This window comes from Nostoc sp. (assembly GCF_036917095.1).
Taxonomy (GTDB): domain Bacteria; phylum Cyanobacteriota; class Cyanobacteriia; order Cyanobacteriales; family Nostocaceae; genus Nostoc.
Window position 1 is genome coordinate 57,672 of record NZ_JBALFH010000021.1, and the last position, 230,686, is coordinate 288,357.

The window sequence follows — 230,686 nt, forward strand, 5'->3', positions numbered from 1 at the left end:
ATAAATCGTCGTCTCTACAAGAATCAATCATTTGTAGAGACGGCGATTTATCGCGTCTTTGCCAATGTCTATAAACCATTTGATGAGGGTAAACTATCATGACGATCGCTCTAGACCGTCCACAAAAAACTAGGTCTGCTCAAATTCGGGAAAAACTTGGTTATCCGATCGTTGACACCGATGTACATACCCAAGAATTTGAACCGGCAGTCTTGGATTATTTAGAACAAGTTGGTGGAACTGCACTTGTCGAACGTTTCAAAGAGAATTTACCAGGATCTTCCCGCTTTAAGTGGTACAAGCAAACTTGGGAAGAACGTTTTGCTTCTCGCACCAATCGCCCTAACTGGTGGGGTCGTCCGACAAAAAATACTTTGAATTTGGCTACCATTAGCTTGCCCAAGTTGCTGCACGAACGCTTGCAAGAAGCTGGTACAGACTTTGCCGTTGTGTACCCCAACTTGGCAACAATGGCCCCGAATATCGGCAACGAAGAAATGCGGCGGGCTGTTTGTCGGGCAGTTAACCACTACCATGCTGATATTTTCCGTCCTTATAGCGATCGCTTAACACCCATCGCTGCCATTCCCCTGCACACTCCCGAAGAAGGGATTGAAGAGTTGGAATATGCGGTGAATGTTTTGGGACTCAAAGCAATTCAAATCCCCGGTTATGTTCGTCGTCCAATTCCTGCCTTTGAAAAATACGGCAAAGAAGTCGCTAACGAAGTAGTTTGGATTGATAACTTTGGCTTAGATAGCCAGTATGATTACGATCCATTCTGGGCTAAGTGCGTAGAACTGAAAGTTGTACCCACAACTCACGCTTCTAGCCAAGGTTGGACAACACAGCGTTCTGTCACCAACGCCCAGTACAATCACATTAATCACTTTGCCTTTGCAGCCGAAGCATTATGCAAATCGCTGTTCTTTGGTGGAGTTACTCGCCGCTTCCCACAATTAAAGTTTGCCTTTTTAGAAGGTGGTTCAGCTTGGGGTGCTAGTCTATATGCCGATATTATTTGGCACTGGGAAACCCGTAACAAACAACATCTGTTGTCACATAATAATCCTGCCATTATTGACAAGGAAGCATTAGTAGAGTTGTACACTCGCTACGGTGGCGAACTTGTAGATGGACGCTTAGATAAAATTGGTGATGGTTTAGGATTCCACCATCAACTATTAGCACCAGAAAATCCAGGCGAACTTGATGAATTTGAACTAGCAGGAATTGAGAAGCCAGAAGATGTGCGCGATCGCTTCTTGAATCACTTCTACTTCGGTACGGAATCAGACGATACCCGTGTAAGCCAAGCCTTTAATCGTGCAGCTAATCCATTTGGCGATCGCGTTAAAGCCTTCTTGGGTTCAGATTCCGGTCACTGGGATGTGCCAGATATCACCGCCGTTACTGCCAACGCTTACTCAATGGCAGAACGCGAAATCATTACCGAAGAAGACCTCCGCTACTTCCTCTCAATCCATCCCTTGGAGTTGTACACCAGTCTCAATCAAGACTTCTTCAAGGGTACAGGTGTTGAGAAAGCCGCAAACGAATATCTTGCGACCAAGAAGTAACTGTCATTAGTCATTAGTCATTAGTCAATTTGCAAAGGACTAATGACTAATGACAATTCTTTACAACGTTCCATGTTCCATTTCCTCTGTTCACTTGTAGAGTGGGCAAGACTCACTCTACATTTCTCTTAAATAAAAATAACGAACCGCAGAGGCGCAGAGGACACGGAGAAATGAGAGTTGAAAAATATCCTAAAACTGACGCAAAAATCTTCTCTCTGCGTCTCTGTGGTTCGTTAGATAATTTATTTCTTGGAAATCCCTAAAAGGATGATTTAATTATGGTACTAGATATTACAAAACCAAAGGATTACATTGACCTAGCAACTTCTCTATCCAAGGAACTTGCTCAATCCGCAGTTGCACGGGATGCTGAAGCTGGAGTTCCAGAAGAGGAAATTAATAAACTGCGTGAAAGTGGACTGCTACCACTGATTGTACCTAAGCAATATGGTGGCATTGGAGCTACTTGGATTGATGCCTTAAAAATTGTCAGAAAATTATCAAAAGCAGATGGTTCAATAGGTCAGTTGTATGGTAATCATCTCAATTTGACGGCTTTGGGTCACGTTTCCGGCACGCCGTCCCAAAAAGAAAAATATTATAGAGAAACTGCTAAGAAAAACTTATTTTGGGCAAATGCTATTAATACGCGGGATACAAGGCTGAAAATTAACCCAGAAGGCGAGAATTTTCGGGTTAATGGTGTTAAAAGCTTTGGTACAGGTATTTCCGTCGCAGATTACCGCGTATTCTCCGCTTTGGAAGATGGCGTAGAATTGCCTTTCATATTCATAATTCCCAAAGACAGAGAAGGGTTAGTTTCTAATCAAGATTGGGATAATATTGGCCAACGTCGCACTGATAGCGGTAGTTATACATTTAACAATGTTCTAGTAGAAAAAGATGAGATTTTGGGGCCACCAAATCCTCATGATAGTGCCTTCTCAACTTTTCTTGGTATTATTGCCCAGCTAACAAAAACCAACGTTTATCTAGGAATTACTAAAGGAGCCTTCGCTGCTGCTCGTGAATATACCAAAACTACTACTCAACCGTGGATTACATCAGGAGTAGATAGTGCGACTCAAGACCCATATATTCTGCATCATTACGGTGACTTTTGGGTGGAAATTCAAGCTGCGATCGCTCTAGCCGACAAAGCAGCCGAAAAGGTGCAAGCAGCGTGGGAAAAGGATGTATCGCTGACTCATCAAGAAAGGGGAGAAGTAGCGATCGCAGTTTCCACAGCCAAGGCATTAGCTAGTCGTGTAGGTATAGATATTACCAATCGCATCTTTGAAGTTACCGGAACTCGCGCCACTGCAACTAAATATGGATTTGACCGTTACTGGCGGGATTTACGAACCTTTACCCTGCACGATCCTGTGGACTACAAATTGCGTGCGATCGGGGATTGGGTACTCAACGAGCAGCTACCCGTCATCACCCAATATTCTTAGGAACAAGGGACTGGGAACTAAGGAAAATTTTTCCTAAAACCCAATATTTAAGCTGTCTACTCACTGTCTTGTAGGGTGGGCGTTCTTTAATCTCCACCTTACTTACCTAAATCTAAAATCCAAATCAAATATTGATATGACTCAACTAAAAACACTTCCTACCTACGACCCAAGTTTATTTGAGGGAGCCGCTGAGGGCTACGCTCAATATAGAACCAAATACCCACCTGTTGTATTCGACAAACTAGCCGAAATATTTAATCTCAATGGTCAAGGACGACTCCTTGATTTGGGTACTGGCCCAGGATTAATTTCAATTCCTCTGCGAACCAAATTTGAAGAAGTTGTAGCGATCGATCCCGATCCAGAAATGATTGCAGAAGCCAAACGCCAAGCAGCAGCAGTCGGAGCAAATAATATTACTTGGTTAGAACAAGGAGCCGAATTAATCGACTCTAGTTTAGGGAAATTTAAGTTAACCACCATTGGTAGAGCCTTCCACTGGATGGAACGCGAACTAGTGCTTGAACGCCTTTATGAATTGCTTACTGATGATGGTGGAATAGCACTGCTTCAGACTGGTGATAACCCTTGGGAAAGCAATCTACCTTGGAAACAAGCTGCTGTTGGAGTAGTGAAGAAATGGTTAGGTGAAGAGCGGCGGACTGGACAACGAGGACAAGGCATTCGTAAACCACTCGATCCTCCTCATGAAGTCGTAATTGCCAATTCGGCTTTTGCTCGCCAAGAAAACTATGAAGTGCTATTTGAAAAATCTTGGACTGTCGATAGCTATCTTGGCTATTTATACACTACAGCCTTCTCTTTGAAAATTTTCTATGGCGATAACGCCCCAGCATTTGAAAAGGATCTTAGAGAAGCGCTACTAGCAGTTGAGCCGTCTGGACATTTTACAGAAGAACTCAAAGCTACAATTTTAGTCGCTTGGAAGCACTAGCAAAATTGAAAGCTAACAAGACAGAATTTCACTTACAAATTTCCATCTTCCACTAGCACGATATTGGAGTGGGCCTTTCTCACTCCACTTCCTAAATTTTTACCTCCAACTATTAAATTTTCAGTTCCTCGAGTCGTTGCAGGGTGGGGTAATACCCACTCTTTTCCCTCATCTCATAAATAATGTTTTGAAATCTAAAAAACCATTTAATTATTGTAAAACTCAAATAAATTAATAGAGAATATTTTTGTTTTTATATTGCAATTACTCATTATTTTTATAACCACCTAGAGAGGAATCAATAAAACAACCTATGCTACCTTTAAAAGGAAAGTTTGAATTCAGAAAAAGCCAGAGAACAACACGCCGTTCCTTGTTGTTTGCTTTGGGCTACTGCTTAATGCTATCGACGGCTCTATCGAGTTGTAGCGAAGCAAAAAATAACACTCAACAGTCGGCAGCTTCCCCTGAGTTAGTGGCTTCATCTAGCACTACACAAAAGTCAACTGAGAAGCAAGTAGTAAGGATTGTACGTTCAAAACAACTTACCGCTCTAGCAGTTTTAGAAAAGCAGGGTTCCTTAGAAAAGCGATTAGAGCCTCTGGGTTTTAAAGTACAGTGGGCTGAATTTGCGGCTGGGCCTCAACAGCTAGAAGCTCTGAATGCAAATGGACTAGATATTGCATCTACAGCAGAATCACCTCCTGTCTTTTCACAAGCAGCAGGAGCGCCCCTTGTTTATCTAGCTACTACACGTCCCAGTGGTAAATCAATTTCACTTTTAGTTCCTGTAAACTCCCCGATAAAAAGTGTTAGCGATTTGAAGGGGAAAAAAGTCGCTTTCCAGAAAGCTTCTATCGGTCACTATTTATTGGTTAAAGCCTTAGAAGATGCAGGACTAAAACTGAGTGATGTCCAATCAGTTTTTTTAGCCCCGCCAGATGCAAATGCGGCATTCAGTCAGAGCAAAGTTGATGCTTGGTATATTTGGGAGCCATTCGCTACCAGAAATGTACAAAAGAAAATAGCTCGTGTTTTAGCAGATGGTGATAAGTTGCGGGATACTGGCAATTTTTACTCAACCTCACGCCAATTCTATCAGGCTCATCCTGATGCGATCAAAGTGTTTTTAGAGGAGCTAGAAAAGGCAGAAATCTGGACTAAGGATCATCCCAAAGAAGTAGCACAACTCCTTGCTCCTGTAACTCAGCTAGATCCACCAACTCTAGAAATAATGCATAAGAAATATGACTATGGGTTACTACCAATCACTGATAAAACCATTATTAAGCAACAGCAAGTTGCAGATAAGTGGTACAGCTTAGGACTTATCCCCAAGAAGGTAAATGTTAGAGACGGGTTTTTGACACCTGAAGAGTACGCCAAAATTACTCCGTCAGAGGTGTTAGCGAATAAGTAGTAACTCTCGGTTCGCCCATTTTTTCGGGAGTTAAAAGAAAGGCTACTCAGGGGTAAAAGATTGACCACAAAGTTGAGTATAAATAGTGGTCGGGAACTCAGGTAAAACAAGAATACGTTCCTGTAGAGCGAAAGAGCAGTCAAATGTGCATAAACTTCTTTTTTAACCTCACTCAAGAATAGGTAAATTTCCTTAAATACAGCAAGAAGTTTTTCAGCAGTAGGACGCGTGGTTTCTCGTTTGGGATTCCCAACATAAAATCCAGTTAGCTTTTCTTTATTTTTCTCCAGTTGCGACGAAACTGAAACTCTAAAAGGGTCAAAACACGCGAAGTAATTAGAAAGTGGTCGAATTAATCTGCAAATAAATTGGATCTGCTTTGGTATAGTTTTGACTATCTATTTTTCCTAACTCAATCAACTACCCCAAGCTCAGGCGAAGCCAGCTTGGGGTTTCTAGGTTTCCCAAGTCGTTTATAGCAATTTCAGTACAAGATTTTTGACGTTTTACGCGACTTAGTTGCTTCAGACTTCCAGTATTGTTTCGTTTACTGGTGTTTGAAGTAGAGCTAGAGCCATCATAGCTCTAGAAAAACTATTCTGTTCTGTGGATGACTTCTGTCAAACCTTTGAACCACAGTGGGGGCACCAACTGTTGGGTAATGAACTAATGGGCTGCAAAAAAGAAAGCGCGTAGTTTACCGCCGTAGGCATCGCAGTCTGTGTTTGAGTGAGATCGTGACGATTCCGATTGGCTTTCATCAGTCTTGTTACCGGAATTTCAAATCCTACTACCAGGATAAAGTACAGGTTCAGTGGCAAGCATACTTCCCCGGTTTGGTCAGCTACCATCGCAATGCACGAGTCGATGCCTAGTAGAGAGTTGCTTATGTGTGCTTATCTGCGCTCCTGTTTTGGCTCCTGTAAGGGCATCAGTTTTTTGGATTCTACCACCAGATTGAGCATTTTCGTCACCGATCGCCTGTCAACTGCCTAGTCAACATCGTAGTAAGGTTTAATCGCCTACTGCCATCAACCTAAGAAGCCTGCGATCGCCATAGATCGCAATTTGCTTTCTGCGGCCTAATCTTAACCCGAACTCAGGTTATACCAATTCTCTATGAAGATGCACAGAATAAAACCCTTGAAACTCCATGCCCGACAAGGGACTTATTCTATGCAGCCTCACATAGATTTGGTATTAAATTAATAATTTTTTTAGTTGTGACTATTCTGTTAAAGACCAATTGATTCAACTTGGTACTGGTCGAGATGGCACACCAGTTATTGCTTGACATTTAATACATTTTACTGTTGCCTATTACAAAGGTAAAGCAGATGACCTTATATATCTGATTTTTTATGAATTATTCTCAATAAGCTTGCTAAATTACTGAAAATAGTTTTCAATACTTTTCTAAGTATCGCGCAATTAATTACAGTCTGATGGATCTGAATAGAAAAATAATGAAGTTAGAGTGGCTTGTTTCCAGTATGTTACTGGCCTGCTCAATGGTTGTATTAAGCACAAATCCTACTAGAAGCGAAGAAATATCCACAAAAGAGTTTCAAAAGCGAAGACCAGCTAATAATACTATAAGTTATTCTCAACAAGTATCTCTGTCGAGCAGAGTACAGTCAGTGAAATCGACAGCAGAGATTAGGGAAGTCAATAAAAGAGAACGTCCGATCTCCAACGCCCAAATACTTGTGCAGACACCAACACCAATAACACCTGCTCAAAAAATTGTACAAGTTACGGGAGTTAAAGCTAATCCCACTGACAAAGGTGTCGAGGTAATTTTACAAACTTCCCTTGGGGAACAGTTGCAAATCACAAATCGTAGTGCAGCTAATAGCTTTATTGTTGATATTCCTAACGCCCAACTACGTTTACCCAGTGGCGAGGTATTTACATTCCGCTCAGACAAACCAATTGCAGGTATTACTGGGATAACGGTCACTAATTTTGATGCCAACACTATCCGGGTGACAGTGACTGGTGAGGCGGGTGTCCCTACTGTTGAATTGTTTGACAGTCCGAATGAAGGGTTAATTTTTAGCGTTGCGAGTGCGGCTGCTTCTAGCCAACCATCAGCACAAACGCAACCAACACCTCAACCAAATCAGCCAGCAAGTGAGACACAGCCAACTCAACCAGCAGCATCAAGTGATGAACCGATTGAATTGGTAGTAACGGGCGAGCAAGATGGATATCGCGTAGAAGATTCCTCAACTTCTACCAAGACGGATACTCCTCTGCGCGATATTCCCCAGTCGATTCAAGTTATCCCTCGACAGTTGATTGAAGAGCAACGGATAACCCGCGTCAGTGATGCGTTAAGAAACGTCAGTGGCATCCAAGAACCGGCTAGTACGACCCGTAATATATTCGATGTACCGATCATCCGAGGCTTTACCCCTAATAGTGATGCTATTTTGAGAAATGGTCTGAGAGAAAGAACAAGTAGCCGTATTCCTTCTGAGACTGCCAACCTAGAACGTATTGAAGTTCTCAAAGGGCCTGCTTCTGTTCTGTACGGTCAAGGTTCGCTCGGAGGCACTGTCAATTTAATCACGAAACAGCCCCTAAGTTCGCCTTACTACTCAGTGGAAGGTACAGTTGGCAGTTATGATTTTTATCGGAGTTCTTTAGACATCTCCGGTCCCTTAACTTCCGATAAAACACTGCTATATCGCCTGAACGCTGCTGTGGAAACTTCAGGAAGTTTCGTCGATTTTTTGGAAAGGCAACGTTACTTTGTTTCACCCGTCTTAACGTGGCAAATCGATCGGAATACAAAGATATCATTTGAATCTGAATACTTAGCAACTCAGCAACCAGATGATTCCGGTTTGCCAGCTAGAGGGACTGTGCTGTCTAATCCAAATGGTAAAATCCCCCGGAATCGCAATATTGGAGAACCTTTTGATGTCTCAGAGTCAGGGAACAACCGTAACGTCTTGCGACTTGGCTATAATTTTGAGCATCGCTTCAACGAAGATTGGCAAGTCCGAAATGCCTTCCAAGCTTCGTTTTCTAACTACCCCAACAACCGGATATATATCCTTCCCACCTCTCTATCAGAAGATGGGCGCTTGTTGTCAAGAACTGTGAGAACGTTCCCAGCAGGAGGCTACGATAACACTTATTCTTTGGATACTTATGTTGTTGGAAAGTTTAAGACGGGCAGCATTCAGCACCAAATAGTAGCTGGTTTTGATTTATTTAGGGAGGTTTTCGGAGGTGCACAAATTAATCGTTCCATTGCGCCACTTGATTTGTTCAATCCGGTATATACTCAGACGCTAGGAGGGATTATTGGTGACCCATTTGATGATGAAACGACATCGGACTCGTTAGGCTTTTATCTTCAAGACCAAATCGCGCTCTACAATAACCTCAAGTTATTGCTAGGCGGCCGTTTCGATATTGTTAATCAAACATTTGAAGACTTTATAGACTCGTCGAATAATGATTTTCAACAAAACGAAGCCTTCAGCCCTCGCGTTGGGATTGTCTACCAGCCCATCCCAGCAATTTCGCTCTACGCCAGCTATAGTCGCTCATTTCAACAAGTTATTGGTACAACCTTTGATAACAGTTTATTCCAGCCAGAAAAAGGGACTCAATACGAGGTAGGCATCAAGACAGATTTAAATGATAAAGTCTCAGCAACACTAGCGTTTTACGATCTGACTCGTTCTAACGTGCTGACTAACGATCCAAACAATCCTGGCGAGTCTATTCAAACAGGCGAGCAAAAAAGTCGAGGAATTGAGCTAAATATTGGTGGGGAGATTTTGCCCGGCTGGAACATTATTGGGGGCTATGCCTACACTGATGCTAGCGTCACAAAAGACACTAATTCTCAGCTTGTTGACAACATACTGAATAATGTACCGAAACACGCCTTTACCTTGTGGACGACCTATAAAATTCCTGAAGGTGACTTGCGGGGTTTGGGGTTTGGTTTAGGACTATACTACGTTGGCGATCGTCAGGGAGACTTGGCAAACACGTTCGAGTTACCAAGCTATTTACGCACTGATGCTGCTGTTTTCTATGAGCGAAATAATTTCCGATTAGCGCTCAACATTAAAAATCTGTTCGATATTGATTATTATGCATCAGCTCAACGTAACCTCAGCGTTTTTCCAGGAGAGCCGCTGACGGTACAAGGAACGATTTCCTGGGAGTTTTGATGATATTAACCCAAGTTGCTAGTAGTTCGCTTTCCCCAAAATTGCTGGGTGGAGATCGGCAGGGGAGCAGGGGAGCAGGGGAGCAGGGGAGCAGGGGAGCAGAGGAGAGGCAAATACCAAGTTCTTTCCCCTCTGCCCCTCTGCCCCTCTGCTAACCACCATGCAAAGTTGACTTGCCAGACTACTAGTTATAGGGGAGCGCGATACCTTTTAATACGTCTGCTACACGTAGCTTGCTTAACAGAAGGGGTACGGTAAGCTTCTCTACAAGACGCTCCGCGATCGCTAACGCACGCAACGACTTAAGCAATAAAATCCCCTTTAGTCAGAAAATTCGCAGGGGCAGATGTTAAATGAAACAATTGCGATCTATCCTATCATCCACGGTCTGCTGAAAGCGATTGGACACCGTGAAGATATTTGTTGTCTCATGGTGTGATGCATAAATAATCTGCAACTTGGGTTATTAGGAATACTATGGGAGCATTTTCCATGAGGTCACTCAAATTACGCCAGATTGCTTTTCATTTACACAGGTACATTGGCCTATCTGTAGGACTGCTGCTTGTTATTGTAGGCTTAACAGGTAGCTTGCTGGTATTTGCAGACGAAATCGACCACTTCTTGCTTTCTCACCAGATTGGACACGTAATTCCCCAAGGACAACGTGTTTCCATAGAGTCCGAGCTATATACTGTGAAGGCGGCTTATAAAAATCAGCCAGAGCTTCAAGCTATTGTCATTCGCACCCCACTAGCACCAGATGTGCCACATCAAGTCTTGCTCAGATCCCCTAAAGGAGAGATTACAGAGGTCAATGTTAATCCCTACACGGGTGAGATTATGGGCAGTCGCAACGGCGATCCCAGCTTCAGGACTTCGATCCTAAAATTACACGAGCAACTCCTAGCTGGCGAAATCGGAAGGCTAATTTTAGGCATAGTTGGCCTACTTTCATTCTTCCTCAGTATTACAGGGATATTACTGTGGCCTGGTTGGAGAAAGCTGATACCTGGTTTCAAAATCAAGTTGAAGGCACATCCAAAGCGAGTGAATTTTGATATTCATAAAGTCATAGGTATTATCGCAGCCATCTTCCTGGGATTAACAGGTTTTACTGGATTCTGTTGGAATTTCGAGCATTTCACACAACCCATCATTTATGCACTTACTTTAACTCCCAGTCTACCCGATCCCGTTTCTCAACCTTTGCCTGGTCGGACACCGTTGCAACTTGGACAGATTCTCAAGAAAGCTGATGCGGCTCTACCAAGTGGTGCAACTACTTTTATTATCTTGCCCACGACCCCAGAGGCAACTTTTTATATAGCCAAGAAATTACCCCATGAAGCAGAATCTTCTGGTCGCAGTCGTTTATGGCTCGATCGGTATACAGGCAATCTGGTGCAAGTTAAAAATACACTAGAGGCATCTCTTGGCGACCAAATTTTTGACTCCTTTATACCATTGCACTTTGGTACTTTTGGCGGATTACCAACGCGCATTCTTTATGTTTTTGTTGGACTTACACCACTGATTTTGTTCATCACTAGCCTTGTGATGTATCGCTACCGCTATCGGGCAAAATCTATACGACAACTCTAGGGCTTAGGCACTGTACAAACTAACTCTAATGCGTATCACACAAAATGTCCGTTTTCAGCGCTGATTTAGTTGCATATTTACTGTATTGGGTGTTAGGTATGGCTCAAAAGCCCAAATTTTGTATAGTGCGTCAGTCCTAAACTCTTGTTCGTATTGACGAACACTTGAAGTGTTGAACCGCTCGAATCGAAGTTAAAAATGTATTCTATCAGTCCTCGCATCATCACGCGCTCCGGGGCTGTCCTCTACAAATGCATCAAACACGCTAGATAAGATCGGGTGTTGAGTATGGTTCTAGGTTTACCTTTTTACAAAAACCACATAACCTGCTATTCGTCAATACTAAAAGGGCTGCCTTGGGAGTTACATTATATAAATCCAATAGAATATTCGTAAACAATAAGTAATATCTATGAATACTTGCTTGCCAAATGCAACTTATTCCTATTAAAGTACATAAGTAGTTAATTGAGAATCATTTGCATAATTAACAAAAAATTTACTCACATTAAAGTTTAGTGCAGAGTCTTTCAATTAAGTAGGATAAGACTTAAACGCTGTATAAACGAATCATCTTGTGTACTCATGTAGATAACTCATTTCAGACTTTTAAAAACCATTTTTATGTGAGATACGTCGCTGATAGCAAAGCGTTAGCAAGTCTTCTCCCAAGGGGAACAAGCGTCACAGCCCTCCGCACGCATCGCCAAAAAATAGTTGACAAATCTAGCTAAAAGCTTTGAAAAGCATACCTGCTATTTTGGCTTTTCTGTCAATGCATAAGTCCTACAAAAGCCTCCTGAAATGATAGTAAATAATTCTAGAGTATTGGGTAACTGAAAATATTGATAGTTTAGAGAGACGCAAAGATGCGGAGAGTATGAGCTACAGAGAGTTGATTCTGGCAATTCTCCATATCGCTTTCAAGTTGTTAAATTTAACCCATATTTATTTAAATTTTGTTTGCGTGCAGTTTAAAAATGCTTGAGGCGGAAAATGACTAAAATTTTCAATAGCATACAAGAAATTCAAATTCCCCAGCACCATGCAACTGTCGTTGATGTTCTGCGCGAGCGTGCATTGCAGACACCGGATAAACAAGCATTTACCTTTCTCGAAGATGGAGAAACTCAAGAAGCAACGTTCACCTACGATGAGTTGGATCGGCGTTCTAGAGCGATCGCATCTCAACTCCAAGCCCTTGGTTTAAGTGGTAAACGCGCCATATTACTTTATCCTCCTGGATTGGATTACTTGAGTGCTTTTTTTGGTTGTCTCTATGCTGGGGTAGTAGCGGTTCCAGCTTATCCGCCTCAAAATCTACGCAAAATACCCAGATTACAGGCTATTAGCACAGATACACAAGCAAGCGTCGCTCTCACCACAACAGTAATACTGTCCACATTACAATCAATACTTGTACAACAAACCAACCTGGGAAATTTACACTGGCTAACTACCGACGACTTGACACAAGGTATTGAAGATTCTTGGCAAGAACCTGCAATTAATGCAGATACCTTAGCCTTTCTGCAATACACCTCAGGTTCAACAGGAACGCCAAAAGGAGTCATGCTCAGTCATGGCAATCTGCTGCACAATGCTGGCGTGACTTACCAGTTGATGGGACATTCACCAGAGAGCCAATTTGTTTCTTGGCTTCCTGCATATCATGACATGGGACTGATTGGTGGAATTTTGCAACCCTTGTATGGTGGTTTTCATTGCGTCTTGATGTCTCCAGCATCTTTTTTGCAAAGTCCATACCGTTGGTTACAAGCAATTTCTCGCTACAAAGGCACCACGAGCGGTGGTCCCAACTTTGCTTACGATCTGTGTATTCAAAGAATTACCCAACAACAAAAAGAAGCGCTTGATTTAAGTAGTTGGAGTGTGGCTTTTAACGGTGCTGAACCAGTCCGGCAGGATACTTTAGAGCGATTTGCCGCAGCCTTTACTGAGTGTGGCTTTAGTCCTGAAGCATTTTACCCCTGTTATGGGATGGCAGAAGCAACTTTAATCGTTTCTGGTGGAGTCAAAAAAGCTTTACCTGAGATCGTAACTATAGAAAAATTTGCTCTGTCAAACAACCAGGTAATGGAAGCTAGTGCTGAGAGCGAACATACCCAAACCTTTGTCAGTTGTGGTCAAGTCGTACCTTTACAAAAGATAGCCATCGTCAATCCTGAAACATTAACTCGTTGTCAAGCTAATGAAGTAGGAGAAATCTGGGTATCAGGACCTAGTATTGGTCAGGGTTATTGGAATCGTCCTCAAGAGACAGAGCAAACATTCCACGCTTACCTCAAAGACACACACCAAGTCCCATTTCTACGTACTGGTGACTTGGGCTTTTTGCACAATGAAGAACTCTTTATTACAGGTCGGGCCAAAGACTTAATCATTATTCGAGGCCGGAACCTCTACCCACAAGATATAGAGTTAACTACAGAACGTAGTCATTCATCATTACGTTCAGGTAGTGGTGCAGCCTTCTCAGTCGAGGTTGGCAATCAAGAACAACTAGTTGTAGTTCAAGAGTTAGAGTTTCGCGCTAAACCGAATGTTGAGGAAGTTATTGCAGCAATTCGTCAGGCAGTTGCCGAAGAACATGAAGTACAAGTTCATGCGGTGATTCTAATTAAACCAGGTAGTCTTCCGAAAACTTCGAGTGGCAAAATTCAACGCCGTGCAACAAAAGCCGATTTTCTCGCAGATCAACTGAAAATTGTTGGCAGCAGTATTCAGAAAAGTATTGATATTAATATAGATGGAAACAACAATAGGTTGCAGCGCGAAGCTCTGTTAGCGATCGCTCCCAAAGAATCTCAGTTGTTGTTAGAGTCTTATCTTCAAGAACAGATCGCACGAATATTTGCAATCCTACCGAATGAAATTAACCCTCAACAGCCATTAAGCTCCTTGGGACTCGATTCTATAAAAGTTTTCGAGTTAAAAAACCGAATTGAAGCTGACCTGCAAGTTACTGTCTCTGTAGCTGACTTCTTTGAAGGGTTGAGTTTGCGATCGCTCTCCACCAAGATACTTGCTGAACTGATGACTGCGGCATGTCAATCATTAGCGCCTCTCAATCCAGTTATCAAAACCACCGAAGTCCACCCTCTATCTTTTGCACAAGAAGGACTGTGGTTTACCAATCAGTTAGTTGTTGGTACTCCTGTATATAACATTCCAATCGTAATTAACCTTACAGGACAGATTAACGTAGCTTTCTTAGAACAAAGTCTGAATGAGATCGTCAGACGCCACGACACTTTACGAACAAACTTTATCATCAGTGAAGGTAAAGCCGTTCAGGCAATCGAACCAGCTGCACCTATAAGTCTGTCAATTAAAGATTTGCGAGAATTCCCAGAAAGCGAACGCATAAAACAAGTAGAGCATCTATCCACTCTCATAGCTCAACAACCTTTCGACTTGTCGTGCGAGCCGCTTTGGTGTGCAAAACTTTTGCGTGTAGCTGAACAAGAATATAAGCTGCTTTTAACGCTGCACCATATTGTTGCAGATGGATGGTCTATCGGGGTTCTGATCGAAGAACTAGCAGCATTATATGAAGCATTCTCGTCCATGAGACCTTCTCCACTTCCTGATTTACCGATCCAATATACAGATTTTTCATATTGGCAGCAGCAGTGGTTACGCAGCGATCGCATCCAACCTTTGCTAGAGTATTGGAAGCAACAGTTAAGCGGCGAGCTACCTATATTAAACCTGCCTATTGACCGTCCGCGATCGCCAGTTCAAACCTTCAAAGGAGACCAAGCTAAATTAGTTCTGCCTCCAACCCTGACAGTAGCACTGAAGAAACTGAGCCGTCAGGAAGGTGTGACTCTGTTTATGACTTTGCTTGCGGCTTTCAAAAGCTTACTTTACCGCTATACAGGGCAGACAGATATTTTGGTGGGTTCTCCAACTGCAAGTCGCAACCGAGCCGAAATTGAGCCGTTAATAGGTTTCTTTGTCAATGTTTTGGTACTGCGTAGCAACCTAGATGGCGAACTCAGTTTTAGAAAATTTCTCTCCCAAGTAAAGTCAACAGCCTTAGATGCTTACGTTCATCAAGACCTGCCTTTTGAAAAGTTAGTTGAAGAACTACAACCAAAGCGCGACCTGAGCTACAATCCTTTATTTCAGGTGATGTTCGCTCTTCAGAATGTTCCACTACCAACTCCAAAGTTATCAGACATATCGATAACTGCTCAGGAAGGTCACAGTGGTACAGCTAAGTTCGACCTGACTTTGTTTATGGAAGATAGAGAACAGGGGTTAGTTGCGACTGTTGAGTATAACACTGATCTATTTAATCCAGATACTATAACTCGGATGCTAGGGCATTTCCAAACAATGCTTGAAGGCATAGTTATTAATCCCAACAATGCAATTGGAGATTTGCCCTTATTAACAGCATCTGAAAAACAGCAGTTGATATATGAGTGGAATGATACCAAGACAGATTATCCAGCCGATTTATGCATCCATCAGTTATTTGAGGCACAGGTAGAACGAACACCAAATGCTGTTGCTGTCGTCTTTGAAAATAAACAACTGACATACCATGAGCTAAATAATCAGGCAAATCAGTTGGCGCACTACCTAAAACATTTGGGTATCAAGCCAGAGATGCTTGTCGGTATCTGCGTAGAGCGATCGCCAGAAACGATCGTCGGGATATTAGCCATCCTGAAAGCTGGTGGAGCTTACTTACCACTAGATCGTGGATATCCTGAAGAACGTTTAGCGTTCATGTTGAAAGATGCTCAAGCTTCAGTGCTATTAACCAAGCAGGATTTGGCAGCCAAATTGCCAACAGATGGAACTAGAGTAGTTTGTTTAGATACTGACTGGGAACAGATTGCTCAAGAAAATTCCCAAAACTGCCAAAGCCAGATAAATTCTGCAAACTTAGCTTATGTAATTTACACTTCTGGTTCTACAGGTAAACCAAAAGGTGTAGCGATCGAACATCGAAGCGCAACCGCCCTAATGGATTGGGCGAAGAAGTCTTTTCCGATTGAAGTTTTCGCTGGAGTTTTAGCATCAACCTCAATTTGCTTTGACCTTTCAGTATTTGAGATATTTGTCCCACTCATCTGTGGCGGTAAGGTAATCCTAGTAGAGAATGCACTACATTTACCCACCTTATCTGTAGCTAAGGATGTAACTCTGATTAACACCGTTCCCAGCGTCATAACAGAGTTATTAAGGATTGATGGTATTCCAGACTCAGTGCGTACAGTCAATTTAGCTGGGGAACCACTTCAGAATAAATTAGTACAACAACTGTATCAACAGCAGCATATTCAACAAGTTTTCAACTTGTACGGCCCCTCCGAAGATACAACTTATTCAACCTTTGCTTTGTTGCAAAAGGGAGATAGCAATGTTCCGCCTATAGGTCGCCCTATTAATAACACAGAAATTTATCTGCTAGATCGATATCTACAACCTGTTCCGATTGGTGTGCCAGGTGAACTGCATATTGGTGGTGCAGGGCTAGCCAGAGGCTATTTGAATCGAACTGAGTTAACTGCTGAGAAATTTATTTCCAATCCCTACGGTAATCAGCAGGGAGCAAAATTGTACAAAACGGGAGACTTGGCGCGATATAGCACAGACGGAAATATAGAGTTTTTGGGGCGAATTGACCATCAAGTAAAGATCCGAGGCTATCGCATTGAACTCTCCGAGATTGAGGAAGTACTGCGACAGCATCCAGAAGTGCAAGAAACTGTAGTGGCGATCCGCGAGGATGTACTAGAAGTTCGTCGCTTGGTAGCTTATTTTGTAGCTAAAGAAACAGCAGTTTTGATTAATGATTTGCGGAATCTTCTCAAACGGCAGTTACCAGACTACATGATTCCATCAACTTTTGTGCAGATGCAGGCACTACCATTGACGACAAATGGCAAAATAGATCGTCGGGCATTACCTGTACCAGATGCCAATCGCCCAGATTTGACTGAAGGTTATCAAGCTCCCCGCTCTCAGTTGGAACGAGCGATCGCTACTATTTGGCAAGAGGTGCTGCACCTAGAAAAAGTAGGAGTAAACGATAATTTCTTTGACCTTGGTGGTCACTCTTTGTCGATAGTTCAGGTAAAGAACAAACTACAGGAAAATTTGAACCGTAGTTTATCAATTGTCGAAATATTTCAAAATCCAACTATCAAATCTTTGACACAATATTTAAGTCAAAAGCCAGAGGATGCGCCTTCTGTTCAGCCAATGCAAAATCGCATACAAAAGCAAATTGAGGCTATCAATCGGCAAAAACAACAATTGAGCAAGCAAGGTAAAAAGATTCATGGTTAACGCCACAAATTACGATGCTATAGAAGGTATTGCGATCGTTGGCATGGCAGGACGTTTTCCGAATGCCAAAAATATTGAAGAGTTTTGGCAGAATTTACGAGATGGCGTAGAGTCAATTTCTGAATTCACCAATGAAGAGGTAATATCAGAAGGAATAGACCCGGCTCTCCTAAACGATACAAATTATGTAAAAGCTAGTGCTGTCTTAGAAAATATTGATTGTTTTGATGCTTTATTCTTTGACATTAATCCTAAAGAAGCAGAAGTCACAGATCCACAACATCGCTTGTTTTTAGAATGTGCGAGTGAGGCTCTAGAAAATGCTGGTTATGACTCTACTAGATGTGATAGCCGCATCGGAGTTTTCGCTGGTGCTAGCCTGAATAACTACTTATCTTTTAATATAAACAGCGACCAAGTGGGGTCAGCAAAATCCTATCAAAAGTTGATTGGGAATGATAAAGACTTTCTGACAACTCGTGTTTCTTACAAATTAAATCTCTCTGGTCCAAGTATTACAATCCAAACAGCTTGCTCCACTTCATTAGTTGCGACAACAGTTGCTTTTCAAAGTTTACTGAATTACCAATGCGACATGGCTTTAGCTGGAGGAGTATCAATTCGAGTCCCCCAAAAAACAGGTTATCTGTATGAACCAGGAGGAACACTATCTCCTGATGGTCATTGTCGTGCTTTTGATGCTAAAGCACAGGGCACAACAATTGGTAATGGTGTAGGAGTGGTTCTTCTGAAGCGATTGAGTGATGCGATCGCAGATGGTGATTGTATTTATGCAGTTATTAAAGGTTCAGCTATCAATAACGATGGTTCTCTGAAAGTCGGCTATACCGCGCCCAGTGTGGATGGTCAAGGAACAGTAATTGCTGAAGCCATGATGTTAGCAGGAGTTGAGCCAGAGACAATAAACTATATAGAAGCTCATGGTACTGGCACTACTTTAGGCGACCCGGTTGAAATTGCCGCCCTCTCTCAAGTATTTCGTAGGAGTACAAATAAAAAGGGCTTTTGTGCGATCGGTTCAGTCAAAACAAACATCGGTCATTTAGATGTAGCATCTGGAGTGGTGGGGCTGATTAAGACAGCTCTTGCTCTCAAACATAAGTTAATTCCACCTAGCTTGAATTTTGAGCAACCTAATCCCCAAATCGATTTCGCCAATAGTCCTTTTTATGTTAATACAACGCTTACAGAATGGAAAGCCGGACTTAGCCCTCGTCGGGCTGGAGTCAGTTCCTTAGGTATTGGTGGGACTAATGCTCATGTAATTCTGGAAGAAGCGCCAGCCTTAGGAGCTTCTAGTCCCTCTCGTCCTTGGCAGTTATTGGTACTTTCTGCCAAAACAGACTCGGCACTGGAAACTGCAACAACAAATCTGGTTCAATACCTCAAGCAACATCCCGATATTAGCTTGGCGGATGTGGCGCATACATTGCAAGTCGGACGCAGGGAATTCAATCATCGTCGCGTATTGGTGTGCCAGGATATCGAAGATGCAATCAACGCCTTGCAGGTGCGAGATCCTCAAAGAGTTTTTACTCACTTACTCGAAGCAGGCGATCGCCCCATCACCTTTATGTTTCCTGGACAAGGTTCTCAGTATGTGGATATGGGTAAAGAACTATACCAAACTGAGCCGATTTTTCAAGAACAGGTCGATCTGTGTTGTGAATTGCTTCAACCTCATCTAGGGCTAGATTTGCGATCGCTCATTTATCCGAGGGAGTCTGAGTCAAAAGCCGCAGCAGAAAAACTACAACAAACTGATATCACTCAGCCAGCACTATTTGTAATTGAATATGCTCTGGCTCAGTTGTGGATGTCATGGGGCATTTCTCCCCAGGCGATGATTGGCCATAGTATTGGGGAATATGTCGCCGCTTGTTTAGCTGGTGTTATGTCTCTTGGCGATGCTTTGGGGCTGGTGGCGGCGCGTGGGCGACTAATGCAACAACTACCATCTGGGGCTATGCTCTCCGTACCCCTGCCAGAGGAAGAAGTTATAGCTTTACTGGATGAAAAATTATCCCTCGCTGCCAGTAATGCACCATCTCTATGTGTGGTTTCGGGAACTGATGATGCTATAGACGCATTTCACAACAAGCTCCAAGATATAGAGTGTCGTCGTCTATATACTTCCCATGCTTTTCATTCCCAAATGATGGAATCCATCTTGGAGGTGTTCCAAAATGAAGTTAGTCAAATCAAACTACATCCCCCAAAAATTCCTTTTGTTTCCAACCTCACTGGCACTTGGATCGCCGCAGAACAAGCTACAAATCCAAATTACTGGGTAAAGCATTTACGGCAAACAGTTCGCTTTAGCTCAGGTATCTGTACATTGCTTCAAGAGCCAAATCGCATCCTGCTAGAAGTTGGCCCTGGGCGTACTTTATCTACCTTCGCTAAAAAACATTCAGAACGGATAGGATTTTCTTCATTACGGCATCCAAAGGAAAAACACTTAGATGCAGCGTTCTTATTAAACACATTAGGCAAGCTCTGGCTATCTGGAGTCCAGGTAGACTGGTCAGGATTTTATGCTCATGAGCGTCGTCATCGTCTTCCTTTACCAACATATCCTTTTGAGCGCCAGCATTACTGGATTGAAAATTATAGACAGCAACAGCAAGATGATGCTAAACCTGTGTCACTTGGTAAAAAACCAGATATTGCTGATTGGTTCTATTTACCTTTATGGAAACAATCCATATCTCCAGCATCACTGGAACGGCAAAAAACGGTAGTGCAAAAATATTGCATTTTAGTGTTAACGAATGAGTTGAGTTTATCTTCTCAATTGGTGAAACAACTCCGAACACATCATCAAGATATAATTACCGTGGAGATTGGGTCAAAGTTCACCAAGCTGAGTGATACTCAATACATCATTGATCCTGGAGAAAGTAGTGATTACGATACTTTGCTTCGAGAATTGTACGCGCGAGAAAATCTTCCAACGAAGATTGTTCATCTATGGAGCATTACATCAAAAATTCACACAGTTTCAGAAGTTGAATGGCTAGAGCAAGTTCAAGAAAAAGGATTTTACAGCCTACTGTTTCTAGCCCAGGCACTGGGTAAATTAAATCTTAAAAATGAATTTCAAATCACGGTTATTTCCAACAATATGCAGTCAGTGACCGGAGAAGAAATTCTGTATCCAGAAAAAGCTACTTTGCTCGGAGCAGTGAAGGTTATTCCCCAAGAATATTCAAACATTCGCTGTCGAAGTATTGATCTTGTTCTTCCCTTAGAAGGAAGTTTCCAAGAGGACAAACTGATAAATTCTTTACTGAACGAACTGACAACCGCTACCTCCGATCTAATGATTGCTTACCGTGGTAATAATCAGTGGGTGCAAACTTTTGAGCCTATTCAATTAAATGAAACTAAGGTAGAGACATCACGATTAAGGGAAAAAGGAGTCTATCTAATAACTGGTGGACTTGGAGAGATTGGACTTGTCTTAGCAGAGCATCTGGCAAAAACAGTACAAGCTAAACTGCTCTTGACAGGACGTTCAACAATTCCTCCGAAAGACGAGTGGTTTCAATGGCTGAACACTCACGATCGACATAACAATATTAGCAAGAAGATTCAGAAATTACAGGAAATTGAAGCGCTAGGTGCTGAAGTTTTCGTAATCAGTGCTGATGTAGCAAACTTCCAGCAAATGGAAGAAGCAATTGCACAAGGAGAGTTACTTTTTGGTAAACTTAATGGTGTCATCTACGCTGCTGGGATTACTGAAGAAAAGTCTTTTTCATTTATTGAACAAACAGGTAAAATTAATTGCAGTCAGCAATTTAAACCTAAAGTGCAGGGAGTTATTGTATTAGAAAAAGTTTTACAAGGAAAAAAGCTTGATTTTTGTTTACTGATGTCTTCTTTATCTTCAGTTTTAGGAGGAATAGGATTTTTTGGATACTCGGCTGTAAATATCTTTTTGGATACTTTTGTTCACCAACATAATCAAAGTAATCCTGTCATGTGGACAAGTATCAATTGGGATGCTTGGCAACTTGGAAAAAACAGTAAACAAAGTCAATCATCCTTTGCTACGGGTTTAGCAGAATTTGCGATTAAACCAGAGGAAGGTATAGAAGCTTTTCAAAAGATTTTGAATTATAGTAATTTCAGTCAGGTAGTTGTATCGACAGGAGAACTACAAACTAGAATTAACCAATGGATTAAGCTTGAATCTCTTCAACATAAAGAAGATACTTATAAAGTAAATTCATTATCACTTCATCCAAGACCTATTTTAGGAACTGCCTATGTTGCTCCTAGTAGTGAGCTTGAGCAAAAGATTGCCGATATCTGGCAGGGATTGCTGGGTATTGAGCAAGTAGGTATTAATGATAACTTCTTTAATTTAGGTGGACATTCCCTACTAGCTACCCAACTCATTTCCTTGCTTCGGAAAGATTTTCAGGTAGAATTATCCCTGCGTAAAATCTTTGAAGCACCGACTATAGCTGAGTTGGCTTTGATGATTGAAGACATGATTTTAGCTGAGTTGGAAAAATTAACAGAAGATAAAGCTAATGTTGATGCCGGCCGAAAATAAAATTGAAAAGCTTAGTAGCAAAGTTTGGTCAGTGTAAATGATGGAAATTAAAGTTGTCGAATCATGGATTAGTAAGAACTGCTAGTTTTCATAGTTGGATAGGGAGCATAATGGATAACAAAAAAGATGAAATTTTAAAACGACGGTTGAGGCTTTCAGCCTCTCAGCGAGAACTTCTCGAAAAGCGGCTGCGGGGTGAAGTTTACTCTTACTCTCAACTAGAGGTTATTCCCAAACGTTCTCAAACAAGTCCTGTTCTCCTATCCTTTGCTCAACAACGGTTGTGGTTTATCCATCAAATTGATCCTGGCAACGTTTCTTATAATGAACTAGGAATTATACAGCTGATAGGTGCGCTTCAGGTCGTGGCTCTGGAGCAGAGTCTCAACGAGATTGTACGACGCCATGAAGCTTTACGTACTACTTTTGAAATGGTGGAGGATCAACCGGTTCAAGTCATTCATCCTATTCCAACTGCAAATGTCACAATCACAGTCGTGAATCTGTTTAAGTTGCCAGAAGCACAACGAAATACTGATATACAACGACTAATTGTAGAAGAATCTCAACGCACCTTTGACCTTATTGAAGGGCCGTTACTCAGATGTACTCTCTTGCGCGTCGGCGAGCAAGAACATATATTATTGTTTACAATCCACCATATTGTTTCAGATGGCTGGTCAATTGGTGTATTGGTTCGAGAGTTAGCAGCATTGTATGAAGCCTTTTCCACTGGAAAACACTCTTTACTCCCGGAATTAACTATCCAATATGCAGATTTTGCTCTTTGGCAGCGACAGTGGTTACAAGGGGAAAAGCTTGATACTCAGCTAGCCTACTGGAAAGAGCAGTTAGCAAATGCGAAAACAGTTCTGGAATTGCCAACAGATAGACCGCGATCGCACTTTCAAACTTCTATTGGGAAAAAGTACTATTTCTCACTTTCTACGACACTATCCAAGTCTCTGAAATCCCTAAGCCAGCAAGAAGGAGTTACCCTGTTTATGACCCTGCTGGCAGCATTTAATACCTTGCTTTACCGCTACACTAATCAGGAAGACATTCTTATCGGTTCTCCTATTGCCAACCGCAACCGTAGCGAAATCGAGCAATTAATTGGCTTTTTTGTCAACACCTTAGTACTACGTAGCAATCTCTCAAATAATCCCAGCTTTAGATATTTACTGCAAAGAGTGAAGGAAGTAACATTAGACGCATACACACATCAAGATTTACCTTTTGAAAAGCTGGTAGCCGAACTAAAGTTAGAACGTAACCTCAATCACACGCCTTTGTTTCAGGTATGGTTTGTCCTTCAGAATACTCCCACGTACAATCTTGAACTTCCAGGACTTAAACTTAGCTTTTTAGAGGTTGAAAGTGTAATGGTTAAGCATGATTTGAAGCTTGACCTTGCAGAAACACCAGAAGGAATCAAAGGGTTTTTTGAGTATAAAACAGACTTATTTGATGCTACTACGATTGCTCGTATGGCAGAACTTTTTATAAAGCTTCTAACTATTATTGTTGAACAGCCTGATATCAAGCTGAAACAGTTGGTATCAACCTTAAATGAGGCTGAAAAAGAAGACGAATTTCTCAAGCATCAAAATTTTCAAGTAGCGCGTTCGCAGAAATTAGGTAAAGTTAAGCGGAAAGGAATTATTAGTACTGGTTAATAGTTACCTTGTCAGGTCATTAGTCATTGACCGTTGCTATATAAATGGTTCTTCAGTAAAACTTACAAAGAGAATAATGAATTTAAAATTTGGTAGAAGGAAACCAATTATTGTGTCGCCAGAAGAACTCGTAAAAACAGAGTTTATTCTGCCAGGACAGCATTTACCATTAATTATTAAACCTCAGGTCAATGACGTAAACTTGATAACTTGGGCAAACAACAATCGTGATTGGCTAGAAGCTCAATTATTCCAATATGGAGGAATTCTTTTTCGTAACTTTAATATCAAAGCAGTTGATGAATTTGAACAGTTAATTAAAACGATTTCTGGAGAATTAATTGAATATTCTTATCGGTCAACTCCTCGCAGCCAAGTAAGTGGTAATATATATACATCAACTGAATACCCCGCAGAAGAATCAATTCCTTTACACAATGAAATGGCATACGCCCGAAGCTGGCCAAAAAAAATATGCTTTTTTTGTGTAAAAGCAGCAACAGAAGGCGGGGAAACACCAATTGCTAATAGTCGAAAAGTATTTCAACAGCTCGATCCAAAAATCAAAGAGCAATTCATTCTCAAAAATGTTATGTATGTCCGTAATTACGGACAAGGGCTTGATTTACAGTGGCAAAATGTCTTTCAAACCACTAACAAACTTGATGTAGAAAGTTATTGTCGTCATGCTAATATCGAGTTTGAGTGGCAAGATGAAACTAATCTAAAAACACGTCAAGTCTGTCAGGCTATTGCTACTCATCCGCGAACTGGTGAAATAGTGTGGTTCAATCAAGCACATTTGTTTCATATTTCCAACTTAAAAACAGAAGTCCGCGATTCTCTACTTTCGGTGCTCAAAGAAGAAGACTTGCCACGCAACGCTTTATATGGTGATGGTTCTAGAATTGAAACATCAGTAATCGAAGAAATTAATCAAATATATCAACAAGAATCAGTAACATTTTCCTGGCAGGAAGGTGATATTTTAATGCTCGACAATATGCTAACTGCTCATGGACGTAAGCCGTTTATTGGAGAGAGAAAAGTCCTTGTAGGTATGGCAGAGCCGTATTGTGCGTCATAAAAATTAGTGATGGATGGGAAATATGCAAAATTCTGCTATAGAAGGGTTCCAAATTTCACCTCAACAAAAGCGTTTATGGCTCTTGGCACAAGAAGGCGATCGCCAGCATTATCGTGTTCAGTGTGCAGTCTTAATTGAAGGAGATATCAAATATTCAATTTTCGAAGTAGCCTTACAAAAAATTGTTGATAGATACGAAATTCTTCGGACTAACTTGCAGGCATTAAAGGAAATGAACATTCCTTTGCAGGTTATCCGTAAGAATAGTTCGGTAACTATTAATCGCTATAAATTTTATGATTTAGATTTCAAAAAGCAACAAACTGAAATTTCTAATTTATTTCAGTTATATAAACAGATAAAATTTGATTGGCAAAATGGTGCTGTTTTAGATATAAGTTTAGTTAGTTTCTGTCCAACTAAAAATGTTTTACTGCTGGGTTTACCATCTTTTTGTGCAGATATAATATCAACTAATAATCTGGTGCGAGAAATCAGTGATGCTTACACTGCTTGTTTGCATCAACAAGAATTAGCAAATGAACCTTTGCAATATGCAGATATTTCCGCATGGCAGATTGAATTATTTGAAGAAGAAGATACGGAAATTGCTAGAGAGTATTGGCGCAAACAGAATGTCTCAAATCTATTGAAAGGAAAGTTACCTAGAGAAAAATCCCTGCCTAGCAACATCGGCTTTCAACCTGAATTTATTGATATTCACTTCCATCCAGATATAGTAAATAATATTCAAGCATTGGCGCAGACAAATGCTGTGAGTGTAGCGACAGTCTTAGTGGCTTGCTGGCAGATATTAATTTGGCGTCTGCTCGATAAGTCGGATATGGCGATCGCAATTTGCTGTGACGGCAGAAATTATGAAGAATTAAAGCCAGCAATTGGATTACTGGCCAAATATCTCCCTGTCGCTGCTGATTTCGATGAAAATGCGACATTTGCGGAAATATTGCCACAAATAGAGAAAAAGATTAACGATGTTTCTCAATGGCAAGAGACTTTTAGTTGGGAAGAAATTGTCTCTAGTAATGGGAAGAGTCAAGAATTGTCATTTTTCCCATTTGCCTTTGATTTTGGATCGCAGCCTACGAAGTATTTGGCTGATAATGTCACATTTTCTATTGACAAGCAGTACGGTTGTATTGAGCGATTCAAAGTCAAACTCTCCTGTTTGCAAGGCGATGATTCTCTAACAGCAGAGTTACACTATGATGCCAACTTATTTACTCGCCAAGATATCGATTGCTTGGCAGCCCAATTCAACTCTGTGTTAACTAGTGCGATTAATAATCCCACAAATAAAATCGCCCAGTTAGACATTCTCAGCCCCGATCAGCGCCAGCAACTGCTATTTGAATTTAACAAAACCCAAACCAAGCCCTTCCAACATCAATGCATCCACGAGCTATTTGAACAGCAGGTAGAGCGTTATCCAGAGAAAATCGCTGTTGTTTATGAAAATCAGCAACTAACTTACGCCCAGCTTAATACCCGTGCTAATCAACTTGCCCACTATCTAAAAACCGTAGGCGTTAGTTGTGAAACAATTGTGGCCCTGTGCGTCGAGCGCTCCCTGGAAATGATAGTTGGTCTTTTGGGAATTTTGAAAGCGGGTGGAGCCTATCTTGCTTTAGACCCTTTACTCCCATCTGAGCGTCTAGCTTTCATGTTGCAAGATGCTGATTCCTCGCCGATCTTGACCCAACAGCACTTAACTCATCTGTTCTCTAAAGTAGAAGTGCCGAGCATCTGTCTAGACACCGATTGGGGTATAATTGGTCAACAGTCAGATGAGAATCTGCAAAAAGCTGCAACTCCAGAAAATTTGGTTTATGTAGTTTACACTTCCGGCTCCACCGGCAAGCCCAAAGGTGTAGCTGTTGAGCATCGACAACTCCTCAACTACTTACATAGTATTCAAGAGAAATTAGATTTGCCTGCTAATGCTAGCTTTGCAACCGTTTCCACCTTTGCTGCTGATTTAGGTAATACAGCGATATTTCCCGCTTTATGTGCAGGGGGATGTCTTCACATCATCTCCCAGGAACGGGCAACTAGTCCAGAGGCTTTAGCAGATTATAGCGATCGCCACACCATTGACTGTCTTAAAATTGTTCCATCTCACTTAGATGCTTTATTAAGTGCGTCCCGACCTGAAAAAATCCTACCTAAAAAGCGCTTGATACTAGGTGGAGAGGCGCTAAATTGGAAATTAGCTGTAAAACTCCAGCAATACGCACCAGAGTGTCAAATCTTCAACCACTATGGGCCATCAGAAGCAACTGTGGGGGTTTTAACCTTCATGTTTGAAGGTGAGCCAATGGAAGATAAATCTGATTATGTGCCCATCGGTCGTCCACTCACAAATACTCAAGTCTATATTCTGGACAATTATCTGCAACCCGTACCTCTGGGAGTGGCTGGAGAACTTTATATTGGCGGAGATAGTTTAGCGCGGGGCTATCTTAACCACCCAGAACTGACGAACGAGCGGTTTATTTCCAACCCCTTCCAAAAATCCAAAGGAGCCAAAGAAGACAATTGCGATCGCGAAGCGTGTACGAAGTACTCTCGCCTTTACAAGACTGGGGATTTAGCTCGTTATCTCCCCGACGGCAACATTGCATTCTTGGGACGAATCGACGACCAAGTTAAGATTCGCGGCTTCCGCATCGAACTTGCCGAGATTGAGTCAGTACTAAGACAGCATCCTGCCATCCAAGAAAGCATTGTATTAGCACGACCAGACAATTTGGGTAACAAACGTCTCATCGCTTATTTTGTCTCAAAGCAGCAATCTGAATCTGTGGTTAGCGACCTGCGAAACTTCCTCAAGGAGAAACTGCCGGAATATATGCTACCTACTGCTTTTGTGCAGATGAAAGCATTACCTCTAACCCCCAACGGTAAAGTAGACCGTCAAGCATTACCTAATCCTGAGAGTGTTAAACCAGAGTTAGCCGGGAAATTTGTTGCTCCTCGCAATCCCATTGAAGAAACGATCGCGAAGATTTGGTCTGAGGTGTTGGAACTTGAGCAGGTAGGAGTTTATGACAACTTCTTTGAGCTGGGTGGAGATTCGATTATTAGTATTCAAATCATCGCCAAACTCAACCAAGCAGGTCTACAACTAACCCCGAAGCAATTATTTGAGAACCCGACTATTGCTGGATTGGCTGCAATAGCAGGTACTGTTTTAACTACAAAGGCTGAACAAGAGGCTGTAACGGGTTCATTCCCTCTGACGCCAATTCAGCACTGGTTCTTTGAGCAAAAGTTGGGCAATTCACATCACTGGAACCAATCCATACTACTGGAAGTAACATCAGAAATTTCCCCAGACTTACTGGAGCAAACAGTACAGCACTTGCGATCGCACCATGATGCCCTACGCTTAAAGTTTATCCCTCAAGAATCAGGTTGGCAGCAAATGAACGCGGGAGTGGATGAACTTAAAGCCATACCTTGTTCCTATGCAGACTTATCAGCATTGTCAGTCACGCAACAAGCGATCGCCTTTGAAACCTCTGCTACTCAACTACAGACGAGCCTGAACATCACAGAAGGTTTGCTTATGGGTATGGCGCGGTTTAATTTCGGTGACAACCAGCCACAACGCCTGCTGTGGGTAATTCATCATCTAGCGGTGGATGGTATTTCTTGGCGAATTTTGCTGGAAGATTTTCAGCAAGTGTATCAGCAGCTCAGTCAGGGAGAAAAAGTTAAGCTACCCGCAAAAACAACTTCCTTCAAGCAGTGGTCTAATTTTCTTCAAGAGTATGCCCAGACAGTTCAACTTCAGCAAGAGTTACGCTATTGGTTACAAACATCCCATCAGTCCATTTCACCTCTACCTGTAGATGATCCTGACGGTGCTAACACGGTGGCATTGAGTCGTAGTGTATTAGTCTCTCTTAGCATTGAAGAAACTCAAGCATTATTGCAGGATGTGCCAACGGTTTATCACACCCAAATCAACGATGTACTGCTGACAGCATTAGTACAAGCTTTTGCTCAGTGGGTAGGAAGCAGTTTGGTGCTAATAGATTTAGAGGGACATGGACGAGAATCCATAACTGACAATATCAACTTATCGCGGACAGTTGGCTGGTTTACTACTATTTTCCCTGTGCTACTCACCTTAGAAGGAATTTCCCAGCCAGGAGAAGCGCTAAAAGCTATCAAAGAACAACTCAGGAGCATCCCAAATCATGGCATTGGCTATGGGGTACTGCGTTATCTAAATATGGACTCTTCAGTAACTACACAATTGCAAAATCTTCCCCAACCAGAGGTGAGATTTAATTACCTGGGTCAGTTTGATCGAGTTCTACCTAAATCATCACTGTTTAAGCTGGTCAACCAAACTGTAGGTATTAGCCGCAGCCTGCAAGATAACCGACGCTATTTGATAGATATTAACGGATTTGTACTTGGGGGTCAGCTGCAACTAGAGTGGACGTACTGTGAACAGATACATCGACGAACTACCATTGAACAACTAGCTCAAGAGTTTATCAAGGCATTGCGATCGCTGATTACCCATTGTCAATCTCCTGAAGCGGGAGGTTATACACCTTCTGACTTTCCAGAAGCAAACTTGAGTCAAAAAGACCTGGAACAGTTCCTAACAAAAATCAACCGAGGGAGCGGGAAGACAAGCAAATGAAAACAGAAAATGTTCAAGATATCTACGAACTCTCTCCGGTGCAGAATGGTATTCTATTCCACAGTTTGTACGCTCCTGAAACAGGACTTTATTTGATCCAGTTTAGCTTTACTCTGCGTGGTCATCTCGATATTGTTGCTTTTGATCGTGCTTGGCAAGAAGTAACAGCTAGACATACAATTTTACGTACTAGCTTCTATTGGCAAGAAATTGATAAACCGCTACAAGTTGTACATCAACAAGTCAAAGTGCCGCTAGAGCAGTACGATTGGCGGGGAATAGATCCAGTTGAACAAGAAAAGACTTTAAGTAGTTTTCTTGTCAGCGATCGCCAAAAAGGTTTTGATATTTCTCAAGCCCCACTGATGCGTTTAACTGTGATTCATCTGGCAGAAGATACTTACCAATTTGTGTGGAGCAAACACCATTTAATTTTGGACGGGTGGTCAGGCTCGTTGGTGCTTGAAGAAGTCTTTCAAATATACAAAAAGCTTTCTCAGAGTCAACATATCTTTTTTGCACCCTGTCGTCCCTTCAAAGACTACATTGCCTGGTTACGAAAACAAGACTTATCTAAAGCTGAGGTGTTCTGGCGACAGATGCTCAATGGTATAAAAGCTCCAACTCCTCTTACTTACCTGGAAAACTTGTCCAGTCAAGAAGAGAAATATGATGAACAACAAATCAAGATATCAGTAGTAACTACAGAAGTACTACAGTCGTTGGCACGGCAGCATCAACTGACGATGAACACACTATTTCAAGGAGCTTGGGCTATTCTCTTGAGTCGTTACAGTTGTCAAAACCAAGTGGTCTATGGCTGTGGCGTTTCTGGTCGTCCAGTAGACATAGAGGGAGTAGAGTCGATGGTGGGGGTGTTCATTAACACTTTGCCAGTTCGTGTCAATTTTCCCTCTGAGCAGTATTTACTAGCCTTCTTAAAGGAGCTTCAAGTTCAGCAGGTTGAGATGCGTCAGTATGAGTACAGCCCACTAGTAGAGATTCAAGGGTGGAGCGAAGTGCCACGAGGTATGCCCTTATTCAAGAGCATTGTGGTGTTTGAAAATTACCCAATGACTAAGGTTTTACAGAACAGTCAGGAAGATTTAGAGTTGCTCAAAGTGACTGGTTTTTACAAGACAAACTATCCCCTCAATGTTATTGGCTACCCAGGCTCAGAATTAGTGATTGGAATTAATTACGATTGCCAGCTTTTTGATGCTGCCACAATTACCGGAATTCTCCAGGATATTGAAATCTTACTCCAAGGTATGGCAAATAATCCTGATGTACGCCTTCAGGACTTATCTTTATTGACATTAAATCAACAGAAGTTAGCGTCCAGATTAGAAAAAGAGATTAACTTTAGCTTTGTTTAAAAAAATAAGTACGTAGTCTAAACGAGTAAGCACACATATCAAGTGAAAAAATAGAAATAAAATTATGATTGTTTCCAACGAAATAGAACGTCGATATAAAATTGGCAACGATGAATTTCAAACAGAATATGTTAAAAAAGGAAAACCAGTTATTATCTCCGGTGTCATTCAAAGTTGGGATAGTTTTGATAAATGGTCAATAGAATATTTCAAAAATCTCTCTCCTCAGATGAAAATTTATGCTAAAAAATTTAGTAGCACTCAAGGAATACAATTATCTAGCGTCACTATAGAAGAATATGCAAAAATAATAAATGATTTTGAGAAAAATCCTCATGATAATGAATTGCCGCCTTATTGTCACGATCTACCACTATTTAGTTTAATACCTGCACTAATAAAAGATGTTCAACCGTTTCCTCTAGATTATTTGCCAAAATGGTACCATTACAAATGGTGGCGTTACTGTCAATTTTTTATCGGAGCTTCTAAGAGTATTACACCATTACATTTTGATTGTCTTCTCACGAACAATATTTTTTTTCAAATTCTTGGACGTAAACAATTTACAATATTACTACCTGAAGATACTAAATATTGTTATCGTAAGGGCTGGCGATGGTTTCTGATCGATCCAGAAAAACCAGATTATAATAAATATCCTCAATACAAATATGCAAGACCAATTAAATTTATTGTAAATCCTGGTGATATTTTATATATGCCTCCTGGTACACTGCATCATGTTAGAAGTTTAGATACATCGATTTCTTTTAATATCGATTGGCACACCGAAAAAAGTGTCTTAGATGCTCTAGCAGCTAGTATGCGTGGAATGCCAGCCAAAAACTCATATTACAACTTGTTACTCTTAGTGGGATTAGTCTTTAAAATACCTCCTCAGATGGTTTTTAACTTTTATAAAAGCTATCTTAATTATATTTCTTGAAAACTAAATATATTTATGTTTCACATAACATACAAGACAGTAAAAATTATGATGAGCTTCATTTTTTTTAGATTGCTTGTCACCACCTCAGTTTAATTTTTTTGAAAATAGGAGAAATATTTTATGTCTTTTATCAGTCCTACTCCAGCAGATTTTTATAATGTTTTTGCTGCAATACAAAACCAGCGTAAAACTCCGGAAGATATTCAATTAACGATGAGGTTTTTAGAACAATTATTTCTCCAATATCTTCCAGAACAAGCGCATATTCTTGATCTTTGTTGTGGAACTGGATGCTTTTTAAAAGAGCTTGAGAGCAGAGGTTACAAAACAACTGGGATTGATGTAATAGAAGCGCTATTAAACTACGCTCGCGAAAACGCCCCTAATAGTCAATTGCTCCTTGAAGATGCCCGATCATTTGAATTACCACCTACCTTTGATGGCGTCTTTTCACAGATGTCATTAAACCAGATATTAACGGTTAAAGAACTAACAAGCGTCTTCCATAATGTGTATAATGCACTGCTAGAAAATGGTCTTTTCGTATTTAATGTATTCGTGGAAGAATCGTATCCGTATGAGAAAAGGATAGGGGAGCATGCTGAGATTAAAGATGAGTATGTCAGAGCTACAATAGCTTCTACTCACCCAGAAGAAAGAGTAGTTGAATATCGCACTAGCTTGTTTAGATTGATAGATGGGGGATGGCACCGTTCAAATTATACTATTTGTAACAAACATTTTACAATAGCAGAAATTCAGTGTGCTTTGAAAAATGTAGGCTTTACAGAAATTAGTTGTTATGACTATGAAAAAGACATAAAACCTTCAAAAGATAGACAACCTGGTGTTGCTTTCTCTTGCCGCAAGCCAATCATTAGATAAGCTCGATTTTATTCATTTTTGCGTCCATACTGGCAAAATGTGAAAATTATCATAACAACAGTATTCTCGCCGCAAACCAAGGAAGTAATTCCATTAATTCTATGAATATTTTTGAAAAGTGTGAATCAAAGGTCAGAAGCTATTGTCGTAATTTTCCATCCGTACTCCATCGGGCTAAGGGTTCCATTATTTATTCTGAATCAGGTGAAGAATACATAGATTTTTTTGCTGGTGCTGGCGCTTTAAACTATGGACATAATCATGACTATATAAAACAAAAAGTCATGTCATATTTAGATGCTGATGGAATAGCACATGGTTTAGATATGTATACTTCAGCTAAAGAGAAGTTTTTAGTTAAGTTTAATGAGGTAATACTAAGTAAAAAACAGCTAGATTATCGTATTCAGTTTTGCGGACCTACGGGAACCAATGCTGTTGAAGCTGCTTTAAAATTAGCGCGAAAAATTAAAAAAAGACCAGGAATTTTCTCCTTTATGGGAGCTTATCATGGCATGACATTAGGTAGCTTATCGATTACTGGCAATACCGCCATTCGATCTGGGGCAATTGGTACATCCAATAGTGTCACCTTTATGCCTTATCCTTATGGATTTATGGAAAGCTTTGACACAATAGAATTTATGGAATCGGTATTAAATGACGTGAACTCTGGGATTGAAAAACCGGCAGCCATCATATTTGAAACTGTGCAAGCTGAGGGAGGAATTATTGTCGCACCAATTGAATGGATACAACGACTAAGAAAGTTATGTGACAAACATGAAATTTTATTAATTTGTGATGATATTCAAGTTGGGTGTGGTCGAACTGGGTCTTTTTTCTCTTTTGAACGAGCAGATATAGTCCCTGATATGATTGTACTTTCAAAATCTATCAGTGGTTATGGGTTCCCAATGTCTCTATTATTAATTAAGCCAGAATTAGATATCTGGGAGCCTGGTGAACATACTGGCACTTTTAGAGGCAATCAATTGGCATTTGTGGGGGGAACAGCAGCTTTAGAGTATAGAGAAAGTACCAATCTTGAACAGGATGTAAAAGTAAAAGAGTTATTTTTAAAACATTTTTTAATAGAGAATATAGCAGCAATCAATGGAAATATAAAAATCCGGGGGATTGGAATGATTTGGGGTATTGATGTTGCTAATTTTGGCGGTGGAAGTTTTGCTAAAGAGGTGACATCACGTTGCTTTGAACTAGGTTTAATAATTGAAAGGGTAGGTAGAAATGATACTGTTATCAAAATTCTGCCACCTTTGACAATTGAAATGGCGACCTTACAAAAGGGATGTTTAATCATTAAGCAAGCTTTTGAGGACTGTTTGTCTAAATGAATTTTTGATGACTAAGTGGCAATTCAAAAAAGTCTAAGGTGATAAGTGATGATTTCAACTCAAATTAGAGAGAACTTGATAGCTGAAGATTTATTTACCGAGAAGATTTTTTGGTTAAATGAATTATCTGGAGAACTACCAGAGACAAATCTTATTACAGATTATGTAAGACCTCCTATTTACGCAGGTAATAAAAATTCGCTCAGTTTTGAATTATCAAGTGACTTGTCTCAAGCAATTTTGAGTTTGACTAAAAACTCTAACTTATCTACCTATTTAGTACTGCTCACCGCACTTAGTATATTTTTACAAAAGTCTACCAGGAATAATGATGTAATTCTCGGCTCTCCCATTTATCAACCAGAAGCTAGTGATGAGCCTTTAATTAATAAAGTGATTCCTCTGCGTTTGAATGTGAATCATCAACTTATATTTAAAGATTTTCTACTCCAAGTTAAAGAAAGAACAATCAAAGCATACATTCATCAAAACTATCCTTTAGATGACTTAATACAATTGTTAAATATACCAAAAACTCCAAACCGCTGCCCTATTTTTGATATAGTAATTTTACTAAAGAACATACATCGGTTCCAAAATATAGCAAGCTTAAAAAATGATTTAACATTTGCTTTCGAGATCCAAGGAAATTCAATTAAAGGTCAATTGCATTACAATAATGACTTGTTTACGGAAGACAATGTTAGAAAAATTATAAATTACTTGACCAATATAATTGAAAATATAGCTAAAAACTTATATATAAGAGTATCTGAAATTGCATTTTTAAATGAAGGTGATAAAGAACAACTATTAGAAGAATTTAACGATAATACTAAAAACTACCCAGTTAATCAGACAATCCATAGTTTATTTGAAAAACAAGTAGAACAGACACCTGATAATATTGCTGTTGTTTTTAAGCAGACGCACTTAACGTATCGACAACTCAATGAAAAAGCCAATCAAATTGCTAGATTTTTACGAACTTTAGGAGTTAAAAAAGGAGAGTTCATTGGAATTTTAAAAGACCGGGATATCAATTTTCTCATAGGTATACTTGCTATATATAAATCTGGTGGGGCCTATGTTCCGATTGATAGTACCTATCCGCTAAATAGAATCGAATACATGGTAGCTAACAGCGAAGTCAGAGTTATTTTAACAGACTCTTCCTGTTTCACCAGTTTGGGGGGGTTAATTGAAAATTGTCCACATTTAGAAAGTTTAATTTGTTTAGACATTAACCCTCAGCATCAAGAATTATTGAAACAAGTCAGATTTAACATTTTTGATCGGCACGATTTTGATGGTTTGTTGAAAGACAACTTAGGAGATAGCAATGTAGCAACCGATCCAGCATATATGCTCTACACTTCTGGCTCAACTGGATTTCCTAAAGGGGCAATTGTGAGGCATGATGGAGCAATTAATCATATCTATGCTCAATTCGATGAGTTAGAATTAACTGAAGAATTTGCTTTTCTACAAAGTGCTCCTTCTTCAACAGATATTTCTGTATGGCAATTTTTAGCACCACTTTTAATTGGCGGTAAAACAGTAATCGTAGATATTGAAACGGTTGCGCTTCCTGAGAAACTGTTTAAAGTGCTTCAAGAACAAAAAATTACTGTTGTTGAGTTAGTACCAGCCTTATTTAAAGGATTATTAGACTATACTTCTCAATTGTCGAATTACCAGAGAGTATTAGCTGACCTCAAGTGGATGATGGTAGTTGGAGAACCAGTAGCAGTAAGGCAGGTAAATCAGTGGTTGAATTTGTATCCATCAATCAGAGTTGCTAATGCTTATGGCCCGACTGAGGCAGCGGATGATATTACTCAGTTTATAGTTGACAAGCCTCTACCAGACAATCAAAGAACAGTTCCTATTGGTAAACCCTTAGCAAATTTAAATATTTATATTGTTGATTCAGAAATGAATTTAGTGCCAATTGGTATTCCTGGCGAGATTTGTGTATCCGGGATTGGCGTAGGTGATGGATATTGGAAAAATGAAGAAAAAACCAACTTTAGTTTTGTTCCCAATCCATTTGCAGTTGGTACAAAGGTATTGCCAGGAGGCCGCAAAGATTTAATCTACAAAACTGGAGATTTAGGAAGGTGGTTATCCGATGGCAACATAGAGTTTCTAGGGCGTATTGACCACCAGGTAAAAATTCGTGGTTTCCGCATTGAACTGGGAGAAATTGAGGCACAAGTCGCACAGCATCCTTCTGTACGGGAAGCAGTGGTTATAGCTTACAAGGAAGAATGGGGTAATCATCAATTAGTTGCTTACGTAATTGCGAATACAGGGCTTGCCCTGACCATGAATGAGTTGCGTAGCTTTTTGACAGAAAAGTTACCAGATTATATGCTACCTTCTGCCTTAGTGATTCTGGAAAATTTACCATTAGCACCTAGCGGGAAAGTAGACCGCAAGGCGTTGCCTAAACCAGATATGCGCTCAGAATTGGAAACTACTTATGTGATGCCTCGAAATGAGGCGGAACGTTTGATTGCAAGTATTTGGCAGCAGGCACTTAATCTAGAGAAAGTAGGTATCCAAGATAATTTCTTCGATCTTGGTGGTCATTCTTTAATTATGATTCAGGTTTTGAGCAAATTGCGGGAAATCTTAAAAGTTGATTTAGCAATAGTTGACCTATTTAAGTATCCGACTATCAATTCTCTATCACAGTATTTAAGTCAAGAAACAAGAGATGGCTCTTTTGATGACGAAAGTAATGAACAAAATGAAAAAATAGAAGCTGGTAAAGGTCGCTTAAAACAACGCCTAGCACAAAGAAAAAAGCAAAATACATAAAAATACTTTTTTGATAAAAGGATAAAAATAATGGACAAATCTGTAGACTTTTTGAGTCAAAAAACTGGGCTAGAAATAGCTATTATAGGTATGAGCGGTTGTTTTCCAAATGCTCAAAATATTGAGCATTTTTGGCAAAATCTTCGAGACGGAATAGAGTCAGTTCATTTCTATAACGATCGAGAACTACAAGATTTAGGTATAGACCCGGATTTAATCAGCAATCCTAATTATGTCAAAGCAGAGTGTATAGTCGAAGACATAGACTTGTTTGATGCCTCATTTTTTGGCATTAATCCTAGAGAAGCTGAAATTATGAGTCCCTCGCACCGCTTTTTTTTAGAGTATGCGTGGAAAGCTCTGGAAAATGCGGGCTATAACTCAGAGGTTTACAATAAGCCGATTGGAGTTTACGCCGGTACTAGTGCAGGTAGTTACTTATTTAACATTTATTCTAATTCCGAAATTGTCGCCTCTGCGGGTGATAAACAAATAGAAAAAGGAAATTCTCCTGACTATATCACCACATTTGTTTCTTACAAATTAAACTTGCAAGGGCCAAGTTATGCGGTGCAAACAACTTGCTCAAGTTCTTTAGTTGCTGTACATTTGGCCTGCCAAAGTTTGCTGAGTGGTGAATGTGATATTGCTCTAGCTGGAGGAAATTCAATATCAAAAACTGGTGGTTATTTGTATCAAGAGGGAGGGATTGAATCTCCTGATGGACGTTGCCGTGCCTTTGATGCTAAGGCGCAGGGAACCTTAAAAGGAAAGGGTTTAGGTATTGTGGTTTTGAAACGATTAGAGGAAGCGATCGCAGATAGAGATACGATCCATGCAATCATCAAAGGTTCTGCAATTAATAACGATGGCTCGTCGAAAGTTAGCTATACAGCTCCTAGCATAGATGGTCAAGCGAAGGTAATTAGAGCGGCTCAGGCTATGGCTGAGGTTGATTCTGAGACAATTACCTATATTGAAGCTCATGGAACCGGAACTACTTTGGGAGATCCCATTGAAATTGCCGCCCTAACACAGGCTTTTCGCGCTAGTACTCAGAAAAAAGGATTCTGTGGTATTGGTTCGGTCAAGACTAATATTGGACATTTAGATGCTGCTGCTGGGGTGACAGGTCTAATTAAAACTGTCCTAGCGCTGAAGCATAAACAGATACCTGCTAGCTTGCACTTTGAACAACCAAATCCTCAGATTGATTTTGCCAACAGTCCCTTCTACGTTAATACGAAACTGTCTGAGTGGGATACCAACGGCATTCCTCGTCGAGCAGGAGTCAGTTCTTTCGGTTTTGGTGGGACGAATGCCCATGTAATTCTGGAAGAAGCCCCAATAGCTCAATTTTCTACTCCTTCTCGGTCTTGGCAGTTGTTGTTGTTGTCTGCGAAAACGAGTTCGGCACTGGAAACTGCAACGACAAATCTTGTTAGCCACCTTAAACAGCATCCTGATTTAAATCTAGCTGATGTAGCCTATACTCTTCAGGTGGGTCGGCGAACATTTGACCATCGTCGAATGCTGGTATGTCAAAATTTTGATGATGCAGTACAAGTTTTAGAAACCTTAGATTCACAACGGCTGTTTACTCATTACCAAGAACCTTGTAACCGACAGATTGTATTTATGTTTCCCGGTCAAGGTTCACAGTATGTAGATATGGGTCGAGAATTATACGAGACTGAAACAGTATTTCGGAAACATATCGATGAGTGCTGTGAGATACTCAAATCTCATTTAGGCGTTGATTTGCGTACTATTTTATATCCAGACAAAGAACAGGTTGGAGTAGCTGCACAGCAATTACAACAAACTCATATTGCCCAGCCAGCGTTATTTGTGATTGAGTATGCCCTAGCGCAGTTGTGGATAGACTGGGGTATATCTGCGGCGGCAATGATTGGTCATAGTATAGGCGAGTATGTAGCAGCAACACTGGCGGGTGTATTTTCTTTAGAAGATGCTTTACTACTGGTTGCAGGTCGTGGACAACTAATGCAACAACTTCCATCTGGGGCTATGCTTTCCGTTGCGCTTTCTGAGGAGGAAATACAACCTTGGCTGAATCAGGAACTAACTCTTGCCGGAATTAACGCATCATCATTGTGTGTTGTATCAGGTGGTGTAGAAGCGATCGCTAAATTGCAAAGTCGTTTAACACAGCAAGCTATAGAGTGTCGTCCATTGCATACTTCCCACGCTTTTCATTCTCCCATGATGGATGCGATCGTGGAACCATTCACAAAGCTTGTGGATAAAGTTAATTTAAATCCTCCGCAAATTCCTTTCATTTCAAATCTGACAGGAACTTGGATTACTGCTGCTGAAGCAACCAATCCTAGCTACTGGGCAAAACATTTGCGAAACACGGTGCGCTTTGCTACAGGAATTTCTGAGTTAATTAAAGAACCAGAGCAAATATTCTTGGAAGTTGGGCCTGGGAGAACTTTAAATACTTTTGCCAAACAACAAACTCATGATTCAATTGTCCTGAGTTCAATGCGCCATCCAAAAGACCGACAATCCGATGTGGAATTTTTACTCAACACGTTGGGGCGTCTTTGGCTAGCAGGGGTACAGGTAGATTGGGATAGGGTTTATGCGTTTGAGCAAAGGCAGCGAATCCCATTACCGACATATCCTTTTGAACGCCAGCGTTATTGGATTGAGCTAAACAAAACCAACGATGGCAATCATCGTGCAACTAAACTCAGCAAAAAACCCAATATTTCCGACTGGTTTTATCTTCCTACCTGGAAACAAGCAAAGTTACTTGAACCTTTTCACAAAGCAAAGCTGACAAAGCAAAAGCAGTGCTGGCTAGTTTTTCTGGACTCGTGTCAATTGGGTTCACAAATTGCCCAACAGTTGGAGCAACAGGGTCAAGAAGTGATTACTGTAATGGTAGGAGAAGAATTTAGCCAACTGAGCGCGAGCGCTTACACAATCAATCCTCAACGGCGACATGACTATGATGCCTTGTTTCAAGCACTGCGTGCAATAGAAAAAATTCCACAAACCATTGCTCATTTTTGGGGCATTACCGCCAACATTGAGTCAGAATCAGCAATTTCCAGCTTTGGAAAGCATCAAATCGGTTTTTACAGTTTACTGTACATAGCACAAGCACTCAGTAAACAGAACATTACGACCTCTGTTGAAATCATGGTCGTGACCAATAATCTGTATGATGCGATCGCACAAGAGAAATTGATTCCCGAAAAAGCGACAGTACTAGGGCCTTGTAAAGTCATTCCCCAAGAGTATCCAAACCTTACCTGTCGCAACATTGATATCATCATTCCAGAATCAGGAGACTTCAAAGAAAACCAAATCATAGAACAACTCATGGTAGAATTTACAGCCCAGTCAAATGACTTGGTTGTTGCTTACCGTAGTAGTCATCGATGGATACAAATTTTTGAGTCTACCCAAATTCCAGAAGTTGTAGAAGAAACAACTAGACTTAAAACAGGAGGAATTTACTTGATTGCGGGTGACCTTGCAGGAAATCTTGGTTTAACCTTTACAGAGTATCTAGCTCAAACATTACAAGCTAAGTTGATCCTGATTGGGAATATAGGGCTACCTCAAAGAAATGAATGGTCTGAATGGTTAATAACTCACAATGAACAAGATGCAATTAGTAATTACATCAAAAAAATCCTAGCGTTAGAAGAGTTAGGTACAGAATTGCTAATTATTGAGGCTGATGTTGCCAATGTTGAACAAATGCAAGTAGCAATTAATCAGTCCTATGAGTACTTTAATAGAATTAATGGAGTGTTTTATGTAACACCAATGGGTAACGAAAAGTCAACTTTCTCTATTCAAGAGATTAGTAAAACTGAAAGTGAATCACTATTCCACTCCAAACTTGACGCACTCTATGTATTAGAAAAAGTTTTGCAAGAGAGAGAACTAGATTTTTGTCTGGTGCAATCCTCTTTATCCTCTGTTGTGGGAGGACTGGGACTTGTTGCCTATTCTGCTGCTAATCTTTTCACTGATGCCTTTGTTAACAAACTTAATCAGACAAGCTCTGTTCCGTGGTTCAGTGTCAATTGGGATGCTGTAAAGTATGAAGAGAAATCAGAAACAAATATTGCATTTGGAGCAGATTTGAATGAATTGGTAATGACCCCCAAAGAGGCGTGGGATGTTTCTGGGCGCGTTTTATCAATGGGTTCAGCAGGTCAATTCATTGTTTCACCAGGAGATTTACAAATTAGGCTCAACACATGGCTGAAGCGAGAATCTCTAAAGAATCCAGACAATTCTCAAGATATACTATCGCAGCATTTAAGACCAAATCTGCAAACAGCATACATAGCTTCTAGTAATGAGATTGAGGAAAAGATTGTCAGTATTTGGCAAGAGCTACTTGGTATCGAAAAAGTTGGTGTTAACGATAACTTTTTTGAATTGGGAGGACATTCCTTATTAGCGGTTCAGGTGACTTCACGTCTGCGAGAAATTTTTCAAGTGGAATTGCCCTTACAAAGTATTCTTTTTGATGCTCCAACTGTGGCTGGACTCGCTGTACTCATTGCTACAACGCAACCCCAACAAGAAGAATTCTCAGAAATGGCAGCTTTATTACAAGAAGTTAGAAACCTGTCACCAGAAGAAATTCAACAAGAATTAGTATAGCTCTCCAGTTGAATAAACTTGAAAAGCTGATGAAATCAACAGGATCTTTTCTGTGTTGTAGCATTATGTAGTATAGCAATTCTATTTTAGTTGTAAGAAATTAGTCGAGGCTATTGACTGTCAATGACTAAAACCCAATATTTATCGCTCATTTAGTATTGCTATCTTGAATTTTGCTAATAATCCAATTAAAAATTGAATAGTTTTTTGCATAAATTGAGGATTTTAATCATGGAATTTAGCTTATTTTATTTTTCTGGTAATGGTTTAACCACTCAAAGTAATAAGTATAATTTATTAATAGAAAGTGCCAAATATGCTGATAAAAATGGATTTTCAGCAATTTGGACTCCTGAGCGTCATTTTCATTCATTTGGAGGACTTTACCCCAACCCTTCACTAACCAGTACAGCTTTGGCAATGATTACTAAGCGAATTCAATTACGCTCTGGTAGTCTGGTCATGCCACTTCATAATCCAGCACGAGTTGCAGAAGAGTGGTCTGTAGTTGATAATCTCTCAAATGGTAGAGTTGCTCTTGGTTTTGCTTCTGGTTGGACAGTAGATGACTTTGTACTTTCTGGTGAGAATCATGCAAACCGCAGAGAAGCAATGTGGCAGGGAATTCAAACAGTCCAGCAGCTTTGGGAAGGCGAACAAGTCGAACTCAAAGATGTTACTGGCAAACTTTTCAAAGTGAAGACATTTCCCCGACCAATACAGCATAAGCTACCTATTTGGATTGTATGTAAATCAAACGCGACATTTGTTGAAGCTGGCAAAATAGGTGCTAACATATTAACCTATTTGTTGGAAGGGACTTTAGAAGAAGTAGCCCTACAAATATCTTTATATCGTCAATCTTTAGCTAAACATGGTCACGATCCTCAATCTGGCAAAGTAGCAATGATGTTACATACTTTTGTAGGAGAAGACTATAATATAGTAAAAGAAGAAGTCAGAGAACCTTTTTACAATTACTTGAAAGTGCATATCGATCTGCTAGAAAATCTTGCCAGAAATGCTGGTTTGCAAGTCAACTTAGAAAAGTTTACAGAAGCAGATATTAATAGCCTTTTACGATTTGCTTACGAAGGACTGCTCAAAGGAAAAACTCTAATTGGGTCAAAAGCAAGCTGTATGCAAATGATCGAACAAATACAAAAAGTTGGTGTTGATGAAGTTGCTTGTTTGATTGACTTTAATCCCAATTTTGACTCTGTGATGACGGGCTTGACTCACCTGAAAGAGTTAAAAGATATGTGTAATCAAGAAAAGATGGCATCGTTGAGATAAATGCTTAATTACTCTGAATAGTCGATTTTTTTAGTATTAGTTATTGTGGATATGTACTAATGGGTAATTTTTATCAACAACTTGCTGCTCTTTCTCCCGAACAAAGAGTAGTACTTGAGAAGCGGCTCAAGCAGAGAGGTTTGAGTCCTCTAACAAATCCAGAGATATCTAAAATCGAAATATCTAAAAGAAAAGATTATAATGAGTTGCCTTTGTCCTTTGCTCAACAGCGACTATGGTTTTTTCAGCAATTAAACCCTGATAATAGTGCTTATAATGGGATGAGTGCCTTGAGCCTTAAAGGTCAGCTGAATGTGGCACTCTTAGAAAAAGTGTTTACTGAAATTGTCAGACGCCATGAAAGCTTAAGAACAACTTTTATTACCAATTCCCAAGGACAACCAATTCAGGTAATTGCTTCCAGCCAGCCGATTATATTACCAATAATCGATCTTCAGGGAGCACCTAATCAACAAGAAGAAGTTCAAAGACTAGCTAGTGTACAAGTTCAGCAACCCTTTGACCTCACTAAGCCATTATTGCGGATAACTCTCCTCAAGTTGACACAGACAGAGTATGTGCTGTTTTTAATCATGCATCACATTATTTCCGATCGTTGGTCTGATGGGGTATTCGTGCGGGAAATGAAAGTTCTTTATGAGGCTTTTGCTAATGAGCAACCTTCACCATTAGCGGAACTACCAATTCAGTACGCAGACTGGGCAATTTGGCAGCAACAATATCTGCAAGGAGAAGTATTAGCAACCCAAATAGCTTATTGGAAAAAACAGCTTGCTCATCTTGCTGTGTTAGAACTACCCACCGACAGACCTCGACCATCTGTTCCAACTTATCAAGGTGCTATTCAGTCCTTTGAGTTATCTAAAACTCTATCTGATGCACTCAAAGCCATGAGTGCAAAGGAAGGGGTAACTTTGTTTATGTTACTAGTAGCAGTATTTAAAGTTTTACTGCATAAATATACTAATCAGAGTGATATTGTTGTTGGCACCGATATTGCTAACCGGAATCGAGTTGAAACAGAAGGACTAATTGGTTTTTTAATCAACACTTTAGTGTTGCGTACTGACTTATCTGGAAATCCATCTTTTCGCTCTTTACTCCATCGGGTACGTGAGGTAACTCTGGGGGCTTATGACCATCAAGACCTCTCGTTTGATAAGCTAGTAGATATTCTAAATCCAGAGCGAAATCTAGCTCAAATGGTACCCTTGTTGCAAGTAAAATTCGATCTGCAACTGGCACGTGTAGAACCATTGGAGCTTTCAAATCTAACTGTGAGTCCCTTGACTTTTAACAATGGAACAGCAAAATTTGAGCTACGCTTCAACTTGGTGGAAACAGAACGAGGACTAACCGGAAAAGTTGAGTATAGTACCGATCTCTTCGATATTGCCACCATTATGTGGATGGTGGAACATTTTCAGACTTTACTGGAGGAGATTGTCGTTCATCCAGAATATAGACTTTCAGAGTTGTCGCTCTTAACGCCAACTGAGCAACACAAATTACTTGTAGAGTGGAATAATACTGAGGTTGAATATCCGCAAACCTGTATTCATCAGTTGTTTGCAACTCAGGTGAAGCGCACACCGGAAGCTGTAGCAGTAGTGTGTGAAAATGAGCAGTTAACCTACAAAGAACTCAACGCTAGAGCAAATCAACTAGCACATCACCTGCAAAAGCTAGGTGTAGGAACAGAGGTGTTGGTGGGAATTTGTGTGGAGCGTTCGTCGAAGACGTTGCCGAAGGCATCGCTCCACACGATCGTCGGCCTATTGGGTATCTTGAAAGCAGGTGGTGCGTATGTACCCCTTGACCCAGTTTATCCCCAAGAGCGTTTAGCTTTCATGTTGCAGGATGCTCAAGTACCAATAATCCTGACTCAACAACATTTGGTAGAGAAACTTCCAGAACATCAAGCACAAGTAGTTTGCTTGGACATTGACTGGGATAATATTGCCCAGAATAGCCCAGAGAACCCTATTGTTAACTCACAAGCGAGTGACCTAGCATATATTATCTACACCTCTGGTTCGACTGGCAAACCCAAAGGAGTTTGTGGTTCCCATCAAGGTGCAATTAATCGTTTTCACTGGATGTGGCAGACTTATCCATTTACCTCTGAAGATATTTGTTGCCAGAAAACATCCTTAAACTTTGTAGATTCAGTGTGGGAAATTTTTGGAGCCTTACTCCAAGGAGTAAAGACAGTAATTATCCCCGATCGAGTCGTCAAAGCCCCAAAAGAATTTGTCACCACTCTTGCTAATAATCACGTGACAAGGTTGCTAGTTGTGCCTTCATTGCTACGTGTATTATTAGATACGTATAGCGATTTACAGCTACGATTACCTAAGTTAAAGCTGTGGGTAACTAGTGGCGAGGCACTCTCCATTGAACTGTTGCAGCAATTTCGCCAAAACTTGCCGACATGTACCTTGTTAAATCTTTATGGTTCGTCAGAAGTTGCTGCTGATGTTAGTTGCTACTGTATTGAGCCGCAAACGCCAATACCTTTGCGTGTTGCTATTGGTCGTGCGATCGCCAATACAAAAATCTATGTGTTAGATCCATATCTACAACCTGTGCCAATGGGAGTGCCTGGTGAATTGTATATCAGTGGTGCTGGGCTAGCTAGAGGCTACTTGAACCAACCAGAGATGACAAAAGAGCGATTTATCGCCAATCCCTTCGCAAATGCGAAAGAAGACCAATCCTGGAATTGCGATCGCAAAGCGTGTACAAAGTACTCTCGCCTTTACAAGACTGGGGATTTAGCTCGTTATCTCCCCGATGGCAACATTGAGTTTCTAGGACGAATCGACGACCAAGTTAAGATTCGTGGTTTCCGCGTTGAATTAGGAGAGATTGAAGCAGTACTCGGTCAACATCCAGGGGTGCAAGAAGCCGTAGTTATATGTAGGGAAGATGAACCCGGAAACCAGCAACTAGTAGCATATATAGTTTCTCATCTACAGCAAACACTCAGCGTTAGTGAACTTAATCGCTTGCTAAAAGAGAAACTGCCTGATTATATGATGCCAAAATCCTTTGTGATGTTGGAAGCTTTACCACTACTGCCAAATGGTAAAATTAATCGTCGGGGCTTGCCATTACCTGACCAAGTACGTCCCGAATTGGCAGCTACTTATCAGCTACCCCAAACGGAGATTGAACAAAGCATTGCTAATATTTGGCAAGAAGTACTTCACATCGAGGACGTAGGAATTAATGACAATTTCTTTGAACTCGGTGGCCATTCATTGCTTTTAGTTCAGGTTCATAACAAATTACAAAAAATATTTCAGCAAGAATTTCCCTTGTTTGAAATGTTCCACTATCCAACCATTAGCTACCTAGCTCAATATCTTAGTCAGCAGTCAAGTGAACAACAGTCTCTTGCAGAACCTTCTCATCGACCTGAAAGTAGGCAAGCTTCCATACATCGCCGAAAACAAGTCAGACAACAATATCGAGCAGTAACAAAGCCAAAAGATACTTAATTTCAATAAAGTGAATAGGCTGTAGCAAGTTTATCAATTAATCATTAAGGATTAAAAAACTAAATTACAGCAATCACTCAAAAATGCCATAAAAAAATAATCTAAGCAAACAAAAGAAAAAAAATGACAATAAGCAAACAAGATATCCAAAAACAAAATTATTTTTTTGAAAGCGAGCAAACTTTGCAACATGGAATTGAAGAACAAATAATAGAATTATTTACTTCATCTGGCAAAGCAAATTTTCACGATATAGATGGTTTAGTTGAGACAATATCCCAAAACTTCTTAAGTACAATTGATGCCAATACTGAGATTGAAATAGATTCTTTATTAAATAGTTTTTGTAATAGTAAAATACCTGTTAAACCTGCTAATTTTCAAACTTATCTCAAATCCTTAACTAACAACGTTATCGATCATTCAATACACACGTCTTCGCCTCGATTTATTGGTCATATGACCTCTGCACTTCCCAGCTTTGTACATCCTCTTGCCAAACTCATGACGGCAATGAATCAAAATGCCGTTAAAATCGAGACAGCTAAATCTCTCAGCTTCTGTGAACGAGAGGCTTTAGCAATGATGCATCGACTGATTTACAACTTTTCTGATAATTTCTATGCTCAACATATTCAAAATAGCCAGAGTACTTTAGGAATCTTGCTTTCTGGTGGTACAACTGCTAACATTACAGCCCTCTGGTGTGCCCGAAACAATTCTTTGGGAGCAAAAGATGGGTTTGGTGGCGTAGAAAAAGAAGGCTTAACAGCAGCATTAGATTTCTACGGCTATAAAGGAGCAGTAATTATTGGCTCTGAATTGATGCATTTCTCTTTTGATAAAGCTGCGGATTTGATGGGCATTGGTATACAAGGTTTGATTAAAATCCCTACTAACTCTAACAATCAAGTTGACATACAAGCATTACGCGAAGCTGTTGTGAAATGTCATGCTCAGAAATTGCTGATTATTGGTATTATAGGCGTTGCCGGCACCACAGACTCAGGTGGAGTAGATTCGATCGCGGAGATTGCAGAGATTGCACAAGCAGCTAAAGTTCATTTTCATGTAGATGCTGCCTGGGGTGGGCCACTGATTTTTTCTGAACAACATCGACATAAACTTGCTGGTATTGAATGGGCTGATTCAGTAACCATTGATGGACATAAACAAATGTATCTGCCGATGGGCATTGGGATGGTTTTTTTCCGCGATCCCGATCTGGCCAAAGCAATCGAAAAGCAAGCAGCCTACACCATGCGTAAAGGGTCATTTGATTTAGGTAAACGTGCTTTGGAAGGTTCTCGACCAGGTATGGCTTTATTTTTACATGCTGGGCTAAATCTGATCGGACTTAAGGGATATGAATTTTTGATTGATGAAGGAATTCGCAAAACTCAATATATGGCAGATAGGATTTGTACTATGCCGGAATTTGAGTTATTAGCAAAACCTGATACTAATTTACTTATATATCGCTATATTCCAGAGTCATTAAGAGATATTGTAGTTAAAAATAATTTGACCGAAACCGATAATCAGCTAATTAGTCAATTTAATGAAAAAATCCAGAAGATTCAGCGGCAAATTGGTCGAACTTTTATCTCGCGGACAACAAAAACTACTATCTGCTTCGAGCGGGAAATTCCAATTATTGCTCTGCGTGCAGTAATCGCTAATCCACTCACGACTAAAGAAGATATTGACGCAGTTTTAAACGATCAAATTCAGATTGCTTCCGAAATGTCAATAGTAAATTGTATAGATTTTAACGAAAAAGTAGACCAGTTTTAGTGGTTTGAATTGGGAGTTTTTTTAGATTCAGGGCTGACAGAAAATGCTAGATAATTTTAACAGTTTAAATGAGCAAGACGAAATAGCTATTATCGGTATGGCAGGGCGTTTTCCTGGAGCTAAAAACGTGGATGCGTTTTGGCAAAACATCCGAGATGGTGTAGAGTCTATTTCTTTTTTCACTAATGAAGAACTAGTATCTGCTGGCATAGACTCCACAGTGTTGAATGACCCCAAATATGTTAAAGCAGGCGGTGTCATAGAAGACATAGAATTATTTGATGCTGCATTCTTTGGCTTTACTCCTACAGAAGTAGAAATTACAGATCCCCAACATCGTCTTTTCTTAGAATGTGTTTGGGAAGCTCTAGAAAATGCCGGCTATGACTCGGAAACTTACAGTGGTCGAATTGGCCTTTTTGGTGGTGTCGCTGTCAGTACTTATTTATTATCTAATTTATATTCTCACCGCAATTTATCAGAATCAGTTGACAATTTTCAAATTTCTATTGGAAATGATAAAGATCACCTATCTACACAAATTTCCTACAAATTGAATCTTAAAGGGCCAAGCATCAATGTGCAAACTACCTGTTCTACATCGTTGGTAGCGGTTCATTTGGCTTGTCAAAGTTTGCTGAATGGCGAAAGTGATATTGTTCTAGCTGGTGGTGTAGCAATAAAAGTGCCACAAAAAGCCGGATATAAATATCAGCAAGGAGGGATTAATTCTCCTGATGGGCATTGTAGAGCTTTTGATGCTGATGCACAAGGAACTGTTTTCGGTAATGGTTTAGGTGTGGTAGTGCTGAAGCGGCTAGAGGATGCTGTAGCCGATCGCGACTTTATTCATGCGGTAATTAAAGGTTCGGCTGTCAATAACGATGGCTCTCTCAAGGTTGGTTACACAGCTCCCAGTCTTGAAGGTCAAAGAGAAGTCATTTTAGAGGCGCTGGCCTTAGCTGGAGTTGAACCGGAAACTATTACATATATAGAAACACATGGGACTGGAACTCCGTTAGGAGATCCCATCGAGATTGCGGCTCTAACACAGGCTTTTCGTGCTAGCACAAACAAAAAAGGCTTTTGTGCGATCGCATCAGTAAAAACCAACATCGGACATCTGAATACAGCTGCTGGTGTAACTGGCTTAATCAAAACTGTCCAAGCCCTAAAGGATAAACAAATACCCCCTAGTTTGCACTTTCAGCAGCCTAATCCCCAAATAGATTTCGCCAACAGCCCCTTCTACGTCAATACTAAGTTATCAGAGTGGAATACCAACGGGACTCCTCGCCGCGCAGGTGTCAGTTCTTTTGGTATTGGTGGGACTAATGCCCATGTTGTTCTAGAAGAAGCTCCAGTTGTTGCGCCCGCAAGCGATTCCCGCCCTTGGCAGTTGTTGCTGCTTTCAGCCAAAACTAGTACAGCGCTGGAAACTACCACAGCTAATCTTGCTGCTTATTTCCAGCAACATCCTGATATTATCCTGCCGGATGTCGCTTACACTCTACAAGTAGGTCGTCGAGATTTTGACCAGCGGCGGATGATAGTTTGTCGTGATTTAGATGATGCAGTAAAAGCGCTGACTACTTTAGATCCACAAAAAGTTTTCACCCATTACCAAAAACCTAATCGTCGTCCCGTCATCTTCATGTTTTCGGGGCAAGGGACGCAATATGTGGATATGGGACGAGAACTGTACGAGGTAGAACCGACATTTCGCAAACATGTAGATATCTGTGCCCAGATTCTCCAACCATTGCTCAATCTTGACATCCGCCAGATACTCTTCCCTAAAGAACAAGAAATTGAAATTGCTAGACAACAACTGCAACAAACAGCAATTACCCAACCAGCACTATTTATTATAGAGTACGCCCTTGCTCAGTTGTGGATGTCATGGGGAGTGCAACCGATAGCGATGATTGGTCACAGCATCGGGGAATATGTCGCAGCCACAATCTCCGGTGTGTTCTCCCTAGAAGATGCAATAGAAGTGGTGGCAATTAGAGGGCAACTGATGCAACAGTTGCCCAAAGGGAGTATGCTGGCAATTCCATTACCAGCAACAGATGTGCAATTTCTTTTAGATGCACAGCCATTAGTTGAACTTGCAGCGATTAACAGCCCATCTGCGTGCGTGGTTTCTGGTACTGTAGAAGCGATCGCCACATTTCAAAAGCAATTATCATCACAAGGAATTGAATGCCGCCTGTTGCAAACATCTCATGGGTTTCATTCTCTGATGATGGCACCAATATTGCAAGCATTCACTTCATTTGCGAACAAAGTCAAACTCAACCCGCCGCAGATTCGCTTCATATCCAATGTCACTGGTAGTTGGATTACAGACGAACAAGCCACAAGTCCTAACTACTGGAGTCAACATCTGCGGCAAACTGTGCAATTTTCTGCTGGCATATCGCAATTGTTAGAGCAATTTGAAGGTGTTTTCTTGGAGGTGGGGCCGGGACGGACGTTAAGTACATTAACAACCCAGCACAAACCTGATGCCAAACAACTTGTGCTGACTTGTTTGCGCCATGCTAAAGAACAACAATCCGATTTAAGCTTTTTGTTGCAGACATTAGGTCGGATGTGGTTGGCTGGTGTAGAAATAGATTGGTCAGGATTCTACACTCACGAAACACATCATCGTCTGCCTTTGCCTACTTATCCCTTTGAACGTCAGCGTTATTGGATTGAACCCAAGAAACAAGGAATTGACGATCGACTTACTGCAATATCACCAAGCAAAAAGCCCGATATTGCTGACTGGTTCTACATCCCTTTCTGGAAACCATCTTTACCTCCTGTACAGTTCTCACATGAAGAATTAGCAATTCCAAAATCTTTGACTTTGGTGTTTATCGATGAGTGTGGTTTTGGTAGCAACTTAGTCAAACAACTGGAACAACAAAACCATGATGTCATAACTGTAAAAATTGGTGCAGAGTTCACAAAGTTAAATGACTATGAATACATTCTTAATCCGGAAAAAGCAAATAATTATGATGCTTTAATCAAGGAACTTATAATCCAACAGAAGTTGCCCAAAAATATTGTTCATATGTGGAGTGTTACACCTATATATGACAAAAAATTAGAACTGGAAGAAGTTGAACAAGCTCAAAAAACTGGATTTTATAGTCTGTTATTTATTGCCCAAGCTTTAGGAAGACAGGAAACTACCGAACAATTACAAATCACAGTCATTTCTAACAACCTACAACCAGTCACAGGAACTGAAATACTTTGTCCAGAAAAAGCAACTTTACTTGGCCCGATTAAAGTTATCTCTCAAGAATACTCAAATATTAGTTGTCGTAGTATTGATATTATTCTTCCTATCAGTGAAACTTGGCAAGCCGAAAAACTCATAGAACAATTGCTAACAGAATTGACAGTTGCCACCTCTGACAAAATAATTGCCTACCGAGGGATTAATCGCTGGGTGCAAACTTTTGAACCAGTGCGCTTTGATGCAGCAAAGATAGGAAAACCGCGATTAAAGCAAAGGGGAGTTTATCTAATTACAGGTGGACTTGGAGGTATTGCACTTGTTATAGCAGAATACTTGGCTCGAACTGTACAAGCAAAACTTTTGTTAATAGGACGTTCAGCTTTACCTAACCGAGACGATTGGGAACAATGGTTGCTGACTCACGATGAAAATAACAATACCAGCCGCAAGATTCAGAAAGTGCAAGCACTGGAAGAGTTGGGTGCTGAAGTATTGGTGGTGAGTGCTGATGTGACTAACAGCGAACAAATGCAAAATGCGATCGCTCAAACTCACTCAAAATTTGGTCAGCTAAATGGTGTTATCCACACTGCTGGAGTTCCTGGAGGCGGTGTGATTCAGCGAAAAACTTACAAAGAAGTTGAAAGTGTTTTAGCACCCAAAGTTAAAGGTACATTAATTCTTGATTCTCTTGTTAAAGATATCCAATTGGATTTCTTTATTCTAGCATCATCCATGAATTCAATTTTAGGAGGGTTTGGACAGGTAGATTATTGTGGAGCGAATGCTTTTCTTGATGCCTTTGCTCAATGTAATACTTCAAAAGATGGCAGATTAATCACAAGTATAAACTGGGGCGCTTGGCAAGAAGTTGGGATGGCTGTAAATACAGTAGTATCACAACAAATCCAAGAATTGCGTACAGAAAATCTTAAACAAGGAATATTACCTGATGAGGGTATTGATGCATTAACACGTATTTTAGCAAGTACAATACCCCAAGTTGTAGTATCCCCGTCTGACTTTCTCAATTCACTCGAACAGGACAGTTCCCATCACAAAACACGTGTATTAGAATTGTTAGAAACTGTCAGTGAATCAAATTCAAAACATCCACGGCCAGATTTGAGTAATGATTATGTTGCACCTAGCAATAAAATCGAGAAAAAGCTTGTAGACATTTGGCAACCAATTTTGGGAATTGAACGCATAGGAATACATGATAATTTCTTTGAATTGGGTGGTGATTCACTTATCGGTATTCAAGTTATTTCTCATCTGAATAAGGCATTTGATTTAAATATTTCTGTAACCAAACTTTATGAATGTCCGAATATATACTCTATGTCTAAAACTTTATTCTCTGAAGAATCTCAGAAAAATGCTTTTGAACAAAGGCTAAATCGTGGGCAAAAAAGAAGGGAGAGAAAACTACAAAATAATCTAGAACAATAAAATAATCTAAATTAATTTAGTAAATAATATGGCTATCAATACAAAATTTGAACAAAACATAGATTTGGACATAGCATTAGTGGCCATGTCCGGTCGGTTTCCTGGCGCAGACAACATTGATGATTTTTGGCATAATTTACAAAATGGAGTTGAGTCTGTTTCATTTTTATCCAATGATGATTTAGCAGATTTAAATGTTGAAGAGACTGTTTTAAATAACCCAAATTATGTTAAAGCAGCACCTGTACTAGAAAATATTGAGAGTTTTGATGCTAGATTCTTTGGTTTTAGCCCTAAAGAAGCTGAAATGATGGACCCCCAACACCGCCTTTTCATGGAGTGTGCCTGGGAAGCTCTTGAAAAGGCTGGATATGACCCAGAAGTTTATCAAGGATTGATTGGTGTTTATGCTGGTATAAGCACAAACTCTTATTTTTTACACAATATTTATCAAAATTATAATTTAACGAATTTAACAAATTTATATTCTCTTAATAAAGATTTTTTGACTACAAATATTTCATATAAATTAAATCTCAAAGGGCCAAGTATCGGTATTCAAACTTACTGCTCGACTTCATTAGTTGCTGTACATTTAGCCTGCAAAAGTCTACTGGATGAAGAGTGTGATATTGCTTTAGCAGGTGGGGTAACAGTCAAAGTACCACAAAAATCAGGCTATTTTTATCAAGAAGGCGGAATTTTTTCGCCTGATGGTCATTGTCGGGCTTTTGATGCTAAAGCACAAGGTACTATTTTTGGCAGTGGGGTGGGAATTGTAGTTTTAAAAAGATTAAAAGATGCGATCGCAGATAGAGACTACATTTATGCAGTTATTAAAGGTTCAGCAATCAACAATGACGGATCTTTAAAAGTTAGTTATACAGCACCTAGTGTAGATGGTCAAGCAGAAGTAGTTGTAGAGGCTCTAGCAAATGCTGGAATAGATGCTGATGATATCTCGTATATAGAAACTCATGGAACAGGAACAGCTACTGGAGACCCCGTAGAAATTGCTGCTCTAACCAAGGCTTTTCGTAACTTTACTAACAAAAATGGCTTCTGCTCTATCGGTTCAGTAAAACCAAATATCGGACATCTAGATACAGCCTCTGGTGTAGCAAGTCTCATCAAGGCTGTCTTGGCATTGAAATACAAACAAATACCTCCGAGCATAAATTTTGAAGTTCCAAATCCTCAGATTGATTTTGTTAACAGTCCCTTCTACGTCAATACTAAACTTACCGAATGGAAAACTAAAGACACTCCACGTCGGGCTGGAGTTAGTTCCTTGGGATTTGGTGGAACTAATGCCCATGTCATTCTGGAAGAAGCTCCTGAAATCAAACATTTTGAAGAATCTAGACCTTGGCAAGTGCTGTTATTATCAGCCAAAACTAGTTCGGCACTAGAAACTGCAACTACAAATCTGGTCGCATATTTAAAACAGCATTTGAATGTAAATCTAGCTAATGTGGCTCACACGCTACAAGTGGGTCGCAAGGCTTTTAACTATCGCCGAATGTTGGTATGTCGAGACATTACCGATGCAGTAACCACCTTGGAAATACAGGATCAAAAACGGGTTTTTACTGTACACCAAGAGTATAGAGAACAGCCCGTCATCTTCATGTTTTCGGGGCAAGGGGCGCAATATGTGGATATGGGACGAGAACTGTACGAGGTAGAACCGACATTTCGCAAACATGTAGATATCTGTGCCCAGATTCTCCAACCATTGCTCAATCTTGACATCCGCCAGATACTCTTCCCTAAAGAACAAGAAATTGAAATTGCTAGACAACAACTGCAACAAACAGCAATTACCCAACCAGCACTATTTATTATAGAGTACGCCCTTGCTCAGTTGTGGATGTCATGGGGAGTGCAACCGATAGCGATGATTGGTCACAGCATCGGGGAATATGTCGCAGCCACAATCTCCGGTGTGTTCTCCCTAGAAGATGCAATAGAAGTGGTGGCAATTAGAGGGCAACTGATGCAACAGTTGCCCAAAGGGAGTATGCTGGCAATTCCATTACCAGCAACAGATGTGCAATTTCTTTTAGATGCACAGCCATTAGTTGAACTTGCAGCGATTAACAGCCCATCTGCGTGCGTGGTTTCTGGTACTGTAGAAGCGATCGCCACATTTCAAAAGCAATTATCATCACAAGGAATTGAATGCCGCCTGTTGCAAACATCTCATGGGTTTCATTCTCTGATGATGGCACCAATATTGCAAGCATTCACTTCATTTGCGAACAAAGTCAAACTCAACCCGCCGCAGATTCGCTTCATATCCAATGTCACTGGTAGTTGGATTACAGACGAACAAGCCACAAGTCCTAACTACTGGAGTCAACATCTGCGGCAAACTGTGCAATTTTCTGCTGGCATATCGCAATTGTTAGAGCAATTTGAAGGTGTTTTCTTGGAGGTGGGGCCGGGACGGACGTTAAGTACATTAACAACCCAGCACAAACCTGATGCCAAACAACTTGTGCTGACTTGTTTGCGCCATGCTAAAGAACAACAATCCGATTTAAGCTTTTTGTTGCAGACATTAGGTCGGATGTGGTTGGCTGGTGTAGAAATAGATTGGTCAGGATTCTACACTCACGAAACACGTCATCGTCTGCCTTTGCCTACTTATCCCTTTGAACGTCAGCGTTATTGGATTGATGCTAAATCACCATCACCTTCTTTAAGTGGCAACTCTAAAACTTTAGATAAAAAACAAGACATTGCTGACTGGTTTTATATTCCCTCATGGAAACGTTCTTTTCTACCTCATCTAACCTCCCTATCTTGTGCAGAATCTTTTGATAAGCAATGGCTACTATTTGTTGATGAGTGTGGAGTAGGTGCCCAGTTAATTAATAGGCTGGAACAGCATGAGAAAAATGTCATTGTCGTAGAGAAGGGACAAGAATTTAGCAAATTGCGTGAGGGGGTATACACGATTAATCCGCAAAACCGTGATGACTATGATGTTTTATTTAAAGAACTGATTGTACTGGGTAGAATTCCCCAAAATATTGCTTATTTATGGAGCCTAAATACTTTTGAAACTCGTCAATTAAGTAAATATCTAGAATTTGAAAGTTTGTTATTTTTAACTCAAACCCTTGGTAAGCATAAAATTAGCAATCCCTTACAAATCTGGCTTATATCAAACCAAATCCAAGAAGTTAACGGTAACGAAACTCTCGATCCAGAGAAAGCAACGGTATTAGGGTTATGTAAGGTTATTCCTCAAGAATATCCTAATATTACTTGTAGGAGTATTGATTTTGTCTTAACGAACCGCAGAGGCGCTGAGAACGCAGAGAGAGAAGGAGGAGATTTCGATAGTCATATTGTAGACCAAATTATAAATGAGTTCACAGCTTTGTCGCCTGATTTGGTTGTTGCTTATCGCGATCGCTATCGTTGGATACAAACAATCGATCCAATACACATATCAGCAGTTGCAGACAAAACTATATTGAGAAAAGAAGGTGTTTACCTTTTTCCTGGTGGACTAGAAAGTTTTGCAGTTGTGCTGGCTGAGTATTTTGCAAAAGCTCTCCAAGCAAAACTTATATTCATTGAAGATTCTTCTTTCCCTGAAAAGGATAAATACTTAGAATGGCTTGAAACTCACAGTCAAAAAGATGAAATAAGCTTAAAAATTCAAAAAATACTAGCATTAGAAGAATTAGGTGCAGAAGTTTTGGTCATGCGTGCAGATCCAACTAACTATGAACAAATGTACCGAGTTTTAGCATCAGATAATATTGGTCAAATCCACGGAGTAATCTCTTCAATTGGAATAACACTCGAAAATATATTTTGCTCAATACCAGAAATTCAGAAAACAGAGTTAGAAAAAATCCTTGACACTCAACGTCATAAAATAACTATTTTAGAAAAAGTATTAGAAAATCAAAAGTTAGATTTTTGTATGATTTTTTCTTCTTTATCTTCCGTTTTAGGAGGATTCGGTTTAGCATTATATTCGGGAGTTAACCAACTAATAGATACTTTTACTCAAAAACATAACCAAACTAGCTATTTGCCTTGGAAAATCATCAATTGGGATAAATTGCAACTGAATGCAGCCCAAGAACAAAAAACATTCACACAGGCGTCTGGGGTAGAATTCGCCATCACCGAAACAGAAAGTATAGAAGTCTTTAAAAGGGTATTTTCTTTAGCAGAGGGAACTCAGGTTGTTGTTTCTACCTTAGATATTAAAACCAGGTGTGAATACGCTTCGCGTATGCTTCGCGATCGCACATTTAACCATGACTCGATAACAAACGCAAAATTCCCCAATCAATTAGACTCATCCTCGCGCTATTCTAGACCTAATCTCACTAATTCCTATGTTGCTCCGACTAACGAGTTAGAAAAACAAATAGTGGAAATCTGGCAAGGAGTTTTGGCAATTACAGAAATTGGTATTTATGACAACTTCTATGAATTGGGAGGAGACTCCCTCATCGCTACTCAATTAGTTTCTCGATTACGAGCAAAATTTCCTGTAGAGTTACCTTTACGCGACCTTTTACTGCAAGCTATGATACCAGCTAAACAAGCAGAAATTATCGAGCAACTTCTCTTCGAGAAAATCGAAGAATTATCAGAAGAAGAAGTAGCACTTCTTTTAGGTAATGATATCCCATAATCAACTTTAATAATTCTCTGCGACTCAGGGTTAAATTACATTTAGCATAATCGAATATTAAAAAACATAACTGTCAACTTAAAAAATATTAAATCACTATTAACAATGGATAAACAATACTCGAATTTATCACCTACAAAAAAAGCCCTACTAGAAAAATGGAAGAAGGGGAAATTTCAAGGTGATACAATTCCTAGACATCAAACCTACCACAATATTCCCTTATCTTTCTCCCAACAAAGATTGTGGTTTATTGACCAACTTTACCAAGGTAGTTCCTTCTACAACATTTCGAGTGCCTTTCATTTAAAGGGATTACTTAATATAACAGCACTCCAGCAAAGTCTTAATGAAATTCTCAAGCGTCATGAAGTCTGGCGCACAAATTTTACAACTGTCAACGGACAACCAGTGCAGGAGATTGCACCGGAATTAAATTGGGACTTACCAAGTATTAACCTTGAGCATTTATCTGGCAAAGATTGGGAACGAGAGGTTAAACAACTTGCAGTAATTGAGAGCAAAAAACCCTTCAATTTAGCTAAAGGGTCTTTAGTCAGAGCAACTTTACTGCGCTTAGGTGAGGAAGAACACATTTTTCTTTTGACGATGCACCACATTATTACGGATGGGTGGTCTGTTGGTGTGTTCTTACAAGAGTTGGCGACGCTGTATGCAGCTTTTTCTACAAATCAGCCGTCTCCTTTACCTGAACTTCCCATTCAGTATGCAGATTTTGCAGTTTGGCAGCGCGATCGCTTACAAGGTGAATTACTGGAAACCCAATTCAATTACTGGAAGCAAGTACTAAGCGGCGAATTACCTTTACTACAGTTGCCTACAGATCGTCCGCATCCTGCCGTTGCTACTTTTACTGGTGCCAAGCAATACTTCACGTTTTCTAAAACCTTAACAGATGCGCTTAATCAAATCAGTCGGCGCGAAGATGTGACTTTATTTATGACTTTGGTAGCAGGATTTAATACATTACTGTACTGCTATACAAATCAAAAAGACATCTTACTTGGTTCTCCAATTGCTAATCGCAACCGAACGGAATTAGAAGGGATGCTGGGTTTATTTGTCAATACCTTGGTGTTGCGTAATAACCTTAGTGGTAATCCTAGCTTCCGTGAATTCTTACATCGAGTCCGCGAGGTGACTCTTAATGCTTATGCACATCAAGATTTGCCTTTTGAGAAACTTGTAGAAGAATTGCAACCAGAGCGCGACTTAAGCCGGAATCCACTTTATGAAGTGATGTTTGTCCTGCAAAATACACCAATATCTGTACAGGAAGTTTCTGGTTTAACCTTGCATACCTTGCAGTTCGATAGCGGTACGGCTCAGTTGGATATTTTTGTATCGATGTCCGAATCGCAACAGGGTTTAACAGGGTTTTTGGAGTACAATACGGACATTTTTGATTCTGTAACAATTACCCGATTTATCAGTAATTTTCAAACTTTATTAGAAAGTATTGTTGCAAATCCAGAGCAGCGGATTTCAGAATTGTCACCATTAACTCCTAAAGAGCAAAAGCAACTATTGTTCGAGTGGAATCAAACTCACACAAATTATCCTCAAAATGCATCTCTACATCAATTATTTGAGCAACAAGTAAAGTTAGTACCTGATGAATTAGCATTAATTAGTCAATCAGAACAACTAACTTATGGGCAACTGAATCAGAGGGTTAATCAGCTAGCCCATTATTTACAAAAACAGGGCATAACCCAAGAAACTATTGTTGCCATTTGTCTAGAACGTTCTGTGGAAATGGTTGTGGGGATTCTGGCTATTCTCAAAGCTGGTGGTGCTTACATTCCCCTCGATCCAAGTTATCCAATGGAACGCCTTGGTTTCATGCTTTTTGATTCTCAAGCATCGCTGTTAATCAGTCAACAAAAGTTATTAGAAAAGCTACCAACATCTTTAGTCAAAACTGTTTACCTAGACATCCATAAAGACGAAATTATTCAAGAAAGCCAAGAAAACCCTATTAACACATCGAAAGCTGATAACTTAGCTTATATTATCTATACTTCTGGTTCTACTGGAAATCCTAAAGGTGTTCTTGGAACTCATCGCGGTACAGTCAATGGCTTACACTGGCTATGGAAAACTTATCCCTTCAACAAAGAGGAGGTTTGTTGCCAGAAAACAGCTATTAGTTTTGTAGATTCAGTATGGGAGATTTTTGCACCATTACTTCAAGGAATTCCGACTGCAATTATTCCCGATGAAATTGTCAAAGATCCACAATTGTTTATAGAAACTTTGACACATAACAAAGTTACGCGTATAGTACTAGTACCCTCACTACTGCGCTTACTTCTAGATAATTACAGTCATTTGATTAAAAATTTATCGCATCTAAAACTTTGGATAACCAGTGGTGAAGCACTATCTATTGATTTGGCTAAAACTTTCCGAACACTGATGCCATCTGCGAAATTAATCAACTTTTATGGTTCATCGGAAGTTTCTGCTAATGTCACTTACTACGACACCAGTTTATTGCCAGAAAAATTAACTAGCGTTCCGATTGGTCGCCCGATTGATAATAGTCAAGTTTATGTACTAGATAGTCATTTAAAACCAACTCCTGTCGGAGTTGTTGGTGAGCTTTATGTTGGTGGTGATGGATTAGCAAGGGGATATTTGCATCGTCTGGAATTAACTCAAGAACGTTTTATCGATAACCCTTTTATTCCAGAAAGCAAACTTTACAAAACTGGCGACTTGGTACGTTATCTTAACGATCGCAATCTTGAGTATTTAGGTCGCCATGATGACCAAATCAAAATCCGTGGCTTCCGAGTGGAACTGGGAGAAATTGCAACTGCGATCGCCCAACATCCAGATGTGCGAGAATGTGTTGTCATTGCCCACGATGATGCTCAAGGCTCAAAGCGTCTGATTGCATATATAGTGACTCCCCTGCAAGATATAGGGCAACAACTCTTGCCTCACTTACAACAGAAGCTGCCGAATTATATGATCCCGGCTGCTTTTGTTGTATTGGATGCAATACCCCTGACACCCAATGGCAAAGTGGACAAGTCATCGCTTCCAACCACTGAGCTTATCCGAGCCAACGCCACTCAATCTTTGGTTGCTCCCCGGAATTTTACAGAATTGGCTTTGGTGAAAATTTGGGAAAATCTCCTGAATAATCACCCAATTGGGGTGACAGATAACTTTTTTGACATCGGTGGTCACTCCTTTATAGCTGTTCGCTTAATGGCGCAAATTTACGACCGATTTGGACATAATCTTCCCCTATCTACTCTTTTTGAAAAACCGACAATTGAAAAACTAGCAACTATTATTAGTCAGCCGTCCCGTGAGAAATCGAACTCTCCTCTAGTCGCAATTCAGGCTTCCGGTTCCAGAACACCTTTCTTTTGCGTGCATGGCGCTGGCGGAGGAATTCGTCACTACTTCAACTTGTCTCGAAGATTAGGTGAAGACTATCCCTTTTATGGTTTAGAACATGTCCCTGGCGAAGAAGAACCCGAAATTCTTTCAGTGGAGGAGACAGCCGCTCGCTATCTCCAAGAAATTCGTCAGGTACAACCAAATGGCCCTTATTTTTTGGGTGGTCATTGTTACGGTGGTGTCATTGCTTTTGAAATGGCACAACAATTGCAAAGGCAAGGTCAAACTGTCGGTTTGTTAGTTGTGATCGATGCCATATTGCCAGAAATCACCATCAAAGCAGGAGAAGACGACGATGCCAAATTCTTGCTCCGCATGGCTGAATCGATAAAAACTAGTAATAATATAGATTTTTCTCTTCCTTTTGAGGAACTGCAAAATTTACCACTAGATGAGCAATTTCATTTGGTGAATAAAAAAGCAAATTTCATCTTTAACGACACAGAGATCCAGGATTTTCTCAGTTATTACAAACTTTTCAAAGTTCACGTCCAAGCCATGCGAGATTATGTCCCGCAGATTTATCCTCACTCCCTGACTCTCTTACGAGCTACTGAGAAAATTATTCATGATTTTGAAAGTCCAGAATTCCATACTGATGACCCTTTGCTAGGTTGGGGCAAATTTAGCAGCCAACCTATTCAGGTTCTTGAAGTTTCAGGAGATCATTTTTCGATGTTAGTCGAACCTCATATTCAGGCATTAACTAGACAGTTGAGAATTTGTATCGATCGTGCTCACTTTTGTATAGAAAACGCGAGTAAATAAGACTAATGAAACTACCACCAGGGCCGAAAACTCCCAGTTGGCTGCTGAATCAGCAATTCCAAGCTGACCCCTTTGGCTATATGGATGCCATTTGTCAACGTTATGGCGACACGATCGCTATAATGTCTGGTTCTACACCAACGGTACACGTCAGCAATCCCTTGGGAATAAAGCAGATTTTTACTAACACCAAAGAAATTACAGCTAGAGGTGTGTTGAACCGAAGTTTTGCCTTTATGACCGGGAACCAAGGAGTACTGCAACTCGATGGCTCACGTCACAAACATCGGCGGAAACTTTTAATGCCTGCCTTTCATGGTGTGCGGATGCAAGCTTGTGGGCGACGTATTTGCGAACTCACAAAAAAAATCATGAGTCAACAGGTGGTTGGTAAACGTTTTCTTGCTTACCCTATTATTGAAGATATCACCCTGCGGGTGGGTGTAGAGGTCGTCTTGGGCTTAGATGGGGGAGAGCACTATGAGAAAATTAACCATCTATTTACTACTGTAAACAAACAATCGCAATCTCGTCTTTTTAAACTTGCCACGAAATTACCCTTTGGGCAAAAAGATTTAGGTCGGTGGAGTCCGTGGGGATACCGTCTGCACCTGCGAGAGGAAATTTTCCAATTACTCTACGCTCAAGTCCAAGAACGTCGCCAAAAAGCAGATGCTTCAGGCAAGGATATCCTCTCGGATCTGATCTTTGCTCGTGATGAAACAGGTGAACTATTAAGCGATGAAGAGGTGCGCGATCTGCTACTATCGCCCATATTTGCAGCTCAGGATGCTTCAGCAACTGCGATCGCTTGGTCTTTATACTGGATTCACCGTTTACCTGTAGTTCGCGAGCGACTGCTTGAAGAACTTGATAGCCTTGGTGAAGATCCAGATCCCATGAGTATTGTAGCATTGCCCTACCTTAGTGCCGTTTGTAACGAGGCTTTGCGAATTTACCCAACCCAGTTATTTACATTTCCCCGATTGGTAGAGTCACCAATTGAGGTAATGGGCTATGAATTGAGTCCGGGTACAGTACTAATTGGTAATATTTATTTGACGCATCAGCGTGAAGATTTATATCCGCAACCAAAGCAATTTCAGCCAGAGCGTTTTCTCGAAAAACAATTTTCCCCCTATGAATTTCTGCCCTTTGGCGGCGGTGCGCGTAATTGTATTGGTGGGGCTTTTGCTTTGTTTGAAATGAAACTTGTACTGGCGACAATTCTTTCACGCTATCAATTAGCGCTAGTTGACAAGCGACCAGAAAAACCACAATTTGGGGGTCTGATTTGTTACCCAGCTAGTGGGGTGAAAATGTTCATGCATGGTCGTCGTCAGCATCAAGGACAGTCGCAGCCGTTGTTTGTTGGTTCAATTTAATAGCTATCGATAATTTAACAATTACTAATAAAAAATCCTGATGAAACTACCTGAAGGGCCAAAAGCTTCCCCCCAGTGGCTCAGTCGTCAATTTAAGACTAATCCCCTCGGCTTGATGGATGCTATGGGCGATCGCTATGGTGATATTTTCACTGTTATGTCTGGTTCTACACCAATAGTATATGTAAGCAATCCACAGGGGATAAAGCAGATTTTTACTAGTGCCAAAGAAATTACAGCTTCTGGTAAGTTGAACCAAGGTGGCGCTCTTTTGGTGGGCAACAATGGATTACTTATGCTTGATGGCTTGCGCCATAAACATCGGCGTCAATTATTGATGCCTCCCCTGCATGGAACTAGGGTACATGCATACGGACAGCGTATCTGTCAAGTTACAGATAAAGTCATGAACAATCTGGCAATCGGCAAACCTTTGTTCGCTTATCCAACTGTGCAAAAAATTACCCTTGAGGTGATATTACAAGCTTTATTTGGTTTGGATGAGGGAGAGCGTTACGAACAGTTTAGGCAACTCCTTTCTAATTTATTAAGTTTTGCCCGATCTCGCTGGATGAAATTATGCCTGTCCTATCCCTTTCTAAGACGGGATTTAGGTCGGTGGAGTCCGTGGGGATATTGGCTTGACCTACAACGGCAATTTGACAAGCTCCTCTACACTGAAATTGCAGAACGGCGATCGCAAGCAGACCCCTCGCGCACCGATGTCCTCTCTGAACTAATACTTGCTCGCGATGAAACAGGTGAAGCAATGACTGATAAGGATATACGGGATATCTTCCCATCATTGTTATTCGGTGGTCAAGATGCATCAGCCACTGCCATAACTTGGTCATTGTACTGGATTCACCGTTTACCTGCTGTTCGCGATCGATTACTTGAAGAACTTGATACTCTGGGCGAATCCCCAGATCCAATGAAGATTGTTGCACTACCCTACCTCAGTGCTGTCTGTAATGAAGCACTACGAATTTATCCGACTCAGGTAGTCACATTTCCTCGCCTAGTAGAATCGCCAATTCAGGTGATGGGCTACGAATTGAGTCCAGGGACAGTAGTCATAGGGTGTATTTATCTGACACATCAGCGTGAAGATTTATATCCACAGCCGAAGCAATTCCAGCCAGAGCGCTTTCTGGAGCGACAATACTCTCCCTATGAATTTTTACCATTTGGTGGCGGTGCTCGTCGCTGTCCGGGCGAGGTATTAGCGCTTTTTGAAATGAAGCTAGTTTTAGCAACAATTCTCTCTCACTACAAATTAGCGCTAGCAGATCCAGAAAAAGCAGAAAAACCCAAGGCTAGAGGTGTTAATTATCCTCCTGCTAGCGGCTTGAAAATGTTAATGCTCAATCGGCGTGCATCTCAAGAGCGATCGCCAGAGCTTGTTGCTGACTGTACTTAAATATGCAACTAACTTACAAATATGCAAACCCAACAAACCAATCAACTTCCCTTGACAGATTGTCGTTTTTGCTCGCTGGTTTCTAGAGCTAACGGAGAAGATCCAATTGGTACAGCAGGGACTTGCGACCATTGGTTAATTATGGAACTTCCACAACCTTGGTCGCAAAACATCTTTCAGGAACATCCGAGAATAAAGCCACTGTTGGGTCTATTCCAAGAGTTAGTGGTCAAACATGGGGTGAAACTGCGACCAATGTTAATTGCTCCTGACCGAGAGTACTCCCACGCTGGCTTCACCCGTGTACTTTACTACTATCGTCCTGCTAAGATGTTTTCTCAGTTTGAAAAGCAAGAGTTTGTTGTCCCAGAAGAAGAAACAACTGCTTTGGTAACGGCAATACTCCAGCAGCTGATGCAACAGCCTAACGATTTATCAAAGTTTCAGCAGTATCAACAACAAACTGATAACATCCGCGAACTCATGGTTTGCACCCATGCTCAAGTTGACCTTGCTTGTGGCAGATTTGGCACTCCTATGTATCGGCGATTACGCAAGGAATATGCTCCTGCTTCCAATGGAAAGCTAAGAGTATGGCAAACGACTCATTTTGGTGGTCATCAGTTTGCCCCCACTCTAGTTGATTTACCCCAAGGATGCTTATGGGGACATTTAGTACCAGAAGTGCTGAATTTACTAGTACTGCGGGATGGTTCAGTTTCTGACTTGCGTCAGTTCTACCGAGGATGGGCGGGTTTAACTAAGTTTGAGCAAATTGCTGAACGCGAAATTTGGATGCAGTTGGGTTGGACTTGGTTGGACTATTTGAAAACTGGTGAAGTGCTGGCAAAAGAAGAAGTTCATGAAGAGGATGATGCCAACTGGGCTGATGTACGCATTCATTTCACCCTTCCAGATGGCAGTATATCAGGTGCTTATGAAGCCAGAATTGAAGTCAATGGTGAGGTCATGAGTACATTGAACTCAGGGAAAGAAATGGAGTTAGAAGCGGTAAAGCAATATCACGTTAGCCGTTTGGTCAAGATTAATTAAATAACAACAATTTGAAACCTTTAAAATGACTGCACAAAAACAATCTCAACTTACAAATGAGATCCTTCAAGGCAATCTCATTAAACTGATGTTCAAGTTATCAGCTCCCGGTATTTTCGGAATGCTAGTACTAGGCTTGAACACTTTTACTGATGTCTTATTTGCCGGGCAATTTATTGGTGAAACCGCTGTTGCAGGGATATCGCTAGCACTACCGCTTACAAATATATTAATTGGATTTGCTCTATTAGTTGGGGTAGGCTCTGCTTCTGTTCTCAGTCGAGCTATTGGTTCTGGAGATATCAAAACCCAGTCCAAAATCTTTGGCAATTTAATCGTAATGAGTGTTATTATCTGTTTGTTTGTGACAATTATTAGCTACACTTCTGGTGAAGAATTCATTAGATTCATGGGAGGAAGTGGTGAAGTTGCCTCTGCGGGGTCAAGATATTTTAAGACTTATATGCTTGGTTCAGGATTTTTTATTCTAGCGGTAGCTTCTAGTCAGATTATAAAATCAGAAGGCAGAATCAGGCTAGCCAGCATCTTTGCAGGCATTTTTGTGAGCGTTAATATTATTTTAGATATTATATTTCTCAGTGTCTTTCACTGGGGTATTCAGGGATTAGCCCTTGCCAGTGTTGTTGCAATGGTTATTTATAGTATTGTAAATTTAACTTATTTTCTTTTTGGTAAAAGTTCTATCCCAGTCGATCCTAAAAAGTTTGTTCTGGCAATAGATTTACTGCCTGCTATTTTATCAGTGGGAATACCAGCGCTACTTACTCAAGTTATGGGTTTAGTTCAAAGTTTCGTGGTTTTGAAATCAATTTCTCATTACGGAACACATAATGATATAGCCTTCTACGGAGCAACCCTGAGATTAACTTCATTGGCATACATTCCTTTAAATGGGTTTACGCAAGCCTTGCAACCTGTGATTGGTATAAATTATGGAGCTATAAATTATGACAGGCTCAAAAAAGCTTATTTAACTTTTGCTATTGGTGGAACTACGTTGTTAACATTACTTTGGATACCTCTACAATTATCCCCAAAAATATTTCTAAGTTGGCTGTTACCAGACGTTACTTTTAATGACAATGATTTTCTGAATTTTCGTATTCTTAGCTTAATAATACTAATCATGCCCTTTATTAGTTTTGGAGCAACCCTATTTCAATCTATAGGGAAAGGTAAAATAGTCACAATTATAATTCTTTTAAATAGTATATTTATATTTATTCCTCTAGTACTAACTTTATCAAAAATCAGTGGTGTTACAGGTATATACTGTGGAATTATGATAACAAATATTGTAGTTCTTTTAATTGCACTAACCTTGACATTTATAGAACTTAAGCATTTAACTAAAATCCGAAGAAAAGAATACCCATCATAAATTATGGATCTGTATTACATGGAAATTCTATCCGTTCCCATGTATTACTCGGTAGTTTGTTGTGTTGATGTAGTTTAAATTCAGCATTTACTAGTATTCTCAACGTCTCTCAGGCTTCATCAGTTACTTTTACCACTAATACCAATTATTTCTGAAGCTGCATAGAATTCGATCCCCCCTAGCCCACGCCAGTCGCTCCACTTGGGGAGACCCCAAGACCGCGCTGGCTCCCCTTAAAAAGGGGGGAATTCAAAGTCCCCCAATTTATCGGGGGATTTAGGGGGATCAAGATATGTGCAACTTCACATTAAATTGGTATAACGTATTGATAACTATTATCATAATGAGAATTGATGGGTAGTTTCATAGCTACATTTATATGAATAATAATGATTGTATTTGAAAGAAAGTTTTCTGTTTATATGCTCCTTGTGTTTCAATAAAAATATTTTTAATTACAAATTAAGAACTTTGTCAAGGGTTTATGAATCAGTTATAACTGGCTGTTTAAGGAAGTCAATGTGTAATTATTAAGATGGCTTTATCTTCTGATAATTTAATTTTTTGAGCCTATTTTTATTTAGATAATAATAGTACTTGTACTAAAAAGCGGGTTTCTAAGAAACAAGAATCTCCCACCACAGCGTAGCTTGGTGGGAGAGTGTCAATAGCCTCAGAATATTTTACGTTCTTCTAGATGGGCAAGAATATCTGAGCGATCGCGCCATACAGTCCGCAACTTTTTGTTGGCAAACATCTGTAACTGGTCGCTAATGTGGGGCGATCCGGGTTGACTTGCATTACCATAGCTGGTAAGTGCCATTGCCCGTACAGGGTTAGAAAATTCAATTGCAGCCACATAGGAATCACCTGCAACGGCTTGGAAAGTTTGCTCTACTCCTGGGGCAAAATTGAGTACGCGAAAAATTCCCAGCTTGCCATCCCCACCATTGGCAGATAAATCCACATCACCCAACCGTAACCGAAAAACCTTGCCCCACGGTACATCAAGCGCCCCATAAGTCTTTTCTACTTCTGCTGCTACTGCTTGCAGAGTTGCAACTGCACTTTCAGGATTAGCTAAACCATCGGGTGTGGTGCGTGGAGAATTTTCATTCCAGGGTTTACTAAACGCCTTATCTAAGTCCATCTGTTTTACCCAAAAGGCAAATAATACCGCCCCGCGACTATCTGCATTGGCTTGCCGATCCCAGGCTTCTAGGACATTAGCTGCTTTTTGCCCTAAGTCCTTACCGTACTTGCGTGCAGCCGGAATTAAATCATCCAAAATCCGATCGGCCAGTTCCATGCGGGTGGAGTGCTTGTCTGCAATCATTTCATCAAAAGAGATTTTGTCATCCTCAGCCAACATCCTTGCAGAACGTTGAGAGCGGAAATCCATGAACCGAGGTGCCATGTAAGGTGGGTAATTATCTGCTTTAATGGCGGCTGGAAATGTAGTTGTCCAAGGTGGGTCATTTGTATTTTGCAACCAGCCACTCTTCGGGTCAACTATGCGCGGTAAATCTTGGTAAGGATGGATTTTTGTCCACAAAGTTTTAGATGTATTTCCTGGGATTATGCCTTGCCAATATTCAAAATCACCAAAAGAGCGCACCGGAACTTGACCGTTGAATAGGTGCATAATATGCCCTTCTCTATCCGCATACATCACCGTAAACATTGGCAATTGCAAGCGCTGGAGTGTCTTTTCAAACTGGGCAAGGTTTTTTGCTCGTGCCATATCCCACCACTGCTGGAGTACACCTGGACGGTCAAGACCTGCAACTCTCAGCGCCACGGCTTTACCATTTTTTTGGACTATCACAGGCCCGTGGACAGAACTTTTCACTACTAATGGTTGCTCTTGCAAGGAGCCATCTTTCTGCTTCACTTTTAAGGAAAGAGTTTTTGTCTGAAAGTTACGAACTTTGTCATCAAAGCGGTACCCATTACCTGCCAGTGTCAGTTCAAAAATATCCCAACCATCATAGGTGTTAACGGTGTGAGTCCAACCTAAGTTGTGGTTAAATGCGATCGCTAATACGGGAATGCCTACAAGTGTTGCCCCATAAGCATCAATTCCTGGTGCGCTGATTTGGGCTTCATACCACAAAAATAAATCTGACCAAGGTAGATGTGGGTTTGCTAGCAACATGGCGTTCCCATTGGCAGTATGAGTTGGTGCGATCGCCCAACCATTAGATCCTGCTTGCAACTTTTCTTTGCTCAGGTCTAATACTTCCTCCCCATTGACCACAAAGGTGAAATTGAGTACCCGGTGTAAGTGAGCCATGACATCTTCTGCCTTGACTGGTAGCACCACCTCAACTCCATCGTCAATCAAGTTAGGATTTTGTTTTGCATAAGCATTGATTCCAGTAGCAAAAGCATCAAGATAACTGCGAAAAGTTGGACTCTGTGCTTTGTACCAAGAATGAGCGCGTTCTGGTACTCCCGCAGTCTGTACCCAACGATCTGAATCGAGGTATTTCTCTCCCCAATATTCGGCTGCGCGTCCCCGTGCTTGACCATAGAGACGCAAAAGCAAATCTCCATGACTTTGCATTTGTGCCCAACCAAAAGCATAAAATGCACTCTGGTCATCTTTACCGTAGATGTGCGGCACACCATAGGTATCCCATAATATCTCTGTGGATTTTGTTGGTACAGCCATAGTGCGGCTTCCTACCAACAAAACCAGTATTAAACTGAGTATTAAGGGTAAAACGCGTATTGATTTTCTTTTGTAAACTCTGAGTAAACTATCAATCCTCATTAACACCACCATGTACAGATGTAACGCCTGGTGACTGAAACTGCTATTGGTCAAAGAAGAAGCAGGGGAAGAGAAGAATTACTGAACAATAGACCTCTTGCAAAAGTCCCTAATACCCCACCCCCAACCCCTCCCCGCTCTTCGGGAGGGGAGACAAAGCGTAGCTTTGGCGGGGTGGGGTTCTTATTTTTTATTTATGCGAAAGGTCTAATAACCCTCTTTCCTCCCCTGCCTCCCCTGCCTCAACCAAGAAATTTCTTAACCGAAAGGTATTGGCACGCAAGTGACTTTGACAAAGCAGATTTAAGTTGATCTAACAATACCACTTTGTTGAGAATTTATATCAAAGATGGAAGAGTATCCTTTAGGGACTTTCAAAAAACCAGAAACAGCATTTATTCAATTAAGTGAGTTCAAGGCTGTCTAAAGTAGCATCACATACAACATTCTGGCAACATCATCTCAGAGTTCGTCTTCTTGCACTGTCATTGTAATAATTGTTGCTGGCGATTGATGGTAAAATTAATGCTATCAATTAGCAATAATCTTACAGTAAAGAGGGCAAGATGTTATAACAACTCCTGACTCCTACAGTTTTCACTTCTCACTTTTCTAAAGTTCTTACACTCAACACTTGGGGTGGTGTCGAATCTGGTGGATAAATCACATCTACCTGTACTATCCGCTTAGTTGAAGGTGGAAGTACAACCTGCACCAATGGTTCTAACACCTGACCAGTTCTGTGCCATAGATGTACGTAGCGTGTCTTTTGTTGACCTTGGTCATCGAAGTAGCGTAGTCGCACTGTACCACGGAAGAAAGGAAAATCTAGGGATGGTTTGCGGAAACGCACACCACCTTGGGATAATTTATCTTCCTTCAAAGGTGTTTCTAAAGTAACAGTCACGGTCTGGTTTTGGTTGGTATTGTTGCTTAACGGTAAGGTGAGTTTATATTCCACCCCATAATTACCATGTGCTTCGTATGCCGTATCGGGATAACGTACCAGCATTTTGGCCGTTTGGATTTGTTGAGTGCCCAATCGACCACTGAGCAATGTGTCTAAAGCATAGGAAATAGCTTTGCCACGCTGGGGAATAGTCAGATTTGTGGCTTGGGGATTATCCACCAGCTTTGCTTGCCACTGGGAACCACTAGACACACCAGCTACACTTTGGTGAAGTTTGAGCGATCGCTGAATTATCTTTATGAGTTGTGCACCCAAAGGTTTGAGTTAGAGCAAGTTCTAATATAAATATAAATACAGGCGATCGTAATTTAGCTAGCATAAATTTGAACGTCAAAAAAGTTGTAGTATCAAATATAACAAGTTATTACTACAACTTCCTTAAATCCTTCGGTTGTTTTATTTCTCTTTTTTCCTTCTTCCTTTAGGACGGACACTTTCCTCAAGCCGGGAAACCCGCCCACGGAAGTGTCCTCCTCTTTGCGTCCTGGTTCGTTCCTTTACCTGTCAAACTTCGCCTGACAGACCGCTAACGCAGATGTTTGCACCATGATTATTAACTCCCGACCCCAACTGTTTGCCGTTCTCGCCGTGCGACTTCTGCACGTACTAAAGGAATCACATCACGCCCATAAGCGATCGCATCCTCTAGAGGATCAAAGCCCCGGATCAACAAGGTAGTCACACCTGCATCGTAGTAATCAACTAAAGCCTCTGCCACTTGTTCTGGTGTACCCACCAGAGCTGTGGTGTTACCTGCCGCACCAGTAGCTGCTGCGATCGGTGTCCAGAGACGCTTATCGTAAACCTCATTTTTGGCTGCAAAATCTAGCAGACGTTGCGATCCTACTGCCTGGGGTCTAGCTGGGGTAGCTAATTTCGCCCCTCCTCGCAACTCCTGAATTCGCGCTAAAATGCTATGTGCTTTCTCCCAAGCCTCTTGTTCTGTAGCACCAAGAATCGGTCGCAGGGAAACGCTGAAACGAATGGAACGACCGGGTGGTAAAGCAGCACGTACCTCTGCGATTCGTTCTTTAACTGCGGCAATTGGCTCACCCCACAAGGCGTAGACATCACTGTGTTTGGCTCCTACTTGTACGGCTGGGCCAGATGCACCACCAAAGTAAAGCGGGATGTGGGGTTTTTGCAGTGGCTTGATCGCAGAGAAAGCATCTTTGAGGCGGTAAAATTCGCCTTCGTAATCAAAAGGAGTGTCGCTTGTCCAGACGCGACGAACGATTTCTAAATATTCATCGGTGCGGCGGTAGCGGCTATCATGATCCAGCCAGTCGCCATCTTTTTGCTGGTCAGCATCGCTGCCACCGGTAATGATATGTATTGCTATCCGGCCGTTGGTAAAATGATCGAGGGTAGCTGCCTTGCGAGCTGCCAAAGTTGGCGCTACAAAACCCGGACGATGAGCGATCAAAAAGCCCAATCTCTCGGTTGCTGAAGCAGCAAAACTAGCAATAGTTAAACCATCAGGGCTACTAGAACTATAGCCAATCAATACTTTGTCAAAGCCTCCTTCTTCATGGGCTTTGGCAAATTCACGAACGTAAGCTGGATCGATGATGTCATCGCCCAGACCACCCGATGTACTATTTAATTCCGAAACCGGTTTTGTCCGGATCAATCCAATAAACTCAACTGGCATAATTAATATCTCCTGAAAATGTTATGGACTGGGGATGAGCAGGAGGCAGGGGGCAGGGGAGGCAGGGGGAGCAGGGGGGGAAGAATTAATAATCAATGCCCAATACTTAATCAATCAAACAAGTCTGGTTGATCGTGGGTAATTTCATCCCACAAATACTGGAATCCACCCCAGCCTGCTTGGTGAGTACCAGCGCGTTGTTGGATCTTTAAGGCGATGTCGCGGTCAATCGGGACAGGTTTTCCTACAGCTTCTGCTAGCAATTGCGCTTTAGCAGTGTCCTCTAACCTGATGTACCACCAAGCTGCTTCGTCCACACTGTGTCCCACGGTCAATATTCCGTGGTTGCGTAAAATCGCAGCTTTGCTATTGCCTAGTGCCTGAGCAATGCGTTTTCCTTCACTTGTCTCCAATACAATGCCTGTAAAATCATCAAATAGAGCATGATCTTGGTAGAAAGCACAGGAATCTTGGGTAATCGGGTCGAGCAACCGACCCAAAGATGACCAAGTTTTGCCGTAGAAGGAATGAGCATGAGCCGCTGCTATAACATCGGGGCGGGCTTCGTGGATTTGAGAGTGAATGGCAAACGCTGCTTGACTAACTTTGCCTTCACCTTGGACTACCTGACCTTCACTATTCACCAGTATCAGGTCTGATACGCGAATGCGACTGAAATGTATCCCAAAGGGATTGACCCAAAAGCGATCGCTAAATTCGGGATCGCGGGCAGTGATGTGTCCTGCCAATCCTTGAGCAAAACCCAAACGCGCAAATACCCGAAAGGCTGCTGCCAAGCGTTCTTGGCGATGGCGACGCTCTGATTCAATAGAAACAAATGTCGGTGGTTGGAAGGGATTGCTAGGGCGGACGGGAGAAGTTTGCACCATGATTTTCAACTCCTACGTATGGATTGGGTAGACGTACAGTGTTGCCTCATTGTTGGTGGAAGCGTTAGCCAGAAAGGAGAGCGTCAAGGTTTGTGGATAGACATCGCTTCACCATTAAACTAGCGAGACAACAAACGATTTATGGTTATGGGTCGGTAGGCGATGCCTACGGCGGTAAACTACGCAGTTTTCGCTGCAAATATATATTGTTCAATCATGTCCAGCGGACAAAGCTACAAATAACTTTTGGCTGATAGGTGTGAATACGCTGCTAATTACCTGATATTAGGTTTTCAGCTATCTAGTTAGAACAAATTTATTAACTAGAGTAATGATACTGCCAAGCATATTACGGCAAATCAATCGGTTTACAGTATTTTAAATTATGATGAACCTACCACAGTTCATTTAAATAAGCAAGCTCAATGTAGAGTAAGTATTATGGAAAATATACTTGAGGAGAGTGTTGGGGAACTCCAGAAATTAAATTATTCAATCTTGGGAGCGAAGACGATCGTTAGATTCTCCCTGTCCTGCAACGCCAGCTCGCCAAAGCGATGGGATATTTTTTTAGTTGGAAGTCCCTAAGCTCGTCAGTTATTCGGAGTAAGTATAGTCCGCTGATGGTTGTCATAATATCTTTGAATACAATTTGGTATGACTTAAGTAGATGTATGAATAACAAAATTAATTAAAATATTCCTGGAATTAATGCTAAAAATATGCTGTTATCTGTAAAGCCATTACTAATATCTATCCAGCTTGTAGCTGCTGTTAGTTAAAAAGAATCTCAACAACTTGGTATAAAACATAGAGACTATAGAGAGATATAATTCTTACTGCGTAAGAGTTTGATACACTTTATTTGTGTTTATTTGTATTTTGAGTTCTACATTAGAAGTCATAGAACTTGATGTAATAAATTATCTATGACTTACGATAACCGCGCCGAAGTACAAAAGGTTTTAATTATTACCCTACTGCTCAACCTATTTGTAATGGGATTGAAAGCACTTGTGGGCTACTGGACAGGTTCTTTGAGTTTGCTAGCTGATGCATTGCATAGTGTGACAGATAGCGCCAACAACGTTTTAGGGTTAATTGCGAGTAAATTTTCTTCTCCACAACCCGATCGCGAGCATCCCTACGGACACAGTAAATTTGAAGCAGTAGGAGCTTTAGGAATTGCCTCATTTTTAGGAATAGCCTGTTTTGAAATTCTGCAAGGAGCAATCGAACGAATTCTCAAAGGTGGTGGTGAACCGATAAAAATATCGCCACCTGAGTTGTGGTTATTACTAATTGTGCTGGGCGTGAATATTTTTGTGGCGTTTTACGAACGTAGCGTGGGTAGGCGGGTAGGTAGCTCAATCCTCATAGCTGACGCGACACATACCATGAGCGATATTTGGGTGACAATCTCTGTAATTGCTGGCTTGATAGGAGTTTGGCTAGGTTATCAATGGATGGATTTGGTGTTAGCTTTTCCTGTCGCTTTGTTGGTATTTTGGAGCGGCTGGTCAGTTTTAAAGGAGAATTTGCCTTGGCTTGTAGACCAAATGGCGATCGCACCAGAAGCAATTCATGCGATCGCTACTTCTGTTCCAGGTGTAATTAACTGTCATGATATTGCTTCTCGCGGCGTTCTTGGCCGTCAAGTGTTTATTGAAATGCATTTAATAGTAGATGCACCAGATGTAGAAACCGCTCACCACATCACCGAAGAAGTAGAAAGTCGGTTAGAAGAACGGTTCCGTCCAGTCAGGATTTTAATTCACGTCGAGCCACCAGCATATAAGTCTGAGCAAATTAGCTTTGAAACTGGAGCTAAATAGTCTCAGCAATTCCAAATCATGCCCTGTTGAAATATAAAGCAGCGCCTTTTAAAGGATGAAACAGTTCTGCCTTTAAAAACTTGTTATTACCAACACCTTTTTTCCCAACCAACACCTTACCAAAAGTTATGTTATGGAACCTTGATTTCTTCGTTTAAGAAGTACGATCGGGAACATGAGAAAAGATGACCGACACATGACTGCATCTTTGTTTTAACTCTTATCAGAAGCAACCAAATTTGCGACGATCGCAACTAGTTCTCCTGGATCGACTGGTTTAGCCACATGAGTCTGAAAGCCAGCTTCCAAGGCTCGGCTACGATATTCGCTATCGCCATAGGCAGTTAAAGCTATAGCAGGGAGTTTCCCCCAAATATCGGGCTTTAACGCCCGGATCTTGCGGATGAGGGTGTAGCCATCTTCACCAGGCATAGCAATATCACAAATCAAGACATCTGGTTGCAACTCAGCTAGTACTTTCAATGCTACCGCTGCCGATGCAACTGCCATAACGGTGGCTCCATCAGCTTCCAACACGGTAGTAATGTAAAAGCGGCTATCGTCATCATCATCAACTACGAGGATGTTTAAGCCAGCAAGGGGGAGAGGAGGTTCCATAACATCGCCATTAACGTTGATTAAATGAAAGTAATTTCTAATGAGCTGCTTTTTTCCTCAGTGACCACACCATTGGTAATTTTACTGCGATCGCGCCTACTTTTCTAGACAATAATTCAATTTGTCCAGCCACCATCCAATTGATGGTTAATTATTCGCTGACATTTATAATTATTGACTGGATAAAATTATGTTGGTGTTTAAATTACTTTACATTTAAAAAATTAACTTTAAAGAATAGTTGAGGTTCAAGAATAATCTTGTTAATTACTGACTGCTTTATTACTAACAGGTTTGGATTTTGATGGAGGCTTTTAAAATCAATACGCAAGAGTTAAGGCTCGATCCTCCCAAATCCTCTTTAAAAAGAAGGGGATTAGAGCAAGCCTTAAAAAAGGAGCCGCTGCGGTATTGGGTTTTCTCCAAACCGAAAGTCAAAAAAATAGACAATGCCGAGGCTTAAAACGGATCGGGGCGGCATTGCCATTTGGAAATACAGCAGGAGTTGGGAGTAAAATAGGCTTTATATTTGGCTCTAGAGTTGAAAAAATTTACCTCATTATCTTGCAAACTGCTGTATGTAAATCTACACTACTGTAATAAATTTGAACCATAGCAAAGAGTGATGAGTTTTTAGTTAAGTCAACTCAAAAGTTGATTACTCCCATTCAATGGTTCCAGGCGGCTTAGAGGTGATGTCATAAACTACCCGATTCACCCCTTTCACTTCATTCACAATCCGAGTGGAAATTACTTCTAGTACATCGTAAGGGACTCTGGCCCAATCAGCAGTCATGCCATCTTCACTGGTCACAATCCGCAAAACAATGGGGTAAGCGTAAGTACGTTGATCCCCCATAACGCCAACACTACGAATTGGCAGCAATACAGCAAATGCTTGCCAGAAATCATGATACATCCCGCGTTGGTTAATTTCTTGCCGGACAATCAAATCGGCATCGCGCAAAATGTTTAATCGCTCAGATGTGACTTCCCCCAGGATGCGAATTGCCAAACCAGGCCCGGGAAAAGGTTGGCGTTGGACAATTTCTTCTGGTAAACCGATGGAACGCCCAACTTTGCGGACTTCATCTTTAAATAGTTTCCGCAGTGGTTCTACCAATTTAAATCTTAGGTCTTTGGGCAAACCGCCAACATTGTGATGACTCTTAATTTTCACGGCTACCCGCTCACCACTTTGGGGATCGACGTTGGTGTCAGCAGATTCGATCACATCTGGATAAAGAGTCCCTTGAGCCAGATAGTCAAAGTGACCGAGGCGTTTGGATGTTTCCTCAAATACGCTGATAAATTCGTGTCCGATACGGCGACGTTTTTCTTCAGGATCGGTGATATCAGCAATCGTAGCTAAAAAGCGATCGCGAGCATTTACATACTCTACAGGAATGTGAAATTGCTCTTGGAACAGCTTTACCAGCCGCTCTGGCTCATACTTTCGCATAAAGCCTTGATCGATAAATACGCAAGTCAGTTGGTCGCCAATCGCTTTATACAGCAAGAACGCTAAGGTAGAAGAATCCACCCCACCAGACAACGCCAACAGCACCCGCTTTTCACCAACTCTGGCGCGAATTTCTCGAATTGCCTCTTCGACAAAAGCTGCTGTTGTCCAAGTGGGTTCGCAATCGCAGATGTGATAGACAAAATTACGAATTAATGCTATACCGCCAACAGAATGCACCACCTCTGGATGGAACTGAACGCCGTAAAGCCTCCTTTCGTGGTCGGCAACGGCAGCACAGGGAGTATTTTTTGTATGCGCCAGCAATTCAAACCCTGATGGCATTTGGGTAACTGAGTCTCCATGACTCATCCACATGGTAGTGCCATCTTCGACATTAGTGAGCAAATCTGTGGGATCGTCAATATATAATGAGGCTTTGCCGTACTCACCTCGATCGGCCTTTGCCACTTCCCCACCGAGTTGGTTCACCATCAACTGCATCCCATAGCAAACACCCAAAATGGGTATTCCCAAATTCCAGATTTCTGGGTCACAATGGGGAGCGTTATCACCATAAACCGAACTCGGCCCACCGGAAAGGATGATTCCCTTAGGATTGAGTTGGCGCAAATGTGCAGAAGTAGTGCGATACGACAAAACTTCCGAGTATACTTGAGTCTCGCGGATGCGACGGGCAATCAGCTCAGAATATTGAGAGCCAAAGTCCAGAATTACAATCAATTGGCGATCGAGCCGCCCAAAATTTTCCAAAGTTTGGGGCGCTTGTTCTGTTGGTAGAGTCACCGCTGTATTCATGACGGGAGTGTTATGCCTGTTAAGGATAGATGCTTTGTGGTCTATGGTGATGCTATTATTCAGCCTGGGCTGGCTGATAATGGTATAGAGAGCCTTTACAAACGCGAGTTTATGTGCGTTTGTCTAGTCCGGGAGTCGGAGATGGTATTAAAACGATAAACTTACCCTAGAGTGGTTACTTAAGAAATTATTTATTTGGATTGTTTACGATTATTCATAATAAATTAACATAATTTTCCCATCAACAGACCAGCAGTTTTACTCTTCACGATAATTTTGCGATCGCGATCGAAGAGGATAGAGCCACAGATTGTTACTTCTGTGCCCTTTTCGCTATGACTTTGAATGTATTCTTTAGAACGGACATCGATGGCTTCGGCGATCGCACTGTAAACTTGACTTACCCAATCACTACCAGTTGATGCATCTAGTGATTTTAGGTATATTAGTGCGGCTTCAGCGGTTGCACTGTTAAACACAGCTTGGATATCTGGTGATTTTAAACCTGCGATCGCACAGTGCGCTGCCAAAATTTCCCGCCGTCCATCAGCCAAGTAGTGATGGGTGTGAAAAATCCCTCCGGCTAGTTTCATCAGCTTACCGTGATAGCCAAATAATAAAATTTCTTTCACGCCCAGCACATCAGCTTCTACTAACATTGGGCCAAGCCAGTTAGCAGTTTTGACCAATTGTTCGGGATTAATCCCTAGTTTACGCGCCAAATCTAGGCCATTCTCGCCGATACAGAATACTAAACTCTCGAAACGACTGGCTTTATTTTGTAATTGATCCCGAAAAACTGCAAGCTGATCTGGTGTACTCAAGGGTTGAGAAATGCCAGTTGTGCCTAAAAGGGAAAGTCCTTCAACCACACCAAAAGCAGAATTTGAAGTTCTAACAGCAAGCGATCGCCCTTCGGGTAGAATAATCGTCACCGTGATTTTTTCCCCCGGTGCTAGCATTCGTTGCAAATTCTCTTGCAACAGCCTTTGAGCATAAGCATAAATAGCTGGCTTGTCATCGGCATTCATCTGTCTGCCAATCCCTTCCCCACCTTTAATAATTATTGGCTCCCCTGCTTCCCTCCACTCCACCAGCGCCCAAATCGGTGTATCTTTAGTCAAATCGAGATTATCACCAGGATCGCTGCGAGCGATCGCTAAAGCTGTACTTTCTGATAGTCCTGCTACCTGTTCAATGGGGATTTCTGCGATTTGAGCGGGTTCAATCAAATCTATAGATGCTAAAGTTAGGGATTGGCGATCGCGTAACCAATGTAAAGCTGCAACAGCAGCAGCGCACGCAAAGACGGGAAGTGTGTATCCAGAACGGGACATTTTGTAAATTTAAAAGTCAAAATAATTCTTCAAAAATAAAGACAGTTTTAGACGGCAATTTCGACATCAACTGTAGTTACTTCCTTTAGGGTAACGTTCTCTCTCTACCTCCCTCAATACGGTCGGCGTGCAACGGGCAATTTAGACCGTGTTTACTTTGCTGAGTTCGACGCGACCGCCTTCAAATACTTGCATCATTAGCTGATAACCCTCCATCAGGGACATCCCGACGAGTGGTTCTGAATCAGCCTCATCGACCGGGATTGTCAGAATATCTCCATCCCAAACTAATACTGCTTCATAGACATTGAAAACGCATTCACTCCCATCTCCAAGAATGGCTCGTCCTCGCCTCTTCCATCTCAGATTCAACTGAGCGATCAAATCTGGAGGCAGTGAAAGCCAACCGTTAAAGCCTGTGTCTACAATCGCATCTTGTGTGTAAATTTTGCCATCGGAACCACAAACTGAAAGTGAAATAATCGGTTCAAAATCCGCGTTAACGATTCCGGCGATCATACGGCTTTTTTCATGCGTCCGCCGAATCGACGAACATAGCGAGAACCAATGCGGACAATCCAGATTTGAGCGTCTGGGTGACGGGCTTCGAGGCGATCGCAGGCAGCGATTTCACTAGCATCGACTTCAAAAGCTCCAGTTTCGATGTCGATCGCCACAATCTTACCATGATTATCTGCTTCAACCTGTGAGCGCACCTGAGATTCATAAATCTCATCGCCACGTCGAGCGAATTCTTCTTTGCCGTAGCGGGGTTGGCGAACTGTCATAGAAATAGCCTCGTGTTCACGCCTCTAATTTTTCTATTTTAGGCTAGGGGCTTTTCGCTTCGCTCAGAGCCTACGGTTAGATAAAACCAAGCTACCCAATAAACGGATCGGGACTGGAATTTTCCTACTTCATTCCCTCAAAATAACCAAAAACTTCCTCTGTAATGAATACAGAGTTTTGATTCCAGCAATTTCCTTCATACCTACCTGGCAATATCTCAAAATAGCAAGTACCGTCTAATTCACTCAAACTACGAATGAGGCGTATACGCTCCATAGTGTTTTCTTCAAGCAACTGCTGTTCTCTCTCTTCTACCAATTCTCGAAGGGCGATCGCTGCCTCTTTATAAAGAAAACCACCACTATTCTGTAACCGCCGCCTAAGTTTTTCGGTTGGTAGTTTACGGAATCTCTCTTTGTACTCAAGTATTTTCCGAAAGTACTGTTCCTGTTTACTCATTCAACAAGCCTTGATAGACATTTCTCTATCAAAAATCTCAAAGTCAGCCTTGCCGTAAAATTACGAATTACGAATTACGAATTAGTTAGATTCCTACTTCTGATAATAGAGCTTCCATAGCTTCCCAAGAAATTCCTTGTTGAATATAACGGGGTGCTTCAGGATTGTAAGGACTGCCTACTCGGTCAATATTGAGGATGTTTGCCCCATCTGGCATAACTGGTACATCTGCATCAAAAGCCGTTGGACGCATCAAAGAACTGGAAAAGCCTTTGAAAATGGCAATTGTATCTTGCTCATCAGCAATTTCCACCGTTACAAGTAGAACTTCTTGAGGGCGTTTAGCAGTGTATTGTTCCAGTCGCTTGCCAATGGAATCCATTTTTTTTAGAGTGGGGTATGGTAGTGCAATGATGCTTACTGTGGTGTGGCCGAACGTCCCTGCTTGCCCAGCTTAATTAAAACAAAATAGCTTAAGTAAAGCACATAAATTAGTAAACTAGTTATGCCAAGAAAACCTAAGAACTCAGCTTTGCTATTAGCATGGAAATATTCTTTGAATAGCAATGGAGCCTCAAACCAGACGCTACAATAGGGAGTCTTCAGGGTACTGGCAGAAAAAGCACAACCCAAAAAAGGGATAAAGGCTAGTGTACCCAAAATAGAATAAACAGTTGTAGCCCAGCGCCAAGAAGTAAAAATTAATTTCAAAGAGCCACTGGTTTGATATTCAATTTCATCGTTGATATCCACCCAGAACCACAGCGAAATCGGGATCAAAATCTGAGCTATCAACCCAGAGATAAAGCTAACTGGATACTGAGCAATCATTAAGTAAATTGTGATTGCCACCAGGCTTGATACTCGCCAGTATATAGTCAATAAGCGTTGTATGCCTTCTGCTTTTTGCACAAACGCCCAAATCAGTAGAATTAGCGGAATAATTACCAGGAACAATACTGCCAGTCGGTAATCAATCCAGACGAAAGGGCGAAACCAAATATTAAAGTCCATAGTTTTTCTCAAACGATAAATAAAACATTTTTAACCAAGAACAAGATCCATAACTGACAAACTGTAAGCTATTAGCTAGCTAATAGTCCATCTATATTACATAACACTTTAATCAAAGCACAAAGTCTAGCCTCAAGACTGCGCTCTAAGAGGTTGTTTGAAAAGTGGTTAACTATAATTTTAGGCACAACCGATCCCCCCTAGCCCACGCCAGTCGCTCCACTTGGGGAGACCCCAAGACCGCGCTGGCTCCCCTTAAAAAGGGGGGAACCGGAATCAAAGTCCCCCAATTTATCGGGGGATTTAGGGGGATCTAGAATGTTTTGTTACCGAGAAGAAAACTTTTCAAACATCCTCTAACTTCTTTGTGCAAGTCCGTGACTCCCCAATTTATACTATAAATACGTTTGTAGGGGCATACAGATGTACGCCCCTACGGTCAATTCATTTGTTGTAGAGATTTTTGGAAAAGGTATTAAATGGTAAATTGTTTAATTCACTTTCCTCAATCTCTCTATTTGTTAAAAAACAAGCAACTCAAAGATCCTCATCTCAGATTTTGCACCTATTTGTAAGTAGCGTCAGGAAGAGTTCCAAAACCCACCCACCGACTATATACTCAGCACTCTCGGACAAAACCCCAATTTTTTTGGGTGTAAAAGTTTCCTTTTAAGATAAAAAAACCTCAAATTTTAACCCTTCTACATCCGTAACTCCAGATATTTCACCAAATATTTCCCTTTTGGGGCAAATGATGAAACAGGGGAGTAAGATTTTAGGCGAGAGTGAGGTGAGAGTGCAAAATTTGAGTAAGTAAATTTTGGTTGTTTGTTTACTAAACGAACAGAAAATTCACTTGCCTAAATTTCTAGTCGTCGTAAACCCGGCATTCAATTGCATCTGGGTTGTCATCACAATACTGTTCTAGAGAATTTTTTGGCTTGCTTTGGCGCTTGTGGGAAGCTTCGGCTTGCAATTCTTCTACTGCATCCCAAGCAGCAGCACACTCTGGTGAGTTGCTACCATTTACATCACAGACAGTACGCGCTTGTTCCACTTCTTCTTGAATTTTCTCTTGGATGTCGCCCTTTGCTGTTTCTTGGATGTTGGTCATTGCTTTAGTCTCGTTGTGTGTTGTTAATACTAGTATAGAAAAACTTCAGAAATGGCAGATTTTAGCTTGATTACTAACCATTCTAACCATTCAGCTAATAAGTTAGTATTTTAGCCTATTGATTTATAACCAATACAGTAAACTGCCATATCTATAATGCATTCATCTTTATTTTTTAAGATTTTGTGGAATCGGTACCATAGATAAACAATCATACAATATATTTAGATGCATGTATTAAGGAATGATAACCCCAGCTTCTTGGGATGGAGGAAACAAAGGGCTGGCGTCAATTCTTGTGGGATGCAATTCTTCTCAAAATCAAAAATCAAAACCTACTAGCCTAAAAAGAGAAAAAAGCCCAAAACTCATGGCAGACCAAATGCAGTGGGCAAACGCCCTATCAACCCGTCATTCTTTGGAAGCAGCTGTTACAGATGTGGTGGAACAAGCTGTCTCATCGTTAACAGCACCTGCGGATCTAGGACTGGTATTCATTTCGTCTGCTTTTACGAGTGAGTATTCCCGACTGTTACCTTTGTTAGCTGAGAAACTTTCTGTGCCAGTGCTAATTGGCTGTAGTGGTGGAGGCGTAATTGGAACGACAGCTAACGGAGAAATCCAAGAATTGGAAGCTGAACCAGCTATTAGCTTGACTTTAGCACACCTTCCAGGGGTGAAGGTTCAAGTCTTTCATATTGTTGCTGAAGATTTACCTGACTTAGACAGTTCACCAGATGCTTGGGTTGACTCGATCGGTGTGCCAGCATCTCCGACACCCCAGTTCATCTTGCTATCTAGTTCTTTCGCCTCTGGAATCAACGATTTATTACAGGGGCTGGATTTTGCTTATCCAGGATCGGTAATAGTAGGGGGACAGGCTAGCGGTGGGGGTATGGGTGGTCGTGTTGCCCTTTTTTGTAACGATACTGAAGGTGGGGAATGCCAAAGTTTGTATCGTGAGGGGACTGTTGGTATCGCTTTAACTGGCAATATTGTTTTGGAAACAATTGTAGCCCAAGGATGCCGACCGATTGGCAAACCATTGCAAGTCACAAAAGCCGATCGCAATATTATTTTGGAGTTAGATGAGAAAGTACCTCTAATGGTATTGCGAGATTTGATTGCCAGTCTCAGCGAAGAAGAACGGACTTTAGCACAGCACTCTCTGTTTGTTGGTGTGGCAATGGATGAATTTAAGCTGGCTTTGCAACAGGGGGACTTTTTGATTCGTGGTATTCTTGGGGTCGATCCAACAGCTGGAGCGATCGCAATTGGCGATCGCGTTCGTCCAGGACAAAGGCTGCAATTCCACCTCCGCGATGCCCAAGCCTCTGCTGAAGACCTAGAATTACTCCTCCAAAGTTATCAAACCCAGCGAGAATCTGAACCCTCTGCCGTAGCTGCCTTGATGTTTGCCTGTCTGGGACGAGGTGAAGGACTCTATGGAAAACCCAACTTTGATTCTGAACTATTTCGGCGCTACGTCAGCGATATTCCTGTAGGCGGCTTTTTCTGTGGTGGTGAAATCGGCCCTGTTGGTGGCAGAACCTTCTTACACGCCTACACTTGTGCATTTGGAATTTGTCGCCAAAATCAGTTATGAGTTATGAATTAGATTCCTGACTCTATCCTATCTAATTTGTGAAAATTTACGGTGTCCAGTTCCCCGACTTCGTAAAAGTTGTCGGGGATATAACTTTTCACGAATGATTTAGGATTGCTATAGTAGCCTGTTATTAAACTAGGAAGTAATTTCAGTATTTAAATATTATTTATGGAGAGCTACTAGCATGAAAAATAATAACAATCAAATACTACCATTACTAACAGAGGCTGACAGAGAAGAGTTAGAAGGCATTGTGCAGGTGTTAGCAAATGTAACTAAGCTCCCTGTTGAAATGGTTAAGCCACATTTTGATGCATTGCTTGAGCAATTGATCAAATCAAAACACGAGCAACCATTTTACAAAACTGCAACGGCTCTTGAGTGGATAACAGCTTTTCGGGAATGGGCAGAGAGCCATAGGCGAGATACGCCCTTACTATCAGAGTATGCTTTAAGTCGGGCAGGAATATACGATGATGACGAGGACGAAGATATTTAAGTGACTTATCTTGTCGATACCAATTTACTACTACTAAGTGTACAGCCACACCACCCAATGTATGCAGATGCACTGAACGCAATCTCAACTTTACGAGGAGCCTAAGAAGAGCTTTTTATTACCTCGCAAAACCTCATAGAGTTTTGGCGAAGTGCTACACGACCTGCCCAAAGGAACGGCTTAGGCTTAACCATAGCTGAAGCCAGGACGGAACTGGAGCGTTTAGAAGGTTTATTCTTGGTACTGCCAGATGTACCTGAGATTTATCCCCAGTGGAAGCGATTAATTTTACAGTATGGGGTAGCAGGTGTAAATGTCCACGATGCTAGGCTTGTAGCCTCAATGTTAGTTCACAGGTTAACCCATATCTTAACTTTCAACGTTAGAGACTTTAACCGCTACACTTCTGAAGTCACCCCTGTGAACCCAACTAGCTTTACATCACCCCATCCGTGAGAGCTAATGAGGTTGTCACCTTGCACTCTTTTTTCATGACGTTAAAAATCAGCTAGGCTATTCGCCAAAGGGGGATGCTCCTGTTTGAGCGCAAATAGCTGTTTGTTTAGCATTTAGCTGTCCTTCTATATTTGCAGATATATATCAAGATAAACGCTCTGAAGACTTGTATATATAAACAAATATATTATTTGTATAGGCTAGTTTAAATATTAATTTATACCTTGTTTTCTCTAATAAAAAGCTCGATGATTGATTGAGAAAGGACATAGGTACAGGTTAGTTAATAATGATATCGAAATGCTTCATTATTCGCTTTAAATCATAGCAGAAAATATCTGAATATTCATCTGAAATTTATTCATGTCGGAGTTCGACTAATCCAATGCTAGAAGGATGGATTCAAATTGTATTAACGCTACTAATTGTAGTAGCGCTTACTCCCTTTTTTGGGCGCTATATGTCGCGTGTCTACCTAGAGCAAAGTACTTTTCTCGACCCAATTTTAAATCCGGTTGAGCGAGTGCTTTATGCCTTGGTTGGCGTTAAAACCAAAGAAAACATGACGGGCTGGCAGTATGGGCGGGCAATCCTGTATAGCAACGTAGCAATGGGATTGCTGATTTTCTCGATCGTTATGAATCAAGGATGGTTACCCCTCAACCCCACGGGGATAAATGCCCCAACTTGGGATACGGCGCTGCATACTACCATTTCCTTTATTACTAATACCAACCAGCAGCACTATTCTGGTGAAACCTACATGAGCTATGGCAGCCAAATGTGGGGACTTGGTTATCATATGTTCACCTCTGCTGCGACTGGTTTGGCGGTAGGAATTGCTTTTATTCGGGGATTGACGGGTAGATCGTTGGGCAACTTTTATGTAGACCTAATTCGCTCGATTACCCGAATTTTGCTACCTATTTGTATTGTGGGCGGCATTGTCTTAATGGCAGCTGGCGTTCCCGAAACCCTGGCGGGTGCAGTTGTATTCCCTACCTTGGAAGATCCGAATGTCAGTCAGGCGATCGCTCGTGGCCCCGTTGCCCATTTTGAAATTATCAAGCAATTAGGGGAAAACGGCGGCGGCTTTTTCGCCATCAACTCAGCACACCCCTTTGAAAATCCTAGCGGGTTTACTAACTTAATTCAAATCGTGGCAATGCTTTCGATTCCCACTGCCCTAATCTACACCTATGGCTTGTTTGCGAATAATACTAAGCAAGCTTGGTTAGTCTACGGCATGGTTGGTGTTCTCTATGTAATATTTATCATCGTCACCGCCATTGGTGAATACAACGGCAACCCGTCTGTGAATGCACTACTGGGTAGTCAGCAACCGAATCTAGAGGGGAAAGAAGTCCGGTTTGGTTGGGCGCAATCTGTACTGTTTGCCGTAAGTACAACTGGTACGATGTGCGGCGCAGTCAACAGTTTGCACGACTCCTTCATGCCCAACGGCGGTTTCATTACCCTTTCCAATATGTTCCTGCAAATTATCTGGGGCGGACAGGGTACAGGAACCGCTTACCTGTTTGCTTACCTGATTTTGGCTGTGTTTGCTACAGGGCTGATGGTGGGACGCACACCCGAATTTCTCGGACGCAAGATTGAGAAACGCGAGGTTGTACTTGCTAGTTTTTTGATTCTGCTGGTTCACCCGATCGCAATTATGATTCCCGCAGGTATCGCCTTGGCATTTCCCGATCAACTATCAGGAATTAGCAATCCAGGTTTCCACGGCTTTGCTCAAGTTATTTATGAATATGCCTCAGCTGCTGCTAACAACGGTTCTGGCTTTGAAGGCTTGGGCGATTCACAACCCTCTCCTTTGGCGATCGCTACGGGCGCAAAAACCACTGCAACTGCCCTTTGGTGGAATCTGAGTACCTGCTTCAGTTTACTAGCTGGACGCTATATTCCAATTCTGGGTTTGCTGTTTTTAGCAGATAGCATGTCCCGCAAGCAAGCTGTTCCCTACACCACCGGGACATTGCGAACCGATACCGGACTATTTACAGGCGTCACCGCAGGTGTGATTTTAATCTTGGGCGCACTTACATTCTTCCCAGTGCTCGCATTGGGGCCCATTGGTGAAGCTTTCTTTATTGCTAAAGGCATCGGCTGATAGAATTTTGGATTTTGCGGAAAGTCTGAGCGCTGGTTTTTGGTGCTCAGACGAACTTTCCAAGACGGATTTTAGATTTTGGATTCAGTCAGATTGCTCTGATATTAATGTATGCCAACTACTACTGATTCTCGTTCGGCCCGTATTCCATCTGGAACTCGTGACTCGCGCAAGCACACCCCCAAAACAGATATGCGGGGACTTTACCAGAGAGCAATTCGTGAGTCATTTATTAAGCTCGATCCGCGAATTACTGTTAAAAACCCAGTTATGTTTGTTGTTTGGGTGGGGACAATTGTCACCTTCCTTGTTACCCTTAACCCAAATTTATTTGGCACAATTCAGGCGGATATCAACCAACAACGCCTGTTAAACGGGTTGATTACCTTTATTCTCTTTTTCACGCTCGTTTTTGCCAACTTTGCGGAAGCCGTAGCTGAAGGACGCGGTAAAGCACAGGCTGATTCACTGCGATCGACGCGATCGGATACGATCGCTAACAAAATCCTCCCTGATGGTTCGGTAGTAAAAGTCAATTCTACGGAACTGCGACGGGGCGATTTGGTCAAGGTGAGTGCAAATAATATGATTCCCGCCGATGGCGATGTGATTAAGGGCATCGGCTCAGTGGATGAGTCTGCAATCACTGGGGAATCTGCCCCGGTACTGAAGCAACCAGGTACAGATATTGCCAGTTCGGTGACAGGCGGTACACGCCTACTCTCCGATGAGTTGACAATTCGCATTAGTGCCGATCCTGGACAAGGCTTTATCGATCGCATGATTGCCCTGGTAGAAGGGGCAGAACGCAGCAAAACTCCCAACGAGATTGCTTTGACGGTATTGTTGGCAGTGTTAACGCAAGTATTCCTGATTGTGGTGGCAACTATGCCTCCCTTTGTTGGCTACATCGCCAGCTTTATCAGCACGGCGTTTGGGGCTGAAGCGGGCAATAGTTTGCGGGCGGGTGCTAGCGTTGCTATCCTCATCTCGCTACTGGTAGCTTTAATTCCCACAACTATCGGTGGTTTGCTCAGTGCGATCGGTATTGCAGGGATGGATAGGGTTGCCCAGTTTAACGTCATTGCTACCTCTGGTCGAGCAGTAGAAGCCTGTGGTGATATCAACACTCTGGTGCTGGATAAGACAGGCACGATCACTTTGGGGAACCGGATGGCTGATGAGTTTATCCCCCTGGATAATCATTCAATAGAAGATGTGGCGCAAGTCTCCTTAGCTGCTAGCTTGTTTGACGAAACGCCAGAAGGCAAGTCAATTGTAGTTTTAGCAGAAAAGTTCCAGGCTGCGGTAGATTTTAATATCGACAAAGCCGAGGGTGTAGAATTTTCCGCGAAAACCCGGATGAGTGGCACAAATCTACCCGATGGCAAACAAATCCGCAAAGGAGCGGTAGATGCCATTAAAGGATTTGTCCGTTCCCGTGGTGGCTACGTTCCTGATGATATAGACGCAGCTTATGAGCGAGTTTCCCGATTAGGCGGTACGCCCTTAGCTGTCTGCCAAGATGACAAGATTTATGGTGTCATCTACCTGAAAGATATTGTGAAACCTGGTCTGCGGGAACGGTTTGACCAACTCCGCCGCATGGGTGTTAAGACTATCATGCTCACAGGTGACAATCGGATTACCGCTTCGGTGATTGCTGAAGAAGCCGGGGTGGATGATTTCATTGCTGAAGCGACTCCAGAAGACAAAATTGAGGTGATTCGCTCCGAACAATCTCAGGGTAAACTGGTGGCAATGACGGGGGATGGCACTAACGATGCACCCGCCTTGGCTCAAGCAAATGTGGGTGTGGCAATGAACTCTGGGACGCAAGCTGCGAAAGAAGCTGCTAACATGGTGGACTTAGACTCCGATCCCACAAAGCTAATTGATTTAGTAACCATAGGTAAACAGTTGCTAATTACCCGTGGCGCATTGACAACATTCTCCATTGCTAACGATATTGCCAAGTATTTTGCGATCATTCCGACTATCTTTGCGGCGGCTGGAATCGGCGCACTTAATATTATGGGATTAAAGAGTGCCCAATCTGCGATCGTCTCGGCGTTGATTTACAACGCTCTGATTATTCCAGCCCTAATTCCGCTAGCACTTAGAGGGGTGAAGTTCTTACCTTTAACAGCAGATCAACTGCTACGTCGTAACATCTTCATCTTTGGTCTTGGCGGCATCGTTGCTCCCTTCATTGCCATCAAACTGATAGATATTATCCTACCTTTGTCTTAATTTACTATGAAACCCGTTCATATCCGACGCACTATTGCTGCATCCCAAGTATTAGAAGAAATAACTGAAATCTGGTGTCAATGGCGTAGACAAAAGCTGCCACTGTATTTGTTCTTGGCGATGTGTTTCAACCTAGTGGTTGCGCCTATGGTCTATGCAGCGACTGGCGAACAACTTTCTCGCAGCCAATCTTGGGGATTGGGGCTGTTAGGGCTGGTGACGCTAGGGCTTTCCATATATTTATTTTTTGTAATGTTTGTACCGGAGAAATTCTAATGAGTTTTGCACGCGAAGCTAGTAGAGCTGTTCGTTCTACCTTGGTACTTTGGGTTATTGGAGCGATTATTTATCCTTTTGCGATGATTGCCATTGGGCAGATTGTGTTTCCCTTTCAAGCAAACGGTAGTCTGCTGAAAAATAGCACAGGTCAAGTTGTAGGTTCTGCTTTGATTGGTCAACCTTTTACTAGCGATCGCTATTTTAACAGCCGTCCCAGTACCACCAGCTACAGCACAGCCGATCCGAAAAAAGATGATGCGGGAGTTTTGAAAACTGGAGTTTCCGGCGCTAGTAACTTGGCTCCCAGTAATCCCGCATTAATGGAACGCATCAAAGGTAAAGATGACCCAGATCCCAGCAAAAAGGTTGAAGGTGACTTCAATCGTCTGAAAAAAGCAGGTGTGCAGCCGACTGGCGATTTAGTTTACACCTCTGGTTCTAGCCTTGACCCGCATATTACCCCGGAAGCTGCGATCGCGCAAATTGCACGAGTAGCCAAGGCGCGGGGAGTTCAATCGAACCAACTCGAAACTTTAATTTCTCAAAACACCGATGGCCGCTTTCTCGGCATCTTTGGCGAACCTGGAGTTAATGTTTTGAAGCTGAATTTAGCTCTGGATCAGATTAAAGGGTGATTTCAAAACTTTTGTAGAGACGTTGCATTGCAACGTCTCTACACCCAGATTCATAGATTTAATCAGCAATGTCAAATTTTAGAATAGCGATCGCACTAAATCTGCAATGTCGAGATTTGATATTACAATTAGACATCTTCAGAAAAGAAAAAAGACCCCTCTCCAAACCTCTCCCCGAAACGGAGAGAGGCTTTAACACCCCCCTTCCCTCGTAGGGAAGGGGGGAAGGGGGGTTAGGTCTAGGTGCAAATTTGTGGTATCTAAATCTTTTTCGGAGATGTCTAATTAGGCAACAACAACGAAATTGGCTTCGCTTAGTGAGAGTCCACCGTATAATTGTGCGAATTGTACTTGAGTAAACGCAGCACCGCTACCATCTTTGTCAAAGAAAAGCCCACCTGCACTGCTGTCGTAGATAAATCGTTGAGCGTCTGTTGTCGCGCCTGAACCGATGGTAAACTGACCAGCCGAAACTGTACCTGCTACTAAGCCACTGCCAAAACCAGCAGCCGATACCTGAATAAGTTCACCAGTCGTGTCGAAGTCATAAAGACTATCAACACCTTGATTGTATGTATTAAAGCCAAAGGTATCAGTGTCACCATACCCGTACAGAACATCATTGCCTTTCCCTCCAATCAGGAGATCATTGCCATCGTTCCCATAGAGGTTATCGTTGCCATTACTGCCCACAATAGTGTCAGCGTTAGCTGTACCGAAGATATCTAATCGTTCAATATTTTTGTAGTTAACTCGATATGTCCCAGCCGTAATCGATCCTTACTTAGTGGTTGCATTGAAAGTGGAGGTGATTCCCTGAAGAGTAGAATTGCCGAAATTGACATACAAATAATCGTCATCCGCACCTCCATCTACCGTTTGAGTCACTAAGGAAGAGGGGGCAGTAAAATAGAAGGAGTCATTGTCATCCCCTCCATTGAGGGTATTGCTACCAGTGCTACCGTAAGCAGAGAATGAATCGTTTTCAGAGCCGCCGTCTAAAAGGTTATTCCCAGAAGAAGAATTAATATTAAAATTATCAGTCCCAGTTCCTCCCTTGAGAGTGTTGTTGCCAGTGCTAGAGTCAGCATTCAATGAATCGTTCTCAGAGCCGCCGTCTAAGAAGTTTTTCCCAGAAGAAGAATTAATATAGAAATTATCATTCCCAGTTCCTCCCTTGAGAGTGTTGTTGCCAGTGCTAGAGTCAGCATAAAAATAATCGTTCTCAGAGCCACCGTCTAAGACGTTTTTCCCAGAAGAAGAATAAATATTTAGATTATCATCCCCAGTTCCTCCTGTAAGGGTGTTATTGCCAGTGCTACCGTCAACATACAGCTGATCATTCCCAGAGCCACCGTCTAGAAAGTTATTTCCAGAAGAAGAATAAAGATAGAAATAGTCAGTCCCAGTTCCTCCCTTGAAGCTGTTGTTCCCAGTGACGTAGTAAGCATACAGTTGATCGTTCCCAGAGCCTCCGTCTAAGACGTTTTTCCCAGAGGAAGAATCAAGACGGAAATTATCATCCCCATTTCCTCCTTTAAGTGTGTTGTTGCCAGTGGTATTGTAAGCATACAGTTGATCATTCCCAGAGCCTCCGTCTAAGAGGTTTTTCCCAGAAGAATAGTTAATATCGAGGACATCGTTACCTAAATCGCCGTATAAGGTATTATCTCCCTCGCCACCGGAGAGGCTGTCATTACCCTCACCACCATAGAGTTTGTCGTTTCCTGCATCTCCAATGAGACTATCATCTCCCTCAAGACCATAGAGGGTGTCATTACCATCTCCCCCAGAGATGTAATTATTGGCACTATTGCCTGTAATCACATTATTTAGTGCATTCCCAGAGCCATTTATGGCTGTTGTTCCGGTTAAGATGAGGTTTTCGATATAGCTACCTAAGGTGTAACTAACAGAAGACTTAACTGTATCAATACCACCTGCATCGCCACCGGAGCCGTTATCTTCACTAACAATATCGTCAGTGCTATCAACGATGTAAATATCGTTACCCACTCCACCTTTCAATGTATCGTTACCAGTACCACCATCTAGTGTGTCGTTACCGGCTCCACCACTGATAAAGTCATCGGCTTCAAAGCCATAGATGATGTCACTACTCGCGGTGCCATTGAGGACATCATTAACATTAGTACCCTTGAAAGTTGCCATCAGTTCTAACTACCTAAATTAATTGTTTGGGAAACTTGAGATATTAACCCGTCAGTATTGCTACTTTCAGGCACAAAAAATTAGCTGAGATTTTCGAGTCTAAGTATAATTTTTTACTTATTCTATAAAGCTGCTTTTCAATAGAATCAAGCTTTTAATAGCTTTGCAAGCAGCAATCAGGAATCTGCTTACAGGGTAAGCTGAGTTAATTTAATCACTATAGTCTTTAAAAAATTAAGTTTCACCACTCAATCTATATTTTTTTTGACTTTGCCTTACTTGTATGTTTATGTATTTTTAGATGTTAATACTGAGTGCTATTGAGTTAGATGCGATATTGTTTTTACTGAGATAAGCGATCGATATCCTCAATAGAACTACACCTATGGACGGCTGATATCCTTGCTATACAAGCTTTTAACGCCAGGTATATCTATGGAGCGATCGCCTTTTTGAAACCGTAATCATGCTTGTTGTAAAGCATTAGATACAGAATCTCAGGTATGATAAATCACAATTTATCTGATTCAGTTGGTGTCAGGCGCAGACTCAAATATTACCGTTAGTAGTTAAAGCTTTGGATCTAATGATTAATTAGGACTATATATCAAAAATATATCTCTAAATATATGCCGTTTTAACTAGTCAATAAATATATCTTTTATTTATCTCTATATAATTCATATACATTCAAAATATATCCGAGAAAAATCAAATTTTCTCTAAAGTATTGGACAATGTTATTAGAGTTAAATAAAAATACTTTGTGTTAAAAAGTAAAAAAGCTTTAGAACCGAACCTATTTGGTGTTTTAATCCAAGAAAATAGTATTTACTGCGGCATTCATTTAACTGAAATTCAGTTACCCGATAAATGCGCTTTCTTGGGGATTTTAAGAGAAAGCCAAATTATTTATGCAACAGATAATCCGATTATTTTTGCTGGAGACTACATTTTAGCAATAGCAACTCATTTCATGATGGTTCCCGCTCTCAAAGTTACTCTTAAAAAAATCCATTCTCTTTACTATTCCCTCAACAGTTGCTTATTGGAAGCTCGACCAACAGATAGCCAATCTGTTAATTCAGATTATTCAGACCTATCAACTGCCTTCAATTCCACATATTAAAGGTTTTTAATATGCATACTTCGCAGGTTTCCCGACTTGATGTATCCGCCCAAAAAAGTGTTCATCAGTCCACCCTGATTGAAGCTAACCTGGCTAAGGCAACACATAATGACACAAAACCACAGCAAGGAGATATTCCCTTTGTAGCAGTGTTTTTGGCTCATATTTCCTTCATGCTTGTTTGGGCAATTGTCGTTTTTATCGTTTCATATGTCTGCAAGGCACTAGAAGATCCTCCAGAAAATGCGGCACCAAATAAAGACGAAATAGTAAGTATCAAACATATACAGCAACATCCCTGTAAAAACTGCCAATTTTTTAACAATAACTATTTTCTAAGGTGTGCAGTACATCCTACCACTGCTCTAACGAAACAAGCACTTAATTGCTCTGACTACAGCCCTAAATAGGTGAGTTTCTCGGCGATCTATCCCATGCTTCCCAATTATGCTCCAAGGCTTTGTGCAAATTTTCCTCACTCTATTTTTAGTGGTAATGTTAGTGCCAATCGTAGGAAACTACCTAGCTGAAGTCTTTTTCATGCACAAAACCTGGCTCGATCCAGTGATGAATCCATTGGAGCAGTTAATTTATCTCCTCATAGGTATTGAACCGCAAAAGAGCATGACTGGAAGAGAATATGCGATCGCTATCTTACTCAGCAATACAGCAATGGCAGTTTTAGCGCTACTACTGCTGCTCTTTCAGAGTTTACTACCGTTGAACCCCACCGATTTAGGGATGCCCACTTGGGACACAGCATTACACACCACCATTTCTTTCTTAGTTGCTGCCGATTTGCAACACTATCTGCCAGAAACCACAATGTCCTACCTGAGCCAGATAACAGCTTTGGGCTTCTTAATGTTTGTTGCGCCTGCTACGGGATTAGGGGTGGGAATTGCCTTCATTCGCGGCTTAACAGGTAGACCTTTGGGTAACTTTTATGTGGATTTGACTCGCTCGATTACGCGAGTACTGCTACCCCTAGCTATTGTCAGTACGATGTTGTTGATATTGGGTGGTGTGCCCCAAACCCTGGCTGGGCCTGTAAATATTACCACCTTAGAGGGAGCAACTCAGGCGATCGCTCGTGGCCCCATTGCCCACTTTGAAAGCATCAAAATGCTGGGTGAGAACGGTGGAGCCTTCTTTGGTGGCAACTCTGCTCATCCTTTTGAAAATCCCAATGGCGGCACGAATTTGCTGCAAGTGGTGTCAATGTTGCTGATTCCCACAGCATTATTCCACACCTACGGTATCTTCATCGGTAACTTAAAACAGACTCGCCTACTGTTCTGGATGGTATTCGCCATTTTTGTAGTCTTAATTGGCGTGACTGCCGTCGGGGAGTATCAGGGCAATCCTGCCATCAATGTCCTGTTGGGTAGTCAGCAGCCCAATTTGGAGGGTAAAGAAGTCCGGTTGGGCTGGGCGGAAACTGCATTATTCGCCATCACCACAACAGCAACCATGACTGGTTCTGCTAACGGCATGTTCGACTCGCTCATGCCATCCGGTGGATTTTGTGCTTTGCTCAACCTATTTTTGCAAGCGATTTGGGGAGCGATGGGCACTGGGGCAGCTTCTTTGTTGGTGTACATGTTTTTGACAGTGTTCCTAACTGGCCTAATCGTGGGACGAACACCAGAGTTTTTGGGACGAAAAATCGAGAAACGCGAAGTTATCCTCGCAAGCGTAATTATTCTGATTCACCCGCTATTGATTTTGCTGCCCAGTGCTATTACCCTAGATTTTCCTGACCAACTTGCAGGCATGAGCAATCCTGGCTTTCATGGTTTTACGCAGGTGATTTATGAGTATGCATCAGCAGCAGCGGGTAACGGTTCCGGTTTTGAAGGCTTGGCAGACACCCAACCCGCCCCAACTGCTTTGTGGTGGAACCTGACAACAGCATTTACTCTCTGGATGGGGCGGTTTATTCCGATCGTTGCTTTGTTATTGCTAGCAGATAGCCTGTCGTGCAAGCAACCTGTAGCCACCTCAATCGCAACTTTAAATACTGATACCAAACTATTTACCACCGTGACTGCTGCCACCATTTTGATTCTGGGAGCATTAACATTTTTTCCTGTTTTGGTTCTAGGGCCTGTTGCTGAAGCCTTCCAAATTGCCATAGGCAAATAGCACAATTACAGCACTGCGATAATCATTAATTTCTCATTTTTAAACTTATGAATCCTTTTTTCCGACCCTTGATTCCGATGGCATTTGTTCTCACTCCTTCCTTAGTTACCCAAGGTAATGATTTGCTTCGACAGCATGTGATTCAACAGCTTCAAGAAACAAGAAAATGTTTCGGCTGTAATTTAGCAGGAGTTAATTTCTCAGGGGCAAACTTACAAAGAATTGACTTGCGATCGGCAAACCTTCAGGGAGCTAACCTCAAGAATGCTAATCTCCGGTACGCAAATTTAGAGTGGGCAGATATTCGAGAAGCAAATCTACAAAGAGCCGATCTAACTGGAGCTATCCTCAAGAATACATTGCTAACTGATGCTGATTTACAAAAGGCAAATTTGTCAGCATCTAATTTAGAAGGAAGCAATTTGAGAAATGCCGATCTTAGTCATGCAAATCTTCTCAAAGCTTTAAAAAACAACGATATTCAGATTCGTAATTCTGTCACTCTCTGCGAAACAGTATTACCAAATGGGGTGTTCTCAGGTCGATGTAATTAGCCTCCAAATAGCTAATCATTTTTTTTGTTAGGAGTAAATTAATGTCACAACCGAATTATGAAGATAAAAATAGCTTTCTTTACCCTCGCGATCGCTACTACGGACAAGTTAAGCCAAACAACCTAGTATTTAATGCTAACCTCCAAGAATTTGCTCAAAAAATTAGCTATATCACTAGTTTAGAAACTGCTGGTAAGCTATCTCCAGAAAAAGCCTTTGCTCAAATAGAGGCACTCTGGAAACAGTTGGAAGATAGTAAAACTAAGCTGGGGATTGGTCGCGATCTAGCAGTTTAATTTAGTTGACTACTAAACCTGATATAGCTGTAATAGCAGTGATTGTTAAGCTGAGAACCTTTAAATAGAGTTTGAAGCTTTGAAACTTAATTTGAAAAATCGGAACAAATTTTATGAGACAAAAAGAAACAGTATTTGTTATTCCGACTCATCGGCTGAGAGATGTAGCACAGACTATCGAAAAGTATGATGAGAATTTCAGGGCAAATGGTCATGCTTTAAAAATTATCGTCTTTGATGATTCCAGCATTGCCAATCACGAGAAATATTACTCACTTTTAGAGCAGACTAAGACAGTCAATGACGTGTTTTATGTCGGCCCCCAACAGAAAGAGCAATTTCTTACATTTTTAAACGAAAGACTGCGCGATCGCAAGCTAGAATCACTAGTCAAAAACTTATTCCGACCTAGCTATGGAGGAAACCGCAACTTCACACTAATGTACACCCTTGGACATTTAATGGTTAGTGCAGATGACGATATGCGACCAGATGCATTAATTGAAACTAGCCCAGAATCTTTATCTGGTGATGAAATATGTCGAGGAAAATTAATTAAGTCCAATCAACAAGGCGGGTTTGTCCATAAATCTTTTGACTTACTCACGGCTTTTGGTGATGTTCTAGGTCAAAAGGCCAGTCATGTACCAGAAAACTTCGAGGCTGGAGAATTGGTTCTTGATACAGCAATGGATTTAGAAACTAATACAACTAAAGGATACTTTCGGGAAAACAGCCTCTTATTACAACCAGGGAGAGTATTAAATAATGCGATTGTCAAGATTGCCCAGACTTTTCGCACAGGAACTAATGATATCGATACACTTGATTTTATTCATATGTATCTCAATGATGAAAATCAAATAAGTCCAAATGACCTGAATGATTTTTATATTCTTACCAACTTTCGGCCTGTTATTACTAACAAAAACTGGAGAATGGATTGTGGAGTCGCTGGATATGATAATCAGCTAGGCTTACCACCATTCTTTCCAACTCGACTTAGATTTGAAGATTATATCTACAGAATTTGGATACAACAAGAGGGGATCGCCGCTGCACACGTTGATGCTGTCCAGAACCATATTAGAAATAACTATATGCGTAATCCTCTGGCTAGCGAACTCTTTAATGAAGAAATATGTAGCCTGCTGAAAAAGAAAATTAAAAGCAGTGTTTATCATCTTGATGACCTGGGAATCAAGTTTGATTATTCTGGCGAGGTCACTTTACAAGACTCTGAGGAAATCTTAGAAAAAATCTCTGCTATCCACCGCCAGGTAGTCAAAGCCTCAATCTCTACCCAGAATGAAGAACGCAAGCAGTCACTTCAATTGTTTGCTGAGAACTTATCGAGAGTATTTTACGGCTTTGAACCAGACTTTTTTCAGCAAAACGTTTCCAGAATCATTGATGATGTCATTAGCCAATTTCACGGTTCTCTAGAAATATGGCCGACTCTAGTGGAAATCTGTTACTTTTACAAAGATAAAAAGGATCTACCACAAATCAGAGTTAAAAACAAGAAGCTAAAATCTAGAAATGGCACGAATTTGAGCCAAATTCAAGCATAACCTTTTAATTTGCCAAACAAGGCATCTGCAAGACTTTACGATTCTTCATCTGTAATAATTTTGTGAAGCATATCTCAAAGTTCCTACAATCTGATAAGATTTCCAACAAGTAGAATAATTGCTTGTTCTCTTTTTCTTGAACCCACTGATTTCGGGTCTTTTTTGGGAAAGGAAAATAAAAAAATGTCTCATCTATTGTGGAAAACTCTGGTACTAAGTCCAGTAGTTTTGGGAGTGACGGTGTTGGTTTCCGCTAGGGCTATGGCTGCTGAAGTAGCAAGCTCTTCTGAAGAGATAAAGGCAAAAGCTGCTCAGACAGAAGCACCAATCGCTTCTGCTGCTTCAATATTCATTCAAACAGAGCAACCAAAAATCAATCGGCAGTTGATAGCTCAAAAGACTGATGAAAATAAGGTTTTAGAAGAAGTTAACCGTTACAGCAGCGAAGGCAAGAACCAGAATTCACTGTCTCAAGTTACATCAGTTTCTCAGTTTTCTGATGTACAGCCTACTGACTGGGCATTTCAAGCTTTGCAATCCCTGGTTGAACGCTACGGTTGTATTGCTGGATACCCAAACAGCACTTACCGTGGTAATCGGGCATTGACTCGTTATGAATTTGCCGCAGGTTTGAATGCTTGTTTAGATCGAGTTAATGAACTGATTGCGACAGCAACTGCTGACTTGGTGACAAAACAGGATTTAGCAACTCTCCAGCGTTTGCAAGAGGAATTCTCGGCAGAACTAGCAACTCTGCGTGGTCGAGTAGATGCTGTAGAAGCACGGACTGCTGAACTAGAAGCAAATCAGTTTTCTACTACCACAAAATTGGTGGGTGAAGCTATTTTTGTCGCTACTGATATATTTGGCGGTAATACTGGCGATGCCAATAATACTGTCTTCCAAGATAGGGTACGTTTAGACTTGCAAACCAGTTTCACGGGTAAAGACGTATTACACACCCGTCTTGCAGCCGGTAATGCACTAGCCTTTAGTCAACTGGATAATGGTGGCCTTCCTATCAATACTGCTGAAGGCACACAAACGTTTCAAATCGGTAGCACTGGTAATAACGGTGTGATTATAGACTGGCTGGCGTATTACGTACCTATAGGCCCAGCCCAAGTTTACTTGGCGGGTACCGGAGGTATTCATAGCGATTATGTTCCCACTAACAACCCTTACTTTGAGGATTTTGATGGCGGTAATGGTGCTTTGTCTACCTTTGCTTCTGAAAGTCCCATCTATCGCATTGGTGGTGGCGCAGGTGCAGCACTGACTTTACCCTTTGGTAAAGGTGGCGGCTTTTTCAAACCAAGCTCACTGACTATAGGCTACTTGGCGTCAAATGCTAATAATCCTGGGCCCAATCTAGGTTTGTTGGAGGGTAACTATGCGGCTCTGGGACAGTTGAACTTTAGCGTTGGCGATCGCTTATCTATAGGTGCTACCTACGTTCACGGTTATCATGGTGCTGGAGGTGGTAATTTATTCGATCTAGGTGGTGGTTTGGCTAGCACTAACCGCGTCGTAGGCACTAATCAAGCTAACACCCTAAGTACCCTAAACGCATCTTCCAGTAATTCTTATGGTATAGAAGCAGCCTTCAGACCCAGCGACAAACTTTCAATTAGTGGCTTTGTTTCTTACCATGATGTCACAGGCTTTGGTGCTAATGATGATTATGACGCTTGGAGTTACGGTCTTGGGGTAGCCTTACCTGACTTCGGTAAACCAGGTAACGTTTTAGGTATTTTTGCTGGTGCAGAACCTTATGCCCGTAACCGCCCAGGTTTTGCTGGTACTGGTAATGATATACCTTATCACTTTGAAGGTTTTTACAAGTATCGCGTGTCAGATAACATCTCAATTACCCCTGGTGTCATCTGGTTGACCTCTCCTGGTCAAAATAGCGATAACGACGATGCAATTATCGGTACGCTGAGAACAACTTTCACCTTCTAAAGGTTTATAGCAATTTGCTGTAGGGGCGCATATCTGTGTGCCCCTACGGTAATTTGACCCTCTAATTTTAATTAGACATCTAGTGAAATTAAATAAATATGCGTTATCCAGAACCTTTGTAGAGTAGTTCAATTAATTGAAAATAGCTATAATTACCATAGCTTCCACCAAGGATTTAATTTGTTGAAATTGCGCTCCTGCAATGAATTCTTTACTACTCTCATTTACACAAAAATAAACCCAATAAATCTTGCCGCGACTATAATTATTTGGGTCTATTACTATTTGTCCCATTTTTATCCAACCGTCTTCATCAACACCATACCACTCTCGAAAATTTTGTTCGCTGAAATAACCACGAGTAATAGTACTAAGAATATACATTCCGTGGTATTGCATATAAGCAGCAAATTTGAGAACTCTAATTTTTTCTGGAGATATATTTATTAATTTAGTTGAATAATAATTCTTTCTTTTTTCATCTACTGTTTTTTCATGTACAACTTTTAAAAGTTGGTTTCCTCTCTTGAGATTTTCTGGAATAAGAATTTCTGATTTTATCTTATTTTCATTTTCAATATAATATATTCCTTGAGGAAGTGGGTAAAATACTAGTTCTCCGTCTAATATTTCACCACTGGGATAGGCAATAATAAATGAACGTACATCATTTATATCAAATCTCTGTTTTCCACAAATTAATTCTGTGTTATTAAAATTTAAAATTTGTATCCATTCGGTAGGGTTTGCTAAAGGATAACCAATAAAAACTTGAGAATTACGATTCTGTTTCAGATATATCCGCAAACGGAACGGGGCTGAATTAGAATAGTATGCCATTGAATTACTGCCCTCTAGTATCAAGATTTAAATCTTGTACTTAAGATTCCCAGAACTTTAGCAAAAACAGAGGTAGTCTAACTTTTGCCGAAACAGCCCAAAAAAGTGCAAGAAAGAGTATTAGGGAAAACTTAGAACCCGCACCCAGGCGTTGATGTGAAGAGACTGAAGTTGTTTCATAAAGACAAGCGATCGCGATGACAATATTACTGATAAAATACCCAAAATGCGAGAACTTTACCCAGCGATCGAGCCTTACTTAGAAGGTAGTTTACAGGTTTCTGACCTTCATACCATTCATTTTGAAGAGTCAGGTAACCCACAAGGTCAACCCATCGTTTTGCTGCATGGGGGCCCTGGTGGTGGATGTCCAGCTTTTTATCGGCAATATTTCCACCCCGAAAAATGGCGGTTAGTGATGTTTGACCAGCGTGGTTGTGGTCAAAGTACGCCCCATGCAGAATTACGAGAAAACACCACTTGGGATTTAGTCAGCGATATCGAAAAACTGCGCCAACATTTAGGTATAGAAAAGTGGGCGGTTTTTGGTGGTAGTTGGGGTAGCACTTTATCATTAGCCTACAGTCAAACCCATCCCTCTCGCTGCACGGGATTAATTCTGCGTGGGATTTTCATGCTGAGACAAAAAGAGTTGCGCTGGTTCTACCAAGAGGGTGCTAGCTATATTTTTCCTGATGCTTGGGAAGAATATCTCAAACCAATTCCCATAGATGAACGTAACGATCTGATTGCAGCATATTACAAGCAGTTAACAGATCCAGATTTAGAAATTCAATTAACAGCAGCGCGTGCTTGGTCAATTTGGGAAGCTAGTACCAGTAGACTTTTCTTCGATCCAGAACTCATGCAAAAGTTTGGCGAGAGTGAATTTGCTTCAGCTTTCGCACGGATTGAATGCCATTACTTTATGAATAAGGGATTTTTGGAAACTGAAGATCAATTACTCTTAAATGTAGACCGTATCCGCCATATTCCGGCTGTAATTGTTCAGGGACGTTATGATGTAGTCTGCCCAATGATATCAGCTTGGGAATTACATCGCGCTTGGCCAGAAGCAGAATTTATAGTGGTTCCTGATGCCGGGCATTCGATGAGTGAAGCAGGAATTCGTAGTGCTTTGATTGAAGCAACAGACAATATTTAATTCGGTTACGTAATCTTTACCAGGATGCGAGGTGATTTTGTCGTAACTATTTTGTTTAATGGTAATTTTGATGCGATCGCTAACAATTAAAGTTGACATTCCTAATTATTGTCGCGGCAAAAGATGAAGAATTTTTATCATCTGTTATCACGACCATTCCCCCACTGGGGGCCGCGAATGACAGTTCCACTGGGCATAGTGGTGTTCCAAATCAAATTCATGCCTCGGCAAATCAAGCCGTCATCGGTATGAGCGCCTCTGAAATCAGCTTCGATGAGAATAGCATCTTCGAGACTTCGCATTTGAACTTCCCAGAAATGACCAAATGTGGCATTCATTTGACTCAAAATGCTGCCCCGCAAGTCGGCTTTATCGAAGGAACTGTGCGTCACATTAGCAGCAAACAAATTAGCATCGCGGATAATTGCTCCTTCCAAACAACAACTTTCCAAGAAAATACCACCCAAATCGGCTCCAGTCAAATCGGCTCCAATCAGATAGACACTACGCAAATCAGCCCCTCGCAGGTTGATATCTCGCAAAACCACACCATCGAGATCGAGTCCACTATGTTTGGAGCGACGAAATCCATAGAGTCCATAATGAGCCAATTTGATTCCAGCAAAGTTACGTTCCCCATCAGCATAGCGCTCCAGCAACTCCTCAGCAGTAATTTCCCAGACCATTATTTACCTCCCGCATTAATTAACATATATGTGCAGACAATAGATAAAGGTACTGCCCTGAGCTTCAATGGCATCACTCATACCTACACTAAAGATGGTGTATACACAGCAACGCTAACCCTTGTAAATTTGGAAACTTATACTGTATATGAAGCATCAGTGTAAGTAATTCACTACAAAAAAAAGATATGCGAATTCTAATTGTGGAAAGCAGTATGTTGTTGCTCCTAACTGCGATGACAACTGGCTGTGTCGGTTCTTCCTCTGTTACAAAACAGCCGCAAGCCTTGCCAGCAAGCCCTGAGCAGCCGACGAAAAAAGCTGTATTGAACTCAACAGCTACACCAATTGCAAAACCTATAGAGCATTCTACCCCTGAAGCCACTACTGCCACGAATCCGACGCGCTGTGAAACTAGTCAATTGTCAGTGCGCCGAGTCTCCCAAGATGCTGGGGTTGGGAATGTTGCACTCACCTATGCCTTCACCAATAACGGCTCATCCCCTTGTACCCTCAATGGTTATCCGGGATTGGCACTACTGGATGCAAAAGATCGACCTTTGCAGGGGATTAAAGTTATTCGCTCCAAGGATACTTACTTTTCGAGTAACCAACCTCAACAACGAGTAACTCTGGCTCCTGGGAAACAAGCCTCATTTCAGATAGCATATAACCACATTCGTTCCACAGAGGAACAATGCCCAACGTCTAGTAAAATTCAAATCACACCTCCTAACGCTTACGAGCACTTTACCGTTACAGAACAAATCAAGCCTTGTACAGGTAAAGTAAGAGTGACTCCAGTGCGATCTGCTGACACTCAACCCTAGTAAATTTCTGTAATTTACTCAAATACCCAGAAAAAGCATAAATTTAATCAAAGCCTCTGATAAGTTCGCTATTGTACTAATCAAAAAGGTTAAAAAATTCTATGGAAGGAATTGATGTTGCCGATCAAGACGGCAGAGTCGATTGGACGGCAGTAAAAAACTCTGGTAAAACTTTTGCGTTTGTCAAAGCGACAGAAGGAGCTAGCATTAAAGATTCTGCTTTTGCTCATCACTGGCAGACCATGAAAGCTGTTGGTATTATTCGCGGTGCTTATCATTTCTTCCACCCACAGACATCTAACCCGGTTCAACAAGCAAAGGAATTCTTAAAAACGTTGGGAAATTTAGAACCGGGAGACTTGCCACCAGTTCTGGATGTAGAAGTAACTGACAAAGGAAGTAGCCAAGCTGTAATTAATGGAGCGAAGCAGTGGTTAGCAGAGGTGGAAAAAGCCCTTCTACAACAAACAAAAAAACCAATCAAACCAATCATTTATACCTTCCCCAGTTTCTGGAAAGAACTTGGTAATCCATCTGATTTTGCTAGTTATCCGTTATGGATTGCCCACTACGGAACCAAAAACCCAACTATTCCTAGCGCTTGGCAGGGGCAATACATAATCCATCAATATGAAGGTGATATATCTGGTGTACCAGGTGTTAGTGGTCGAGCCGATTTGAATAGATTTAATGGATTGCAGCTAGGAGATTCTGGGCTAATAGTCAAACAATTACAACAGCAATTAAAAAATATTGGATTATATACTGATGCCATAAATGGGAATTTTACGGAATCAGTTAAGAATGCAATTGTTAGTTTCCAAACATCTAAGAAATTGCAAGCTGATGGAATTGTCGGTATAAAAACTTGGGTAGCTTTATTGTGGATTTAAAACGGATTGTCCGCTCAAGAAGTAGACCCATACTCATCATTATATGAATATAAAGATGGGTGATGCTTTACGTTTAATATTTACTTATCTTAATTAGCGATCGCAGTTATTTTAAGTATAGCAACTTCTAAAAAGCCCTCACTTTGCTCCGAGGGCTTTGAAATAATGGGTATTCCTATATCTGACTAACATAGAAATGCACAAAAGTGAGATTTAACCTGGAAAAAACCTTTAAGGATTCGTTTGAGCGAATTAAACTTAATCCGCCTGATAGCTTTATTCACTTCTACCCACTGCCGTTTTCTTTTACTTGCTTCTGGATAATCTTCACTCAGCATCTCTACTGGTAACAAATACATCTTGACTCGGTAAATTTTCCCTCGTTTGCGGTACTTGTAAGTGCCCAGTTTATTGGTGTCTACCTGTCCAATTACCCCTGCTTCTTCCCACGCCTCTTTGGCTGCTGAAGCCGGCGGACTCATGCCATCGGGAATACCACCTTTCGGAATCACCCAGCCTTGAAAGTTACGGGTTGTGATTAGCAGGATTTCGACTTTACCGTTGTTCACTCTATAAGGAATTACCCCAGACTGTTTAAACACTTTGCTGGCTTTTCGACTCATGTAATTTGCATCCTGTACGATCTAGCTTTTTTGTACAACGTTTCTTTCAGAAAGTCGAGAGCTGATACTGGATAAATTTTGGTTAATCTTAGATTATGGAAAGGTTAAAAACATTTTTTTACCCATAATAATTAATTATTGAAGATTTTTATTCATCTTGTAATATCGTTTCCAGGTAGAACTTGGAAATGCCGAAAAAGTATCTCTACGGCTTGTACCAAAGGCAAAGCCTCCCCAATAACATCAACCAATAGGAAAGAGATTAGAAGGTTTTTAAAGGGCTTGGCTGAAGTTAACCCAGATAAAAAATCTTGTGTTTCTACAGTGTGTTGCATCTATACAAGAATTGCCATATTTGTGGTTTTAATATAAAGTCAACCCACTTAAAATGTGTACTCCTGATGGCTGATTGACAAATGCAGCAGTATTCAAAACATCACATATTCTGAGATTAATCCAGAATATGTGCCGCCAATGTAACTAACTTGACTTTTTTAGATTTTGGTAGATATACAGCGAAGATATTGTATTTAAATCTACTTCTTTATACCGTTCTTCATCGTCATCAGTATTTTTAAACAGGACTGTAAAGGCACCAGCACCTAATTTATCTTGAGGAAACATCCGATAGCAAGGCATTTTAGTTAAATGCGACTGATAATTGGCTAAATTACTAATTTCTATTGCCTGAAACTGGGGAAAACGTTCCAAAAACCATTCACAAACTTGCTCATTTTCTTCGGGTGAATATGTGCAAGTCATATAAGCAAGATAGCCTTGTAGTGAAACAAGTTTAGCAGAGTTAGCGATAATGCGCTTTTGACGATTTGCACTTTTATTAATAGCTGTTGGGTGAAAACATCCGGGAGCTTTTTCGCCTTTAGCAAGTAAAGATTGCCCAGTACAAGGAGCATCTACTATTACCAGATTGCTAGAGGAGGGAAACATTTCAGCAAATATGCTCGAATCTCTATTAACCACTGCGCTGGGAGCGATCTGGCAACGCTTCAAATTAGAAATTAGCATTCCCAGACGTTTGCCAATTACTTCATTACTGATGAGTAAGTCTGGTTGTAAAGCTTTCCAAGCAAAGATACTTTTACCTCCTGGTGCTGCACACATATCAAAAATTAAACGCACTGGCTGAGGAATAGCTAACAAACTAGTAGCCGCAAACACCGAAGAAAAATCTAAACAATAGAAATATCCTTGTTGATGCAAGGGATGCTGACCGGGTTTTTCTCCCAAAGATAAACGGTCTATAAATTGTGGTTGCCAATAGGTTGGTGTTTCTATTGCCAAAGGCAACGTTTCCGGCTTTTCCTGACACCAAAGAATACTGGGTGAAAAAGGCTGAGGATTCATTAAAGCCTCGATAAACTTTTCTTGCTCCTCTAAATTAGCAAACAAACGCCGCGAGACTTTAAGTAATAAATTAGACGGTTTTTCCATGTGGATAATGAATTATGAATTACGAATTACGAATTAGTATGTTGTATCAGAATCGAAATAAAACTGTTACACAAGAACAATGTAATTAAGGCTTTTGGCTTCATACTCAAAATATAATGACCGCCATTGGGATCGCAATGGCCAAGCTACCCCACTGCACCGGAGAAGGTCATGTTCTTAGATAGTTTTCCGCAAAAATTACGCAAAGAAGCACAATTATGGAGGGATGAAGGATTAATTAGTTCTTCGCTGTATGAGCAAATAGCAGAACGTTATCAATTTAAAAACCTGGAAGCTGCTGCACGCGATCGCAATAAAGCGATCGCGATCGCAATAGGCAGCATTCTTTTGTGCTTAGGCATAATTACCTTTGTATCAGGAAACTGGCAGGGAGGATCGCGAGAAGTCAAATTTATTCTCATGATGAGTTTGTTTTTTGCGATCGCAATTACCGGTTTTTACAGTTGGAGACAACCTGAAGGAAAGAAGCTACAACGAAGCAAACGTTTACTGGGAGAGGGGTTGCTAATTTTAAGCGCCTTCATTTTCGGTGCAAATTTACTGCTGATGGCCCAGATGTTCAATATTGCCGGTTCAACTTCCCAACTGTTTCTGGCCTGGGGGTTGGGTGTTGTGGTAATGGCCTTCAGTTTGTCCTTAAATTCTTTAGGAATTCTGTCAATTGTCCTCGTGGACATCGGCTATTGGACTGGACTAGAAGACTTATGGTACGCAACAGGAGAGTTAACTTGGTCGCGTCTAGTGGTGCAGCATATGCCTTTGTTGGCATGGCTGGTGTTCGTACCCTTAGCCTACTTCTGTCGATCGCGTTGGATTTTTGGTCTAGCAGCCTTTGTTTTTGCTAGTTCCTTACAAGCCAACCTCAATCCCCTACCACTGCTGAATTATGCTGATATAGCCCCTTGGGTGGCGTCTTTTGCTTTTGCACTCCCACCTGCATTATTCTGGAGTTATGATGACCTGCTGTTTCCAACCATAAATTACAGGTTGTTTCAATCTCTGGCCCGTAATTTAGCATTGGTAAGCTTCGGCATTGTTTTTTACATTCTGTCTTTTCGTTGGGTCTGGGAATCTCCAAATTATGGTTATAATCAGCCAACGAATGTGACGAACTTGTTCCAGTCTCTGCCGATAATCGATTTGGGGATTCTCAGCGGCTTGGCGGTATTACAATGGTTATTTCTACTGCGCCAAAGAAATAACCCTCCGCGCCGCGAAGTGATTTTCACGACCGCTGTCATTGGTACCTTTCTTGTCTTTATTACCGTAGTACCTTTTTGGCATCAAACTATCAGCCGGATTGATGAACTTGGTATTTTTATTTTCAATGTACTTCTAGCAACATTAGCCTGGGGACTAATTCAAGAAGGATTGAAATTAGGCAACAGAAGTTCCTTTTGGGGCGGTATGCTGTTAGTAACACTGCAAATTATCAGTCGCGTGCAAGAGTACGATACAGACTTACTTTTTAAGTCGCTGGTCTTTATCTTGTGCGGTTCTGCTTTAATTAGCGCTGGACTCTGGTTTGAACGCCGCCTACCTGGTGGTAGCTCTACAAGTAAAAAGTAGTGCAAATTCAGAATGGGCTAAACCTTAGCTATCCGCTAACAGAAATCTGCCCATCATCAAAATCTCTGTGCGTCAAAATTTTTAAAGTTTCTCTGCGTCAGTCCTAATCTCGTTACTTTTAACCTCCTCAAGACCTCTGCTTTTTAGGACTACGCTCATGACTAATACTTCTTCTGAATCCAAGAATAAACCCTTGTCCCCTGAAGCCGAATTTTCCAATAAGGTGACTTTTCGGGATTACTTGATTGCTAGCGAACAAAAATCGAATAAGTCCTTACCTTTTTGGCGTTTACTTGCTCCCCTGGCGCTGCAAACAGGGCTAATTATGGCAGTACCAGCCCAAGCAGTTTATACAGATGTAACAGGAAAAACGGTGATTTTACAAACCGTACCTGTAGACCCTAGCAATGTGCTAGAAGGTAACACCTTAGCCTTAGATTACAACATTTCCCGTACCTCAAATTTGAGCAGACTACCTGGCTGGCAAACATTAGTCAGCAAAGGTCGTGGAAGTGGCAGAAGATTGCCTGAAGGAACTAATATATACGTGACTTTGCAAGAGCAACTATCCTCTGGTCGTGGTGTTCCGAGAGCTTGGAGACCATTACGAGTAAGTAGCGATCGCCCCACAACTCTTAGAGCCAATCAGGCAGCTCTAAAAGGTGTTTATCAGGATGGCTCTGTTAACTACGGTTTGGAAACATATTACATCCCCGAAAACCAACGGCAGCAGATTAGAAACGACTTGCAAGCCCAACGTGCCCGTAGAGGACAAGTACCACCCATTGTGGTCAAAGCGAAAGTAGATCCACAAGGAAAGGCAGTGCCAGTTAGTATGTGGGTGCGCGATCGCAACTATCGCTTTTAAGCTGTTAGACAAATAAACATTGCATGTTTACACGCCAGATTTGTCTCCAAAGTTCTGAGCGTCGGAAGTCCGCGCTCAGAATTTTCTGTTTGTCATTAGACATTTGGTGAAAAAGAATGTAGAAACCTAGCATTGCTACGTCTTTACAAGAGTTCTCGGTAAAGCATATTTAATTTCTGGAAATATCTCATATATTGCCTATATTTAGAATGAAATAGCCCTGGATTACGGCAAAGACTCAAAACAGTATATTTAGAGTAAGATTATCAGCAAGTTTTAATTGCTGATAATATATGATTTTCCGTGGATTGAGTCGAAAAGCAAGGCTACTATTTACAAGATTCTTACTGCTAGCGTTCATAGCAGTAATTGTGGTGTGGCAACTCTCACCAGCACAACCCCAGTTAGTACAGCAAGAAAGCAATTACGCGATCCATATTCGACAAAATTTTAATCAATCTGGTTTTTATCCCGTTGCACAAATTCCACCTGCAAACCTTTATAAACCTATTGCCGATTGGGTAGGAAGGTTAATTTTACCAACGAAACAGCAATTACAAGATGGTTTAGATTGGGTATGGATGGAAGTACAATATGCACCACCTACAGCACGAAATTTAGTAGGGAAGATTGTCCGTTTGGAGTGGAAAAAAAATAAAGATTTGCTTGCTTTGGGTAAAGCGGTAACGCGAGATATAAATTTCACTTCAGAAGTGATTAAAAGTCAAAAGCAAGGAAATATTCATCCTTTTCGGCTAAATGGAGTTCGTCAGGTAGGCTTTTTACGCTCTTTAGCTGGCGCAAATCCTGATGATAATGTAATTGTTACTTTAGATTCAAATACAATCATTGATGTAAGTAAAAAAAAATCTATTTTGCAAATTGAACGCGAACCTGTTTTAGCAACTGGTAGGTTTTATGGGTTGGTAAAAATAATTCAACCGATTAAAACTAACTACAAAAATATTTTAGTTTCTAAAGCCAAGCAGTATAGTGATTATTTTTTAGTCCAGCATTATAATCCTAATTCAAATAAGTTTAATGGTCTTAAAGAAACTATTCGTATTCCCCAACAAGTAATAGATAAGCGAAATTTTGCTCCTTCAAGTTCGCAGCAAATCGAAAAATCACCTGCGGGTGAAGATGGGTGGTATATTTATGGTGCTCCCGACGCAAAGGGCATATTTACGGTAGGCGCACTTGCACCTCGTTCTCTGTTTCAAATTAAACCCCGTCAAATCATTACTGGTGAGGAATTAGGACTAAATTATATCCAAGAGGGAAATTGGGAAAATACCGAGAAAAATAAAGGTAAATTCAATACTATATTCTTAAAACCTGTAGAAACAAAAAATTCACTTAATCAATCTATATCAAAATGGCAAGAAGGCAATAAAGCTATTGTCCTACACCTATTTGGTGGAATTGGTGGACGTAAAGCTGAACCAGTCGGAGTACCTTATACTATCACCGGACATTTTGCTTTTGGAATTGCAGAAGTTGTCCGCGACGAGTTTACTAAGGAATTACGCTTCGAGACTAAATATCACCAAATTTATGCCCATAACCCTGATGGAATTATTGCCGGAACGCATACATGGGCTGATTATATGGGGAATTTACAACGTGGTTGGCTGGCAACACGTCCAGTGTCAGATATTCTGATCGAATTCGACCCTGTAACGCAGGATTATGATTTTGATGGTGTTAAACTTTCGCCTTTAGAGCAATTCCAGCAACAATTACAGGTAACAATGGCACGTTATCGGGTTGGTGATGGAACTGGTGGTGCAATGATATCACCTGCTACCTCATGCGTTCAAGACGCAAGCCAAGCACTTTATGCTGCGATACTGACAATTAAAAACCAAGTTGCTACAACTCCTCAAATTCAAACTTGGCTACGCGCAAACCCCAATCACCCGCAAGCATTACGCTTTCAGCAGCTAGTTGAATTAGGTCAATCTTTGGAACAACAATTAGCACCCTTGGGTATAGTTCGCGCTGATTGGCAAAGTAAAGCAAGTCTACTCGCAGGTACGGGCATAGGAAAAACGACAAAACCATTTCAAGATCGTAGTATTTGGGCTGGTTTGACAACATGGCGAACAATAATGCCTAGACTTGCACACGACGACCTCGCCGCAATATTTTTAAAACATGGTGCAATTTTGCAAGTATTACGAACCAATCAAGTAGGTGGTTGGCAACCTAATATTACACCCATTGCACCAACAGTACTTTTGGGACAAATTAAGATTCCGTTTACCAATATTTCACCAATTTCAATTCTTTTAAATCGCATTTTAGTATCGCTAGCAGTTCCAACACTAAAAGATTGGTTAGTTATTGTTTTAATGCTGATAGTTTATAGTATTATTGCTCTGCCTTATGGCTGGAGGTTTGGATTTTTAGAGATAAAATTGTGGTCTGCAAGTTGGATTGATAAATGTCTGTTAATATTGCGTTGTTTATTTTTACCTGCGATTGTTGAAGAAGTGTTTTTCCGCGTTTTTTTGCTTCCTCATCCTAGCGAAATCACCAATTGGTTACAATGGGCTTTTTGGGCAATAGTAAGTTTAATCTTATTTATTTTGTATCATCCATTCAATGCTAAAATGTTTTTTAAAGCTGGAATTACCACATTTCATAATCCTGTTTTTCTGGTTTTAGCGGCATTTTTAGGAATTATATGTACTGTTGCATATACTCTAACAGGATCTTTGTTTGCGATCGTTTTAATTCACTGGGTTGTAGTAGTAGTTTGGTTAATTGTTTTTGGAGGTATGACAAAATTAGATAATAATTAAAAAGTTCAGAATACTAAGGTTTAATAATTGTAAGTCTTGAAAGTGGCAGGTGCGGTCTGGTGACTATAGTATTTATGGGCGTATTAGCAGCACTAAATCATTGTTGGAACAACCGCAGAACTTTTTGTTAGCGATCGCACTACGAATTTACCAGTATTCAGCAACACCCTGGCTCCTTAGCACTCACCGAATTTTAGATTTTAGATTTTAGATTTTATACCAATTTAATGTGAAGTTGCACATATCTTGATCCCCCTAAATCCCCCGATAAATTGGGGGACTTTGAATTCCCCCCTTTTTAAGGGGAGCCAGCGCGGTCTTGGGGTCTCCCCAAGTGGAGCGACTGGCGTGGGCTAGGGGGGATCGAATTCTATGCAGCTTCAGAAAGAATTGGTATTAGATGCAAAAAACGTCTTGGAAAATTTGATCGAGTTGGCAGAGCCGCCCACGCAACTTTCCGCAAAATTTAAAATTAATTGACAGAGCTAGTAACTTAATTGCTGGAGTCAATCTAAAATCTAAAATCCAAAATTGTTTGACTACTGCTAAGGCACAATCAGCACTGGGCAAGGGGAAAGGTTAATCACGCGAGTGGTAACACTATCATCCGCTCCCTCTTCAGTCAAGCCTAGCCCCCGACAGCCCATGATAATTAAATCTGCCCCAATTTCATCAGCGACATCGCAGATCGTAAAAGCTGGTTTGCCTTGCCTTTCCAGGGTTTCAGATTGAATTCCTTGCCCAGAAAATAAAGATTGGGCATTTTCCAGCAGTTTTGCAACTACCTCTGGCGACACCATTGGATCTGCGCTAGGCGCGTCTTTTGGTGGTTCTTCTACCACAGACAGCAGCACCAAGCGACTGCTGTACTTTTTAACTACGTTGGTAACAACGTCAGCAGCTTCCCGCGTTTCCCGGCTTTGATCGATAGGAAATAGTACTGTCTTAAATATATCTGTCACTTGGGTACCCCTGACTCCGGTAAAATCTTGATGGTTCTACTTTCAAAACAATAACAAAAAGGCAATCAGGAGAGTTTGGTGTGTCCAAAAAAAGTTTAGCAAGTTTATCTTCGGCTGATATCTCTGGGAAACGTGCCTTAGTGCGGGTTGACTTTAATGTGCCTGTGGACGACCAAGGCAACATTACTGACGATACTCGCATTCGCGCCGCTCTACCAACCATCCAAGATTTGACGCAGAAGGGAGCTAAGGTCATTCTCGCCAGCCATTTTGGCCGTCCCAAGGGTGTGGATGACAAATTACGCCTAACTCCCGTTGCCAAGCGTCTGTCTGAGTTACTGGGGCAAGAAGTCATTAAAACTGATGATTCCATTGGTGATGAAGTTGCAGCTAAAGTTGGCGCCCTGCAAAATGGCCAAGTGCTGTTACTCGAAAATGTCCGTTTTTACAAAGAAGAAGAGAAAAACGACCCAGAATTTGCGAAAAAATTGGCAGCTAATGCTGATTTTTATGTAAATGATGCTTTTGGTACTGCACACCGCGCCCATGCTTCTACTGAAGGTGTGACTAAATTCCTCAGTCCTTCTGTGGCTGGATATTTGGTTGAGAAGGAATTGCAATATCTGCAAAATGCCATTGAAAATCCCCAACGTCCTTTGGCGGCAATTATTGGCGGTTCCAAAGTTTCCAGCAAAATTGGCGTGATTGAAACGTTGCTGGAAAAATGCGACAAGCTGATCATTGGCGGTGGGATGATTTTCACTTTCTACAAAGCCCGTGGTTTGAATGTTGGTAAGTCTTTGGTGGAAGAAGACAAGCTGGAACTAGCGAAGTCTTTGGAAGCTAAGGCTAAAGAACGGGGCGTTGCTTTATTGCTGCCTACAGATGTGGTATTGGCAGATAACTTTGCCCCAGATGCCAATTCTCAAACCGTTAGCATTGAGAATATCCCCGATGGTTGGATGGGTTTGGATATTGGGCCAGACTCGGTGAAATTTTTCCAAGAAGCTCTTGCAGATACCAAAACGGTAATTTGGAACGGGCCGATGGGTGTGTTTGAGTTTGATAAGTTTGCGGCAGGTACGGAAGCGATCGCTCATACTCTCGCTGAAATTGGCAAAACTGGCACAACCACCATTATCGGCGGCGGCGACTCGGTAGCGGCTGTGGAAAAGGTTGGTTTAGCTGACCAAATGAGCCACATCTCCACTGGCGGCGGCGCTAGCTTGGAGTTACTTGAAGGCAAGGTATTACCTGGAATTGCAGCTTTAGATGATGCTTAATAGCCATCTTTAGAATTATGTAGAGACGTTATATGTAACGTCTCTACAAATAAGGGAAAAAACTGTGGAAACTAAATGGCTGGAATGGGCGCAAAAGTTACAAGCGATCGCTCAAAATGGTTTGGCTTATTCTGAGGGTGTTTTTGATATTGAACGCTACAAACAATTACGAGCGATCGCCACGGAAATTATGGCGACTTACTCGAATGTAGAACACAGGTATGTCCTCGATTTGTTTAGTCGTGAAGTAGGATATGCAACTCCGAAAGTTGATGTGCGGGGAGCAATTTTTCGGGACGATAGTATATTGTTAGTCAAAGAACGAGCAGACGGCTGCTGGACTTTACCTGGTGGATGGGCTGATGTCGGCGAGTCGCCCAGCGAGGTAGTTGTCAAAGAAGTATATGAAGAATCTGGATATCAAGCACGCGCTATCAAACTACTAGCAGTCTATGACAGAGACAAACAGGGGCATCCACCGTTTCCGTTTTATGTCTACAAGCTATTTTTTAAGTGTGAACTTATTGGTGGTTCTCCATCATCAAGTATTGAAACTGAAGAAGTAGGTTTTTTTCCTGAAGATGCCTTACCAGAACTTTCTATAGGACGTGTAACACCAGCGCAAATCACGCGACTTTTCCAGCATTATCGCCAACCAGATTTACCGACAGACTTTGATTAAATACCTCTGCATTACGAAAATGGCTTTATTCTGACTTCTGAGTTCTGAATTCTGACTTATGAAATAGCCTGAACTTGTAAATAGTCTCTTGTTGGCTAAGGGAATACGGCAACGTGTTCCCTTAGCTAGGAGGAAAAGTATCCTTAAATCTGCCTTCTGATGTCAGTACTTTCTGAAGTTGACAACGTTATTATACAAAACTGACTTGTAGTGTATAAGAAAAATCAGAACTAACGTTATTACTAGACAAAGTTCCGCCATCTTCAGAGGAGGGAGGAAATGAAAACACTGAAATGGAGTACGTACCTGCACCCAGCGAACTGGTGATTAATGACGAACCGCCACCGCCACCATCGTCGTCAGATTTCAGTAAATTCCCAGCATCGTTAAACAGTCCAAGAGCTGTATCTCCCAATGTCACTGTTCTGATAGTGACAGTTCCTGGATTTGCTAAAGAAAATGTAAAAAAGTCAAAATCAGCACTGTTCGCTGGTTGACTTGCTGCGATCTGGGCTAAAAGATTAACCTTTGAGCCTGATGATAAGGAACCTAACCCTTCAGCGCTGTTTTGTCTGTTATTTGTAGCTTCTCCAGCATTTTCCCCCTCATAGAAAAGAAAGTCATCACTATCAAGTCTAAGATTGGTTCTCCCCTGGACAGCACCTATAATCTCATCTTGCTCTGTGTTTAACAATATTTGTGTGCTGCCTCCAAAACCTTTCAGGCGGTAGTCTTGTGGAGGCCCTTTAAGTTCAATTCGATCTTGGCTAGAGTCGAAGTCATTAATAGTAACATAGTCCCCAAAACCAGGACTTAAAATATTGTTATCGTTGTAGAAAACATTTTCAGCATTGCCCAGGATAAATCTATCTACCCCACTCCCGCCAATCAAGTCATCAGTTTCCCCTACTCCAGGTGGAAGTGGACTACCAGGCCAAACACCAATGAGGATATCGTTTCCAGACCCGCCATTGAGTATATCATTGCCAGGCCCGCCCTGTAGACTATCATTGCCGTTCGCACCATTGAGGATATCATTGCCGAAATTACCGTCTAGTGTGTCATTTTTTGAAGTTCCATTTATCGTTTCGGAACCTCTAGTGCCAAATTTAAATGCCATATTATCTCTCCTAAGTTTCTCACTAATACGTAAGTTCAGCCTCAGCCAAAGAACTATTCATCAGTTCAATCTAGATTACTTGCCATTTGCGTAATCAAAGGGAAGACAACATTAATTATTTGCTTAGGAACTTCTAAAACAAAAATATCTAACTACTAATTGTGGGCTGACCTGAAAAGCCCGCTTTTGGTTACGCTTAATCGAGACGCCTACTCTACAAAATTAGATAATCTATATTCCTGAAAATTCCTTAATTGATTACCCAAATAGTAAGTAACGCACTGTGCGACTTGCTCTCAAATCTAACCCCTTCCCTGCTATAAAAGGGGAATAAGAATTAAAGCCTTTCTCCGCTTCGGGGAAAGTCATGTAAGTGGGGTTTGAAGAATAAGTCGCACATTGCGTTAAGTAATTAGGCCAAATATTTTGGTTCTTTTTCCAATTTTTTTTAACCTACGTTACTAATTATTGAAATATCATAAAATACAATGTTAAGTCAACTTTTTTACCAAATTTACAAGTTTTCTAAGCAAAAGTCTATCTAGACAAACATTTGATATTTTGCTCTGACCAGAGTTATAGAGAAGCGCTAATTGACGAGGGTCTTCCAGTCCAGCAAAGGCTTCTATAATTGCGATTTGACACACGGGAATTGATACTTTAAGCGAAAGAGAGCGCTGCACGTTAAGATATTCTGCTTAGATTTAGAAGGAAATAGCCCTGCCTTGTGTAAATAATCTCTTGTCGGGTAAAGGGGGACACGTTGTCGTGTTCCCCTAGCCATTCGGAAAAGTATCTTTGCTACCTACTGATGTCAGTACTTTCTTAATTTGACAACGTTCTTATGAAAAACTGACTTGTAGTGTATAAGAAGCAGGGTTAAAGCTGCTACTAGCGAAACTTCCGCCAGTTTCAGGCAAGAAATTATAGTCGCTCACTGAAATGGAGTACGTACCTGCACCCAGCGAACTGGTGATTGATGACGAACCGCCACCGCCACTACCACCATCGTCGTTAGATTCCAGTAAATTCCCACCATCGTCAAACAGTCCGAGAATTGTATCTGCCGATGTCACTGTCGCGATCGTGACAGTTCCTGGATTTGCCAAAGAAAATGTAAAAAAGTCGAAATCGGGATTGCCCCCCGATTGAACTGTTGCTAACTGGGCTGAAAGATTAACGTTTGAGCCTGATGATAAGGAACCTAACCCTTCAGCGCTGTCGAGTGTGTTGTTTGTACCTTCTCCAGCATTTTCTCGCTCATAGAAAAGAAAGTTATCACTATCAAGACTGAGATTGGTTTTCCCCAGTACAACACCTATGCTCTCATCTTGCTCTCCTGTCGGTTTATCTAAGAATATTCGTGTGTTGCTTCCGACAACTTGCAAGCGGTAGTCCTGTGGAACTCCTTTGAGTTCAATTCGGTCTTGGCTAGAGTCGAAGTCATTAATACTAGCCAAGTCCCCAAAACCAGGACTTGTAGTGTTGTTATCGTCGTAGAAAACATTTTCAGCGTCGCCCAGGATAAATCTATCTACCCCACCCCCGCCAGTTAAGTTATCAGTTTCGCCTATTCCAGGTGGAAGCGCACTACCAGGAAAAGTACCGATGAGGATATCGTCTCCAGGCCCGCCATTGAGTACGTCATTGCCAGGGCCGCCCTGTAGACTATCATTGCCGTCGCCACCATTGAGGATATCATTGCCTAAATTACCGTCTAGGGTGTCATTGCCTGCTCCGCTATTGAGAGTGTTGTTAGCAGTATTAGCAAAAAGTAAGTTGTTAAGACTGTTACCTGTCCCGTTGATGTCGCTAGTTCCTGTCAGCCTCAGATTCTCCACATTGGTGCCTAGTGCGTAGGTGATAGAAGACCGGACGATATCTGTACCGGAATTAGCGGCCTCTGTAATAGTGTCAACAGCACCATCAACAATGTAAGTGTCATCGCCTGCTCCCCCATTCAAGGTGTCAGTACCCAAGCCCCCATCAATTGTGTCATTGCCTTTATTACCGGATAATTGGTTATTTTGGTTATCGCCAACAATGCTGTCACTTGCATTTGTGCCGATGAAATTATCAAAGTTGACAGCAGTAAATGACAATTTACCCAAACCAGGAACATTATTGGCAACCAAACTTTGGGTTTGCAGGTTAACGGTGGCAGATACCCCAGCCAAAGATTGGGATGCATCTATGGTGTTGTTGGCAACCTTAGCATTAGCAATAACCTTTTCTACTTTAAAGAGTTGGTCTTGCCCTAATCCCCCAGCTTTTTTAATGGTTCCAACACCTGACAAGGTAATGCTTTGACCTAGTTGACTGTAGTCTGCGCCATCAATGCCATCTCCACCATCAATGCTGTTGTTACCCTGACTGCCTTTGAAGATGTCATTGCCTGCACCACCTATTAGAGTGTTGTTTCCTGTGCCGCCATCAAGTGTGTCATTTCCATTTCCACCAATTAGACTATCGTTTGCCGTCCCACCAGCGAGGGAATCGTTACCAGCCAAACCATTCAAGGTATCGTTACCGGAGGTACTATTGGCATTACCACCACTAGCCCAACCAACTATCGTGTCATTTCCCGAAGTCCCATTTCTTGTATCAGAACCTGTAGTGCCGAAAATAAAAGCCATATTATCTTTCCTGAATTTTTCACTAATGTGTAAGTTCAGCTTCAGTCAAAGAACTATTTATCAGATCAATTTAGATTACTTGCCATTTGCATAATCTAAGGGAAGAAAACATTAATTATTTGGTTAGGAACTTTTAAAGAAAAAAATATCCGACTACTGATTGTGGGCTGGCCCGAAAAGCCCGCCTTTGGTTGCGGGCGAACGAGACGCCCACTCTACAAAATTAGATAATTTCTTTCTTGAAAATCCCTTAATTGATTACCAAAATGGTAAGTAATTAGATCAAATATTTTGGTTCTTTTTCCAATTTTTTTTTGAACCGACGCTGTAATTATTTAATTATCATGAAGTATAAGGTTACATCAACTACTTTATCAAAACTTTAAGTTTTCAATGAGTTGCGCTTGATAATACATTTCACATACATGTGTAACTTTTAATTAATTATTGTTTCAAACTAACGATTTTATGGTAGATATTGCGATATTTTTAGATGAACGCCCTATCCTTGTTAAGTTAAGTTTCGATATCAGATTTTTTGGTAAAAAATATCTTTTTTTAATAAAGAAATAATTTTATATTAAAGAAATACATTGTCAAATGGATCAGTTTTATTGAGATATTAACCCAGAAATTTTTGTGCTTAACAACACTTAAGCTTTACATAAATTTTATATAATATTTATTTGGGTTCGGAAAATTAGCGATGCCTGCGGCGGGGTACACTTTTGCATATCCACAGAAACCGTCGAAACAATTCTCGATGAGCAAAAGTCTATCTAGACAAACGTTTTTATCTTACTCTGACCAGAGTAATAAAGCAACGGTAATTTACAAGGAATTTCCAGCCTATTAAAGACTTCTATTAATTGCAATTGTCATATTTATCAAGAGCGAAAAGCTTGGATAAAATTTGAGTTTACGTCATTAGTACTTGCGCCATATTGGTATGGACATCTTACTACATTAGGGTTTGTAGATTAATAAATCCCCATTTCCAAGGAAGAACAAGTGTAGCCGCTTCGGTATTTAATATAGTTAGTTATTAAATAGCTGTTGTACCCAGGTTTAAGAGCGTATTTATAAAGTCAATATTAAGCAGGGCGGATTACGGCTGCATAAGAACTTGAGGGTTTGAGAAAGCCTAATTTAGCCGTAACGCACTATATTTCCAGGTGCCTCTAGCAGTGCTTTAACGCACCCGATAATTTAAGGTTTACTTTATAAAAGGTCTCTAACTGATGCGATAACCTCTATTGAAACATTTTTTTACTTGCAAACTTTCTTAGGTAAGATAATATTACAGTAAATTTCCTATCTAGACTAATTGTCTATATAGTTTGCTCCAAAAAGAATTGCATAGCAATGACTCCAATAATAAAATATCAACCAAGACTCGGAGTTGAAGTCCTGCGGGGTTGTAATCTTAGCAACCTCACAAATCTAGAGTCTCGTGAATTAAAGGAATCACTTTGGAAACACGGCGTTGTGGTAGTTAGACAGCAACACATCACTGCAAAGCAGTTGAAAGAATTTTCTAGCAAAACCTTTGGTGACTTAATGTTTGGCTATTCCAAAACCAAAACATTAGATCCCGATATTAGCCCAGACCTGCAAAGCCAGGGTGTGAGTGTCTTGGGTAATCCCAAGGGACTTACTGAAACACCAGTAGGAAAGTTTGCTTGGGAATGGCATCATGATAAAGATGGCGTCCCCCGCACAGAGGGACTGGATATGAATGCACTATATGTTGTCATGCTTTATGGTGTGGAAGTGCCTCCGGAAGGTGTAAATGGGCAGCCCCATACCACTGAGTTCCTTGACATGATAGAGGCTTATAATAATTTGGATCGTCAACATCAGCAGCAGTTAGAGCAGATGTCGATGTATCACTCACCACCAATGTTTTCTAAGAGTAGCAATGTAGAGACTGATGTACCGAGGAAAGTGCATTCGATTGTGTCTACTCACAAAGTCACTGGTAAAAAGGGATTATATCTAGGTTCGGACACTGCGATCGCAGTTGGTATGGAAGATAGACCAGAGGAAGCAAAACGTTTCTGGCAGGATTTGTTTGCGACTGTTCTAGACTGCACGCCAGTCTACTCCCATATTTGGCAGCCAGGAGATATTATTTTTTGGGACAACTCCCAGGTGATGCACAGAGGTACACCTTATGATGCAACGAAATACAAGCGAATTGCGTTGCGTTTAGGGGTTGTGGACAAGGAATAATTTGAGGCAGGGGGAGAATTTTGGAAGTTGCTAAATTATCCTGCAACTATGCAACGCGGTTTATTGAGGTGCTGTCTCTGGCGTTGGTGTCGATGTAGGAGTGGGGGTTTCTGTGGGAGTTGGGGTTGGCGTGGGTGTTTCTGTGGGTGCTGGTGTTTCTATGGGGGCTGGTGTTTCTGTGGGCGTTGGTGTTGGCAATGGGGGAGGGGTGGGATTTTCCGCTGTAATGCTGAGTTTATAATCTACTGATTTCGATCCTGTGGAAACCACGACAAACTCGTAAAATCCGTTTTCTGGTAATTTAGTTGACAAGCTACGCTCTTTAGAATCTTCTAAAAATTTGATTTTGCCAGAGGGTGAATAGACTGATAACAAAACTTGGGAATTTGCTTGTAGCTTCAAGTCTAGAGTTTGCTCTTTGGCAAGTCCAGCAATGAATACTTTACCACCACCAGGTTGGAGAGTACCACTAACTGTTTTGCTGGTAGCGCCTGGATCGAAGACAAGTTTCTGGAAAGCGCTACCGCCGAGGATAGCACTGAGTCGATCGCTAACAAAACCGTACCAAACTTGTCCAATTGGCTGCTCTCGGAAATCTTTACCACGCTGTTCGGGGAATACACTTAAGAAGGCGGCATCTCCCAAATCATACAAAGAACGACTACCAACGTTGATTTTGTTGACTTCCACTTTCCAGCGATCGCGTTCAGCAGTTGTATAACTTCCCAGTTGTCGGCGTGTATTGGAACTCAGTGGCGCTAGCTTTTCCAACAATTCTGAGGCTGTTTTATCCCATTCTGCCCGCAAACCAGCATCTTCAGGGCCATCACTGAGAGTGCGTCCTCGTAAACTGGGGTTTTTGTCCCAAAAAACTTGATTCACCAAGTTCACGTAGAAGTTAGAGTTAATACCCAATTGTTGACGGCGATCGCTTAATCTTTCTTTACGCTGCCGTTCTTCTGGTGAATATTGCGCTAAAGGATCGGTTGGCTGTTCGCTGGTTGGGGTTGGGCTGGCTGTAGGATTAGGTTTGACTTGCCCGACATCTCGGCTGCTGTTGAGTCCCCACCAAATTAACCCGATTGTACCAAATGCTACCGCCGCCACTAAGAAAGTTTTTGTCGGTGTCCACCAGCTTGTGGGCTGAGGGGATGGTGGAGATTGGGAAAATGAGGGAGATGGGGGAGGTGGAGAGACGGCGACAGTGGCGGATGTGGGTTGTGGTGCTGTGGGGTATTGAGTTGGGGGAAAGTTAGCTGGGGGCGGGTTGATAGCTCGGAGTACGTCACGGGCTGATTGATAGCGATCGCTTGGTCTGGCAGATAACATTTTATCTAACACCTGTGCCAAATTTTGACTCAGGCTAACTTCCCGCCGCCATTGCCAAGTGAGATTGTAGGTATCAATTAATTCTTGGGGTTGTTTTCCTGTCAGTAAAACCAACATTGTTGCCCCTAAAGCATACAAGTCGCTGTGGGGAGATACTAACCCAGTTTGCATCTGTTCTGGGGGCGCAAATCCTATCTTACCCAATAGGGTTGGTGATGGTGAAGATGCAACTGCGCCGGGTTGATAATATTGGGAAGCTACGGTTGCTACTACTTGTTTGACACCGCCAAAATCAATTAACACTGGCAGTTTGTCAACAGTGCGAAGCATTAAGTTATCTGGAGATATATCTCGATGAATAACACCTATAGAGTGGATATATTCCAACACTGGCAAAATTTGCTGCAATAATTGGCGTACTTCCGCCTCTGTAAAGCGCAAACCCTGTTGTAGCCGCGCATTTAACAACGAGTTGTAAGTTTCCCCTTCTACATAATCTTGCACCAAAAACAGATATTCTTTCCCCCCTAAGTTCATCCGAAGCAGTTCCCGGAAGCGGGGAATTTGAGGATGTTGCAGTTTATAGAGAACACTCGCTTCTCTCTCAAACAGTTCTTCAGCTTTTTGGACAACGTAAGCGGTTTGAACTTGGGGGGAAAATTCCTTTAAGACACAAAGTTCGCGAAAACGGTTGACATCTTCAGCTAAATAAGTGCGTCCAAAGCCACCCTGGCCAATTTGACGTACAATCGCATAGCGATCGCCTAAAGTTAGTCCCGGTTGGATACCATAACTCATGGGCGTATCCAACAACTTTTCGCCACACTGGAGACAAAAGCGGCTACCTGGGGAATTTTCATGTCCTTGAGAACAATATATTTTAGTCATTTGTTATTTGTCATTTGTCATTTGTTATTTGTTATTAGTGACTCTTCCCCAGTCCCCAATCCTTTTAATTGCCAGATTGTACTTTACTGACTCGATCGGCTGCGATCGCATACCAAATTTGACCGTAAGTCTGTTGATTGAGTTTCCCACGCTCCTGATCGGGAAACAACCGATCGAATTTTTCATTTGTATCTTTGGTCAGTTGGTCAATTGTATAGTTCCCAAACTGCCCCGAACGCGCTTGCCGTCTCCATTTTTCGTAATCTTGTGCAGTATATTTACCCAATTTACGACGAGCTGCTGTACTGAGGTCAGCCTGTTCTAGTTTATTCAATAAATCGTTAGCGATACCAGACCATTCATCTCGTAAACCAGCATCTTCAGGTTTAGATGTGAGGCTACGTCCCTTTAATTCTGGTTTTTTTGTATAAAATAAATTATCTACAAAAGGAATAAAAAATCCTTCAGTAATTTCTAGTTGTTGGCGACGATTAATAATTTCCTGGATGTCGCTATTTTTTCCTTTATCGCTTACTGGTTTACCGATTGGATTTGGAAATTGGGGAATTTGCGGTAATGAAATTGACGGAATGGCGATCGAAGTTACACTCCGAATGACAGCATTTACCACCGCCAAAGTACCTGCACCAGTTAAGACAATTAAAGCTGTTCCCCCTAGACTCATCACAAAAGGACGAATCCAAACAGGCCAAGAGATCGGTTTCGCTATAGCTTGCGTTTTGTTCTGGAATCTACTCATAACAGCACTGGCGCGTTGTCTTCCCGGAGCAACTACCATCGTCTTAATTTTGGTGGTAATATAATTCCCCGTGGATTTAGTTGCAGTTGGCGATGGTAAATCTTTGAGGATTTGCTCGGCTCGTTGATAGCGATCGCTCGGTTTATAAGCCAGCATCTTTTTTAACACCGCTTCCAGTTTGGGACTAACTCGGATTTCCTTTCCCCATCCCCAAATTCCCTGATAGCTGTCGTATAATTTTTGTGGTTCTTTGCCAGTGAGCAACACCAGAGATGTCACCGCTAAAGAGTATAAATCACTACTAAAAAATGCTTTTCCCTGCCGTAGCTGTTCTTCTGGAGCGTAACCCTTTTTACCTAGCAAAGTGTTATTTTCAGCCAACTTAGTGCGCCAAAAACCTTGAGAAGCTGGCAATTGTTTGACACCGCCAAAATCAATTAGCACTGGTAGATTATCAGAACGCCGCCAAATCAAATTATCGGGAGAGAGATCGCGGTGAACCACATCTCGTGAGTGGATGTAGGATAATACGGGTAAAATCTGTTGCAGTAAGGTGATTACTTCCTCTTCACTAAAGGTTTTTCCTTCACTCTCACGCTGTTCTAATAATTGGTAGTAATTATCACCATCCACATAATCTTGCACTAGAAAGAAAAAATCTTTAGTGCCTATCTTCACTTGTAGCGAGGCGTGAAAACGCGGAATTTGTGGATGCTGGAGTGTTTTCAGAACATTTGCTTCTCGTTCAAATAACTCTTTAGCTTTTTGTAAATCTTGCTTTTCTTCTACTTGGGGTGCAAATTCCTTCAGCACACACGTTTGATGAGATTTATTTCTATCCTCCGCCAAATAGGTGCGTCCAAAGCCGCCCTGCCCTAAATGACGGATAATTTGATAGCGATTATCCACAACCTGTCCCACAGCAAGAGGTAATGGCTCACCACAAAGGGTACAAAAGCGGTTACTACCATTATTTGTGTGTTGTTTACTGCAATAGAGCTGCATGGTGCTGAAGGATAAGTGAAGGTTTTATTGAATGATTACAACGCGCATACTCTTATTTTCGGATATTTTAGGAAATGTTAGGGGCTGGGTATTCCTATATTAAATCCGTGTTGCTAAGAATCACTGGGGTTTTGGGGGTATTTAGATAACAGCTAAAATACTGGCAGCAAGTAACGGTGTTGGTTCTACTTCAGGATAAACAACAAGCGTCATGAACCCGAAATCAAGACAGCAGCAAGTAATTAAAGCATTTGAAGATTTTTTGTCTACCCCCCTAGAAACGATACTGCAACGGCATCTCAACACTCAAACTTCGGCAGCTTTGAGTTTATTTCACGATGTAGCGGCTAATGTACCTGCCTACAAGGCTTTTTTAGCAGAAAGGGAAATTAATCCCGCGACTATTCAAACCTTAGAGGAGTTTCAGAAACTACCAGCGATCGCTAAACAAAATTATATACTGCGTTATCCGTTAGCTGACTTGTGCCACAACGGGCAACTCCAAGAGTGTGACATGATAGCTGCATCCTCTGGTTCCAGTGGTAAACCGACATTTTGGCCTCGTTTTTTCACAGATGAACTCCAAATCGCCACACGCTTTGAACAGATTTTTCACGATAGTTTCTATGCAGATACCAGACGTACCCTAGCAGTGATTTGTTTCACTTTGGGCACTTGGGTAGGTGGAATGTTTACTACTAATTGCTGTCGTTATCTTGCTAGCAAAGGTTATCCCATCACTGTAATTACTCCTGGTAACAACAAAGAAGAAATCTTGCGAGTTGTGCAGGAATTAGGTTCAGCATTTGAACAAGTTGTGTTATTGGGATACCCACCATTTTTGAAAGATGTGATTGATACTGGTATCGCTCGTGGTGTGGAGTGGCAGCAATATCAGATTAAATTAGTGATGGCGGGAGAAGTATTTAGTGAAGAATGGCGGAGTTTAGTTGGCGAAAGAGTTGGTTCGCGAAATCCTTGCTATGATTTTGCATCACTTTACGGCACTGCGGATGCGGGAGTTTTGGGTAATGAAACCCCGCTAAGTATTTGTATTCGCCGTTTTTTGGCAAGAAATCCCGATGCTGCTAGAGCTTTATTTGGGGAATCGCGTTTACCCACATTAGTACAGTACGATCCTTGCAGTCGCTTTTTTGAAGTTCAAGATGGCGGATTGCTGTTTTCGGGAGATAACGGTATTCCCTTAGTGCGTTATGACATCTTGGATACTGGCGGGATAATTAGTTATGATGCCATGCTGCAATTTTTAGCTGAATGGGGATTTAACCCACTTGAAAATCTCCGTTCTGACACTCAAGAATCACCTAGAGGTATTCATCAGCTACCTTTTGTTTATGTCTTCGGGCGTTCTAACTTTACAGTTTCTTACTTTGGCGCAAATATCTATCCAGAAAATGTGACGGTGGGATTAGAACAACCAGGAATTCAAGAATGGGTAACGGGTAAATTCGTGTTGCAGGTGAAGGAAGATGCAGATAAGAATCGATTTTTATCTGTGGTTGTGGAGTTAGGATCAGGGGTAGAGGGTAGTGAAGATCGAAGAGATGCGATCGCATCTTCTATTCTTTCACAACTGCTACGTCTAAATAGCGAGTTTGCTAATTATGTTCCTGTAGAATATCAAACACCACAGGTTACGTTAGCACCAATGGGGGATGCAGAATATTTTCCTGTTGGGGTGAAACATCGTTATACGCGTCAATAACGATGAATCAAACACAAGAAGACGCGATGAATCGCGTCTCTACAAGGGGGGATGGGGTGGTTGTTCGCAATCGCGTTCCCAATTGATTGGGTTATTGATAATATATTGTCTAATGCGATCGCGGGCGAATTCATTACGAATGATGTTGTCATGAAACCTTTCTTGCCATCCAAAACCTTCATAAATTTGATTAATTTCAAATGTACATCGTCCTTTGTACCACCTAACAATTTTAGAAAGAGAATTTTTAGACAACATCGGATTAAATAACCCAGTAACCCCACCCCGTTCCCCATCCCCCCTTTGACTTGTAGAGACGCGATTCATCGCGTCTTCTTCCTGTGTTTGTGGATTCATAGCGTCTCCTTCTCGTATTTGATTAATAATCAAAATCCCATGAATATGATTAGGCATGACGCAAAATGAATCTATCTGGCAATTAGAAAAATAATTAGGAATCTCACACCACAATTTCTGAGCAATTTCTCCAATTGGCGATCGCTGCATTTCACCCTGCACAACCTCACCAAAAAAGCATTTTTTACCGTTGGTGCAAATAGTAACGAAATATCCGGCATTACTAGCATAACTCCAAGCTGGTAAACGGGTTGAATCAATGCGATATTTACCTTTGTATTTAGGTTTGTTGTTTTCTGGTTGAGGATCGTAATGATTCATGATTACATCTTTGATTGATACAAAAATTTATGCAATTATTGCTTTGCATTGATGTAATTGCCAACCCAAAAAACTCGGAATTATTTGCGCTATGTAAATGATGGGAAGGAAGAAGACGCGATTCATCGCGTCTCTACAAGGGGCGATCGCAAAAACGATGCCTGCGGCGGGCTACGCCTACACATTCCCATTCTGTCCACAATATATGTTTTACTAGGGGCGACGCATTCTCTGGATTGCGGAAAGATCGGACGCGATTGATTTACGAGACGCTTACGAGATGCGATTAATCGCGTCTTTACAAGGGATTGCCGCTTCTACATTTCGCTTATGTTTTGGCTGGAGGAAGTATTTTTCTTTCCTACTCCTGATCTTTCACTTTCTCTTGTTGATGCCAAGCTTGATAAAAATCTGGGTAGGTCATATTTTCGGCGCAATGGTAGAGTGTCCAATAGCAATCAAAGTAGAAAGCACGATTATTTTGACAAACGGAATCTTGTAAGTAGCAACTTAACTTGGCAACTGCTAAAGAAAATAGATTATCTCTAAGGATTATTCCTAAACATGCAACAGGACTAACAAATCCAACTAAGCCATCATTGTCTATTAAATTAATGATAAAATTAAATACATTTTCATTGCCAATACCAATAGCTGTTAAAGCCGAGATAGCATGTTCTTTAATTGCATAACTTTCATAATATGTATGATTATTGATTATTAATATTAGAAGATTTATTAACTCTAGATTACCGCTTCCAATTCTCTGGACATATTTAAGAGTCTTAAACAAAAGGTAGCGATCACAATCTTCGTTGGAACGCAGCGAGCGCTTAATAACATCAATAATGGGAGCAATAGCCTCTGGATTGCCAGTAATGATTTTTTCTAATCTCAACATGGTCTCAACCTTTTGAGGATTAGCATCATCAATATTGTTGAGAGAGTAAATCAAATCTATTATTTCTTCTCTACTACTATGATTCTCTTCTTCAAGTATCTCAGAGGACACCTCAATAGGTCGTGAATCCAAAAATACACGCCGTCTTATAGCTTCAACTTGTTCATTAAATTGAAGCTTATTCAACCAAAAAGGTGGAACAAAGTAATCATCGCTATTATTAATTAATTCCTTCACCACTTCGCAAGCTTCAAAGTTATCAGGAGAAAAATCTAATAAAGTTAATGCGACTTGTCCAAGAATTATTTCATCGAATTTATTACCATTTTTATCAGTAAGTTGTCTGCGAATTTCTTGCCAATCAACACCCTGAGATTTTTCCTTCGCAGTCTTGGGAACTTTAGCAGAGTTGTTTTTTTGAGCTTCTCGGCATTTATCCCATTTCCCACCTTGCTTAAACAACCAATTCAGGTTTTCTTTTTTATCGATGCTGGGAAACTTGAGCGCAAAAAGCCAAATTTTTGAGTTTGTTTTAGTTTTGGCATTGGTTTGTCCGCGTTTATCCTGAAGAATTTTCAAGCTTATCAGACAGTTGAGCGCATTCCTAATTGCTTCAGCCTCTAAGCTGTCGTTATACTTCTTCGTCAGTTCTGCCAGTCCTTCTAATGTAGAATGCGTTACCCATAACTCAGTACCCGCTTGCCAATCGGCTTTACAGTCTTTTGATTCTTCCGAATTTTCCACAAATGACAGTAAAGCGTGCAGCAATATTTCTGCTTGTTTTCTACCAGCATCGTAGCTAAGATTCCGCCCCTTCCGCTCCATGTCAGTACCGTCATCGAAAAGAAAAAAAATTTTCCAAAAAGTTCTGTGCTTTCCCAAGCCAGACATCTTTCCCAAGCACCCTATGTAGATTCTAAACGGCTTTTAATCAACGCTTGGGAAATTTACTTGTCAATTAATCCCAACCTTAACCTCGATTTGGAATTGAGGTGAGGTAAATAAATGAAAACTCAGCGCAAGCAAAGCCAAAGCACACGTCAAAAGCTTTATCGCCAAATCATTACAGTGTTGTTATTAATACAAACAATATTAATTGGTGTAAATGCCAAAAACCGCATTCAGCAAGGAGACTCACAAATCGAGGTTTTAATATGGATCGTTAAAGAGTCGATCTCACTTGTGAAACAAGCTAGCAGTTTGCAAGAAAAACAGAAAAAGAGCCTGTTACCAAAACATCGCCGTTCTGAGGAGCAATAGTATCATAAGCCCCTTTTTGCTTGCAAAGAGGGGCTGTGGCTATATTGGTTGTTACAGGAATCCGGTTTAATTGCATGAAAAAATCTAATACCAATTTAATTAATGATTGCAATACATCCTTGGTTTAAGACGCGATTCATCGCGTCTCTACAATATGGTCTATTTGTGATACGTTTCTCGATTGCGTGCAATTCGGTTCGCATCAGGTTTTTTGATCAAAATTAACGCTTTGTAGAGACGGCGATTTATCGCGTCTCTCTTGTTCGTCCACAACACGAGCTTATTTGCTCAGAACACGAGCTTATTCGTTCAGAACACGAGCTTATTCGTTCAGAACACAAGCCTATTCGTTCAGAACACGAGCTTATTCGTCCAGAACACAAGCCTATTCGTTCAGAACACAAGCTTATTCGTTTAGAACACAAGTTTGTTGTCGTGTAATTACTGAGCTAGTAATCAAATATTATTACAAAAAACACCTTATTTTGCAAGTTTTACTGAACCACTATACTGTCCCATTGAGACACTCTAGAAAGATAAAGTTTAGTAAAAAGTCTGCATTGATGCCACGCCAAAAAAGAAACTCTACCGTGCTAGAAAAAACCGAACAGAGAGTAATCGGATTCAAATCGATTGATTCCAAGCTCGACTTTGGTGATTCCATCAGCTTAAACCATTTAACCGAGTTAACCGGGCAACTCCGCAACCAGATTGACCAGTATAATATGATGCTAACTGCCATTGACTCAGCAAAGGAACAAATAGAAACCCTTGAAAAGACCATTCGGGAAACTTCAGAGCGCCTAGTCAGTGGTGTAGCATTGAAGTATGGCAAAGACAGCCGGGAATACGAGATGATAGGCGGAGTACGCAAAAGCGATGCCTGCGGCGGGCTACGCCTACGCATTCGCAAAGCCACCATCACCCGGTTAAGATCCACCGCAGACTCGAAAGCAGCTTCTACACAGACGGCGTAATGAGCAACAAGTAGGCATCATTCACCGTGATTGATGCCCATTGCTTTGCAGACAATTCAGTGTTAAATCAGCTTTAAACCACAGGGAACATCAAGATTCCTAACACTCCCAAGTTAAAGTGTCACTAGTAAGAATACTATTAAAAGTAGGCATTCCATTAGTAGAAACTACCCTGGAAAAATAGTGGGAGGTTGGAGTAATGAATGAGCAGCATCGGTACTTGCAAATCGCCCTTGTTGTTGTTGGAATTGCTTTTCTCCTGATCTATCCGTTGATGAATATCTGGCCATCGGGCTGGTCATGGCAACCAGGTCAACACGAATACGAACAGATGATCGTCGGCATTTATGGGACGCTCGGTGTATTTTTACTACGGGCTTCTCGAAAACCAGAAGCGCATCTCAGTTTAATCTGGTTCACCGTCTGGTCGAGTTTTGTTCACGCACTGATCATGGCTGTACAGGCAGTGATTGACCCTGCGGAACATGGACACCTCGTTGGCGACATTCCAGCATTGATCTTGGTGGCAATTGTCCTTGGTTTTCTAGTGTCACGAGAAGTAGTGTCAGTGCATGAATGAGTGCGGTATAACAAATGATTTAAATTTTCTCCCTTTCCAATGTAAGAAAGGGTTTTATTCCTCAATCAACTCAAAATCAACTCGCTCATAAATATCACGCAAGGCAATTTGAAAATCGATAGAATCTAAGACTAAAACTGCCTCTTCACTTTCATACTCTTTAAAAATCCATTGACCTTCTGCTTGCTTTGCAAATTGTTCCACAGCAAAACTATACTGGTCAATCATAATATATTCTTGAAAACCAGGAATTGAACGATAATATTTAAACTTATCTGTTTTGTCATAATTTTTAGTTGAATTTGATAAGACTTCAACAATTAATAAGGGATTAGTGATAATTGTTTTACCTGTTCCCTCATAAATAGGCTTACCTTTGATGACCATAACATCAGGATAAGTATTAATGCGATAACGAGGTATTGATAATTTCACATCGCCTATGTAAATCTCATAATCTTGTCCCTGCACAGTCAGGGGAAACTTGCGACAAAAATTAAGTGCAATTTTGTTGTGATTAGTTGTTCCCCCTGTCATGGGTATAATTTCTCCGTCTCTGTATTCATTTTTATATTCAGCTTTTTCTTCTAATTCCAAATATTCTTCTGGGGTGTAGTAACGCTTTTCTGTTTGTAAAACCATATTAATTAACTCATAAAATGAGGGAATGGGTATGTTATCAATAGCGTAACGTACCCTAAAGATAGGTAAAATAAATATTTTTGTTATACAAATACGGTTGCAGACAATGTAACAATAGCGATCGCAAGCAAATACTTTTAGCCATACCCACCAGTGAACGCCCCTACCAATATCTCTGCACAAACTCAGAATCGCAAAGCCGATCACATTCGGATCTGTTTAGAGGAAGATGTTCAATCTCATCAAATCACCAATGGACTGGAACGTTATCGCTTTACCCATTGTTGCTTACCAGAACTAAACCACAACGATATTGATATCAGTACAACTTTTCTGGGGAAACACCTTGGCGCACCCTTGTTAATTTCTTCCATGACTGGCGGAACAGAACAGGCCGCAATCATTAACCAACGTCTGGCCGAAGTCGCGCAACGCTACAAAATTGCGATGGGTGTTGGTTCCCAGCGGGTAGCAGTGGAAAAACCCCAGGTAGCTGATACTTTTGCTGTCCGCAAGTATGCCCCCGATGTTCTGCTATTTGCGAACTTGGGTGCTGTGCAACTTAACTATAAGTACGGCTTAGATGAATGTTTGCGCGTAGTTGATATCCTAGAGGCTGATGCCCTGATTTTACACATTAATCCCCTACAAGAGTGCATTCAAACTAAAGGTGATACTAACTTTAGGGGTTTACTTGACAAGATATCTAAATTATGCAATAAACTGCCAGTACCAGTAATTGCGAAGGAAGTAGGTAACGGCATTTCAGCAGCGATCGCACAGAAACTAATCGCCGCTGGGGTAGCAGCAATTGATGTGGCTGGTGCGGGAGGTACTTCTTGGGCAAAAGTTGAAAGCGAACGGGCAGAAAATCCTTTGCAAAGCCGCTTAGGGAGGACGTTTGCCGATTGGGGTTTACCGACAGCAGAGTGTATTACAACTATTAGAGCAATCGCAAAAGATGTGCCTTTAATTGCTTCGGGAGGGTTGCGTCATGGATTGGATGCCGCAACCGCGATCGCCTTGGGAGCAGATATAGCTGGTTTAGCAATGCCTTTCCTGCAAGCAGCAGCAACATCAGAGACAGCAGTTGCAGAATTGGCTGAAGTATTAATCGCCGAAATCACCACAGTCTTATTTTGCACTGGCAACGCTACCTTGTATCAGTTAAAGCACTCTGGCAGTTTACAGCGCATAGAATAAGTAAATAGGTCATTAGTCATTTGTCCTTTGTCCTTTGTCATTTGTAAATGCCCAATTCCCAATTCCCAATTCCTAATAACTAATGCGTAATTTTATCAAACAAACTTTTGCTAGTTTAGTTGGCACCTTACTAGGACTAATTATTTTCGGTGGTCTGGGAACCACTGGATTATTCTTGCTAATATTGGCTGCTACCTCCTCTAAAGATACTGGGCCAAATGTGAAAGATAAGTCAGTGTTGGTTTTTGACTTGTCGATGAAAATTAATGATAGCGAACCTAGTTCAGACGAAGTACTTCAAAACACATTATCCGGTGTGGATGACGAAAGGATGGCACTCCGCAAAGTTGTGGAAACCTTAGAAAAAGCGCGGCGCGATCCGCGAATTGTCGGGATCTACCTGGATGGAACAAAGACAAGCCAAGGTAGTAGCGTCGGCTATGCCTCCCTTAAAGAAATTCGGAAAGCGCTGGAGGAATTTCGCGCTGCTGGGAAAAAGATTGTGGCCTATGGCAGTGATTGGAGTGAAAAGGAATATTACGTTAGTTCAGTAGCAGATTCCGTTGTACTTAATCCTCTGGGAATGATGGAAGTCAATGGTTTGAGTTCACAACCGATGTTCTTAGCGGGTGCATTGCAGAAATACGGTATTGGCGTTCAAGTTGTGCGGGTAGGTAAATTCAAAGGAGCTGTTGAACCGTTTATCCTCACAAAGTTGAGTCCAGAAAACCGCGAACAAACTCAAAAATTGTTGGATGATGTTTGGAGAGAGTGGCGCACTGCTGTGGGCGCAAGTCGGAAAATTGAACCTAACCAGTTGCAGGCGATCGCAGATAATCAGGCTCTACTAGAAGCCACACAAGCCAAAACCAACGGTTTAGTCGATCGAGTAGCATACCCCGATGAAGTAGTAACTGACCTCAAAAAGTTGACAGATAGCGATAAAGACGACAAAACATTCCGACAAATTAGCTTGAATAGCTACGCAGAAGTTTCTGGCAAATCTTTGGGTGTAGAACGTAACTCCAAAAATGAAATTGCCGTTGTTTATGCTGAGGGCGAAATTGTCGATGGTAAAGGAGAAGATGGGCAAGTAGGAGGCGATCGCTTTGCGAAAATCTTCAACAGACTGCGACAAGATAAAGATGTCAAGGCTATTGTATTACGGATTAATAGTCCTGGTGGTAGCGCAACCGCAGCCGAAGTCATGCAGCGAGAAGTGAAATTAACTCGTGAGGCGAAACCAGTTGTAGTGTCTATGGGTGATGTCGCCGCCTCTGGGGGTTATTGGATTGCCAGCGACTCGAACCGCATTTTTGCCGAACCAAATACTATTACAGGCTCAATAGGTGTATTTGGGTTGCTGTTCAATGGTGAAAAGCTGGCTAACGATCATGGCATCACCTGGGATTCGGTAAAAACCGGGCGCTATGCTGATAGTCAAACAGTTTCGCGTCCGAAATCGCCTCAAGAGTTAGCGCTTTATCAACGCAGCGTTAACCGAATTTATGATATGTTTCTGAATAAAGTTTCTCAAGGTCGGAAACTCCCAGAACAAAAAGTAGCAGAAATTGCCCAAGGAAGAGTTTGGTCTGGTGTGGCGGCCAAAGAAATTGGTTTGGTGGATGAAATTGGCGGTTTGGATACTGCGATCGCATATGCTGCCAAGCAGGCGAACCTAGGAGAAGACTGGGAAGTGCAAGAATATCCTCGCACTAACAGCTTCGGAGAACGCTTTTTTGGGCGTGCAACCGAACAGGCGCGAAATGCTTTAGGAATTGAAGCGGCGCAATTAAAACCATCCAATCCCCTCACCGCTGAATTCCAGAAACTGCAAGAGGAAGTAGAGACTCTGCAAAAGATGAACGATCCACAGGGGGTTTACGCCCGTTTACCTTTCAACTTGAAGATTGAGTAAGTGAGCGTAAATAATTCAAGGTTTTTAGTAAACGGCTCTATCTCTTAAAATACAATCAAATGCCCTTGCGATCGCCAGGGCATTTTCATTAATCTTCTCGACTTACTACTAAGGAAACATCTAAGCTGAACCACAGCAACCGAAAATCAATTGAAGTGCGATTTCTTCTTTACCTGATGCTTAAGGATGCTCTGCTTTGCTAGAGACAATGCTATAACCAGTGTTTCGGATACGTCCTTTCTTCCGCTAAATTATTGAAGATTACAGCGCATAGCACTAGAATCATCGATCCCTCAAAGGCGGGTGTTAACAGAAATTGCCAGTCCGGTTTCGTCATCATGACGACTAGTGCGACAGCACCCGAAGGTGGGTGTACAGTTCCGGTAAGCTGCATGATTCCGATCGCACTAGAAACAGCCATTCCCATTGCCAAGGGAGAAGCACCGAAAAAATGCAGAATTATCAGACTCACGATCGCAGCTAAAAGATTACCCCCAATGACATTGCGAGGTTGAGCCAAAGGACTGTCAGGCACACCAAAGATCAAAACACTTGTAGCACCAAAAGGAGCCATCAGCAAAGGAGAATTAGTTTTTGCAGCAAGGTAAGACGTTGCAGTGATGGCTAAAAAACTACCGATCCAACTCCAAAAAACATGCCGATGATGAGGTCTGTCTATTGGACAGGTTAGCGGACAGGATCGCCATCTGCCAAAGGTTTTAAACCAATAATTTTGTAATTTCAACCGAACTTTTTTACCGTCGATCATGAATGAACCACTCGATAATCATGACTCCCTGAATTGACTGAGCAAGGTTTTGCTAAAGTTACAATAACATGACATTTATCAAAAAATCTCTAAAAAGTATTCAAATATACAGATTTTTTTATTTTATTGAAATTAAAGCTAAACAGGTCAATTTAAGTTGCATAAAAGTCAATACAGTTCAGATAAGATCGAAACACTTGTAGAGACGGCGATTTATCGCGTCTTAAAAACCCACGATTTTGTACTTTAAGAGTTTCCAAACAACCTCTTAGGGGATTGAGGATGGGGTTCTTGTACCTTACTCAACCGAGAATCGCTGTAATACTTATTTTATGCTTACTTAATTTTAAGTTATTTTTACATTATATTTATACAATACTGCCTTTTAAGTAGCTAAACTTTATACTTGAGAATATATTCTATCTCTTCACTATTGCTTAGAAAAACATGATATCCAGCTTCACGATTACTTAAACTAGATGTCGTTAGTTATACCATTGTATTAGCAGCTTAAAAGATTGATATTAGAGAAGTAGTTTAAAAATATAGCTTGTCTGTCTAATACATGAATAAAAAATGGGCTGCTAAACGACTTACAATCAATCTCACATCAAGTGAGGCACAGAAGCTTGAACAATACTGTTCAATCACGGGGAGACCGGCAACCGATGTGATTCGGGAGTTAATTCGCTCTCTTTCTGCTCAAGAGGAAAAAGTCTCACAAACCTAGTAAATCATGCTGAATCAAAAACAAAACCATGATGAGCACATCTCAATTTGTGAAGAAAATATAATTTTTCGCACTTATCAGTTACTTTCCTGCGATCGCGCACTATAGCAACCGAACACAATCCAGAGTGATTCTGCTTCTGCTTATTTAGCCCTACCCAATATGGATGGCTTTGAGCTAATAGTTCATCTACAAGCGAATCCGCATCGTTCTGTTTTCATCGTCTTTAGTGCCTAGCGTATTCGAGGAAAATCATCGGCGGAGTTTAGCGGCAGGGGCAACAGCATTCCTGCCCAAACCCCCTAAATTGATAACCTAATCAATAGAGTGCGATCGCTGTTGAGATGGATGTATGCCGAATCTTCATATCAAAAGTCCCAAAATTGGGGGTTTTCATGCTTATTCTGCGCCCCCTGCAACGCCAGCTCGCCAAAGCGATGGGATATTTTTTTAGTTAGAAGTCCCTAATTCAATAATGGCTTTGCCAAATCTACCCTTTAGATTCTCCTTTGCAATACAGCGATCGTCTCTTCGACAGCTAACAATCTAATGAGATGCGATCGCTTGTTCTCAATTGCGGCGGAAATTCCTTTTACGTTGTTTATGTCTTGCAACTTCTTTGCGCTTGTGTTTTTCCAAAGGCGTTTCAAAGTGACGATTCTTTCTCATGTCTGGGAAAATACCTGCTTTGGAAACTTCTCTCTTAAATCGACGCAAGGCCGACTCAATTCCTTCATTTTCACCCACAAATACTTGGGTCATTTTCATCTCCTACTTAATTGGTACTGGGCAATTTAAAGTCATCCAGTAGATCGAAGCGCAAAAAGGGCAGATAATGATTCTGCCCTTAAGACGTTAAAACTTAATTTTTGATTTTAAAGCTTAGTAGCGTCCTCGGTTGTATCCACCACCGCCGCCACCGCGACGATCGCCACCACCGCCAAAGGAACCACTTCTGTCTTCCTTGGGTTTAGCCTTGTTGACTTTAAGGTCGCGTCCCATCCACTCAGCACCATCAAGAGCTTCAATGGCAGCTGTTTCTTCAGCTTCTGTACCCATCTCTACGAAAGCAAAGCCACGTGGACGGCCTGTTTCACGGTCAGTAGGCAACTGAACGCGTTTTACAGAACCATGTTCAGCAAATACGGAAGTGAGGTCTTCTTGTGTGACCTCGTAGGATAGATTACCTACATAAATTGACATGCGTTATCTCCAAAATCATAGGTGTGTAGAGATTTAGATTTCGGAGACAAGCTTGTTAAGACCAAAAGGGAAAAGCCTGTCAATACTAAAAACAAACGCTGTAACCGAATTTTATTCTCACCTAACTACCTTAGCACATCCTTGAGTTCTTACCCATCCTAAAAAAGGAAGTACTAGCAGTCAGAGGGCTACGCGCAAGATTGGGTATCAAGAATTTAGTCCTAGCCCCCATTTTCTAGGTCAGCGATTCATGGGCGAACTCCAACATTGAGTAGCAGAAATTCCCCAAATAATTGCAAAATAAATGCAGTTCGTCATTGCTACTACTTGAAAATGCCGACTACACTTGCTGACGCCCAAAATTTACTTTCTGATCTGATCGCCCGCTATTCAAAGCGTGTAGATTATCTGATGATTCGCCTTGAAGAAGCAGAAGGGACTGATATCTTGTTGCGTGGCGACAAGGTAGAAACCCTCAGTGAAGGCATCTCCATTGGTGGACATATTCGCGCTTGTTATAAAGGTGGATGGGGGTTGAGCTGCTTTAACCATCTAGCGACAATCAAGGATCGGATAGAAGAAGCGATCGCTGCTGCGCGGATGGTTGGTGATGAAGAAACTTTACTTGCACCCATTGACCCGGTGCAAGCAGTATGCGTTCTCCCCCTCAAAGGCACCGATCCCCGAAAAATTCCACTCTCGCAGAAAAAACAATTATGCGATCGCTATGCCCAATTGCTCAAAAGCGTCGATCCCCGGATTACCACTACCTCGGTGCGTTACGGTGACAGCGCCCAAAAAGTGATCGTTGCTACCTCTGAAGGCACTTTCATCGAGCAATCTTGGGTAGATATGGAAATGCGCTTTGCCGCCACCGCTAGAAATGGCGAAACCGTACAAACTGGACGGGAAACTACTGGCTCTCGCAAGGCTTACGAAGATTTAACTAATTTGGATGAACAGATAAAAAGTGCTGCTCAAAGAGCGATCGCCGCTTTATCTCTACCACCTGTCAAAGGCAATACTTACACTGTAGTCATTGACCCAATTCTCACGGGTTTATTCGTCCACGAAGCCTTCGGACATCTTTCTGAGGCCGATATGGCTTACGAAAACCCCGATTTGTTGGAAGTCATGACCATCGGACGGCGATTTGGCCCAGAAGAACTCCAAATTTTTGATGGTGCTGCTCCAGAGGGACATCGCGGTAGCTATTTTTACGATGATGAAGGCACACCAGCCACTACTACGCAACTAATTAAAGATGGAGTTTTAGTTGGACGTTTACATTCTCGTGAAACTGCTGGCAAATTGGAGGAAGCGCCTACGGGTAACGCCCGCTGTCTCAACTATCACTTTACTCCCATTGTGCGGATGACAAATACCTGGATTGAACGGGGTAAAACGCCAGTCAAAGACTTATTCACCGATATCAAAGAAGGAGTTTATGCCCGCAATTGGTTGGGTGGGATGACAAATGGGGAAATGTTCACCTTCAGTGCTGGGGAAGCGTGGATGATTAGGAACGGCAAAATTGCTGAACCTGTGCGGGATGTAACGCTTTCGGGAAATGTATTCCAAACTTTAGCGGATATTGAGGCAATTGGTGATGATTTTTACTGGGATGAATCCGGTGGTTGCGGTAAGGGAGGGCAAAATGGTTTGTCAGTGGGTTGTGGCGGCCCTAGCCTCCGAATTCGAGATGTAGTGGTTGGTGGGGAAATGTGAACTACCCGCCGCTATACCCAGTATTTTGGGTATAACGGCGGACTTACGGCAATTAATAAAAGAATCAATTTGCTAGCCAAAAAGCGACGTTACGCACATAAGTTTTGATATCTTCTAAGGCGCGTGGCTCTTTTTTCATGCCATCTCCCGGTGCTTCATCTACAAAAGTGGGACAACCTTTATTAATATCCCAGTTGTAATCTACTAAATGATGGAAGCTGGAATTAGCTACTGCTCGTCCTAGTATATTTCCCCGATCGTCTTGATGATGCTCGATTGCTACAAGCAGATTGAAATTACGACCTGTAACTAAACTTTTACCCAAAGCAATTACTCGCGCATTGGCATTGCCCGAAGGTACGCCAATACCGCCTTCGTGGGGATGTGTTGGAAAAAATTCGATACTTCCCGAAGGGGAATTGGGATTTTTTAAAAGTTCGTGAATGGGTTCAATAATGGTGATTTTTTGATAATCACCGTTAGCTCCAGAATGATAGTTGGGCCAGGAGATATAAGTTGTGTATGAATCATCTCGGCTCCAGCGAGATTCATCGGGATCGGGATTTTTGGTGTTGAAATAGTGAACATCACCAATGTCAACTAAACCACACATCGAACAGCCCATATCTTGATGATCGCGTGTTGTTAAAATACCGCCGCCGCGTTGCCGAAAAGCATTAATTCCGGCAATGTCTTTTTCGGTTAAACCGTTATCTACCTCTAAGCCAAATAGCCAAAGTTCATCAAAATCTGATTTGTCGAGACTACTTAAAACTGAGTCACCACCTACTGCATCTGATTCGTAATCGCGTCCCGTAACTTCAAATAAGCAGTTTCCTGCTTCGTCTTTAATCGATGCTAAGTAATCTTGTAACATCGAGAAACGAAAAATGCTCCAGTCATCTTCAGTCGTAGGAATCGTAGTCTGCAAAAGAATACGAATTGGTTTTGCCATAACCTCTGCCAGACGAACACCACAATTGAGTATAGCGATCGCTTTGCACTAATGCTTAAATTTTTAAATCCCTCAAAATCCGTCCCAAGGTAGTAGCGTTAGTTGTTAAGGATAGCTAACCTAGATAAAGGTGATTAGTTAGATGTTCGCTCTGGTTTGATTCACCACACCAATCCTCCGTGGCGCGTGCTGGGGATTTACTCCCTGTCTTGAGTGACCTGGATAGCTTCAATCAAACGTTCCTTAGCACAGTGACAGATATGAAAGCAGATCAACTCCTGAAAAACTATGCCGCAGGTGTCAGAGACTTTACTGGTGTCAATTTGAGCGAGGCAAATTTAAGGGAAGCCAATCTCAGTGGCGTAATTTTAGATAAAGCAGTTTTAGATGGAGCTAATCTGAGTCACGCTAATTTAGCCCAAGCCAGTTTAATTGAGGCAGACTTAAATGGAGCAGATTTGAGCAATGCTGACCTTACTGGTAGCAACTTAACCGGAGCTATTTTAGATGGAGCTATCTTGGATGGAGCAGCAATGGAAGGAGCTAATTTGACTCAGGCTGACTTGACGGTTGCCAAATTGATTGACGCTAACTTAAGTGAGGCGGATTTACAGGAAGCAAACTTGGTAGCAGCGAATCTAGATGGAGCCGATTTGAGTGGTGCAGACTTAACTGTAGCCGACTTATCTCAGGCAAATCTTACTCAAGCAGATTTGAACCAGACAAATTTGAGCGGAGCAAATTTGGATGGAGCCAATATAGAAGGAACAATCCTAGATGAAAATGTGTGACATCTCCCACTACGGTGTACACAGAAATCGAAATAAAGCTCGATTTCCCATTGTTGTTTCCTTCCTATGCTCCGCATGGCAACGGCTGATTAGAAGCTGCTGACTCCAGATATTGAGGAGCAGCCCAAATAAATGAATGCATTCCCAGGCTCCAGCCTGGGAATTTTGAGCTTGGAACACCGAACGCCGATCTGAGAACTTGGAATGTTGAGTGAGAGTCTATAACTTGCGCGTACACATTATCCGCTTGCAAGAAAAAGTAACGTAGATATATTTTATACACACAAGAATACTACTTTGAAAAAGTTTGCTACAAGTAGTGTTGTTTATGATTGTCATAATTAAAACAATTGACTCTCAACTATCAATGGTGAACTCTAGCCTCGTTGTCACACTCTATGTCAACCCTATGACAGGGAATGATACCAATACTGGTTCGCGGTTGAGTCCGTTTAAAAGCCTCACCCGTGCCTTAAAAGTAACCAAAATCACCACGAAAATTCATCTGGAATTGGGGACTTACAGCACCGCTAGTGGTGAGGTGTTTCCACTGGTCATCCCTGGAGGGGCAACAGTGGTGGGTAACGAAGCGAACAAAGGTGCAGGGATTATAATTTCCGGGAGTGGTGAGTATCAAAGCCCCAGCTTTGGTATACAAAATATCACGTTTCTCTTGGTAGATAATGCCAGTCTTTTAGGTGTAACTGTAACCAATCCCTCAGCTAAAGGTACTGGTATTTGGATTGAATCGGCTGCACCTACTTTAGCTAACAATACTTTGAGTGACTGTGGGCGAGAAGGTGTGTTTACTAGCGGTACTGCCAAACCCACAATTTTAGATAACATATTTTTGCAAAATACTGCTAGCGGGTTAACGATCGCAGGTCATAGCCAAGGAGAAGTACTGCGAAATGTATTTGAAAGAAACCTTTTAGGCATAGCAATTAGTGACTTTGCCACTCCTGCGATCGCAAATAACAAATTATCAGAAAATCGCACGGCGATCGCACTTTCTCGTAACGCTCAACCTGTGCTGCGTCAAAATCTGATTGCCAAAAATACCCAAGGTGGTGTATTAGTTAATGGCAATGCAGCCCCCGATTTAGGTAATCCCCAAGATCCCGCTGATAATATTTTTCGTGATAATAATGAATTTGATTTATACAATGCCACTACACAAAAGCTAGTTTCTGTAGGTAATCAATTAAATCCTTCTCTAGTCAAGGGCTTGGTCGAATTGATCCCAGCCAGTCCAATCGCGATTAGCGCCACTGACTCAGATGCCCCGATAGAATCCCCATCTCCCCTTGTTCCCTTGCCCTCCCCTCCCCGCTTTGCGTCTCTCCAACTAGATGGACATTGGGCGGAATCATTTATCCAGGCATTAGTGAGCATGGATTTAACTCATGCTTTTGCCGATGGTAGCTACCAGCCAGATAAACCCATGACTCGCGCCCAGTATGCAGCTTTGGTGGCGATCGCTTTTAACCCATTTCCCAAAATCTCAGCACCTGATTTTACGGATGTAGCCAAGGATTTTTGGGCTTATAGCGCTATCCAAATCGCGGCTAGCGGTGGCTTTGTTGGCGGATTTAGCGATCGCACTTTCCGCCCCGATCGGAATGTACAGCGGCTACAGGTGATTGTCTCCCTAGTAAACGGATTAGGACTACCAGCTGGTCATAGCGATGCCTTAGAAGTATATAGCGATCGTCATACCATTCCCGACTATGCCCGGACAGCCGTTGCCACTGCTACACAACAAGGAATTATTGTCAATTATCCAGATCCGAAAGTGCTTGCACCTTCACGTTCGGCAACACGCGCCGAAGTTGCAGCAATGGTTTATCAGGCATTAGTCGCGATTGGGCGAACATCTGCGATTAAATCAGTCTATGTAGGGTTGCATTCCAGAAGTTGGCAAGTAAAATAGGGAACACTGCCTATCGGCCTAGAAACTCTTGGAAAAAAAACCATGTAGTTAAAAGCACGCTAGGCTAATATGCGATGGGTGACCAATCTTAGACCTATTGCCTAAAGCTAATAGCCCCATGTTAACAACACTTCCAGATACCTCTGCCAACTTGGCGATCGCCTTATTAATTAACTATAGTTTCGATCTCAGTGGCTATACTGCCAATGAGCTAGTTGAGCGTTGGCAAACGCAGTACCCACTTAATTGGCTACACCTGGCAGTGATTGAGGCACTATATCAAGGTCGTTATAAAGCGGTTTCCGTGCAGCAAATCCTAGTATTTTGGCAGCGCCGGGATCAGGCAACATATCATTTCAACATGGAATTTGAACGGATGATTTGTAGCAAATTTCCCCAAAGCTTAACTTCATCGCCTGCACCAGCTCTGCCGCCAGCCAAAAAGAATCCTACTGTAGAGAAAGTGACGAGTCCTCAATTACCACCAGCTAAGATTCGTAACGGCTATCAACACAGCAATACTGCAACTCTACAACTGAAAAGTTCCGAACCAAAGACATCTTTGAGTCAAGAACAAGGGAAGCAGGAAGATAGAGACAATAAAACCGTCTTGAAGTCTCCGCTTTCTGGGAAATTTACCTCTTCGGCAACCCTTCAGCTATCGTCTGCTGTCAATCAAAGGCAAACTTCACAAGAAAGCCCACCGCCCTGTCCATCAGCAAGCCATCATCAACGACAACCAAAACTGCTCCCACCCGCTCCGATTCATGCCCCTATTGGGCAATTTACTCCAGAAAAAAGCGATCGCTCTGAGTCTTTTACATCTAAACTCAAAGCGATGTCTGGGGAGCAAGGGAGCAGGGAGCAGGGAGCAGGGGAGCAGGGGGAGAATAAGAAATAACTAATGACAAATGACAAATGACAAATGACTTTTTATTCTGCAACTAACTGCTTAAAGCGCTCATCCTCAGCAATTTCATCAAAATCGAGGTCAGTTGCTGCGTCTTCTTTATACCTGGGATTAAGTTCAATTGCTTGTTGTAGAGTTAACAGAGATCGGTCAACTTGCCTTTGGAGTGCGTAACAGGCTGCTTTATTGTAATGAGCACTGGCATAATCTGGCTTAATTTCTAAAGCTTTGTTAAAACTAGCGATCGCTTCATCATCGCGTCCCAATCTCACCAAAGTATAACCGCGTTTATCCCAGATTTTGGGAGAATTTGGTTGAAATTCCAGCGCTTTTTCCAAGGAAGCTATTGCTTCTTCATATTGTTCCAAAGTTACTAGGGAAAGACCGCGATTCAACCAAGCAACTGCATCATCCGGCTTGATTTGTGTAGCTTTGTCAAATGAGGTAAAGGCTTGCTGATGCTGTTGTAAGTTCCCAAAAGCAACGCCGCGATCGCACCAAGCTTGATGATAATCTGGCTGAATCTGAATAGCTCTATCATAGGAAGCGATCGCATCTTTGTAGCGTTTTAATCTCCCTAGAGTTAGACCTCGTTTTAACCAAGCCACAGGTTCATCAGGTTGGATTTTAATCGCTTGGTTGTAAGCTGCGATCGCATCTTCATAACGCCTTTGCGAAAACAGCCCATCTCCCTGTTGTAAATACTCATCAGCAGTTAATCCCGGTTGTTGTGGCTGTTCTTGTATTTCTTCCTCAACTTCAGAATTTACAACCTCTGGGATGGATGCATCTGCGATCTCAATGTCAACTTCAGAATTCACCGCCTCTAGGATAGATTCAGGTGTAATTTCAGTTAGTTCCTGAAGAATGAGATCCTTTCTTTCTTGGGCATCCAATTGTAACTCAGAGAGTTGAGAAACAAACTCAGTTTCTAACCTTTCTAGCTTTTCCAAAATGAGAATTTTTTGTTGTTGAGCATTCCATTGTAAATCTGAGAATTGGGAAGTAAACTCAGAACCCGATTTTTCTAAATTTTCAATGATTAACTCTTTGCATTTTTGAGCATCTACTTGTAACTCCGATAGGTGAGCGGCAAATTCTGACTGCAATGCTGTTAAATTTTCAACAATTTTATTTTTTTGCTCCTGAGCATCTACCTGTAATTCAGATAATTGAAATTTTAATTCTTTATCTAATATTCCTAAATTTTCCAGTGCGATCTCTTTTTGTTTTTGAGCATCTATCTGGAATTCTGATAATTTATCAGCAAATTCTGACTGCAATTTTGTTAAACCTTCAAGAGCTATATCCTTTTGCTTTTGAGCATCAGACTGCCATCCATAAAGTTGAGATGTGAACTCAGATTTTGATACCTCTAAATCAGCAACAGCTAGTTCTTGCTGTTGTTGCACGCCTAAGTTTAAATTAGACAGTTCCTCTGCCATGACAGATGCTAATTTTCTTAGATTATCCAGTGCTATATCTCTTTGTTGTTGAGCATCCAATTCTAACTTAGATAGCCCAGAAGCAAATTTTGACTCTAAATTTCCGATATTTTCTTGAGATTTTTTTAGTTCAGTTTCTAATCTACTTAATACCTGTGCTTTCGCTAAATCTAGCTCAGATGTAAGCATAGAGACATTTTCTTGTCCATTTTTGATTTTTTGTTGTAAAACAGTCGTTTCCTGTTCTAATTCATAATTGATTTTTTTAGCTTCTTGAATAACATTTTCAGCCTCTTGCTTAACGGTAGTTAGCTGATTTTGTAATTTTTCCATTCCCTGTAGTTGTTGCATTGCTCTATCAACAATTTCACGGATTATCACCCGTCGCAAAAGCCAAAATAAAGCAATGATTGCAACTGGAAATAGACTTAATATAACTAGCCAGATATTAAGTAAGATAGTTGTACGGCTAAAAGCGCTATTAAAGTCAGATTGAACTTGCTGTTGGATTCGCTTTTCCGCTCGTAGTCGTGCTAATTCTTCCCGTTCCTGACTCGATAAGGCTGGAGTAGGAGTTAGTCCTGGGGAGGGTAATGGTGCAGATTGTCCACTGGCAATTCCAACGGATAACAGTAAGGGTAAAAAGACAATAGTACTTTTTACAATTAAAGCGAAAACAGCTTGATTTTTGCTCTTCATAACAACCATCTCAGTCTGTTGGTCAGTTTTTGAAGCGGCGTGCTTCTCTCCAATCTATAACAGAATTAAGTAGTGAAATGTTGTAGAGGCAGTGGTAAATGCTGAACAATCCTTAACTAATCCGTTCCCTCATCCCTTAGTGTACGTAAAACTTCAGCGGTGCAGTGCAGTCAAGTTTTTGACAATTTTTTTTGTGAGGTACTAAGCTAAAAAACATCTAAATTGCATAATCAGATTAAATCAAACTCTTGTGGGGTGGGCATCTTGCCCGCCCTAGTTATGCAATTTAAATGTGGAACAGCTTATTATAACATTACTAAGTTGTAGCTACTACCAAAGACTGCAAAAACTAAGCAGCACAAATAAGATTTATCAACCTGTGGAATACAGTTTGCAGGAGCATAGATGCTTTCTTAGACCATTTACAGAACTAGGTTCGGACTTTGTTCCTATAAATTGGAGGGCGTTGAAACTAGAATTTGCACCTGTAGGCGAAGTGCAAGTGTTGGTACTTCGCACTAACATTAGATTATCTACGGTAAGCAGATTACTTGACCTAAAATTAACTTAACAAAGGCGGTAGAAAATGGGTCGGCTAAATCCTTATACACTGCAATTGCAGATTACCCGAATGTTTGAGCAAGGGCAATCATTTTTTGCCACAACCAAAGTACAGGAATGGTTAAAAGAGCGCAAACACAATCCAGAAGATTATGACATTATTTTCCATAAAAAACCTGCGCCTCCTGGTTCCAAAGAAGTAATGGTAGTGGAAATTGAATTACGCCGCAAAGATGGACAACCTGTAGATCCTTGGTTGCAGGAGCAGGCAAATCTCCATGCTTGATTTTAGCAACTAGCAATTTTCAATTTAAATCCATATTATCTATAATTTACCAAAATATAGCGTTCCCAATTGCGGAACGCTCTTTGTTATCAAAGTATGAATATCTCACGTATAGGAGCGGGTGCGTTGGGCAAATTTATTATTTTCATCCAGCAATACTTCTTTTTTAGGCAATCCCTTATTTAGGAAGAGCTTTTATCGGTGCGATCGCCTGTATCAAAAACATTAAATTCAATCCCGTCTAACTTCAGTCTTAAAGCCTCTAATAAAAGATTTACTCTTTTTTCAATAAAAATTGTTAGGGCGTTTTCAGGAAGTGCATCGGCTCTTGACCATTCAAGAATAATTGTCGGTATAAGATGAGAGCGTAGCACTGTCTCTAAACCAGGCTCGTCATATTCTTTGAGATAATCTAATGGATTTTTATCGCTAATTTTCAAATTAGTTATTTGAGATAGATAGGCAATATTCATCAAGCTGTCAGATTCTATTTGACTCGCAATGCCACTCTGCTTAATAAAGTTGACTGGAAATATATGGTGCAGGTTAGGCTTATCTGTTAGCAGATAATAAACATCAGACAAAACATATTGATGAGGTTTTGCCCAATCTTTTGGCTCATGGTTTGCATAAAGTGATAGGATCGCTCTGGATAAACGACCTCTAGAACTGTAAAATGATTTTTTTAGCTGATTTCTATCAATTTTAAACTGATTGAATGAGTAAGTATTCGTATTTTTTTCTTGATTAATAAATTCTATATGTTGCCAAAGGTAGGTAGTATTAGATAGCAAATCTTCATTGTGAAAACAATAATACCAAAAATACTTTTCTAGAAAACTGTAATTTGGTTTAATATTACGATAAAAATATGCTGTTATAGTCAGATATAAATATCGGTAAGGAATTAACTTTGGCCCCTTGATATGCAAACAATTATCAAAAAATTTAAAAGTATTAGCGATGGCTGTTTTAAAATCTGACCATACAGCTTCAATATGTTCTGTTTTGAGATTATTAAGATATTTATCAGTAATATTTTGTATACCTGCATCAGGAAATTCAAGTTTTACTACTACAGCTAGCATCTGAAGCAATGTCAAGCTATCAATATATTTATACTGAGTACTAGGAATATTAGCTTGAAAATTTTTCACTAATTCACGAAGATAAAACCCAGAGATATTATTTGCTTTATCTTCAGGACGAAAAGTTTTAGCAACCACAATATCAAAGATATTTAATGGTTTGCCAGCTTGATTAATCCGCTCAAATATTTGGCAGACTTCTGCAACTTCAATACCTCGTAGCTCAATCAAGGAAATCTTGTAATAAGCAAAAACATCTCTAATTCTTCTCAATTGTTGTAAATAAGGATGCTCAAAGTCAGTATAACCATTTTTATAAAGATTCCTTTCTAACTCACTATAACTGGTAATAAATTCTATTAAACTAACAATTAATTTTTCTTGATAACGCTGTGTTTTTCCTGAATTTGCTTTTAATTGACCATTCTTATCATCAATTTCATCCCAAAATAAAAATCTTTTTGTGTAGCTTATATCATCAATAACATCAGTCAATTCAACAGTTAAGTCTATATAAAGCCTTGGATCAAAATTTTCTTTATTAGCAATATTGCCTCCATATATTGACGTTAAAAGGGCAGTTGTCCTTTGTTGACCATCTAAAATATATTGGTATTCATGAGAGTTAAAATTATCAGTAAATTGAATACCGCCTATTTCTCTATGGCTTTCTAATTTTGTATTGGTTTTCCAAATTAAAATACTTCCCAAAGGGTAAAACTTATAAATACTATCCCAGAGCTTTTTTACATTCTCTTTCTCCCAGACAACATCTCGCTGAAAAGTTGGAATTTGGTATTTTTTATCTAGGAGATTTTTCAAATAATCAATGATACTATTATCATCTGGCTTAATCCGATTAGTGTATGTAAACATTGAATTAACCTTACATAACTTTGGGTAAATATCAAGATTGGCTTATGAATTTTACTTATATTAGTAAAATTCCATACAAAGGTAACTGATATTTAATTAAGTGGCAACTCAGATTTTAGAAAATCTCTGCAACCTTTCTTCCATTCCAACGTTTCCCTGTAAGCCGCCTGTGTGTACCAACAGTAATGAGTCGCCTTTACAAAAAAATCCCTGCTGTAGTAAATCCATCACTCCGTAAAACATTTTGGCGGTATATACGTAATCAAGAGGTATGCCATGTTCCTGTGTAAACTGTTGCCCGAACAGTATTAACTCATCGTTCACCTTTGCATAGCCGCCGAAGTGGTAATCACATACCAATTCCCAGGAAGCGGGAGAGTTAGATGGTGTGGGTAAATCAGAGGTGAGGTAATTTTTCAATAAACTTTCAATTTCTTGTGCGAGAAATGCCCCATTTTTTAGAACGGGAAAAGCGATCGCTCTTTGTCCTTCATGCAACGAAAGCGCAATACCTGCTAATGTGGTAGCTGTACCGCAGGCTACGCATATACGATCGAATGCGTAGCCTGCCGTAGGCATCGCATCAGCAATTATCTCTGTGCAGCCGCGCACACCATTTAAATTACTCCCGCCTTCGGGAATGATAAATACCTCGCCAAAACGTTGTTGCAGATATTCTTCTAATGCTGGTGTGTTGCGCTGTCGATACATCTCGCGGTTCAGGTACACAAGCTGCATACCCTGTTGTACAGCAAAACTCAGCGTAGGATTCAACGGTAGCCTCTCCTCGCCTCGAATTACGCCGATGGTGCGAAAGCCGAAAAGATTACCAGCCGCCGCAGTTGCATAGATGTGATTGGAATAAGCGCCGCCAAAGGTTAGCAGCGTTGTGAAATTTTTCTCCTTAGCCTCCAAAAGGTTGTATTTCAGCTTGAACCACTTGTTGCCGTTAACCAAGGGGTGCATGAGATCGAGGCGCAGCACATAGAGATCGACACCTGCGCGACGGGCGATTTCGCTGTTGATTTGTTGTAGAGGAGGAGCAATAAAGGTTAACGACATGTGTCAACATTCTAACTGAGAATCTACATTTTCTCACGTTCATTATTGAACATAAAAGTAATGATAAACATTGATTAATTCAATGGTAACTCCATCCAAATAAAGAATAAATCTTTCTGATGATTAGCTTTAGAAATTGGCATTTTACTAATTGAGTGTTTCAGGTAAATATAAGAAACAGAACACTCGCTCCAGATAATATTCTTTTTGGAGAAAATAAATGGTTGCACTCACACAGCTTACTCAAGTTATTTCCAATCCAGGGCGTTTGACAATTCAAACTGTTGAAATTGCTCCTCAAACTACTGCTATACGTTGTCTCGACTGGGATCGAGAACGTTTTGATATCGAGTTTGGTTTACGGAATGGTACAACCTACAATTCTTTCTTAATTCAGGGAGAAAAAGTTGCTTTAGTTGACACATCTCACCGCAAATTTGAGGAATTATATCTTGAGGTAGTGGCGGGATTGATCGATCCGGCTAAAATAGATTATTTGATTATTAGCCACACGGAACCAGACCACAGTGGATTAGTCAAAAATATTTTGGAATTAGCTCCCTCTATTACTATTGTTGGTGCAAAGGTAGCTATTCAATTTTTAGAAAATATGGTTCACCAGCCTTTTAAATCAATGCAGGTGAAAAGTGGAGAACGATTAGATTTAGGCAACGGACACGAATTAGAATTTATCTCTGCACCTAACTTACACTGGCCTGACACAATCTTGACTTATGACCACAAAACTTGCACTCTCTACACTTGTGATGTGTTTGGGATGCACTACTGTGATGACCACACCTATGATGAAAATATTACTTCAATAGAGGAAGATTTTCACTATTACTATGATTGTCTCATGGGCCCCAATGCCCGATCTGTCTTGGCAGCTTTAAAGCGGATTGAAAAGTTAGAAATAGGAACAGTTGCTACGGGACATGGCCCGTTATTACAACACTATATCTCCGAATGGCTCGGACGCTATCAAAACTGGAGTTTAGAACAAGCAAAAACAGAGACATTAGTGGCTCTATTTTATGTTGAAGATTACGGCCATAGCGAACATTTAGTCCGTTCCATAGCACATGGATGCGCGAAAACAGGCGTGGCAGTAGAATTAGTAGATATCAATAGTGCCGAGCCTCAAGAAGTTCGAGAATTAGTTGCACAAGCTTCTGGTTTAGTAATTGCAATGCCACCCCAATCTTCGGCGATCGCTCAAGCTGCTTTAAGTACAATTTTAGCTGCTATTCACAAGAAACAGGCGATTGGTTTATTAGAGTCGGGAGGTGGAGAAGATGAACCTGTTTATCCTTTACGTAATAAGTTTCAAGAACTGGGATTAACTGAAGCTTTTCCTCCTATTTTAGTTAAGGAAATTCCTACCCAAGCAACGGAACAGCTTTGTGATGAAGCGGGGACAGATATGGGTCAATGGTTGACCCGCGATCGCACCATTAAACAAATCAAATCTATCAATACCGAGCTAGAAAAAGCTTTAGGGCGGATTACCACAGGATTGTATATTATCACTGCCAAAAAAGGAGAAATTCAGAGTGCAATGCTGGCTTCGTGGGTGACACAAGCAAGTCTTGAGCCTTTAGGAGTAGCGATCGCAGTATCCAAAGATCGGGCAATTGAATCCTTGATGCACGTTGGCGATCGCTTTGTTTTAAATGTTTTAGAAGAAGGCAAATATCAAGGATTAATGAAACATTTTATTAAGCGTTTTGCTCCTGGTGCAGACCGTTTTGCTGGAGTGAAAACATATCCAGCTAAAAATGAATCGCCTGTTTTAGCTGAAGCTTTAGCTTACATGGAATGTGAAATTACTAGCCGCATGGATTGTGGAGATCATTGGGTAATTTATAGCACAGTCCAAACTGGAAGAGTTGCCAAGCTAAATGCGCTTACTGCCGCCCATCATCGCAAGATTGGCAATCATTATTAAATTGTCATTGGTCATTGGTCATTGGTTATTATTTCCCGCTGGTTCCTACAGACGCGATGAATCGCGTCTCTACAACTCCCAAAAAACTATGTATAAATCTGTTGAAAATACCCCGATTACCATGTACGAAATCAATCGTGGGCGCGTTGTCCGAAGCTTGGAATTTATCCAAGATGTAATTGTAATTTCTTTGTGTATCGGTTTATTTAGCTTCATGGTGCTTCAGGTGAGAGATATGTTTCTCTCCTTACTTCCACCTCTAGATTTTCATGCTGTTACTGCCGATATTCTCTTTTTACTTATCTTAGTTGAGCTATTCCGACTGCTGATTATTTACCTACAGGAACATCGAGTATCTATTGGGGTAGCTGTTGAAGTTTCCATCGTTTCTGCCTTGCGAGAAGTCATTGTTAAAGGTGTTCTAGAAACAAGTTGGAGTCAAGTTTTAGCAACTTGTGCCTTTTTATTAGTGTTGGGAGTACTATTGTTCCTCCGAGTTTGGCTACCCCCTACCTTTGAAGGTATCGACCCGGAACAAGAAGTCTCCAAACGCTATAGAAGCCGAGCCAAGTCTGAATTAATACAAAACAATGGTCATTAAAAATAGGGAGTAGGTAGAGACGCGATTAATCGCGTCTCTAGGGAGGAGAATCTTCTGCTATGTCCAATGCTCAATCCCTAATTCCCAATTCCCAATGCCCCATTATTAACAGAGGTTATTATGTCTGCTGCCACATTAATGCCCAACCATAGCAGAGATGTACAAGTTGTTGAAATTGGTAAAAATACTCTGATTCTACGATCGCGGACTTGGGACAGACTAAAATTTGAGGTGGAGTATTCCCGTCAACGGGGAACTACAGCGAATTCTTATCTGATTCAAGCTGATAAAAAGGCTTTAATTGACCCTCCCGGCGAATCTTTTACCGAAATTTACCTTCAGCAACTTGCACAACATCTAGATTTCATCTCCCTCGATTACATTGTTCTCAGTCATGTCAATCCGAACCGCAGAGCAACCTTGCAAGTATTGCTCTCTCTGGTTCCTCAAGCCACTTTAATTTGTTCTCGCCCCGCCGCCAATGCTCTCAAAATTGCCTTTCCCCAATGGGAATCACGCATTCAAGCGGTGCGATCGCAGGATACTTTAGATTTAGGACAAGGACATCATCTATCATTTACCACCGTACCGACTCCCCGGTGGGCGGATGGACTTTGTACCTACGATCCCGCTACAAAAATTCTCTACACAGATAAACTTTTCGGCGCTCATATTTGCGAAGATATTTTGTTTGATGAAGATTGGAAAGGATTAGATGCGGAACGTCGTTACTATTTTGAATGTCTCCATGCGCCGCAAGCGAAACAAGTCGAAGTAGCCTTAGATAAATTGTCGGTTTTGGGAGCCAGATGTTACGCCCCAGCACACGGGCCTGTTGTTCGTTACAGCCTCAGCCGTTTTACCTATGATTACCGTCAATGGTGTCAAGGGCAAAAATCTCAAGAATTGAGTGTTGCTTTGCTCTATGCTTCTGCTTATGGAAATACGGCAGTTATGGCGAATGCGATCGCTCAAGGTTTGATTCAAAATGGAATTAATGTAGAATCAATCAACTGCGAACTAGCCGATTCTGCGGAGATTAACCGCATTGTAGAAACTTGCGATGGCTTAATTATTGGCTCACCCACTTTAGGCGGACATGCACCGACTCAAATTCAAACTGCTTTAGGAATAGTTCTCTCGGTGGCGGCTAAAACTAAGTTAGCAGGGGTGTTTGGTTCCTACGGCTGGAGTGGCGAGGCAATAGATTTAATTGAAAGCAAGCTCAAAGATGCTAATTACCAACTAGGATTTGAAACAATTCGGGTGCGTTTCAGCCCTACTCCTGAGATTCTTCAGCAGTGTCAAGAAGCAGGTGCTTCCTTTGCCCAAAACTTGAAGAAAACTAAAAAACTGCGTTCTTCCCGCCAGGTTGTGACAGAAACCCATGTAGATCGTACCGAACAAGCGGTGGGGCGGATCGTTGGTTCTTTGTGTGTTGTGACAACTCGCGATGAAGAAACTCACAAAGGGGTTTTAACTTCTTGGGTATCGCAGGCAACTTTTAACCCGCCAGGAATTATGATTGCGATCGCTAACGAGCAAAATGCAGATTTAATGCATCATCCTGGCGATAAATTTGTGCTGAACATCCTCAAAGAAGGAAGAAATGTCCGCCGCTATTTTTCTCGTCACAGCACTTTAGGAGATAATCCTTTTGCAAATCTGGACACAAAAACTGCTCTGAATGGTTGTTTGATTCTGAATGAGGCATTAGCCTATTTAGAATGTACGGTGCAAAATCAGCTGGAATGTGGCGACAGATGGTTAATTTATGCCGTCATCGATCGCGGTGAAGTGTTGGAAAATGATGGTGTCACGGCTTTGGAACATCGGAAATCTGGCAGCTATTATTAATCTGACTGTTAGCGCTTGTCTAAAAAACCTATTTCTTTGTAAAGCTACGGTATACACACAAGTCTTTTAGAGTTGCAATGGCATTGTTTTGGCTGACAATGCCATTGTTTCGTCTGACAATGCCATTGTTTCACCTGACAATGCCATTGTTTCGGCTGACAATGCCATTTTTTTGACTGACAATGGCATTGTTTTGGCTGACAATGCCATTGTTTCGTCTGACAATGCCATTGTTTCGTCTGACAATAAACTCATTATTGATTGCACGAGCGATCGGGTTATATATTTTAATATTATCAAAAAGTTATCTCGTATTACATTAAATAATACATTAATGTTGTTTGTACATATTTAAAAAATAAAAACTTCAAAAATGTTTATTTTTGTAAAAGATACATGGTAAAGTACCACTTATCAAAACTATAGTGTATCTATAAAGTTTAAGTAGTTTGAAAATGTCAAAAAACATTTTTAAAGCGATGAATTACTTACTTATGGCTAAGTAGTTCTTAAAATCCCAATTTTGAGATTGAGAAAAGCTGCAATTATCCTCAGCCGATGCATCGACTGAGATATTACTATGTGAATTCTGTACAAAGTAATTTTGTGCAGCATAGATTTGCATAGTTAATCAGCAAACTCTCAACAAAAAGAGTATTTAATTCCTGGAGCTTGCTTTTGCAGGTTAGCTTTAGCTTGTGAATAATTAGTATTCGCAAAAAACAGTGGTGTTTTATTTTGTGTGTGAGTAATGAATATGAATTACTACAAGTTAATGTGTCCGATAAGAGTCAGCTGGCTGTGCTTACTTACTGCTTTCATTTCGCTGGGTGCATCTCCTGCGACTGCTCAATCAAGCGCTGACAATACTGTAAACAATTTCGATCTCGCAGACAAAGACAACAGTAGCGCCTTTTCAACTAATTTTAATTCTTTAGAATCTAATGCGATCGCTCAAGTAAATTCTGTATCTCAATTATCTGATGTCAAGACAACAGATTGGGCTTTTCTTGCACTGCAATCGGTAGTGGAGCGTTACGGTTGCATTGTCGGATATCCTGACAGTACTTACAAAGGAAATCGTGCCTTAAGCCGTTATGAATTTGCTGCGGGATTGAATGCTTGCTTAGATAGAATCAACGAACTGATTGCTACTAGCACTGGTGATTTAGTTAAGAAAGAAGATTTAACTACTCTCCAAAAACTCCAGGAAGAATTTACATCTGAACTTGCGACACTGCGCGGTCGAGTAGATGCCTTAGAAACTCGCACAGCTACCTTAGAGAAACAACAGTTTTCTACCACAACTAAGCTTAATGGCGAAGCGATTTTTTCTTTGTCCACAGCTACAGGTGGAGAACCAGGTAGCCAAGATGCTAAATTAGCCTTTAACAATCGCGTCAGGCTTAATCTTACCAGCAGCTTTAACGGCAGTGATTTGTTGATTGTTGGACTTCAAGCTTACAATTTCAGATCCACAGGTTCATTTTATGAAAGAGGAACCATTCAAGGCCAATTACTGCCGAATTCAAGTTTGCTTGGCGCAGGCTCAACTAAATTAAGCTTTGAACCTCAATTTCCTGGTTTTAATCCCCAGACACTACAACCTGATGGCGGAGCAAATTCAGTTAGTCTTTACAAGCTAGCTTATGTCTTACCGTTGTCTCAGAAATTCGTTGTTTTTGGTGGAACAAATGCAGAGATTACAGATGTTTTTCCTGCCATTACTCCCTACGCCAGCGATAGCCAAGGCGCAATCTCTCGATTTGCAGGTTATAACGCTGCTGTCAGAGTCACAGGAGGTACTTCTGGTACGGGTTTATTAGCAGGTGCTGGTTTCTTGTGGAATCCTTCAAAACAAGTAGGACTCGGAGTTATTTATGGTAGTGGTTCGGCTCCGATATCAGAAGATCGTGGCCTTTTAAACACACCTTTGGGAGGAGGTTTCTTTAACGGTACGCAAGCGATTGCTGCACAACTGACTCTCAAACCAATCTCAAGTCTTGATATCGGCATCAACTATGCACACAGCTACCACACAATCAACATTCTAGGTACAGGCTTGGGTAGTGCAGATATTGTTTCTATTCAATTTACTCCCAATGCAGGACAACTGGCGAGATTTGGCGGTAACGCAACATTAGCAACTCTTGATGAGCCAATCAATGTAAATTCTGTTGGTGCAACAGTAACGTGGCGGTTTGCGCCGAAAACATCCTTGTCACTATCAGGTGCATTGCTTTTTGCTAATCTTTTGAATGTAGATGCCTCTACAACCTTCAGTAGTTGGTCGGCTGGGTTGCACTTTAGAGATATATTCCATGAAGGGAACACCGCCGCCGTCATTTTTGGACAGCCGCTTTACCGAGAATCTGTAGCGGGAATTGCTTCTCGTCCAGAAGATGCGACTCCCTACCATGTAGAAACGTTTTATAACTATCGGGTTAGTGACAATATCTCCATTACCCCTGGTGTGTATTTTATCTTCAACCCGGAAGGCTTTAGTGCTAACGAAACAGCAATAGTAGGCGCACTTCGCACTACTTTTACTTTCTAAAGCGCCAGTCTAGTAGAAGTTGGGATTGGGGATTGGGGATTATTTTGACACAAAGAGGTTTTTCAGGAACTTTACCCTTTGTCAGCTAATCTTTGTGCCAGTCCCCCATACCCAAGATTGCGATCTAAGATTGTTGGGTATCTTATAAATTGCGATCGCCACTATACCGATGATTGAAGTTGAGCATCTAAGTAAAATATACGGTTCCACCCCAGCGATTACTGATGTCACCTTTAGCGTCGAGCCTGGGGAGATTTTAGGGTTGTTGGGGCCCAATGGTGCTGGTAAAACCACAACCATGCGGATTCTGGCTGGTTATTTACCGGCAACTAATGGAAATGCCCGAATTGCTGGTTATGATGTCCATGAAAATTCCCTAGCTGTACGCCAACGCATTGGTTATTTACCCGAAACACCACCGTTATATCCAGACATGACGGTGGAGGGATTTTTGCATTTTGTCGCCCGAATTAAGGGAGTATCAGCAGGCGATCGCCCCAATAAGGTAACAGCCGCTATCGAACGCTGCAACTTAGAAGATAAGCGACGAGTAATTATTCGCAAACTCTCTAAAGGATACCGCCAAAGAGTAGGAATTGCTCAAGCGATCGTCCACGATCCACCAGCGATCATTTTAGATGAACCCACCGTTGGACTCGATCCCCGACAAATAATTGAGGTGCGGAATTTAATTAAAAGCCTCGCTGGTACTCACACAATTATTCTTTCCACGCACATTCTGCCAGAAGTGAGCATGACTTGTAGCCGCGTCGCCATCATCAATCGCGGTAAAGTTGTGGCAACTAATACACCAGAAAACTTGATGACTCAGTTGACAGGTGGCTCCGGGTATGAGTTGGAAATAGAAGGAGAACCTGCTCTAGCGAAACAGGTATTGCAAAAAGTCGCGGGTGTGAGTTTGATAGAATCAATTCCCACAACCGGAGGCCATCAACCCCAGGCAAATCGCGCTTATTTGCGGGTGATATCGCAACCGGGAAAAGAACCAGGAAAAGATATTGCCACAACATTAGTGCGGGCAGGATTCGGTTTACATGAACTGCGGCGAGTTAACGCTACCTTAGAAGATGTATTCTTGCAACTAACCACAGAAGAAAAAAATTTCGAGACTGAGGTAGACTTAGCAGCAGACAATGAAGGAGAGGCAGCGTAAATGGGTGTAGTACTGAGTAATATTATTGCCATTTATCGCCGAGAGTTACAGAGTTATTTTGTATCACCTTTGGCATATGCGATCGCTGGCATATTTTGGTTCGTCGCGGGGTTATTCTTCGTGATGATTTTGCTAGGGCCAAGTGGCATTTTGGTACAAGTCGCGGCAATAGATGCACAAGGACAACAACTAGGAGTGCCACTCCCGCCGATAGATGTCCCCTATGAATTTATCCGGGGATTTTTGGATAGTATGGGGTGGCTATTGTTGTTTATCCTGCCAATTCTCTCGATGGGACTCTATGCCGAAGAACGTAAACGGGGCACTTTAGAACTGTTAGCAACCTCACCAATTACCAATTGGGCGGTAGCTTTAGGTAAGTTATTAGGCGTGCTAACATTTTTTATCACGATGGTTCTACCCATGCTAGTGTTTGAAGCGATCGCCATTAGTGGATCGAATCCACCAATGGCGCTCTCAATTCCCTTGCTGGGTCATTTTGGATTAATCTTGCTAGCAGCGGCAATTTTATCTTTAGGTATGTTTATTTCCTCATTAACAGACAGCACAATTTTGTCTGCTGTTCTTACCTTTGCAGTAATTTTATTGTTGTTATTCATTGATTTAATCGCCAAAATTATCCCTGGCCCCGTGGGCGAAGCCTTAGGTTATCTCTCGTTGCTGAAACATTACAATAATTTCATTCAAGGCATTTTTGATACCAGCGGCTTAATTTTATTCGCCAGTTACATTTTTTTGGGCATCTTTCTCACAGCTCAATCAATTGATGCATTGCGCTTTCAAAGGCAATAGTCATTGGTCATTTGTCATTTGTCATTTGTCATTGGTCATTAGTTAAAAAATAGTGACAACTAAAACTATATGGACGAAAATTGAGTGACTAAAAATCAGCAAGACAACCGAATAAATGGCAACGAAGCGTTTCCAATAATTACAGGTGTATCAATTATCAGAACAATTAGCAGATGACATTTGGAAAATTGTTGAAGGATGGAATTATTTTGCAAAAGATACGATTGGTAAACAGATTGTACGTTCAGCCGATAGTATCGGTGCCAATATAGCGGAAGGTCTAGGAAGAGGTAGTTTTCAAGAGAATAGACGTTTTATAAAGATAGCGAGAGGCTCTTTGAATGAAACTCAACATTGGTTAAGAATAGCTCACACTCGTAACCTTTTAACTACCGAACAGATAAATGCAACCAAAACAATAATTAACGAACTCGCGCCAAAATTAAACTCTTACCTAAACTCAATTGGCAATATACCAGATGACAAATGACAAATGACAAATGACAAATGACAAATGACAAATAATATGAAGATAGTTGCAAAAAAGAAACTGTGGAAATATCTGTTTTGGTTGGGCCCGTTCCTAATTGCTGTCGGCTTAACAGTTGGATTAGTCTCTGAACAATGGGGATTAATTCCATTAGTATTTATAATTACAGGAATTGTCATCAGTGGATTGGGGATAATATGGCAAAGCTATGAGACTAACTGGTGGAAGCGTCGTTCTACCCAAGCTGGCACTAATGCCCTAGTGGCAACTTTGGCAGTATTAACAATTTTGGGATTGATTAACTTTTTGGGAACTCGCTATCACCTGCGGGCAGATTTAACAGAAGCTCAATTATTTACCCTTGCGCCCCAGTCACGCGAACTGGTAAGGGTTTTACCACAGCCAGTTAAAGTGTGGGTATTTGATATTAACCAAAATCCCCAAGACCGAGAACTACTAGAAAATTATCAACGGCAAAGCTCAAAATTTAAATATGAGTACATCAACCCCGAAGCTAGACCAGGACTTGCAGAAAAGTTTAGTGTCAAAGGTTACGGGGAAGTTTATTTAGAATCTGGCGATAAACGGCAATTAGTCCAGACGATAAATGAAAATGAGCGATTATCTGAAATCAGATTAACTAGTCGCCTGCAACAACTAATAAATTCAACCACAGCCAAAGTTTACTTACTCCAAGGTCATGGCGAACGCCAACTTTCGCCTGCGAAAGATGCAATATCACAAGCAGTTCAGGCATTAGGCAATAAAAACTTTACAACATCACCTCTGAATTTAGGAGAAACTTCTAAAGTTCCTCAAGATGCGGCTGTAGTGATAGTAGCTGGCCCCAAGCGAGGGCTGTTTGAAGGCGAAGTCAAAGCTTTACAAGAGTATCTTAATCGCGGCGGTAACTTACTGCTGATGATCGATCCTAATACCGATCCCAAACTTAACAGCTTGCTGCAAGAGTGGGGCGTTCGTCTAGATAATCGTTTAGCAGTCGATGTCTCTGGCGAAAGCGTCGTGGGACTTGGCCCTGCTGCGCCCTTAGTCACAGAATACGGACAGCATCCGATTACCAAAGATTTCGATAACGGTAATTCTTTTTATCCGATTGCCCGACCACTGGAAATCACCTCTGTGCCTGGTGTTCAGGCTACTCCACTGCTACGAACCAAACCCTACCCCAGCAGTTGGGCAGAAAGCGACCTCCAAAGCGAAAAATTGGAATTTAATGCAGATAAAGACCTGAAAGGGCCTCTAACCTTGGGCGTTGCCTTAACAAGAAAGCAAACACCTAAATCTGCTTCCACTCCCCAAGCTTCACCCCTACCATCACCAATTACCCAAGGCAAGACTAGCCCTACTCCTTCCCCTTCCCCCAAAACTCCGCAAGCCTTACCCCTACCATCACCAACCACTCAAAGCAAGGCTTCCCCTACTCCCTCTGCTTCCCCTGCCTCCCCTGCCTCCCCTGCCTCCCCTGCCTCCCCTGCTCCCTCTCCCCCCGCTTCCTCATCTCAAACACCCACTGAGTCCCGGTTAGTGGTTTTAGGAAATTCCGAGTTCGCCACCGATGGCTTGTTTCAACAGCAATTAAATGGAGATGTATTCCTCAACTCAGTTACTTGGCTGAGTCAACAGGATCAACAACCCCTTTCTATTCGCCCCAAAGAACCGAAAAACCGTCGGATAACCCTGACAACTACACAAAGCAATCTTTTAATATTGTCATCTCTGTTGGTTTTACCCTTAATTGGGTTTGTGGCGGCAGTTATTATCTGGTGGAAACGACGGTAAGAAGAGACGCGATTAATCGCGTCTGTACAAGAGTTCGGAGTTATAAATATTAACTCTTTACCAATGACAAATGACAAATGATTAAAAAATGAAATTGCCGCGAACAACTTTAATTTTGATACTGCTAACGCTTGGTTTAGGTGGTTTTGTTTATTTCCATGAAATTCGGGGTGCGACTGTGCGAGAAGAAACCAAGAAGCAAAAGCAGCAAATTTTCTCTTTTGCAGAAGATGATGTGCAGTCTTTAACAGTCACGACAAAAAAACTCACCCTGAATCTGGAACGTAGTCCTGGATCTAGTAACCCCAAGTGGTTAATCAAATCTCCGGTATCTGGCCCAGCAAATGATGCCATTGTTTCTTATTTAATGGATTTGTTGGTCAAAGGTAATAGCGATCGCACTTTACCAACTCCAGCAAAAGACCTTAAAGAATTTGCCCTAGATCGACCCCTAGCAACTATCAATATCACCTTGAAAAACCGACAAAGCCATCAGTTGCTTTTGGGTAAATCTAACTTTAACGGTCGTTTTTTATATGCTCAAGCTGACCCTGCTGCTAAACCCGATGGAAATATAAACGTGCTGTTGGTATCTACAGATTTTGCAAATGCCGTGAATCGGGAATTATCAGAGTGGAAACAACCTGTAGATAATAGTCAAAAACTTCCTCCGCTCACGATTCCTAACCCAACTCCGGCAAACAGCAAATAATTAATTAAAAAATCTGGCGATATTATTATGACAAATCCGACAGCAACATTGCTGATTTCCTGCCCCGATCGAAGAGGATTGGTGGCGAAGTTTGCCAATTTCATCTATTCTAATGGTGGTAATATTATCCATGCAGATCAACATACAGATTTTGCTGCTGGGTTATTCCTTACGCGCATTGAATGGCAATTAGATGGGTTCAATTTGCCGCGAGAATTTATTGCCCCTGCATTTAATGCGATCGCACAACCTTTAGGCGCTAAGTGGGAATTACGTTTTTCTGATACAGTACCACGCATTGCTATTTGGGTAAGTCGCCAAGACCATTGTCTATTTGATTTAATTTGGCGACAACGTGCTAAAGAATTTATTGCTGAAATTCCTTTAATTATTAGTAACCATTCTAATTTAAAGGGAGTTGTAGAGCAATTTAATATTGACTTCCAGCACATTCCCATAAATAAAGATAATAAATCAGAACAAGAAACCCAACAATTAGAATTATTACGCAAGTACAAAATAGATTTAGTTGTATTGGCGAAATATATGCAGATTGTTAGTGCAGATTTTATTAATCAATTTCCGCAAATTATTAATATACATCATTCATTTTTACCAGCTTTTATCGGAGCAAACCCTTATCACCGAGCTTTTGAACGTGGTGTGAAAATTATTGGTGCAACTGCTCATTATGCCACTGCTGATTTAGATGCAGGCCCAATAATTGAACAGGATGTGGTGCGAGTTAGTCACCGTGATGAAGTTGATGATTTGGTGAGAAAAGGCAAAGATTTGGAGAGAGTTGTATTAGCAAGAGCGGTGCGATCGCACTTACAAAATCGTGTATTAGTCTATGGAAATAGAACAGTAGTTTTTGAGTAATTTTATACCCAAAGGAATGTAAACAGTCAGTTTTAAGTTAGAAAGCGTCTTCATTGTTAATGATCGGCAATTATCCGCTCAACAATTTGCTTCATGCCTGCTGGCTGAAAATTCTTATCACGCATACGAGCTAAGATTAAATCTCGAAACCTTTCATAAGGAATACCTTGCCCAAATCTTCCTACAAAGCGCTGCATAATGTCGCGCCCAGGAAAAATTCTACGCCAAGTGCCATTTTCAAGAGATGTAGTTGCTTCTAAGCGATATTCTCTTTCAAGGTCAGTGAGATGTTTTTCAGAAAGCTCATTTGAAGCCAGTTTTTCAATGCGCTCATGGCATCGAGCAACTGCTTTTGCAAGTTCAGATCCTACAGATTGAATACTTCGACCAAAACCAAGATCAAGCTTGCTTTTAAGTTTGCGATCTGCGTACTTACGCAACCGATGTGTAACCACATTAGTAATTATCTCAGAAGCAAACTCCGTAAGCTGTTTCTCAATATTTTCTTCCGTCGCGACTTCTTTACATAAGGCATTTATATCCCGGAGAACTTGGAAAATGAAATGTGGTTCGAGGAGATAGTTCTCAATATGGTAAACATCCCAACTCATACGATTGGAATTTTCTACCACATCTGACTCATCTGTGTCGCGGTCAGTTACGGCGTAAAACTTTGCAGGGATATAACGCCGCGCATTCTCTAGTACTTCGTAAAGGTCTGCAACTCGCCTTTTGTTACCACCTGATATAAAGTTAACTGCATCTGAAAATTTTGGGAAGAGCTGACTAACCATCCAACGGTCAAACTCAGTATTCCCTCCACCTTCAAAAATTACAATTTTGGCACCTGGGCGGTAAGCTGCAAGGTCTCCAACAAGGTCAATAATTATTCGCTCAACATCTTCATCTGCTTTAACCACCGTAGCCTGATTTTTACTCTCCAAATTGCTAGGCGGCTGGATATGAAATACTCGGAAGTCATCACGCTCAACTGCTTCTCTAATAAGAGTGTCAGAATGCGTAACTAACCATAACTGATTTCCTAATGGCTTTCCCAGATGCTTGTGATAGAAAGATGCTAGACCACTTATCAGGCGTGGATTTAGGTGAAGTTCAGGTTCGTCCATTAGAAGTACAGAATTCCGAGGAGCCGTATTCCGTAAACGCAGATAGCCGTAGAGAACTTCCTTCTCACCAGAACTTAGCTCATTGATATCATGTATGGCACCAGAGGTCGTTCGTACAGGAAATAAAAGCTGTCCATCAGCCTGCGGTTGCGCTCCTAGAAATTCTTTACCAGGGAAAAAAGTTGTAAACAGTTCTTTTAATGTAGTAGTTAGCGTGCCAATTTCGCCACCTGTTGTGCTAATCTCTTTCGCAAGAAGTTGACGTATATAGCCTGAAGCCATTTCTGCCTTCAAGTTTAAATATTTGTTTGTGTAGTTGTAGAGTGTATGTTGCCGCAATTGCTGTTCATTAGACTCAAGATTGAGGTTAATTGCGTTAATTTTTTCACGGGCGTAATTTCGACCGGCTCCATGATAATCAATGATGCCGATGTGCTGGGGCTTATAATTACCAAATACAAGCTCAAGAATTTGTGATGGTACTATAGACATAGCACCATCAGGCTGTATTATGATACGGCCAAGGTGAGAAGTCTGATTTAAATCTTTAATCAGAGATGGAATTGTCTCTCTGATACGCTGTTCTACAATAGGCGTGTATATGCGTTGTTCCATTGCCAGAGATTCTACATTGGTGAATCCACCCTGCCAATGTTGAAGTGAGGCTTCCTGCCAAATTTTATTTTGTAGGATATTATTTGCATTATCTTGTAACAGTTTATTTGCCTCATTTAAAAGGTAGTTTTTTTCTTCAGGAGATAGCACAATCTCTACAACTACTTCTAGGGGCTGATTCTTATCTTGAAATAGAGATAAGATATCCTCTTTTCTATTGCGATTAATTTGGAATTCATTGAACCACTGCTGCAACTCATTCTGCTGATAACCTCCATAAACTGACTTTAACAGTCGGATTGCATCCAAAACGCATGACTTCCCACAGCCGTTTGGGCCAGCAATAACAACAACCTCGCTCAAGTCTGTAAGCTTAAGACCAGTAATCGCACGAAAATTTTTGATTTCAAGGCTACAAATACGCATTATTTAGCTTTAAGACTAATACCACCCACATGCTATTTTAATATACGCAATCTTATTGATGTTTGATGGACTAAAAGACCAAATAAAAGGGAAAGTTTGTGAACTAGGATTTAAAAATTTTGATGATAAAGAATCAAGGGATAAATTATCGAAAAAGTTAGATGAAATTGTTGGCACAGTCTTTAAAGACCGAGTTGAATCATCCAGTCGAGTCATTACAGAAGCGATCGCACTTTACGAAAATCTCCTCGAACAGCAGGAAAAGGCTCACAACGAAACTCTGGAACAACGTGAGGCTGAAAAGATGTGGATTTACGAAAAGCGCCAAGAACTTGAGCAGGTACAGAATGGGCTGGAAGTCATTCTCAGTAAATGCACCAGCGATAGTAAAAATTAAACAACTCAATGACCTCAAAAGACATATTACAGACATCCGCCATGCAGTTATATCTGGCTAAAATGCTTTAAGAAGCGATCGCGCTTTGTTATAGTCGCCAGTCTAATAATGTCATTTACAGATAAACGTCCTCTTAGTTGGTTGTTGCAGCAGTTTCAACTCCAGCCAGGTAAGCCCGCCATTGCCTCTGGATTGCGTAGCCTTTTTGTCCTGGGTGTCCCCATTGGAATTGGAATCATTACAGGTCATACTGCTGAAAGTGCGATCGCCACTATGGCCGCTTGGTTCGTTGGTATGGTAAATGTTGACGGAGCCTACCGTCAGCGAGCGATCGCTATGACCGCAGCTACGATTGGGGTAACTGTAATGTTCCTAATCGCAAGTCTGGTTAGCGATCATCTCTGGTTAGCTGTCCCGACCACGTTCTTGGTAATATTTATAGCAGGTTTAGCAAATCTCTATGGCAACGTGGCTTCATCTGTCAGCTTGATTACTTCGATTATGTTTGTGATTGCGCTGGCTAAATTCGCTGCATTTTCTAATTTGTCTACTCTTATTCAACACTGTGGGCTATGTCTAGCTGGTGGAACATGGACAACTATCTTGTCATTGGGACTGTGGGCGGTGCGTCCTGATGTACCTGCAATACAGACAGTCGCTAACTGTTATCTCTCATTGAGCAATTTTGTGGATTTGGCAAGCCAGAGAGCATTAAATCCAAAGGATCGTCAGGAGTGGGAACAGCGATTTTTGCAAGCTCAGGATACGGTCATTCAAAACTTAACATCTGCCCGTAGCGTCTGGACAACTATCTGGACTAGGCAAAGAGGAGCTACCCTGCGGGGAAATCAGTTACTCGTATTAATTGAGGATATAAATCAAATTGTCAATTCTGTTGTAGCACTGAGCGAACTATTAGCGATCGCATCCGAACATCAACTATTTTCTCGGTTACAGCCAGAAATTCAGCAAGTGATAGAACAGTCAGCAATTGCTCTGCAAATGTTATCACAAGCGATCGCCAAAGGAAAAAACTCACCTCACTTAGGGGATCTGGATCGGAGTCTTGAAGCACTAGAACACCAAAGACAAGTTCTGCGTTCGCAAGTTCTCAATCAAACCATCAATGCTCAGACAGATGATTATTCCGATCTCCTCAACCTTGGGAAAATTACAGCCAGTCTGACAAAGCTAGTAGAGCAAATTCATACTGATGCAGAGATTGCTACAGATTTAAGCCAAGGAAAACTGCGTAACAGCATTGCCCAGCGAGATATTTCTCCGCCAGCCCAACCAGAGCGTTCTACAATTATTGATACGCTGCGAAATAATTTCACTTTTGATTCAGTCCTCTTTCGTCATGCGTTGCGCCTCGCACTGATCGTAACTTTTGCTGAATTAATTGCCTCGCTATTCCAACTACCTAGAGGCTACTGGATCACCCTCACAGCTTTAGTTGCACTTAAACCTAACTTTGGTGGAACGTCACAGACAACAGTGCAAAGAGTCGTTGGCACTATTTTGGGTGGAATTATCGGTATTGCTCTGGTTTTACTAGTTAAGAATCAATTAGCGATCGCAGTTTGTTTCCTGCTGCTAGTGTTTGTGGCGATGTCGGTGCGATCGTTAAGCTACAGCATATTTATCATCCTGCTGACTCCCGCCATCATCTTGCTACTCAACATGATTAGTGCAGGTGGCTGGGAGGTTGGAGTATTGCGGATCTTCGATAGCTTTGCTGGGGGTATCTTAGCACTGCTTGGTAGCTATTTGCTTTTCCCTCGTTGGGAACGACAGCAACTTCCTGCACAACTGGAAAAGACAATTCGAGCTAATCTTGCTTACTTTCAGCAAGTAATAGCTAACTATCTCCATCCAGAACATAATGCGATCGCTGATTCTATCAACCTGCTACGCCACCAAGCAGCACTAGAGAACGCCAACGCCAACGCCGCAGCTCAACGATTATTCAGCGAACCTCGTCACATTCAGGGAGAAATCGAACCTGTAATGACGCTGATGATATACATTCGTGGCTTTTTCAGTTCGGTAACAACTTTGGCAGAACATCTGCGGGAATTTAGCGGGGAGTACCAATTTCCTGAACTCAAGCGACTTGCTGATACCATTGTCCAAGTTTTAGAAAATTTAGCAGATGCTCTTGGACAGGGACAGCCACCTCAACCATTACCAGCGCTGGATAGCTATCTCGAAGCAATTCACGTCCAAATCGAACAGTTACATACTGCTCGGTTATCAGAGATTGCTACCAATTTCAACACTTTAACTCCCACATTACAAGCCGTTCGAGAACAAACTCCGCTCTCTACAGAACTGGATCGAATTGTTAATGAAATTAAAGTTCTGCACTGTGTAATTGCTCGTTTGCAAGAATAATTTTCTTTTCGCGCTTGATTTTCTAATAGTCTGCGTGCGTCAAACTTGATGACTTTTAAAAAGTCAGTTCTTAACAAGAGATGCGATCGCAGCTACTAATTTGGCAGGATCGGCTGGTTTAGCGATATGGAGTTGAAAGCCGGCTGTAAAGACCTGTTTTTGTGTGGTTTCTGCGGCGTAAGCACTTAGAGCGATCGCCGGAATTTGTCCACCTAAATCGGCGGGCATTGCTCGTAAGTTTCGGATCAAAGTGTAACCGTCAACATCTGGCATACCTAAATCGCTTAACAGCAAATCTGGCTTTGACTCCATAATTGCAGTCAAAGCTTCACTAGCAGATGCTGCGATCGTCACGATTGCTCCCTGCTGTTCTAATAGAAATGCCAGAAACTCACGGGTATCAGCATTATCATCTACAACTAACAAACGTATTCCTTCTAGTGGAGCATAAAGCATACAGGATGGATAGGAATCTTCTGATACATTGTGATTTTCCCTTCCTGATTCCAGATGTTGAAACACGGGTAGACAAACTGTAAATGTCGCACCTTGCCCTTCTCCTAAACTCTCTGCCGAAACTGTACCGCCATGTAACTCGACAAGTTGGCGCACAATTGCCAAACCAAGCCCTAGCCCACCAAAACTTCGGGTTGTACGACTATCTGCCTGACGGAAATACTCAAATACGTATGGCAGAAATTCAGGACTAATACCTTTACCCGTGTCACTAACTCTCAGTTGTACCTCAGAATTAATCTGTTCTAAGTAGACTTCAACCTGTCCACCGGATGGTGTGAATTTTACGGCATTAGAGACCAGATTCCAAATAATTTGTTGAATACGGCTACTATCACCCTTCACCTGTCCAATTTCTCTATCCAAATGAAGATTAATTTTAATAGACTTTGCTTCTGCTGCCAATTGCACTGTCTCTAAGGCAGCTTCAATAGTAAAAATAAGATTAACAATTTCTAAATTAAGTGCTAATTTGCCCTGGAGAATGCGAGAGATATCCAACAAATCTTCAATCAACTGAGCTTGTAATTCAGCATTTCGTTCGATGGTTTCAAGGGCACGCACAGTAGTAGCTTCGTTTAATGAGCGATTTTTCAGTAGCTTTGCCCAGCCCAAAATTGGATTAAGAGGGGAACGAAGTTCATGAGAGACAATTGCTAAAAATTCATCTTTGATGCGGTTTGCTGTCTCAGCAACTTCTTTCGCCTGTTGCCGTTGTTCTGCTATTGCTAGAGCCTGATCGCGGAGGTTTTTATATTCCTGAACTCGGAACGTTAAATCTGTTAAATCTTCAATTGAAAAGAGAGCATAAAATTTATTTCCATCCAATGCAGACACAGCAGTAACAGTTGTGTGTTGAATGCGGTATTTATCTTTGGATATAGGTACTGGAATAATATATTTATGCAGTTGAGAAGAAAAAATTGTTGGAGGGCCACCTTGAAAAATTTGGTACAAACGGCTAGCGTAACGAAGTTGATTCAAATGAGGAAAATATTCATGAATAGAATTTCCCAAAATCTGACTTCTCGGAATTTTTGTCCATTCCTCTAAGCAGCAGTTCCAAAAGATAACAATATAATCTGACTGTAGAACAAAAGCTCCTAAAGGAATTTTATCTAAAAGGCTAAATTTTTCCTGAGCTTGTTCAATTATATTCATTGGATTATCAAAGTTTTTTAAGACTTTTTTCAACTATTTTTGCTATATTATATTATTGGATTATTCCCATTTCCTCATTCATTGCAGCGATCAACGCATCAAAAGTGCCCACCAGAAATATTAAAATAATATCACCAATAATTTCTAAGCGTTCAATTGTGAAACTGGCTTGTGCCAGTAAGATTTTTGAATCGCTCTCGTATGCAGATAACAATAAATTTTCCAGCGTATCTTCTAAATAAACGGGCAATGTGTAGTTTACATGCCGCTTTAGCACATTACTGAGCGAACCCATCACCCCATTTATAACAATATTACCAATTTCGCTCAGGGTGCCAATTTTAACTGCATCTAGGTCAACTGACCCTGGATCTTCACCTGTAAGCACTGCAACCAATGTCGATGCGCTCTCAGTTGGAAAAATTAAGCTCGCAGTGCCATAGAAAGAGCCTGTAAAGCGTAGTTTTACAGATGCCAAAGTCTGATCGTGAAATCGTGTTGTTAATTCTTTATAGGCATCGGCAGCAGTTAACACTTTAACAACCGGAATTTTCAGACGAATGTGAGAGTCTACCATTTCATTAAGTAGACTTGCTGCTCGGCCGACTCCAATATTAATTAACTCTTGTAGGGCATCCAGTTCTTCTGCTGTCACATTCATGAAAACTTATTCCTTAGTATTAAGAACTTCCTGGACTGCCTTTCGCAATTCACTTTCTTTTGGCGGTTTATTAATAAAGTTGACTGCGCCCAAGCTATAACTCTGATTGCGTGCCCCATCTTGGATATCGGCAGAAATGATAATGGTTGGGATTTTTAATTCTTTATCTTGCATAGCTTTGAGAAATTCAAACCCATTCATATCTGGCATGAGAAGATCCGCTAATACACAATTTGGCTTATGGTTATAAACCATTTCTAATCCCTCACGCCCATTAGTTGCTTCGATAATTTCATAGCCATCGACTTGCAGAAACTTACGGATCATTCTGCGAGAAAAAGCTGCATCATCGATAATTAAAACCATTGCCATCAGCTTTCTCCTTTTGTGCTTTAGCTTAATAATTCTTGATTTAAGCTAATTAGCCTACATTATTAATTAAAAGGGATGAATTAAATAATAAATCAATATAATTTTACAATTGCCAATAATGATAGCTTCGGAAAAATTATCAAACTCGCTGAAACTATAACGTTATGTTCTGGAGCTAAAATTTTTAATAATCGAAAATTTTAAAAATTTGTTAAGTATTTTAAATCCGATCTTATTCCAGCTTTGCTATCCGTTGCCAATGCAAAACTATTGTGTGGTGGATATCGGTTACTTGCTCGATTTATCGCAGGCTCATCCCATTAAGATAGATTTTGAGGTATAGCTGCTTGATATCGTTTGAGTAGCACCAAGGTTGTTAGGATTCGATAAAATGAGGATCGCATTATTTGCACTTGTAACACTGTCCGTCTTAACGACGACTATTGTTGAAACTTTGAGTTGAATGGCAACGAGAATATTGCCTCTCTTAACTATATCATCAAGGCAAATCTTATGTCTTCAGCCTGAGAAAAGACAAACATCTCTCTTTCGATAGAGATTGCTGAACTTTAATATTAAATTAGTCTTAAAATAAGATATATGATAAAATAAAACTTTACTTTGTTAACAAATGGAGTTAAATGAAATTGACGATGATATAGAAGCATTTCTCGTTGAAAGCTATGAGAACTTGAATCAAATTGAAGGCGATATTATTGAGCTAGAGAAAGCATCTGGTAATGGAGAAGCATTAGTTCGCATTTATCGCTCACTGCACACGCTTAAAGGAAATTGCGGCTTTTTACCGTTTCCTAATTTGGAATCAGTTGCTCATGCTGGGGAGAATTTGCTCTCGTGTTTGCGCGATCGCCAGCTAGCAATCACCCCTGAGATTATTAGTACTTTACTACAAACAGTTGACAGCATTCGGCAAATCCTGGCTCAAATTCAAGCTACAAAGGATGATGGCGATCGCGATTATTCAGCATTGATCGTGGATCTAACCCGATTGTCAGAAACTAAACAGACTCCAAAACCCTCTCAATCGCCTGTTAATACACAAACGCCACAAAAAGATACAGCAGCTAGTGAGTCTGTTGAAGCTCTCAATCAGGAATTCACAGAAATATCAACGACAACATCAGAATCTGCTTATATCCGAGTTAATGTTAATCTGCTAGATCGGATGATGAACCTAGTGGGCGAACTGGTTTTAGCCCGTAACCAGGTAATCGGATTTAGTACAAAATTTAAGGATAATAATTTTGCTGCTACCTGCCAGCACCTGAGTTTACTTACAGCCGAGTTGCAGGAAGGGGTGATGAAAACTCGGCTGCAACCAATTAGTTCCATCTGGCAAAAGTTCCCTCGCGTCACCCGCGATTTAGCGATCGCTTCTGGTAAAGAAGTTGAGGTGGAGATGGAGGGGGCAGAGACTGAACTAGACAAAAGTATTATTGAAACAATTAAAGACCCCTTGACGCACTTGTTACGCAACTGCATCGATCATGGGATTGAATTACCAGCCGAGCGGGTTGCTTGTGGAAAGCCAAGCGTAGGACGGCTATTTCTCAGAGCCTTTCACGAAAGCGGCAAAGTAAATATTGAAATTGGCGATGATGGTAGCGGTCTGAATTTAGAACGGCTCAAAGGGCGAGCGCAGCAACTTGGTTTAGTCAACGCTGTGCAAGCTGCAACCATGAGCGAGTCAGAAGCGATGAACTTAATTTTTTTATCCGGCTTCTCGACTGCGGAACAGGTAACTCACCTTTCCGGGCGCGGGGTTGGGATGGATATTGTTAAGAGTAATATTGAGAAGATTAACGGAACGGTTGAAATTTACAGCCAACAGGGGCAAGGAACGACCTTCAAAATCAAGATTCCGTTGACATTGGCAATTATTCCAGCACTGATTATCAGCAGTGGGGGCAATTGCTATGCCATTCCCCAAGCGAGTTTACAAGAGCTAGTACGCCTAGAAGCACTCAATAGTATTGAGATGTTATACGATGTGCCTGTGTATCGCTTGCGGGGTAATCTTGTGCCCTTGATTTATCTCAACGAAGTATTGCAACAGGATTGTGTCAGCAACTTAGAAACACTCAGTCTGGTAATTGTGCAAGTTGATAATTATCACTTTGGATTGGTTGTGGACACAATCGAAGACATCCGAGACATTGTAGTTAAACCTTTGGGAAAACAGTTAAAGGCGCTATCCCTATTTGCAGGAGCCACCGTTTTAGGGAATGGCACAGTGGCATTAATTATTGATGTTGTCGGTCTGGCAAAGCAAACTGGTATAATCGCCAAACAAAAGCAGTTTTTGAGCGAAAATGCTGTAAATAGCCAAGAGCAAGCAGGCGATCGCCAAACAATTTTGCTGTTTGAGGGCCCCCAAGGCGCACGCATGGGCATTCCACTGGCGATCGCGTTTCGGCTCGAAGAGATTCCTGCTTCTGCTGTCGAAAAAGTGGCTAATCGGGATGTCTTCCAGTCTTACGGGCAAATTTTGCCACTGATTCATCTGCATAAGATATTTGGTGTTGGCGATCGCTTTAATGATGAGGCTTTGGCAACAGTTGCCGAAACGCTCCAGATAATTATTGTCTCTCAATACTCAGAACTCAGCGTTGGGCTAGTGGTCGATCGCATTCTTGATATTGTGGAAGAACCACTAACCATTAAAGGTATTCCTAGTAGACCTGGTGTGCTTTTCTGTGCTGTAATTCAAGGACAAATCACAGAAATTCTTGACATTGAGACTGTAATTCGGATTGCTAACCCTCATTTGCTGCAATTAGCGACTCATGGCTGAACAACAAATTTGCACATTTTTCCTCAAAGGAGCTTACTTTGGTATTGACGTGCAACACGTTCAAGAAGTGATTCGTCCACAAGCAACGACTCCTGTACCTTTAGCACCACCAGATATCTATGGGTTGATTAATTTACGCGGACAAATTATTACTGTCATCGATTTGCAGCATCGATTAGAGATGAGCGAACCGCAGACACAATCAACTACAAAACTTGTAGATGAACCGCAGGGATTTAATCTCATTGTGTGTTCTGAGCATGAAGTAGTCAGTCTAAAGGTCGATTATGTGGGAGATGTTTTAGAGTTTGAACAAAACACCTTTCAACCCCCACCCGCAACGTTAAAAGGTAGAATTCGTCAGATGCTAGCAGGAGCTTACCCGCTCCCAGAGGGATTTCTGTTAGTTCTAGATGCCGAGAAAATTCTAGATGTTAATTTAACAAATCCGATTATCGAATAATTTAGGAGCGCTTTGCAATGACTACAAATCGGGCTGGGAAAACAGCCAACTCTAAATCTCCCTCGGTGGATAGTGCAGTTTCGCAACCGACCGATGACAGTGCGATAAAAGTGCAATTGCAAGCGTTACTAATAGCACTTAAGGCTGCAAAAAACGGTGATTTTACCGTCCGTTTAGCTGATGAAAATAACGAACTGGGTGAAATCACCTCAGTTTTTAATGATTTGGTGAGTTTAAATCAAAACTTTGCTAACGAAGTTAATCGCTTGGCATCCGAGATTGGTGTCCAAGGAAAACTTGGTTCTCAAGCCGTTGTCAAAGGAGCCGGTGGGAATTGGAAAGAATCGCTCGACAACTTGAATCAGATGTCTACGAATTTAAAACAGCAGATAAAAGGTATTAATGAGGTTAGCCTTGCCGTCGCTCAAGGAAATTTGTCCAAGCAAATCGAGGCAAGCAATGCAGGAGAGTTTAAGCAGCTCACGGATAATGCAAATCAGATGATTAGCAGCCTAAAGTCTTCAATCAGACAGATGACAGAGGTGGCAACAGCAGTTGCATCTTCCGCAGAAGAACTAACCGCAGTCAGCAAAGAAATGAGTGAGAACGCCGAACAAACAGCCGAACAAGCCACTTCTGCTTCTGCCTCTGCTGAACAGGTAAGTCAGAATACCAATACAGTTGTGACTGCCGTGGAAGAGATGAATGCTAGCATTCGAGAAATTGCTAAAACCGTTACCCAAGGAGCAAAGGTGACGACTGAGGCAGTTAAAACAGCTGACCGCACGAACGAGACAATTAACAAACTCGGTCAAAGCAGCATCGAAATTGGCAAAGTTATTAAAGTCATTACCTCGATCGCAGGGCAAACAAACCTACTAGCGCTCAATGCTACGATTGAGGCGGCTAGAGCCGGGGATGCAGGTAGAGGATTTGCCGTAGTCGCAAATGAGGTGAAAGAATTAGCCAAACAAACGGCAAGTGCGACTGAAGATATAAGCTTGCGAATTGAAGCAATTCAGACAGATACAAAAAGCGCCGTTCAAGCCATCACTCAGATTACGAGTATTATCAATCAAATCAACGACTTCCAAAGCACGATCGCCAGTGCTATTGAGGAACAAACAGCAACTACAAATGAAATTGGTCGAAATATGGCTGAGGCAGCCAAAGGAACATCAGATATTGCCAAAAGTATTGGAATTGTGGCACTCAACACTCAAAGTACGACTACTGGAACTAGTAATACCTTAGAGGCAGCCACAGAACTATCCCGAATGGCAGTAGATTTGCAGAAAGTCGTTACCCAGTTTAAGTATTAAGAGGAGGTAGTGCCGAAGCACAGGTGTCAACTTAACGTAAAAGTCATGTCCTGCAAGGAACTGAAGTTCCTTGCTAATAGCAAAAGTCATCTGAAGATGACTAAATATACCTAAAAATCTTTAGTCTACTTCAGTAGACTTTAGCTGTTAGCCTTGAACTTTAGTTCCAGGCGGGTGAGTCAGCCAACAGTTAAGTTATTTCTAGGCTTTTGTTGACACCAATAGTCCCGAAGAAGTGGCAGGGGAAGATAGGAGATATATTTTAGAATGCAACAATGAGCCTTTGATACTCCATTAATGAGCCTTTGCACTCCATTAATGAGTCTTTGCACTCCATTAATAAGTCTTTGATATCATGTCCGGATAAATAATTATGATTCCCACAATTATTGCACCCTACCCCCAACCCCTCCCCGCTCTTCGGGAGGGGAGACAAAGCATAGCTTTGGCGGGGTGGGGTTCTTCGGTTTTAATAAGTAATCAAGCGAACATGATATGAACTCCATTAATCAGTCTTTGATACTCGTAAACAAGCATAAAAACTCCCCTTGTCCCCTTGTCCCCCTGCCCCCAATCCCTAATACCTAATGCCCAAAATCCGGGTACTCATTGTTGATGACTCCGTACTAGTACGGAGTCGATTAAGTAAAATTTTGTCTAGCGATCCAGAATTGGAGGTGGTAGGAGTCGCGGCTAACGGTCGCATTGCCCTTGCCAAAATTTCCCATGTTAATCCCGATGTCATCATCCTGGATATCGAGATGCCGGAGATGGATGGTTTGCAAACCCTAGCCGCTATCCGACAAAAGTATCCACGCTTACCAGTCATTATGTATAGTAGCTTCACACGCAGTGGAGCGATCGCAACGCTGGAAGCTCTTTCTTTAGGTGCTTCAGACTATGCCACAAAACCTAGTAACTTAGGAAGTGTAGAGGCAACAACCCAACATATTCGGGATGATTTAATTCCTAAAATTAAAGTATTTGGTGGACTTTTCACACCCAGCACAATTACCCATCCAGTTGTTTTTCCCGTTTGTAGGGATATACAGCAGGTGGAAGTTGTGGCAATTGGGGTTTCTACCGGCGGTCCAAATGCTCTGGCTGTAGTGCTTAAGCAGTTTCCAGCAGATTTATCAGTACCGATTTTGATTGTGCAACATATGCCGCCAATGTTTACGAAACTACTTGCTGAACAATTAGCCTCCAAGTGTCAAATTCCAGTGGATGAAGCGGTTTCTGGACAGATACTAAAACCAGGACATGCCTGGATTGCCCCAGGAGATTTTCATCTAATCGTGCAACGCGACAAAACTGGGGTTAGACTTGCCACCCATCAAGCATCTCCTGAAAATTCTTGTCGTCCTTCAGTCGATGTGCTATTGCGATCGGTTGCACAGGTTTATGGGGCTGGAGCGATCGCTGTTATTCTCACGGGTATGGGGCAAGATGGCTTACATGGCTGTCAGTGCATACGCGAGGCTGGTGGACAGGTACTTGCACAAGATAAAGCTACTAGCGTCGTGTGGGGAATGCCTAGTTTTGTTGTTAATGCTGGGCTAGCCAATCAAATTCTTCCACTTAATGAGATCGCAAATGAAATTATGCACAGAATTAGTTTCAATCAAGTTCCTCCTTCAAACCTGTAATTAAACAGATTATGGGTGTAAGCACCACTGATTTTGAGTATCTTCGTCAATTAGTTCATCATCATTCAGCCGTTGTGTTGTTTGGTGATAAAACTTATTTAGCAGAGTTACATTTGCAGCCAATTGTCGAATCGGCAGGATTTGCTTCTATCGCTGATTTGATTACTTACTTGCGAACTCAGCCGTTTAATAGTCTTCACGCCCAGACAATCGAGGCGCTAGTCACTAACGAAACCTCATTCTTCCGTGATAGCCACCCTTTTGAAGCACTGAAAAAATACATATTACCAGAGTTAATTAAACAACGATCGATTGAGCGATCGCTCAACATTTGGTGTGCTGCCTGCTCTAATGGACAAGAACCTTATAGCATCGCCATACTAATTCATGAACATTTTCCTACGCTTCCCAATTGGCCTGTAAAATTAATTGCGACTGATTTTTCTACTAAGGTTTTAGCGCGGGCCCGCGAAGGGCATTATAACCAACTTGAAATGAATCGTGGACTCCCTAAAAATATTCGCGATCGCTACTTTCAAAAGCTAGATACTGACTGGCAAATAAAAGAACAAATCCGCCAGATGGTTGATTTTCGTGAGTTAAATCTTTTGCAATCTTGGTCATCTCTGCCGCAATTCGATGTTATCTTTTTACGGAATGTTTTAATTTACTTTGATGTCGTTACCAAGAAAGCTTTGCTAAAAAAGATCAAGCAGCAATTAAGGCCAGATGGCTACTTGTTTCTCGGTAGTGGTGAAACGACTATCAGCCTAGATGAATCGTTCAAGCGGGTTTTATTTGACAAAGCTATCTGCTATCGATTGGACAATTCTGATGTTAAAACTATCGATTGAGCTAAAAATTAGCAGGTTGCTGTTTGTTTGCAGTCGGCTATACGCTTAAAGAATTATCATTTCCAAATAAAGACCAGCAAATTATTATCATCACAAAAAAAATAATTAACCTTCATTATTTTATTATTATTCCTTAGCATAAAAAATATTATATAAACATTATATATTTATCTTTTTCGGAAAAATAGTGTTTTACCATACACGCATGGGCAGAAGAAAATACTGAATGCTTGCGATACGTAAGTATATCTCTAATTTTCAGACTATGTAACCTAAAACACCAATTACCTCGTAAATCAGCATGTCTATTATCACTGGAACCTCTCTAAACGATGTTCTTAACGATACCCTCGACAACGATGTAATCAATGATGACATAATTGGCGCTAGTGCTGGTAACGACACTATTAATGGCGGGGATGGACAAGACTCCGTAGATTACAGCCTCAGTGGTGGTGTCATAGTATTACCAGTAGATACAGTTCAAAAAAGTAGTGGTACAGACCGACTTATTAGTATTGAAAAATTTATTGGTTCAGCAACTGCGATAGATACAATAGACGCTTCTAGAACCAATGCAGAGCTAATTGCTGATTTATCTGTAGAACAAGTCAACGTCAGCAATATTCCCGTTTTCAGTTCTTTAAATTTCCAAGTTGTGAACTTTGACAACGTTATCGGAGGTAACGGAAATGACTGCTTAACTGGGAATGCTGGAGTCAATACCCTGAACGGTAACTGGAGTGATGACAACCTTGATGGTAAAGATATCTTAACTGGTGGAGTAGGAGCCGATCTGACTGTTCGCGGTAAGTTACCAAACAATCAAACAACGTGGCTTTTTCCCCAGACTGATTTTCAATAATCTTAAATCGCTAAAATAAACGGCCTTAACGATCGTCAAAATCTCCAAGTAATCGCCTAGAAGATTTTGGGGCGTTGCTGAATCAAGGGATGATTCTTGTAGGGTGGGCGACACGAGCGCCCTGAAATACAAGGGACGGGCAAGATGCCCATCCCACAAAACTAACAAAATCATCCCGCAAATATGCAACGCCGATTTTGGATTTGAGATTGTAGAGTGCCGTAGCGAGATGGAGTACGGCATCATTAGCAGACATCAAAAAACTTATCAAAGAAGAATTCAGAATTCATTCTGGATTCTGTGCAACTGGATGTATAAAAGAGGTTTAGAGCAAGCGATTTTAAACGCGTGTGATATTAAATTCTTTCCTCCGTAAGTGTTACCCCTGACTTGACTACTGGGGTATTCTGAGTTCTGAATTCTGTCTTCTGGCTCCTTCTCATTCCTCTATTTTTTTCAGAGCATCAGGCTTGTGAGCCGCTTGTTTTCCTGTTTTATCGCTTTCAACTAAGTACTCAGGGTTATCTTCACTTGCAGCAATATGATGTTCTTTAATATCTGTAGGTGAAGTCAGTTTCTTTAATATTTTGCCAGTTGTCTTGCCTTGTGAAGTGTTCCATTCAACCCGATCGCCCTTTTTGAATTGTTCTGCCATATTCATCTTCTACTTGATGTTTTATACCTACTAAGGTCACATTATGTCTGTGACTGGAAAAACAGCCATCATTCTAGTGATAGAGAAAACATCCGTTATAAAGCCAGTAGTTTAATTAGGTATAAGATGAAAAAATTAGGCGATCGCTACAACCACTTTGATACAAAAGCTGTGCGTTCACCTCATAATGAATAAAGATTAAGCAGATTTTCAAAAAACTCTCAATGAGCCAGATTAGCCTAAATTTAATTGCAATATCTATCTTTCTCATCACCATGTCCAGCCTACTGGGGCCATTCATTCACTTGTCGCCCGCAGTCCCAGCGCTTGCTACCTTCACCATCTTAGGCATAGCTACGTTAGATAGTTTTAGCTTGCAAGGCAAGGGTGGTACTATCTTTTTAGATTGGATTGCTGGTTTTTCAAGCGAACACCGCGATCGCATCGTCCATCACGAAGCAGGGCATTTCTTGATTGCTTACCTGTTAGGTATTCCCGTTACCGGCTACACACTAAGCGCTTGGGAAGCCTGGAAACAGGGGCAACCTGGGCAAGGCGGCGTTAGCTTTGATGATGGCGAATTAGCATCTCAACTAGAAGTGGGTAAAATTAGTGCCCAAATGCTAGACCGCTACTGCACTGTTTGGATGGCGGGTATTGCTGCTGAAACCCTAGTTTTTGATAATGCTGAGGGTGGAGCTGATGATAAAAATAAGCTGATCGGAGTCTTGACAATTTTGGGCTTTCCTGAATCAGTTTATCAGCAGAAATTGCGGTTTCATACCCTCCAGGCAAAAACCCTACTGGAAGAAAATTGGTCTCGCTACGAGGCTTTAGTTAATGCCATGCGACAACGCACTTCGGTAGAAGGTTGTCATGCTGAGTTAGGAGTAAGGGAGGAGCAATCAATTAAAAATTAAAAATTAAAAATTAAAAATTAAAGAACTTCTGCCTCCTGCCTCCTCTTTCCCAATGCCCACTTTTAAGAAGAAACAGCTTTTAGATGTGGGATATGAGATAAATAGTTCGAGGTAATAACCCGATTACGTCCAGCAGTTTTAGCTTGTAGCAAGCATTGATCGGCACGATGCAACAGACTCTCTCCTTGCTCATCATCCTCAGCTTGCAGACAGGCTGTGCCTAGACTAATGGTGATATTAATTGTCAGTTTATTGCTGAGTGAAAATGGTTCCTCGCAGACTATCCGATTGAGACGACGGGCTACGACTAGTGCTTCCTCATCGGTAGTGTTAGCCAGAAGAATCACAAATTCTTCGCCACCATAGCGAAATGCTGTGTCTTGACAGCGCAGATTGTGTCGCAGACGCTGACATAGCACCTGCAAAACGCGATCGCCAGCTAAATGCCCGTGAGTATCGTTAACTTTCTTGAAATGATCTACATCCAGAATAATCAAACTCAGGGAAGTCTTTTGAGTCCTAGCTCTTTTAATTTGCCTGGGTAAGTCCCATTCTAAAGCACGACGATTATTTAATTCTGTCAACGAATCGGCTAAGGCGATCGCTGATAACATATCATTTGTCCGAATCAAATCTCGGTATTTTTGCGCTTTCCGCAAGCCAACAGTTAATTGAGCAAGTATTAGTCCATGATTGGCTGTCAACTCTGCCAAGCTATCATCTGTTTTTTCTTCGGTAAGATGCCAAATATAAGCATCGGCTCCTTGCTTTAATGCCGCAGCACTCATCTCTAATTCCCTTTGCCAACCATACTTCTTTCTATCAGTAAGCTGCTGGGAACGATCCTCGAAGAGAATACAGTATATCCAGGATAGCTTTGTCTGGTCTTTCAGCCAACTGCACAGTTCCATACTGCCATCCAGGCTAGCCTGAACAAGTATTATATCGGGGGGCGTCATTTGAATCCGCGACACTGCCTGATTAAGATTGTCTATAACTTCTATACTAAAAGCAGTCGCGTAACGGATCTGATCTGGAAGTGTAGCGATAAAGTTATTTTTTCCAAAGACCAGAATAGAAATATCCATTGCTTTATTTTTTGCCCTATTTAAATTTTAAAGAAATTAGCTTAATAAAACTTGCTGCTCTTGTTACCTAATACTAAATATGATATTTTTGGGTGATTTTTAGTTGCTGATATATAAGTTTTCTGATGTGGAATCTAGAACAAATTCTCAACTTTAATCTCCTTTTAATAATTTATCTTTATTACTACAGTTTCTGAAACCTCCTCTTATGACAACTAATGTCTTCTTTACAGAATACTTTTAAAACAGTAAAAACACTGAATATTATAAAGTGTTCGCTGTAGGCTCTTAAGTGTTATTTTCCTGAACTAATTATCAAAATAAAGACTTTGTAATAACTGTAACATTAGACAGTTAAATTTCTTTCTATGTAGAAAAATAAATAAATTATAAAGATTTTTAGTTCAGTTATAAAAGCCAAAAATTTTTCATTGAGTGAGAAATGTTATTTACTAAAGAATCGGCTTTTATTAAGGATAAAACTAGGGGTTTAAACCCAAGAAATGCGAATCCAATAGACAGTATAAGTTACTACTACTAAGGTAAAGACCTTTATAGCACTAGCATACCCAACAATGACAGATTGAATTTATAAGGTAAAAAATTTACGATTTAAGTGAAGTTTCCCATAGATTAACTTCTGTGAAAAATTAGAAGCCGATCGATAACCCTCAACAGCATAACCAGCAGCAACAATTACCTGTTTGATTGAGTCCTCAGAAGCGGCTGATTCTATCGTGACAGTTTTAGCATTAACATCGACATCCACCTTGGCTTTAGGTTCCATAACGTGGATGGATTCACTAATTGTTTCTGCACATCCCTCACAAGCAATATTTGATCCTTTCAGTTGTAGTGCTATTTGTTACCTCAATATCGTATTTTAAAATTTTTCTTAAGGATTTATTTTAACCATCAAAATGCGATGTCTACAACGGACTACGCCTACGCGCATCCTTCTAAAGTAAGTAATACTAAAGTAGTAGCCTAAAAGCATCATAATAGCTGTATGTAGGTCATCGACTGGCACAATTCGCTGGCAGTAATATGAAACAAAATGCAAGAATATATAAAGCTATTTATGAAAATACACCTACCTAGTGCCGCTACGCCCAAGTATTAAAGTCTAAAGTTAAAAACACCCATGTCTTCAAATCCCCAGTACCTAAGCGGTAACGAAATTCGCAACATATTTCTCGACTTCTTTGCCCAACGGAATCACCAAATTCTCCCAAGTGCCTCCCTCGTGCCAGAAGACCCAACGGTGCTGCTGACGATCGCGGGGATGCTACCATTTAAGCCGATATTCTTGGGGCAGCGCACAGCAGAATTTAAACGGGCTACGACTTCGCAAAAGTGTATCCGCACCAACGATATCGAAAATGTCGGACGTACCAAACGGCATCAGACGTTTTTTGAGATGCTGGGTAACTTCAGCTTTGGTGATTATTTTAAAGAACAAGCGATCGCTTGGGGTTGGGAAATTTCTACACAAGTCTTTGGCATTTCCCCCCAAAATCTCGTCGTCAGCGTTTTTAAAGATGATGATGAAGCCTTTGAAATTTGGCGCGATCAAATCGGTGTGCCGATAGCAAGAATTAAACGCTTGGGCGAAGACGATAACTTTTGGGTATCTGGCCCGACTGGGCCTTGTGGCCCTTGTTCAGAAATTTATTACGACTTCCACCCAGAACGCGGTGACGAAAATATAGATTTAGAAGACGATTCCCGGTTCATCGAGTTTTACAACCTCGTCTTCATGCAATATAACCGAGATGCTTCCGGGAATTTAACGCCGCTGCAAAACAAAAATATCGACACCGGCATGGGTTTGGAGAGAATAGCGCAAATTCTCCAAAAAGTGCCCAATAACTACGAAACTGACCTGATTTTCCCAATTATCCAAACAGCAGCGCAAATTGCTGGCATTGATTACCACACCAGCGATGAAAAAACCAAAGTTTCTCTGAAAGTCATAGGCGATCACGTTCGTTCTGTTGTCCATATGATCGCCGATGAAATTCGCGCTTCCAACGTGGGACGGGGTTATGTGCTGCGGCGGTTAATTCGGCGCGTGGTGCGTCATGGGCGATTAATTGGGATTTCTGGAGAATTTACTACCCAAGTTGCCGAAACTGCGATCGCTCTTTCTGAATCAGCTTACCCCAATGTACGCCAACGGGAAGCAGCAATTAAAGCTGAGTTGCAACGGGAAGAATCGAATTTCCTCAGAACTCTGGATAGAGGCGAAAAACTACTAGAAGAAATCATCCAAGAGGTGAAACAGCGAGGGGAAACTCAAATTAGCGGTGAAAGTGCATTTACTCTTTACGATACCCACGGTTTTCCCTTTGAACTTACTCAAGAAATTGCTGAGGAAAACAACTTGACAGTTGATGTTGATGGATTCCAGAAAGCAATGGAAATCCAACAACAAGGAGGTAGAGGCGCACATGAAACCATCGATTTAACTGTACAAGGTTCCCTCGACAAACTAGCAGAACACATCCAAGTCACCGAATTTATCGGCTATACCCAATCGGCGGCGACGGCAAAAGTCGAAGCGATATTAGTAGAAGGTGTTTGCCAAGAGGAAGCAGAAGCGGGGACACAGGTGCAAATTGTCCTTGACAAAACGCCATTTTATGGTGAATCTGGGGGGCAAATCGGCGATCGCGGTTATATCTCTGGTGATGGGATCGTTGTTCGGGTGGAAGATGTGAAGAAAGAATCTGATTTCTTTGTTCACTTCGGACGCATCGAACGCGGTACACTGCGCGTAGGCGATAATGTCAGCGCCCAAATCGATCCGGCTTGTCGGCGTCGCGCCCAAGCTAACCATACCGCAACCCACCTGTTGCAAGCGGCGTTGAAGAAAATTGTTGATGATGGAATATCTCAAGCAGGTTCCCTAGTATCCTTTGACAGGTTACGCTTTGACTTCAACTGTCCCCGCGCATTGACAGCAGAGGAAGTGCAACAAATTGAAGAACAGGTGAACACTTGGATTGCTGAAGCACATGCTGCAAAGGTGGAAGTATTACCTTTAGCAGAGGCTAAAGCTAGGGGTGCTGTTGCCATGTTTGGCGAAAAATACGGAGAGGAAGTGCGCGTGATTGACTTCCCTAGCGTATCAATGGAACTATGCGGTGGGACTCATGTCAGTAATACTGCTGAAATTGGCGTGTTCAAGATTATTTCCGAAGCTGGCGTAGCTTCTGGAGTGCGGCGCATTGAAGCTGTTTCGGGGCCAGCAATACTCGATTATCTCAACCTTCGGGATAAAGTAGTCAAGGATTTGAGCGATCGCTTTAAAGTTAAACCCGAAGAATTACCAGACAGAATCACAAGTCTGCAAAGCGAACTTAGAAATAGCCAAAAGGAACTAGAAACCTTAAAGGTACAGTTAGCGATCGCAAAATCTGATAGCTTGCTGCAAACAGCGGAATCTGTAGGCGATTCTAAAATTATCGTCGCCCAATTAGAAGATGTCGATCCAGAATCATTGAAAACCGCAGCCGAACGCTTACTGCAAAAAATCGGTAACGGTGCAGTGGTGCTAGGTTCTGTTCCTGAAGCAGGGAAAGTTAGTATAGTTGCAGCTTTTAGTTCTGAAACGAACAAAAAAGGTTTGCAAGCTGGTAAATTTGTCGGTGCGATCGCTAAAATCTGCGGTGGCGGTGGCGGTGGAAGACCGAACTTAGCCCAAGCAGGCGGACGGGATGCGAGTAAATTACCAGAAGCGTTGGAACAAGCAAAAAGTGAGTTAAAGTCCGCGTTGGGTTAACCATTTTCTGGTTCAACGAGAGGGAGAAGTGTAACGCACCGCTCGAATTGGTGCGTTACTGCTAGTTCTAGAGAGCAGCAATCAGCATGATAAACCTTCAAAATCAGCCCGTCCCAGTGATAGTAGATACAGATGGTGGTGTTGATGATGCTTTGGCTTTGATTATGGCATTGAATTCACCCCAACTAGACTTAAAAGCAGTCACCGTTGTCGCTGGCAATATTAACGTAGATCGGGCTGCTAATAATGTGTTGCGCGTAATGAGTATTGTCGAACCCGAAACTTTACCCATCGTTGCTAAAGGCTGTGAAAAACCACTGGTAAAACCGACCTTTAATGCAGCGGGGATTCATGGTAGAGATGGTCTTGGCGAACTCGATCGCTTCAAGGAAACTGATGGTACACCTCGCTATCCCAAACTTACTATTGAGCCATCTACAGAGAATGCGATCGATCTGCTTCTCAAAGCAGCTCAAGAGTATGGCGACAGTCTGACTATTATTGCTTTAGGGCCGCTTACGAATGTAGCAACAGCGATTCAGAAAGATGCCGCAACGATGAAAAAAATCGGGCGAATTGTCATCATGGGTGGGGCTGTGACTGTACCCGGAAATATTACAGCCGCGGCGGAATTTAACTTTTTTGTAGATCCCGATGCGGCTCAAATCGTAATGGAATCGGGAATTCCCCTGATTTTAGTTGGTTTAGATGTGACGATGAAAGCCCCCTTAGCACGCCAGGTTGTTGAAGAAAATTTACAGCGTCATCCTTCAAAAGTTACCCAGTTTATTGCCGATTGCACTGAAATTTATATGGCTTTCCATCGTGACAATGAAGGCTTTTACGGGTGTTATCTACACGATCCCTTAGCTATGGCGGTTGCTATCGATCCTAGTCTAGTCAAAACAGAGTCTCTCTATGTAACGGTGGAAACTGAAGGACGATTTACTACTGGAATGTCATTGGCAGATCGACGCGATCGCAGAGATGAAAACGCTAATCCGCCCAATGTTGAGGCTTGTTTAGATGTGGATACTGAACGGTTTATGCAGCTATTTGCTCAACTTGGTACTGGAATTTAGATGAGTCTCTGCTGCAAAATTAGCGATCGCCTGTTTTTTATTGGAAAAACCAGATAAAATAAATAGCTATTTGTAACTTAATTTCTCATAAGTTTCTAATTAAATACCCTTATTTAAGGTTGAAGAAGTTTAATACTTCTTCATTGAATTGACGAATTTACTTGTCCGCTATCATTATAATCTCAGCACATTATAACCAAATGGATCTACCTCTTGAACTAATCCTTCCTTCTGTGAAAAATAGATTCAAATGGGCCAACTGATTTAAGAAAATGGCTTGTTTATGCCCATAATTAGATCCAATCTCACCTAAACCATCTCAAACTCTAATTGATGACTCTTGAGAAAATCATGGGTGAAACGATCCACCACATTTGTATCAGCTAGTTCCAAATTATAAAAATCCACAGCTTCATGGTCAAAATGGGGCCCAGCGTGCCAAGTACCCTCATGTAGCTTGATAAAACAATTCCCCGGAATGCGGAAAGCAGCAATCTCTTCTAATGCTGGTTCATTCACATCATTATAAGGAGGACAAACTGCAATTAACCAATCTTTCCCTTCCAAAGAACCCAGGCATTGAGTGCATTGCACATGACGAGTAATTTTGTGAAACTTTCGCCCTCTCTTCTCCAACCGCATAACATAAAATCGTGGAATCCCGTTTTGCAGGTTTAAGTGGGCATCTTCCCCATCATAAGCTTTGCCATCAAGACTAGCAAAAATCACCTGTCCATAACGCCGAAAGTTTTCAGAAGTCACCCATTGTGCCTGCAATTGTTGCACTGTCTTTGATGTGCTCATATCAAATCTTTGAGAGAGATTACTTGGGTTTATTTTCTCCCAAAATGACTGAATTTTATACAGCCATTATGGTGACCTCCTGAGTTTAAATGCTCTAGATTGTGAAAAAATAACCTTAGCTAGCTAGATAACTACGTACTTGTTCCTTTTGGCGTCGGAGGAGACTGAGAGCTTTTTGCTCTATTTGACGCACCCGTTCTCGACTAATACCCATGCGATCGCCAATCTGTGCTAGAGAAAGTTCATATCCATCAGTCAGACCAAAGCGTAAGGTTAATATTTCTCGTTGCTGGGGAGACAGCTTTGCCAACAAGTCTTGTAAGTCTTGGTGGAGAGATTCTTCAACAGCATAGTCTTCCGGAGAAGGGCCATCATCCTCCAGTATGTCCTGCAATTCTGTATCTTGTTGTTCGCCAACTCGCGCCTCTAAGGAGAAGGGTTGACGGGCCAAATACAAACACTCTCGAACTTGGCTAGGTGTCAAAGATAACGCATTGGCAATTTCAGCAGTAGTGGGAACCCGACCTAGCTGTTGAGATAATTCTCGTTGCACGCGCTTAATTTTGTTCAGTTTCTCAAAGACGTGGATAGGTAAGCGAATTGTACGTCCTTGTTGAGCGATCGCTCGTGTAATTCCTTGACGAATCCACCAGTAAGCGTAGGTAGAAAACTTATAACCAAGAGCAGGATCAAATTTATCCACCCCTCGCTCTAAACCCAAAGTACCTTCTTGAATTAGATCCATAAATTCCAAGTTACGGTGCTGGTATTTCTTCGCCACTGCTACCACTAACCGGAGATTAGCCTGAATCATTTTCTGCTTGGCTTGGTGTCCTAAATTTAGCTGTTGCTCTAACACCTCAACACTTAACTCCACTCGATCTGCCCATTCTTGCAGCGTGGGTTCCTGCTTTAATTTCACAGCCAATTCTTCCTTAGCAGCTATGAAATTCATCATCTGCTGCACTTGTTGAGCAAAAATAACCTCTTGTTCGCGAGTCAACAAATCTACACGCCCGATCTCTTGCAGATAACTACGTACAATATCATCTGTAGATCGAGGCTTTTTATCTGCGGCTAAACTTTTTTTCTTGGTTTTTTGAACTTCGGTATGTGTAGATGTTAAGTTGCTCATGGTTATTTGCTCCTCTGTAACCTCATCAAGTTATTGGTATCAAGTCTAGATATTCAGACCCTTAGCCATTTCACACTGCTAATCAAGACAATTGGCAATACTGATGAATTCTGGTCTATGATACATTACAAGTCAATTCTTGGAGATAATAAACCCAAAATCAACCCACCCCTTAATAGTAACATCATCAACAGTGACAAATCAATTCCCCCAAGTACGAACGGCATAAGTTTTGAAGTAAGTACGCTCCTTTATTAGGGTTTTTGCAGATTTTTAAACACAATTATGTTTAGTTTAATTATCCAATGCACTTAAGGGAACAAATGAAGAATTTATTAAGCGGCGGTTTAATTACCTAAAAAACAAAATACTAACAGCAAATACCAATATAATTCGGAATTATTAAATCACAGATTTTTTAAGTGTTAATAGTATGGTTATACATCAATGTAATTCTGATTAAATGAAAATTCATTAAACACCAAATGTCTATTTTTACCTCTAACGTTTTGTTAGATAATCCAATCATATCAAGCTAGGTACATAGCTCGTTAACCATGAAAGAAAGTCCTTTTCTTACTCCCCCCGATCGAGAACAGCTTTGTTTAGTAATTTAGGATGACAAAGACGCAGGTATGTGTGAGAATTGCACTTGTGTCATACTGAACGCAGACATGTGTATCGGATACAGCATTATCAATGTAATTACTCCTGGAGACATTTTCTGAACTAAAAGTGGTAACAGTGGTCAGATTAACACCAAGAATAATACTTGGCAAGACAGCAACACCCGCGATCGCCACTAATATCCATTGAAGCGAAAAGATTTTTGTTCAGGAGTGGGTAGTTGATTGTTATGCAGCATAAGAGCGACAAGGTTCCCCGCTTGTTGGAGAAATAGGAAATAGTCTGAGACTCTTAACAAAGCAATATCTCACACCTTTCTCGCTTACTAATTTTCACCTTAAGTTGACACAAAAGCACAGTTATGCATTTATAGAAGGGATTGACTTCTTGCAAAGATTTTTAGGAAAATAGTACTATATTGAAATTTTCAACCATCACTTTAGTAGATATTGGTTAAGAAAAGCATTCACCTCATTGGCGCATAACCCGACATTAACTGTCTTTCCTGCTTTTGTGAGCATGTCTAATCCTTGACCATTATTGCGAGAGTCTGGATCGACTATAGATACATATATTTCCTGTATGCGACTATCTTCAGCGATCGCTAAAGCACATGCAGGTGTGCGTCCATGAAAAGAACAAGGTTCAAGAGTTACATAGATTTTCAAGAATTTGAAAGCTTTGCCTTGAATCTGCTTAAGTGCGTCAGCCTCAGCATGGTGTTTTCCTGGCGATCGCGTGTATCCTTGAGCTACTATCTCTTGGGCATCTACGATTACACAGCCTACTGGTGGGTTCGGCAAACATTCCGGCAAAGCTTTTCTGCTTTGAGCTAAAGCAGCCAGCATAAATATTTCATCCATGTTTTAGCGTAAATTGTCTAGATAAATTACACAACCAAGAATTTAGTTATCTCTTGTTAAAAAAGTTCCTATATTAAAAATTAGTAACTGTCACACTAATACCAGAATCGAGTTTAGGAACCTTGAGATATTCAATTGGCTCAGTACTTTGAGACGTTTGGGTATTTGTTGGCTTTTGACATTGCTTAAAGAAAGCGTCTGGGTTATTGATGAACTCAAGCGGGTTAATCTTTTGGCAGCCTTGCTCCCGCACTAGCGAAATTGATTCAGCAGTTTGTTTAGGATTATTAGTCTTTCCAATAAAATTACTCCATGTAGTGTTAATCGTGGCTGGTTCCGTCAATAAAACTCCAGCCTGATTGCGATAGAGAAACGGCTCCTTTGGAGCATTGCCTGTTCTCATGGGAACATTTTCTTGGTTAGCATAGGCACTCTGGGAGAGAGCTAATGCGCTAATCACAACAACTAAGGTGATAGGAGAGGATTTCATAATTAAATCTCTCAACATTTAATGTCAGTTTACTAATTACAATTGGCTAGATACAGAAACCAAAAAATAGCAGCCTAGTTTGAGTACTTCAGATTAACACAAGTATTAAGAAGTATCGCTAAACTTCATTAAAAATATAGTGAAGTTTAGTTATATCTAGGCTTTTGTCTAGCAGGAGGCACTTGACACTCACCTGTTATCTGCCTCCTACTGCAACTGTGCTAAGTTATATTCTCTTAGCCGTATTAATCAGTAGTCCTGCGTAAAAATTTGTCGTTATTAGAAGGCAGAAAACAGACAGAAGCTTGAGTGCCTCTAACTTCAAAGAGCCAGGGAGGGAGAGGCTTATAGCGTAGTTTTTCTTTCTTTATATAGTTTGGTTTTTTTGTGCCAACCTACTTAATGTCCGTTTATACCTATTATCTCTTGCTATACGTACATACAGATAAAACAACATACATATATATGTTGTTAGATAAATCTTGAAAAGAGTATTTTGCATCTATTGCAGAATACAAACGAGGCGATTGCAAGTTTACCGATAAACCTAAAATACCGATATAAGCCCAAGTACGGGCACTGTGTTGTAATTTTCACACCTCAAGCCACGTCAAAAAACTCTTTCACCAGTCTAGATAAATTAAACTGCTCGCAAGTCTTTACAAGTTCTATATTAAAATCACACAATCTTAGTATTTCCAGTCCCGTATCGTTCTCAAAATTGACCATTATTCAGAGCAAGAATTAATTGTTGCTAAAAGCTTTTAAAGAGCTTGCATAAATATCTATACAGTCTTTCCATGTCTCTCTTTTCACTGCACAAACTCTATCTCTGAGGTCATTCCATTGCTTATAGGCTGGCAAAATTGCCCTATTCCTTACCCTTAACGAATTAATTACTCTTGTCTTTTCACAACCACCAAATGGGTAGGGAATATACTGGCATGTATGAATTCTTTGTAAAGTTATCCAATTAAGTCTTCTTACATAATATGATATTGAGTATAAGATTGCTAATCACTACTTGCATCAGTAATAACACAAAACTAAGTTCACAAAAAAATGGAAAGCCTCTAAATCAGGGAGTAAATAGATAGTGAGTTATCCTGTTTCTGCTGTCAGGTTAATATCAATCAACCTAGTTTACAATTGCGACTGATAAAACTATTAGTTGACTTCAGATATTGAATAACGTCAACAACAAGGCATTAGCTGACAATCAACGCAAATATTACCATCGCAAAGTAGACTCCAGTGCTACTGTCGGAAAAATACTGAGAAATATCTGCTGTAAGTAAATAGTCTTTTTTATAAAGTTTGTATATATTATGACGATGGAATCTTTACCGAACTTTGAAGAAATAAATATTCAGAAATACTTAGAAGTTCTTCAACGGCGTTGGCTACCTATAGTCGGAATTTTTAGCATCGCTGTTACCCTTGGATGCTTGTATGCATTTTCACTCAAACCCTCATACAAGGCAGAAGCGAGTTTGATGATTAAAACAAACCGCTCTTCCTCCCTCACAGGGTTACCAGAAGACATAGGACGCCTGGAAGCTTTGAATGTGAACGACAATCCTGTGGAAACTCAGGTGAGAATTGTTGGTTCAAATCCAGTGATTGAGAAAACAATTAATTCCCTCAACCTCAAAGATAGTAAAGGTAAACCGCTGTCCATTAGCGACTTGGCAAAACAACTAAAAATAGAAGGTATCAAAGGCACTGATATTGTACAACTTTCTTATAAAGGCAGTAATCCTGAACTAGCTGCCAAAGTCGTCAATAAAGTTATCGACAGTTATATCGATTTAAATATCAAGGCTAATCAGAATGAAGCACTGACAGCTAAAGAGGTTCTCGTAACGGAAGTGCCCAAAGCTGAGGAAGTTGTCAGAAGAGCCGAATCAAAACTGCGGCTATTTAAAGAAAAGAATAAAGTTGTTGTTCTGGAACAAGAAGCAACCGCCGCAGTCGATACGATTTCCAAGTTAGGAAACCAAATTTCTCAATCTTTAGCTCAACTAGATGATGTCAAAGGTCGTTTAGAACAGTTACGCAGTGAAGCTCAGGTAGATTCACAGCAAGGTGTAATCGCATCTGAATTGAGTCAAGCACCTGGAGTTCAAAAAGTCCTTGCCCTACTTCAAGAAACAGAAAGCCAACTGGCACTAGAACGGACTCGTTTTTCGCCTGAACATCCTACAATTACTAACTTAGAAGAAAAAATCGTAGCTCTTAAAAGCTTGCTAAAAGAGCGGACAGGACAAGTAGCGGGTACAGCGCAGATAACAGAGGGAAGTTTACAGGTTGGACAACTGCGGCAAAGCCTAATTGCAGATATTACTCGTGCTCAAGCAGAACGGGTTGGTCTAGAAAGACAAATTGGCACACTCTTGCGACAGCAAGATGCCTATATCAAACGAGCAAATAATTTGCCAAGGTTAGAACAAAGTCAACGAGAGCTAGAACGGAAACTACAAGCAGCTAAAACAACTTATGAAACACTCTTAAAGAAACGCCAAGAAATCGATATTGCACAAAACCAAAAGATTCCCAATGCTCGTGTAATTTCCTATGCCTTAGTCCCCGATAAAGCAGAAGGCCCTCGCAAAATCCTGTTTATTATTGGAGGAGGAGGAATTGGCCTTTTCTTGGGTATCATTGTCGCCTTTAGTATAGATTTGATAGACCGCTCGGTGAAGACCGTCAAAGAAGCCAAAGAAGTCTTGAAATACAGTGTTTTGGGAGTTATTCCGACACAAGGTAGAAATGGTAAAGCTCATTCTTCTATAGCGGGACTCGATAGAGCTGTTCCCAAAATCATTGGCAGAGATATTCCTTACTTTCCTCTTGGTAACGCATACCAAATACTACAAGTGAACTTGAAGTTCCTTTGTTCTGATAAACCGCTCAAAAGCATAGTAGTTACAAGTTCTGTTCCCAAAGAAGGAAAGTCTGACGTATCTGCAAATTTAGCTGTGACTATGGCTCAAGCGGGGCGTCGGGTGTTGTTGGTGGATGCAGATATGCGTCATCCCATACAGCATCATATCTGGGGGCTAACAAATACAATGGGTCTAAGTAATGTAATTGTTGGTCAAGTTCCTTTAGATGCAGTTGTGCAAGAAGTGATGCCTAATCTGGAGGTTCTTAGTTCTGGAGTTTTGCCTCCCAATCCAGTAGCAATGCTAGATTCTCAACGCATGGCAACATTAATTAGTAACTTTGAGAGAGATTACGATCTTGTAATTTTTGACACCCCCCCTCTGTCAGGAATAGCAGATGCGGCTGTTTTAAGCACCCTCACTGACGGTATCTTATTAGTCGTTCGTCCTGGAGTGGTTGACTTGAACAGTGCGAGTTCAGCTAAAGAGTTTTTAACTCAGTCAGGTCAAAAGGTGTTAGGGATAGTCATCAACGGTGTGAATACTAAAAATGAACCTAATAATTATTTTTATGGCACCAAAAAACGACAAATTGAACAAGATTTAGTATCTAGCAGCATAACCAAATTTACCAAAGAGCGTTAAGTTCTCCTATAGATTGCGAAAGCAACCCTCACTACAACCATCTAACCCCCATTTTTGACTGTAGGACAGGACTAGATTAATGACATTAAGCAAAGATATCAAGCAATTTGTAAAATCAAATACTCCATTAGCTAAATGGAAAGGCTCTGTTTATAGAAAAACAATAATTATCAAAAATTATGTGAAAAATTATGATATATCTCGCCAAATTTTATCTCCTCAGCAGAGTAACGAATTAGTTGGCAATCTTGTTAAAGATAGTAAACCTTTTATGATTTCTCGCTTTGGCAGCACAGAAGCTTATTGTGTACATGAATACCTCAAAGGAGGTTATAAGGAAGCGATATTTAAGTCAATATCTAATGATTCGGGGTTTTTCCCCGTAGATAAAAAACATCTAGACCGATTTAGTAAACTTTTTATAGAATCGTCAAAATCTATAGATGTTCTGGGAGTATGGTTTCAAACTGGAGAGCCGGAAATTATCAGAAATTCTTGCCGTAAAGCTTCTTTTGTGGAACTAAATACACTGGAACCTTATTATCACAACGATCCTTGGAGCAAGAACCTTGAGGGGAAAAAGGTTTTAGTGATTCATCCTTTTGCAGAAACAATTTCATCACAATACAAAAACCATAGAAAGTTACTTTTTGAAAACCAAAATATTCTGCCTGAATTTGAATTAACTACCTTCAAAGCAGTTCAGTCTCTGGCTGGAACTCAAACTCAGTTCAATACTTGGTTCGATGCTTACGATTGGATGTGTAACAAGATTAAAGATCGAGATTTTGACATAGCTATTATAGGATGCGGTGCTTATGGACTTCCATTAGCTGCTTACATTAAATCTCTGGGTAAACAGGCTGTGCATCTTGGAGGAGCAACTCAAATTCTTTTTGGAATCAAAGGGAACCGTTGGGATAAAATTCCCTTTTTTCAGTCTCTTTATAATGAATATTGGGTGAGGTGTAGACCTGACGATATCCCTACAAATCCTTCAAGATACCCAGCCTATTGGTAATTATAGATTGACAAAACTATCTGTGCTGTTTTTGTTCTCTGCCGAGGTATTTTTATATGGATCGAAATCAAATTAAAACAACTTGTTTAATTAATAATTATAATTATGCTGAATTTGTATCAGAAGCAATTAATAGTGCTTTAAATCAAACAGTGGAATTTGATGAAATTATAATTGTTGATGATGCATCCACAGATAATTCTGCGGAAGTCATCGTTAAATTTACTCAATTAGCTAATGTTAAATCTATCTTTAAAGAAAAAAATCAAGGACAGTTATCATCCTTTAACGAAGGATTTTTAGCTGCAACTGGGGATATTATATTTTTTTTAGACGCCGATGATATTTATGAACCTCAATATTTAGAAACCGCGCTGGATTTTTATAATAGACATAGTGAATGTGATTTTACATTTTGTGCATATAAAAAATTTGGGGCAGTGGAAGGAACATTTCAAACTGATGCAGTTGATTTAGATTTGGGTTATTCAGTAATCAGAACTTTATATACTGGTGAATGGATTGGCTCCATCACTTCAACATTATCTATACGTAGAGATATAATTAGAAAATTTTTACCTATTCCAAATATAGAAGATTGGCGTGTAAGGGCTGATGACTGTTTGATATGGGGAGCTTCTTTAGTAGGGGCTAAAAAGTTTTATATGGCTAAACCTTTAGTCATGTATAGAATACATCAAAACAATCAATATCATAACAATAAGTTTTTAGGCATAGACAACAACTATGAATACAAGAGATTCTGGAAACGTAATTCCTTATTTAATTACATCCTGCAAAAAAACAATTTTAGTTTACCGTTATTATTGGCTTACACTTCTCTCAATGAGTTAAAAACAATCCCATGTCCAAAGCTTGAAAATTTTATTTCATACTTGAAAATAATATTTTTGTTTGAGCCTAGTTTATTTTGGAAAACCAAAGGCATTGTTTTGTTATTTAGCTATTTTTTGATAACTTTGATGCGTGTTCAATTAAAAACTGCAATAAGTAATGCGAAATTCTGGATAAATGCCCGTCATTTTGCACCTTGGAAAAAATTGCAAGATAGAGCTTGATAGGGATGGAGAATATCACATGATTAATTCGTAAAAATAATGTTAAGTAAATTAAAAATTAAAAACTTATCAAATTTTAAATCTCGTTCTGGGCTGCGTGCAATTGTTGCCAATACAGGTTGGTTGTTTGCTGACCGCATTCTACGTATGGGTGCAAGCTTGGTCGTAGGAGTATGGGTAGCACGCTACTTAGGAGTACAGCAGTATGGCCTGTTTAACTATGCTTTAGCTTTTGTTGCCTTATTTAGCCCAATTTTCACTTTAGGACTAGACGACGTAGTAGTTCGTCATCTTGTCCGTAAATCATCAAACAAAGAGGAAATTTTAGGAACCAGTTTTTGGTTAAAATTGCTGGGTGGAATTGCTTCTGTCTTATTGGCAGTTAGCACTATGTTTTTCTTAGGTGAACATGAAACACTGAAGATATCGCTAGTTGCAATTTTAGGAATGGCGGGAATTTTTAGAGCGGCTGATACTATTGAACTGTGGTTTCAATCACAGGTGCAGTCAAAATACACTGTAATCGCTAAAAATACAGCCTTTCTGCTAAATAGTGTCATCAAAATCGCACTAATTTTAACAAAAGCACCATTGCTAGCTTTTGCTTGGGTAACATTAGCAGAATTTGCGATGAGTGCAATTGGGTTGCTGATTGTTTACCAAGTCAAAGGGTCTTCATTGTGGTTATGGCGTTGGAATTTCGCTGCTGCCAAAACTCTTCTGAAAGAGAGTTTACCTCTAATTTTTTCGGGGTTCGCTATCATGATTTTTATGAGAATAGATCAGGTGATGTTAGGTCAAATGATCGGAGATAGTGAGGTTGGAGTTTATTCTGCTGCTGTACGTGTTTCTGAAATTTGGTATTTTATTCCGGGGGCTATTGTTTCTTCTGTTGCTCCTGCAATTTACGCAGCTAAGGAAAAATCAGAAAGTCTTTACTATCAGCGAATAGGACAATTATTCAGCCTAATGACATGTATATCATTGGCAATTGCTCTTCCAATGTCATTATTGTCTGACAAGATAATTATGGTGATGTTTGGAAGTGGATATGCAGAAGCAGGAGCAATATTAGCAGTTCATATTTGGACTTCTTTATTCGTATTTATGGGTCTTGCAACGTCACCTTGGTTTATTGCTGAAGGTTTGAACCACGTTTCTTTAGGTAAGACTTTGTTTGGAGCAATATTAAACATTGTCCTCAATTTATTACTTATTCCTAAATATGCAGGACTTGGGGCTGCGATCGCAACAATAATATCTCAAGCTGCTGCTGCTTTTCTGTGCAATGCATTTGATTCAAGAACACAAAAAATATTTAAGATTCAGGTGCGATCGCTTCTTCCATTTTATAAATATTGAGCGTTCTTATCTAACATTTGTATATCAAGCACATTAGCCAAGTTAATCAAAGATGGAAACCCCAGTAACTTTTATTATTTTCAAGCGACCACAAACAACAGAGAAAGTTTTTGAAGCTATTCGCCAAGCCAAGCCAAGAAAACTTTTTGTAATTGCAGATGGCCCTCGTATTGACCGCGAAGGTGAAGCAGAAAAGTGTGAAGCAACTCGCGCAATTATTGAAAGAGTTGATTGGGAATGTGATGTTATCAAGAATTATTCTAATATCAATTTAGGCTGTGCAAAACGAGTATCTAGTGGTTTAGATTGGGTATTTAATAATGTTGAAGAGACAATTATTCTAGAAGATGATTGTATCCCTCACCCAACATTTTTTAGATTTAGCGAACAATTGCTAGAAAAATATAGAAACGATACCAGAGTTGCCACAATCTCTGCTCAAAATCTTCAATTTGGACGGAAACGCACAAATTACAGTTACTATTTTTCTCGCTACAATCACTGCTGGGGTTGGGCAAGTTGGAGACGTGCTTGGCAACATTATGATTTGACCATCAAACTCTGGAAAGAGGTGCAGGCAGAAAACCTTTTACATGACATTCTTGTAGACCAAAAAGCAGTCAGCTATTGGCGACGAATATTTCAGTCTGTTTATAACAATCCTACAGGTATAACCTGGGATTACCAATGGACTTTTGCTTGCTGGATGCAGGGTAGTTTAAGCATTATTCCCAATGTCAATTTAATCTCTAATGTTGGTATTGGTGCCGATGCAACTCATTTCACTTCCAACCAAGAATTTTCGTTTATCAATATGCCGATGCAAGCGCTGGAATTTCCCTTAAAACATCCACCGTTTATTGTGAGGAATATAGAGGCAGATAACTTCACACAAAAAACTGTTTTTAAAGCAACTGCGTTAGATATTTTTAAAGAGGAAGTGAAGAAAAGATTGAACTACTCAACGATAAATAAATAGTGATATATTTAATACATACAATATCAGACATGAAAGTAAAACTAACAGAAAAAATATTAACTATTTTGCTATTACTGATTGCTGTAGGGGCATTAACAATACACCCCGCGCAAGAAGTTTCTATGTCTACCCTTGGAGGCGATAAGGTAGATACTTTATTCAATATAGTTTCATATTTAATCTTATTTTATTTCTTAATCTTATACTGGAAAGGTTTTATTTATGTAATTACCAAAAGTCCATTACAGTTTTTTTTACTAGCAATAGTTATATTTTCTATATTGTGGTCAGAAGACTTAAGTTCTACTCTGAAAGATATAAAAGGTCTAATCCGGATATATTTTCTTGCAATCTATTTGGCAATGCGTTATCCCCTTAGGGAACAAATGAGGCTAATAGCTTGGGCGCTTGGGGTAGCGGCATTATTATCTATGTTCTTCTCTGCATTCATGCCAGGCTATATTCACAAATCACCTGAATTAGCAGATATGTGGAGCGGAATTTATGGTCATAAAAATGAATTAGGTTACATGATGAATTGGAGCGCAGGAGTTTTTTTACATCTTGCTCTTAGTAGCTATCGATATCGCTGGTTGATGTGGGCACTATGTGGGTTATCTATATGTCTAATTATCCTTACACGTTCAACAACATCTTTGGCTATCCTATTGTCAATGATATTACTTTTGCCTTTCTACCAATCCTTTAAAAAGACTAATTACAAATTACAAGTTATCCTGATTACTTCAGCTTTAATGTTACTGATTATTTTTTCGATGTTATTGATCAATAATGCCGAAACTATAGTTGGTACTTCTGGTAAAGACCTTACCTTGAATGGGCGCTCCGATCTCTGGGAATTAGTGATACCCAAGGTTTTGGAAAGACCTTGGCTAGGTTATGGATATTCTGGCTTTTGGACTAGTAATGCTGCATCTAAACTGAGAGCCACTTATGATTGGGCAAGTAATGCTCACAATGGCTTTTTGCAACTATTGTTAGAGTTAGGATTTTTAGGTTTCTTGACTTTTGCAGCAGGATTTATCCGATTCTTTGTAATGGCACTGACTCGAATTGTTTCAGTAGCAGAAAAACCGGAAGATTATTGGCCAATGCAGATGCTACTTATCATCGTCATAGTCAATTTCTCAGAAGCAAGATTATTAACTCCAAGTTGGAATTGGTTAATGTATGTCACAACCTCGCTATCTCTGACTCTTAGTTTTCAGCGGATACCAATATATAAATAGGTAGATAGTTTACATACTTGCATAATTGAAAGGAGAAAAAACATGAAAAAGTTAAATTTTGGATGTGGACACAGATTCTCACCTGAATGGATAAATATAGATTTTAATTCTGAGCATCCTGAAGTAATTGCCCATAACTTACTGCAACCACTTCCATACCCTAAAGATTATTTCGATGTAATTTATAGCAGTCATGTCCTAGAGCATTTCTCTAAAGACACGGGAGAAATGCTGGTCAAAGAATGCTATAGAGTTCTAAAACCTCAAGGCATTTTACGTATTGTTGTTCCTGACTTAGAACGAACATGCCGTGAATATTTAAGAATTATCGACAGTATTGAAAATCAGGAATCAAGGAAACAATATGAATGGATTATTATTGAGTTAATCGACCAATTAGTCAGGACAGAACATGGCGGACTGATGAAAAGTTATTGGCGACAAGTTCTTGAAAAGAATGATGAGTCATCCATAAACTATGTAGAAGCAAGGACAGGTGTTAAAATCAATGAAGAGGTAGCAATTAATAGTACTATCCCTTTGTTGCAAAAAGTATTTAATATCAATCAAAATCAACTCAGAAATAAATTCAAATACCTCTATATTGACATGGTAAAGAAGTTGATACCGAGGTATGTCCGCAAGTCTATGATAGATGAAACCTCTCTTGGGGAAAAACATAAGTGGATGTATGATAGCTATAGTATGAAAACTCTCTTTGAAAGAGTTGGTTTTTCGGATATTAAATTTTTGGATGCCCATACAAGTGATATTCCAAACTTTAGTGATGAAGTCTTAGATATTAACGCTGATGGAACAGTATATCTACCAGGCTCGTTATATTGTGAGGGCATCAAGCCAAATAAATAAATAATAGTGATTCTCTGCGATAGAGAATCACTATTACCAAATATATTTTTTTAAGTTAAATAGTGCCAACATGAACGTCTTGCTCCTTAGCACCCAAGATGTGGCTGGTGGTGCGGCTCGTGCTGCATATCGCTTGCACAAAGGGTTACAAAATATTGATTTACAATCACAAATGCTGGTGCAAGAAAAATATACTGATGACAAAACAGTAATTGCACCCAAGCTAAGATTATTTCAAGGCATCGCTAAGGCAAAGTTGACATTTGAAACTTTACCTTTAAAGCTTTATTCTCAAAAACAAAATACTCCATTTTTTACTCAATGGTTGCCAGATAGAGTTATTTCTCAAGTTGCTCAGATTAATCCAGACATAATCAATTTGCATTGGATTAGCGCAGCTTTTATGCAAATAGAAACTCTTGCTAAACTAAAGCGCCCTTTAGTCTGGACAATTCATGATATGTGGGCATTTACTGGAGGATGCGGCTACGCTGGAGATTGCGCTCGTTACCAAATCTCCTGTGGAGCCTGTCCTCAACTGAATAGCAAAAAGGATTGGGATTTATCCCATTGGGTATGGCAACGTAAAGCCAAAGCTTTGAAAAATTTAAATTTGACGATTGTTTCGCCAGGTTCTTGGTTAGCCGAATGCGCCAAGTCTAGCTCTCTATTTAAGGATTTGCGAATTGAAGTAATTCCTAATGGGTTGGATACTCAAAAGTATAAACCTGTTCATCAAGGTTTAGCGCGAGAATTACTGAATTTACCTCTGGATAAACAGCTCATTCTATTTGGAGCCTTAGATCCAACTAATGACTCTAGAAAAGGTTTTCATTACCTGCAACCAGCACTACAAGAATTAAGCAAATCTGCTTGGAAAGATAAGTTTGAGGTCGTTATTTTCGGTGCATCTCAACCCACAAATTCACCCGATCTGGGCTTCAAAACACACTATTTAGGACATTTGCACGATGATATATCTTTAGCAACCCTTTACTCAGCAGCTGATGTGATGCTTGTACCCTCTCTTCAAGAATCTTTTGGACAGACAGCTTCTGAATCACTCGCTTGTGGTACTCCAGTTGTGGCGTTTAATTCTACTGGCTTAAAAGATATTGTCGATCATCAGCAGAACGGCTATTTGGCTAAACCTTATGAAGTTGAGGATTTTGCCAAAGGAATTATCTGGGTACTTGAAAATGAACAAAGGCTGCAAAAGCTGTCATTCTATGCTCGTGAGAAAGCCAAACAAGAATTCACTCTGGAACTTCAAGCCCGTCGTTATTCAGCTTTATTTCAGGAAATATTGATGATAGCAAAGAAATCTTCATTTAGTAATTAACTTAGTAAATCAATACTTCATAATATGTCAATACCTATAGCTTTTATAATTTGTACAGAACCTGGTCGTTTAGAAAGCCAATCTTTGATGCTTGCAGCAAGTATTCGTTCGTTTTGTGGCGAATTGAAAAATACACCTATATATAGTTTTCATCCTAGAGTAGGTGAACCCATATCAAAGCAAACCCAACAAGCGTTTGAAACGTTGCAGGTGACTCATCAACAAGTTCCCATCAACCGAGAATTTCATGAATATTATTTAGCCAATAAACCCCTAGTTTGTGCCTATGCAGAAAAAAATATCGATGCAGAAATACTAGTCTTTTTAGATAGTGACAAATGCTTTTTTTCTGAGCCAAAAGAGTTTTTATTGCCAGTAAATTGTAACGTTCGGATACGTCCTGAGTATGGTCAAGGAATTGGTTCTACAGGGCTGCGAGACCCTAAAGAATGGTATTGGCAAAAACTATATGAAGTACTGGGAGTAAGGCGTGAGGTATTTGTTGATACACCAATAGGTAATAAAAGAATCAGAGCTTATTGGAATTCTGGTTTGGTTGCTGTGAGAAGGAGTGCAGGTATATTTACAGCTTGGAAAGAGAATTTTGAAAAAGTAATGCGGCTGGATATTACCCCTCCCCAAGGTATTTATTTTGTTGAGCAGTCTGTTTTGTCTGTGACTTTATGTGCCTTGGAAGAAAACGTTGAACATCTTCCTGCTACTTATAGTTATCCATTACCATTACACAACCGTTTATCAACAAAACTACAAATTAAAGATTGGGATGAGATTATATCCATTCACTATTTCAACTTATTCTTCTATAACGATTGGAATGCACAAATCAAAAGATTGAAAAATCTCAATATCAATTCAGATAAATATCGATGGTTATGTCAAGAGGTTGTCAGACTTAATATGCCTCGCGTATCAGTTTGGCATCGATATATGTTGGGAGTCAGAAGAATGGAGCAAAAACTAAAAAACTTTAATTTAAATATTAACTTTAGTGGATGGATAGAAAAAATGGCTAAATTTTAAGCCGCTCTAAAAATATATGGAAGGTATAAATTTTATCTTCCGATTCTGAAGGCAAATTGTAAAATTGACGGATGCCTTTATTAATTGTATTCATAAATATTATATGAGGGAAATGAGATGAAGCAAGCAAACCTAGCCATAATTATGACTTGCCATAACAGGCGTAATACAACTCTTGCCTGTCTACATGCTTTATATCAGCAAAAAAATCATTGTGATGTTTATTTAACTGATGATGGTAGTTCTGATGGAACGGCAGAAGCTGTCAAAGCAGAATATCCAGAGGTAAAAATTATTCAGGGTAATGGCAATTTATTCTGGGTGGGAGGAATGCATCTCGCCTTTGGTGAAGCGATAAGAAATCAATATGATTATTATCTATGGTTGAATGATGACACATTTCTGGAAGCCAATGCTGTGAGTAAATTATTAGAGGTTCATCAAAATTTGACTGAACAAGGTTATCCAGATTCAATTGTAGTTGGTTCAACTAAAGACTCAATCACCGGAAAAGCAACCTATGGAGGAGCAGTAAAATCCAAAAAGTGGTATTCTAATAAGTTTGAATTTTTAGAACCAAGTTCCGTTATCCAAAAATGTGATGCTATGTATGGCAACTGCGTGCTAATCCCTAAAAGTGTTGCCGCAAAAGTTGGCAATATTGATACTGCTTTTGTTCACAGTTTAGGAGATTTAGATTATGCTCTCAGAGCGCGGAAATTGGGTTGTCAAATATGGGTAGCTCCTGGATATGTTGGTACTTGCACTAAAAATTCTATTCGCAATAGCTGGGCAGACACCAATTTAAATATATTAGAACGCTTGAAAAAGGTACTACAAATTAAAGGATTTCCATTGAAATCTTGGACTATATTTTGTAGCAGGCACTCTGGGCCATTCTGGATAATTTACTGGTTTTTACCCTATATCAGAGCAATTATTGGTTATAAAAACTTGGCAACTTCACCCACTTTTTCTGAAGACATAAATTAAACCAGATCGTGAGTTTGATGTTTTCACCTAAGTCCTTAGCCAGTAATTCTTGAATGAGTGATAAATAATTCAAGGCTTTGACACAACAAATAGCTCAAATCTCAATCTTTAAAATGCTGAAATAATCAACAATTATTTTATGGGTAAACGCTTACTAATTGTCTCAACTCTCGATTCTAGTCAACCTTTTGGTGCATTTACTAGACCTTTTTATTTAGGACAATATTTAACTGAATATTTTGATGTTTTTCAGTTAGGGTTAGATTGTTCATCTGTTAATTATGCACCTTCTGTTTCGATTGGCTCAAGAAGCTTAAAGTCATATATTCAAACTCTAGAAAAGTGCATCGACGAGTTTTGTCCAGATATTGTGTATGCTCAAGAAACACTACCTGGATTGGCTGCTCTCATTGTACTAAAGCTTAGAAAATCTAGTAAATTTTCTCTTGTATTAGATTTTCATACATTTTCGCCATATGAATACTGGATGCGCTTGTTTTCAGTTACCAATCCTTTCAAAGAGTTTACACAATGTATTAAGACATATATTGCTCAGGGAATTTTGATATTCTCTGGTAGTCCAATTATTGCAGCAGGTGAATCAATTCCTAAACTAATTAAACAGTGGTATGGTATAAAACCACGGCAGATTTCTTGCATCGGTAACGGAGTGACTGAAGATTTACTAAATACTGAAATTTTTCCCAATAAAGACCCCTATCAATCATTCAGACCAGCAAAAATAGTACTTCTTATTGCTCCTAAAACATTTCAATTTCCAACTAATGATATGTCTGTGTCAATGACTATTGAGGTTGCTAAATACCTTCAAGCTCATCACCACAAAGTACATTTTGTTGTCATTGGTAGGGATAGTAGCGATATTTCAGAACCAATACCTTCTAACATTTCTTTTTTAGGTTTTTTACCTAAAAGGGAGGATTTTGTTACCCATCTTAAATATGCAGATATTGCTTTGCTGCCATTTTCAAAACAAGCAGTAGCAGGTGGCGCTCGCAATAAAGCATTAGATTATTTCGCTAGTAGAAAGTTAGTTGTATCGACACCAGAAGGCTTGCGAGGTTTAGAAGATTTTCGCCACTTAGAACATCTTTTAGTAACAGGATATTCTAGCGAAGAAGTCGCTAATACAGTTCTAGATGCAGCTTTAAATATTGATAAATATCAATCAATTGTAGATACAGCATATACCTTAATTACAGAAAAATATTCTTGGAATGCAAAAGCACATAATGTAGCGAAAATTCTCATAGAAGTAAGTCATTCTTGATTATATTTATTTTTTTAAATAAATATAATTAACAAAACTTAGCTTATTTAAATACTTCAATCTTGAAATATTTAAATAATGCTCATAATTAATTTAAAACCGCTCACTTTTACTGTGATATAACCTCTCATGCTTTCAAAAGAAAAACAAATTATGAAAAAACGATTTTCTTATAAAATGCTTGGTGCTCAAGTAGATGCACTCTCTATCCGCGACTTAAACTTATTGATTGAAGAATCTATTGATAATAATGAGAAATGGATTATTGCTAATCACAACTTGCATAGTCTTTATCTCTTCCATAATGCACCAAAAATGCAAGCTTTTTATGCCAAGGCAAAATATACCCACATTGATAGTATGCCTCTAGTGTTTATTGGAAAGCTGTTGGGTTTTCCAATGAAACGAGAACAGAGAGTAACATATGCTGACTGGGTATGGTCTTTGATGGCGGAAGCAGCTAATAATGGCTGGCGTATATTTTATTTAGGTTCAAAGCCAGGAGTTGCTGAAAAAGGAGCAAGTATTTTGCGCCAAAAATTTCCTGGTTTACAGATTGCTTGCGCTCATGGCTATATTGATATGCATAAAGATAGCCAAGAAAATCTCGCGACTGTGGCTGCAATTAATGCTTACAAACCCCATGTATTAATGGTGGGGATGGGTATGCCACGCCAAGAGTATTGGATTTACGAAAATCTTGAACATATTCACACCAACACTATTTTGACTAGTGGAGCCTGCATGGACTATGTGGCAGGAGCAATACCGACTCCTCCTCGCTGGATGGGAAAGGTGGGCTTGGAATGGTTGTATCGGTTGTTATCTGAACCTAAAAGACTTTGGAGACGTTACTTACTTGAGCCTTGGTTTGTTGCCACATTATTTTTACGAGAAATTTGGAGTATCTCAAGTCAACAAAAAAATAATAGGTACAAGATTTAACAAGTTCGTAGCGTTATCGACTCTCTGCAAGCCTTACTATAGCAGTTCTTAGTTCGTCACGAATTTATGAAATGCTCTACTAAGGCTTAATCATTAATTAGTGAGCACACTTTATTCAATGCTCGTGAATGGCGAAGAATATCGCCATATATTTCGCTCAGAATGATACTTAAAAACGCTATTTACGCCTGGGTGGAGTTATTTAACTGGTAATTAAGGAGTTGCTTGCTGAAAAGCCTGAGCAATAGCATTGCGAGCAGATTTAGGTTGCAGGTTCTCATCGAAGGGAAGCGGACGCAAAAATTTCCAGAGATTTGGATTTTTCCTAAAGGTTGTTCCTGGCAACCAGTCAGGATGACGTATCCAGGTATGACGATCGGTAAGCCCCCATGTAATCACAGTATCAACTTTAGCCGCAAAGCACAGATCGAGATATCGCTTGTAACTGTCGGCTACCATCTGGTCTAGCTTTTTGATACTATCGGGTAGTGGGGCATCAATAATAATATCTAATTCCGTAATTATTGGTTTAACTTCAAGATCGTTAAGCCGTTTTAAGACGGAATTAAATCCTTTCTCGTCAAAACCATAGGCAGTAGAAAACCATAGATGCGACTGGATACCTGCCCCGTCAATTTTAACGCCACTATTTTTAAGATATTCGACCATTTTTAAGAAACGGTCTGATTTCCACGTAGCGCCTTCGATGCCGAAATCGTTTAGGTAAAATTTCTTGCTGTTATCAACTGAAGCGGCAATTAAAAACAAGTCTCGAATTAATTCTGGTTTTACCCCTTTACGCAAACCGTAGGTAGCGTTGTCAGTTTCATTTTGATTATCAGCGATAATTTCATTGGCAATATCCCAAGACTTTAAAACGGGACTATTGCGATAATGCCCCATGACTCCCTTAACATGCCGTTCGATCATTTTAAGAGTAGGAGGGTAAGGAAGCCAGTCTGGTTTTCCCATGTGCCAGAAAAGGGTATGCCCGTGCATGTCTATATTATGCTTTTGGCAAAAATTAGCGATCGCATCTGCTGATTCAAAGGTAAATAATCCTTGCTGTGGTTCAGTGGCGTTCCATTTTAATTCACCATTCGGTGTCACAATCGAACATTCACGAGCAATCAGATTAGCGTAATCCTTCTCTTTTAGTAAAATATCACTAGAAATTGCTGCGCCATAACGCTTTCCTTTGGCGGCAGCTAATTGCCGAAGAGGAGAATTTATATTTGTATAATTGGCTACTATTTGATTCGTGCTCTGGCCTTCTTTTTGCTTATCCTTTTGTAAAAACCCCATAGTTAATAACGCAGAAAGGGTAGTATATCCTGCTCTTATTAAAAATTTTCTCCGATAAGGCATAAATTCTACTTAATCAAATACACATTTATTATTTTACCGTAGAAAAAAGTACACTGATTATTCTTTTACCGTATTTCACCAAGAATATACGGAATTTTTTCCAAATCAACTTATAGCCTTATACTAAGTGGCAATGATGAAAATTGATGAGTATTACATTTAGCGCAAAACTAGGTTAAACTATAACGCATGTTCGATTTAAATCAATCAACAATGTCTTTCTATACCAGTAATAAAGATGCTAAATCAATATATAACAATCGTTCGATATAAATAATCTAAATCATGCCTAAGATTGTTGACCATGAACAATACCGTAAAGAACTGCTCGGCAAGTGTTTTGATTTATTTGCCCAAAAAGGCTATGGTTCCATCACTATGCGCCAAATTGCTGAAGAATTAGGGGTTTCTACTGGTACGTTGTATCACTATTTTCCTAGCAAACAAACTCTATTTGAGCAATTGGCTCAGGAGATTTGTGAGCAAGATTTAAGTGCAGCATTAGCTGAATTAGAAGGAGCACAAACGCTACAAGAGTCAATGGAATCACTAGGAAGATACCTAGTTAAAAACGAAGATTACTTTATTAAATGGACTTATATTTGGATTGATTTTTGCCAGCAGAAAGACTCTAAGGAAATGTTAAAAAATAGTGTTTTTAAGCGTACTAATCAGCGTTATCAGGAAGCAGCCTGCGATTTTTTGGGTATTCAAGATTCGGTATTGGCTTCCTTTGTCTTAACCTTTGTAAACGGGTTAATTCTGGAGAAATTATGGGGTGATGAAACAATTGATTTTATTGAACAATGTGCGCTATTAGGCAAAATGCTAGCGGCATATTTGCCGCAACATCCAGCAGAAATAAAAACTAAAACGAATCTGATATCAGGTTTAGAGAGCTAAATTATGTCCCTCATGCTTGTTATAAACTGCTGGATGTATATCATTTATCTGTAATTTCTTGAGTACAGAAAAACAATTGTTACTACAACTTACTAATTTAATATAGATAAAATAGTTTTTTAGGAGAGCAAAAGAGATGGTTCAAAAGCTATCAGAGAAAGCTTCCAAGAAAGGGTTAATTACATTAGTAATTGCAGCTACTGCAATTACAGGTGGAATTATTGTTTATGGGATTTCTCAGTTTGGGTTAGTTGGTCAAACTGAGAAATCTGAGCCAGTTGAAACCACGCCCAAAAGTCAAAAAGTAGCTGCATTAGGACGGCTAGAACCGGAAGCAGAGGTAATTAGCTTGTTTGCGCCCTTAGCATTGGATGGCGATCGCATTGCCAAAATCCTAGTCAAAGAGGGCGATCGCGTTAAAGTCGGACAGGTGGTAGCAATTTTAGACGCTCGCGATCGCTTGCAAACTGCTGTAATACAAGCCCAACAACAAGTCAGAGTTGCTCAAGCTAAACTTGCTCAAGTGCAAGCTGGAGCCAAAGCAGGAGAAATTCAGGCCCAGCAGGCAAGCGTTGAACGTCTCCAGGCTCAATCCCAAGGTGACAAAACAGCGCAGCAGGAAGCGATATTCCGCATAGAGGCACAGTGGTCAGGAGACAGAATAGCGCAAGAGGCAACCATTAAGAAGCTAGAGGCAGAACTCAAAAATGCCTCAGCCGAATATCAACGTTATCAGCAGCTCTATTCTCAAGGAGCAGTTTCTAATTCTTTGTACGATAGCAAGGGCTTGACTGTAGAAACTGCCAAACAGCAAGTAGACGAAGCCAAAGCAGTTCTCAACCGGATTAACACCACTGCTAGCAAACAACTTGCCGAAGCCAAAGCAGGACTCGCCCGTACTAACGCCACTGGTAGCAAGCAAGTTAATGAAGCCAAAGCCACACTTAACAGTATTGCAGAAGTCCGACCTGTAGACGTAGCCGCAGCCAAGACAGAAGTTGAAAATGCGATCGCCACACTCAAACATGCTCAAACCGAGTTGGCGGGTGCTTACATCAAAGCACCGATGGCGGGACAAATCATCAAAATTCATACGCGAGTCGGAGAAAAAATTAATTCTTCTGGCATTGCAGACTTAGCTCAAACAGACCAGATGATGGCAGTCGCAGAAGTTTATCAAACCGACATCGGTAAAGTAAAACTAGGACAACAAGCAGCGATTAGCAGTCAGGCATTTATGGGTGAACTGCGAGGAACCGTTGCCCAAATTGGTTTGCAGGTGAATAGACAAAACGTTTTCAGCAACCAGCCAGGGGAGAACCTTGATAGCCGAGTAGTTGAGGTGAAAATTCGCCTTAATCCTGAAGACAGCAAGCGAGTTGCAGGTTTCACTAATTTACAGGTACAGACAGCAATTGAAATATAGATTAATCGTTGGTGTTTCCTTAAGCCTTGCCTTATTTCTTTTCGTGCAAGAGTGCCAGCTTGAACAGCAAGCTGAAACACTGGTTTATTAAAAGGTTTTATTTAATATGTTTTCCAAACTATTTCGCAAAACGCCGCTAGCATGGCGGCAGTTAATGAAAGAAAAAACCCGTCTGGCTGTTGCAGTCGCAGGTATTACCTTTGCGGATATGCTGATGTTTATTCAGTTGGGATTTGAAAGTGCGCTTTTTGATGCAGCTGTGAAACCTCATCGCAATTTACAGGCAGATTTGGTTTTAATTAATCCCCAATTTCAAACTTTATTTTCTGTAAAAAACTTTTCCAGAGAGCGACTATACCAAACATTAGGTTATGAAGGTGTTCAGTCAGTTAATTCTGTTTACATCAGCACCGGACAGTGGCGAAATCCTGAAACACGTCTTGAGCGTGCCATTTTAGTTTGGGGTGTCGATCCGGCACAATCACCATTCAAATCGCCCGAAATTAAACAAAACCAGGAGCACCTTAAACAGTTGTATCAAGTTCTGTTTGACCAGGCAGGTCGTCCAGAATACGGGGCAGTTGGCGATATATTTAAGAAAACAGGCAAATTTGACACGGAACTCAATAGTAAAGCCGTTTTTGTTAAGGGCTTGTTTACTGATGGAGCCTCCTTTGCTGCCGATGGTAATGTGATTACCAGTGACTCTACCTTTCTCCAACTATTTCCACAGCGACAACGCGATCGCATCGAAGTTGGATTGATTACTCTTAAACCAGATGCCGATCCTGAAAAAGTGCGATCGCAACTTGTCGGTGGGCTACCTAAAGATGTCAGAGTCTTGACTCCAGAAGAGTTTGCCAAAGTGGAGAGAACTTACTGGGAAGCCGGTACTGGCATTGGTTTTATTTTCGGTTTGGGTACAGCAGTTGGGTTTATTGTTGGCATCGTGATTGTCTACCAAATCCTTTACTCTGATGTTTCTGACCACTTGCCAGAATACGCCACCCTCAAAGCAATGGGATACACTGATAACTATCTCTTGGGAGTCCTAATTCAAGAAGCATTGTTATTAGCTATCTTAGGTTTTCTTCCAGGATTCATCCTTTCTTTTGGATTGTATCAAGTCACCTATGCTGCCACAATGCTTCCCATTTTCATGAAAATGGAACGGGCGATACAGGTTTGGATTTTGACCGTAATCATGTGTAGTGTTTCCGGGGCGATCGCAATGCGAAAACTACGATCTGCTGACCCTGCCGATGTTTTTTAGACGCGATGAATCGCGTCTCTACAAGAATTATTTCCCTATACCCAATGCTTTATAAAATCCTATGTTGCAAAAATCTCTATCAGAAAATTCCAACTCAACACTTTCTACTTTAGAATCTGTAATTTCTATTAGTAACCTCAACCACTACTTTGGTGAAGGTGCGCTTCGCAAACAAGTATTATTCGACATTAATTTGGAGATTAACGCGGGAGAAATCGTTATAATGACTGGCCCCTCTGGTTCGGGGAAAACCACCTTGTTAACCTTAATGGGTGGATTGCGTTCTGCTCAAGAAGGTAGTCTAAAAATCTTAGGGGAGGAAATTCGTGGCGCTAAAAAGCAACAGTTAACCAAGCTTCGCCGCCAAATTGGTTATATTTTCCAAGCTCATAACCTGATGACTTTTTTGACAGCAAGAGAAAATGTGCGGATGTCTCTAGAATTGCATGACGATTTTCTGAACCAGGATATCGATGCCAAAGCGATCGCTATTTTGTCAACTGTCGGTTTAGCAGATCGTGTAGATTACTACCCAGAAAAACTATCTGGAGGGCAAAAACAACGGGTAGCGATCGCTCGTGCCTTAGTCAGCCATCCTAAGATTGTCTTAGCTGATGAACCCACTGCTGCACTCGACAAAAAATCTGGGCGCGATGTCGTGGAAATAATGCAGAAGCTAGCCAAAGAACAAGGTTGTACGATTTTGCTAGTTACCCACGATAACCGCATCCTCGATATTGCCGATCGCATCATTTATATGGAAGATGGTCAGTTGAAGACCGATGGCACAGATTCTACCACAATAACCAAATAATATCGATTCGTAATTTGTCAAACTTACTTTCAGTAGTTTTTATTTAATTGAATCATATCTCTGGTAAGAGTGCAGCAATGCTGTGCGCTTACAGGGCGATCTATTTACCTGAAAATAGCTGTAATAATGGCTGCTTAGAGATCATTTATAAAGTAAAAGTAAAGATAAAGTCGAATTTAATAAGCAAAATACCTAATTGCTTTCTCAAAATGCCTGATTGCTTTCTCAAAATGCTTGAATGCTTTCTCATTTCGGTAGATTTAGCAAACAAAAAGGCATATTGCTTTCTCAAAAGGCTCAAATGCTTTCTCATTTCGGTAGATTCAGCAAGCAAAAAGGCATATTGCATTCTCAGAATGTTCAAATGCTTTCTCATTTCAGTAGATTTAGCAAGCAAAAAGGCATGTTGCTTTCTCAAAATGCTTGATTGCTTTCTGATTTCGGTAGATTTAGCAAGCAAAAAGGCATATTGCTTTCTCGTTTGAGTAATTCACGCATTCATTTTGGTGTATCGCTAAGGCGATCGCTTACTAACGCCTTCGATTCATTCAGCAAGAATCGTTCAATGGACTATTGCTGCTTTTATTTGCTCGCCGATTGAAATAAAAAATATCAAAAATTCCCGACCCTATACCCCAAAAAAAAGAATAAATTGCCTTAAAGTCCTATCAAGCACAGACTTTAGCTATTGAGTACATTATTAATACATATTAATAGATGCAGCATTGCGGATGAGATATTAATAGATGCAGTATTTGTTGAAGTTAACTTAAGAGCCAAAAAACATCAATAAATTATCCTTTAAACACGGAGTAAATCCTACCGATAAATCTTCAATGCAGATAATACACTCACTTTCCAGTTCTGGCTATTTCTGATTCTTATATTCACGTGTTCTGATAATGCAGCTTAGAGGCGGGGACAAAAATCATATTATGAACAAAACCTTTGCAACCATCGACGGGAATGAGGCTGTTGCCCGTGTTGCTTACAAATTAAATGAAGTGATCGCCATTTATCCTATCACCCCCTCTTCAGCAATGGGTGAATGGGCAGATGCTTGGTCAGCAGAAAGTCGTCCCAATCTTTGGGGTACTGTTCCCAGCGTTGTGCAGATGCAGAGCGAGGGAGGAGCCGCCGGCGCTGTGCATGGGGCATTACAAACAGGTTCCCTGAGTACCACCTTCACGGCATCTCAGGGATTATTGTTGATGATACCTAACTTCTATAAAATTGCTGGCGAACTAACTAGCGCTGTGGTTCACGTTGCAGCCCGCTCTTTAGCTACCCACGCGTTATCAATTTTTGGCGACCATAGCGACGTGATGGCAGCCCGTGCGACTGGCTTTGCTTTGCTGTGTTCCGCCTCAGTGCAAGAAAGTCAAGATTTTGCTCTCATCGCCCATGCTGCTACCCTAGAGACGCGAGTCTCGTTTATGCACTTCTTCGACGGCTTCCGTACTTCCCATGAAGTGCAGAAGGTCAAATTGCTGTCAGATGAGGATTTGCGATCGCTCATCCACGATAACCTCATACTGGCTCACCGCAGCCGCGCCCTCACCCCAGATCGTCCCGTATTGCGCGGGACTGCCCAAAACCCCGATGTCTACTTCCAAGGGCGTGAAGGCGCTAACCCTTACTACAACGCTTGTCCAGATATTGTCCAGCGCATCATGGATGAATTTGGAGAATGCACGGGAAGGCATTATAAAATCTATGAATATTACGGCGCTAAAGATGCCTCGCGCGTTATCGTGCTTATGGGTTCAGGTTGTGAAACCGTCCATGAAACAGTAGATTATCTTAACGCCCGTGGTGAAAAACTTGGCGTAGTGAAAGTGCGACTTTACCGCCCCTTTGATGTCCAAAGGTTTGTTGCAGTATTACCAACTAGTGTAAAAGCGATCGCTGTCCTTGACCGCACCAAAGAAGCAGGTAGCGCCGGAGAACCTTTGTATTTGGATGTTGTGGCTGCTATCCATGAGGCGTGGGGGGATGAGAGCAGGGGAGCAGGGGAGCAGGGGAGCAGAGGAGCAGAGGAACAATTAGGATTAGATTCCCCTCTGCCCCTCCGCCCCTCTGCCCCTCTGCCTAAAGTTATTGGTGGTCGTTATGGTCTTTCTTCTAAGGAATTTACGCCGGCGATGGTGAAGGGCATTTTTGACAATCTTGCTCAAGCTAAACCGAAAAATCACTTTACAATTGGGATTAATGACGACGTTAGTCATACTTCCTTGAGCTTTGACCCGAATTTCTCTACAGAATCGGATAATGTTGTTCGGGCAATGTTCTATGGGTTGGGTGCTGATGGCACTGTTGGGGCTAACAAAAACTCCATCAAGATTATTGGTGAAGAAACCGACAATTACGCCCAAGGCTACTTTGTCTTTGACTCCAAAAAATCTGGCTCAATGACTGTCTCTCACCTCCGCTTCGGTAAAGAGCCAATTCGCTCCACCTACTTGATTGACCAAGCTAACTTTATTGGTTGCCATCATTGGGGATTTCTAGAACGCATAGATATTTTGAAGGCTGCTATTCCTGGGGCGACTTTGCTGCTTAACAGTCCTTATGATGCAGATACCGTTTGGGAATATCTGCCGCTGAAGGTGCAGCAGCAAATTATCGATAAGCATTTGAAGTTATATGTAATCAACGCTAGTCAGGTTGCCCGTGAAAGTGGCATGGGTGGCAGAATTAACACCATTATGCAGGTATGCTTCTTTGCCTTAGCGGGTGTGTTGCAACAGGAAGAAGCGATCGCTAAAATCAAACAAGCGATTGATAAGACTTACGGTAAAAAAGGTGCAGAAGTTGTCCGCATGAACTTGCAAGCTGTAGACAACACCTTAGACAACTTGCATAAGGTAGATGTACCACAGACAATCAACAATCAACAATCAATAATCAACAATCCAAGATTGCTAGACAGCGCTCCCGAATTTGTGCGGGAAGTTCTAGGCAAAATCATGATTTGGGAAGGTGATGATTTACCTGTTAGCACGCTACCCGTTGATGGCATCTTTCCTGTAGGTACTGCCAAGTGGGAAAAACGTAACGTTGCCGAAGAGATCCCTGTGTGGGAACCGGATGTCTGCGTACAATGTGGTAAGTGCGTCATGGTTTGTCCTCACAGTGCCATCCGTGCAAAAGCTTATCAATCAGATGAATTAGTTAATGCACCAGAAACCTTCAAGTCAACTGGTGCAAAAGATAAAGACTTTGCCAATCAAAAATTTACCATTCAAGTGGCCCCAGAAGATTGCACGGGATGCACTATTTGTGTAAATATTTGCCCTGCTAAAGATAAATCTGAGCCATTGCGGAAAGCGATTAACATGGCGCAGCAGTTGCCTTTACAAGAGCAAGAGCGGAAAAACTGGGATTTCTTCTTGAGTTTGCCCAATCCTGACAGGCGATCGCTAAAATTAAATCAGATTCGCCAACAGCAACTGCAAGAACCTTTATTTGAATTCTCTGGTGCTTGTGCGGGTTGTGGTGAAACGCCTTATCTAAAATTATTAACACAATTGTTTGGCGATCGCGCCGTCATCGCCAATGCTACAGGTTGTTCTTCAATTTATGGTGGCAACCTCCCCACAACACCTTGGACAACAAATGCCCAAGGACGCGGCCCCGCGTGGTCTAATAATTTATTTGAAGATAACGCCGAATTCGGTTTTGGCTTCCGCCTTTCCCTCGACAAACAAGCTGAGTTTGCGGCAGAATTGTTGCAGCAGTTGGGGAGTGAAATCGATGAAAACCTTGTTTATTCAATCCTGAAAGCTGAACAAAAATCTGAGGCTGACATTTGGGAACAGCGCGAAAGGATAGAACTGTTACGGCAGAAGTTAGATGAAATCGTAACTTTCGATCCCAATCTAAAATCCAAAATCCAAAATCTCAAATCCCTTGCCGATTACTTAGTGAGAAAAAGCGTCTGGATTGTTGGCGGTGACGGTTGGGCTTATGATATTGATTTTGGCGGCATCGATCATGTAATTGCTAGCGGTCGAAATGTGAACATCCTAGTAATGGATACAGAAGTGTATTCTAATACAGGCGGTCAATCTTCTAAAGCTACGCCACGAGCAGCAGTTGCTAAATATGCCGCTAGTGGCAAGCCTGCACCTAAGAAAGACTTAGGGATGATTGCCATGACCTACGGAAATGTCTACGTAGCGAGTGTAGCCCTTGGTGCTAGAGATGAACATACTCTCAAAGCATTTTTGGAAGCAGAAGCTTATGATGGCCCATCACTGATTATTGCTTATAGCCATTGCATAGCCCACGGCATTAATATGACTACAGGGATGAATCATCAGAAAACTTTGGTAGAATCAGGTCGTTGGTTGCTGTATCGGCATAATCCAGAGTTGCTCCTCCAGGGTAAAAATCCATTGCAATTGGATATGCGATCGCCTAAGCAATCGGTAGAAAATTCAATGTATCAAGAAAATCGCTTCAAAATGCTTACCAAGAGCAAACCCGACGTTGCCAAGCACTTATTAGAACAAGCCCAAGCTGAGGTTGATACACGTTGGCAGATGTACCAATATCTGGCAAAGCGTGATGTTGATGACAAATATCACGATGTTGATGGTTAACATCGCGATGTTGATGACAAATATCATGATGTTGATGGCTAACATCGCGATGTTGATGACAAATATTATGATGTTAATGGTTAACATCACGATGTTGATGACAAATATTATGATGTTGATGGCTAACATCGCGATGTTAATAGTTAACATCACGATGTTAATGACTAATGCTGTGATTTAAGTTGTATTAAAGGCGAACTTTAGCCAACAAACCCGCAAATGTTGGATTTGGTTCCTTAACACAACGTATAAAATAGCGCAATGCCTCCGATGGACGGGGTACGCCTACACAAAAACTTTACTTGGTATGTCATAAAATTAACTGTAACTTTATGATAATTACACTCAAGCTCTTGACAACGCTTAGATATTCATAAGAGTATTTAAGTGATTTAACGGTAATTATTAAAGTAATTTTTGCTTACGAAATCAAATAGGTTGGCTAGCTGACATCAAAAAACCGCTATCAATACAATTGATTGGTAATTGTAAACTTTGTGATTTGTGATTAAATTTTCTAATTAGGAATTACCTTAGCGCAGTGTAAAACCTTCTCTACCAGAGGCAACGCCTTCGGCATGGCAACTCTTGGAGACGCTACCGCGTAGCTTGCTTCTCCGTAGGAGTACGCTTAGAGCGACGCAGAAGCGTCATTGCGAATTACGCATTATTCAATTACCGCTATCGGTCGGATGTGCAACAAAGGGGCATCAAACACGGTAAGCAGGGGAATATTAATTGTATTAGGATTTTTGTGAAAAATCCTGACCAAGCAGCTTGGTATTTAGCCTCTTAGTATAGTTTGGCGTAAATAAGCCATCCTGATGAAATATCTAAAATTTTTTTTATGCGATCGTAATTACGAATTACACAAAGCGGTACTAGTGTCTTTGCTAATGACTGACGACAAATAACTTATAAAAACTAACACTGGAGCAATAATGGCAATTTCAGCTTTTAACCTTTCGGATCTCAACGGCACTAATGGCTTTGCCATCAACGGCATCAATGCATTTGACTTTTCAGGTGCATCTGTCAGCAGTGCGGGAGATATCAACGGCGATGGCATCGACGACCTGATTATCGGGGCACAAGAAGCTTCCCCCAACCTCAATTTTACTGGGCAGAGCTACGTGGTGTTTGGCAGCCAGGGGCGTTTTGGTGCTAGTCTCAACCTCTCCACCCTCAATGGTACGTCAGGCTTTGCCATTAACGGCATCAATGCATATGACGAATCAGGCGATTCTGTCAGCAGTGTGGGAGACATCAACAGCGACGGCATCGACGACCTGATTATCGGGGCATTTAATGCCTCGCCCAACGGCAACTCTGTTTCTGGGCAGAGCCACGTGGTGTTTGGCAGCCAGGGGCGTTTTGGTGCTAGTCTCAACCTCTCCACCCTCAACGGTACTAACGGCTTTACCATCAACGGTATCAATCGAAATGACTCTTCAGGCTGGTCTGTCAGCAGTGCAGGAGACATCAACGGTGATGGCATCGACGACCTGATTATCGGGGCACCCTTTTCCTCCCCCAACGGCTTCCAGTCAGGGCAGAGCTACGTGGTGTTTGGTAGAAAGGGGAGTTTTGATGCTAGTCTCAACCTTTCTACCCTCAACGGTACTAATGGCTTTGCTATCAACGGCATCAATGAAACTGACGCTTCAGGCTTTTCTGTGAGCAGTGCGGGAGATATCAACGGCGACGGCATCGACGACCTGATTATCGGGGCACCAGGTGCTGACCCCAACGGGAAGTTTTTAGGGCAGAGCTACGTGGTGTTTGGTAGCAAGAAAAGTTTTGATGCCCAATTCAACCTCTCCACCCTAAACGGCATTAACGGCTTTGCTATCAACAGCATCAATGAAAATGACGGTTCAGGCATTTCTGTGAGCAGTGCGGGAGACATCAACGGCGACGGCATCGACGACCTAATTATCGGGGCATTTAATGCCTCGCCCAAGGGCTCCCGTTCAGGGCAGAGCTATGCGGTATTTGGCAGCAAGGGTGGTTTTGATGCCCAATTCAACCTCTCCACCCTCAACGGCATTAACGGCTTTGCCATCAACGGCATCAATGCAAATGACCGTTCAGGCATTTCTGTGAGCAGTGCGGGAGACATCAACGGTGACGGTATTGACGACCTGATTATCGGGGCATCATATTCCCCCAAAGGTTACCGTTCAGGGCAGAGCTACGTGGTGTTTGGCAGCAAGGGGGGGTTTGATGCCCAATTCAACCTCTCCACCCTCAACGGCATTAACGGCTTTGCCATCAACGGCATCAATGCAGATGACCGTTCAGGCAGGTCTGTGAGCAGTGCGGGAGACATCAACGGTGACGGCATCGACGACCTGATTATCGGGGCACCAGATGCTGGCCCCAACGGCCTCGTTTCTGGGCAGAGCTACGTGGTGTTTGGCGGTAAGAATATAGGCAGTGGCAGCACCATTAACCTGACGGGAACTGCTGAGGCAGACACTCTTGAAGGCACAGCCAGCAATAACATCATCGACGGCAAAGCTGGTAACGATACCCTGACAGGCAACGGTGGTCAAGATAAGTTTATTATTCGCTCTGGCGATGGCAATGACATCATCACCGATTTTGCTGGCGTAGGTAAAGGCTCAAACCCTTCAGCAGCACTGATTGCCAATGTTGATACACTGCGATTTACAGGCAGTGGCTTAACTGCCAGCAATCTGCAATTAACTCAAAATGGCAAGAATCTAGAAGTTACCTTTGAAAATGTGGCTAATACCAAAGTCACTCTACAAAACTTTCAGTTAGAAAACCTGGATAACCTGAAAGCTTCTGGAGTAAGACCAGCTATTGGCAATATCATCTTTGATGGACAAACTAGCATCACCGACAGCTTTAATGTCCTGGATGCTAACTCCACTGATACTAGCTTGGGCATCAAGAACACAGTCACTTTCCTCAATGACCTCGACAACAATATTACGGGTTTAGACAACTCTGTTGATGTCATCAATGGTCAGGGGGGTAACGACAAAATCGACGGCAAAAGTGGCAACGACCTGCTGCGAGGCGGTACTGGCAATGATATTCTTGTCGGTGGTGCGGGTAATGATATTCTTGTCGGTGGTGCGGGTGCTGACAGATTCCTTTACAATACGAATGCTCCCTTTGCTAGTTCTGCTGTTGGTGTAGATACCATTAGTGATTTCAAACACTCCCAAGGTGACAAAATTATCCTAGATAAGACTACCTTTAGTGCAATTACTTCTGCTGCGGGAACAGGTTTTAGTAACAAGAGTGATTTTAAAATCACGAATTCAGCGGGGACTAGCACGGCGAAAATTGTCTATGACGCTGTAAGTGGGCAGTTGTTCTATAACCAAAATGGCAGCGCGGCTGGTTTTGGCAGTGGTGGTTTATTTGCAACTCTAACTGGTGCGCCAACTCTTACGGTATCAGATTTTGTGTTGCAAGCGTAGTTTGCCCAAAACATCGAGTTCCAAGCTTGGAACTCGCTACGAACAGCAGTTGCTAAATATGCCGCCAGTGGCAACAACTAGGGTAAAAATCCTTTGCAATTAGATATGCGATCGCCTAAGAGGTTAAGTTTTGAAAAAACGGGAATTTTTTCCTAATCTTTTTCAAAAATAAAATCGAATTTATATAATGATTTTATTGCTAATCAATCAGCAGTTTAGGTTACTCAATTTTTCTTGATAGCTTGCTGGGGAAAATGTCAAGTTTACACCTCTACCTGTTTGATCTCTGCATCTGTTGCTTGGTCTATTTCTATAAACTTTGGCCCAGCAATGAGAACTATCATCATCATTAATAGACTCGTCACCATAATGATGCTGACCACGCTAGGATCGTCAAAATTACTCGTAGCTACTAATAATGCTGCGGCAAAATTGCGTTGGGCTGTTCCGACTCCTAGCACTCGTTGAGTATCAATGCCGGGCCCGCCTAAAAGATAACCGACGCTAAAGGAGAATATAATAAATATCGCACAAACAAAGATTGCACCTGTTTTTAATAAGCTAATGATATCGTTGGTGTGAATGAAGAGTCTGACTACTAGACCGAAAAGTAATCCATAACTAGATAATTTGAATAAAATTGGCTGGATAATGGGAGCGATCGCAGCAAATTTAGCTTTGATAAATAATCCCATTACTAACGGACTAACCATCAGCAACAACAAGGGTTTCGCAATGTCCCAAGAGTTGATTTGCACACCTTGCACTACTAAGGGCAGGACAATCGGCATATAAAAAATAGTGCCCAGCATCAGCAACATCATTAATCCCACAGAAAAAGCTATATTGCCCTTGACTATTTGAGCAAGTTTAGGCAAAGCTGGCGGGCCTGATGCTAGTGCCATAATTAGTAAACCATCTCTGAGTGGTTCGCTTAAAGGTATTACTTGTACTAGCAGATAAACAAAAACTGGCACCAATACAAAATTTGTTAGTAAAGACAAGATGACGAGTCGAGGGCTGCGGAGTGGTTTCCAAATCTGTTGTACCGTTAAACCTAAACCTGCACCCAACATAGTGCAAACAATGAATGTGAAGAGTGCAAGTTTGTCGATTACTGCTAAAATTTCATTCATGATTTAATTATTTGTCAAAATAAATTAGGACTTACGCAACTGGCATATTATTTCCAGTTCGTAGTGAGGACTTTAGTCCTCAAAATAAGGGCTAAAGCCCTTACTACAAACTACAAATCCGATTTTTTTGTGACACTTGCGTAAGTCCTATAAATATCTAGTTGGGATAGGGAATAAGGGACAGTAAATTAATCCAAAGATTCGAGTTGTATTAAAGCCCATTCCCTATTCCCTATTTCCTATTACTTCAACTCCAGGCTGACTTGCTGTAAGTTACCAGTAAAGGCAAACGGTACTTGATAAGTATCAACAACGGCAGTACCTGTATCTCTGCCAACATCAAAGGTTTCATCTAGGGCTAAACGGTAAGCGATGGTTTTTTCCACACGTCCTTCGGCTACCTGTTGGTCATTGATGAATAGTTTGCCGATTCCGCCTGCACCCACAGCGCCACCGTCATAATCAAAGTTGAAACGAAGTGTAGATTTACCGGGGGGCAATTTTTCTCTTGATTGGATGATGTAGCGGGCAGTATTGGCGTAGTTGTAGGCATAGGTAGGCTTGCTATCCTCAAGGAAAAAACTCCAACCAGCAAAGCGTCCGCCTTGGGTCAAAAGGACACCATCTGCCCCACTTTCAGGAATTTCTACATTAGCTGTGATGCTGAAGGATCTATTTTTCAGGTTTGGGGCGCTACCTTCTGGAATGCCGAATGTACCTGGATAGTAGGTGAAATTTGTGCGTCCTCTGGTGAAGCTGGGGCGAATTTTAACATCAAATCTTTCAGCGATGCGATCGTCTAGTGGTAAGACTTGGTGCTTGCGGGCTTCCTTTAAAAACAACTTTTGCAGTTTTTCTAGCTTGTCTGGGTTTTCCTTTGCTAGGTTGTTCGCTTCGCTAAAATCTTCTGTAATGTTGTACAGTTCCCACTCATCTGTATCAAAGTTCCCTTTGACAGTTCGTTCCCAAGGTAAGCGACCGTGACGCGCTGCCGCTACCCAACCTTCATCGTAAATGGCTCGGTTGCCCAACATCTCGAAATACTGAGTTTGACGATGAGAGGGAGCATCAGGGCGATCGAAGGTATAAACAAGGCTAGTACCTTCGATTGGTTGTTGCTTAACACCATTCACTTCTTTAGGAGCAGCAATTCCCGTTACTTCTAAAATGGTGGGTGCAATATCAATTACATGATGGAATTGGCTACGAATGCCACCTTGGTCTTTAATATTTGCGCCCAAAGAAATCACTAAGGGGTTACGAGTTCCGCCAAAGTGAGAGGCGATTTGCTTTGTCCATTGGAAGGGAGTGTTGACTGCCCATGCCCAAGCCGCCGGAAAATGGTTAAATGTTTTGGGACTACCCAAGTCATTATATGCAGCTAGCAGTTGTTGCAGATTTTCGGGTACACCGTTGAAGACTTGGAGTTCGTTGACGCTGCCTGTTAAACCACCTTCTGCACTAGCACCGTTGTCTCCAACAATATAAATGACTAGGGTGTTATCCAGTTCACCAAGTTGCTCAACGGCATCAATCAGCCTTCCTACTTCATAATCTGTATGACCTAAAAATCCAGCAAATACCTCGGCCATGTGGGCATAGAGTTTTTGCTGTTCTGCTGTGAGGGAATCCCACGCTGGTAATTCTTGGGGGCGAGGAGTGAGTTGGGCATTGGCTGGAATTACACCCAGTTGCTTTTGACGGGCAAAGATTTCTTCGCGTAATTTATCCCAGCCTTGGTCAAATTTGCCTTTGTATTTATCAATCCAAGCTTTGGGGGCGTGGTGGGGTGCATGGGTAGCCCCGGTGGCGAGATAGGCGAAAAAGGGTTTTTCAGGAGCAATGGATTTTTGGTTGCGAATCCAGGCGATCGCATGGTCTACTAAATCAGGAGTCAGGTGATAATCTGGCTTGTTGGTAGGTTTCTCTACTCGCCTAGTATTTTCTACTAAGGCAGGACTCCACTGATTAGTATCACCGCCAAGAAAGCCGTAAAAGTACTCAAATCCTAACCCTGTAGGCCAGCGATCGAAAGGCCCGGCGGCACTCGTTTCGTAGTCTGGGGTATTGTGCCATTTACCGAAAGCTGCTGTGTTATAGCCATTTTGTCGTAGTATTTCAGCAACAGTGGCGGCACTTTTAGGCAAAATTGTTGTGTAGCCAGGATAACCTGTAGCTAATTCCTCAACGACCCCTGTATTGACTGAATGGTGATTGCGTCCAGTTAACAAAGCTGCCCTGGTAGGCGAACACAGGGCTGTGGTGTGGAATTGGTTGTAGCGTAATCCTCTTTCGGCTAGGCGCGTCAAATTCGGAGTGTCCACCGGGCCGCCAAAAGTACCCGCTTGTCCAAAGCCCACATCATCTAGGATCGCTAGCAAGACATTGGGTGCTTTGGCTGGGGCAGTTATGGGTTGAGGAAAGTCTGGTTGTGATTCTTTGTAAGTGAGGCCGATTTTACCTTTGAACTCTGGCAGAGGAACGGGTAAAACTTGGGATGTAGCTGCTAGGGCGGGGCCATTGACCATCAACAAAGTGATGAGCAAAGATAAAGCGATCGCCTTTGCTATTTCTGGAAACAAATTCCAGCACTTGGATTCAAACTTCATTCTTTATCCTTTCTATAGTCAGGTTCTTCACTAAGCGAAATCCGATATGGGTAGTTCCCGTGTCGGGGGCTTGAGATTCTCGCGCTGCTGGGCGGAAGCGGCTGCAATAGTTGATAGCACACAAATAAGAGCCACCTTTGATTACGTGTAGGGCGTTTTCGGTGGGTTTGTTGGGGTCAAAACTTTGTTCTGGGCCTTTTGGATTGACACTGTGGTTTTTTTGGTTGTGTCCCGGACTAAACCAATCAGAGGTCAATTCCCAGACGTTACCTGTGATGTCATACAGACCATAACCATTTGGTGGAAACGAACCAACCGGGGCAATACCCACATAACCATCACTTTTGGTGTTGAAAAAGGGAAAAATTCCTTGCCAGGTGTTAGCTTTTTTCTCAGAGTACTGGTTGCCCCAGGCATAAGTTGCAGCATCTAACCCACCACGGGCGGCGTATTCCCACTGGGTTTCGGTGGGTAAGGATTTTCCTGCCCATTGAGCGTAAGCTACAGCATCTTTGTAGGCAATATGAACGACTGGATAATTATCTTGATGTGCAATCGCACTTTCTCTTCCAAATGGATGTCGCCAATTCGCCCCAGTCTGCCAATGCCACCAACTCAGTTGTTTTGCTCCTGGTTTTGCGATTTCAAAAACTAAGGAACCAGGTAATCTTTGCTCATCTGGCAAGTCGGGAAACTGTTCTTTTGATAAAGGGCGCTCTGCAACTGTGACATAACCTGTTGCTTTGACAAATCCCGCAAACTGTGAATTTGTCACTTCATATTTATCGATACAAAAAGAACTAACTCTTACCTCTTGAGCTGATAGTTCTTCTATCAAACCAGAATTATTCGATCCCATTGTGAATGTCCCACCGGGAATCATTACCATTTCTGAGGGACAGGAATTTACGGTAGCGGCAAAAGCAGGAGGAATGATGAGTGCGTAGGCGTAGCCCGCCGTAGGCATCGCTACTCCTATAATTAATAACAATGCTAAAAAACTTTTCTTTAACACAGTGGTGTTGACTGCTAACAAAAATAAATTAAAATTCAGGCTAAATATTTCTAAAACATTTACTGTGTAAAGCTATCACGTAATAATAGGCGAAAATCTAGCAATTTTTTATCAAAAATTACCATCAGTGTGAACTAATTTAAAAAACTTTAGTTTGTTTGAAATTAGTAACCAATCCCATGAATAGCCAGCAAAATCTGAAATTTCTAGTAGTATTTAAACTACTGCAAACCTATCAAATTAGTGTATTTTCATGATATTAAGTATGATGTCATATAGTCTTTAAAAAATCAAGCATTTTTGAAACCCCTGAATTTAGGCACTTCCAATTGAACAAATGCTTTATGCAATTTTGTAGCTAAAAAAAATTCTCTTCTTCCTTTCCTATACCCCACACCCAATCCTGAAGCGAAGATACCGTCAAAAGCCAGAAGCTATAGTTCGCCTAAATAGGTAGACTCCAAAGGAGTTTCTTTAACGGTTTCACCAATTTTTTCAACGCGGTATGCTTTGGCATTGGGGCGAGAACTAACGATTTTTTGGAGGAGATCGCCCACAAAATGCAGAGCAACTCCGTCATCAGCTCCATAACCGTGATCTAACAAGCCTTCTGATAACAACCGATGATAAGCTAGTCTTCTTTCTGGCTCGCGATCGTAGTGAGGACAGTAGCTACCTTTTAAAAAACCGAGACACTTTACTGGATTATCCAGCGAGCCTGGAGCATAAGCACTGATTCCTGCTTTAAACCAACACATTGAGCCTGCACTCAAGCCACAAAGAATAATACCTTTTTCCCAAGCTTCTCTAAAAATTTTATCTAGTTCCCATTCTCGCCAAAGTGCAATTAAATTTTTGGGGCTACCTCCTCCTACATAGATAATATTTTGCTCTAATACAAAAGCTTTGAGGTCGGTAGTTGGTAGATTAAACAATGATAAATGAGAGGGAGTGCAAGATAATTTCGCAAAAGCTGAATAGAAATCGACAATATATTGAGCAGAATCACCACTAGCTGTAGGGACAAAGCAAACTCGCGGTTTATTTTTGTCTACTAGTCCTAATATATATTTGTCTAATAGAGGGTTTTTAGGTTCCATTGAAAAGCCGCCACCACCCATTGCAAATATTTGTTTGCTGGGAAGATTATTGCTCATATTAAAAGTTGAAAATTTTTAACTTGAGTGCATTGCTTAATATTACAGTATTAAGATGCAGCTACAGTTTGAGCCAATGTTATATCAATCGCTTTATTCCAATTTGGCTGTTGTTCGATCAGTCCAAGACGAGTGAGTAATTGGGATTGCTCGATCAACTCTTGGCGATACTCATTATTTGGAGGTTCAAATATCAGGTTACGACGACTTAAAGTTAAGTCAGCCGCTTCTGGCGATAACTTATTTTGTTTGACCAGAATATCTACAGCTGGTTGACGGTTATTTTTTGCCCAAGTTATTGCTTGTTTATAGGCTTGCAAAAACTTTTGTACAACCTCTGGATTTTCTTCTATGTAATCTATCCGCCCAAACAAAGCTACATAATTTAACTGGTATCCCTCCCCATCAACTAAGGGTACTACTTCTTTAGCAACTTCAGCACTAGCATAGAAAGGGTCCCATGTTCCCCAAACATCAATAGCACCTGATAATAATGCAGCTCTACCTGCATCGTTCTCAATTTGCACCCACTCTACATCAGTATCTTTCAGTCCCGCACGTTCTAGTACTCTGATTGCAAAATAGTAGCTTTTTCCCGACGGGTTACCGAGTTTTTTACCTTTTAAATCAGCAATTTTTTTGATTGGTGAATTAGGGAGAACTAACAGAGCATGGGTTTTTGGGCTACGCTCAACTAAAGCAATTATCCTAATAGGTTGACCATTAGCTATTGCTGCTATTGGTGTCCCACCCAAACCTAAATCTAGAGCGCCAGCAGATAGCGCTTCTGCCAATGGTTTGAGTGACAGCATACGACGAAACTCAAAATTAGTTGATTGTCCTGCAAAGGCTTTCTCCAATAACTTTTGTTCTCTAAGTGCATATACAGCAACGTATGGTGGCTGAAAACCTAGACGCAGTTTTGCAGAACTCGCATCAGTGTTAGCTGCTACAAGATTACCACTAGATTTATTTGATGGAGCATTAGCAAATTTATTGCAAGCAGCTAAAGCTGCTGTTGATATACCCAAACCCAGTAAATCACGGCGTTTTAGTTTCATATCAGCACTATTTTTAATGATGTCAACAAGTCCATATCTCATATCATGTCCGTTTAAAGACTTATCATTAAGACCGCAGAGGGGCAGAGGAGCAGAGGAGCAGAGGGGAGGGGTTTTTAGGCTTTCTGCATAGATTTGGGAATCATAATTAATTAGCCGGACATGATATCAATAGCTAAATCTTCGCTATTTGAGATAAATATTTTTATAAGTACTTTCCATATCAACAAAATTTAAATTGGAAAGCAGTATAAAAATTTGATAATAATTTTTATAAAACAAATTAAATAGCAAAATAATTTTGGTATTTAATTCTATTTATAGGCATACATTTTGATTTACAAACAACTTATAACCTTAGACCCGCTTGTTTCATCAGAGGTAAGATGCGATCGCCAAAAAATTCTAGGTCTGGCTTAAAGTCATAAAAGCTCAACTGCAACCCATCAACACCAGCATTTTTCAACTTTACAAACTGCTCGACTACCTGCTCAGGTGTACCGATGACCTCGATGTTACCGCCAATAGCCCGACGTTTCGGTTCATCTTTACCCACTCGACCCTTCCAAGCGTGTGCGTCGCTGTTGAATCGGCTAAAGCCCAAGGGTGCAGATGGGTCAGCATGAGCAACGATCGCATCGTGGTACTCCCAAGTTTCCCGCTCAGTTTCGCGGCTGATTACCATCGGGTTGAGGAGGGTTCGCACTTCCCGCCCTATATCGCGTGCAGCCTGCTTCACTCTTTTAGTATGTGCAGGTAACGCTTCAATGGCGCTCTTGAAATCTGAACCTGCGGGGCTGGTGATGAACACAATATCAGAATAGCGTGCAGCGAAAGAAATTCCTGCATCTGAGCCTGTAGCGTTGACTAACACTGGGCGGCCATATTTCGGCTTAGGTGTAACATAGGCATCATTGAGCTTCCACGAAGACTTGCCCTCAAATGAGAAGTTCTCGTCATCACCCCACAGGCGTTGCAGCACTTCGATGAACTCAGCTGCAAGTTCATAACGGTGGTCATGCTCAATGCGCTTCCAACCAAACATCTCGTGTTCAACAGCGCGATGTCCAGTCACTACGTTAATACCCCAGCGACCCCCTGATATATGATCGAGTGTTGCGCCATACTTGGCTAAGTGTAAGGGATGAATCGGCCCATACAACACATGGATGGTGGAGATCAGCATTATCTTCTGTGTCAGGCTAGTGAGTGCAGCTGTGGTCACAAAAGAGTCCAGGGCTTGGCCGTTGAACACGCCGCCATAGCCACCTTTGGGTAACCACTGTGACAACGCAAATATCAAATCAAACCCCAGCGCCTCGGCTTGCAGCACAAGAGCCTTATTATATTCAAAGCTCCAGTCTGTAGTGCGTGGTAGTGTGGAGGCACTCCAACCACCTGCTTGAATGGGGAGAAATAACCCCAACAATACAGGCTGTTGCAATGCTTGGGAGAGGGGGCTATTGGCAAAATCTGTCGGAGCCAGAAAGCGATCGCTACCGACAATCGAACCGGGGTGATGGCTAAGAATCATTGCTCAAATTAGGTAGATAACTAATCTATTGGTTCCGCACCAATCGCACTTAATGCTGCTTTGGCGATCGCAATATCTTGCTCGACAGTACCACCGCCAACACCGATGGCTCCTACATGCACGCCGCTAAAGCGGATGGGCAAACCACCACCGAGATTTGTTAATAAATTGCCAGAAGCTAACGGTAATGCCACAGTCAGATGATCGGCAAAATTTCCTGTAGGGCGACGAATTGAAGCTGCTGTTTGTGCTTTGCGTTTGCTAGTCTCTACACTATGAGGTGGCGCTCCATCACCATGTGCAAAGGCTACCAAAGTTAAAAGCGAGTTGTAAACAGCAATAGATACGCCAGCACCTAGATTTTGGCTTTCTTTTAAACCTGCTTTTATTGCTGCTAATGCGCTATCAACTGTAATTAATTCAACAGTTCTTGTAGATGTAGATGTCTGTACCATAATTTTTTATCTTCCAACTGCAACAGCTTGGCGTTCTCGTTTTGCTACTTCTTTCCGCACTAAAGGAATGACTTCGCGCCCATAATCAATGGCATCTTGTAGCGGATCGAAGCCCCGGATTAACAGGGTAGTTACACCTGCGTCATAGTAATCAACTAAAGCTTCTGCAACTTGTTCTGGTGTTCCTACTAGCGCAGTTGTGTTGCCAGTAGCACCAGTAGCAGCAGCGATCGGTGTCCATAAACGCTTATCGTAGATTTCGCTTTTAGCTGCGAAATCTAGTAACCTTTGCGATCCTACCGCCTGTGGTCTAGCTGGGGGAACGACTTTTGCACCTCCTCGTTGTTCTTGAATTCGTCCTAAAATATTTCTGGCTTTTTCCCAAGCCTGTTCTTCTGTCACACCCAAGATAGGACGCAGAGATACACTAAAACGGATAGAACGACCAAATGGTAAAGCCGCACGAACTTGGGCGATCCGTTCTTTAACTGCGGCAATTGGCTCACCCCACAAAGCATATACACTACTATGCTTGGCTCCTACTTCTATTGCTGGGCCAGATGCGCCGCCAAAGTAAAGGGGAATATGGGGTTTTTGCAGTGGCTTGATAGCGGAGAAAGCATCTTTAACACGGTAAAATTCACCCTCGTAATCAAAGGGTGTATCGCTTGTCCAGACACGACGGACAATTTCGAGATACTCATCAGTACGACGATAACGGTTGTCATGGTCAAGCCAGTCGCCATCTTTTTGCTGGTCAGCATCACTACCGCCAGTGATAATATGCACCGCAATCCGACCATTAGTGAAATGATCGAGGGTAGCTGCTTTGCGTGCTGCTAAAGTTGGTGCTACAAAACCTGGTCGATGAGCAATCAAAAAGCCTAAGCGATCGGTAAATGCAGCTGCATGGGTAGCAACAGTAAAACCATCAGGGCTACTAGAGCTATAGCCGATTAATACTTTATCAAAATCGCCTTTTTCATGGGCTTGGGCAAACTCACGTACATATCTGGGGTCAATAATGTCATCCGCCAGATTACCCGGTACACTGTTTAACTCCGAAGCAGGTTTGGTGCGGATTAACCCGATGAACTCAACTGGCATGATAATTCTCCTGAATACTCCCTATTCTCTATTGCCTGTTCCCTGTTCCCTTTCACTCCAATAAATCTGGTTGATCGCGGGTAATTTCATCCCATAAATATTGAAATGCACGCCAACCTGCTTCGTGACTACCATTACGTTTTTGAATACTTAAGGCGAGGTCGTGTTCAATGGGGATGGGTTTACCTACGGCTTCTACTAATAACTGGGATTTAGTAGCATCTTCTAGACGGATAAACCACCAAGCTGCTTCGTCTACACTGTGTCCTACTGTTAATAATCCATGATTGCGGAGAATTGCGGCTTTGCTATTACCTAATCCTTCTGCAATGCGTTTTCCTTCACTGGTATCTAACACAACGCCTTTGTAATCATCAAATAAAGCATGATCTTGGTAGAAAACAGCAGAATCTTGGGTAATCGGATCGATTAACCTACCTAACGATGACCAAGTTTTGCCATAGAAGGAATGAGCATGAGCCGCCGCTACTACATCTGGACGGGCTTCGTGGATTTGTGAGTGAATAGCATAAGCTGCTTGATTGAGTGCGCCATCACCTTGAACAACTTTACCTTCAGAATTCACTAGGATCAAGTCTGATACACGAACGCGACTGAAGTGAATACCAAAAGGATTGACCCAAAAATGGTCTGTGAGTTCAGGATCGCGGACTGTGATGTGTCCTCCTAGCCCTTGGGCAAAACCTAAACGGGCAAAGATTCGCAACGCAGCAGCCAAGCGTTCTTTGCGATGACGACGCTCTGCTTCTACAGAGGTAAAGGTTGGTGGTTTAAGAAGAGTACCATTGCGGACGATGGAAGTTTGCACCATGATTCTCAATTCCTATAAATAGAAGATTATTTAATAAATGCAGCCAGTTACGACTCAGATGGTTGCAACGTCAAACTATTGGCAGAATTATTTGATTAATTTTTTTAACAGACGCGATCGCACAG

At 41.2% G+C, this 230,686-nt stretch carries 164 protein-coding genes and 4 pseudogenes (1 of these 168 running past the window's edge); 108 read left to right on the top strand and 60 right to left on the bottom strand.

Features of this window, described 5'->3' with window-relative positions; all coding sequences use genetic code 11:
* The 5 genes from V7L01_RS09995 to V7L01_RS10015 all read left to right on the top strand — a co-directional run.
* On the top strand, positions 1-4 hold the end of the coding sequence (locus tag V7L01_RS09995) for an amidohydrolase family protein (RefSeq protein ID WP_335034268.1). The gene continues 1,484 nt to the left of window position 1, outside the view; the window shows 4 of its 1,488 coding nt (coding positions 1,485-1,488); its start codon lies off the left edge, out of view; the stop codon is at positions 2-4.
* A 94-nt stretch (positions 5-98) separates the two neighbouring features.
* Positions 99-1,580 carry an amidohydrolase family protein gene (locus V7L01_RS10000; RefSeq protein WP_335034270.1) on the top strand — a complete coding sequence of 494 codons (1,482 nt, stop codon included), beginning with the start codon at positions 99-101 and terminating at the stop codon, positions 1,578-1,580.
* 281 nt (positions 1,581-1,861) lie between these two features.
* Positions 1,862-3,043 carry an acyl-CoA dehydrogenase family protein gene (locus V7L01_RS10005; RefSeq protein WP_335034271.1) on the top strand — a complete coding sequence of 394 codons (1,182 nt, stop codon included), beginning with the start codon at positions 1,862-1,864 and terminating at the stop codon, positions 3,041-3,043.
* A gap of 136 nt (positions 3,044-3,179) precedes the next feature.
* Positions 3,180-4,001 carry a class I SAM-dependent methyltransferase gene (locus V7L01_RS10010; protein WP_335034273.1) on the top strand — a complete coding sequence of 274 codons (822 nt, stop codon included), beginning with the start codon at positions 3,180-3,182 and terminating at the stop codon, positions 3,999-4,001.
* Positions 4,002-4,314: 313 nt separating this feature from the next.
* Positions 4,315-5,421, top strand: coding sequence for an aliphatic sulfonate ABC transporter substrate-binding protein (locus V7L01_RS10015; RefSeq protein ID WP_335034275.1), 1,107 nt, complete (start codon positions 4,315-4,317; stop codon positions 5,419-5,421).
* A 42-nt stretch (positions 5,422-5,463) separates the two neighbouring features.
* Here V7L01_RS10015 and V7L01_RS35425 read toward each other — a convergent pair.
* A pseudogene (locus V7L01_RS35425) lies at positions 5,464-5,749 on the bottom strand (IS1634 family transposase); the annotation flags it as partial.
* 248 nt (positions 5,750-5,997) lie between these two features.
* On the opposite strand from V7L01_RS35425, the pseudogene V7L01_RS35430 reads away from it, so the two are divergent.
* The 24 genes and pseudogenes from V7L01_RS35430 (at position 5,998) to V7L01_RS10135 (ending at position 67,151) form a co-directional block, all read left to right on the top strand.
* Positions 5,998-6,507: pseudogene (locus tag V7L01_RS35430) on the top strand (hypothetical protein).
* Between the two features lie 554 nt (positions 6,508-7,061).
* Entirely contained in the window at positions 7,062-9,626 is a 2,565-nt protein-coding gene (locus V7L01_RS10025; protein WP_335034278.1) for a TonB-dependent siderophore receptor, read from the top strand.
* 492 nt (positions 9,627-10,118) lie between these two features.
* Positions 10,119-11,231, top strand: a complete 1,113-nt coding sequence (locus V7L01_RS10030) for a PepSY-associated TM helix domain-containing protein (protein WP_335034280.1) — start codon at positions 10,119-10,121, stop codon at positions 11,229-11,231.
* Between the two features lie 996 nt (positions 11,232-12,227).
* Positions 12,228-17,567: an amino acid adenylation domain-containing protein gene (locus V7L01_RS10035; RefSeq protein WP_335034282.1), complete on the top strand. Its 5,340-nt coding sequence runs from the start codon at positions 12,228-12,230 to the stop codon at positions 17,565-17,567.
* A complete protein-coding gene (locus V7L01_RS10040; RefSeq protein ID WP_335034284.1) occupies positions 17,560-22,158 on the top strand; it encodes a type I polyketide synthase in 4,599 nt (1,532 codons plus the stop codon). Before V7L01_RS10035 ends, V7L01_RS10040 begins: the two co-directional genes overlap by 8 nt.
* Before the next feature lie 110 nt (positions 22,159-22,268).
* Positions 22,269-23,837, top strand: a complete 1,569-nt coding sequence (locus V7L01_RS10045; protein WP_335034286.1) for a condensation domain-containing protein — start codon at positions 22,269-22,271, stop codon at positions 23,835-23,837.
* Positions 23,838-23,913: 76 nt separating this feature from the next.
* A complete protein-coding gene (locus V7L01_RS10050; RefSeq protein ID WP_335034288.1) occupies positions 23,914-24,924 on the top strand; it encodes a TauD/TfdA family dioxygenase in 1,011 nt (336 codons plus the stop codon).
* Positions 24,925-24,946: 22 nt separating this feature from the next.
* The gene (locus V7L01_RS10055) at positions 24,947-29,611 is read left to right on the top strand and encodes an amino acid adenylation domain-containing protein (protein WP_335034290.1); all 4,665 of its coding nucleotides are present in this window, start codon (positions 24,947-24,949) and stop codon (positions 29,609-29,611) included.
* Positions 29,608-30,990 (top strand): condensation domain-containing protein, encoded by a 1,383-nt coding sequence (locus V7L01_RS10060; protein WP_335034292.1) that lies wholly within the window; start codon positions 29,608-29,610, stop codon positions 30,988-30,990. Before V7L01_RS10055 ends, V7L01_RS10060 begins: the two co-directional genes overlap by 4 nt.
* Positions 30,991-31,054: 64 nt before the next feature.
* A complete protein-coding gene (locus tag V7L01_RS10065; RefSeq protein ID WP_335034294.1) occupies positions 31,055-31,939 on the top strand; it encodes a cupin-like domain-containing protein in 885 nt (294 codons plus the stop codon).
* Between the two features lie 123 nt (positions 31,940-32,062).
* Positions 32,063-32,827 (top strand): class I SAM-dependent DNA methyltransferase, encoded by a 765-nt coding sequence (locus V7L01_RS10070; protein WP_335034296.1) that lies wholly within the window; start codon positions 32,063-32,065, stop codon positions 32,825-32,827.
* Positions 32,828-32,928: 101 nt separating this feature from the next.
* Complete coding sequence (gene ectB / locus V7L01_RS10075) at positions 32,929-34,185, top strand: diaminobutyrate--2-oxoglutarate transaminase (protein WP_335034298.1); 1,257 nt, start codon at positions 32,929-32,931, stop codon at positions 34,183-34,185.
* Between the two features lie 48 nt (positions 34,186-34,233).
* Entirely contained in the window at positions 34,234-37,014 is a 2,781-nt protein-coding gene (locus V7L01_RS10080) for a non-ribosomal peptide synthetase (RefSeq protein WP_335034299.1), read from the top strand.
* Between the two features lie 30 nt (positions 37,015-37,044).
* Positions 37,045-41,679 carry a type I polyketide synthase gene (locus tag V7L01_RS10085; protein ID WP_335034301.1) on the top strand — a complete coding sequence of 1,545 codons (4,635 nt, stop codon included), beginning with the start codon at positions 37,045-37,047 and terminating at the stop codon, positions 41,677-41,679.
* 231 nt (positions 41,680-41,910) lie between these two features.
* Positions 41,911-42,975, top strand: coding sequence for an LLM class flavin-dependent oxidoreductase (locus V7L01_RS10090; protein WP_335034303.1), 1,065 nt, complete (start codon positions 41,911-41,913; stop codon positions 42,973-42,975).
* A 59-nt stretch (positions 42,976-43,034) separates the two neighbouring features.
* Positions 43,035-46,502, top strand: coding sequence for a non-ribosomal peptide synthetase (locus V7L01_RS10095; protein ID WP_335034305.1), 3,468 nt, complete (start codon positions 43,035-43,037; stop codon positions 46,500-46,502).
* A 123-nt stretch (positions 46,503-46,625) separates the two neighbouring features.
* Positions 46,626-48,299 (top strand): aminotransferase class V-fold PLP-dependent enzyme, encoded by a 1,674-nt coding sequence (locus V7L01_RS10100; RefSeq protein ID WP_335034307.1) that lies wholly within the window; start codon positions 46,626-46,628, stop codon positions 48,297-48,299.
* A gap of 43 nt (positions 48,300-48,342) precedes the next feature.
* Positions 48,343-53,001, top strand: a complete 4,659-nt coding sequence (locus tag V7L01_RS10105) for a type I polyketide synthase (RefSeq protein ID WP_335034309.1) — start codon at positions 48,343-48,345, stop codon at positions 52,999-53,001.
* A gap of 28 nt (positions 53,002-53,029) precedes the next feature.
* Positions 53,030-57,676, top strand: a complete 4,647-nt coding sequence (locus tag V7L01_RS10110) for a type I polyketide synthase (protein ID WP_335034311.1) — start codon at positions 53,030-53,032, stop codon at positions 57,674-57,676.
* A 105-nt stretch (positions 57,677-57,781) separates the two neighbouring features.
* Entirely contained in the window at positions 57,782-61,888 is a 4,107-nt protein-coding gene (locus V7L01_RS10115; protein ID WP_335034313.1) for a non-ribosomal peptide synthetase, read from the top strand.
* A gap of 5 nt (positions 61,889-61,893) precedes the next feature.
* The gene (locus V7L01_RS10120) at positions 61,894-63,273 is read left to right on the top strand and encodes a cytochrome P450 (RefSeq protein ID WP_335034315.1); all 1,380 of its coding nucleotides are present in this window, start codon (positions 61,894-61,896) and stop codon (positions 63,271-63,273) included.
* A gap of 40 nt (positions 63,274-63,313) precedes the next feature.
* The gene (locus tag V7L01_RS10125; RefSeq protein WP_335034317.1) at positions 63,314-64,696 is read left to right on the top strand and encodes a cytochrome P450; all 1,383 of its coding nucleotides are present in this window, start codon (positions 63,314-63,316) and stop codon (positions 64,694-64,696) included.
* A gap of 21 nt (positions 64,697-64,717) precedes the next feature.
* Positions 64,718-65,749 carry a sucrase ferredoxin gene (locus V7L01_RS10130; protein ID WP_335034319.1) on the top strand — a complete coding sequence of 344 codons (1,032 nt, stop codon included), beginning with the start codon at positions 64,718-64,720 and terminating at the stop codon, positions 65,747-65,749.
* 25 nt (positions 65,750-65,774) lie between these two features.
* Positions 65,775-67,151, top strand: a complete 1,377-nt coding sequence (locus tag V7L01_RS10135; RefSeq protein ID WP_335034320.1) for an MATE family efflux transporter — start codon at positions 65,775-65,777, stop codon at positions 67,149-67,151.
* A 673-nt stretch (positions 67,152-67,824) separates the two neighbouring features.
* Here V7L01_RS10135 and V7L01_RS10140 read toward each other — a convergent pair.
* The 4 genes and pseudogenes from V7L01_RS10140 to V7L01_RS10155 form a co-directional block, all read right to left on the bottom strand.
* A complete protein-coding gene (locus V7L01_RS10140) occupies positions 67,825-69,930 on the bottom strand; it encodes an acylase (RefSeq protein WP_335034322.1) in 2,106 nt (701 codons plus the stop codon).
* A 604-nt stretch (positions 69,931-70,534) separates the two neighbouring features.
* A pseudogene (locus V7L01_RS10145) lies at positions 70,535-71,113 on the bottom strand (DUF3370 family protein); the annotation flags it as partial.
* 340 nt (positions 71,114-71,453) lie between these two features.
* Entirely contained in the window at positions 71,454-72,554 is a 1,101-nt protein-coding gene (locus V7L01_RS10150; protein WP_335034324.1) for an LLM class flavin-dependent oxidoreductase, read from the bottom strand.
* A 110-nt stretch (positions 72,555-72,664) separates the two neighbouring features.
* The gene (locus V7L01_RS10155; RefSeq protein ID WP_335034326.1) at positions 72,665-73,444 is read right to left on the bottom strand and encodes a class II aldolase/adducin family protein; all 780 of its coding nucleotides are present in this window, start codon (positions 73,442-73,444) and stop codon (positions 72,665-72,667) included.
* Between the two features lie 92 nt (positions 73,445-73,536).
* Between V7L01_RS10155 and V7L01_RS10160 the strand changes: the two genes are divergently transcribed.
* On the top strand, positions 73,537-73,698 hold the full coding sequence (locus tag V7L01_RS10160; RefSeq protein WP_335034328.1) for a hypothetical protein: 162 nt from the start codon (positions 73,537-73,539) through the stop codon (positions 73,696-73,698).
* Positions 73,699-74,373: 675 nt separating this feature from the next.
* Positions 74,374-75,279, top strand: coding sequence for a cation diffusion facilitator family transporter (locus V7L01_RS10165; protein ID WP_335034330.1), 906 nt, complete (start codon positions 74,374-74,376; stop codon positions 75,277-75,279).
* Positions 75,280-75,492: 213 nt separating this feature from the next.
* On the opposite strand, the gene V7L01_RS10170 is transcribed toward V7L01_RS10165, so the two are convergent.
* The 9 genes from V7L01_RS10170 to V7L01_RS10210 all read right to left on the bottom strand — a co-directional run bounded on the left by V7L01_RS10170 (position 75,493) and on the right by V7L01_RS10210 (position 82,891).
* Positions 75,493-75,897 carry a response regulator gene (locus tag V7L01_RS10170; RefSeq protein WP_335034332.1) on the bottom strand — a complete coding sequence of 135 codons (405 nt, stop codon included), beginning with the start codon at positions 75,895-75,897 and terminating at the stop codon, positions 75,493-75,495.
* 658 nt (positions 75,898-76,555) lie between these two features.
* Positions 76,556-78,178, bottom strand: coding sequence for a glutamine-hydrolyzing GMP synthase (gene guaA, locus V7L01_RS10175; protein ID WP_335034334.1), 1,623 nt, complete (start codon positions 78,176-78,178; stop codon positions 76,556-76,558).
* Positions 78,179-78,402: 224 nt separating this feature from the next.
* A complete protein-coding gene (gene cbiD / locus V7L01_RS10180; RefSeq protein WP_335034336.1) occupies positions 78,403-79,515 on the bottom strand; it encodes a cobalt-precorrin-5B (C(1))-methyltransferase CbiD in 1,113 nt (370 codons plus the stop codon).
* A 141-nt stretch (positions 79,516-79,656) separates the two neighbouring features.
* Complete coding sequence (locus V7L01_RS10185) at positions 79,657-80,034, bottom strand: clan AA aspartic protease (RefSeq protein ID WP_335034337.1); 378 nt, start codon at positions 80,032-80,034, stop codon at positions 79,657-79,659.
* Entirely contained in the window at positions 80,031-80,303 is a 273-nt protein-coding gene (locus V7L01_RS10190) for a hypothetical protein (protein WP_335034339.1), read from the bottom strand. The genes V7L01_RS10185 and V7L01_RS10190 overlap by 4 nt, the downstream gene beginning before the upstream one ends.
* Positions 80,304-80,427: 124 nt before the next feature.
* Complete coding sequence (locus V7L01_RS10195) at positions 80,428-80,763, bottom strand: hypothetical protein (protein WP_335034341.1); 336 nt, start codon at positions 80,761-80,763, stop codon at positions 80,428-80,430.
* 85 nt (positions 80,764-80,848) lie between these two features.
* Positions 80,849-81,145, bottom strand: a complete 297-nt coding sequence (locus V7L01_RS10200; RefSeq protein ID WP_335034343.1) for a DUF7734 family protein — start codon at positions 81,143-81,145, stop codon at positions 80,849-80,851.
* 35 nt (positions 81,146-81,180) lie between these two features.
* Entirely contained in the window at positions 81,181-81,777 is a 597-nt protein-coding gene (locus V7L01_RS10205) for a DUF3177 family protein (protein WP_335034345.1), read from the bottom strand.
* Positions 81,778-82,645: 868 nt separating this feature from the next.
* Positions 82,646-82,891 (bottom strand): Calvin cycle protein CP12, encoded by a 246-nt coding sequence (locus V7L01_RS10210; RefSeq protein ID WP_251956070.1) that lies wholly within the window; start codon positions 82,889-82,891, stop codon positions 82,646-82,648.
* Between the two features lie 370 nt (positions 82,892-83,261).
* Here V7L01_RS10210 and V7L01_RS10215 point away from each other — a divergent pair, with 370 nt between their 5' ends.
* From V7L01_RS10215 to kdpC, 7 genes are all read left to right on the top strand, one after another.
* Positions 83,262-84,497 carry an FIST signal transduction protein gene (locus V7L01_RS10215; protein WP_335034347.1) on the top strand — a complete coding sequence of 412 codons (1,236 nt, stop codon included), beginning with the start codon at positions 83,262-83,264 and terminating at the stop codon, positions 84,495-84,497.
* Between the two features lie 187 nt (positions 84,498-84,684).
* Positions 84,685-84,999 carry a hypothetical protein gene (locus V7L01_RS10220; RefSeq protein ID WP_335034349.1) on the top strand — a complete coding sequence of 105 codons (315 nt, stop codon included), beginning with the start codon at positions 84,685-84,687 and terminating at the stop codon, positions 84,997-84,999.
* Between the two features lie 117 nt (positions 85,000-85,116).
* A complete protein-coding gene (locus V7L01_RS10225; RefSeq protein ID WP_335034624.1) occupies positions 85,117-85,455 on the top strand; it encodes a type II toxin-antitoxin system VapC family toxin in 339 nt (112 codons plus the stop codon).
* A 385-nt stretch (positions 85,456-85,840) separates the two neighbouring features.
* Positions 85,841-87,586, top strand: coding sequence for a potassium-transporting ATPase subunit KdpA (gene kdpA / locus V7L01_RS10230; RefSeq protein WP_335034350.1), 1,746 nt, complete (start codon positions 85,841-85,843; stop codon positions 87,584-87,586).
* 111 nt (positions 87,587-87,697) lie between these two features.
* Positions 87,698-89,839 carry a potassium-transporting ATPase subunit KdpB gene (gene kdpB / locus V7L01_RS10235; RefSeq protein WP_335034352.1) on the top strand — a complete coding sequence of 714 codons (2,142 nt, stop codon included), beginning with the start codon at positions 87,698-87,700 and terminating at the stop codon, positions 89,837-89,839.
* A gap of 6 nt (positions 89,840-89,845) precedes the next feature.
* Positions 89,846-90,115: a potassium-transporting ATPase subunit F gene (locus tag V7L01_RS10240; RefSeq protein WP_335034354.1), complete on the top strand. Its 270-nt coding sequence runs from the start codon at positions 89,846-89,848 to the stop codon at positions 90,113-90,115.
* Positions 90,115-90,753, top strand: coding sequence for a K(+)-transporting ATPase subunit C (gene kdpC, locus V7L01_RS10245; protein WP_335034356.1), 639 nt, complete (start codon positions 90,115-90,117; stop codon positions 90,751-90,753). Before V7L01_RS10240 ends, kdpC begins: the two co-directional genes overlap by 1 nt.
* A gap of 285 nt (positions 90,754-91,038) precedes the next feature.
* On the opposite strand, the gene V7L01_RS10250 is transcribed toward kdpC, so the two are convergent.
* Together V7L01_RS10250 and V7L01_RS10255 are read right to left on the bottom strand one after the other, a co-directional pair.
* Positions 91,039-91,527, bottom strand: a complete 489-nt coding sequence (locus V7L01_RS10250) for a calcium-binding protein (protein ID WP_335034625.1) — start codon at positions 91,525-91,527, stop codon at positions 91,039-91,041.
* Between the two features lie 6 nt (positions 91,528-91,533).
* A complete protein-coding gene (locus V7L01_RS10255) occupies positions 91,534-92,925 on the bottom strand; it encodes a calcium-binding protein (RefSeq protein ID WP_335034358.1) in 1,392 nt (463 codons plus the stop codon).
* Between the two features lie 766 nt (positions 92,926-93,691).
* On the opposite strand from V7L01_RS10255, the gene V7L01_RS10260 reads away from it, so the two are divergent.
* From V7L01_RS10260 to V7L01_RS10290, 7 genes are all read left to right on the top strand, one after another.
* Positions 93,692-94,054 (top strand): TrkA C-terminal domain-containing protein, encoded by a 363-nt coding sequence (locus tag V7L01_RS10260; RefSeq protein WP_335034360.1) that lies wholly within the window; start codon positions 93,692-93,694, stop codon positions 94,052-94,054.
* A gap of 11 nt (positions 94,055-94,065) precedes the next feature.
* Positions 94,066-94,464, top strand: coding sequence for a hypothetical protein (locus V7L01_RS10265; protein ID WP_335034362.1), 399 nt, complete (start codon positions 94,066-94,068; stop codon positions 94,462-94,464).
* 37 nt (positions 94,465-94,501) lie between these two features.
* Positions 94,502-96,202: a potassium-transporting ATPase subunit KdpA gene (gene kdpA / locus V7L01_RS10270; RefSeq protein ID WP_335034364.1), complete on the top strand. Its 1,701-nt coding sequence runs from the start codon at positions 94,502-94,504 to the stop codon at positions 96,200-96,202.
* Positions 96,203-96,249: 47 nt separating this feature from the next.
* Complete coding sequence (locus V7L01_RS10275; RefSeq protein WP_335034366.1) at positions 96,250-96,756, top strand: pentapeptide repeat-containing protein; 507 nt, start codon at positions 96,250-96,252, stop codon at positions 96,754-96,756.
* A 41-nt stretch (positions 96,757-96,797) separates the two neighbouring features.
* A complete protein-coding gene (locus V7L01_RS10280; protein WP_335034368.1) occupies positions 96,798-97,052 on the top strand; it encodes a DUF7219 family protein in 255 nt (84 codons plus the stop codon).
* 113 nt (positions 97,053-97,165) lie between these two features.
* A complete protein-coding gene (locus tag V7L01_RS10285) occupies positions 97,166-98,626 on the top strand; it encodes a hypothetical protein (RefSeq protein WP_335034370.1) in 1,461 nt (486 codons plus the stop codon).
* A 183-nt stretch (positions 98,627-98,809) separates the two neighbouring features.
* On the top strand, positions 98,810-100,591 hold the full coding sequence (locus V7L01_RS10290) for an iron uptake porin (RefSeq protein WP_335034372.1): 1,782 nt from the start codon (positions 98,810-98,812) through the stop codon (positions 100,589-100,591).
* 132 nt (positions 100,592-100,723) lie between these two features.
* On the opposite strand, the gene V7L01_RS10295 is transcribed toward V7L01_RS10290, so the two are convergent.
* Positions 100,724-101,431 (bottom strand): hypothetical protein, encoded by a 708-nt coding sequence (locus tag V7L01_RS10295; RefSeq protein ID WP_335034374.1) that lies wholly within the window; start codon positions 101,429-101,431, stop codon positions 100,724-100,726.
* 226 nt (positions 101,432-101,657) lie between these two features.
* On the opposite strand from V7L01_RS10295, the gene pip reads away from it, so the two are divergent.
* The gene (gene pip, locus V7L01_RS10300) at positions 101,658-102,596 is read left to right on the top strand and encodes a prolyl aminopeptidase (protein WP_335034376.1); all 939 of its coding nucleotides are present in this window, start codon (positions 101,658-101,660) and stop codon (positions 102,594-102,596) included.
* A gap of 137 nt (positions 102,597-102,733) precedes the next feature.
* On the opposite strand, the gene V7L01_RS10305 is transcribed toward pip, so the two are convergent.
* Positions 102,734-103,282 (bottom strand): pentapeptide repeat-containing protein, encoded by a 549-nt coding sequence (locus V7L01_RS10305; RefSeq protein WP_334820833.1) that lies wholly within the window; start codon positions 103,280-103,282, stop codon positions 102,734-102,736.
* A 30-nt stretch (positions 103,283-103,312) separates the two neighbouring features.
* On the opposite strand from V7L01_RS10305, the gene V7L01_RS10310 reads away from it, so the two are divergent.
* The 3 genes from V7L01_RS10310 (at position 103,313) to V7L01_RS10320 (ending at position 105,005) form a co-directional block, all read left to right on the top strand.
* Positions 103,313-103,447 carry a hypothetical protein gene (locus tag V7L01_RS10310; protein ID WP_335034378.1) on the top strand — a complete coding sequence of 45 codons (135 nt, stop codon included), beginning with the start codon at positions 103,313-103,315 and terminating at the stop codon, positions 103,445-103,447.
* Positions 103,448-103,470: 23 nt separating this feature from the next.
* Positions 103,471-104,112, top strand: coding sequence for a DUF4232 domain-containing protein (locus V7L01_RS10315; RefSeq protein WP_335034380.1), 642 nt, complete (start codon positions 103,471-103,473; stop codon positions 104,110-104,112).
* A gap of 101 nt (positions 104,113-104,213) precedes the next feature.
* Positions 104,214-105,005: a GH25 family lysozyme gene (locus V7L01_RS10320; RefSeq protein WP_335034382.1), complete on the top strand. Its 792-nt coding sequence runs from the start codon at positions 104,214-104,216 to the stop codon at positions 105,003-105,005.
* Positions 105,006-105,190: 185 nt separating this feature from the next.
* Here the strand turns inward: V7L01_RS10320 and V7L01_RS10325 are convergent, their stop codons facing one another.
* Together V7L01_RS10325 and V7L01_RS10330 are read right to left on the bottom strand one after the other, a co-directional pair.
* Positions 105,191-105,628 carry an NUDIX hydrolase gene (locus V7L01_RS10325; protein ID WP_335034383.1) on the bottom strand — a complete coding sequence of 146 codons (438 nt, stop codon included), beginning with the start codon at positions 105,626-105,628 and terminating at the stop codon, positions 105,191-105,193.
* Positions 105,629-106,108: 480 nt separating this feature from the next.
* Positions 106,109-107,080, bottom strand: coding sequence for an RsmB/NOP family class I SAM-dependent RNA methyltransferase (locus V7L01_RS10330; protein WP_335034385.1), 972 nt, complete (start codon positions 107,078-107,080; stop codon positions 106,109-106,111).
* 171 nt (positions 107,081-107,251) lie between these two features.
* Here V7L01_RS10330 and V7L01_RS10335 point away from each other — a divergent pair, with 171 nt between their 5' ends.
* The 3 genes from V7L01_RS10335 to V7L01_RS10345 all read left to right on the top strand — a co-directional run bounded on the left by V7L01_RS10335 (position 107,252) and on the right by V7L01_RS10345 (position 112,348).
* Entirely contained in the window at positions 107,252-108,670 is a 1,419-nt protein-coding gene (locus V7L01_RS10335) for a DUF2157 domain-containing protein (protein WP_335034387.1), read from the top strand.
* 157 nt (positions 108,671-108,827) lie between these two features.
* Positions 108,828-109,538, top strand: coding sequence for a GDYXXLXY domain-containing protein (locus V7L01_RS10340; protein WP_335034389.1), 711 nt, complete (start codon positions 108,828-108,830; stop codon positions 109,536-109,538).
* Between the two features lie 293 nt (positions 109,539-109,831).
* Entirely contained in the window at positions 109,832-112,348 is a 2,517-nt protein-coding gene (locus V7L01_RS10345) for a CPBP family glutamic-type intramembrane protease (protein ID WP_335034391.1), read from the top strand.
* Between the two features lie 545 nt (positions 112,349-112,893).
* Here the strand turns inward: V7L01_RS10345 and V7L01_RS10350 are convergent.
* The gene (locus V7L01_RS10350; RefSeq protein WP_335034627.1) at positions 112,894-113,301 is read right to left on the bottom strand and encodes a universal stress protein; all 408 of its coding nucleotides are present in this window, start codon (positions 113,299-113,301) and stop codon (positions 112,894-112,896) included.
* Positions 113,302-113,390: 89 nt separating this feature from the next.
* On the opposite strand from V7L01_RS10350, the gene V7L01_RS10355 reads away from it, so the two are divergent.
* Positions 113,391-114,593: a phosphoglycerate kinase gene (locus V7L01_RS10355; RefSeq protein ID WP_193948422.1), complete on the top strand. Its 1,203-nt coding sequence runs from the start codon at positions 113,391-113,393 to the stop codon at positions 114,591-114,593.
* A gap of 64 nt (positions 114,594-114,657) precedes the next feature.
* Positions 114,658-115,275 carry an NUDIX hydrolase gene (locus V7L01_RS10360; RefSeq protein ID WP_335034393.1) on the top strand — a complete coding sequence of 206 codons (618 nt, stop codon included), beginning with the start codon at positions 114,658-114,660 and terminating at the stop codon, positions 115,273-115,275.
* A gap of 190 nt (positions 115,276-115,465) precedes the next feature.
* On the opposite strand, the gene V7L01_RS10365 is transcribed toward V7L01_RS10360, so the two are convergent.
* Together V7L01_RS10365 and V7L01_RS10370 are read right to left on the bottom strand one after the other, a co-directional pair.
* Positions 115,466-116,395: a calcium-binding protein gene (locus V7L01_RS10365; RefSeq protein ID WP_335034395.1), complete on the bottom strand. Its 930-nt coding sequence runs from the start codon at positions 116,393-116,395 to the stop codon at positions 115,466-115,468.
* Between the two features lie 842 nt (positions 116,396-117,237).
* Entirely contained in the window at positions 117,238-119,031 is a 1,794-nt protein-coding gene (locus tag V7L01_RS10370; RefSeq protein WP_335034396.1) for a calcium-binding protein, read from the bottom strand.
* A 1,365-nt stretch (positions 119,032-120,396) separates the two neighbouring features.
* On the opposite strand from V7L01_RS10370, the gene V7L01_RS10375 reads away from it, so the two are divergent.
* On the top strand, positions 120,397-121,266 hold the full coding sequence (locus V7L01_RS10375) for a TauD/TfdA dioxygenase family protein (protein ID WP_335034397.1): 870 nt from the start codon (positions 120,397-120,399) through the stop codon (positions 121,264-121,266).
* A 60-nt stretch (positions 121,267-121,326) separates the two neighbouring features.
* Here V7L01_RS10375 and V7L01_RS10380 read toward each other — a convergent pair whose 3' ends face one another.
* On the bottom strand, positions 121,327-123,483 hold the full coding sequence (locus V7L01_RS10380) for a serine/threonine-protein kinase (protein WP_335034399.1): 2,157 nt from the start codon (positions 123,481-123,483) through the stop codon (positions 121,327-121,329).
* A 64-nt stretch (positions 123,484-123,547) separates the two neighbouring features.
* Positions 123,548-125,248 (bottom strand): serine/threonine-protein kinase, encoded by a 1,701-nt coding sequence (locus tag V7L01_RS10385; protein WP_335034401.1) that lies wholly within the window; start codon positions 125,246-125,248, stop codon positions 123,548-123,550.
* A 211-nt stretch (positions 125,249-125,459) separates the two neighbouring features.
* Between V7L01_RS10385 and V7L01_RS10390 the strand changes: the two genes are divergently transcribed.
* Complete coding sequence (locus tag V7L01_RS10390; protein WP_335034403.1) at positions 125,460-126,974, top strand: phenylacetate--CoA ligase family protein; 1,515 nt, start codon at positions 125,460-125,462, stop codon at positions 126,972-126,974.
* 39 nt (positions 126,975-127,013) lie between these two features.
* Here the strand turns inward: V7L01_RS10390 and V7L01_RS10395 are convergent, their stop codons facing one another.
* A complete protein-coding gene (locus tag V7L01_RS10395) occupies positions 127,014-127,652 on the bottom strand; it encodes a transposase (RefSeq protein WP_335034405.1) in 639 nt (212 codons plus the stop codon).
* A gap of 57 nt (positions 127,653-127,709) precedes the next feature.
* Here V7L01_RS10395 and V7L01_RS10400 point away from each other — a divergent pair, with 57 nt between their 5' ends.
* Positions 127,710-127,913, top strand: a complete 204-nt coding sequence (locus tag V7L01_RS10400) for a hypothetical protein (protein ID WP_335034407.1) — start codon at positions 127,710-127,712, stop codon at positions 127,911-127,913.
* A gap of 100 nt (positions 127,914-128,013) precedes the next feature.
* On the opposite strand, the gene V7L01_RS10405 is transcribed toward V7L01_RS10400, so the two are convergent.
* Complete coding sequence (locus V7L01_RS10405) at positions 128,014-129,444, bottom strand: hypothetical protein (protein WP_335034409.1); 1,431 nt, start codon at positions 129,442-129,444, stop codon at positions 128,014-128,016.
* Between the two features lie 114 nt (positions 129,445-129,558).
* On the opposite strand from V7L01_RS10405, the gene V7L01_RS10410 reads away from it, so the two are divergent.
* From V7L01_RS10410 to V7L01_RS10420, 3 genes are all read left to right on the top strand, one after another.
* Positions 129,559-129,813, top strand: coding sequence for a hypothetical protein (locus tag V7L01_RS10410; RefSeq protein WP_335034410.1), 255 nt, complete (start codon positions 129,559-129,561; stop codon positions 129,811-129,813).
* Between the two features lie 563 nt (positions 129,814-130,376).
* On the top strand, positions 130,377-130,790 hold the full coding sequence (locus tag V7L01_RS10415) for a hypothetical protein (RefSeq protein ID WP_335034412.1): 414 nt from the start codon (positions 130,377-130,379) through the stop codon (positions 130,788-130,790).
* Positions 130,791-130,989: 199 nt separating this feature from the next.
* The gene (locus V7L01_RS10420; RefSeq protein ID WP_335034414.1) at positions 130,990-131,370 is read left to right on the top strand and encodes a DUF6632 domain-containing protein; all 381 of its coding nucleotides are present in this window, start codon (positions 130,990-130,992) and stop codon (positions 131,368-131,370) included.
* Positions 131,371-131,424: 54 nt separating this feature from the next.
* Here V7L01_RS10420 and V7L01_RS10425 read toward each other — a convergent pair whose 3' ends face one another.
* Positions 131,425-132,012 (bottom strand): Uma2 family endonuclease, encoded by a 588-nt coding sequence (locus V7L01_RS10425; RefSeq protein WP_335034416.1) that lies wholly within the window; start codon positions 132,010-132,012, stop codon positions 131,425-131,427.
* A 153-nt stretch (positions 132,013-132,165) separates the two neighbouring features.
* Here V7L01_RS10425 and fni point away from each other — a divergent pair, with 153 nt between their 5' ends.
* Entirely contained in the window at positions 132,166-133,215 is a 1,050-nt protein-coding gene (gene fni / locus V7L01_RS10430) for a type 2 isopentenyl-diphosphate Delta-isomerase (RefSeq protein WP_335034418.1), read from the top strand.
* A gap of 82 nt (positions 133,216-133,297) precedes the next feature.
* Positions 133,298-135,133, top strand: coding sequence for a signal peptide peptidase SppA (gene sppA / locus V7L01_RS10435; protein WP_335034420.1), 1,836 nt, complete (start codon positions 133,298-133,300; stop codon positions 135,131-135,133).
* Positions 135,134-135,344: 211 nt separating this feature from the next.
* Here the strand turns inward: sppA and V7L01_RS10440 are convergent, their stop codons facing one another.
* A complete protein-coding gene (locus V7L01_RS10440) occupies positions 135,345-135,902 on the bottom strand; it encodes an HPP family protein (protein WP_335034422.1) in 558 nt (185 codons plus the stop codon).
* Positions 135,903-136,467: 565 nt separating this feature from the next.
* Between V7L01_RS10440 and V7L01_RS10445 the strand changes: the two genes are divergently transcribed.
* On the top strand, positions 136,468-136,632 hold the full coding sequence (locus V7L01_RS10445) for a CopG family transcriptional regulator (protein ID WP_335034424.1): 165 nt from the start codon (positions 136,468-136,470) through the stop codon (positions 136,630-136,632).
* Positions 136,633-137,202: 570 nt separating this feature from the next.
* On the opposite strand, the gene rpsU is transcribed toward V7L01_RS10445, so the two are convergent.
* Positions 137,203-137,394, bottom strand: coding sequence for a 30S ribosomal protein S21 (gene rpsU, locus V7L01_RS10450; protein WP_069073774.1), 192 nt, complete (start codon positions 137,392-137,394; stop codon positions 137,203-137,205).
* 120 nt (positions 137,395-137,514) lie between these two features.
* Positions 137,515-137,835 carry an RNA recognition motif domain-containing protein gene (locus tag V7L01_RS10455; protein ID WP_109007425.1) on the bottom strand — a complete coding sequence of 107 codons (321 nt, stop codon included), beginning with the start codon at positions 137,833-137,835 and terminating at the stop codon, positions 137,515-137,517.
* Positions 137,836-138,168: 333 nt separating this feature from the next.
* Here V7L01_RS10455 and V7L01_RS10460 point away from each other — a divergent pair, with 333 nt between their 5' ends.
* Positions 138,169-139,563, top strand: a complete 1,395-nt coding sequence (locus tag V7L01_RS10460; RefSeq protein ID WP_335034427.1) for a TldD/PmbA family protein — start codon at positions 138,169-138,171, stop codon at positions 139,561-139,563.
* A 64-nt stretch (positions 139,564-139,627) separates the two neighbouring features.
* Here the strand turns inward: V7L01_RS10460 and V7L01_RS10465 are convergent, their stop codons facing one another.
* A complete protein-coding gene (locus tag V7L01_RS10465; protein ID WP_335034429.1) occupies positions 139,628-140,518 on the bottom strand; it encodes a hypothetical protein in 891 nt (296 codons plus the stop codon).
* A 260-nt stretch (positions 140,519-140,778) separates the two neighbouring features.
* Here V7L01_RS10465 and V7L01_RS10470 point away from each other — a divergent pair, with 260 nt between their 5' ends.
* The 3 genes from V7L01_RS10470 (at position 140,779) to V7L01_RS10480 (ending at position 144,143) form a co-directional block, all read left to right on the top strand.
* Positions 140,779-141,309, top strand: coding sequence for a pentapeptide repeat-containing protein (locus tag V7L01_RS10470; RefSeq protein WP_335034430.1), 531 nt, complete (start codon positions 140,779-140,781; stop codon positions 141,307-141,309).
* A 367-nt stretch (positions 141,310-141,676) separates the two neighbouring features.
* Entirely contained in the window at positions 141,677-143,242 is a 1,566-nt protein-coding gene (locus V7L01_RS10475; protein ID WP_335034629.1) for a DUF1565 domain-containing protein, read from the top strand.
* A gap of 118 nt (positions 143,243-143,360) precedes the next feature.
* Positions 143,361-144,143, top strand: coding sequence for a hypothetical protein (locus V7L01_RS10480; RefSeq protein ID WP_335034432.1), 783 nt, complete (start codon positions 143,361-143,363; stop codon positions 144,141-144,143).
* A gap of 32 nt (positions 144,144-144,175) precedes the next feature.
* On the opposite strand, the gene V7L01_RS10485 is transcribed toward V7L01_RS10480, so the two are convergent.
* Positions 144,176-146,296, bottom strand: coding sequence for a tetratricopeptide repeat protein (locus tag V7L01_RS10485; protein WP_335034434.1), 2,121 nt, complete (start codon positions 146,294-146,296; stop codon positions 144,176-144,178).
* A 586-nt stretch (positions 146,297-146,882) separates the two neighbouring features.
* Between V7L01_RS10485 and V7L01_RS10490 the strand changes: the two genes are divergently transcribed.
* The gene (locus tag V7L01_RS10490; protein ID WP_292759579.1) at positions 146,883-147,143 is read left to right on the top strand and encodes a hypothetical protein; all 261 of its coding nucleotides are present in this window, start codon (positions 146,883-146,885) and stop codon (positions 147,141-147,143) included.
* A 182-nt stretch (positions 147,144-147,325) separates the two neighbouring features.
* Here V7L01_RS10490 and V7L01_RS10495 read toward each other — a convergent pair whose 3' ends face one another.
* A complete protein-coding gene (locus V7L01_RS10495; protein ID WP_335034436.1) occupies positions 147,326-149,107 on the bottom strand; it encodes a GmrSD restriction endonuclease domain-containing protein in 1,782 nt (593 codons plus the stop codon).
* Positions 149,108-149,215: 108 nt separating this feature from the next.
* A complete protein-coding gene (locus V7L01_RS10500) occupies positions 149,216-150,169 on the bottom strand; it encodes a 1-aminocyclopropane-1-carboxylate deaminase/D-cysteine desulfhydrase (RefSeq protein WP_335034438.1) in 954 nt (317 codons plus the stop codon).
* A 220-nt stretch (positions 150,170-150,389) separates the two neighbouring features.
* On the opposite strand from V7L01_RS10500, the gene V7L01_RS10505 reads away from it, so the two are divergent.
* From V7L01_RS10505 to V7L01_RS10515, 3 genes are all read left to right on the top strand, one after another.
* Entirely contained in the window at positions 150,390-152,120 is a 1,731-nt protein-coding gene (locus V7L01_RS10505) for a diflavin flavoprotein (protein ID WP_335034439.1), read from the top strand.
* Between the two features lie 88 nt (positions 152,121-152,208).
* Positions 152,209-152,721, top strand: a complete 513-nt coding sequence (locus V7L01_RS10510) for a phosphate-starvation-inducible PsiE family protein (protein ID WP_012407378.1) — start codon at positions 152,209-152,211, stop codon at positions 152,719-152,721.
* A 120-nt stretch (positions 152,722-152,841) separates the two neighbouring features.
* On the top strand, positions 152,842-154,578 hold the full coding sequence (locus V7L01_RS10515; RefSeq protein ID WP_335034441.1) for a diflavin flavoprotein: 1,737 nt from the start codon (positions 152,842-152,844) through the stop codon (positions 154,576-154,578).
* A gap of 66 nt (positions 154,579-154,644) precedes the next feature.
* On the opposite strand, the gene V7L01_RS10520 is transcribed toward V7L01_RS10515, so the two are convergent.
* Positions 154,645-154,833: a hypothetical protein gene (locus V7L01_RS10520; protein ID WP_335034443.1), complete on the bottom strand. Its 189-nt coding sequence runs from the start codon at positions 154,831-154,833 to the stop codon at positions 154,645-154,647.
* Between the two features lie 502 nt (positions 154,834-155,335).
* Between V7L01_RS10520 and V7L01_RS10525 the strand changes: the two genes are divergently transcribed.
* From V7L01_RS10525 to purU, 7 genes are all read left to right on the top strand, one after another.
* Positions 155,336-157,135: an iron uptake porin gene (locus V7L01_RS10525; protein ID WP_335034445.1), complete on the top strand. Its 1,800-nt coding sequence runs from the start codon at positions 155,336-155,338 to the stop codon at positions 157,133-157,135.
* A gap of 169 nt (positions 157,136-157,304) precedes the next feature.
* Complete coding sequence (locus V7L01_RS10530) at positions 157,305-158,309, top strand: ABC transporter ATP-binding protein (RefSeq protein WP_335034447.1); 1,005 nt, start codon at positions 157,305-157,307, stop codon at positions 158,307-158,309.
* Entirely contained in the window at positions 158,310-159,122 is an 813-nt protein-coding gene (locus V7L01_RS10535; RefSeq protein WP_335034449.1) for an ABC transporter permease, read from the top strand.
* Positions 159,123-159,267: 145 nt separating this feature from the next.
* Positions 159,268-159,612: a four helix bundle protein gene (locus V7L01_RS10540; RefSeq protein WP_335034450.1), complete on the top strand. Its 345-nt coding sequence runs from the start codon at positions 159,268-159,270 to the stop codon at positions 159,610-159,612.
* A gap of 36 nt (positions 159,613-159,648) precedes the next feature.
* Positions 159,649-161,412, top strand: coding sequence for a GldG family protein (locus V7L01_RS10545; RefSeq protein WP_335034631.1), 1,764 nt, complete (start codon positions 159,649-159,651; stop codon positions 161,410-161,412).
* 88 nt (positions 161,413-161,500) lie between these two features.
* Positions 161,501-162,124 (top strand): DUF4340 domain-containing protein, encoded by a 624-nt coding sequence (locus tag V7L01_RS10550; RefSeq protein ID WP_335034452.1) that lies wholly within the window; start codon positions 161,501-161,503, stop codon positions 162,122-162,124.
* A gap of 27 nt (positions 162,125-162,151) precedes the next feature.
* Positions 162,152-163,006 (top strand): formyltetrahydrofolate deformylase, encoded by an 855-nt coding sequence (gene purU / locus V7L01_RS10555; protein WP_335034454.1) that lies wholly within the window; start codon positions 162,152-162,154, stop codon positions 163,004-163,006.
* A 56-nt stretch (positions 163,007-163,062) separates the two neighbouring features.
* Here purU and V7L01_RS10560 read toward each other — a convergent pair whose 3' ends face one another.
* The gene (locus V7L01_RS10560; RefSeq protein ID WP_335034456.1) at positions 163,063-165,174 is read right to left on the bottom strand and encodes an AAA family ATPase; all 2,112 of its coding nucleotides are present in this window, start codon (positions 165,172-165,174) and stop codon (positions 163,063-163,065) included.
* A gap of 58 nt (positions 165,175-165,232) precedes the next feature.
* Between V7L01_RS10560 and V7L01_RS10565 the strand changes: the two genes are divergently transcribed.
* Together V7L01_RS10565 and V7L01_RS10570 are read left to right on the top strand one after the other, a co-directional pair.
* On the top strand, positions 165,233-165,571 hold the full coding sequence (locus tag V7L01_RS10565) for a hypothetical protein (RefSeq protein ID WP_335034458.1): 339 nt from the start codon (positions 165,233-165,235) through the stop codon (positions 165,569-165,571).
* A gap of 108 nt (positions 165,572-165,679) precedes the next feature.
* A complete protein-coding gene (locus tag V7L01_RS10570; RefSeq protein WP_335034460.1) occupies positions 165,680-167,968 on the top strand; it encodes an FUSC family protein in 2,289 nt (762 codons plus the stop codon).
* A gap of 63 nt (positions 167,969-168,031) precedes the next feature.
* Here the strand turns inward: V7L01_RS10570 and V7L01_RS10575 are convergent, their stop codons facing one another.
* From V7L01_RS10575 to V7L01_RS10585, 3 genes are read right to left on the bottom strand one after another with little or no spacing between them, the layout of a single operon-like run.
* On the bottom strand, positions 168,032-169,645 hold the full coding sequence (locus tag V7L01_RS10575; RefSeq protein WP_335034461.1) for an ATP-binding response regulator: 1,614 nt from the start codon (positions 169,643-169,645) through the stop codon (positions 168,032-168,034).
* Between the two features lie 52 nt (positions 169,646-169,697).
* Positions 169,698-170,306 (bottom strand): chemotaxis protein CheC, encoded by a 609-nt coding sequence (locus tag V7L01_RS10580; protein WP_335034463.1) that lies wholly within the window; start codon positions 170,304-170,306, stop codon positions 169,698-169,700.
* A gap of 6 nt (positions 170,307-170,312) precedes the next feature.
* Positions 170,313-170,678, bottom strand: a complete 366-nt coding sequence (locus tag V7L01_RS10585; RefSeq protein WP_335034465.1) for a response regulator — start codon at positions 170,676-170,678, stop codon at positions 170,313-170,315.
* A gap of 631 nt (positions 170,679-171,309) precedes the next feature.
* Here V7L01_RS10585 and V7L01_RS10590 point away from each other — a divergent pair.
* The 6 genes from V7L01_RS10590 (at position 171,310) to V7L01_RS10615 (ending at position 178,646) form a co-directional block, all read left to right on the top strand.
* The gene (locus tag V7L01_RS10590; RefSeq protein WP_335034467.1) at positions 171,310-173,493 is read left to right on the top strand and encodes a chemotaxis protein CheW; all 2,184 of its coding nucleotides are present in this window, start codon (positions 171,310-171,312) and stop codon (positions 173,491-173,493) included.
* Complete coding sequence (locus tag V7L01_RS10595; protein ID WP_335034469.1) at positions 173,486-173,956, top strand: chemotaxis protein CheW; 471 nt, start codon at positions 173,486-173,488, stop codon at positions 173,954-173,956. Before V7L01_RS10590 ends, V7L01_RS10595 begins: the two co-directional genes overlap by 8 nt.
* 17 nt (positions 173,957-173,973) lie before the next feature.
* On the top strand, positions 173,974-175,278 hold the full coding sequence (locus V7L01_RS10600; protein WP_335034470.1) for a methyl-accepting chemotaxis protein: 1,305 nt from the start codon (positions 173,974-173,976) through the stop codon (positions 175,276-175,278).
* A 587-nt stretch (positions 175,279-175,865) separates the two neighbouring features.
* On the top strand, positions 175,866-176,927 hold the full coding sequence (locus V7L01_RS10605; protein ID WP_335034471.1) for a protein-glutamate methylesterase/protein-glutamine glutaminase: 1,062 nt from the start codon (positions 175,866-175,868) through the stop codon (positions 176,925-176,927).
* A gap of 11 nt (positions 176,928-176,938) precedes the next feature.
* Positions 176,939-177,781, top strand: a complete 843-nt coding sequence (locus V7L01_RS10610) for a CheR family methyltransferase (RefSeq protein WP_335034473.1) — start codon at positions 176,939-176,941, stop codon at positions 177,779-177,781.
* A 301-nt stretch (positions 177,782-178,082) separates the two neighbouring features.
* Entirely contained in the window at positions 178,083-178,646 is a 564-nt protein-coding gene (locus V7L01_RS10615; RefSeq protein ID WP_335034475.1) for a hypothetical protein, read from the top strand.
* A gap of 82 nt (positions 178,647-178,728) precedes the next feature.
* On the opposite strand, the gene V7L01_RS10620 is transcribed toward V7L01_RS10615, so the two are convergent.
* On the bottom strand, positions 178,729-178,902 hold the full coding sequence (locus V7L01_RS10620; protein WP_335034477.1) for a hypothetical protein: 174 nt from the start codon (positions 178,900-178,902) through the stop codon (positions 178,729-178,731).
* Between the two features lie 183 nt (positions 178,903-179,085).
* The gene (locus V7L01_RS10625; protein ID WP_335034479.1) at positions 179,086-179,301 is read right to left on the bottom strand and encodes a DUF2945 domain-containing protein; all 216 of its coding nucleotides are present in this window, start codon (positions 179,299-179,301) and stop codon (positions 179,086-179,088) included.
* 224 nt (positions 179,302-179,525) lie between these two features.
* On the opposite strand from V7L01_RS10625, the gene V7L01_RS10630 reads away from it, so the two are divergent.
* Entirely contained in the window at positions 179,526-180,221 is a 696-nt protein-coding gene (locus V7L01_RS10630) for an ATP-dependent Zn protease (RefSeq protein WP_335034480.1), read from the top strand.
* A gap of 62 nt (positions 180,222-180,283) precedes the next feature.
* Here the strand turns inward: V7L01_RS10630 and V7L01_RS10635 are convergent, their stop codons facing one another.
* Together V7L01_RS10635 and V7L01_RS10640 are read right to left on the bottom strand one after the other, a co-directional pair.
* Positions 180,284-181,309 carry a GGDEF domain-containing protein gene (locus V7L01_RS10635; protein WP_335034481.1) on the bottom strand — a complete coding sequence of 342 codons (1,026 nt, stop codon included), beginning with the start codon at positions 181,307-181,309 and terminating at the stop codon, positions 180,284-180,286.
* 661 nt (positions 181,310-181,970) lie between these two features.
* Positions 181,971-182,171, bottom strand: a pseudogene (locus tag V7L01_RS10640) (heavy-metal-associated domain-containing protein); the annotation flags it as partial.
* A gap of 282 nt (positions 182,172-182,453) precedes the next feature.
* On the opposite strand from V7L01_RS10640, the gene alaS reads away from it, so the two are divergent.
* Together alaS and V7L01_RS10650 are read left to right on the top strand one after the other, a co-directional pair.
* Complete coding sequence (gene alaS / locus V7L01_RS10645; protein ID WP_335034482.1) at positions 182,454-185,096, top strand: alanine--tRNA ligase; 2,643 nt, start codon at positions 182,454-182,456, stop codon at positions 185,094-185,096.
* 86 nt (positions 185,097-185,182) lie between these two features.
* On the top strand, positions 185,183-186,178 hold the full coding sequence (locus V7L01_RS10650) for a nucleoside hydrolase (protein ID WP_335034484.1): 996 nt from the start codon (positions 185,183-185,185) through the stop codon (positions 186,176-186,178).
* A gap of 309 nt (positions 186,179-186,487) precedes the next feature.
* Here the strand turns inward: V7L01_RS10650 and V7L01_RS10655 are convergent, their stop codons facing one another.
* The 5 genes from V7L01_RS10655 to V7L01_RS10670 form a co-directional block, all read right to left on the bottom strand.
* Complete coding sequence (locus V7L01_RS10655) at positions 186,488-186,982, bottom strand: ureidoglycolate lyase (protein ID WP_335034486.1); 495 nt, start codon at positions 186,980-186,982, stop codon at positions 186,488-186,490.
* A gap of 115 nt (positions 186,983-187,097) precedes the next feature.
* A complete protein-coding gene (locus V7L01_RS10660; protein ID WP_335034488.1) occupies positions 187,098-188,117 on the bottom strand; it encodes an RNA polymerase sigma factor, RpoD/SigA family in 1,020 nt (339 codons plus the stop codon).
* A 605-nt stretch (positions 188,118-188,722) separates the two neighbouring features.
* Positions 188,723-188,920 carry a DUF3172 domain-containing protein gene (locus tag V7L01_RS35435; protein WP_442936961.1) on the bottom strand — a complete coding sequence of 66 codons (198 nt, stop codon included), beginning with the start codon at positions 188,918-188,920 and terminating at the stop codon, positions 188,723-188,725.
* A gap of 258 nt (positions 188,921-189,178) precedes the next feature.
* The gene (locus V7L01_RS10665) at positions 189,179-189,607 is read right to left on the bottom strand and encodes a bifunctional diaminohydroxyphosphoribosylaminopyrimidine deaminase/5-amino-6-(5-phosphoribosylamino)uracil reductase RibD (RefSeq protein WP_335034490.1); all 429 of its coding nucleotides are present in this window, start codon (positions 189,605-189,607) and stop codon (positions 189,179-189,181) included.
* Positions 189,608-189,680: 73 nt separating this feature from the next.
* Entirely contained in the window at positions 189,681-190,097 is a 417-nt protein-coding gene (locus V7L01_RS10670) for a hypothetical protein (RefSeq protein ID WP_335034492.1), read from the bottom strand.
* Positions 190,098-191,425: 1,328 nt separating this feature from the next.
* On the opposite strand from V7L01_RS10670, the gene V7L01_RS10675 reads away from it, so the two are divergent.
* The 12 genes from V7L01_RS10675 to V7L01_RS10730 all read left to right on the top strand — a co-directional run bounded on the left by V7L01_RS10675 (position 191,426) and on the right by V7L01_RS10730 (position 205,803).
* Complete coding sequence (locus V7L01_RS10675; protein WP_335034494.1) at positions 191,426-193,630, top strand: GumC family protein; 2,205 nt, start codon at positions 191,426-191,428, stop codon at positions 193,628-193,630.
* A 79-nt stretch (positions 193,631-193,709) separates the two neighbouring features.
* Entirely contained in the window at positions 193,710-194,651 is a 942-nt protein-coding gene (locus tag V7L01_RS10680) for a hypothetical protein (RefSeq protein ID WP_335034496.1), read from the top strand.
* A gap of 56 nt (positions 194,652-194,707) precedes the next feature.
* On the top strand, positions 194,708-195,730 hold the full coding sequence (locus tag V7L01_RS10685) for a glycosyltransferase family 2 protein (protein WP_335034497.1): 1,023 nt from the start codon (positions 194,708-194,710) through the stop codon (positions 195,728-195,730).
* Between the two features lie 39 nt (positions 195,731-195,769).
* Positions 195,770-197,092, top strand: a complete 1,323-nt coding sequence (locus V7L01_RS10690; protein WP_335034498.1) for a flippase — start codon at positions 195,770-195,772, stop codon at positions 197,090-197,092.
* Between the two features lie 52 nt (positions 197,093-197,144).
* Positions 197,145-198,071, top strand: a complete 927-nt coding sequence (locus V7L01_RS10695; protein ID WP_335034500.1) for a glycosyltransferase family 2 protein — start codon at positions 197,145-197,147, stop codon at positions 198,069-198,071.
* A gap of 29 nt (positions 198,072-198,100) precedes the next feature.
* The gene (locus V7L01_RS10700) at positions 198,101-199,321 is read left to right on the top strand and encodes an O-antigen ligase family protein (RefSeq protein WP_335034501.1); all 1,221 of its coding nucleotides are present in this window, start codon (positions 198,101-198,103) and stop codon (positions 199,319-199,321) included.
* Positions 199,322-199,363: 42 nt separating this feature from the next.
* Positions 199,364-200,191, top strand: coding sequence for a class I SAM-dependent methyltransferase (locus tag V7L01_RS10705; protein WP_335034502.1), 828 nt, complete (start codon positions 199,364-199,366; stop codon positions 200,189-200,191).
* 70 nt (positions 200,192-200,261) lie between these two features.
* The gene (locus tag V7L01_RS10710; RefSeq protein WP_335034504.1) at positions 200,262-201,533 is read left to right on the top strand and encodes a glycosyltransferase family 4 protein; all 1,272 of its coding nucleotides are present in this window, start codon (positions 200,262-200,264) and stop codon (positions 201,531-201,533) included.
* A 24-nt stretch (positions 201,534-201,557) separates the two neighbouring features.
* Positions 201,558-202,574: a hypothetical protein gene (locus V7L01_RS10715; RefSeq protein WP_335034506.1), complete on the top strand. Its 1,017-nt coding sequence runs from the start codon at positions 201,558-201,560 to the stop codon at positions 202,572-202,574.
* 117 nt (positions 202,575-202,691) lie between these two features.
* Positions 202,692-203,567, top strand: coding sequence for a glycosyltransferase family 2 protein (locus tag V7L01_RS10720; RefSeq protein ID WP_335034508.1), 876 nt, complete (start codon positions 202,692-202,694; stop codon positions 203,565-203,567).
* A 139-nt stretch (positions 203,568-203,706) separates the two neighbouring features.
* Positions 203,707-204,858, top strand: a complete 1,152-nt coding sequence (locus V7L01_RS10725) for a glycosyltransferase family 4 protein (protein WP_335034510.1) — start codon at positions 203,707-203,709, stop codon at positions 204,856-204,858.
* A 129-nt stretch (positions 204,859-204,987) separates the two neighbouring features.
* Positions 204,988-205,803, top strand: coding sequence for a WecB/TagA/CpsF family glycosyltransferase (locus V7L01_RS10730; protein WP_335034512.1), 816 nt, complete (start codon positions 204,988-204,990; stop codon positions 205,801-205,803).
* A 213-nt stretch (positions 205,804-206,016) separates the two neighbouring features.
* On the opposite strand, the gene V7L01_RS10735 is transcribed toward V7L01_RS10730, so the two are convergent.
* Positions 206,017-207,108: an endo-1,4-beta-xylanase gene (locus tag V7L01_RS10735; protein WP_335034514.1), complete on the bottom strand. Its 1,092-nt coding sequence runs from the start codon at positions 207,106-207,108 to the stop codon at positions 206,017-206,019.
* A 348-nt stretch (positions 207,109-207,456) separates the two neighbouring features.
* On the opposite strand from V7L01_RS10735, the gene V7L01_RS10740 reads away from it, so the two are divergent.
* From V7L01_RS10740 to V7L01_RS10755, 4 genes are all read left to right on the top strand, one after another.
* On the top strand, positions 207,457-208,074 hold the full coding sequence (locus tag V7L01_RS10740; RefSeq protein WP_335034515.1) for a TetR/AcrR family transcriptional regulator: 618 nt from the start codon (positions 207,457-207,459) through the stop codon (positions 208,072-208,074).
* A gap of 136 nt (positions 208,075-208,210) precedes the next feature.
* The gene (locus V7L01_RS10745) at positions 208,211-209,500 is read left to right on the top strand and encodes an ABC exporter membrane fusion protein (protein WP_335034517.1); all 1,290 of its coding nucleotides are present in this window, start codon (positions 208,211-208,213) and stop codon (positions 209,498-209,500) included.
* 106 nt (positions 209,501-209,606) lie between these two features.
* Complete coding sequence (devC, locus tag V7L01_RS10750) at positions 209,607-210,773, top strand: ABC transporter permease DevC (protein WP_335034519.1); 1,167 nt, start codon at positions 209,607-209,609, stop codon at positions 210,771-210,773.
* A 61-nt stretch (positions 210,774-210,834) separates the two neighbouring features.
* Positions 210,835-211,587 carry a DevA family ABC transporter ATP-binding protein gene (locus V7L01_RS10755; RefSeq protein ID WP_335034521.1) on the top strand — a complete coding sequence of 251 codons (753 nt, stop codon included), beginning with the start codon at positions 210,835-210,837 and terminating at the stop codon, positions 211,585-211,587.
* 145 nt (positions 211,588-211,732) lie between these two features.
* Here V7L01_RS10755 and V7L01_RS10760 read toward each other — a convergent pair whose 3' ends face one another.
* On the bottom strand, positions 211,733-212,047 hold the full coding sequence (locus V7L01_RS10760; RefSeq protein WP_335034523.1) for a hypothetical protein: 315 nt from the start codon (positions 212,045-212,047) through the stop codon (positions 211,733-211,735).
* A 475-nt stretch (positions 212,048-212,522) separates the two neighbouring features.
* On the opposite strand from V7L01_RS10760, the gene nifJ reads away from it, so the two are divergent.
* The 3 genes from nifJ (at position 212,523) to V7L01_RS10775 (ending at position 219,655) form a co-directional block, all read left to right on the top strand.
* Positions 212,523-216,194, top strand: a complete 3,672-nt coding sequence (gene nifJ, locus V7L01_RS10765; RefSeq protein WP_335034525.1) for a pyruvate:ferredoxin (flavodoxin) oxidoreductase — start codon at positions 212,523-212,525, stop codon at positions 216,192-216,194.
* A complete protein-coding gene (locus V7L01_RS10770) occupies positions 216,166-216,375 on the top strand; it encodes a hypothetical protein (RefSeq protein WP_335034526.1) in 210 nt (69 codons plus the stop codon). The genes nifJ and V7L01_RS10770 overlap by 29 nt, the downstream gene beginning before the upstream one ends.
* Before the next feature lie 760 nt (positions 216,376-217,135).
* Positions 217,136-219,655 (top strand): beta strand repeat-containing protein, encoded by a 2,520-nt coding sequence (locus tag V7L01_RS10775; protein WP_335034528.1) that lies wholly within the window; start codon positions 217,136-217,138, stop codon positions 219,653-219,655.
* 263 nt (positions 219,656-219,918) lie between these two features.
* Here V7L01_RS10775 and V7L01_RS10780 read toward each other — a convergent pair whose 3' ends face one another.
* The 9 genes from V7L01_RS10780 to V7L01_RS10820 form a co-directional block, all read right to left on the bottom strand.
* Entirely contained in the window at positions 219,919-220,791 is an 873-nt protein-coding gene (locus V7L01_RS10780) for a bile acid:sodium symporter family protein (RefSeq protein ID WP_335034529.1), read from the bottom strand.
* Between the two features lie 242 nt (positions 220,792-221,033).
* Entirely contained in the window at positions 221,034-223,400 is a 2,367-nt protein-coding gene (locus tag V7L01_RS10785; protein WP_335034531.1) for an arylsulfatase, read from the bottom strand.
* Positions 223,390-224,415, bottom strand: coding sequence for a formylglycine-generating enzyme family protein (locus tag V7L01_RS10790; RefSeq protein ID WP_442936962.1), 1,026 nt, complete (start codon positions 224,413-224,415; stop codon positions 223,390-223,392). The genes V7L01_RS10785 and V7L01_RS10790 overlap by 11 nt, the downstream gene beginning before the upstream one ends.
* A 434-nt stretch (positions 224,416-224,849) precedes the next feature.
* The gene (locus V7L01_RS10795) at positions 224,850-225,572 is read right to left on the bottom strand and encodes a peptidase E (protein ID WP_335034533.1); all 723 of its coding nucleotides are present in this window, start codon (positions 225,570-225,572) and stop codon (positions 224,850-224,852) included.
* Between the two features lie 50 nt (positions 225,573-225,622).
* Entirely contained in the window at positions 225,623-226,633 is a 1,011-nt protein-coding gene (locus V7L01_RS10800; protein WP_335034535.1) for an ABC transporter substrate-binding protein, read from the bottom strand.
* A 349-nt stretch (positions 226,634-226,982) separates the two neighbouring features.
* Positions 226,983-228,167, bottom strand: coding sequence for an LLM class flavin-dependent oxidoreductase (locus V7L01_RS10805; protein WP_335034536.1), 1,185 nt, complete (start codon positions 228,165-228,167; stop codon positions 226,983-226,985).
* A gap of 20 nt (positions 228,168-228,187) precedes the next feature.
* Entirely contained in the window at positions 228,188-228,622 is a 435-nt protein-coding gene (locus V7L01_RS10810; protein WP_335034538.1) for a GlcG/HbpS family heme-binding protein, read from the bottom strand.
* Between the two features lie 6 nt (positions 228,623-228,628).
* On the bottom strand, positions 228,629-229,729 hold the full coding sequence (locus V7L01_RS10815; RefSeq protein WP_335034540.1) for an LLM class flavin-dependent oxidoreductase: 1,101 nt from the start codon (positions 229,727-229,729) through the stop codon (positions 228,629-228,631).
* Between the two features lie 52 nt (positions 229,730-229,781).
* Positions 229,782-230,561 carry a class II aldolase/adducin family protein gene (locus V7L01_RS10820; protein WP_335034541.1) on the bottom strand — a complete coding sequence of 260 codons (780 nt, stop codon included), beginning with the start codon at positions 230,559-230,561 and terminating at the stop codon, positions 229,782-229,784.
* Between the last annotated feature and the right edge of the window lie 125 nt (positions 230,562-230,686).

What these genes read in the sequence shown, in the direction of transcription:
- V7L01_RS10000 (WP_335034270.1), top strand. Translation starts at nt 99, where the DNA reads ATGACGATCGCTCTAGACCGTCCACAAAAAACTAGGTCTGCTCAAATT.
- V7L01_RS10005 (WP_335034271.1), top strand. Translation starts at nt 1,862, where the DNA reads ATGGTACTAGATATTACAAAACCAAAGGATTACATTGACCTAGCAACT.
- V7L01_RS10010 (WP_335034273.1), top strand. Translation starts at nt 3,180, where the DNA reads ATGACTCAACTAAAAACACTTCCTACCTACGACCCAAGTTTATTTGAG.
- V7L01_RS10015 (WP_335034275.1), top strand. Translation starts at nt 4,315, where the DNA reads ATGCTACCTTTAAAAGGAAAGTTTGAATTCAGAAAAAGCCAGAGAACA.
- V7L01_RS10030 (WP_335034280.1), top strand. Translation starts at nt 10,119, where the DNA reads ATGAGGTCACTCAAATTACGCCAGATTGCTTTTCATTTACACAGGTAC.
- V7L01_RS10035 (WP_335034282.1), top strand. Translation starts at nt 12,228, where the DNA reads ATGACTAAAATTTTCAATAGCATACAAGAAATTCAAATTCCCCAGCAC.
- V7L01_RS10040 (WP_335034284.1), top strand. Translation starts at nt 17,560, where the DNA reads ATGGTTAACGCCACAAATTACGATGCTATAGAAGGTATTGCGATCGTT.
- V7L01_RS10045 (WP_335034286.1), top strand. Translation starts at nt 22,269, where the DNA reads ATGGATAACAAAAAAGATGAAATTTTAAAACGACGGTTGAGGCTTTCA.
- V7L01_RS10050 (WP_335034288.1), top strand. Translation starts at nt 23,914, where the DNA reads ATGAATTTAAAATTTGGTAGAAGGAAACCAATTATTGTGTCGCCAGAA.
- V7L01_RS10055 (WP_335034290.1), top strand. Translation starts at nt 24,947, where the DNA reads ATGCAAAATTCTGCTATAGAAGGGTTCCAAATTTCACCTCAACAAAAG.
- V7L01_RS10060 (WP_335034292.1), top strand. Translation starts at nt 29,608, where the DNA reads ATGAAAACAGAAAATGTTCAAGATATCTACGAACTCTCTCCGGTGCAG.
- V7L01_RS10065 (WP_335034294.1), top strand. Translation starts at nt 31,055, where the DNA reads ATGATTGTTTCCAACGAAATAGAACGTCGATATAAAATTGGCAACGAT.
- V7L01_RS10070 (WP_335034296.1), top strand. Translation starts at nt 32,063, where the DNA reads ATGTCTTTTATCAGTCCTACTCCAGCAGATTTTTATAATGTTTTTGCT.
- ectB (WP_335034298.1), top strand. Translation starts at nt 32,929, where the DNA reads ATGAATATTTTTGAAAAGTGTGAATCAAAGGTCAGAAGCTATTGTCGT.
- V7L01_RS10080 (WP_335034299.1), top strand. Translation starts at nt 34,234, where the DNA reads ATGATTTCAACTCAAATTAGAGAGAACTTGATAGCTGAAGATTTATTT.
- V7L01_RS10085 (WP_335034301.1), top strand. Translation starts at nt 37,045, where the DNA reads ATGGACAAATCTGTAGACTTTTTGAGTCAAAAAACTGGGCTAGAAATA.
- V7L01_RS10090 (WP_335034303.1), top strand. Translation starts at nt 41,911, where the DNA reads ATGGAATTTAGCTTATTTTATTTTTCTGGTAATGGTTTAACCACTCAA.
- V7L01_RS10095 (WP_335034305.1), top strand. Translation starts at nt 43,035, where the DNA reads ATGGGTAATTTTTATCAACAACTTGCTGCTCTTTCTCCCGAACAAAGA.
- V7L01_RS10100 (WP_335034307.1), top strand. Translation starts at nt 46,626, where the DNA reads ATGACAATAAGCAAACAAGATATCCAAAAACAAAATTATTTTTTTGAA.
- V7L01_RS10105 (WP_335034309.1), top strand. Translation starts at nt 48,343, where the DNA reads ATGCTAGATAATTTTAACAGTTTAAATGAGCAAGACGAAATAGCTATT.
- V7L01_RS10110 (WP_335034311.1), top strand. Translation starts at nt 53,030, where the DNA reads ATGGCTATCAATACAAAATTTGAACAAAACATAGATTTGGACATAGCA.
- V7L01_RS10115 (WP_335034313.1), top strand. Translation starts at nt 57,782, where the DNA reads ATGGATAAACAATACTCGAATTTATCACCTACAAAAAAAGCCCTACTA.
- V7L01_RS10120 (WP_335034315.1), top strand. Translation starts at nt 61,894, where the DNA reads ATGAAACTACCACCAGGGCCGAAAACTCCCAGTTGGCTGCTGAATCAG.
- V7L01_RS10125 (WP_335034317.1), top strand. Translation starts at nt 63,314, where the DNA reads ATGAAACTACCTGAAGGGCCAAAAGCTTCCCCCCAGTGGCTCAGTCGT.
- V7L01_RS10130 (WP_335034319.1), top strand. Translation starts at nt 64,718, where the DNA reads ATGCAAACCCAACAAACCAATCAACTTCCCTTGACAGATTGTCGTTTT.
- V7L01_RS10135 (WP_335034320.1), top strand. Translation starts at nt 65,775, where the DNA reads ATGACTGCACAAAAACAATCTCAACTTACAAATGAGATCCTTCAAGGC.
- V7L01_RS10140 (WP_335034322.1), bottom strand. Translation starts at nt 69,930, where the DNA reads ATGAGGATTGATAGTTTACTCAGAGTTTACAAAAGAAAATCAATACGC.
- V7L01_RS10150 (WP_335034324.1), bottom strand. Translation starts at nt 72,554, where the DNA reads ATGCCAGTTGAGTTTATTGGATTGATCCGGACAAAACCGGTTTCGGAA.
- V7L01_RS10155 (WP_335034326.1), bottom strand. Translation starts at nt 73,444, where the DNA reads ATGGTGCAAACTTCTCCCGTCCGCCCTAGCAATCCCTTCCAACCACCG.
- V7L01_RS10165 (WP_335034330.1), top strand. Translation starts at nt 74,374, where the DNA reads ATGACTTACGATAACCGCGCCGAAGTACAAAAGGTTTTAATTATTACC.
- V7L01_RS10170 (WP_335034332.1), bottom strand. Translation starts at nt 75,897, where the DNA reads ATGGAACCTCCTCTCCCCCTTGCTGGCTTAAACATCCTCGTAGTTGAT.
- guaA (WP_335034334.1), bottom strand. Translation starts at nt 78,178, where the DNA reads ATGAATACAGCGGTGACTCTACCAACAGAACAAGCGCCCCAAACTTTG.
- cbiD (WP_335034336.1), bottom strand. Translation starts at nt 79,515, where the DNA reads ATGTCCCGTTCTGGATACACACTTCCCGTCTTTGCGTGCGCTGCTGCT.
- V7L01_RS10185 (WP_335034337.1), bottom strand. Translation starts at nt 80,034, where the DNA reads ATGATCGCCGGAATCGTTAACGCGGATTTTGAACCGATTATTTCACTT.
- V7L01_RS10190 (WP_335034339.1), bottom strand. Translation starts at nt 80,303, where the DNA reads ATGACAGTTCGCCAACCCCGCTACGGCAAAGAAGAATTCGCTCGACGT.
- V7L01_RS10195 (WP_335034341.1), bottom strand. Translation starts at nt 80,763, where the DNA reads ATGAGTAAACAGGAACAGTACTTTCGGAAAATACTTGAGTACAAAGAG.
- V7L01_RS10200 (WP_335034343.1), bottom strand. Translation starts at nt 81,145, where the DNA reads ATGGATTCCATTGGCAAGCGACTGGAACAATACACTGCTAAACGCCCT.
- V7L01_RS10205 (WP_335034345.1), bottom strand. Translation starts at nt 81,777, where the DNA reads ATGGACTTTAATATTTGGTTTCGCCCTTTCGTCTGGATTGATTACCGA.
- V7L01_RS10210 (WP_251956070.1), bottom strand. Translation starts at nt 82,891, where the DNA reads ATGACCAACATCCAAGAAACAGCAAAGGGCGACATCCAAGAGAAAATT.
- V7L01_RS10215 (WP_335034347.1), top strand. Translation starts at nt 83,262, where the DNA reads ATGGCAGACCAAATGCAGTGGGCAAACGCCCTATCAACCCGTCATTCT.
- V7L01_RS10220 (WP_335034349.1), top strand. Translation starts at nt 84,685, where the DNA reads ATGAAAAATAATAACAATCAAATACTACCATTACTAACAGAGGCTGAC.
- kdpA (WP_335034350.1), top strand. Translation starts at nt 85,841, where the DNA reads ATGCTAGAAGGATGGATTCAAATTGTATTAACGCTACTAATTGTAGTA.
- kdpB (WP_335034352.1), top strand. Translation starts at nt 87,698, where the DNA reads ATGCCAACTACTACTGATTCTCGTTCGGCCCGTATTCCATCTGGAACT.
- V7L01_RS10240 (WP_335034354.1), top strand. Translation starts at nt 89,846, where the DNA reads ATGAAACCCGTTCATATCCGACGCACTATTGCTGCATCCCAAGTATTA.
- kdpC (WP_335034356.1), top strand. Translation starts at nt 90,115, where the DNA reads ATGAGTTTTGCACGCGAAGCTAGTAGAGCTGTTCGTTCTACCTTGGTA.
- V7L01_RS10255 (WP_335034358.1), bottom strand. Translation starts at nt 92,925, where the DNA reads ATGGCAACTTTCAAGGGTACTAATGTTAATGATGTCCTCAATGGCACC.
- V7L01_RS10265 (WP_335034362.1), top strand. Translation starts at nt 94,066, where the DNA reads ATGCATACTTCGCAGGTTTCCCGACTTGATGTATCCGCCCAAAAAAGT.
- kdpA (WP_335034364.1), top strand. Translation starts at nt 94,502, where the DNA reads ATGCTCCAAGGCTTTGTGCAAATTTTCCTCACTCTATTTTTAGTGGTA.
- V7L01_RS10275 (WP_335034366.1), top strand. Translation starts at nt 96,250, where the DNA reads ATGAATCCTTTTTTCCGACCCTTGATTCCGATGGCATTTGTTCTCACT.
- V7L01_RS10280 (WP_335034368.1), top strand. Translation starts at nt 96,798, where the DNA reads ATGTCACAACCGAATTATGAAGATAAAAATAGCTTTCTTTACCCTCGC.
- V7L01_RS10285 (WP_335034370.1), top strand. Translation starts at nt 97,166, where the DNA reads ATGAGACAAAAAGAAACAGTATTTGTTATTCCGACTCATCGGCTGAGA.
- V7L01_RS10290 (WP_335034372.1), top strand. Translation starts at nt 98,810, where the DNA reads ATGTCTCATCTATTGTGGAAAACTCTGGTACTAAGTCCAGTAGTTTTG.
- V7L01_RS10295 (WP_335034374.1), bottom strand. Translation starts at nt 101,431, where the DNA reads ATGGCATACTATTCTAATTCAGCCCCGTTCCGTTTGCGGATATATCTG.
- pip (WP_335034376.1), top strand. Translation starts at nt 101,658, where the DNA reads ATGCGAGAACTTTACCCAGCGATCGAGCCTTACTTAGAAGGTAGTTTA.
- V7L01_RS10305 (WP_334820833.1), bottom strand. Translation starts at nt 103,282, where the DNA reads ATGGTCTGGGAAATTACTGCTGAGGAGTTGCTGGAGCGCTATGCTGAT.
- V7L01_RS10315 (WP_335034380.1), top strand. Translation starts at nt 103,471, where the DNA reads ATGCGAATTCTAATTGTGGAAAGCAGTATGTTGTTGCTCCTAACTGCG.
- V7L01_RS10320 (WP_335034382.1), top strand. Translation starts at nt 104,214, where the DNA reads ATGGAAGGAATTGATGTTGCCGATCAAGACGGCAGAGTCGATTGGACG.
- V7L01_RS10325 (WP_335034383.1), bottom strand. Translation starts at nt 105,628, where the DNA reads ATGAGTCGAAAAGCCAGCAAAGTGTTTAAACAGTCTGGGGTAATTCCT.
- V7L01_RS10330 (WP_335034385.1), bottom strand. Translation starts at nt 107,080, where the DNA reads ATGGAAAAACCGTCTAATTTATTACTTAAAGTCTCGCGGCGTTTGTTT.
- V7L01_RS10335 (WP_335034387.1), top strand. Translation starts at nt 107,252, where the DNA reads ATGTTCTTAGATAGTTTTCCGCAAAAATTACGCAAAGAAGCACAATTA.
- V7L01_RS10340 (WP_335034389.1), top strand. Translation starts at nt 108,828, where the DNA reads ATGACTAATACTTCTTCTGAATCCAAGAATAAACCCTTGTCCCCTGAA.
- V7L01_RS10345 (WP_335034391.1), top strand. Translation starts at nt 109,832, where the DNA reads ATGATTTTCCGTGGATTGAGTCGAAAAGCAAGGCTACTATTTACAAGA.
- V7L01_RS10365 (WP_335034395.1), bottom strand. Translation starts at nt 116,395, where the DNA reads ATGGCATTTAAATTTGGCACTAGAGGTTCCGAAACGATAAATGGAACT.
- V7L01_RS10370 (WP_335034396.1), bottom strand. Translation starts at nt 119,031, where the DNA reads ATGGCTTTTATTTTCGGCACTACAGGTTCTGATACAAGAAATGGGACT.
- V7L01_RS10375 (WP_335034397.1), top strand. Translation starts at nt 120,397, where the DNA reads ATGACTCCAATAATAAAATATCAACCAAGACTCGGAGTTGAAGTCCTG.
- V7L01_RS10380 (WP_335034399.1), bottom strand. Translation starts at nt 123,483, where the DNA reads ATGACTAAAATATATTGTTCTCAAGGACATGAAAATTCCCCAGGTAGC.
- V7L01_RS10385 (WP_335034401.1), bottom strand. Translation starts at nt 125,248, where the DNA reads ATGCAGCTCTATTGCAGTAAACAACACACAAATAATGGTAGTAACCGC.
- V7L01_RS10390 (WP_335034403.1), top strand. Translation starts at nt 125,460, where the DNA reads ATGAACCCGAAATCAAGACAGCAGCAAGTAATTAAAGCATTTGAAGAT.
- V7L01_RS10395 (WP_335034405.1), bottom strand. Translation starts at nt 127,652, where the DNA reads ATGAATCATTACGATCCTCAACCAGAAAACAACAAACCTAAATACAAA.
- V7L01_RS10405 (WP_335034409.1), bottom strand. Translation starts at nt 129,444, where the DNA reads ATGTCTGGCTTGGGAAAGCACAGAACTTTTTGGAAAATTTTTTTTCTT.
- V7L01_RS10410 (WP_335034410.1), top strand. Translation starts at nt 129,559, where the DNA reads ATGAAAACTCAGCGCAAGCAAAGCCAAAGCACACGTCAAAAGCTTTAT.
- V7L01_RS10415 (WP_335034412.1), top strand. Translation starts at nt 130,377, where the DNA reads ATGCCACGCCAAAAAAGAAACTCTACCGTGCTAGAAAAAACCGAACAG.
- V7L01_RS10420 (WP_335034414.1), top strand. Translation starts at nt 130,990, where the DNA reads ATGAATGAGCAGCATCGGTACTTGCAAATCGCCCTTGTTGTTGTTGGA.
- V7L01_RS10425 (WP_335034416.1), bottom strand. Translation starts at nt 132,012, where the DNA reads ATGGTTTTACAAACAGAAAAGCGTTACTACACCCCAGAAGAATATTTG.
- sppA (WP_335034420.1), top strand. Translation starts at nt 133,298, where the DNA reads ATGCGTAATTTTATCAAACAAACTTTTGCTAGTTTAGTTGGCACCTTA.
- V7L01_RS10440 (WP_335034422.1), bottom strand. Translation starts at nt 135,902, where the DNA reads ATGATCGACGGTAAAAAAGTTCGGTTGAAATTACAAAATTATTGGTTT.
- V7L01_RS10445 (WP_335034424.1), top strand. Translation starts at nt 136,468, where the DNA reads ATGAATAAAAAATGGGCTGCTAAACGACTTACAATCAATCTCACATCA.
- rpsU (WP_069073774.1), bottom strand. Translation starts at nt 137,394, where the DNA reads ATGACCCAAGTATTTGTGGGTGAAAATGAAGGAATTGAGTCGGCCTTG.
- V7L01_RS10455 (WP_109007425.1), bottom strand. Translation starts at nt 137,835, where the DNA reads ATGTCAATTTATGTAGGTAATCTATCCTACGAGGTCACACAAGAAGAC.
- V7L01_RS10460 (WP_335034427.1), top strand. Translation starts at nt 138,169, where the DNA reads ATGCCGACTACACTTGCTGACGCCCAAAATTTACTTTCTGATCTGATC.
- V7L01_RS10465 (WP_335034429.1), bottom strand. Translation starts at nt 140,518, where the DNA reads ATGGCAAAACCAATTCGTATTCTTTTGCAGACTACGATTCCTACGACT.
- V7L01_RS10470 (WP_335034430.1), top strand. Translation starts at nt 140,779, where the DNA reads ATGAAAGCAGATCAACTCCTGAAAAACTATGCCGCAGGTGTCAGAGAC.
- V7L01_RS10475 (WP_335034629.1), top strand. Translation starts at nt 141,677, where the DNA reads ATGGTGAACTCTAGCCTCGTTGTCACACTCTATGTCAACCCTATGACA.
- V7L01_RS10480 (WP_335034432.1), top strand. Translation starts at nt 143,361, where the DNA reads ATGTTAACAACACTTCCAGATACCTCTGCCAACTTGGCGATCGCCTTA.
- V7L01_RS10485 (WP_335034434.1), bottom strand. Translation starts at nt 146,296, where the DNA reads ATGAAGAGCAAAAATCAAGCTGTTTTCGCTTTAATTGTAAAAAGTACT.
- V7L01_RS10490 (WP_292759579.1), top strand. Translation starts at nt 146,883, where the DNA reads ATGGGTCGGCTAAATCCTTATACACTGCAATTGCAGATTACCCGAATG.
- V7L01_RS10495 (WP_335034436.1), bottom strand. Translation starts at nt 149,107, where the DNA reads ATGTTTACATACACTAATCGGATTAAGCCAGATGATAATAGTATCATT.
- V7L01_RS10500 (WP_335034438.1), bottom strand. Translation starts at nt 150,169, where the DNA reads ATGTCGTTAACCTTTATTGCTCCTCCTCTACAACAAATCAACAGCGAA.
- V7L01_RS10505 (WP_335034439.1), top strand. Translation starts at nt 150,390, where the DNA reads ATGGTTGCACTCACACAGCTTACTCAAGTTATTTCCAATCCAGGGCGT.
- V7L01_RS10510 (WP_012407378.1), top strand. Translation starts at nt 152,209, where the DNA reads ATGTATAAATCTGTTGAAAATACCCCGATTACCATGTACGAAATCAAT.
- V7L01_RS10515 (WP_335034441.1), top strand. Translation starts at nt 152,842, where the DNA reads ATGTCTGCTGCCACATTAATGCCCAACCATAGCAGAGATGTACAAGTT.
- V7L01_RS10520 (WP_335034443.1), bottom strand. Translation starts at nt 154,833, where the DNA reads ATGAGTTTATTGTCAGACGAAACAATGGCATTGTCAGACGAAACAATG.
- V7L01_RS10525 (WP_335034445.1), top strand. Translation starts at nt 155,336, where the DNA reads ATGAATTACTACAAGTTAATGTGTCCGATAAGAGTCAGCTGGCTGTGC.
- V7L01_RS10530 (WP_335034447.1), top strand. Translation starts at nt 157,305, where the DNA reads ATGATTGAAGTTGAGCATCTAAGTAAAATATACGGTTCCACCCCAGCG.
- V7L01_RS10535 (WP_335034449.1), top strand. Translation starts at nt 158,310, where the DNA reads ATGGGTGTAGTACTGAGTAATATTATTGCCATTTATCGCCGAGAGTTA.
- V7L01_RS10545 (WP_335034631.1), top strand. Translation starts at nt 159,649, where the DNA reads ATGAAGATAGTTGCAAAAAAGAAACTGTGGAAATATCTGTTTTGGTTG.
- V7L01_RS10550 (WP_335034452.1), top strand. Translation starts at nt 161,501, where the DNA reads ATGAAATTGCCGCGAACAACTTTAATTTTGATACTGCTAACGCTTGGT.
- purU (WP_335034454.1), top strand. Translation starts at nt 162,152, where the DNA reads ATGACAAATCCGACAGCAACATTGCTGATTTCCTGCCCCGATCGAAGA.
- V7L01_RS10560 (WP_335034456.1), bottom strand. Translation starts at nt 165,174, where the DNA reads ATGCGTATTTGTAGCCTTGAAATCAAAAATTTTCGTGCGATTACTGGT.
- V7L01_RS10565 (WP_335034458.1), top strand. Translation starts at nt 165,233, where the DNA reads ATGTTTGATGGACTAAAAGACCAAATAAAAGGGAAAGTTTGTGAACTA.
- V7L01_RS10570 (WP_335034460.1), top strand. Translation starts at nt 165,680, where the DNA reads ATGTCATTTACAGATAAACGTCCTCTTAGTTGGTTGTTGCAGCAGTTT.
- V7L01_RS10575 (WP_335034461.1), bottom strand. Translation starts at nt 169,645, where the DNA reads ATGAATATAATTGAACAAGCTCAGGAAAAATTTAGCCTTTTAGATAAA.
- V7L01_RS10580 (WP_335034463.1), bottom strand. Translation starts at nt 170,306, where the DNA reads ATGAATGTGACAGCAGAAGAACTGGATGCCCTACAAGAGTTAATTAAT.
- V7L01_RS10585 (WP_335034465.1), bottom strand. Translation starts at nt 170,678, where the DNA reads ATGGCAATGGTTTTAATTATCGATGATGCAGCTTTTTCTCGCAGAATG.
- V7L01_RS10590 (WP_335034467.1), top strand. Translation starts at nt 171,310, where the DNA reads ATGGAGTTAAATGAAATTGACGATGATATAGAAGCATTTCTCGTTGAA.
- V7L01_RS10595 (WP_335034469.1), top strand. Translation starts at nt 173,486, where the DNA reads ATGGCTGAACAACAAATTTGCACATTTTTCCTCAAAGGAGCTTACTTT.
- V7L01_RS10600 (WP_335034470.1), top strand. Translation starts at nt 173,974, where the DNA reads ATGACTACAAATCGGGCTGGGAAAACAGCCAACTCTAAATCTCCCTCG.
- V7L01_RS10605 (WP_335034471.1), top strand. Translation starts at nt 175,866, where the DNA reads ATGCCCAAAATCCGGGTACTCATTGTTGATGACTCCGTACTAGTACGG.
- V7L01_RS10610 (WP_335034473.1), top strand. Translation starts at nt 176,939, where the DNA reads ATGGGTGTAAGCACCACTGATTTTGAGTATCTTCGTCAATTAGTTCAT.
- V7L01_RS10615 (WP_335034475.1), top strand. Translation starts at nt 178,083, where the DNA reads ATGTCTATTATCACTGGAACCTCTCTAAACGATGTTCTTAACGATACC.
- V7L01_RS10620 (WP_335034477.1), bottom strand. Translation starts at nt 178,902, where the DNA reads ATGTCTGCTAATGATGCCGTACTCCATCTCGCTACGGCACTCTACAAT.
- V7L01_RS10625 (WP_335034479.1), bottom strand. Translation starts at nt 179,301, where the DNA reads ATGGCAGAACAATTCAAAAAGGGCGATCGGGTTGAATGGAACACTTCA.
- V7L01_RS10630 (WP_335034480.1), top strand. Translation starts at nt 179,526, where the DNA reads ATGAGCCAGATTAGCCTAAATTTAATTGCAATATCTATCTTTCTCATC.
- V7L01_RS10635 (WP_335034481.1), bottom strand. Translation starts at nt 181,309, where the DNA reads ATGGATATTTCTATTCTGGTCTTTGGAAAAAATAACTTTATCGCTACA.
- alaS (WP_335034482.1), top strand. Translation starts at nt 182,454, where the DNA reads ATGTCTTCAAATCCCCAGTACCTAAGCGGTAACGAAATTCGCAACATA.
- V7L01_RS10650 (WP_335034484.1), top strand. Translation starts at nt 185,183, where the DNA reads ATGATAAACCTTCAAAATCAGCCCGTCCCAGTGATAGTAGATACAGAT.
- V7L01_RS10655 (WP_335034486.1), bottom strand. Translation starts at nt 186,982, where the DNA reads ATGAGCACATCAAAGACAGTGCAACAATTGCAGGCACAATGGGTGACT.
- V7L01_RS10660 (WP_335034488.1), bottom strand. Translation starts at nt 188,117, where the DNA reads ATGAGCAACTTAACATCTACACATACCGAAGTTCAAAAAACCAAGAAA.
- V7L01_RS10665 (WP_335034490.1), bottom strand. Translation starts at nt 189,607, where the DNA reads ATGGATGAAATATTTATGCTGGCTGCTTTAGCTCAAAGCAGAAAAGCT.
- V7L01_RS10670 (WP_335034492.1), bottom strand. Translation starts at nt 190,097, where the DNA reads ATGAAATCCTCTCCTATCACCTTAGTTGTTGTGATTAGCGCATTAGCT.
- V7L01_RS10675 (WP_335034494.1), top strand. Translation starts at nt 191,426, where the DNA reads ATGACGATGGAATCTTTACCGAACTTTGAAGAAATAAATATTCAGAAA.
- V7L01_RS10680 (WP_335034496.1), top strand. Translation starts at nt 193,710, where the DNA reads ATGACATTAAGCAAAGATATCAAGCAATTTGTAAAATCAAATACTCCA.
- V7L01_RS10685 (WP_335034497.1), top strand. Translation starts at nt 194,708, where the DNA reads ATGGATCGAAATCAAATTAAAACAACTTGTTTAATTAATAATTATAAT.
- V7L01_RS10690 (WP_335034498.1), top strand. Translation starts at nt 195,770, where the DNA reads ATGTTAAGTAAATTAAAAATTAAAAACTTATCAAATTTTAAATCTCGT.
- V7L01_RS10695 (WP_335034500.1), top strand. Translation starts at nt 197,145, where the DNA reads ATGGAAACCCCAGTAACTTTTATTATTTTCAAGCGACCACAAACAACA.
- V7L01_RS10700 (WP_335034501.1), top strand. Translation starts at nt 198,101, where the DNA reads ATGAAAGTAAAACTAACAGAAAAAATATTAACTATTTTGCTATTACTG.
- V7L01_RS10705 (WP_335034502.1), top strand. Translation starts at nt 199,364, where the DNA reads ATGAAAAAGTTAAATTTTGGATGTGGACACAGATTCTCACCTGAATGG.
- V7L01_RS10710 (WP_335034504.1), top strand. Translation starts at nt 200,262, where the DNA reads ATGAACGTCTTGCTCCTTAGCACCCAAGATGTGGCTGGTGGTGCGGCT.
- V7L01_RS10715 (WP_335034506.1), top strand. Translation starts at nt 201,558, where the DNA reads ATGTCAATACCTATAGCTTTTATAATTTGTACAGAACCTGGTCGTTTA.
- V7L01_RS10720 (WP_335034508.1), top strand. Translation starts at nt 202,692, where the DNA reads ATGAAGCAAGCAAACCTAGCCATAATTATGACTTGCCATAACAGGCGT.
- V7L01_RS10725 (WP_335034510.1), top strand. Translation starts at nt 203,707, where the DNA reads ATGGGTAAACGCTTACTAATTGTCTCAACTCTCGATTCTAGTCAACCT.
- V7L01_RS10730 (WP_335034512.1), top strand. Translation starts at nt 204,988, where the DNA reads ATGCTTTCAAAAGAAAAACAAATTATGAAAAAACGATTTTCTTATAAA.
- V7L01_RS10735 (WP_335034514.1), bottom strand. Translation starts at nt 207,108, where the DNA reads ATGGGGTTTTTACAAAAGGATAAGCAAAAAGAAGGCCAGAGCACGAAT.
- V7L01_RS10740 (WP_335034515.1), top strand. Translation starts at nt 207,457, where the DNA reads ATGCCTAAGATTGTTGACCATGAACAATACCGTAAAGAACTGCTCGGC.
- V7L01_RS10745 (WP_335034517.1), top strand. Translation starts at nt 208,211, where the DNA reads ATGGTTCAAAAGCTATCAGAGAAAGCTTCCAAGAAAGGGTTAATTACA.
- devC (WP_335034519.1), top strand. Translation starts at nt 209,607, where the DNA reads ATGTTTTCCAAACTATTTCGCAAAACGCCGCTAGCATGGCGGCAGTTA.
- V7L01_RS10755 (WP_335034521.1), top strand. Translation starts at nt 210,835, where the DNA reads ATGTTGCAAAAATCTCTATCAGAAAATTCCAACTCAACACTTTCTACT.
- nifJ (WP_335034525.1), top strand. Translation starts at nt 212,523, where the DNA reads ATGAACAAAACCTTTGCAACCATCGACGGGAATGAGGCTGTTGCCCGT.
- V7L01_RS10770 (WP_335034526.1), top strand. Translation starts at nt 216,166, where the DNA reads ATGACAAATATCACGATGTTGATGGTTAACATCGCGATGTTGATGACA.
- V7L01_RS10775 (WP_335034528.1), top strand. Translation starts at nt 217,136, where the DNA reads ATGGCAATTTCAGCTTTTAACCTTTCGGATCTCAACGGCACTAATGGC.
- V7L01_RS10780 (WP_335034529.1), bottom strand. Translation starts at nt 220,791, where the DNA reads ATGAATGAAATTTTAGCAGTAATCGACAAACTTGCACTCTTCACATTC.
- V7L01_RS10785 (WP_335034531.1), bottom strand. Translation starts at nt 223,400, where the DNA reads ATGAAGTTTGAATCCAAGTGCTGGAATTTGTTTCCAGAAATAGCAAAG.
- V7L01_RS10795 (WP_335034533.1), bottom strand. Translation starts at nt 225,572, where the DNA reads ATGAGCAATAATCTTCCCAGCAAACAAATATTTGCAATGGGTGGTGGC.
- V7L01_RS10800 (WP_335034535.1), bottom strand. Translation starts at nt 226,633, where the DNA reads ATGAAACTAAAACGCCGTGATTTACTGGGTTTGGGTATATCAACAGCA.
- V7L01_RS10805 (WP_335034536.1), bottom strand. Translation starts at nt 228,167, where the DNA reads ATGATTCTTAGCCATCACCCCGGTTCGATTGTCGGTAGCGATCGCTTT.
- V7L01_RS10810 (WP_335034538.1), bottom strand. Translation starts at nt 228,622, where the DNA reads ATGGTACAGACATCTACATCTACAAGAACTGTTGAATTAATTACAGTT.
- V7L01_RS10815 (WP_335034540.1), bottom strand. Translation starts at nt 229,729, where the DNA reads ATGCCAGTTGAGTTCATCGGGTTAATCCGCACCAAACCTGCTTCGGAG.
- V7L01_RS10820 (WP_335034541.1), bottom strand. Translation starts at nt 230,561, where the DNA reads ATGGTGCAAACTTCCATCGTCCGCAATGGTACTCTTCTTAAACCACCA.